Source organism: Mesorhizobium sp. WSM4935, from assembly GCF_029625735.1.
Lineage (GTDB): Bacteria > Pseudomonadota > Alphaproteobacteria > Rhizobiales > Rhizobiaceae > Mesorhizobium.
On record NZ_JARTVR010000005.1, the window covers coordinates 56,829 to 285,192 of the forward strand.

Genomic DNA, 228,364 nt, shown 5'->3' on the forward strand with positions numbered 1-228,364 from the left:
CCATCATCGAGGTGCTGAGCGAAGGCTTCACCATGGGCGCCGGCGGCTTCGTGGTGCTGTTGGCGCTCGCCATGCCGGCCTTCGACATCACCGCCGGCGACTGGCGCAACCAAGGCGACTTCGCCGTCACCTTCCTGGACCGGTACGGCAACGAGATCGGCCAGCGCGGCATCATCCAGCGCGATTCCGTGCCGGTCGACGAGATGCCGGACATCGTCATCAAGGCGGTGCTGGCGACCGAAGACCGGCGTTTCTTCGACCATTACGGCATCGACATCCTCGGCCTGTCGCGCGCGCTCTTCGAGAATATGCGCGCCAATTCGGTGGTCCAGGGCGGCTCCAGCATCACGCAGCAGCTCGCCAAGAACCTTTTCCTGTCCAACGAGCGCACATTGGAGCGCAAGATCAAGGAAGCTTTCCTGTCGCTGTGGCTGGAAGCGAACCTGTCCAAGAAGGAGATCCTGCAGCTCTATCTCGACCGCGCCTATATGGGCGGCGGCACGTTCGGCATCGAGGCGGCGGCGGATTTCTATTTCGGCAAGAGCGTCAAGGATCTGAGCCTTGCCGAAGCGGCGATGCTGGCCGGCCTGTTCAAGGCGCCCACCAAATACGCCCCGCATATCAACCTGCCGGCGGCCCGTGCCCGCGCCAACGTCGTGCTGTCAAACCTGGTCGATGCCGGCTTCATGACCGAGGGCCAGGTGCTGCAGGCGCGGCTGCATCCGGCCGACGTCGTCGACCGCGGCGAGCAGAAGAGCCCGGATTATTTCCTCGACTGGGCTTTCGACGAGGTGAAGAAGATCGCCAAGCCCGGCCAGCATTCGCTGGTCGCCCACACCACTTTCGACGCCAACATTCAGAAGGCCGCGGAAGAGTCCGTCGAGTTCCATCTCCGGCAGTTCGGCAAGGAATACAACGTCACCGAAGGCGCGGTGGTGGTGATCGAGACCAACGGCGCGGTTCGCGCCATCGTCGGCGGCCGCGACTATGGCACCAGCCAGTTCAACCGCGCCACCAAGGCGCTGCGCCAGACCGGTTCCTCCTTCAAGCCTTATGTGTATGCCACCGCCATGGAACACGGCTTCACGCCGGATTCGGTCGTTTCGGGCGGCGCGATCAGCTGGGGCGGCTGGTCGCCGCACAATTACAATGGCGGCTCGGCCGGCAATGTCACGCTGCTCACGGCGATCGCCAAGTCGATCAACACCGTGCCGGTGCGGCTTGCCAAGGATTATCTGGGCATCGGTCCGATCAAGGCGATGGCGGAATCGATGGGTGTCGAATCGCCGCTGGAATCGCACAAGACCATGGTGCTCGGCACATCCGGCATGACCGTGATGGACCAGGCGACCGGCTACAGCGTCTTTGCCCAGAACGGTTTCGTCGGCTCCCGCCATGGCATCACCCAGCTCGTCACCCGCACCGGCGAGGTGGTCTATGACTGGGCCAAGGATGCGCCGCCGCCGCACCGCGTCCTGTCGGAAAAGGCGCTGAAATACATGAACACGATGCTGGCGGCGGTGCCGGCGATCGGCACGGCGCGGCGCGCCCAACTTCCCAACATCGTCGTCGCCGGCAAGACAGGCACCACGCAATCCTATCGCGATGCCTGGTTCGTCGGCTTCACCGGCAACTACACGGCCGCGGTCTGGCTCGGCAATGACGACTTCACGCCGACCAACAAGATGACCGGCGGCACGCTCCCGGCGATGGTCTGGCAGCGGCTGATGGTCTATGCGCACCAGAACATCGACCTGAAGCCGATCCCCGGTCTCGACCACCCCTGGGTCGATCCGGAGGTCGCGGCCAAGGCCGAGGAAGCGGCGAAGAAGGAAGCCGACGCAGCGGCCGCGCAAGCCGAGGCCGAGCGCCCGCCGGTGCTTTCCGGCCGCACCAGCCAGACGCTGAGAGACATGACCAAGGCTTTCCAGGCCGCGCCCGTGCTCAGCGCCCCCGCTTTGCCGGAGACGCTTTCGGCGCTTTAGGGCGGCCGGCGCGTGAAGCCGGCTTGCCACGGCACCCCGCGCCGCGATATCCCGGGCGATCTCCTCTGTTTGCGGCCCTCATGCTCAAGAACGCCATCCTGACGCTGCTTTCGCTTGCCATAGCCATCGGACTTGGCGGCTACAGCGTCTGGTATGCGCTCAATGCGCAAGACGGCGTCGGCGCGATCCGCATCGGCCAATGGACCGCTTTCCCCGAAGTCGGGACGCTCAACGCCGACCCCTATTCCAAGGCGCGCGTGGCACGCGAGGGCGTGCTTGCGCTCGGCCAGGCCGAAGGGCTTGCCTTCGTCGCCGAGCGCGACGATGCGGGCGAGCCGCTGAAACGAGAATGCACCTACACGATCGAAGGCGGTTATCCCACCGCCCGCTTCTGGACGCTCTATGCCGCCGACCAGTCGCTTGGCGTGATCGACACTGGCAAGCCGAGGCAGTCGGCGCTGCAATCTTACGAAGTGCTGCGCCGGCCCGACAATTCCGTCGTCATTTCCGTCGGCAGCCAACCGTCGCCGGGCAACTGGCTGCTGACCGGCGGCTCCGGCAAGATGTATTTCGTGCTGACCTTCTACGACACGCCGATCGCCTCGAGCACCGGCCTGTCGGACGTCACGCTGCCGCGCATCCTGAAGGCGGGCTGCAATGCGTAGCCTGCTGCATGCCCTGATCCTCGGCCTGCTCGGCGCCGGCATCGTGCATATCGTTGTGCTGTTCCTGGTGCCGGAATTTTCCGAACGCGATGCCTGGTCGCGGCTGGCGATGGCGTCCGACCTCTACAAGATGACGCGGCTCGACGCCGAAGCCGGCGGCGCGCCGGTGGTGAAATCGGTCGATCCGCTGTTTTACGCGGCCGCCTGTCGCTTCGATCTCTCGGACGGGCTGGTCAGGATCAGAGCGCCGGGCGACGTGCCGTTCTGGTCGGCTTCGGTCTATGACCGCAGCGGCCACAACATCTATTCCTTCAACGACCACAATGCCAATGGCGAGAAGCTCGATGCGGTGGTGCTGACGCCGGCGCAGATGATTGATGTGCGGCGCGACCTTCCGGAGGATCTGCAGGGTGCGATCTTCGTCGAAGCGCCGATCGAGGAAGGCATCTTTGTCGTCCGCGCCTTTGTGCCGGACGAGAGCTGGAAGCCGATCGTGTCGCGCTTCCTCGAGCAGAGCGCCTGCGAATTGCAGGACTACTGAGAAGCGACCAGATCAGTGATGCGGCTTGGCAGGCGGCGGGGAGCCTGGCCTGTCGGAGCCGCTGTCGCCCGGCCGGGCCTCATCGGCCTGCGGACGCAACTCATAGCGGACGCCGGGGAAAATGATGACCGCCGCCGCCGTGGTGTCGTGACTTGCTCGATTTACAGGTGCCGTACGCGGCACAAAAGACAGGACCATGCCCATGGTTCGCGCATTCCTCTCGGTTTGACCGGAGCACAACGCAACGCCTCCAAAGTCGATTAAGGGCGTAGAGGGTTAACGGAGCGCTAACGGATCGCGGCTAATTTGATGTTTGTTTTCCGAAGATGCGGAACCGGCCCCGGCCGGATTGCGCGTTTCGGGCGTGTGTCGAGTGTCGGGCGTATCCTCCGTGTCATCTTCGGATTTCAGGCAAATCGCTATCCGGACCGAAGCGGGAAAGGCCGAAAGGCTGTTCCGCGCCGCCGTGTCGGCCTTTTGCTCGCTGACGCGCCCCTCGCGCCGCGAGATCGCCCAGCTCGAAGACCTGACGCTGCCGCTGTTCGACGAGGTCTCGGTCGAATCGCGCCGCTACGTCGCCGCGGCCCTTTCCGAGTGCGACTACGCGCCGACAGCCCTGGTGCGGCGGCTGTCCGAGGAGCCGGTCGAGATCGCAGCTCCCCTCCTCACCCGCTCCAACGCGCTGAGCGACATCGACCTCATCGCGCTGATCGGCCGACACGGGCTGCCGCACGCGCGCGCCATCGCGCGCCGCAAGGAGCTCAACCCGACGATCGCCGACCTGATCCGCGCGCTGGAAAGACCGACGCTGGTCAAAACGCGGCCACCCGAGACGGTTACCAGGCTCGCACCGAAACCGGAGGCCACGGTCGAGGCGGATGCCGACCGCCCGGCGCCCGGCCAGACAGCGGAGAACGCGCGGCGCCGCCTGCGGTCGATGATGCGCCCGACCGGCGACACTGCCGACGTCAACACCTACCTCGGCCAGCCGGCCTATGTGAAACTGCGCGAGACGGCGCTGACCGGCAACGCGGCCTTTTTCCAGACCGCCCTTGCCGATGCGCTGGGGATCGACTTCGCGACGGCCCGCTCGGTGACCGGGCAATCGAGCTACGCCGCATTGCTTGCGGCGCTGCGCGCCCTCGACCTTAGCGAAGACAGGGCTTTCCTGATCGCGGTCGCGGTCTATCCCGGCGAGTTCCCGCATCCGCAGGCGATCCGGCTCTTCCTCGACCGCTATCGGCTGCTGCACCGCGAGGCGGCGCTCGACAAGGTACGCGCCTGGAAGGCGGAGACCCTTTCGCGGGCGATCCGCGACGGTGCTCCCGATGCACCCGAGCGCCTCGACGTGTCGAACAGCGACGAGGCGATCGCCGGCCTCAAGGCTTCCTGATCCGGCCTATTCCGTCTTCACCGAAAGAAGCTCTTCGACCGGAACGGTACCTGCCTCGATCTCGACCACCCAGATGTCGGGATCGAATTTCTTCTCCCGCTCCAGCCGCGCATCGAAGGCCGAGCTGTCGTCGCTTGAATCGAGCAGGGTGAAGAAGCGCTCGTCGGGCTTGGCCGAATCGTAGCTCGTCTGCGGCGCCGGCCCATAGAGGGCCACCTCCCCCAGACGTCCCCGCGACAGCACGAAGACGGCCCCCGCCTCGGTCGCGCCGCGCTTGACCACGGCAGCAAAACCGCCGGCGCCGAAGACGCGGCGCAGAAGCGCCGAGACCCAGAGATCGGTGGTTATGCGCATGAAAAGCTTCCGGATGTCATGCGCGGTTTTCTTACAGCAAGGATGAAGGACCCGAAACGACCTTACCGTCGCTCAATTCGTCAGGCCGATCTCGCGCATCTTGACGTAGACCGCCTCGTCCGGCTCGCCGGTCTCGGGCAGGCCGAACAAGGCCTGGAATTCCTTGATCGCGGCCTTGGTGCGGGCGCCGACCTTGCCGTCGAGCTGCATGTCGTTATTACCGAAGGCCTTCAGGCCCGCCTGGATCTTGATAATGCGGGCGTCGGGCGATTGCGTGGCGCCATCGGCCGGGGCGGAGACCGGGATCACGGGCGGCTTGGCGGCCGGAACGGCCACGCCGTCGGCCGGCCGCGGCGCCGGGTGGGGAATGGCCGCCGTCGTCTGACGGGCGCCAAGCTGGTCGAGTAGCGCCCCGTCGATCTCGCCCGAGCCGGGTAGCCCGACTTTCAGCTCGTAGGCCTGGATGGCCTTGCGGGTCGCCGGGCCGGTGAGGCCATCGACCGCGCCGTCGTAGAAATTGAGGTCCTTCAGAATGCCCTGCACCTGCTGGACGACCGGGTCCGGCTTGGCCGCCGGCTGCGGCGGTGGCTGGCGCACGATATTGATGGTGGTTTCCGGCTCGTTGGAGACGGTGTGCGGGAAATTCTCGATGCTGCGGGTGGCGAAGAAGGCGCCGGTATGCGGAAAAGGCTGATACCAGAGCGCATTGGCCGAGACGTAGAACAACGTCACCAGGAAGGCGGTCGAACCGCCGACCAGGACCGGATTGCTTGCGATCAGCTGACCGACCGCGACCGCGCCCTCGGCAAGGACGCCGCGCTCGGGTTCGAGCACCTTAGGCCGTTTTGCGGAGCGAGCCATTTCTCTCCCCATCTCTATCCCCCTTCGGCTTCGCCGCCGGCATGGCCAGCACGCCTGAAGGCGCACCGGAATGCCGCTTCGGCCCGTTCACCGGCAGGCCGATCGTCACCGTGGTGCCCTCACCCGGCGCGCTCTCGATGGACATGGTGCCGTCGTGCAGAGCCACAAGACCTTTGACCAGCGACAGGCCGAGCCCGGTTCCCTCGAAGCGGCGCGTATAGTCGTTCTGGATCTGCATGAACGGCTTGCCGAGATTGGCCATATCCTCCTCGGCGATGCCGATGCCGGTGTCGCTCACCCAGAAATGCAGAAGCGAGCCGACGCGCTTGGCGCCGATCACCACGCTGCCGCCATCGGGCGTGAACTTGACGGCGTTCGAGGCGAGATTGATCAGGATCTGCTGCACGGCGCGGCGGTCGGCATAGATCTCGCCCGCATCCGGCGCGATCTGCGTGGCAACAACGACGCCCTTGGCGTCGGCCAGCGGCCGCATCATCGAGCGGCACATGTCGACCGCATCGACGAAGCGGAACGGCTCCAGCTCGGTCGCATAGGCGCCCGCCTCGATGCGCGAGACATCGAGGATCGAGGTGACGACGGACAGAAGATGCTGGCCGGACTCCCTGACCAGGCCGACATATTCCTTCTGGCGCGGATCCTTGAAGGCGCCGAACATCTCATGGAGCAGCATGTCGGAAAAGCCGATGATGGCGTTGAGCGGCGTGCGCAGCTCGTGGCTGACCACCGCAAGGAAGCGGCCCTTGGCCACTTCCGCGGTCGCGGCCGCTTCCCTCGCTTCCGCCAGTTCCTCGCGCAATGCCGCAACATCGTCGTTTTCACGCAGGACCAGGGTGAAGACGTCGCTGTCGGCCTCGCCGCGCAGCAGCTCGAGGCTGAACGGGCGGAAATTGTCGGCGGCGCTCGAGCCCTCGCGCGGCAGGCGGATGCGCAGGTCGAGCCGGCGCTTCGGCGCGCCGTCCCGCATGTCGGCCAAAGCGGTGAGATAGGCGACGCGGTCGGAAAGATGGACGCGGTCGAAAAGGCCGGTGCCGAGCAGGAGCTCCGGCGCCAATTTCAGAATCGAACGCGCCTTGGCGGAGGCGTCGAGCACGTCGCCCTGGCGCCCGAGGCGCAGGACGACGGCGTCGATGACATCCTCGAGACGATCGCCCGCAGGCTCCATCAGTCGCGAGCCTGCCGGGTTGGCGAAGGCGGCAGCTCGCGGCAACAGCGTCAGCGCCCAGGCGAATGGCAACAGCCAATGCCAGGCGGCGATTTCGCCCGGTGGCAGGACATGGCCGGCAAAGGACTGCAGCACGATGGCGGCAAGGGCGGCCAAGACCCCTGACAGCGCGGCGCGCCGTGACCCCGAGACCCACCAGGTCTCGACCGGCAGAGCGACGGCAAGCAGAGCCACCGGCGAAGCCAGTCCACCCGCCGCAGCAATGGCGCCGGCAAGGGCAAGGCCGCCCAGCACAACAGCCATGCGGCCGGCGAGCGCCATATGGCCGGTGGCCGCCACCAGAAGCGCCGCGAACCAGCACAGGCCGAATGCGGCAAAGATCGCGGCCATCGTGACGGCCGCGCCGAGGCTGGACGTGACGAGCGTGACCGCGGCGCCCGCGGCAAGAAACGGAGCGGCGAGCATGACGCCGATGAAGCGGCGCTGGCGCAAGCGTTCGGCCTCACCCGTCACGGTCGGGTGAACCATGCGTTCGCAGCCGGCTGAAACCGCGCCGGGCAATTGAACGTATCTGGCTGAAATCGAACTCAACGCACGCGTACCCGGTTCGTAAAAATGCCCTGCCTGGCAGGGTGACTCATCAATGGCTTGAAACTGGCATCCAGCGTTTAAGGAATGGATAAGGCTGGCGGGGACCGGCGACCGCCCCAAGGCAAATATTGTGATGCCAGCCCCGCAAAGCACGCCGAGTTGGCGCCATGGTAAACGGCGGGTTAGCCGCGAGGTCTGTGCCAAAACGGGCTGCAACGTGACCCGGCTAACCGCATTCGGGGACAAAATCCTTTGATAACAAAAGGATGTATGGTTATTGTAAAGTTAATGCAGTCCACGAGATTCGAGGCAAGTTCGTTTCAAAACCAATTCCTTTCGAATTTGCCTAAAATTTGAGGAAAATTCGCGGCGTCGATGCAAGCCGTCCTTTGCGTGACTGTGCCATGATCGTGCCCATAAAAGAGGTCATGCCAAGGGATGCATGATCCGTCACGGATGGATGCATCATCCATCCCGGATGAGAGGCAAGTAAGATGGGCTTTCTGATCAGGATGGCTTTCTGGTTTTCGCTGGTGCTCTTGGCGCTCCCGCTCGGCGTCGGCCCGGGCGAGGACGGCCAACAGAGCGTCGGGCCGATCCAGGCGCTGTTTGCGGCGCGCGAGGCGGTCGGCGACATTGCCGGGCTCTGCGAGCGCAAGCCCGATGTCTGTGAAACCGGCAAATCGGCCATGTACACCATTAGCGTTCGCGCCAAGGAAACGGCCAAGATTGCCGCGGCCATGATCGACGACAAGCAGTCCGGGCAGTCCGGGCAGGCAGGCACGCCCGAGACGAAGGTCGCGGACGGCTCCGTCACGACCACCGGCAGCGTCGCCGAGGACATCGTGCTGCCTGCCAAGGTCAACATTCCGGTGATGTTGACGGCGAAGAACTGAATTCTTTCCAGCCGTTCGCTCTTTCTCTTTGATTTTGGCACAATTCCGGACGGAAAGCCGCTACGCACTTTTCCTGGAATTGCTCTCCGCCGCGGGCCCGTCCGACCTCTCGACGCCCGCGGCGTTTTTCTTTTTCCGTGACGCGGCAATGCCGGGTCACTATATGCGGGCAATGACGACCCCGATCCAGACCATCCGCGACGACTTTTCCCTGCTCGACGAGTGGGAGGACCGCTATCGCTATGTGATCGAGCTTGGCGAAGGCCTGCCCCCTTTTCCCGAGGCGGAACGCACGGCCGCTAACAAGGTGCCTGGATGTGTGAGCCAGGTGTGGCTCACCACCGAGCAGGGCGCCGGCGCCGATCCGGTGATCCGCTTCCAGGGCGATTCCGACGCCCATATCGTGCGCGGCCTCGTAGCCATCATGCTGGCACTGTTTTCAGGCCGGCATGCGAGCGAAATCCAGAACACGGATGCTGAAGCGACGCTAAAGGAACTCGGCCTCGACGAGCATCTTTCGCCCCAGCGCGCCAACGGACTGCGCTCGATGGTCAAGCGCATCAAGCGTGACGCGGAAGCGGCGTTGAAGCAGACGGCCTGATCCGGCCCATATCGCTTCGCCGTAAAAGCAAAACGGCGCCGCGAGGGCGCCGTCCAACTGCTGAAGGACTGAAGCCTGTCAGCGGCCCTTGCGCTTGCGGCCAAGGCCCATCTTCTTGGCAAGCTGCGAGCGGGCGGCAGCATAATTGGGGGCGACCATCGGGTAATTGGCGTCCAGGCCCCATTTCTCACGGTACTCTTCCGGCGTGAGATTGTAGTGGGTCATCAAATGCCGCTTCAGCGACTTGAACTTCTTTCCGTCCTCGAGACAGACGATGTAGTCGTCATGGACGGAGCGCTTCGGGTTGACGGCCGGCTTCTGCTTCTCGGCCGACGGCTGCTCCGGCGACCCGCCGACGCGGCCCAACGCGGCATGGACGTCGGCAATAAGGTTCGGCAGTTCCCCGACCGGCACCGGGTTGTTGCTGACATAGGCGGCGACGACATCGGCGGTCAGCTCGATCAGCGCATCACCGTTTTTCGAAGGTGTTTCGACGATTTCCATAGTGCTAAGGCCCCAACGAGAGTTGTTTCTAAAACTGCGCCCTTTTTCTTGGATCGGGCATCGCGCGAATTTCGTCCAGGAAAGCCTGCGATTCGCGTCGCGTTATCTTAATGGCGCCGTATTGCAAGTAAGTCAATTCGCATATTGACTTATATTAGCCGATATTCATCAAATATTGCCGATTCAGCTTCAAAAATTCGTGCGGCGTGAAACTTCGCGAGATTTTTCTGGTCAGACCAGCATGCCATGACGTTGGGTCATCCATGTGTTAGACATCCGATCGTGCCTGGACAGGACGTTCAATGCTTGGTCAATGCTTGGGCACCTGTTGCGCCGGCATAACGAATCCTGCGGCGCAACGAAGCGCAATGACGCCGCCTTGGCGGCTGAGCCGACAAGGCGGCCCAATAGGATCCATCAGTAAGGCGCGATATATTTGCCGTAGACCCAGCCGGTGACGAAATGACCGTTCTGGGCCGGATCGTGCCAGACCTCACACCAGCGATAGCGGATCGCGTGGCGCTGCTTCCATTGCGGCTGCCGGGCGATATCGAGCAGGTTTACGCCACCGGTGCAGCGGCCGGTCATCTGCAGCACGGTGCCGTTCGGATAGGCGGCCTGTTTTTGCGATGCGTTGGCCGGATATTTCCGCGCATTGAGCGTGTCGCCGAACGGCACGCCCGCCACTTGCCAGGCGGCAAAGACGGTTGCATGAGACTGGCTGGAAAAAGCCAGACCCGATGCAGCGACGGCAACTGCCATGGCGATAGGAACACAGGATTTCATCTTTCCCCCTTCAACTAGCTTCTGAAGACCAACTTGGACCGCACCCCTTGAACCGCCGCTGAGCGGCGTGTTCATTCGGCATTCAAGCAAATCCCGCAGCGAGACGTAATGACCAGAGCTTCCGCCTTGACTTCCGCCTTCCCGGCCGCCAGCCCGCCGACCCCTGAGAAACATCCGGTTTCCGACACGCATCACGGCATCACCCGCAGCGACGACTATGCCTGGATGCGGGCCGAGAACTGGCAGGCCGTGTTCCGCGACCCTTCCCTGCTCGACGGCCGCATCCGCGCTCATCTCGAGGCTGAAAACGCCTATCAGGCGGCACTGATGGCCGATACGGCGGATCTGCGCGGCAAGCTCTTTGCCGAGATGAAGGGGCGCATCAAGGAAGACGATTCGACGGTGCCGATGAAAGACGGGCCCTATGCTTATGGCTCTTCCTTCCGGCAGGGCGGCGAGCAGCCCCGCTATTTCCGCACGCCGCGCGCCGGCGGCGCCGAGGAGATCCTGCTCGACGGCGACAAGGAAGCCGAGGGCAAGGCATATTTCCGGCTCGGCGGCACCGACCATTCGGGCGACCACAGGAAGCTGCTGTGGGCCTTCGACGACAAGGGCTCGGAATTCTTCACGCTGCGCGTGCGCGATCTCGCGAGCGACAACGACCTTGCCGACCAGATTCCGGATACCGGCGGCGGCGGGGTCTGGGACGCCGGCGACGACGGCTTCTTCTATACCCGTCTCGACGACAACCATCGCCCGTCGAAAGTGTTCTTCCACGCGCTCGGCGACAAGCCCGAGAACGACCGGCTGATCTATGAGGAAACCGACCCAGGCTTCTTCATGGATGTCAGCGGCACGCGTGCCAATGACTGGATCATGATCGGCATCAACGATCATGAGACGTCGGAATACCGCCTGCTGCCCGCCAATGATCCATCCGCCGAGCCGAAGCTGGTGGCGGTGCGCGAGACCGGCCTGCAATACGATCTGGAAGAAGGCGGCGACATCTTCTTCATCCTCACCAATGCCGACGGCGCCAAGGACTTCAAGATCATGACCGCGCCGTCCGACAATCCGGTGCGCGCCAACTGGCGGGAACTGGTGCCGCACGAGCCCGGCCGGCTGATCCTTTCGGTGCTCGGCTTCAAAAATCATATGGTCCGGCTCGAGCGCAAGGACGGCCTGCCGCGCATCGTGGTGCGCGAGCGCGCCAGCGGTGAGGAGCATTTCATCTCCTTCGACGAGGAAGCTTTCTCGCTCGGCCTCTCCGGCTCCTATGAATACGACACCGAAGTGATGCGCTTCACCTATTCGTCGATGACGACACCGGCGCAGGTGTTCGACTACAACATGCGCAGCCGCGAACGCGTGCTCCTGAAGACGCAGGAAGTGCCCTCCGGTCACGATCCGGAGCACTATGTCACGCGCAGGCTGATGGCGCCGGCAACCGATGGCGAGCTGGTGCCGATCTCGCTGCTATACCATCGCGACACGCCGCTCGACGGTTCCGCGCCCTGCCTGCTTTACGGCTATGGCTCCTACGGCATCGCGGTGCCTTCCGCCTTCAACACCAACTGCCTGTCGCTGGTCGACCGCGGCTTCGTCTATGCCATCGCGCATGTGCGCGGCGGCAAGGACAAGGGCTATGGCTGGTATGACGACGGCAAGCGGGCGAAGAAGATGAACACCTTCACCGATTTCATCGCCTGCGCCCGCCATCTCGTCGCCGAGCGCTACACGCAGCACGACCGTATCGTGGCGCAGGGCGGCTCCGCCGGCGGCATGCTGATGGGGGCGATCGCCAACATGGCGCCGGAAAGTTTCGGCGGCATCGTCGCCGAGGTGCCGTTCGTCGACGTGCTTAGCACCATGCTCGACGCCACCCTGCCGCTGACGCCGCCGGAGTGGCCTGAATGGGGCAACCCGATCGCCTCGATAGCCGACTACGAAACGATCGCAGCCTATTCGCCCTATGACAATGTGGCGGCGCTCGACTACCCGCCGATCCTGGCGCTGGCGGGCCTCACCGATCCGCGCGTCACGTATTGGGAGCCGGCAAAATGGGTGGCGAGACTCCGTGAACGCAAGGCCAGCAGCAATCCCGTCTTGTTCAAGATCAACATGGAGTCCGGGCATGCCGGCGCCTCCGGTCGGTTCTCCCGGCTGGAGGAGATCGCCTATATTTACGCCTATGCCTTGAAAGTGACAGGCAAAGCCTGATTTTCCGCTCGCAATCCGCAAGACCGCGCGTTACGCAATGCACGGTCGTCCCGGGCGCGGTCATTTGGATGCCGCGTTCGGGCCGGCCAGTCTCCGTTCAACAAGGTTCGTCATGCTTCTCGTCGACACCTATCTCGACAAATCGTCCATCCAGGGAATCGGCGTCTTCGCCAGGCATCGCATTCCGAAGGGAACGCTGATCTGGAAACTCGACCCGCGGTTCGACCGGCGCATTCCCGTCGACACCTATGAGAGCCAGACCGGACCGGTGAAATCCTATCTCGACCGCTATTCCTATCCGGACCGGCACGATCCGAGCTACATCGTGTTCGAAGCCGACGACGCGCGCTACATGAACCACGACGACGATCCGAACTGCGACGTCTCCTCACCCGAGGAGACTTACGCGCTGCGCGACATCGCGCCTGGCGAGGAACTGACCTGCAACTACAATCACTTCTTCGAAAACGGCTTCGACTTCCTGGGCGACCGCCACCCCTAGCGGCATGAGCATAGATCAGGTGCCTCAGACGGAGAGCAATTCCGGCTGACGTCCTATCGCCAATCTGCCACGCAGGTTTCGAATGCCTGCCAAGGCCTTGCCGGCGACGATACCTAAAGCGATACCGCCGGCAATCGCCAGCAGCTGGAAGATGGGAGCCGGCAGCACGCCTGCGACGGGAGCCATTAATATCTCCGGAACGAAACGGTGGAAAAGGTAGATCGGAAACGCCGCGACGGCGACCTGCGCAACCACCCGCCCTACCCCGGCCGGCAGGCGAACACGCGGCAGATAAAGAAGAACCAAAAGCGCCGCGAAGATCATTAGGTACTTGACCGTCGTCCCTAACCAGACCGACTCCCAGAAGGCCAAATAACCCAGCATGGCGGCTGCAAGCGCAGTCAGAGCCAGCTTTCTCGCCGGAGTGTCGGCAAGACCGGCGCACCAACCGAATACGGCCAGATGGAAGACCCAATAGATCGTGAAGATCTGGCGGTTGCCGAGATCGACGAACAAAGGCAGCGAAAAGCGCGCGGCAGCGGCAAACCCCAAAAGACCCAGCGAGAAAACGAAGGGACGGGCCCGGGCAAGCTTGCGGACTCCAGGAGTGGCAAAGATCAAAGCAAAGAGCAGGAGCGTCTGCGAATAGGCCTCGATGAACCAGTAAAGATACGGAATCATTTCGTGACGTTCCGGTTCGGCATAGCCGAAATTCCCAGTAAGCGTCATCGAGGCCCAGGGGACCGTCCGCCAAGCTACAGCGTAAGCGGCGACAATGAGAAAATACGGGATCAGGACATCGATCACGGGTCTCAGCGCGCGCCCAATTCGACCGGCAAGGAAATGGGCCGACTGGAAACGAGCAAGGCTGTAGCCGACCAGCAGCATCATGACGCCGGAGCCGCCGGGGATAGGCCATAACGTCTCGTGATGCACGACGACCAGAAGGATGGCGATGGTCCTTAGCACCAAATCGACAGGCAGCCCGCTTGCCTGCCCGCGCATGAGAGGCCGCTTCGCCGGACGAAGATCCGCTAGCTCCGCGACGCTTAGGCGTTCCCACCCGTCCGGTAGCTCCAAACCCAGTCGTTCGAGTTCAAGGGCCAGTTGCAGGAAACGAAGGGAATCTCCGCCGAGGGAGACAAAGCTGTCATTGCGGCCAACGGGGAGCGGATAGAACACGCGGGCATAGGCACCAGCCACGCCACCACTTTCGAAGCGGATTTCCGCCCGTCCTTGCAACATCTCGCGCTGGAGGCAGCTATAGTCGATCTTGCCCGAGGCAAGCCTGGGAAAGTCGCCGCGCGTGGCAACTCGAATCAGATTGGCTGGCAAGCGGCTGGCTTCGGCAAGAATACGCCGTGCCCTCCCCGCCGAGCCGGCGCCGATCACATAGGCCTGCAACCCTCGATCGTCGCCGACCACCGCCGCGGCAATGCCCGCCCGCTCCAGCGCCTGCTCCATAATGTCGAAGCCGATCCTGAGGCCGGCAATCTTGGCAAAGCGGCTCTTGCGCCCGACGATACGGAAGAAACCGTGCTCGTCCCGAACAGCAATATCGCCGGTGTTCAGGATCTCGACCTCAGCCCCGCGCGCCAGATCGGAACGCTGCGTGGCATAACCCATCATTACGTTGGGACCGCGATAGATGAGTTCTCCCGAAATGCCCGATCGCCTGATCGGCTCTCCTTCAGCATCAACGATGCCCAGACTGCCGCCGGGAATCGCCACGCCGATCCGCTCTTCCCTGTCGGAAAGGCTCTCAGGCGGCACGAAAGCGATGCGCGCCGTCGCCTCGGTCTGACCATACATGACGAAGAACCGGCCGCCACGGGCACGCATGTGATCCCTGTAGAGACGAATAAGGTCGGGACGGAGCTGTCCGCCGGCCACGGTCATCATGCGCAATGTGCTGAGTTCAGCGTCGCGAAAACGAGCCCTTTCCAAGAGTTCATAGGAATACGGGACGCCGGACAGATTCGTGCAGCCGTCGTCGGCGATCGTCCTGAGAAAATCGCTATCCATGACCGACGTGCCGGGGAAGAGGACGCTGGCGCCCGCAATCAGATGCGAGTTGAGGACCGACAGCCCGTAGGAATAGTGGAGCGGCAGCACGAGAGCGGCCCGATCGTTCGAAGAGAGTTCCAGATACGCTGCGATCGAGCGCGCATTGGCCTCGATATTGCCGTGGGAAAGCCTGACCGCTTTAGCGGTGCCCGAACTGCCGGATGTCATCAGCAGCAGCGCGAGATCAGGGTGCAGCGGCTCAGCGTCTCCTACGCGCCGGGCCTCCTTGACGAGACGCCAACGGCCATCGAGTGGCCGGTAGGTGAAATCCGGCTGGAAGGCCGCCAGGAAATCTTCCCAGAGCCGGCTGTCGCAAGGCGGCAGCATGGCCACCGCATGGCCCGCCCGCAGGGCTGCAAGATACGCGACGACCGCCTGCTCGGAAGCGTCCGCCGAGATGGCTACCAGCTGCTTTTCTCCTTGCCCCAGCCTCGCGGCGAACTGCTGCACAAGCCCATCGAGCTCCGTGCAGGAAAGCGTCCGACTGCCGGCGAAGAGGAGCGCCGCACGCTCTCCGTGATGGGCGGCTCCGGACAAAAGATCGATCGAGGGCATGGCAAGCTTCGTTAGCCAGAAAACTGGCCGAAGCGCCTATGATACATGAGTTTTAAAGTCAACTAATATGGCTTGAGACGCCACAAGCTCATCGCATCGGTGGTGTCACGCAAAGAAGACATGATGGTTCAGCTCGCCGGCTTGCGCGCCGGATAGCCATTCGGATGCGGCGGGAGGGCTTTGAGGTAGGCCGCGATCGCCGCACGGTCGTCGGCGGTCAGTTGCGCGATGTTGCGCTGCACGTCGACCATGGCGCCGCCCACGGAATCGAAATCCGGCGTGAAGCCGGTTTCGAGGTAATTGGCGATGTCGGCCTCCGACCAGTCCTTGGTGCCGCCCTGCGGGGTAATGTTGGGCACGACGCCGGAGCCTTCGGCCGCCACGGCGCCCGCCAGCCACTCGCCCTTTTTGACGCCGCCGGCGAAATCGCGCGGCGTGTGGCATTCGCCGCAATGGCCGGGTCCCTCGACAAGGTAGCGGCCGGCGAGGACCTTGTCCGGCGTGCCGTCGGGCAGTGCAATCACCGGCTCTGAGCTGAGATAAAGCCGCTTCCAGAGGCCGATGCCTCGGCGGATGGTGAAGGGGAAGGACAGCTTGTGGTCCGGCGCCTTGCCGGTAACCGCCGGCAGCGTCTTCATGAAAGCGTAGAGGTCGGCGATGTCGGCCGGCTTCATGCGCGCATAGGAGGCATAGGGAAAGGCCGGGTAGAAATGCTCGCCTGAAGGCGAAACGCCCTTGAGCATGGCGTTGGCGAAGTCCTCCTCGCTCCAGCCGCCGATGCCGTCCGTCCGGTCCTGCGAGATGTTGGGCGGAACGAACGTGCCGAACGGCGTCTTGAGTTCCAAACCGCCGACCAATTGCAGCCGGGCGTCGCCCTGCGCGCCCGGTTTCGCATGGCAGGAGGTGCAGCCCCCCGCATAGAAGATGCGCTTGCCTTTGGCGGCGTCACCGGGGCCGAGTTGCGCGACGGTGCCGGCGTCCAGCCTGGCGGGCGCCGACAGGACCCAGCCGGCAGCGGCCACGGCGCCGCCAAGCACGACGGCGGCGCCGACAAGCTTCCTCAGCCAGGCCATCGCCGGGCGATCAGCTCTTCTTGATCCGGTAGGTCTGGTGGCAGGTGCCGCAATCGCCGCCGATCGTGTTGAGCTGCGCCTTCAGCGCGTCGACGTCAGCCGGAGGCGAAGCCACCGCGGCCTTGACATCGGCCAGCAGCTTGTCTTCTGCCGCATTGAAGCCGGCCTTGTCTTCCCAGATCTTCGGCGCCGCCGTGGTGTCGCCCTTGTCGCTGCCGGCTGGGAACAGTTTCTCGGCATCCCATTTCTCAGCATTGGCCTGCAGGGCCTTCAGCGTCGTCAGCACAGCGGCGGCGTCGAAATCCTCCTCCCCCTTGACGACTTTAGACAATTGACCGGCAAGCTTGCCGCGCTCCTTCATCAAGGCCTGGCGATCCTTTATCGGATCGGCAAAGGCGACCGAACCGGCAAAAGCGAGCATAGAGATGGCGAGAACAAGCTTTCTCATTCAATTGGCTCCATGGTGAGGAAAGAGGGTACGCGACTGAACGTTAACGGACGTCACAACGGGATTATTCCCCTTTGCCGGACGATTTTGCCGGCTGGCATGCCGTTTCCACTGCCCGAAAAAGAAAAGCCCCGGCATGCCGGGGCTTTCGCTAGAAAATCGTTAGCCTTTAGCCTTTTCATACAGCTCCAGGACGTAGTCCCAGTTGATCAGGCTGTCGACGAAGGCCTCGAGATATTTCGGCCGCGCGTTGCGGTAGTCGATGTAATAGGAGTGCTCCCACACGTCGACGCCGAGGATCGGCGAGCCGCCATGGACCAGCGGGTTCTCGCCATTCGGGGTCTTGGAAATCTCCAGCTTGCCGTTCTTAACCGAGATCCAGGCCCAGCCGGAGCCGAACTGGGTGGTGCCGGCGGCGGTGAAATCCGCCTTGAACTTCTCATAGCCGCCAAGGTCGCTGTCGAAGGCCTTCTGCAGCGCGCCCGGCAGCTTGTTGCCGCCGCCGCCCTTCTTCATCCACTTCCAGAAGTGGATGTGGTTGTAGTGCTGGGCGGCGTTGTTGAAGAGCCCGGCATTCTTGCCGAAGGACTGCTTCACGACCTCTTCGACCGACAGGTCGCCCATTCCGGCCTCGGCGGCCAGCTTGTTGCCATTGTCGACATAGGCCTTGTGGTGCTTGTCGTGATGATACTCCAGCGTCTCCTTCGACATGTAAGGCTGCAAGGCCTCATAGTCGTAAGGCAAAGCGGGCAACTCAAAAGCCATGGATGGTACTCCCTCGAGGAAAAAGTCCGGTGATATTACCGAGCTAAGATAGGTCTGGAATGGGTCGCGGCAACTCCGGAATGGGGCGCCGAGCGACTTTTTAGAGCAATTCCGGGAAAAGTGTGAAACGGTTTCCGCCCGGAATTGCGCAAAAAAAGGAGATGGAGCGGTTCGCCGTTCGGCGAAACGGAGAAACGCTCCGGCGGGTCAGGCGGCGGGCGCCGAATGCGCCCATTCCCAATAGAGCTCGCGCGCTTTCTTGGCCACGGGTCCGGGCTGCAGGTCGCGGTTCTCGATGCGGGTGATCGGCACGACCTTGGAGTGGTTGCCGGTCGAGAAGATCTCGTCGGCTTCGAGGAAATCGCGAACCGACAGCGTCTTCTCGGTGGTCCTGAAGCCGTAGTCGCCGAGTAGGTTGATGGTGCGCGAGCGGGTGATGCCCGACAGGAACGTGCCGTTCGGCGCCGGCGTCATCACATGGCCGTCCTTGACCAGGAAGATGTTGGAGGTTCCGGTCTCGGCGACGTTGCCCAGCATGTCGAGCACGAGCGCGTTGTCGAAGCCGCGATTCTTGGCTTCCAGGATGGCGCGGCCATTGTTTGGGTAGAGGCAGCCGGCCTTGGCGTTGGTCGGCATGGTCTCGATGGTCGGGCGCCGAAACGGCGAGACGCCGACCGAAAAGCCGGACGGCGGGATCATCGGCGCTTCGTAGAGGCACAGGCAGAAGCGGGTCGAGTCCGGGTCGGCCGGCACGCCCATATAGCCGCCATGCTCGGCCCAATACATCGGCCTGATATAGACCGCCGTCTTGCCGTCGAATTTCTTCAAGCCGTCCCAGGTCAGGCCGACGATCTCTTCCGTCGCCATCGAAGGCTTCAAGCCAAGCGCGGTCGCGGAAGCGTTGACACGAGCGGAGTGAAGCTCGAGGTCGGGCGCGACGCCTTCGAACCAGCGGCCGCCGTCGAAGACGCTGGTGCCGAGCCACATGGCATGGCTGCGCGGCCCCAGTATCGCGACATTGCCCTCGTGCCAGTCGCCGTCCACATAGGTCCATGTCGCGGTTTTCGCCGCTGCCGCCAGTGTCATGTTTGCCGTCCAAATGAGCGATTTCGGGTCGGCATAGGACGATGCTTTGAGGGTCGGCGTCAACCGACATGGCCGAAAATCGTTGAGGCCAGCGGCACTTACAGAGCGTTGCCTGATCTATATCGGGCAACGCTCTGGAAGTCCTTTTTTGGTGCATGTCGGTTTCCAAAATCGCGACACGCTTTGGGCGACATGCGTTTTGTTTGATGCATGTCGGTTTTCCAAAACCGCGGCACGCTTTGGGCGACATGCATTTGAGCGCAATCGGCGCTTGCATGGGGCGCGTCCTCGTTTCAAAACTCTTGTCATGCATCATGCGGCCTATGTCTTCGACGCCTATGGCACGTTGTTCGACGTGCACGCGGCCGTGCGCCGCCATGCCGGCGAGATCGGCCCGGACGGCCAGCTGCTGTCGGAAATCTGGCGCGCCAAGCAGCTCGAATATTCCTGGGTCAGGACGCTGATGGGCTCATATGCCGACTTCTGGCAATTGACCGAGCAGGCGCTGGATTTCGCCTTGCGCAAGGTGCCCTCGGCCGATCCGGCGTTGCGGACGAAACTGCTCGAAGCTTATTGGCGGCTCGATTGCTACCCGGAAGTGCCCGCCGTGCTGAAGGCGCTCAAGGCGTCGGGCGCGAAGCTCGCGATCCTCTCCAACGGCTCGCCGGAAATGCTCCGCGCGGCTGTCAAATCCGCGGCGCTCGACCAGATCCTCGATGACGTGTTTTCGGTCGACCAGGTCAAACGCTTCAAGACCGACCCGTCGGTCTACGACATGGTGATCACCAACTGGCGGCTCTATCCGGGCGCGGTGTCTTTCCAGTCGTCGAACCGCTGGGACGTCGCCGGCGCGACGAAATTCGGTTTCCGCACGGTCTGGATCAACCGGACCAATCAGCCGGACGAATATCGCGACTTGCCGCCGGGGCTCATTCTACCCTCGCTCGATGGCCTTCTGGCGGGTGTCTGATGTCTCTGTTGCTGCAGCGCAACAGCGGCGGCACGGTCACAGCTTCGCCTTTTTCTGTCCACCCTCAAGCCAGAATTGGAACCGCCTATCGCCGCCGACTGTTATGAATGCCGCCTGCGACGTGCCCGCACATTCATGCTTTCTTGCGATTTAAGACCTAGAAAAGGCAATCATGTCAGACGCTTCCTTCCGCATCAGCCGCCGCGGCTTCCTCAATTTCACAGCCCTTGGCGCTGCTTCGGCGGCCGTTTCCGCCTGCACCACCACCGGGCCGGCCCCTGCTCCCATCCAGCCGCCACCGCCCACCTATGTCGAGCCGCCGCTCGGCGACTACGAGACGATGTATGGCCCGATGTCGGACAATGGCTTCGACCTGCCGGCCATTCCGGTCAACAAGATCGATCACAGATTCTTGCGCCAGATCGTTCCCGATCCGACCGGACAGCGCCCGGGCACCATCGTCGTCGATACCACCGGCCACTTCCTCTATCTGGTCCGCGAGGGCGGCCAGGCGATCCGCTACGGCGTCGGCCTCGGCCGCGCCGGCTTCGAATGGTCGGGTGACGCGGTCGTGCAGTGGAAGCAGAAATGGCCGAAATGGACGCCGCCGGACGAGATGGTCGCGCGCCAGCCGGAGCTGACGCAGTACAGCGCCAAGAATGGCGGCATGCCTGGTGGCCTGAAGAACCCGCTCGGGGCGCGTGCGCTCTATCTCTTCCAGGGCAACCAGGACACGCTCTACCGCCTGCACGGCTCGCCGGAATGGTGGTCGATCGGCAAGTCGGTATCGTCGGGCTGCGTGCGCCTGATCAACCAGGACATCATCGACCTCTACGACCGCGTGCCGACCAAGACCCCGGTCATCGTGACGGCCAATATCGGCGCGCCTGAAGAGGACATGCCGGAGCGCAAGGCGATCCCGATCGACAATGGCGTGCCGACGGGTTCGATCCTGCTCGGTCCGGTGAAGCAGCTCACCAACGAGATCTTCTAAAGCGTCGATAAGTCAGCGGTGTTCGGCCAAGATAGTGGCCAGCACCGCGACGCCGCGGCGCAATGCTTCCGCCTCGAGCCCGGCGTAACCCAGGATAAACCCGGCCGTTTCCGGCCTGGGGCCGCTCGGATCATAAAGCGGCGACACAGGATAGAGTCCGATCCCGGCGTCTCGCGCGGCCGCGATGATCGCCGGTTCGCGCTCGGCATCGATGCCGTTCATCCAGGCGATGACATGCAGGCCCGTCTCCGCCCCGGCGATGGTGACCCTTGACCCCAGTCGATCGATCAACGCCGTGAGCAGGATATCCCGCCGCTCGGCGTTTTTTCTCCGGATGCTGCGCACATGGCGCTCGTAAGCGCCACTCGCCAGCAACTCGGCCAGCACATCCTGCTCCAGCATCGGAGCATGCCGATCGGTCAGGCGCTTCGCCTCGCTGAACGCCTGGCGCAGGCTGACGGGGACGACGAGGTAGCCGAGCCTCAAGGTGGGCGAGAGCGTCTTGGACAGCGTGCCGACATAGACGACCGTGTCCGCGTCGAGCGCCTGCAGCGGCGGAATGGGGCTGATGTCGTGACGGTATTCACCGTCATAGTCGTCCTCCACGACATAGGCCCCCGCGCCGGCGGCCCAGGCCAGCAGCGAACGCCGCCGTGCCGCCGAAAGCACGCCGCCGAGCGGAAACTGATGCGACGGCGTCACATAAGCGAGACGGGCCGGCGGCAGCGTGTCCATCCTTAGCCCATCCGCGTCGACAGGAACGGGCATGGCTATGCCTCCCGCCGCCACGAAGGCGTGGCGAGCCAGCGTATATCCGGGGTTCTCGATCACGAATGGATCGCCGGGATCGAGCAGCAGCCGCGCGCAGAGGTCGAGCCCCTGCTGCGAGCCGTTGACGATGACGATCTGGTCCGGTGCGCAAGTGATGCCGCGAGCGCGCCAGAGATAGGCCTGGAGCGCGTTGCGCAGGACGGAAGATCCCTGGGGATCGCCGTAGCGCAGCCGCGCGGGGCGCCGCAGGATCGCCTTGTTCGACGCCCGCCGCCAGGCCAGCACCGGGAAGTCCGCGCCGGACAGGTCGCCATAGCGGAAATCCGCAATGTTGGCCGGCTCCGCCAATACCGGCGGAGGCAGAGCCAGCAACCGCCCCGCGAATGCCGACAGGTGCCGTGGCGAGGCGGTTGCGAGGGGCGCCTCTCCCGACGCCCTCTCCAGTCCCGCGGCCACGATCGCACGCGCCCCCTGCCGGATGATCAGATAGCCTTCGGCGTCGAGCTGATTGTAGGCAGCCGTCACCGTGGTTCGCGAAGCGCCCCATTCGGCGGCAAAAGCCCGCGTCGACGGCAGGCGATCGCCCGGCCGATAGGCGCCGCTGTGGATCTGCTCCTTGATCGCCGCGATGATCCGGCGCGCGACGCCGTCCTGCTCGAACTGGACCACACAAAACCTTCAAAACTGGATGTTCCAAGCAAGCCAGATATCCGGCATCCTTTCTTGGAACGCAAGGAGTTTGTCATGTACATGCCGCCCGCCTTTCGCGACGACGATCATGAAAGCCTCAAGGCCACGATCCGCGCGGCGCGGCTGGCAGTCCTGGTTACCGCCACGGCCGAGGGCCCGCTGGCGACGCCGTTGCCGCTTCTGCTGGATGAGAACGAGGGCGAGCATGGCGTGATCTACGGCCATGTCGCGAAGGCAAACCCGCAATGGCGCGTGCCGGCGGTGGGCGACGCCCTTGCGATGTTCATGGGACCGGACGCCTATGTGACACCGGCCTGGTATCAGACCAAGCAGGAGACCGGGAAGGTCGTGCCGACCTGGAACTATATCGCCGTCCATGCCCATGGGCCGATCGAATTCTTCGAGGACGCCGACAGGCTGCTCGAGGTGGTGACCCGCCTGACCAACCTGCATGAAGGCGAACGCTCAGCGCCGTGGGCCGTGTCGGACGCGCCGGCGGATTTCATCCAGTCGCAATTGAAGGGCATCGTCGGTTTGCGCATGCCCATCATGAAGCTCGAGGGCAAGCGCAAGATGAGCCAGAACCGAAACGCGGCCGACCGCGCCGGCGTGGCGTCCGGCCTGTCATCGAGCGACCGTCCGTCGGACCGCGAGGTCGCACCGCTCATCCCAGTGTGAAGACTGGCCGGTTTGACACCTAATCCCTAACGCGCCCCTCATGCCGGACCTGACCCAGTTCGCCCTGTATTTCGCCGCGGCCTTCCTGCTCGCCATCACGCCGGGGCCGGGCATCTTCTATGTCGCCGCGCGCACGCTGGCCGGCGGCCGCGCGGAAGGCATCGCCTCGAGTTTCGGGACGGGCCTGGGCGGCATGGTCCACGTGCTGGCCGGCAGTCTGGGCGTTTCGGCCATCGTGCTCGCCAGCGCGGAGCTGTTCACCGCGTTGAAGCTGATCGGCGCCGTCTACCTCGTCTGGCTGGGCTTCCGCACCTTCCAGTCCGCGCGCCGCGAGGCAAAGACGATGCTGGACGGCGGGACACCGACGCCTGCCGTCGGCGCCGGCCGGGCGTTTCGCGAAGGCGTGCTGGTCGAGGCCTTGAACCCGAAGACGGCGGCCTTCTTCCTGGCCTTCATTCCGCAATTCGTGAATCTGGGCGCCGGCCACGTCGCCCTGCAGTTCATGGCCCTCGGCTTCATATCCGTGACGCTCAACACCCTTGCCGATGTCGTGGTCGCCTTTGCGGCAAGCCGCATCCGGCAAGGCGCCGCTGGGCGCGCCGGTGTGATCCGCCGGCTGCGGGAGGCATCCGGCGGCGCCATGATCGCGCTCGGCATTGGTCTCGCCATAGCGAAGCGCCCTGCTCTCTGATTGCTGCGCCACGCTCGGCTCGCCGACATCCGGGCGCGACGAATATCCAGCGGCTGCTCCCGTCAGGTGCAAACCCACTCGCGAATCTTGCACTCCTTCCCCTCGCCTCCGCACTGGGCTGTCGCCTTGTCCTCGGCTTCACGGCGGGTCGTGGCCGACGCTGCGCCCCAGAACGGCGTCGCCGCGCCACGGCTCTTGCCGACCGAAAGGGCCGCGCAGTGCTCATAGGGAAAGCCGGTGCCGTCATCATCGTCCCAATGGCGATGGTTGCGGAACACTTCGACCACCCGGCAGCCCTTGCCGTCCGCATTCTCACAGTGCTTGAGCGCGATGTCTTCCGCTTCCTGGCGCTTGTCGGCGCCCCAGAAGAAGCCGTGACGGCCGTCCTCGGGCGAATAGGCGATCGCGCCCCAGATGCCCTTTTCCTCGCCCGTCTCAGCCGGCGGCGGAGACACCAGGTCGGCCGCATGGCTGGCGATCGTAAGCCCGGCCAGCGCCGCCAGCAGCGGGAATGAGAGGCGACGGTCGATCAGCATGTTCGTAGCTCCCGATGCAGCTGTTCAAGATCGGTGATTGTGCCCGGCCGTTATCCGCCCATGCGTGCGACCGAGACGACGATGCAGGTGTTTCCGGTTGGGACCAGCAGCGCCTGGCCGCCATTGTTGGCCAGGTTGAAAAGCATCGTGTTCGAAAGGTTGTCCGCCAAAAGGCTGCCCTTCGGCAGCGTGCCGGCGACCTCCTGACAAGAGCGCTGGAATGGCGCCACGCGCACGAAGCCGCCCTCGCAGGTCTGCCCGAGAGGCGAGGCATAGACGATACCGGCCGCCTCGGTTTTATAGTCGGGCAGATTGTAGCTCATCCCGGCGAGCGCCTGCACGGCGTGCGTGTCGGGCGAGGTCTTGTCCCATTGCGTCTGGACGGCATAGGTCGATCCCGCGGTCAGGGCCTGTCCGAGCGTGGCAAAGAGATTGGCGCAGGTGCGCACGCCCGCCTGAGCGACATGCGCCTGAAACGGATTCTTGTTCGCCGAGCTGTCTGCCGGCGCCGGCGCGGCTTGCGTCGACTCTGCCTGCACGGGCGCCTGTGCTTGCGCGGAAGCGGTGCCGGCTACGAATGTCCCAAGCGCGGGGAAGAAACGGAACGACACGATGACCGCCGCCGCGACCAGGATGGCGAACGCGCCGAGCAGCGCCGTGTTCCGCAACAGCCGCCAGGCCGACGAACGCGCCGGCGGCGAGCCGGCCGGCGGCTCCGGCAGCGCAACGGACTCGGAGCGCGTCAGAATTCTGTCCTCTATGGATTGGCGTGTCATCTCAAGCTCTTTCTAGTTGATGGCCGACAGCGCGGCCTTGAGCCCCTTGAAGGGGGCATCGAGGCTGACGGTCGCTCCTGACGGCAGGGAATAGGAAACCTGGACGTTGGTCTCTTTGCCGATCTGCTCGCGAAGCACGGGGCCAACCGGCAAATAGCCGACACAAACCGACGCGTCGCAGGCCTGCAGCTGAACATCTACCGGCTGCTTGCGGCCGGCAAATTTGAGCGAAAGCTTGCTTCCCGTGCCGGCCTGGCTGGGGGCCCGCAATATCATGAAAGGCTTGCCCTTCTCGTCGGCTGCCAGCGACCAGCTGAAGACCGGTGCCTGGCTCTGGTCGATGAAGGACTGGCTGATGTTGCAAACCCTCTTCCTGGCCTGCAGGTTCTCATCGCAGATCAGGATCCAGTTCTCGAAAGGACGCGTGGTTCGCTGATACTGCCCGAGCTTGACGTCCGGAGGCACCGCGACATCCGAAGGCTTTATCCGATAGGCGGACGGCGCCGCCTCCTGTCCGACCGCGCGCGGGCCGGAGAGGAGCAGACAAGCCATGGAGAATGCGACAGCAGCGACCGCGTGCCGGGGCATGGAGAGGCTCAGTTCAACGTGAAGCTGACGCCCGCGCCGACACCCCAGTGCCCGCCGGCCGTCGTGCCCGAGAGGTTCGCTCTCGCGCGCCCATCCTCGCTGGTGTAGCCGGCGCCGAACGCGACCGCTCCCTCGCCGCGCCAATAGCCGCCGCCGGCCGCCACGCTGACCTTGCCGGGACGATCGTCATAGCGCAGCGAGGCGGCCGCAAGGCCGATCGCGGCGGCCTGACGCGCCTCGCCGCGCGCTTCGCCCATATCCATGTTGAGTTGGCTGAGCTTGGAGTCGGTGTAGGCATTGGCCTGCTGCAGCGTGGTGGCCGCCACCTGATTGGTGTAGGTCTTGGAGTTGTCGAGCGTGGTCGCCAGCCCAAGATTGAGTTGCTGCACGTTGACTGCATCGGTGTCGGCGGTGCCGGCGCCGACATTGTGGATGACGACAGGCGCATTCGCGTCGCCGCCGGCGAGCGTCAGCGAGTTCGACTTGGTGCCATCCGGGTTCTTGTCGTACTGGACTGCGAACTCGTTCAGATTGCCGACGCTTCCCTGCACTGCTTCGACGGCCTGGTTGGTCGCGTAAAGCTGACTGCCGTTGATGGCGTCCGTGGAGGTGGAACTGATCCGGCCCGCCGCCACGTTGGTGACGGTGCGCTCGTTGCCGACGCTGCCGACGCTGACCGTGCTCGTCGGAGCGGTTCCGGCGAAGGTGTAGGCGACACCGTTGATCGTCGTGCCCGTCGTGGCTACCGCAGCCGCCGTCGTCGAGCCCGCGCCGAGCGCGACGCTGCCCGGCTCATTGGCCGTGGCGCCGGCGCCGAGCGCCATCGACTGCGCACCGTTGGCGGTCGAGTTCGTCCCTAGCGCGATGCTGTCCGCCGCATTGACGGTCGAGGTCTGGCCGATCGCGATGCCGCCCGGCGCCGTCGACTGCACGATGGCGCCGTTGCCCATGCCTATGCCGTTGTTGCCGTTCACGGTGGTGCGCGGACCGATCGCGACCGAATCGACGCCGACCGCAAGCGAGTCCGACGCCGTCGAATTGGCGTGGAAGTACATGGATCCCGTCACCGCAAAGGAGCTCAGCGCGCCCTTCAACTGGCGCAGCGTCACCGCGTCCTGGTCCTCCGTGGCGTCGGCAACGTTGATGATCTGACGATAGGATGTGGAGGTGCCGACCGAGACGGCGCCGAGCAGACTCATGTCCGCAGTGTTGTAGGGGATGAGGCCAGTGCCGGAGAGGATCGATCCCGATGTCGGTGCCACTGCACGATCTGAAACCGAGCCGGAGCCGAGCGCCACGCCGCCGGTGACAGTTGCCTGGGTGCCGCGGCCGAGGGCCAGCGAGTCGCCGGCGGACGCGGTGGCTTGGTAACCGAGCGCGGAAGAGCCTACCCCTTGCGCGAAGGCATCGGTGACCGGGAGCGTGCTGTCATTGGTGCGGACATAGCGAATGCCTACGCCATTGGCGTCGGTGTAAGCGGTCGATGTGTCGCCGGCAAAATTATTGATCGTGTTGCCGAGCGTGGTGATGTCGGCGGTGTTGGCGGCGATATCCGTCGTGTTCTGCGTCACCTGCTGGTTGGTGGCGAAGAGCTGCGAGCCGTTGACCGCATCGGTAGAGGAGCCGCTCAACTGCCCGGCCGCGACATTCTGGATCTGGCGCTCGGCACCCGCCGAGCCGACCGAGAAGGCGCCGGCCGGAGTGGCTCCGGCAAAAGTGTAATTCACACCGCCGATCGTCGCGCCGCCAACCGCGGTCGTGGTGCCGGACACGGAGTTGAGGCCGATCGCCACATCGCCGGCGTTGTTGGCCACGGCATTCGGGCCGATCGCGACGGAATCCGTTCCCAGCGCCTGGGAATCGGCGAGCGTCGAATTGGCGTGGAAGTACTTGATGCCGCCGCCAGCGTTGATGTTGTTGATCGTGTTGCCGAGGGTAGTGATGTCTGCGGTATTGGCGGCGATGTCGGTTGTGTTCTGCGTCACCTGCTGGTTCGTCGCGAAGAGCTGCGAACCGTTGACGGCATCGGTCGACGAGTTGCTCAGCCGGCCTGCCGCGACGTTCTGGATCTGGCGCTCCGCGCCAACCGAGCCAACCGAGAATGCGCCGGCCGGCGTGGTGCCGGCGAAGGTGTAGTTGACGCCGCCGATCGTTGTGCCGCCAACCGCCGTCGTGGTGCTGGATGCGGAATTGAGGCCGATTGCCACGTCGCCGGCATTGTTGGCCACGGCATTCGGGCCGACCGCGACGGAGTCCGCGCCCAACGCCTGGGAATCGGGCAGCGTCGAGTTGGCATGGAAATACTTGATGCCGGCGCCGCTGTTGATGTTCGTGACCGTATTGCCGAGACTAGCGATGTCGGTTGTGTTCTGCGTCACCTGCTGGTTGGTCGCGAAAAGCTGCGAGCCGTTGATCGCGTCGGTCGAGCTGCCGCTGATGCGTCCTGCGGCGAGATTTGTGAGGGTCCGCTCAGCGCCGGGCGCGCCGATGCTGACCGTCGAGGTCGGCGTCGTTCCGGCGAAGGTATAGGTCGTGCCGCCGATCGTGGCGCTACCGGTGCCGACTGCCGCCTGGGTGACCGAGCCCGAGCCGAGGGCCACATCACCGGAGCTTGCCGTGGCGGTCGCGCCATTGCCCAGCGCGACATTCCCGACGAAGCCGGTCGCACCCGCGGTGGACCCGTTACCCAGCGCCACGGAACCCTGCCCGATCGCCTTGTTGTTGTTGCCGATTGCAACCGCGCCGGCGGCCTGGTTGGCGGCGGTAGCGCTCGCGGTACCGTCAGCATTGGCGATGTTGTTGGCGCCGCCGGTGAAGGCGCCGGTGCCGCTTGCATAGCTTGGATCGCCGATGGAGACCGCGCCGTCGCCATAGGCGGTGTTGTTCGCGCCGATGGAAACCGCCTGGCCGCCGGTCGCCACCGCGTTGGTGCCCATGGCGACCGCATTGGCGGAATCGGCCTTGGCGTTGTTGCCCACGGCGATGGCGCTCGCCGCCGATGCATTGGCGCCGATGCCGAGCGCGGTACTGGCGATTCCGCCGGCGTTGGCGCTAACGCCGGCGGCAAGGGAATTGTCTCCGGTAGCATTTGCGCCAGATCCGAACGAGGAGGCGTTTTGGCCGCTGGCCACGGCGGTGTTGCCAATCGCCGTGGCTGCAGCGCCGCTTGCAATTGAGGCAGGGCCCATGGCGACGGCGAAAGCGCCGGAAGAGAGCGAGTTGGTGCCGATCGCGATGCTATTGGGCAGGGCCGTGTTGGCCTGAACGCCTGCCTGCGCGCCCAAACCCAAGGCGATGGACTGGTTGCCCCAAGCGCTCGCCGTGTTGCCCATCGCCGTGGCGCTCGTTCCAGTTGCTTTGGTCAGAATGCCGATGGCAACGGTGTTTTGCTGATTTGCTGTCACATCCGTGCCGAGGGCGATGGCGCCCTGTGCAAGGGCACCCGTTCCCGCGACGGTGCGCCCGCCGATATTGATGGAGTTGATCTGTGAAGCGACCGATTGGAACCCGATCGCGATGGCGTTCTGGTTGCTTGCGGTGGCGTTGTTGCCCTGGGCAAACGAATCCACTCCCGACGCTTTCGCCCCATACCCGAGCGCGGTGGCGCGCAGCCCGCTTGCCGCGGCAGCGAGGCCGAGGGCCGAAGCATTCAGCGCAGCGCTCGTCCCATTGCCGATAGCGGTGGCACCTGCGCCGTTTGCAACCGTATTGACGCCAAAAGCCGATGAGCCATCCCCATTGGCATGGGCATTTCCGCCGACCGCAAGGGCATTGGTGCCGGTGGCGTTCGCAAAGACACCCATGCCTATCGCATTGAGACCATTGGCAGAATTTGCATAGCCGATGATGATCGAGCCATCGCCGGTTGTGCTGTTTGCGTCGCCTATCGCCAAGGCGTTCTGGCCATTGGCAACGGTGCCAGAGCCGATTGCGGTTGAGCTGGCGCCGGCGCTACTGCCGCAGCCGATAGCGGTGCTGCCTGCAGTCGCAGCACTGGGATTGGTGCAGTTTGCGGGATTGCTGACAACCCCATTGCCCATGGCAACCTGCGCGAACGCCGCTTGCGGTATCATGATCCCGGCGACGGCGAGCAGGGCGCCGGTCGCCCCGCCGGTGCTGAGCATTCCATGCCCCAACCGGTCGCGCTTCAGGCCGAGCACGCGATGCGCGTTGCGCAGCGCGGCCATCAAGCGGCGGCGCAGCGAGCGGCTGTCGGCAGCGCCGAGTACCCAGTTCCCTGCGAAACGCGCCGATGCGCGCCGGGTGTTTCGTGCTTGCCCGAGGTTCATTGCGAGAGTGCCTCCTTTGGTCGGTCGCGCTCGATCACGACAGGTTCCGCCGACCCTGCCGCCGAAGCGTGTCTGCTCGAAAATGGGATGACAATATCGGCGCCGCGCGCCAGAAGCGCATGGCCCTGCTTTTCACCGATCGCCTCGACGCGATCGAGCGTGCTTTCAAGCCAGGAGTCCCCCTCCTCCGGCACGGCCTGCAAGGCTCGTGTGACCCGTTCGTCCGGAATGAGCCGGCCGAGATAGGACCGCATGGCCGCCAGATGGGCAGCAGGCGCATCGCCCGCGTGAACCACGGCGATGAGGCCGTAGAGATAATGGGCAAGCAGCATGTCCTGCTTGGCCAGGGGCACGCCATCTCCATAGCGTTTCTCAAGCGTCCTGGATGCCGACTCCAGCCAGTAGCCGATCTCCTCGGAAAGGCTGCGGCCGATGGCCGTATCGTCGCTCATGTCCCCTCAGCCTAGTCAGAATCCGGCGTAGCTGAACCTGCTCCAGAAGGACATGTTTTCAGAATCCCGTATTTCAACAAATTGCTGTTTATCGGAAAAAAGACAGCACATATTCTGGAGGTTAACACAGAATTACTTTAGAAATTTCTTTTATAAGCCGAGCCAAAAATAAATCTGCCGATAATTTGGGCAATTTGCTGTCGCCTTACTCACTGCCCCGCGATCGAACCTGCCTCGCCCGCACCTGCTGTGGGGTGGCGTTGCGATATTTTTTCATCATGGTGGTCAGGTGGCTCTGACTCGAGAACCCGCTCAGATCGGCGATGTCCGTGATCGACATGCGGCTGTCGGCAAGCAACTTTTCAGCAAGGTCCAGACGAAGCGTAAGGACGTATTGATGCGGCGACACTCCGAACGTCTTGGAAAAGCCGCGGGCGAAGTGGTAGGGAGACAGTTCGCATACCGCTGCCATCTCAGCGAGAGAAAGCTTGCGGGAAAAGTTGTCGTTCAGGAATTGCTGCACCAGCCCGGCGCAACTGGTCGACAGCCCGCCTTTTGCGTTAATCGGTAATCGTCTCTCAGCAGGGATTTCCGAAAGCCAGGTCGACAGATCGTCATCGCGCCGCAACTCGGACTCCTGATGCTCAGCCCTCCGCAGCCTTGGCCCAACCTTAGCGGGCGCTTTCGGTTTCCTAGCCAAAATAATCCGTGATCGCACGTGGTCGCCGTTATCGAATATGCCCCCCGGCAACAGCCCGCAAAGGCCATGATTTGAGGCATTCGGTATTTCACGAACTTGCGGTTCGGCAGGGAAAAACTTCTTTCACGAAAATTTTAGATGCCGCTGCTGCTATCCGCTTGTTCTCAAGTAAGATTTTTTCGTCGCAAGGTAACAAGGACGGCCTCTGACGCGTCAGGTGCCACGCAAGTTTCGCTTGGCGCGGCGAGCAACAGATCCAACACCCCAAAGGCGGAACCACTTGCTGCGACGGGACGGACGCCCGTTTGATCCGGCGGGTCAGGAAAGCGGAGGGCTTAGCCCGCGCGCTACCGCCCCCGGGCCAGGCTCCCAAGGATGCCGCGGACAATGGCACGGCCGACGGAGGAGCCGACCGAGCGTACCACCGACTTGATGGCGGCTTCGGCCACGGTCTGGCGGTTGGAAGACCGCCGATTGCCTGTTCCCAAAACATCGTCGAAACCGGGAATGGTCCAGCGCGAGCCGCCGCTGTTCTGCTGCTTTGCCTGCGCCTCGGCCTCCTGCGCCTCCTTGGTCTTCTTCCGCAGGATCTCGAAAGCCGATTCGCGATCGACGGCCTGGTCGTATTGGCCGGCGACAGGACTCTCGGCGATGATCTTGCGGCGCTCGTCCGGCGTGATCGGCCCAAGCCTGGATGACGGCGGCCGGATCAGCGTGCGCTGGACCATGGCCGGCACGCCCTTGTCCTCCAGCATCGAAACCAGCGCCTCGCCGGTGGCGAGCTGGGTGATGGCGGTGGCGCAATCGAAATCGGGATTGGGCCGGAAGGTCTCGGCCGCGGTGCGCACCGCCTGCTGTTCGCGCGGCGTATAGGCGCGCAGCGCGTGCTGGACGCGGTTGCCGAGTTGGGCCAGCACCTTTTCCGGGATGTCGAGCGGGTTCTGGGTGACGAAATAGACGCCGACGCCCTTGGAACGGATCAGCCGCACCACCTGCTCGACGCGGTCGATCAGCACCTTCGGCGCATCCTCGAACAAGAGATGCGCCTCGTCGAAGAAGAACACCAGCTTCGGCCGGTCGAGATCGCCGACCTCGGGCAGTTCCTCGAACAGTTCCGACATCAGCCAGAGCAGGAAGGTGGCGTAGAGCCTGGGATTCATCATCAATTTGTCGGCGGCCAGGACGCTGATCGCGCCGCGGCCGTCGCGCGTCGTGCGCATCAGATCGGCGACGCGCAACGCCGGCTCGCCGAAGAAATTCGCGGCACCCTGCTGCTCGAGCACCAGGAGCGTGCGCTGGATGGCGCCGACGGAGGGCTTGGTCACATTGCCATACCGTGCGCTGAGTTCGTCGGCTCGCTCTGCAATGTTGGCGAGCAGCGCCTGCAAGTCCTTCAAATCGAGCAGCAGCAGGCCTTCCTCATCGGCGATGCGGAAGGCGATATTCATGACGCCTTCCTGAGCTTCCGTGAGGTTCATCAGCCGCGACAAAAGCAGCGGTCCCATCTCGGAAATCGTGGCGCGGATCGGATGGCCCTGCTCGCCGAACAGGTCCCAGAAAATGACAGGGAATTCCTGGAACTGATAGGGATCGAGCTTCACCTCTCCGGCGCGCTTGACCAGGAAATCCTTGGCTTCGCCCATCATGGATATGCCGGAAAGGTCGCCTTTGATGTCGGCGCAGAAAACAGGCACGCCGGCGTTCGAAAAGCCCTCGGCCAGGATCTGCAGGCTGACCGTCTTGCCGGTGCCGGTGGCCCCGGTGACGAGGCCGTGGCGGTTGCCGTAGCGCAGCAAAAGCGCTTCGGCGCGCTGGTAGGAATCGTCGGGCTTGCGGCTGGCGCCGATGAAGATGCTGGTCTCGTCAACCATATCCGGTCTCCGCAATCTGTTCCGCTCAAAGGGCCTCACCCGAGGTATAGTAACGCTCATCGCATGCGGCAATGCCCAGTGTCGATTTAGGGCGCATCGAATTTGGCCTTTGGCGCTTGCGGATTCCGCGCATGTTTGGCAATCGATTGGCCGGCCGCGGAAAAACCCGGCCGGATGACGCATTGTGATATCTGGTTCCCGGCCCTAGATTGGCTGGACCGGCTGATGCGGCCGAGAAGCGAGGAGAGCGATGGGCGCCGGCGCCTTGACCAGGGATGTCGATCTTCCGAACCCGGACGCCAAGCGTTGGCAGGTCTTGGCGGAAAAGGCGCTTGCCGGCGATTCCTTCGAGGAAAAGCTCGTCTCCCATACCGATGACGGCATCCGCATCGAGCCGCTCAGTCAACGCTCGACGTCCGCCGAGCCATTGCTCCGCACAAATCCGACTGCGCCGTGGATCGTCAGCCAGCGCGTCGACGATCCGGACATCGTCCGGGCCAGCGCGCAAGCGCTGGAAGACATCGCCCAAGGCGCCACCGGCCTGTCGCTTGTCTTCGAGGGGGCGCCGAATGCCTTCGGCTACGGCCTGCCGCGCACCGCGGAAGCCTTGGAAAGAGTGCTCGACGGCGTGCCGCTCAACCGCGTGCAGGTGCGCATCGACGCGCATCCCTGGAGCCGCGCGGTCGCCGACTGGCTGCTCGCTTTCTTGAGCAAACGCCGCTCCGATCCGGCCAAGCTCAACCTCTCCTTCGGCATCGACCCGGCGGCGATCTTCGCCGGAACCGGGCGGTTGCGCACTTCGATCGAGGCGCTGCAGGAGTCGATGCCTCAGTCGCTGGCGCATTTCTTCTCGATGGGCGTGCCGGGCGTGCTGCTCGAGGCCGACGGCCGGGTCTTCCACAATGCCGGCGCCACCGAGGCGCAGGAGCTCGGCACGATGATGGCCTCCGTCGTGTCCTATCTCAGGATGTTCGAGAAGGCGCGCCAGCCGCTGATCTATGCGGCACCTTATATCGGCTTCGCGCTCAGCGTCGATCAGGACCAGTTCCTGTCGATGGCCAAGGTGCGGGCGTTGCGCAAGCTCTGGGCGCGCATCCAGGAAGCCTGCTCGATCCCGGCCTCGACCGCCAGCATCCATGCCGAGACCTCCTACCGCATGATGACGATGGCCGACCCGGAGACCAACATCCTGCGCACGGCGATCGCGGCCTTCGCGGCGGCAACCGGCGGCGCCGATTCGGTCTCGATCCTGCCGCATACGATCGCGCATGGCCTGCCGGCCAGCTTTGCCCGCCGCATCGCCCGCAACGCTCAGCTTATCATGGCCAAGGAGAGCCATCTCTACCGTGTCGCCGACCCCGCCAATGGCTCGGGCGCGGTCGAAGCGCTGACCGACGATCTCTGCGCCGCGGCCTGGGAAGAATTCCAGCGCATCGAGGCCGAGGGCGGCGTGCTCGCCAGCCTGCAGCAGGGCTACATCCAGAATCGCGTCCAGACTGCCGCCGCCAGGCGCAACGGCGCCTACCGGGCCGGCGAACGCGGCATTGTCGGAACGACGCTTTACCGCGTCGGCCGCGAGCGCCCGGTCGAGACCCTGCCGCAGGAGCGGCGTCCGGCCCTGACCGAAGGCGTTGCGACCTGCGAGCCGCTGTTTCCGGTGCGCATCGACCAGTCGATCGGAGCCGGATCATGATCCCGGATTTCAGCCAGATCGGCTGGTCGGCGCCGCGGCACGCGCCGGTCGAGCTCAAAGGCCAGCGGATGACGCCGGAAGGCATCGCGGTAAAGCACCTTTACACACAAGGCGACCTCAAAGGACTTGCCAATCTCGACACTTATCCGGGCATGCCGCCCTTCGTGCGCGGCCCCTACCCGACCATGTATGTCCAGCAGCCCTGGACGATCCGGCAATATGCCGGGTTCTCGACGGCGGAGGAATCCAACGCCTTCTACCGACGCAACCTCGCCGCCGGCCAGAAGGGCCTCTCGGTCGCCTTCGATCTCGCCACCCATCGCGGCTATGACAGTGACCATCCCCGCGTCGCCGGCGATGTCGGCATGGCGGGCGTGGCGATCGATTCCATCCTCGACATGCGGCAGCTCTTCGACGGCATTCCGCTGAACGAGATGACGGTGTCGATGACCATGAACGGCGCCGTGCTGCCGATCATGGCGCTGTATATCGTGGCGGCGGAGGAACAGGGCGTCGCCGAGAAGGATCTCGCCGGAACCATTCAGAACGACATTCTGAAGGAGTTCATGGTCCGCAACACCTACATCTATCCGCCGAAGCCTTCGATGCGGATCGTGTCGGACATTTTTGCCTACACCTCCAAGCATATGCCGAAGTTCAACTCGATCTCGATCTCCGGCTACCATATGCAGGAAGCGGGAGCGACGGCCGACCTCGAACTCGCCTACACCATTGCCGACGGCATCGAATATGCGCGCGCCGGCGTCGCCGCCGGCCTCGACATCGACCGCTTCGCGCCGCGCCTGTCCTTCTTCTGGGCAATCGGCATGAACTTCTTCATGGAGATCGCCAAGCTCAGGGCCGCGCGGCTGCTCTGGTCGAACCTGATGCAGAAGAATTTCGCGCCGAAGGACGAGCGCTCGCTGTCGCTGCGCACCCATTGCCAGACGTCGGGCTGGTCGCTGACGGCGCAGGATCCCTATAACAACATCACCCGCACGATGCTCGAGGCGATGGCGGCGACGCAGGGGCATACGCAGTCGCTGCACACCAATTCCTTCGACGAGGCGATGGCGCTGCCGACCGACCATTCGGCCCGCATCGCCCGCAACACGCAGCTCATCCTCCAAAAGGAATCCGGCACCACGCGCATGATCGACCCGTGGGGCGGCTCGGCCTATGTCGAGCGGCTGACGCATGATCTGGCGGCGCGCGCGCTCGCCCATATCGAGGAGGTCGAAAGCCTCGGCGGCATGGCGGCGGCGATCGAGAAAGGCATTCCGAAGCTGCGCATCGAGGAAGCGGCGGCGCGCACGCAGGCGCGCATCGACTCCGGCGAACAGGTGCTGGTCGGCGTCAACGCGCACCGGCCGCAAACGGACATCGAAGTCGATGTGCTGAAGATCGACAATGCCGAGGTGAAGGCCAGGCAATTGGCGAAGCTGCAGCGGCTCAAAGGCACCCGCGACGTCGCAGCACTGGAAAACGCGCTGGCGGCCCTTTCTCGGGCGGCCGAGGGCGACGAGAATCTGCTCGAATTCGCGATCCGCGCCGCGCGCGCCAACGCCACTGTGGGCGAGATCTCGCTGGCGCTGGAAAAAGTGTTCGGCCGCCACACGGCGGCGGTGCAGACGATCTCCGGCGTCTATCGCGAGTCGCTCGGCGACAATCCGGCGCTTGAGCGTTTGCAGGAGAAGATCGAGGCATTCGAGAAGAAATCCGGCGGCAAGCCGCGCATCCTGGTCGCCAAGATGGGCCAGGACGGACACGACCGCGGCCAGAAGGTGATCGCCAGCGCCTTTGCCGATCTGGGCTTCGACGTGACCGTCGGGCCGATGTTCCAGACGCCGGACGAGATCGCGAAGCTTGCGGTGCAGCACGACGTGGACATCATCGGCGCGTCATCGCTCGCAGCCGGTCATCTGACGCTGATCCCCGAGCTCAAGGACGCGCTGAGGAAGCTTGGCCATGGGGACATGCTCATCGTCGCCGGTGGCGTTATCCCGCCGCAGGACTATGACGCGGTGCTGGCGGCGGGCGCGGTGGAAATCTTCCCGCCTGGAACCGTGATCCCGGAGGCCGCGAACCGGCTGATGGATCGGCTGCTGGCCGATCAGTGAGGCTTGCTGAATTGGCTGAAAGGTTGTTCTATCGCATAGATACAATCACGGCGCGATGATGTTCAAGACAACCATCCACAGGCTCGGGGACGGATCGGAGCTTTGCTGCTGCCGCGCGAAATGCTTGACAGCCTGGACCTTCAAGTTGGTGATGAGCTCCAGATCATCGAAACCGACGGCGGCCTCATTCTAAGGCCGGCCCGCGACGACAACCCCGAACGGCAAATGACGCCGCTCGCGATGTCATGGACGGATACGAGGCTGCACTGCGGAAGCTTGCAAAGTGAGCCGGCGGCTAATTCTCGACCCTGTCGGAAAGCTTGACGATTTCCCATTCCCTGCCGTTGACGGTCACGACCTCGCCGACCTTCTTGCCGAACAGGGCCACGGCCATCGGTGACACGTGGGAAATGCTGCCCTTGGACGGGTCGGCCTCGTCCTCGCCGACGATACGCCAATGCACCTTCTTGCCGTCGTCGCCCTCCAGCGTCACGCCCATGCCGAAGCGCACGACTTCGCTGCCCGTCTCCGGCACGGAAAGCTCCGCGCTCTCGCGCCGGGCGGTCCAATAGCGCAGGTCGCGCGACACGACCGCGATGCGCTCCCGGTCGCCCTTCCTTTCGGCCTTGGCCAACATGTCGCGCAGGTCGGCGAGATTGTCCTCGATCATCGCCAGGCCGCGCTCCGTCACCAGATTGCGGTGCGTGCTGATCGGCCGCTCGCCGACGCCGGCAATGGCGTTTTCGCTGTCTTCTTCGCGGGTGAAAGCTCTGCTCATCAGATGAACTTAGGCTTGGCGAGGCGACTGCACAAGCGGTTTGCCGGTTAGCCCGCCCTGGCACGATTCCTGCGACGCACATGGCGAAACGCCAGGACCTGTGCCGATGTTGAACAGACGAACGCTGCTTGCCCGGACCGCGGGACTTACCGTCGCCGGCATCTTCGCCGGCAAGGCATCGGCGAAGTCGCTGCCGGGCATCGAGATGGCGGCAATGCGCGGCTCGATCAACGCCACGGAGATCGGCGTGCAGCCGGGCGCGGTCGACGACCAGAGCAAGGCTTTCGCCAGGATGCTGGCCGAAGCCAGCGACCGCGATGCGCCGGTGTTCCTGCCGCCCGGCACCTATCTCGTCTCGAACCTCAAGCTGCCCGCCCGCGTGCGCCTCTCGGGCGTACCCGGCGCGACGCGCATCGTCTATGGCGGCAACGGTCATCTGATGATGGCCGAACAGGCCGAGCATATCGAGCTCAGCGGGCTGGTGCTCGACGGCGCCAACCGCTGGCTGGCCGACTACACGCAGGGGCTGCTCGATGTGCGCCGCGTCGGCCATTTGACAATCGACAACTGCCAGGTGACCGGCAGCGGCAAGAACGGGTTGGCGCTCGAGCACGCCGTCGGCCGCATCGGCCGGTCCGATATTTCGGGTGCGGCGGATGCCGGCATCTATTCGGTCGAGGCCGGCGGGCTGGAGATTTCCGGCAACACCGTTTCCGATTGCGCCAATGGCGGCATCCTGGTGCATCGCTGGCAGGCGGCGGAGGACGGCACCATCGTCAGCGGCAACCGCGTCCAGAGGATCGGCGCACGCAGCGGCGGCACCGGCCAGAACGGCAACGGCATCAACGCCTTCCGCGCCGGCAACGTCATCATTTCGGGCAATGTCGTCTCCGACTGCGCCTTCACCGCGATCCGCGCCAACAGCGCGAGCAACCTGCAGATCACCGGCAACACCTGCTCGCGCTCGGGCGAGACCGGGATCTACTCGGAATTCTCCTTCGAAGGCGCGATCCTCAGCAACAACCTTGTCGACGGCGCCGCCAACGGCATCTCGATCGTCAATTTCAACGAAGGCGGCCGCATGGCGGTGTGCTCGAACAACATCGTGCGCAATCTCTCGACCACCGGCCCCTACACTGCCGATCCGCCCGGTTTCGGCGTCGGCATCAGCGCCGAGGCCGACACCACGGTCTCGGGCAATGTGGTCGAGAACGCGCCGCTCTACGGCATGCAGCTCGGCTGGGGCCCCTATCTGCGCAATGTCGTGGCGACGGGAAATATCATCCGCAAGGCCGGCACCGGCGTCGTCGTTTCGGTCGTCGAAGGCTCCGGCAGCGCCGTCATCTCCGACAATGTCATCGACGGCGCCCGGAACGGCGCCATCATCGGCCAGCGCTGGGCCGATCCGGTGACCGGGGACCTATCCCAATCGACCGATACCGGCTACGCGCATCTCACCGTCGAGCGCAACAAGGTGAGCTAGCTCAGAGCCGCCGTCGGCCGCAGCAAGCCGACCTTGGCGCCGACGCGGCTTTCGACCGGAGGATGGGCAAGCTCGGTGAGCTTTGCCGCCAGCGCTTCATCGCCGCGCAGCAGCTTCGTCAGCACCGCGGCGATCATTATCTCCGCTCCCCTGCCGGCGCCGTCATCGCATTTCAAGGCGATGCCGAGGCCGAGCTCTGGCAATGCCGCGCAATAGACGCCTTCGGCGCCGGTCTTGACGAAGATGCGGCCGGGCGCGGCCTGCATCAGCGCGACGTCGGCCTTGCCGGGGCCAGCGACGAGAAACGGTTCGGCCATGCAGGCCGAGAGCAGCCGCTTTGCAGCCTTGGCGCGCTCGGGCGAAAAGCCCCTGCCCGTCGCCATGCGGGCAAAGCCCCGCGCGAAGCTCTTCAACGGCACGGCATAGGTCGGGATCGAGCAGCCGTCGATGCCGCTGTTGTCCACACGGTGCACCGCGCCCGTCACGGCTTGCATGGCGTCGCGCACCATCTCCTGCTGCGCATGACCGGCCTTGACGTAACCGGCATGCGCGATGCCGGCATGCACGCAGGTGCAGAGGAAGCCGGAATGCTTGCCGGAACAGTTGTTGTGCAAGGCATTGGGTACGCCGCCGGCGCGGGCGAGCGCAATGCTGGCATCATGGCTCGAGGGCCAATGCGCGCCGCACTCCAGTGCCGTCTTGTCGAGGCCCGCCTTGGCGAGCATTGCGGCAGCCAGTTCGACATGGGCCGGCTCGCCCGAATGCGAGGCGCAGGCCAGCGCCAGTTCGCGGTTGCCGAAGCCATAGGCGTCGGCAGCGCCGGACTCGACCAACGGCAATGCCTGGATCGCCTTCACCGCGGAGCGTGGGAAAACCGGACGGTCCGTGTCGCCGATCTCCCAAACGGGCTTGCCGTCGGCGTCGAAGACCGAAACCGCGCCGCGGTGCCTGCTTTCGACCACCGCGCCGCGCGTGACTTCGACCAGAACCGGATTCGTCATGTCGCCTCCCGCACGCGCGCCCAGGGGCGCGCCGCTTCAATGCGGGCCGCTTCTAGCGAATCCTGTCGAGAATGGAAACGTAATTGGCCACCGCCGCGCCGCCCATGTTGAAGATGCCGCCGAGCTTGGCGCCCGGCACCTGGATACCGCCGGCCTCGCCGGTCAGTTGCATGGCGGTCAGCACATGCATCGACACACCAGTGGCGCCGATCGGGTGGCCCTTGGCCTTCAGACCGCCGGAGGGATTGACCGGCAGGCGACCGTCCTTCGCCGTCGTGCCATCCAGCGCCAGCTTGGCGCCCTCGCCGGGCTTCGCGAGACCCATTGCCTCATACTCGATGAGTTCGGCGATAGTGAAGCAGTCATGCGTCTCGACGAAGGAAAGGTCGTCCAGCGTCACGCCGGCCTTCTTCAGCGCCTGCTCCCAGGCGCGCTCGCAGCCTTCGAAAGAAAGGATGTCGCGCTTCGACATCGGCAGGAAATCCTGGACATGCTCATTGGCGCGGAAGGTCACGGCACGGCGCATCTTCAATGCTGTCGCGGTGTCGGTCAGCACAAGCGCCGCGGCGCCGTCCGAGACCAGCGAGCAGTCGGTGCGCTTCAGCGGGCCAGCCACGAACGGGTTCTTCTCGCTTTCCTGGCGGCAGAACTCATAGCCGAAATCCTTGCGCATCTGCGCATAAGGATTGTCGACGCCATTCCGGTGGTTCTTGGCCGCGATCATGGCCAGCGCATCGGACCGGTCGCCATAGCGCTGGAAATAGGCCTGCGCGATCTTGCCGAAGACGCCGGCAAAGCCTGCCGGCGTGTCGCCGTCTTCCGGCAAATAGGAAGCCTTGAGCAGGTTCTTACCGATCTCCGGCCCGGGCGTGGTCGTCATCTGCTCGGCCCCGACCACCAGCACGATGCGGGCCGCGTTGGCGTCGATGGCGCGGATGCCCTGACGGACAGCGGCCGAGCCGGTGGCGCAGGCATTCTCGACGCGCGTCGCCGGCTTGAAGCGCAGCCGGTCATCGGCCTGCAGCACCAGGCTCGCGGTGAAATCCTGCGGCGAAAAGCCGGCGTTGAAATGGCCAAGCACGATCTCGTCTACATCGTCCGGACCGATGGCGGCATGGTCGAGCGCCTCGGCCGCAACCTTGGTGATCAGGCCCTCCAGCGTCTCGCCTTCGAGCTTGCCGAAGCGCGAATGCGCCCAGCCGACGATGCATGCGGTCATAACAGCCTCCATTTGCCGCCGAGCCTAGCATATGTTGATCTTCAGGTGATGCCGGCCTGCAAATGGCGGTTTCCTGCGCTTCCGGTGCTCACGTACTTAAGTACGCTCCGCTCCGGTTCTCGAAAATCGCCACTCTCGGCGCGGCCTGACCTGAACCTCAACACACGCTAGCACGTCTTGGGCGCGGCACGTGATTCAATATTGTTCAACGATGAACCGTTTTCCAGACCCACGCCATGGGCCAGAACGACACGATCGGTTGATCCCGGTGTCGATTTTTTATTGATTGACGCGTCAATAAAAAATAGTCTTGGCTCGAACCGGACCCCCAGGATGCCGAAAGTCGGAATGGAACCCGTGCGCCGCAAGGCGCTGATCGACGCGACGATCTCGGCGATCGGCGAGCGCGGATCGCTGGATGTGACCATGTCGGAGATCGCCGGCCGCGCCGGCGTGTCGTCGGCGCTGGCGCATCATTATTTCGGCGCCAAGGACGAGTTGCTGTTCGCGACGATGCGGCACATCCTCGCCGAGCTTAACACGGACACAAGGCGTGCGTTCGCCCTTGCCGCCACACCGCGCCAGCGCGTCTCGGCCGTCGTCGCCGTCAGCTTTTCCGACGACCAGTTCCAGTCCCAGATCATCGCTGCCTGGCTCGCCTTCTATGTCGAGGCACAGAAATCGACGGAGCTGCGGCGGCTGCTGCGCGTCTATGCGCGGCGGCTGCATTCGAACCTGATGAGCGGGCTGACCGGCATTCTGCCTCGGACCGAGGCCGACCGCGTGGCCGAAGCGACCGCGGCGCTGATCGACGGGCTCTATATCCGCCGCGCGCTGAAGGACGGCACCCCCAACGCGCAGAGCGCCATCGCGCTCATCGAAGACTATCTCGAAACCAAGCTCAACAGACGGAGCCTGCCTTGACCACCCGGCGACCCAATTTCCTGATCGTCATGGTCGATCAGCTCAACGGCACGCTCTTCCCGGACGGGCCGGCCGAATTCCTGCATGCGCCGCATCTTAAGGCGCTTGCAGCGCGCTCGGCGCGCTTCGCCAACAACTACACCGCCTCGCCGCTCTGCGCGCCGGGCCGCGCCTCGTTCATGAGCGGACAACTGCCCTCGCGCACCCAAGTCTATGACAACGCCGCGGAGTTCGCCTCCTCGATCCCGACCTACGCCCATCATCTACGCAGCGCCGGCTATCACACGGTGCTTTCCGGCAAGATGCATTTCGTCGGTCCCGACCAGTTGCACGGCTTCGAGGAGCGGCTCACCACGGACATCTACCCTGCCGATTTCGGCTGGACGCCCGACTACCGCAAGCCGGGCGAGCGCATCGACTGGTGGTACCACAATCTGGGCTCGGTCACCGGCGCCGGCGTCGCCGAAATCACCAACCAGATGGAATATGACGACGAGGTCGCCTTCCACGCGGCGCAGAAGCTCTATGAGTTCGCACGCGTTTCGGACGATCCGGCGCGCCGTCCGTGGTGCCTCACCGTCTCCTTCACCCATCCGCACGACCCTTACGTCGCGCGGCGCAAATATTGGGATCTTTACGAGGACTGCCCGACGCTTGAGCCGGAGGTCGGCTTCATCTCCTATGACAGCCAGGATCCGCATTCGAAGCGGCTCTACAAGGCATCCGACTACGACAGTTTCGATATCACCCCGGAGCAGGTGCGCCGCTCACGGCGCGGCTACTTCGCCAACATCTCCTATCTCGACGACAAGGTCGGCGAATTGCTGTCGGTGCTGGAGCGCACGCGCATGGCTAACGACACGATCGTGCTGTTCTGCTCCGACCACGGCGACATGCTGGGCGAGCGTGGCCTGTGGTTCAAGATGTGCTTCTATGAAGGCGCGGCACGCGTGCCTTTGATGATGGCCGGCAAGGGCATCGAGGCCGGTCTGATCGGCGCGCCCGTCTCCAACCTCGACGTGGCGCCGACGCTCTGCGACCTCGCCGGCATCGATATGAGCGGGATTTCGCCATGGACGGACGGCCAATCGCTGCTGCCGCTCGCCGGCGGCATGGAGCGCTCGGCGCCGGTGCTGATGGAATATGCGGCCGAGGGCTCCTACGCGCCGATGGTGGCGATCCGCGAGGGCAAATACAAATTCGTCCATTGCGAGCTGGACCCGCCGCAGTTCTTCGACCTCGATGCCGATCCGCGCGAGCTCGACAATCTCGCCGCCGACCCGGCTAACGCCGATCTGGTCTCGGCCTTCATGGAAAAGGTCCGTGCGCGCTGGAATATGGCGAGCTTCGAAGCCGCCGTGCGCGAAAGCCAGGCGCGCCGCTGGGTCGTCTATCCGGCGTTGCGCAACGGCGCCTACTACCCATGGGAGTTCCAGCCGCTGCAGAAGGCGTCGGAACGCTACATGCGCAACCATATGAACCTCGACAATCTCGAAGAGAGCAAACGGTATCCGAGGGGCGAATGATGGCAGACATTCTCGTCCCCACGCTTGATCATCTGAAGCGAGCCTATGCCGTCACCTCGACCGCGACGCAGGTGACGCCGCTCCTGGAGTCGGCGGCTTTAGCCAAGGAGACCGGCGCCGCGCGCGTCTTCGTCAAGCCGGAGTCGCTGCAATGGGCCGGTTCCTTCAAGGTGCGCGGCGCCTATTGGCGGCTGAACCGGCTGTCGCCGGATGAAGCGAAAAAGGGCGTGGTGGCCTATTCTTCCGGCAATTTCGCGCAAGGACTGGCGGCCGCCGGCCAGGCGCTCGGCATTCCTGTCACCATCGTCATGCCGATCGATGCGCCCGCCGCCAAGCGTGACGCGACGGCCGGCTATGGCGCGCGGGTGGTGCTGACCGATCATGGCGACCGCGCCCGCGAGGAGGTCGCCGCCGCCAAGGCGCGCGAGATCGCCGAGACCGAGCACCTCACCCTTCTCCACCCCTTCGACGATCCGGAGATCGTCGCCGGCCAGGCCGGCGCAGGGCTTGAAGCGCTCGACCAGTTGTCAACGAAGAAGGCGCATGCCGACCTGGTGTTCTGCTCGGTCGGCGGCGGCGGACTGATCGGCGGCGTCTCGCTCGCCTTCCATTATCTGTCGCCCAAGACCGAGATCATCGCTGTCGAGCCGGAGGGTTTCAACGGCATGGGCTCGTCGCTGGCGCATGGTGCGATCGAGACCATGCCGATCGGGCCGAAATCGATTTGCGACGGGTTGATGGCGCGCAAGCCCGGCGACGCGCCTTTCGCGGCAGTAAGCGCGGCCGGCGTTCGCGGCGTCACCGTCGATGACGCCTCGGTGCGGCGGGCCATGAAAATAGCCTTCGAGCGGATGAAGCTGGTGCTGGAGCCTTCGGGCGCGGCGTCACTGGCGGCGCTGCTCGGGGGCAATGTGGATGTGGCGGGCAAGACCGTCCTTGTTGTGGCTACCGGCGGCAATGTCTCGCTCGCCGACTTTATGGCGCATATGAACAATGCTTGAAGCGGATTTCGTCATCATCGGCTCCGGCTCCGCCGGCTCGGCCATGGCCTACCGGTTGTCGGAAGACGGCAAGCACTCGGTGATCGTCATCGAGTTCGGCGGCACCGACATGGGACCGCTGATCCAGATGCCGTCGGCGCTGTCGATCCCGCTCAATATGAACCTTTACGACTGGGGTTTCGCGAGCGAGCCGGAGCCGAATCTCGGCGGCCGCGTGCTGGCCACCCCGCGCGGCAAGGTGATCGGCGGCTCGTCCTCGATCAACGGCATGGTCTATGTTCGCGGGCATGCGCACGACTTCGACCATTGGGCGGAACAGGGTGCAGCCGGCTGGGCCTTCGCCGATGTGCTTCCCTATTTCAAGCGCATGGAGGATTCCGACGGCGGCGAGGACGGCTGGCGAGGCAAAGGCGGGCCGTTGCATGTGCAGCGCGGGACACGCAAGAACCCGCTCTACGGTGCGTTCATAGAGGCGGGTCGCCAGGCCGGTTTCGAGCTCACGGACGACTATAATGGTTCCAAGCAGGAAGGCTTCGGCCCGATGGAGCAGACCATTCTAGGCGGTCGCCGCTGGTCGGCGGCGAATGCCTATCTCAAGCCTGCTCTGAAGCGCCGAAATGTTAGCCTGCTCAAGGGTTTCGCCCGACGCGTGGTGATCGAGAATCAACGCGCGATCGGCGTCGAGATCGAAGCTAACAAAAAGATTCAGGTCGTTAAGGCGCGGCGTGAGGTGATTGTCGCGGCGTCATCGATCAATTCGCCGAAGATCCTGATGCTGTCCGGCATCGGCCCGGGCGCGCATCTCCAGGAAAACGGCATAAAGGTTGTCGCCGACCGGCCGGGCGTCGGCGGCAATCTGCAGGACCATCTGGAGCTTTATATCCAGCAGGAATCGACAAGACCGATCACGCTGAACTCGGTGCTCAATCCTTTCTCCAAGGCGATGATCGGCGCGCAGTGGCTGTTCTTCAAGAGCGGGCTCGGTGCCACCAACCATTTCGAGGCGGCCGCCTTCGTGCGTTCGCAAGCCGGCATCGACTATCCCGATATCCAGTACCATTTCATCCCGGCGGCGGTGCGCTATGACGGCAAGTCGGCGGCGAAGTCACACGGCTTCCAGGCGCATGTCGGGCCGATGCGCTCGAAGTCACGCGGCTCGGTTACGCTGCGCTCGCCCGACCCGAAGGCGAAGCCGGTGATCCGCTTCAACTACATGTCGCATCCGGACGACTGGAGCGAGTTCCGCCACTGCATCCGGCTGACCCGCGAGATCTTCGGCCAGCAGGCCTTCGACGGCTTTCGCGGCAAGGAGATCTCGCCGGGCAGCCATGTGCAGACCGACGACGAGCTCGACGCCTTCATCCGCGACCATGCCGAAAGCGCCTATCACCCCTGCGGCACCTGCAGGATGGGCCGCGCCGACGACCTGACCGCCGTCGTCGATCCCGAATGCCGGGTGATCGGCGTCGAAGGCCTGCGCGTCGCCGACTCCTCGATCTTCCCGCGGGTGACCAACGGCAATCTCAACGCACCGTCGATCATGACCGGCGAGAAGGCATCCGACCACATTCTCGGCCGCACGCCGCTGGCGCCATCCAACCAGGAACCCTGGATCAATCCGCGCTGGCAGGTGGCGGACCGATAGGGCATTGTCGGGCAGACCGCCCGATCGGCCAATAGTTCTGGAGAAAGCCATGCGCGCCCAACCGACGGCCTCCCACTACGTCAACGGCCGCTACATCGAGGACGAAGGCGGCGCGCCACTGCCGGTGATCTACCCGGCGACCGGCGAGATCATCGCCACGCTGCATTCGGCGACGCCGAACGTGCTGGAACTGGCGATCGAGGCCGCGCGCGCGGCGCAGCCGGCCTGGGCGCGGCTGAAGCCGGTCGAGCGCGGCCGCATCCTGCGCCGCGCCGCCGACATTCTTCGCGCGCGCAATGCCGATCTTGCGCGGATCGAGACGCTCGACACTGGCAAGGCGATCCAGGAGACGCTGGTGGCGGATGCGCCTTCGGCCGCCGACTGCCTGGAATATTTCGCCGGCGCGGTCGCTGCCTTCAATGGCGAGATGATCGATCTCGGCGGGCCTTTCGCCTACACACGGCGCGAGCCGCTCGGCGTCTGTGTCGGCATTGGAGCCTGGAACTATCCGATCCAAATCGCCGGCTGGAAGTCGGCGCCGGCCTTGGCCATGGGCAATGCCATGGTGTTCAAGCCTTCGGAGAACACGCCGCTGTCGGCGCTGGCGTTGGCCGAAATATACAGCGAGGCGGGGTTGCCCGACGGGTTGTTCAACGTCGTGCAGGGCTATGGCGATGTCGGCGCCGGCCTTGTCGGGCATGACGTCGTTGCGAAAGTCTCGGTGACCGGATCGGTGCCGACCGGCCGCAAGGTGCTGTCGCTCGCCGGCTCGAAGATGAAACACGCGACGATGGAGCTCGGCGGCAAGTCGCCGCTCATCGTCTTCGACGACGCCGATCTCGAGAACGCCATCGGCGGCGCCATGCTCGGCAATTTCTACTCCACCGGCCAGATCTGCTCGAACGGCACACGCGTCTTCGTGCAGAAAGGCCTGCATGACCGCTTCGTCGAGCGGTTGGTCGAGCGGACGAAAAAAATCCGCATCGGCGATCCGCTCGATCCCGAAACGCAGATGGGACCGCTGGTCAACAAGGCGCAGCAGGACAAGGTTGTCTCCTACATCGCCGCCGGCCAGCAGGATGGCGCGACGCTCGCCTGCGGCGGCAACGTGCCGTCGCTGCAAGGTTTCGAGGGTGGCTTCTTCATCGAGCCGACGGTGTTCACCAATGTCACTGATACCATGCGCATCGCGCGCGAGGAGATTTTCGGGCCGGTGATGAGCGTCTTGAAATTCGACACCGAGGACGAGGTGATCGAGCGGGCCAACGACACCGAATTCGGCCTGGCGGCCGGCGTGTTCACGCGCGACCTGCCGCGCGCGCATCGGGTGATCGCCGAGTTGCAGGCCGGCACCTGCTGGATCAACGCCTACAATCTGACGCCGGTGGAAATGCCCTTCGGCGGCGTCAAGCAGTCCGGCATCGGCCGCGAGAATTCAGTTGCCGCGCTGGCGCATTACTCCCAGCTCAAGGCGGTCTATGTCGAGACCGGGGACGTGGCGGCGCCTTATTGAGACTTCTCCGCCGTACCATCCAGATACTGCGTCAGCGCGTAGACCAGATGGTAGAAGATGCTTGCCGGCACCTCGGTCGCCAGTGAGCGGCCACGCTCGTCGATGCGGTCGATCCACAGTCCGAGCGGCGCCGGGTCGATATGCCAGCGGAACAGGCGGCCGACGCGCGCCTCGATTTCAGGCTTGAGGTCCGGCCCGCCCGAGCCGTCCAGCGCGATCGCCGCCTTGATCGCCTCGGCCTGCGGCCAGCTGCGCGAGACCGTGTCGAGCGGCAGGCCCTGGCGAGAAACGGCGCCATAGGCGAGGCCGGTGGCGCGGTTAAGGCCGTTGGCGACGGCCGAGGCATAGAGCTTGCGGGCGAAGGCGGTAAGTTCGCCTTGGCCGCTGCGGGCGGCGAAGTCCACCAGCAGCGAGGCCCATTCGAAATGATGGCCAGGCTCGGTCCAGCCGCCCTTCCCGTTCGCGGCCGGCTTCCAGCCCTCGTCGAAATACTCGCCCAGCGTCCAGCTTTCGGCATCGAAGAAATGGCTGCGGAAAAGGTCGATGATGCGCGCGGCGCGGCGCAGATAGGCGCGCTCGCCCGTTGCCTTGTGCCAGGCGAGAAAGGCCTCGAGCAGATGCATGTGCGGATTGGAACGCCGTTCTTCCGCATCGTCGGACGTCTCCAGAAAGCCGGTCATGCGGGCATCTTCCAGATGCGCATCGAGGAAGACGAACGTCTCCTCGCCCAGCCGCAACGCGTCGGGATGGCCAGACATATGGGCGTGGGCGAGCGCCAGAAGCACGCAGGAATGATCGTAGGCGTCCTCGACCGGATCGGCGACCGAGCCGTCTATGTTGAGCGTGCGCACCCAGCCGCCACGCCCGGTGCGGCCCTGCCCCGCCATGAAGTCGATGCCATGCGCGATCAGCCGGTCGGCCGGCCCGTCCCAACCCCGCTCCTTGGCGACCGCGAAGGCATAGACCTGGCGCGCCTGGGTGCGCATGCGCTTCGGCTTCATCAGCGGCGAAGCATCGAAGCCCAGCGCCTCGTGGAAGCCACCATGGCGCTCGTCGACGCCGACCGTCGACCACAGCGGCAGCGTCTCCTCGAACAGCCAGTGGCGCACGCGCCGCCGCCAGGCACCGCTCTCGATGACGCGGTCATGCGCCGGCGTGAATCTCGTCTCGAGCCGGCCGGATTTCTCCAACTGCTCGACGATCTTCTTGACGTGCTGACTGTGGCTGACCGGAGCGACGAAGGTGGCGTCGGCCGTGGAGACGATGGCAACGTCCTTCATGCCGATGGCCGACAGCAGGCGACCTTCGCTGCGGATATAAGAGTTCTGGCAGTCAATGGCGACGACGTCCCCGACGATGACATTGCCCTCACCATCGGACGGGCCGACATCGAGGAGCGACTGCCAGGAGCCAAGATCGTTCCAGCGGAAGCCGGCCGGCACCATGGCGATGTCTTTCGCGCGTTCCATGATGGCGTAGTCGATCGAGGTCGACGGGATCGCGGAATAAAGCTCAAGCGGCATATAGAGGCCGGACAGGTCGCTGGTCGCGGCCTTGTAGGCGGCCTCCGTCGCCTGCCAGATTTTCGGCTCATGAGCCGCGAAGGCGTCACGCATGACGCCAGCGCGGAACAGGAAGATGCCGGTGTTCCAGAAAAAGCTGCCGGCGTCGAGATAGGCCTGCGCGGTGGCAAGATCGGGCTTTTCGACGAAACGCGACACGTCGAAGATGCCGTCCTTGCCGGTTCCGACCTCGATATAGCCATAGCCCGTCTCGGGCTGGGTCGGCTTGAGGCCGAACACTACGAGCCGCCCGGCATTTGCCGCGGCCGCGCCCGCCTCGATGCTTTGCCAGAACTGAACGGTCGTCGAAATCTCATGATCTGACGGCACCACCAGCACAAGCTCGTCGCCATATTCGGAGAGCGTGCGCAGGCTGGCCAGCGCGACGGCGGCGGCCGTGTTGCGGCCCGTCGGCTCGAACAACGGCCCGCCGCCGGCAAGATCGACGCCGGCAAGGTCGGCATGAACGCGCTCGGCATGACGTTCCGCGGCGATGAGGAAAATCGGCGTCTCGCCTTGCGGCCGCGCCGCCAGACGGCGCAAGGTTTTGGCCAGCATCGAGCCGTCGCCCGAGAAGTCGTGGAACTGCTTGGGGTTGTCCTCGCGCGACAGCGGCCACAGCCGCGACCCGACGCCGCCGCTCATGACGAAACTGACGATGCGCTGGCTCATGAACGACCTTGTCAGAAATCCGGCTCCGATGCCCTGGACTTACGACAAAAGCCTTTAAGCCCACCTTTACCCAAGAGCCAAATCCTATGCCATTCGGGTGAGCTTCGCGAAAGAAAGGAAATGCGACAGAAGTGCAGTCATTGGCGCTTGCAGGATTGGAAAGTGGCGGCTATAAGCCCGCGGTCTGGTCACGGAGTGTAGCGCAGTCTGGTAGCGCACATCGTTCGGGACGATGGGGTCGCAGGTTCAAATCCTGCCACTCCGACCAGAAAAAACAAGCACTTGGATGCTTGGATCCCGACCTCCCGCGCTAATCTTCCATGGTCGAACAGCGAGCCGGTTGGCTGCTGCCGCCCATTATGCTCGACAGCCGGCCCTTACTTTGACCTAATGGCGTCGTGTCCTTGGTTCGTGGAGCGCGGAGCCGCAGGAGCGGCTAATTGAGGCAATGACGTTCAAGTTTACAGCCATTTCGATCGCGACGCTGCTTCTGGCGGCAGGCTGCTCTTCGACGACCGCGTCGATCAGCCCGGCGAAATACGACAAAATGAACTGCCCCGAACTCAACAATGCGGTCGGCGACACCGCCACCGATATTTCGCGCACCGCAATCGCTCGCGGCAAGGTCGCCAACACCAGCGTGCCGAGCTGGCTGCTCGGCGGCGAGCGCGTGAAGACGGCGATCGCCAACCGCGAAACTGCCCGGATCGAACGGCTGCAGCAACAGCAGCAGGTGATCGTCGCGACACGGAACCAGAGGTGCCCATCCTCGCCGTGAGGCAAGCGAGGCCAAGCTTGCCCGCTTCAGGCACTCATCCTGAACCGCGCCGTATCGATCGCGGCGTTCATCAGCGTCTGCGTGTAGGCCTCGCGCGGCTTGTCGAAGATCTCCTGCGTCGGCCCTTCCTCGACGATCTTTCCCTGCTTCATGACGATGATGTAGTCGGCCATGGCGCGCACCACCGCGAGGTCGTGGCTGATGAAGAGGTAGGACAGTTCGTGGTCGGCCTGCAGCTTGCGCAACAATTCGACGATCTGCTTCTGCACCGACCGGTCGAGCGCCGAGGTCGGCTCGTCGAGCACCACCACTTTCGGCTTCAGGATCATGGCGCGGGCAATCGCGATGCGCTGGCGCTGGCCGCCGGAGAATTCGTGCGGGTAGCGGTTGCGCGCATTGGGGTCAAGGCCGACTTCGCGCAACGCCTCGACGGCACGCTGGTCGCGCTGCTTTCCCGTGAGCGAGGGCTCATGCACCAGTAGCCCTTCGGTGATCACCTGGCCGACGGTCATGCGCGGCGACAGCGAACCGAACGGGTCCTGGAAGACGAGCTGCAATTCGCGCCTGAGCGGCCGCATCGCCTGGCGGTCGGCCTCGGATATGTCGCGGTCGCCGAAACGGATGACGCCGTCGCTGGGAAGGAGCCGTAGCAGCGCGCGACCGAGGGTCGACTTGCCCGAACCGGACTCGCCGACGATGCCGATCGTCTGGTTGCGCTTCAGCCGGATCGAGATCCTGTCCACCGCGCGCAGCATCAGCGGTTCGCCGCCAAGGAAGCCGCCGCCGATCTTGAAGACGACCTCTACGTTGCGGCCTTCGAGCAGCACGGGTGAATTGGCGGGCGGCGGCGCCTTGGTGCCGGTCGGCTCGGCGGCAAGCAGCATCTTGGTGTAGGCATGCTGCGGGTTGGCGAAGAGCGCCTCCACCTCGCCTTCTTCCACCACCTCGCCCTGACGCATGACATAGACGCGGTCGGCGAAGCGGCGCACGATGCCGAGATCGTGGGTGATGAAGACGATCGCCATGCCGAGCTTGCGCTGCAATTCGGCGAGCAGCATCAGAATCTGCGCCTGGATGGTGACGTCGAGCGCCGTCGTCGGCTCGTCGGCGATCAGGATGTCGGGGTCATTGGCGAGAGCCATGGCGATCATGACGCGCTGGCGCTGGCCGCCCGACATTTCGTGCGGGTAGGATTTCATCCGCCGTTCGGGATCTGGAATGTGCACCAGCCGCAAAAGCTTCAGCGCCTCTTCCCGTGCAGCCGGCGCCGAAAGCCCGCGGTGCCGGCGGATCGGCTCCATCAGCTGGTTGCCGATGGTGTAGAGCGGATCGAGCGAGGTCATCGGTTCCTGGAAGATCATGCTGATCTTGCGGCCGCGCACCTTGTTGAGCTCACTCTTGGTCATCTCCAGAAGGTTGCGGCCGCGATAGTCGACCTGGCCGGTGGCCTCGCCGTTGGAGGACAGCAGGCTCATCGCCGCCATCATCGTCTGGCTCTTGCCGGAGCCGGATTCGCCGACGACGGCGACCGTCTCGCCGGCATTGACCTTGATGTTGATGCCTTTGACGGCCTCGACCGTGCCGTCGAGGGTCTGGAAGCGGACGCGCAGGTCCTTAACGCTGAGGATCGTTTCGGCGGCCATGTCAGCGGTCCCCATCTTTATCGATCCTTCGGGTCGAGCGCATCGCGCAGGCCGTCGCCGACGAAATTCAGCGCGAACAGCGTCGAGACGAGGAAGAAGGCCGGGAACAGGAGCAGCCAGTTGGCGTAACCGATGTTCTTGGCGCCGACCGAGATCAGCACGCCCCAGCTGGTCATCGGCTCCTGCACGCCGAGACCGAGGAAGGAGAGGAAGCTCTCCAGGATGATGACCTGCGGTACCAGGAGCGTCATGTAGATGACCACCGGGCCGAGCAGGTTGGGGATGACGTGGCGCAGCAGGATGCCGCGCTGGCCGACGCCCATGGCCTCCGCCGCCTGCACATATTCCTGCCTGCGGATCGACAGCGCCTGGCCGCGCACGATGCGCGCCATGTCCAGCCACAGCACCGCGCCGACCGCCAGGAACATCAGCACGAAGTTGCGGCCGAAGAACACCACCAGCATGATGACGAAGAAGATGAAGGGCAGCGAATAGAGCACGTCGACGATGCGCATCATCACCTCGTCGACCCGGCCGCCGGCGAAGCCCGCGATCGCGCCGTAGATGACGCCGATGACGCCGGCGACGACGCCGGCAAGCAGGCCGATGGCCAAGGAGATGCGTCCGGCCATCAGCGTGCGCGAGAGCAGATCGCGGCCGGTGTTGTCCGTTCCGAAGAAGAAATATTGCTGCTTCACGGCCGAGCTCATCGTCATTTCGAGGCCGTCGGGCGACTTGTTCTCGATCCTGGTGTCGTCGAAGGCGTCGGAGCGGTCGAGATAGCGGATGTTGCGATCATCGATGGGCTTGGTCGCGGTGATGGTGACGATGACGCGATTGCCGTCCTGGTGCCATTCCTTGATGTCGGCGCGCATGCGCTTGATAGCGTCGCCCAGCGCCCCCTGGATCATGTCCGGCTTCGGATAGGCCGAGAGGCTTGGCGGCGTGCGCACATAATCGCCATAGATGGTGGTGTATTCATGCGGCACGACCATAGGGCCGAACACGCTGATGACGGCAATGAATGCCAGATAATAGAGGCTGAACATGGCGGCGCGGTTGCGCTTGAGCCGCGCCCAGGCATTGCCCCAGAGCGAGCGGCCGACGATCGGCTCGGGCACGGCGACGGCAAGTTCAGTCATAGCGCACCCTCGGATCGACGACCGCGTAGAGCAGGTCGACGATCAGGTTGAAAACGATGGTGAAGAGCGCGATCACCACCACGGTTCCCATGACCAGCGTGTAGTCGCGGTTGAGCGCTGCATCGACGAAGTAGCGGCCGACGCCTGGAATGGAAAAGATCGTCTCGACGATGATCGAGCCGGTCAGGAGCGCGGCGGCCGCCGGCCCCGTGAAGGAGACGATCGGCAGCACGGCGCCGCGCAACGCGTGCTTGACCACGACCGACCAGTCGGAGAGGCCGAGCGCGCGGGCGGTGCGGATATGGTGCGAGCGCAGGCTCTCGATCATCGAGCCGCGCATCAGGCGGGCGACGATGGCGATCTGCGGCAGAGCGAGCGTCAGCACCGGCCCGACCTTGTTGATCAAGGCGCCGTCACCCCAGCCGCCGATCGGCAAAAGCTTCCAGGAAAGCCCGAAGACGAGCTGGATCACCGGGGCGGTGACGAAGGTCGGGATGGTGCTGCCGGCGGTGGCCAAGGCGATCACTGAATAGTCGGCTATTTTATTCTGGTTGAGCGCCGCGATCGTGCCGAGGATCGAGCCCAGCAGCAGCGCCAGCACCAGCGCCGAGGTGCCGATCTGCACCGAGATCGGCAGGCCCTTGGCGAAGAGTTCGGTGACGGTGAAATCCGGCAAGTTGTAGCTCGGGCCGAAACTGCCGCGCAAAAGATTGCCGAGATAGTGGACATATTGCAGCCAGAGCGGATCGTTGAGACCGAACTGGGCTTCAAGATTGGCCCTGATCTCGGGGCTTAGGCCCCGCTCCTGGTTGAACGGGCCGCCTGGAGCGACACGGATCAGGAAGAACGCTACCGTCACGATAACGAACAGTGTCGGGATGGCGGTCAACAGCCGCCGGAAGACATAACGCAGCATCGGCGCCCCGCTTCAGCCAGGGCGACAGCTCTCCAGACGAGACCGTGGCGCGCTGGCATCTCTGATCTTCGCACCGGGTCGCCTGAAAATCCAATCCGACTTTCGGTCCGACGCGACGACAGACCGCGACCGCCGCTCGCAAAAAGAGAGCGGCGGCACGGCCAAGGTTTCGTGTCAGTCCTTGGAGATGAAGCGGGACGGATGAATGTCCATCACATTGTCCTCGAAGCCATGCAGCTTGGAGGAAACGATGTCGTGGTAGCTGTAATAGAGAAGCGGGATCTCGCCGACATCGTCGACGAGGATGCGCTCGGCTGCAGCCAAGTCCTTCATGCGCTCCTCGGGCTTACCGCCGGCGGCGGCGGCCTTGTCCATGGCTGCCTCATAGGCCGGGCTGTTATAGTTCGAGTAGTTGTTGCCGCTCGCCTTGCGCGAGATGCCGAGGAAGGTCTCCGGATCCTTGTAGTCGGCAATCCAGGCGGCGCGGGCGACGTCGTAATTGCCCTTCTGCTCGAGGAAGCCATAATGGGTCTTGGTGTCGGTGTTGAGCAGCGTCACCTCGACGCCAAGCGGCTTCAGCTGTTCCTGGATGGCGACCGCCGTGTTCTTGTGGTTCTCCGAGGTGTTGTAGCGGATCTCCATCTTCAACGGATGCTCGGGCGTGTAGCCTAGCTTTTCCAGGATCTTCTTGGCCGCATCCTCGCGGTCGATCTGCGGCATGTCGGCGTATTTGGCCAGCGCCGGCGTGTAGCCTTCGATGCCCGGAGGCACCATCGAATATCCAGGCAGCATGGAGTTCTGCCAGACTTTCTCGGCGAGGAAGTCGCGATCGATCGCCATCGAGATGGCGTTGCGCAACTCGACATTGTCCCAAGGCGCCTTGTCGGTCTTGATCGCATAATAATAGGTGCCGAGATACGGCCCGACACGGACCTGGTCACCGAATTTGGTTTTGAGATCGGCGAGCTGTTCAGTCGGCAGGTCGCCATAGCTGTCGAGTTCGCCTGCCTCGAAGCGCTTCATCGCCGACGAGCGATCCTCGGTCGGGATGTAGTTGACCACGTCGAGCTTGACGCTCGCGGCGTCCCAGAACTTCGGGTTCTTGACCAATTTCATGTGATCGTTGGGGACCCACTCCACCAGCGTATAGGCGCCGTTGGAGACCAGCTTGCCCGGCTTGATCCAGTCGGCGCCGAGCTTGTCAATGGAAGCCTTGTTGACCGGATAGGTCGCCTGGTGGGTCAGCATCTCCAGGAAGTAGGGCGTCGGCGCCTTCAGCGTGATTTCAAGCGTATTGGCGTCGATCGCCTTCACGCCCATATCCTCGGCCTTGCCTTTTTTGGTGTTGAAGTCCTCGGCGCCCTTCACTGGATAGAGCATCGAGGCGTATTCCGCAGCGGTGGCCGGATCTTCCAGTCGATGGAACGAATAGACAAAGTCGTCCGCCGTCACCGGGGTGCCGTCCGACCAGAGGCCATCCTTGCGCAGCTTGAAGGTGTAGACAGTGCCGTCATCCGATACCGTCCAGCTTTCGGCGGCGCCCGGAATGAGATTCGTCTTCTGATCATGCATGACCAGGCCTTGGAACAGGTCGCGTATAATATCGGCTTCGTAGACTGTCGACGTCTTGTGCGGATCGACCGTCTCCGCCTCGGCGGCGGCGCCGCGGTTGTAGACGGTCTCGGCGAAAGCCGGCGCGTAGAAGGTGCCAGCGGCCAAGGCCATGGTGGTGGCGAACACCGTCGCCTTCAGCATGTTTTTCAGCATGAAGTCTCTCCCTGTCGGCGCAGCCCCTCAGCCGCGCCTTTCTTAAGTTTTGACACCTCGGAACCGTTGAAACGGCCCCGTTTCAGGCGTGCCGCCGGTCCCTTCCGGCGGCTGGTGGCAGGAGACTAGACAGAGCGAAATCTTATTTCAACCATTGCCTGCTTGACGCAGAGTGAGCGTCATCACGCTAAAACAGCGAAACCTAAAGCTTTGAGCTTCCCTTCAACTTGGCACACCTACCGGTTGTTCGACGCGTTTTCTGTTTTTGCAGTCGGGGTTTGGCATTCTCCACATCATGCTGAAAAACCGAAAACTCGCTGTTTCTTGGTCTCGTTTCCGGGCTGACGCCACGGGCACGTCGGCAATCGAATTCGCCATGCTTGCACCGATCTTCATCCTGCTTCTGCTCGGCATGGTTGCATACGGGATCTATTTCGGCGCCAGCCACTCCGTGCAGCAGATCGCGGCCGATGCGGCGCGTACGGCGATTGCCGGCCTGAATCAAACCGAGCGGCAGGCACTGGTCACCGATTTCATCACGCACGACGTCTCGGGCTATCCCTTCGTCGATCCCAACAAGCTGACCGTCAACGCACAGGACAGTATCGCCGACGGAAGCCAGTTCGTCGTGTCGGTCACCTATGATGCGCGCAACCTGCCGATCTGGAACCTGTTCAAAACGCTGCCGCTGCCGGGCACGACGATCCAGCGTCAGTCGACGATCCGCGTCGGAGGCATATGATGGCCATCAAGGGGGGATTGATGGCGGCGACGCGGAGGCTGCTCGCCGACCGTAGCGCGAATTTCGCCGTCATGACGGCCCTTTGCACGCCCGTGGCGCTGGCGCTGACCGCCTTCGCGATCGACGAAGGCTCGCTTTACAACGAGCGCCGGGCCGCGCAGTCGATCGTCGACCTTGCCGCCATCACCGCCGCCTCGAATATCACCAATGCCCAGCAGGCTGTGCTGACGACGCTTGCCGACAATGGCATCACCTCGGTCGCCGTGCAGCAACAAGGCACCACCGTGGCGCCGACCGCCACCAAGGCGGTCGTCCAGATCGTGCCGGGGCGCTACACGGGCGTCAGCGCCATTGCCGCCGGCAGCCGGTTCGAGGCGGGCAAGCTGCCTTACAATGCCGTCCAGGTATCGCTGAAGAAGCAAGGCACGCTCTATTTCGCCGGCTCGATCATGGCGCCGCCCACCCTCGGCACGACGGCAATCGCCAGCGCGCAGCCGCAAGCGGCTTTTTCGATCGGCTCGCGGCTTGCCAGCCTCAATGGCGGCATTCTCAATGCGCTTCTCGGCGGCCTTCTCGGCGGCAACATCTCGCTCAGCGTGATGGATTACAATTCACTGGTGTCGGCCGATGTCGACGTTCTTTCGTTCACCGATGCGCTGGCGACGCAATTGCATCTGACCGGTGTGAGCTATTCCGACGTGCTCGCCTCCAAGGCAACGATCGGCCAGATCGCCACCGCCATGGCCAACGTGCCGGGGCTGGACCGCACGGCCAAAATTGCGTTGGAGTCCATGGCTTCCAGCGCCACCAACAACGTCAAGGTTCCGCTCTGCAATCTCGTCAGTCTCGGCTCGGTGGGTAGCCTCGGCCTCGGACAGAAGCCGGCCGGGCTTTCTGTCGGCGCCAGTGCCATGAGCATGTTGACGGCGGCGGCGGCACTGGCGAACGGCAACAACGAGGTCCAGGTCAATCTCGGCGCCACCATTCCGGGGCTGACATCCGCCACCCTTGCCGTCGCCATAGGTGAGCCCTTGCAGTGTTCACCCTGGCTGGCTGTGGGAGAATCGGGCACGGTGGTACGCACCGCTCAGACGCGCATCAAGCTCAATGCCAGCGTCACCGTCGGCAATTCCAATCTCGGCGGCGGCACCAGCCTTCTCGCCGTCCATCTGCCGCTCAATGTCGAGGTGGCTTATGCCGAAGCCAAGCTGACCGACATCAGCTGCCCGACCGGACCCTCCAGCATCAAGGTTTCGATCGCCGCGCAGCCCGGCGTCGTCGCCGCGCATCTCGCAAACAGCAATGCCAGCGGCTTTGCCGACTTCACCCAACCGCAGTCCTTCTCCAAAGCCGACATCGCAGACCTAAGGCTATTGCTCGTCCCGCTGCTGCAGGTGACAGGCTCGTCTGCCTTCTCGGTCACCAACATGACGCCGACCACCCTGACCTACAACGCCACCGACATCGCCAACAAGGCGATCAAGACGGTGTCGACAAAGAACCTGACGCAGTCGCTCACGACATCGCTGGTCAAAAACCTGTCGCTTTCGGTCAATGCGCTGGGGCTCGGCCTCGACGTGACCGCCCTGCTCGGCACGGTTAAGCCGGCGGTGACGACGCTGCTCAACGGCGTGACCGCGCCGGTCGACGACCTCCTCTACAACGTGCTTGGAGCTCTGGGCGTCCATGTCGGCGAGGCCGATGTGCGCGTGACCGGCGCGACCTGCGGGCGCGCGGTGCTCGTCCAGTAGATCAGCCGTCAGCCAATCCTGCCGACGAAACTGCCCAGAGGCGGCAGCGCCACGGCGCTCTCCTCGACAACACCGGTAAGAACGCCGGCGGCGTCGACGTCGAATGCCGTTATTTCGGCCTCGCCGATCTCCGTGGGCAGCGCCCAGCCCGTTGCCTCGGTTGAGAAGTTGAAGACGCAAAGCAGCCTTTCGCCGTCGCGCTCGCGCAGGAAAGCGAGCACATCGCCTTCGGCCTCGAGAAAGCGGAGCGAGCCTTGGATCAATGCCGGATGGCTCTTGCGCAGGGCAAGGATCGACCGATAGGCGGCAAGCACCGAACGCTCCTCGCCATTCTGGACGTCGACCGCCCGGGCGCGATGCGCCGGCGGCACCGGCAGCCAGGGCTTGGCCGTCGAGAAACCGGCATTTTCGGCCTCCGCTTCCCAGACCATCGGTGTGCGGCAGCCGTCCCTACCCTTCACGCCCGGCCAGAAGCGGATGCCGACGGGATCGCGCAGATCCTCGAAGGCCAGCTCCGCTTCCTCCAGCCCCAGTTCCTCGCCCTGATAGAGGCAGATCGACCCGCGCAGACATGACAGCAGCGCGATCGAGAACTTCGCCATCGCATCCGGGCTATCGCCGGGCCGAGTCCAGCGGCTGACATGGCGCACGACATCGTGATTGGAGAAGGCCCAGCAGGCCCAGCCATCCGGGGCGGTCGTCTCGAACGCCTCCACGCAGCCGCGCACATGGGCAGCGGAAAATTGCGGGCTGAGCAGGTCGAACGTGTAGCACATCTGCAATTTGTCGCCGCCTGAGACATAGGCGGCGAGCGTCTGCAACGAACGCTCCTCGTCGCCCACCTCGCCGACCGCGGCGCGGTCCGGATATTCGTCGAGCAGCGCGCGGAAGCGTTTCAGGAAATCGAGATTCTCGGGACGCGTCTTGTCGAAGAGATGCTCCTGGAAACCATAAGTGCTGGGCGAATCGTTGGTGCCGGCGAGACTCGACGCCAAGGGCGGGTTGTCGCGCAGCCAGCGGTCGTGGACATAGTAGTTGACGGTGTCCAGCCGGAAGCCGTCGACGCCGCGCTCCAGCCAGAAGCGCACGGCGTCGAGCAACGCGTCCTGGACCTCAGGATTGTGGAAGTTCAAATCCGGCTGCGACGCCAGGAAGTTGTGCATGTAGTACTGCCGGCGGGTGGCGTCCCACTCCCAGGCGGGACCGCCGAACAGCGATTGCCAATTGTTTGGCGCGGTGCCGTCCGGTTTCGCATCGGCCCAGACATACCAGTCCGCCTTGGCATTGTCGCGGCTGGCGCGGCTTTCGACGAACCATTCGTGCTTGTCGGAAGAATGCGAGATCACCTGGTCGATGATGAGCTTCAGGCCGAGCCGATGCGCCTCGGCGATAAGCGCATCGAAATCCTCAAGCGTCCCGAACATCGGATCGACATCGCGATAATCCGACACGTCATAGCCCATGTCGGCCATCGGCGACTTGAAGAACGGCGACAGCCAGATCGCGTCGACACCGAGCGACGCGATATGGGCGAGCCGCGCGGTGATGCCCTTCAAATCGCCGCTGCCGTTGCCGGTCGTGTCCTGGAAGGAGCGTGGATAGACCTGGTAGATGACGCAGCCGCGCCACCATTCGTTCCCTTGCCCGGAATTGCCGTCAGCCATCAAGGACCTCTCTTGACGCGCACTTTAGCGGCACGTCTTTCAATCATGAAATTCACGCTGCGGCCGGGCAGCGGCCGCGTGAGGTCCGCCTGCGTCTCGATCGCCGAGAGCCACTCGAAGCCTTCCCGCGTGGGCAAGGTGAAGACGCATTGCCGGCGATCGCCGTTGATCATCACGGCGAGGCGGCCGCCCTCGTTGTCGCCAAGCAGCATGACGAGGCGATGTCGTGCGGGATCGTTCCAGTCCGACTCGGCGAGCGGCGCGCCGGTCTCGGCCAGCCAGGCCACGTCGGGGATTTTTTCCGATCCGCCGGCCGGCTCGCCGGTCAGGAAATGTGGATCCGCCAGCGCCGGGAAGGCGCGGCGCAACGTGGCCAGTGACGAGGCATATTGCTCGAGCGCCTCATCTCGGCCGGCCCAGTCCAGCCAGGTGATGGCGTTGTCCTGCGCATAGGCGTTGTTGTTGCCTTTTTGCGTGCGGCCGAATTCGTCGCCGGCGGTCAGCATGATGGTGCCGCGCGAGGCAAAGAGCGTCGCGAGCAGCGCGCGCCGGTCATTGAAGCGGGCGATGGCGATCGCCTCGTCGCCCGTCTCGCCCTCGGCGCCGTTGTTCCAGGACAGATTGTCGTTGTGGCCGTCGCGATTGTGCTCGCCATTGGCATCGTTGTGCTTGCGCTCATAGGCGACGATATCGGCCAAGGTCATGCCGTCATGCGCGGCGATGAAATTGAGCGTGCGGCTCGTTGGCCGGCCGTGCCTGCCGAAGACGTCGGAGGAGCCCGCAAGCCGGGTGGCCAACGCGCCGACCGCGCCGGCATCGCCGCGCCAGAAGCGCCTGATATCGTCGCGGTAGCGGTCGTTCCATTCCAGATATTGCGGGCGGAAATTGCCGAGCTGGTAGCCGTTCGGACCGATGTCCCAGGGCTCGGCGATCAGCACGCGGTCGGCGAGCAGGGGATCGCCGCCGATGGCCTGAAGCAACGGCGCTTCCGGATCGAAGGCGCCGTCGACGCGTCCAAGCACCGGCGCCAGATCGAAGCGGAAGCCGTCGACGCCGGCGAAGCGGACGAAGTGGCGGAGCGTGTCGAGCACCATTTCGCGGACCACCGGATGGTCGCAGGCGACGGTGTTGCCGGTGCCGGTGTCGTTGACCAGCCTGCCGTCGGGCTGATGGCGATAGTAAGCCAACGCATCGAGCCCGCGCAGCGACAGCGTCGGCCCGAGCCGGTCGCTCTCGCCGGTGTGGTTGAAGACGAGGTCGAGGATGGTGCCGATGCCGGCCTTGCGCAGCGCGGCGACGGTGTCACGCAATTCTTTGAGGCCGCCGGGCGCGAGGCGCGGATCGAGCGCCATGAAGGTGACGGGATTGTAGCCCCAGGCGTTGCTTAACCCCAGCGGCGGCAAATGCCGCTCGTCGATCGACGCGGTGACTGGCATCAACTCGACGGCGGAGACGCCGAGACGCTTCAGGTGCTCGACGATGGCCGGATGGGCGAGCGCCGCGATGGTGCCCCGCTGCGCTTCCGGAACGTCCGGATGCAGCCTGGTGAAGCAGCGGACGTTGAGCTCGTAGATCAGCCCGCCGGGCCGGAACAGCGGCGGCTGGGGCGGCACCGGCTTGGGCAGGGAACGCGCAATCGCCTTCGGCATCAGCGGGGACGTGTCGGCGCCTTCGTTGCGCTTGGCGGCAAGGCGCCAATGATATTGGTATGGGCGATCGACCTCGACGGCATAGGGGTCAGTGAGAAGCTTGTTCGGGTCGAACCAGAGGCCATGCTCCGGCGCATAGTCGCCGTCGGCACGAAAGCCGTAATGCGTGCCATCGCCAAGGCCGGGGACAAGGCGCGCATGCACACCCTCGCCTTCCGGGTTGAGTTCCAGCCGGTCGATCTCACGTGCCCCCTTGCCGTCGAAAAGAGAGACCCAGAGACGCCGGGCCGATGACGACCAGACGGCGAAGCGAATGCCTTCGGGGGCGGTGGCGGCGCCGAGGGTCATGTAGGCTCCCCCTTCTCCCCTTGTGGGAGAAGGTGTCGCCGAAGGCGACGGATGAGGGGTGCTCCAGCTTGGCGATGACGGCGATCCGGCCAACACCCCTCATCCGTCTCGGCGCTGCGCGCCGATCCACCTTCCCCCACAAGGGGGGAAGGGAAGGCGCTCCGCACCCCCCTCAAGTAATCACGCTCGGCTTGTTGCGGCCGGTGTGGCTCTTGATGCCGGCAATGTCATCGGCGGCGGCGATGAGGTCGGCGAGCGCTTCCTGGGTGTCGAGGTCGTGCCTTGCCTTGTCCGGCTCGTAGCGCTCGATATAGACGCGCAGCGTCGCGCCGGACGTGCCGGTGCCGGAGAGGCGCAGCACCACGCGCGAGCCCCCCTCGAACAGGATCCGGATGCCCTGATGCTCGCTTACCGAGCCGTCGACCGGATCGTGATAGGCAAAATCGTCAGCCTTGGCGATTTTCAGGCCGCGCACCGTCGTGCCGGGCAGCGAGGCGAGCTTGGCGCGCAGCTCATCCACCAGCGCATTGGCGCGATCGCTCTCGACCTCCTCATAATCGTGGCGCGAATAGTAGTTGCGGCCGTAGGTCTCCCAATGCTGGGTGACGATGTCCTTGCAGCTTTCGCCGCGCGCGGCGAGGATATTGAGCCAAAGAAGCACCGCCCATAGCCCATCCTTCTCGCGCACATGGTTGGAGCCGGTGCCGGCACTTTCTTCGCCGCAGATCGTCGCCATGCCAGCGTCGAGCAGGTTGCCGAAGAACTTCCAGCCGGTCGGCGTCTCGTAGATCCCGATGCCGAGCTTTTCCGCCACGCGGTCGGCGGCGCCGCTGGTCGGCATGGAGCGGGCGATGCCCTTCAGGCCGTCCTTGTAGCCCGGTGCGAGCTTGGCATTGGCGGCAAGCATCGCCACCGAGTCCGACGGCGTAACGAAGATGCCCCTGCCGATGATCAAATTGCGGTCGCCGTCGCCGTCCGAGGCCGCGCCGAAGTCCGGCGCGTCCGGCCCCATCATCTCGTCATAGAGATGCTTTGCGTGCACAAGGTTCGGATCCGGGTGATGGCCACCGAAATCCGGCAACGGCTTGAAGTTGCGGCAGGTGCCGTCCGGGGCGCCGAGCCGATGCTCCAATATCTCCTTGGCATAGGGGCCGGTGACCGCGTGCATGGCGTCGAAGCGCATGCGGAAGCCCGATTTGAAGAGCTTCCGCAGCGCCTCGAAGTCGAACAGGCTTTCCATCAGCTCGGCATAATCCTTGACCGGGTCGAAGATCTCGACCGTCATGTCGCCGGCCTTGACGGTGCCGATTTTATCGATGTCGATCTCGCCGATATCGGCGATCTTGAAGCTCTTGATTTCCTTCGACTTGGCGAAGATCGCATCGGTGATCTTTTCCGGCGCCGGGCCGCCATTGCCGGCATTGTACTTGATGCCGAAATCCTCATGCGGGCCGCCAGGGTTGTGGCTGGCCGACAGGATGATGCCGCCGAAGGTCTTGTATTTGCGGATGATGTTGGAGGCGGCGGGGGTCGAGAGAATCCCGCCCTGCCCGACCATCACCTTGCCGAAGCCATTGCCGGCGGCAATGGCTATGGCCTTCTGGATGACCTCGCGGTTGTAGAAGCGGCCGTCGCCGCCGATCACCAGCGTCTTGCCCTGAAAACCGTCCAGCGCATCGAAGATCGACTGGATGAAGTTCTCGGCATAATGCTCCTGCTGGAACACGGGCACCTTCTTGCGCAGGCCGGAGGTGCCCGGCTTCTGGTCGGTATAGGGTTTGGTGGGGACGGTTTTGATCATGCCTCAGGCAGCCCTTTTCGAAAGCAGCAAGCGATAAAGTTCGACATATTTTTCGGCGCTTTTGTCCCAGGAGACATCGGCCTTCATACCCTGGCGCTGGATCGAGGCCCAGACCGCCGGCCGCGCATGCGCCTCGACCAACCGCCGGATGGTATGCAGCAATGCGCCGCCATTGTTCGGCGCGAACTGGAAACCGGTGGCGACGCCCGCCGAAAGTGCGGCCTCGTTGGCGTCGATGATGGTGTCGGCGAGACCCCCGGTGCGGGCGACGACCGGAACGCAGCCATAGCGCAGGCCATAGAGCTGCGTCAGCCCGCAAGGCTCGAAACGCGACGGGATGACGATTGCGTCGCAGCCGGCCTGCATGATGTGGGAGAGGCTTTCGTCATAACCGATGACGACGCCGACGCGACCCCGGTGCCGCGCGGCCGCGGCAAGGAGCGAACCTTCGAGGCCGGCATCGCCCGACCCAAGAATCGCCAGCCGCGCCCCCCGCTGAACGATGCCGTCGACGACCGCCGCCAGAATGTCCATGCCCTTCTGCCAGGTCAGCCGGCTGACGACGCAGACGATCGGACTGCCGTCCACCTCCAGGCCGAACCGCTCTTCGACCGCTTTGCGGTTCTTGGCCCGCGCTGTAAGCGTTTCGGCCGAATAATTGGCGACCAGATGCTTGTCGGTCTGAGGGTTCCAGATATCGATATCGATGCCGTTGACGATGCCGTAGAGGTCGCTGGCGCGCATGTTGATCAGGCCGTCGAGGCCCATGCCGAATTCCGGCGAGCGTATCTCCTGCGCATAGGTCGGGCTCACCGTGGTGATAGCCCAGGCCGCCTGGAGACCGGCCTTGAGAAAGCCGACGCCGCCGTAATATTCGACACCGTCGAGCTGCATAGCCACGCCCGGGAGGCCGAGTTCGCCGAAGATACCGGCGCCGAACTGGCCCTGGAAGGCCAGGTTGTGCACCGTGATAAGCGACGGCACGCCGACGGCCTTGCCGTAGCGCATATAGGCGAGCGTCATCGCCGATTGCCAGTCATGGGCATGCACGATGTCGGGCTGGTAGCCGGAGATAGCGCCGCCCGCGATGTCGCCGCCGGCCTGGCTGAGCGCCGCGAAGCGCCGCCAATTGTCGGGCCAGTCGGCGCCGGAGGCGGTTCCGTAAGGGCCCCCCTGGCGATCGAAGAGATGCGGCGCGTCGAGCACGAAGAGCTCGAGGTCGCCGACCTTGACCGCATGGATCGAAGCCTTGCCGCCCTGCAGCAGCGGGTACTGGTAGACGGGTTTCTTCTTGGCGAAGGCGGCCATCACGACAGGATAGCCGGGGACCAGCGTGCGCATCGCCACGCCCTTCCCGGCCAGTGCGATCGGCAGGGCGCCGGTCACGTCGGCAAGCCCGCCGGTCTTGATCAGCGGGAAGATTTCGGGCGTGACCGACAGAACCTGCATGCGTCTAACGATCCACTGCTAAAGTGACAACTTGGTGATGGGACCGACAGCTAACCGAACCGACAGCCTATCGGTCAGGTTGACAGCTTGTTGACCATGTCCTGAGTGATCAGGCAGATGCCCTTTTCCGACACCCGAAAGCGCTTGGCGTCGAGCGCCGGATCCTCGCCGACCACCAGCCCCTCCGGGATGTGTACGCCATGGTCGATGACGACGCGCTTGAGGCGGGCGTTGCGACCGACCTGGACGTCGGGCAGCATCACCACTTCCTCGAGCTTGGAATAGGAATTGATGCGGGCGCCCGTGAAGATCAGGCTTCGGCGCAGCGAAGCGCCGGAGACGATACAGTCGCCGGACACCAGCGAGGAGATCGCCTCGCCGCGGCGGCCATCCTCGTCATGCACGAACTTTGCCGGCGGCTTCAATTCGGCATAGGTCCAGATCGGCCAGTCGCGGTCGTAGAGGTCAAGCTCGGGCGTGACGTCGGTCAGGTCGATATTGGCTTCCCAATAGGCGTCCACGGTCCCGACGTCGCGCCAGTAGGGCTCGGCCTCATGCGAGGAACGCACGCAGGACTTGGCGAAGCGGTGGGCGATCGCCTTACCGTGCTGCACGATGTAGGGGATGATGTCCTTGCCGAAGTCGCGGCTGGAGCCGGGCTCGGCCGCGTCGCGGCGCAATTGCTCCATCAGGAACTTGGTCTTGAAGACGTAGATGCCCATCGAGGCGAGCGCGAATTCCGGCTTATCCGGAATGCCCGGCGGATCGGCCGGTTTTTCGACGAAGGCGATGATGTTGTCCTTGGCATCGACATGCATGACGCCGAAGCCGGTCGCCTCCATGCGCGGCACCTCCAGGCAGCCGACGGTGACGTCGGCGCCGGCGTCGACATGCTGGCGCAGCATCAGCTCGTAATCCATCTTGTAGATGTGGTCGCCGGCGAGGATGACCATATATTCGGGCCCATAGGCCTCGATGATGTCGATGTTCTGGTAGACGGCGTCGGCCGTGCCTTCATACCATTGCGTTTCCGAGACGCGCTGCGATGCCGGCAGGATGTCGAAGCTTTCGTTTCGCTCGGGCCGCAGGAAGTTCCAGCCGCGCTGCAGGTGGCGGATCAGCGAATGCGCCTTGTATTGGGTGGCGACGCCGAGGCGGCGGATGCCTGAGTTCAGCGCATTGGAGAGGGCAAAGTCGATGATGCGCGTCTTGCCGCCGAAATAGACGGCGGGCTTGGCACGCCGGTCGGTCAGTTCCTTGAGGCGGCTGCCGCGGCCGCCGGCCAGCACATAGGCCATGGCATCGCGCGCCAGCGGCTGGGTTCTTTTGATCTCTGCCATTCTGTTACCCTCCCAAACAAGCTGCCCGGACCGTTGCAAGGGGCAGGATGAGACATCATCTGCTTCAGTCCGTGACGAATTCCAGCATGATCGTCGACAGCGGCGGCAGAAGCATCGTCGCCGATAGGCCGCCCCCTTCCCCGCTCGCTTCGACCATGCCGCCATTGCCCATGCCGGAGCCGCCATAATCGGCGGCATCCGTATTGATGATTTCGCGCCACTTTCCAGCCTTCGGCAACGGCACGCGATAGTTCTCGCGCGGCACCGGCGTGAAATTGGCGATGACGGCGATCGGGTTGCCGTCCGGGGCGCGGCGCAGCCAGGCGAAGACCGAATTGTCGCGGTCGTCGACGATCAGCCAGGAGAAGCCTTCCGGCTCGCAATCGCGCGCGTGCAGCGCCGGGCGCGAGCGGTAGAGGTAGTTCAGGTCGCGCACCGTCTGCCAGACGCCGCGATGCGGCGCGAATTCGAGCAGGTTCCAGTCGAGCGCGCGTTCCTCGCTCCACTCGCGGCGCTGGGCAAATTCTTGGCCCATGAACAAAAGCTTCTTGCCGGGATAGCCCCACATGAAGGCGTAATAGGCGCGCAGCGTCGCAAACTTCTGCCAATCGTCGCCGGCCATCTTGTGCAGCAGCGTGCCTTTGCCGTGCACGACCTCGTCATGCGAAAGCGGCAGCACGAAATTTTCCGAGAAGGCGTAGACCAGGCCGAAGGTGATGTCGTTGTGGTGGTGCTTTCGGTAGATCGGCTCCTTGGAGAGATACTCCAGCGTGTCGTGCATGAAGCCCATGTTCCACTTGAAGCCAAAGCCGAGGCCGCCTTCATGCACGGGATGCGACACTTTCGGCCATGAGGTCGATTCCTCGGCGATCGTCATCACGCCGGGGTGGTGGCCGTAAAGCTCCTTGTTCATTTTCTGCAGGAAGCTGACCGCCTGCAGGTTTTCGCGCCCGCCCTTCTCGTTGGGGATCCATTCGCCCGCCTTGCGCGAATAATCGAGATAGAGCATCGAGGCGACCGCATCGACGCGCAGGCCGTCGACATGGTATTTCTCGGCCCAGAACAGCGCGTTGTTGACGAGGAACGACACCACCTCGCGGCGGCCGAAATTGTAGATGGCGGTGTTCCAGTCGGGATGAAAGCCCTGGCGCGGATCGGCGTGCTCGTAGAGCGCGGTGCCGTCGAATTTCACCAGCCCGTGCTCGTCGACGGGGAAATGCGCCGGCACCCAGTCGAGGATGACGCCGATGCCGGCGCGATGCGCGCCATCGACGAAGCGGGCGAAGCCGTCGGGGTCGCCGAAACGGGCCGTCGGCGCATAGAGGCCGGTGGTCTGGTAGCCCCAGGACGGGTCGTAAGGGTGCTCCGAGATCGGCAGGAACTCGATATGGGTGAAGCCGGTGTCGACCACGTAGGGGATCAGGCGCGCGGCGAGCTCGTCCCAAGTGAGGAACGTGCCGTCATCGCGGCGCTGCCAGGAGCCGGCATGGACCTCGTAGATCGAGATCGCCTCGCGCCGGGGATCGGCTTTCTGCCAATAATTGCGATGCGGCTCGTCGCCCCATTGATGCGCCATCAGCGGCGCCGTCACCGAGGCGGTCGCCGGGCGCAGTTCCGACTCGAAGGCGAAGGGGTCGGCCTTGAGCGGCAGGCGCACGCCGTCGGGCGCGATGATCTCGAATTTGTAGGGCTGGCCGGCGACGAGATCGGGAATGAACAGCTCCCAGATGCCGGTGTCCTTGCGGTCGCGCATGGTGTGGCGGCGGCCGTCCCAGTCGTTGAAGGTGCCGACTACGGAGACGCGCCGGGCATTGGGCGCCCAGACGGCGAAATGCACGCCGGTGGCACCCTCATGGTCGATGATATGGGCGCCGAGCTTGTCGAAGAGCCTCAAGTGCGAGCCTTCGGCCATATAGTAATCGTCCATCGGGCCGAGCACCGGGCCGAAGGAATAGGGATCGGTCAGCCACCAGTCGCCGCCGGCATTCCTGGCGTGATAGCGCAGCGGCTGGCGCTTGCGGATCGAGACCTTGCCCTCGAAGAAGCCGGCATCGTCGCGGCGGGAGAGCTCGCCGGCCTCCTTACCGGTCAGCGTATAGGCGGTGACGAATTCGGCGTTGGGCACGAAGCAGCGGGCGACGAAGTCCTTGCCGGCTTCATGCACGCCCAGAACCGCGAAAGGATCGCCATGCGTTCCGGCGACAATCGCCGCGACATCGCCGGCTGGCGCCAGTCCGTCCGGCCCGCTTGTCGCAGCGGTCGCGCGCGGCTTCCTCATCAAGCGGTCGCCCTCCCCGGGCACCTTGCTCTGGCGCATACCTTGATGCGGCATGCGCTGTTCTTTGGCTTGGTGCATGTCGTGGCCCCAAAACCGCTACGCACTTTTGGGCGACATGCACCTGGACCACATTGGTTGTGGCTCATGCAATCATATCAGACGGGTACGTTCCAGATTTCTTTCGCATATTGGCGGATGGTGCGATCGGATGAGAACCAGCCGACGCGGGCGACGTTGCGGATGGCGCGCGCGTACCAGTCGGGGCTGTTGCGCCAGACGGCATCGACCTCGCGCTGGCAGGCGGCGTACGAATCGAAATCAGCCGCCACCATGAACCAGTCGCTCTGGTAGAGGCCATTCATCAGGTCGCGATAGCGGCCGGGATCGTCGGGCGAGAAGACGCCGGAGGAAATGGCCGACACCGCCTGCGACAGCTCGGACGAGGCCTCGATCACGCCGCGCGGATCGTAACCATTGTTGCGCCGGTCGGCGACTTCGGCCGTGGTGAGGCCGAAGATGAAGATGTTGTCGCCACCGACATGTTCCTTGATCTCGACATTGGCGCCGTCGAGCGTGCCGATCGTGAGCGCGCCGTTCAGCGCGAATTTCATGTTGCCGGTGCCCGACGCCTCCATGCCGGCGGTCGAGATCTGCTCGGAGAGGTCGGCGGCCGGCATCATCACCTCGGCCAGGCTGACATTGTAGTTCGGCACGAACACAACCTTCAGCAAGCCGCGCACCGACGGATCGCCGTTGATGACTTTCGCGACGTCATTGGCCAGTTTGATAATCAGCTTGGCGTTGTGGTAGCTGGGCGCAGCCTTGCCGCCGAAGAATTTCACGCGCGGCATCCAGTCCCGCTCGGGATGCGAGCGGATCTGGTCGTAAAGCGCGATCGCCTCCAGGATGTTGAGCAGCTGGCGCTTGTATTCGTGGATACGCTTGACCTGAATGTCGAACAGCGCCGACGGGTCGAGCCTGATGCCCAGCCGGTCGACGACGAGGTTGGCGAGCCGCGCCTTGTTCTGCCGCTTCACGCCGGCGAACCTCTCGCGGAAAGCCGCGTCGTCGGCGAGCGGATCGAGATCCTTGATCCTCTCGATGTCGTCCATGAAGCGGTCGCCGATCGCCTCGCGGGCAAGCGAGGTCAGGCCGGGATTGCACTGGATCAGCCAGCGTCTGGGCGTGATGCCGTTGGTCTTGTTGTTGATGCGGTCGGGATAGAGCTTGTGGAGGTCGGCGAACACCGTTTCCTTCATCAACTCGGTATGGAGCGCCGAGACGCCGTTGATCGAATGCGAGCCGACGAAAGCCAGATTGCCCATGCGCACGCGGCGGTCGCCATTTTCCTGGATCAGCGAAATGCGGGCGATCTGATCGCCCGAAAACTGGTTGGTGGCGCGGGCCTCGAGCAGCACCTGCGCATTGATGGCGTAGACGATCTGCATGTGGCGCGGCAAAAGCCGCTCGAAGAGCGGCACCGGCCAGCTTTCCAGAGCCTCGGGCAACAGCGTGTGGTTGGTGTAGGCGAAGGTGCGCTTGGTGATGTCCCAGGCAAGATCGAAATCCATGCCGTGGACGTCCATCAGAAGCCGCATCAGCTCCGGCACGGCGACCGCGGGATGGGTGTCGTTGAGGTGGATCGCCGCCTTGTCGGGCAGCGATTTCAAGTCGCCATACTGGCTCAAATGCCGCTGGACGATATCCTGCAGCGAGGCGGTCGAGAAGAAATATTCCTGCCGCAGCCTCAGCTCCTGGCCGGCCACGTGGGAATCGGCCGGGTAGAGCACGCGCGACAGCGCGTCGGCCTTGTTGCTTTCGGCCAACGCGCCGATGTGGTCGCCGGCGTTGAACTTGTCGAGCAGGATCGGGTCGATCGGCATGCCGGACCAGAGCCGCAGCGTGTTGACGCGCCTGGCGCGCCAGCCGGCCACCGGTGTGTCGTAGGCGACCGCAAGGACATGCTCGGTCGGCTTCCAGACATGGCGTTCCAGCCGGCCGTCCTTCGAGGTGATCGATTCCACCGAGCCGCCGAAGCCGACCTCGAAGGAGCGCTCGCGCCGTTCGAATTCCCAGGGATTGCCGTGGTCGAGCCAGGTTTCCGGCAGCTCGACCTGCCAGCCGCCCTGGATTTCCTGGCGGAACATGCCGTTGGCGTAGCGGATGCCGTAGCCATGGGCGGGAATGTCGACGGTCGCCATGCTTTCCATGAAGCAGGCGGCGAGACGGCCGAGGCCGCCATTGCCGAGTGCCGCGTCCGGTTCGAGGCCAGCGATCAGGTCGAGATCGACGCCGAGCGAGGACAGCGCCTCGCGCATGTTCTCCATCAGGCCGAGATTGGAGAAGGCATCGCGCATCAGGCGGCCGATCAGGAATTCGAGCGAAAGATAATAGACGCGCTTTTCCTGCTGGTCGTAGGCTTCCTTGGTGGCCTGCATCCAGTTGTCGACGATGCGGTCGCGCACAACCTTGATCGAGGCCGTCAGCCAATCATAGGGCGTCGCGACGGTGGTGTCCTTGCCGACCCGGTATTTGAGCGACATCAAGACCTCTTCGGCAAGGGTCTTGGGATCGGGATTGTCGAGGACCGGGGCTTCGATCGTCATGGCGGATTTCATTTCGCCTCTCATTCAACTGACCTGAACATAGCGGCTTTAACCGTTCCTCCCAGCTCATCTTACCGCGTTGCAGCATAGGTTCAATCGATTTAAGCAACCGCCCCTGCCCGGCCACCGCGACGATACGGCGCGATCAGACCTCCAAAACCTCCGGCGGAGCCTTGGCTCCGGTCATGAAGGCGACGGCGTCGGACATTGTGTATTGCTTCGGATCGATGACGGCGAGGCGACGGCCCAGGCGGTGGATGTGGATGCGGTCGGCCACCTCGAAGACATGCGGCATGTTGTGCGAGATGAGCACGATCGGCAGGCCGCGCTTCTTGACGTCGAGCATCAGCTCCAGCACGCGGCGGCTTTCCTTGACGCCGAGCGCCGCGGTCGGTTCGTCCATGATGACGACGCGGCTGCCGAAGGCGGCCGCGCGGGCAACAGCAACACCCTGGCGCTGGCCGCCCGACAGCGTCTCGACCGACTGGTTGATGTTCTGGATCGTCATCAGCCCGAGCTCGGACAGTTTCTCGCGGGCGATGCGCGCCATGGCCGAGCGGTCGAGCCGGCGCAGCCATTGCCCGGCAAAGCCGGGTTTGCGCAGTTCGCGGCCGAGAAACATGTTGTCGGCGATCGACAGCGCCGGCGACAGCGCCAGGTTCTGGTAGACGGTCTCGATACCGGCCATGCGCGCCTCGATCGGCGAGCGGAAATGCACCGGCTGGCCGTTGAGCTCGATCGCGCCGGAATCCGGGATGACTGCGCCGCACAGCGCCTTGACCAGCGTCGACTTGCCGGCGCCGTTATCACCGATGACGGCGAGGATCTCGCCGGGCATCAGGTCGAAATCGGCGTTATCGAGCGCGACCACCCTGCCGTAGCGCTTGTTGAGGCCTTTGGCCTGAAGAATTGGCTGCTGCGTGCTCATGCCGAAATCTTCCTGATCCACTGATCGATGGTGACGGCGAGGATGATGAGGATGCCGACGGTGAACTCCTGCCAGAGCGAATCGACACCGGCGAGCGCGAGACCATTGCGGAAGACACCGACGATCAGCGCGCCGAACAGCGTGCCGACCAGCGAGCCGCGGCCGCCGAACAGCGAGGTGCCGCCGATCACCACGGCGGTGATGGCATCGAGGTTGGCGGTCTGGTTGCCGAGCGGGCTTGCCGCACCGATGCGGCCGATGAGCGCCCAGGCAGCGACGGCGCAGATGAAGCCGGCGAGCGTATAGACGGCAATGAACACGCCGCGCGTGTTGATGCCGGCGAGACGGGCGGCTTCGTCGTCGTCACCGGTCGCGTAGACATGGCGGCCGAAGGCGGTGCGGTTCAATACATACCAGATGATCAACGCCGTCAGGATCATGGCGATGGCGCCGTAGGTCAGCACGGCGCCGCCCCCCAGTCTGATCGTGTGGCCCAGCCATTGCAGCAGCGGTCCTGCCGCCTCAATGTCCTGGGCGCGTACGGTCTCGGAATGCGAGACGTAGATGACCATCGCGCCGTAGACACTCCAGGTGCCGAGCGTGACGATGAAGGGCGGCAGCTTGATAACCGCCACCAGGACGCCATTGATCAGGCCGCAGACAAGGCCGGTCAGCAGGCCCAGCACGAAGCTCAATTCGACCGGCACGCCATAGGTGACGGTCAGCCGGCCCATGACGATGGACGACAGCACCATCATGGCTCCGACCGAAAGATCGATGCCGGCGGTGAGGATGACCAGCGTCTGGGCGATGCCCAGAAAGGCGATGATGGTGACCTGCTGCAGCACCAGCGAAAGATTGAACGGCGCAAAGAAGCGTCCGCCCGCCACGATCGAAAAGATCAGAATACCGATGACCAGGACGATGAACGGGATGGCCGTAGGATATTCATGCAGGAAGCGCTGGATGTTCTTCAGCGCCGAGCCGCGGTCTTCGTCGAAGCTCGCCACGGACTGGTCGTGGCCCTGAAGGCCGCGCTCGGCCGAGACCGAGCCGGTTGCGTCGTCACTCATTTATCCCCTCCCAGGATCCCGTGTTTCGGGAAAGGGCGGCCGGAGCCGCCCTTTCGGTGAGTTTAGTCCTTTATCGCGGGTCTTAGGAAGGCATCAGCCCCAGCAAAGTTCCGCGCCCTTCTTGCTGTCGATCGACTCGACGCCCTTGACGGGCTTGTCGGTGATCAGCGTGGCGCCGGTGTCGAAGAATTCCTTGCCGGGGGTCGGCTTCGGCTTCTCGCCGGTCTTGGCGAATTTCTCGATCGCTTCCATGGCCATGGCGGCCATCTTCAGCGGGTATTGCTGCGAGGTCGCGCCGATGACGCCGGCCGCGACGTTCTTGACGCCCGGGCAACCGCCGTCGATCGAAACCACCAGCACCGAGCCGTCATCCTTGCCAGCCGCCTTGAGCGCCTGGTAGCCGCCGGCCGCCGCCGGCTCGTTGATCGTGTACATGACGTTCACGTCCGGGCACTTCTGCAGCAGCGTCTCCATGGCGGTGCGGCCGCCATCCTCGGCGCCGCCGGTCATCTCGTGGCCGCAGATGCGCGCGTCATCCTCGTCGCCGTATTTCTTCGGATCCTTGATGTCGATGCCGAAGCCCTTCATGAAGCCCTGGTCGCGCAGATAGTCGACGGTCGGCTGGTTGGTGGCGAGATCGAGGAAGGCGATCTTGGCGCTCGAGGCCTTGTCGCCCAGCGTGCCCTTGGCCCACTCGCCGATCAGTTCACCGGCCTTGAAATTGTCGGTTGCGAAAGTGGCATCCGCGGCATCGATCGGGTCGAGCGGTGTGTCGAGCACGATGACCAGGAGACCGGCTTCGCGCGCCTTCTTGATCGTCGGCACGATGGCACTGGAGTCGCTCGGCACGATGGCGAAACCCTTGGCGCCGGCCGAAATCAGGTTCTCGATGGCCGCGACCTGGCTGTCATTGTCGCCGTCGAACTTGCCGGCAAAGGTCTGCAGAGTGAGGCCGAGCTCCTTGGCCTTGGCCTGCGCGCCCTCGCGCATCTTGACGAAGAACGGATTGCCTTCGGTCTTTGTGATCAGGCCGACGATGTCGGCGGCATACGAGGCCGTGGCCATCGCGCCGTAAAAGGCAAGGCCCGCAACGGCCGCCTTCAGGATAGTCCATTTACGCATGATTTCCTCCCAGTGAACCACCTTCGGCGCCGGCCAACCGGCGCCTGCGGAGCGCCCACCGAAGTTCTCCCAGCATGGGCGCAATGTCAAAAGACACCAGTCCGCAACCGCTGTCAATAATTAAATCACTCTTATTTATTATTGACACACTTGCGTTGTTCACTCATTCTGAACGAAAAGCGTCGCGGGGAAACAGACGGGAGGAACAGGGTGGAGACCGGCATTGCGAGGCACGGTTCGCCCGAGGCTATGGAAAGCCGGCTGCATCGCGGCACCAACCAGAGCGGCATGCGCGACCACAATGAGCGGCTCGTGCTGTCCTTGGTGCGCCAGCACGGCAGCCTGGCCAAATCCGATATTGCGCGCATGACGGGGCTGTCGGCCCAGACGGTGTCGGTCATCATGCGCGAGCTCGAGGAAGACAAGCTGCTCGTGCGCCAGGCGCCGCTGCGCGGCAAGATCGGCCAGCCTTCGATCCCGATGGCGCTCAACCCGGAAGGCGCCTTCTTCATCGGCCTCAAGATCGGCCGGCGCTCGGCCGAGCTCGTGCTGATCGACTTCCTCGGCAATGTGCGCGCCATGCTGCAGCATTCCTACCGCTATCCGGCGCCGCGCGAGACGGTCGAGTTCGTCACCGCCGGCATCAAGGCGATGCGAAGCGAGCTTACGCCGGCTCAGGACAAGCGCATTGCGGGACTCGGCATCGCCATGCCGTTCGAGCTGTGGAACTGGGCCGACACGGCGGGCGCGCCGCGCGAGATCATGGACGAATGGCGCCATCGCGACATCCGTGCCGACATCCAGGCGCAGTGCGAGTTCCCCGTCTACCTGCAGAACGACGCGACGTCGGCCTGCGGCGCGGAACTCGTCTTCGGGCGGGCGGGCGGAGCGCGCGACTTCGTCTATTTCTACATCGGCGCCTTTGCCGGCGGCGGCATAGTGCTCAACGGCCGCCTCTACAGTGGTCCCAAAGGCAACGCCGGCGCGCTGGGCTCGATGCCGGTGCCGGGCCCGGACGGCAAGCCGACGCAACTCATCGACGTCGCTTCGATCGCGATGCTGGAACGGGCAATCTCCGCAAAGGGCATCGACGGCTCGTATCTTTGGACCTCGCCGCAGGAATGGGGCGAGATCGGCGCCGATCTCGACGAGTGGATCGCCAGCGCCTCGCGGGCGCTTGCCTACGCCATTGTCGCGGCCTCGTCGGTCATCGATTTCGAAGCGGCGGTCATCGACGGCTGGATGCCGCTCGATGTGCGGCGCCGGCTGGTCGATGCCGTGACGGAAGCGATCGCCACCATCGACGCCGAAGGGCTGAAGCTGCCTGTCGTTCGCGAGGGGACGGTCGGCATCCACGCGCGCGCCATGGGCGGCGCCAGCCTGCCGCTTTCCGAGCGCTTCCTGATCGGACCGAACACGTCCGGGGGCGCCTGACATGCTGATCGGCATCCCGTCGCTGCTCGGGCCCCAGTTCCTGGCGACGCTCAGGGCAATGGGCCATGGCGACGAGATTGCGATCGTCGACGGCAATTATCCGGCCGAGGAACAGGCGCGACGGCTGATCCGCGCGGATGGCCATCATGTCATTCCCGTGCTCGACGCCGTGCTCAGTGTGCTCCCGGTGGACGAGGCGGTGCCGGAGGCACTGTTCCGCGCTTCGGTGAAGGGAGACCCGGCGCTGGCCGACCCCGTGCATCGCGAGATGGAAGCGGTCTGCGCCAGGCGTGCGCCGGGCCGGAAGGTGGTTGCGCTGGCGGGGCCCGACTTCTATGCACGCGTCAAGGCCGCGCACGCGATCGTGGCGACCAGCGAACCCAGGCTCTTTGCCAACATCATCATCCGCAAGGGCGTGATCCATCCGCCGGAGACCAAGACGACATGATCCTTTGCTGTGGTGAAGCCCTGATCGACATGCTTCCGCGCACCACGACGGAAGGCGAAGCGGCCTTCGCGCCCTATGTCGGCGGCGCGGTGTTCAACTCGGCGATCGCACTCGGCCGGCTCGGCGCTCCGGCCGGCTTCTTCTCCGGCCTCTCCTCCGACCTGTTCGGCGGGCAGTTCCGCGAGGCGCTCGGCGCCAGCAAGGTGAGCTCCACCTATGCGCACACCTCGCCGCGGCCAACCACGCTTGCCTTCGTGAGGCTCACCAACGGCCAGGCGACATACACCTTCTATGACGAGAACACCGCCGGGCGCATGCTCACCATCGAAGACCTGCCGAAGCTCGGCGCCGAGATCGAGGCGATGCTGTTCGGCGCGATCAGCCTGATCTCCGAGCCGGCCGGGTCCGCCTATGAGGAGTTCATGCGGCGCGAGCACGAAAGCCGGGTGATGATGCTCGATCCTAACATCCGGCCGAATTTCATCCCGGACAAGGCGAAGCATCTCAGGCGTATCCGCGAGATGATGGCGATGGCCGACATCGTCAAACTCTCGGACGAGGACCTCAACTGGTTCGACGAGGCCGGCTCACATGAGGACGTGGTGCGCAATTGGCTGGATCGCGGGCCGAAACTTATCGTCGTTACTCATGGCAGCGAAGGCGCCGTCGGCTACAGCAAGGCGCACAAGGTCACGGTCATGCCGCAGAAGGTGAAGGTCGTCGACACGGTCGGCGCCGGCGACACCTTCAATGCCGGCATTCTGGCCTCGCTGCATGAACAGGGCCTGCTCTCCAAGGCAGCGATCGGCAGCCTCTCCGAGGACGCAATCCGCAAGGCGCTGGAGCTCGGCGCCAAGGCGGCGGCGGTGACGGTGTCGCGGGCCGGCGCCAACCCGCCCTGGCGGGACGAGATCGCCTGAGCGGTTGTCCGGATTGGCCGAAGGGCTTCCCCAGACGATCACTTTATGTTTCCAAAAAAGGAGGACGGCGCGATAAAAGGCGTTGAAAATGCTCGTTTAGCCCGGTTTTCCGGCTTCTTCGGGCAATGCGCCGGCAAAAGGCGGTAACAGGCTGCGACACTAGCGCAATTGGCGTTGCCCCGGGCCGGCTTTCTCGTCCCGACCAAGTCTGATACCAGCGGGCCGGTTCATTGGCATTTTGAGGCGACATGCAGTTCATCGATCTTGGCGCGCAGCGCGAACGAATCCGCGACCGGCTGAAGGCCGCGATCGACAAGGTGGTCGAAGAAGGCCGCTACATCCTCGGCCCTCAGGTCACCGAATTCGAGAACAAGCTCGCGGCCTATGTCGGTGTCAAGCATGTGGTCGCCTGCGCCAACGGTACCGATGCGTTGCTCCTGCCGCTGTTTGCCGCCGGCATCGGTCCGGGGGACGCGGTGTTCGTGCCGAGCTTCACCTTCGCGGCCACCGCCGAAGTGGTGGCGCTGGCCAAGGCCGAGCCGGTCTTCGTCGATGTCGACCCTGACACCTATAACATCGACATCGCCAGCCTCGAAGCGGCGATCGACATGATCAAGAGGGAAGGAAGGCTGAAGCCGAAGGCGATCATTCCGGTCGACCTGTTCGGCCTTGCCGCGGACTATGAGGCGATCATGGCGATCGCCAAGCGCGAGAACCTCCTGGTAGTCGAGGACGCCGCGCAGTCGATGGGCGGTTCCGCCGATGCCAAAATGTGCGGCGCCTTCGGCCATGTCGGCTCGACCAGCTTTTATCCGGCGAAGCCCCTCGGCTGCTATGGCGATGGCGGCGCGATGTTCACCAATGACGGCGCGCTGGCCGACAAGCTCCGTTCCTTCGCCTTCCACGGCAAGGGCGAGACGCAATATGACAATGTCCGCGTCGGCATCAATTCGCGCCTCGACACGCTGCAGGCGGCGATCCTGATCGAGAAACTCGCTATCCTCGAAGAAGAGATGGTGGCGCGCCAAGCGGTCGCCGACCGCTATGCCAAGGGCCTCGGCGATATCGTCAAGGCATCGCGCAACCTCGGCCACGGCCGCTCGGCCTGGGCGCAGTATGCGATCGAGACGCCGAAGCGCGACGGGCTCAAGGCCCATCTCGGCGAAAAGGGCATCCCGTCGGTCATCTATTACGTGAAGCCGCTGCACGAGCAGGTGGCCTACAAGCATTATCCGCGCACGCCGACCGGCCTTGCCGTCTCGGAGGAACTGCCGAAGCAGATCCTCTGCCTGCCGATGCACGCCTATCTCAGCGAAGCCGACCAGGACCGCATCATCGAGACGATCCGAAATTATATCGGATCGAACTCGGCGCATGTCGCGGCTGCTTAAGCCGAGACGTTGGCGGGACAGAGGGGAGGATCTCGGCGGAGGTAGGTTTCAGGCCGGTCCTATCGTTTCCCCCTCGCAATGAAATGCGGGTTGGCGAAATCGCTGTCGCCGACCTGGTTGCACTTGCCGTAGACGAGCGGCTGGCCGTCCAGCGTGCGGGTCATGCCGCCCGCGGCGCGCAGCACGGCGTCGCCTGCCGCCGTGTCCCATTCCATGGTACGGCCGAAGCGCGGATAGACGTCGGCTTCCGCCGCTGCGAGCAGGCAGAATTTCAGCGACGAGCCGATCGAGACGATCTCGGCGGCGCCGAGATCACGGATGAATTCCTCGGTTTCCGGCGTGTTGTGCGAGCGGCTGGCCACGACCGCGAGCGGCGTGCCGCCTTCGCGCACATTGATCGGCCGGCGTTCGGTGATGCGAAAATCGGCGTCGACCTCCAGCGCCTCGGCCTTGCCCGGCCGTCCACTGAAGAAGCGTCCGGTGCACGGCGCGAACACGACGCCGACTTCCGGCACGCCGTGACGGATGAGCGCGATGTTGACGGTGAAATCGGTGCGGCGGTTGACGAATTCCTTGGTACCGTCGAGCGGATCGATCAGGAAAAACGCGCCGTCGAGGTCGGGCGTGGCGATACCTGCCGCCACCTCCTCCTCGGCCACACAGGGAATGTCGGGGTAGGCGGCGCGCAGGCCGGCCAGGATGATCTTCTCGCTTTCGCGGTCGGCTTCCGTGACCGGCGAGGAATCCGGCTTGCTGTCGACGGCGCCGCCTTCGTGGAAGACTCGCATCACCTCACGGCCGGCCTCGAGCGCCAGGCGTTCGAAGACCCTCAGCATCGCCTCGTCGTCAGATGCCGCCGCCATTGTCATACTGCTCCTCGGCGATGTCGCGCTCGGTCAGCCAGCGTTCCAGGGCTTCCGCCATTTCCTGCGGGCTCCTGCCGAGGGTCTTGAGATGGATTTCCGGGTTCTCTGGCGCCTCATAAGGAGAATCGACGCCCGTGAAATTCTTGATCTCGCCGCTCAAGGCGCGTGCGTAAAGGCCCTTCGGGTCGCGGCGTGCGCATTCCTCGAATGGCGTGTCGACGAAGACCTCGACGAACTCGCCCTCGGCCATCAATTCGCGCGCCATGCGCCGTTCGGCACTGAAAGGCGAGATGAAGGAGACGATGACGATCAGTCCGGCGTCGGCCATCAGCTTGGCCACCTCGGCGACGCGGCGGATGTTCTCCACGCGGTCGGCGTCGGTGAAGCCGAGATCGCGGTTAAGGCCGTGGCGGACATTATCGCCGTCGAGGATATAAGTATGACGCCCGGATGCGAACAGCTTCTTCTCGAAGAGGTTGGCGATGGTCGACTTGCCGGAGCCGGAGAGTCCGGTGAACCAAAACACGGCCGGGCGCTGATTCTTCAAATCTGAGCGGCCGCGCTTACCGACATCGAGCGACTGCCAATGGATGTTTTCGGCACGGCGCAGCGAATGCAGGATCATGCCGGCGCCGACGGTGGCGTTAGTGATGCGGTCGATCAGGATGAAGGCGCCGGTGTTGCGGTTCTCGGCGAACGGATCGAAGGCGATCGGAGCTCGCGTCGAGAGGTTGCAGACGCCGACCTCGTTGATGTCGAGCGACTTCGCCGCCTCATGCGCGAAGTCGTTGACGTTGACCCGGTATTTGAGCTCGGTGACGGTGGCGCTGACCTGATCGGTTTCGGTGCGCAGGATGTAGGAACGGCCAGGCAGCAGGGCCTGCTCGTCGAACCAGACGATGTTGGCGGCGAACTGGTCGGCGACCTGCGGTCGCGCGGATGGCGAAACCAGCAGGTTGCCGCGCGACACCTCCACCTCGTCCTCGAGGACCAGCGTGATCGCCTGGCCGGCCACCGCCTGCTCGAGGTCGCCGCCCTGCGCGACGATACGCTTGACCCGGGACGCCTTGCCGGATTTCGCGACGACGACCTCGTCGCCTTGCGAAACGGTGCCCGAGGCAATGGTGCCGGCAAAGCCGCGGAAATCGAGGTTCGGCCGGTTCACATATTGGACCGGGAAGCGGAACGGCAGCTCGACGGCGGCCTCGTCGACTGACACGATTTCCAGGTGCTCGATCAGCGACGGCCCGGAATACCAGGGCGTGCGCTCGGAGCGGCTGGTGACGTTGTCGCCGAAACGCGCCGACATCGGGATCGGCACGACGCTCAGGAAGCCCAGTTCCCGCGCGAACTGGTCATACTCCGCGACGATCCGGTCGAACACGGTCTTATCGAAGCCGACAAGGTCGATCTTGTTGACCGCAAGCACGATATGCCGGATGCCGAGCAGCGAGGCGATGATCGAATGACGCCGGGTCTGGCGCAGCACGCCCTGGCGCGCATCGATCAGCACGATGGCGAGATCGGCGGTCGAGGCGCCCGTCGCCATATTGCGCGTATACTGCTCATGGCCGGGCGTATCGGCGACGATGAACTTGCGCTTGGGCGTGGCGAAGAAACGATAGGCGACATCGATTGTGATGCCCTGCTCGCGCTCCGCCTCCAGCCCGTCGACCAGCAGCGCGAAGTCGATGTCGTCGCCGGTGGTGCCGTGCTTGCGCGAATCCTTCTCGAGCGCTGCAAGCTGATCCTCGAAGATCTGCTTGGTGTCGGAGAGCAGCCGGCCGATCAGCGTCGACTTGCCGTCGTCGACCGAGCCGCAGGTGAGGAAGCGCAGCAGCGACTTCTTTTCCTGCGCGGCCATGTAGTCGCGGATCTGATCGGTCGGGGCGAGGCTCTTGGCCATGATGTGGCGCATTATCAGAAATAACCCTCGCGCTTCTTCTTTTCCATCGAGCCGGCCTCGTCGCGGTCGATGAGGCGGCCCTGGCGCTCGGAGGTGCGGGCGGTCAGCATCTCGCCGACGATCGCTTCCAGCGTGTCGGCGTCGGACTCGATCGCGCCGGTCAGCGGGTAGCAGCCCAGCGTGCGGAAGCGCACGAGGCGATTCTCGACCGTCTCGCCCGGGCGCAACTGCATGCGCTCATCATCCTTCATGATGAGCATGCCGTCGCGCTCCACCACCGGCCGCTCCTTGGCGAAATACAGCGGTACGATCGGGATGTTCTCCTGCAGGATGTACTGCCAGATGTCGAGCTCAGTCCAGTTGGACAGCGGAAAGACGCGGATCGATTCGCCCGGCGCGATGCGGGTGTTGAAGATCTTCCACATTTCCGGCCGCTGGTTTTTCGGGTCCCAGGCATGCTGGGCGTTGCGGAAGGAAAAGATGCGCTCCTTGGCGCGCGACTTCTCCTCGTCGCGGCGGGCGCCGCCGAAAGCCGCGTCGAAGCCGTATTTGTCGAGCGCCTGGCGCAGCGCCACCGTCTTCATCACGTGGGTATGGGTGTTGGAGCCGTGGTCGAAGGGATTGATGCCCTCGCGCACGCCATCCTCGTTGACATGAACCAAAAGGTCGAAGCCGAGCCTCTGTGCCATCTGATCGCGAAAGGCGATCATCTCGCGGAATTTCCAGGTGGTGTCGACATGCAGGAACGGGAAAGGCGGCTTGGCCGGATAGAAGGCCTTCATCGCCAGATGCATCAGCACGGAAGAATCCTTGCCGACCGAATAGAGCATCACCGGCTTGGAGAAAGACGCCGCGACCTCGCGGAAGATGTGGATGGATTCGGCCTCGAGCCGCTGCAGATGCGTGAGCGCGATGTTCATGGAGCGTCGGGCGTTCTCTCGTGCCGTCGATCGGAAATTTTGCATCGCAGGCACAATTCCATGCCGCCCGGGCGCAAATTTCACTTCGGACAAACTGTTTCGTGCGGGCGTTCTAACAGATCGGCGCCGCCAATAACAATGCAAGACCGGCGCGACGCGAGGCCATTATAGAACGAATTTTCCAAGCATGGCCGGCAAATCGGAAAATCCTGCCGGGCTGTCAGAATGCCGAAGCGAGGAAAGGCCGTGCCGTTGGGGAATTCCGCGCTCCCGATCATCGCCGGATCGAGGGTTTTCTGTCGGAACATTGTCGACCGCACTATCGCGAGGCGGCGCCAGCCGCTATACGGGCTCGGGGAACGGGCAAAGCGCGGCAAACGGAGATCGGCGAGACGGCCTTGGCTGGCTCGATGGAGATCCGGGCGCAACCTGGAAATTGCGAAGCAAAGCATTTGAACCCGTTTACAAAGCTCCGGCGCCACCTCACGCCCGCACAGATCAATTTCTATTTCTCTATCGTCTGCTTTTTTTCGCCGCCGGTGCTTGGATCGCTGGTCAGCATCACCTTCAATGCCGGCGGCGTGTGGTCCGTGCTGCTGCTCGCCGTGAAACGGAGGCGCTTCAACATCGACGGGCCGATGCTCGCCTTGACCGCCGCGATCTACGCCTATTGCGCGGCCATGGTTCTCGCTTCGATCGTCAACGGCACGCTGGCCGCCGATTTGCGGTTTTTCCTGCCGCTGACCACCTTCCTGCTTTTCCCGATTTCCTATTCGACCTGGAGCATCACGGAGAAGGATGCGCTCGCACGCATCGCCATTCTGGCCAGCACCGCGGCCTGCTTCGGCGCGCTGGCGATCGCCGTGTTCCAGTATCACTGGCTCGGCGTGAGGGCCGAGGGCGGCGCCGGAAACCCGATCGTCTTCGCAACCGTTACCTGCCTTGCCATCATGACATGCCTCGCCGGCGCGCTGTCGGGCATCGAGAAACGCTGGAAGCTGCTCGTCCTGGCGGCGATCGCTGGAGCTATGGCGATCGTCTATTCGGGATCACGCATGATCTGGGTGGCCGTGCCGATTGCCGGCATCGTCGTGCTTCTCATCAACCGCCGCCGGTTCACCGGCGCCAGCATGGCGCGCTTCGTGGCGATCGGCGTCGTGGTCGCCCTTGTGATCGCCGTCATCGGCTCTCGCGTCGTGCTGGATCGAACCGACTTCCTGGTCAGCGACTGGGATGCGCTCAATGCCAATGGCGATCATTCGACGGCGCTCGGCCTGCGCGTGGCGATGTGGGAAATCGGCTTTGCCGCGGTTCGCGAGATGCCGATTTTCGGCCATGGCATCACGGCCAGCCGCGCGCTGATGAAGCAGGGCCTTCACGACCGGTTCGGTCTAAGCGCAGGCTTCAGCCATTTTCACAACGGCTTCCTGACCGCGATGGTCGAGGCCGGCCTGCTGGGGGCGCTGGCCCTTGCGTCGATCTTCATCGTCGCCGCGTGGAACGCGGCAAGGACGCTGCGCATCCGCGCCGATCCGGTGGAGCGGTTCGGCGCGACAATGGTTCTTGTCGCGGTCATCACCTATCTCATCGGCGGAATGGCCGGCATCCTTGTCGGCCACGATATCCTCGACGCGGTGCTGATGGTGTTCCTTATTTCCGGGACCTACCTTGCGTCCGGCCGGACGGTCGCGCCGACCGGCAAAGACGCGCCCGCGATGGCGCCGGACACCAGCCCGCAACCATGAAGGTCCTAGTCACCGGCGCGACAGGTTTCATCGGGCGCCGGGTCGTCAGCCGGTTGCACGAAGCCGGATTCGACATACGGATCGCTTCGCGCCTGCCGCAACGGCTGGCAGACACGAATGATGCCGTCGCGCTGCCCGGCGCCGATGCGCCGCGGGAAGCGTTTCTGGCGCTGATGCGCGACGTGACGCATGTCGTCCACTGCGCGGCGCTCAACAATGATCGCAGCGCCGGCGCGGCCGACTTTCGGACTGCCAATGCGACACTGACCGGACGGCTCGCCCAGGCAGCCGCCGCGCGCACCGACGGGCGCTTCATCCATCTCTCCTCGATCCGCGCCGTGGCGGGGCCCGGTTTCAGCGGCACCATCGACGAAGCCACGCCCCCTGCCCCGCAATGCGCCTATGGGCGCTCCAAGCACGAAGGCGAGATCGCAATGCTGGAGGCTTTTGCGACAGCCGGACGCGACGGCGCGACGGCGCTGCGGCTGCCGCCGGTCTATGGCGAAGGCATGAAGGGAAATCTGCGTGGGCTTATGCGGTTGGCGGCTACCGGGCTGCCGTTGCCGACAGCCGCTCTGACGGCGGTTCGTTCGCTCGTCTCCCGTGACGCCGTGGCCGGCGCCGTGACGCATCTTGTGACCCGTCCCGCGCCGCCGCGCCCGACCTATGTGCTCGGCGACGCTTCGCCGGTTGCGATGTCCGATATCATCGCCGCGTTCCGGCGCGGATGCGGCCTGCCCGCGCGGCTTCTGCCCATACCGGCCTGGCCGTTCCGGCTGCTGGCCACGCTCACCGGCAGACAGGCCGCGTGGCAGGCTCTGGTGGCGACGCAGGTCTGCGATTCGTCGTTGCTGGCCTCGGAAGGCTGGGAGCGCGAAACGGATACGCTCGGCCGGCTTGAAGAACTGGCACGACAGGGAAGCGGTTCGTCGCGTCCGTGAACGGTCGAACGCTCCAAGCAGATGTTCGTGAGATACCCCACGAACATCTGTTTGGATTCCTGATTTCTCTCGCAGGTTTTGATCGCAAAACCGCGAGACACTTTTGCGGAAGCTGCTTAGGCGCGGAAGAACGTGCCCAGCAATATCTTGAGGTCCAGGCAGGTCGAGGCGGTCCTGATATAGGCCGCATCGGTTTCCGCGCAATGTTTTGGATCGGACATGTCGATCCCCTTGATCTGCGCCAGCCCTGTGATGCCTGGAAGTGCTGCGAGCACGCCCAGTTCCTTGCGCCGTTCGATCAGTTCCGTCTGCGTCGGCAGGCATGGACGAGGGCCCACAAGGCTCATCTCGCCCTTGATCACGTTCCAGAGCTGCGGCAATTCGTCGATCTTGGTGGCACGCAGCACCTTGCCGACCGCGGTGACCGAACCGGCCGGCGCCTCGTGCGTGGGCAAGGACGGCGTTGCGCGATACATCGTGCGCAATTTGCGGCAGGCAAAGAGCGCTCCTCCCCGGCCGACGCGGATCTGCGAGAAGATGGCCGGGCCGGCCGACGTTGCCCGGATTGCCAGCATGGCGACAAGCAGGACGGGCGAGGCCAGCGCCAGCATCGGAACAGCAACGGCTAGATCGAGTGCACGCTTCGCCTTCATGGCTCAGATCCGGCGCCAGAGGAAAGCGACGTAGAGCCCGAGCGTCCCCATGAATGTCTGACGGTAGACGCCGCTTTTCCCGAGCAGGCTGAAGCGCCTGAATATGTTGCCTTTGCGCGCCCTGATGAACAAGCGAAGGCAAAGTGCGGCGTCCCGCACGATGAGGTCGCGGTTGACGGCGAGGCCGCGCAGATTGCTGTCCGTCCAGGTAGCGAACTGGCCCTTGAACAGGCGCCCCAGCCTTGAAAACCTCGCTTTCCACGAGACATTAGCGCCGACGAGGTTCGCCGCGTGCTGGCGGTATCTGACCAGCGGCCGCGGCTCGTAGCGGACTTTGCCGCCGGCGGCGGTGACGATGAGATAGGCCCACCAGTCATGGCTGACGAATTCGGTTCTGGCCGATGCTTTCGCCAGAAGGTCGCGCGCGGCGCGGTTGAAAAGCATGGTGTTGCCGCCGGCGATGCTCTGCACCAGCGCATTGCGGAAGGACGGCGGGCGACGGAAGAGCGGCGAGTAGCCGGCCGGAACGCCGGTTTGCGAAATGGTCGCCGTGCGCGAGCAGAACAGGAGCGGTATGTCCATGTCCTCTCCCTCCATCCAGCGGATGGCACTCTCCAGCCGATCCGGCTCCCAGACATCGTCCTGGTCGCAAAAGGCATAGCAGTCGGCATCGATGCGCGAATCGATGATCATCGAGCGGAAATTCGCGGCGAAGCCCCTTCGCGGGCCCTGCAAAAGCGTAAGAGATCCCTTGTTCCACCGGGACCGCCACGTCTCGACGATCGCGGTTGTGGCATCCGTCGAGCCGTCGTCGGAGATCCAGAGATCGACGCGCGGCCAGGACTGCGCGAGCAAGGATTCCAATTGCTCGCCGATATAGGCCGCGCCATCCTTCGTGCCCATGAGGACGGCCACGCGCTGATCTTTTCTGGTCACGGCTGTGGAATCACTTGCCGGCGGGATGTTCGAACAGGTTCCAATAGCCAATTGCGGGCGCGCGGCACAGGTGTAAAGCCCATAGCATTCTTTAAGCTTTTTATTTCATGCATGTCTTTGTCCCCGCAACCGGTTTCCACTTTCCGGGGACATGCTTAACCGATCTGTCCGGCCGCTTTCGGCGCCGCCTCTTCGCGCAGGCCGCCAATGTCTTCTTCCGCCCTGTAGAGCCCGGCCAGTATGGCGAGCGCGGCGGCCTTGTCGCGATCGTGCAGGGCGGCCACCAGCGCCGGCAGGGCCGCCTCGATCTTCGGCCATTCGAGGACTCCTGTCCTGAGGCCGAATATCTTGGCGATGTCGAGCTTGACCACCTCCTCGTTCTCGGCATGCAGCGTCTCGTGCAGCTTCTCGCCGGGCCTGATGCCGGTGAAGCGGATCGGAATATCGGTGTAGGGGCTTTTGCCGGCCATGCGGATCATGGTTTCGGCGACTTCGAGGATCGGCACGGGCTTGCCCATGTCGAGCATGTAGATGGCGTAGTCATCCGCGCCCTGGCGCTGCTCGGCATCGGCGGCCGACATGATGACGAGGTCGACGGCCTCGGCGACGGTCATGAAATAGCGGGTCATGCGCCGGTCGGTGATGGTGACCGGCCCGCCGGCCTCGATCTGCGCCTGGAAGATGGTCGCCACCGAGCCGTTGGAGCCGAAAACATTGCCGAAGCGCACGGCGATGAATTTCGTGCCCGAACGACGTAGATCGGGGGTGCCGGCATGGCCGTTCGCCGCGCCGGCACGCGGCGGCGACGCCGCCTGGGCCTCATGCAGCGAGGAGACGATCTGTTCGGCCGCCCGCTTGGTGACGCCCAGCACCGATGTCGGGTCGACGGCCTTGTCGCTGGAAATCAGGAGGAACTGCGGCACCCCGCATTCGGCGGCGATCTCGGCGCAGGCGAGCGTGCCGAAGACATTCGTCTCGATCGCCGCTTCCCAGTTCTCCTCCAGCAGCGGCACATGCTTCAGCGCCGCGGCGTGAAAGATGATCGCCGGTTTGAACTCCTTGACGAGGCGCGTCATGTGAGGCCGGTCGGTGACGTCGACGATGCGGCTGGTCAGCCGGTCGCGGTCGGCGTCGTCGGTCTGCTGGTCGAGCTGGAAGATGCCGAACTCGGAATTGTCGGCCACCAGCACCGCCTCGGCGCCCAGTTCCAGCGCGCGCTTGACGAGCACGCGGCCGATCGAGCCGGCGCCGCCGGTGACCATCACGCGCTTGCCGCCGACGAAGGCGCCGATGCGCATGGTGTCGGTGGCGACCGCCGAACGGCGCATGATCGTTTCCATCTCGACGGCATCGAGAACCAGCTTGCCGCCCTGCCCCAGTTCCGACAGGCCGGCAAACTGGACGACGGCAATGCCGCTATGGCGGGCGACGCGCACCAGCTCGGCATAGTCCTCGATCTCGCGCTCGACGCCCTGGCCGAAGATCAGGAGATCGAGGCTTTGCGTGCCCTTGACATAGTCTTCCAGCACCTCGACCAGGCGGGGCCTGACCGCCACGACTGGAACGCCCTGGATCTGCGTGCCGAGCGGCGCGTCGCTCTCGGTGGCCATGATGCCGGCGATGGCATATTCGGCAGGCCGGGCCGTGCGGGTGAAGCGCACGATCACGTCCGCCTCGCTCAGCCGGCCGATGAACAGGGCCTGCTTGGTTGAGGCATCGCCGGCGGCGCGGCGCAGGATGCGCCAGCTCGCGCCGTCGCGCAGGAAGCGATAATAGAGCCTGGGCGCCGAGATGATGGTGAAGGAGACCAGGAAGAAGACGATAAACTGGCGCTCGTTGAGGCCCGCGACCGGCTGGAAGAAGGAGCGGAAGGCGAGCGAGGCCAGATAGAGGATCACCGTCAGGCTGCCGCAGCCCTTCAGGATGTTGAAGAAGTCGGGCGTGGAGGCAAAACGCCAGACGGTGCTGTAAAGGCCGGAAGTGCGGAACAAAAGATGGGCGACGAGCACGATGAGCGCCCAGCAGGCCAGCCCGCCGGTGGAGAACGCGTCGAAGGAAAGCCGCGATTGCGACAGGATAAGGCTAAGCGCCACCGCGACCAGGACCATGACGAGATCCTGGACCATGATGATGGCGCGCCGCATCCTCGGTCGGAGTTCCGATACGGCTTCTACGTAGGCGGTCATTGGGCAGTACTGAACTCCAAGCGCGGAAATACTATCAGATCGGCTGCGGACAAAACATCGTCCACCGCCACTTCAGATTGCAAATCCACTACCCTGTCGCCCGGTTATCGCCTTAGCGCGGCGCGGGCGGGAGAGCCAGAGGTTTTTTGGGGATGTGAGATTGTACGAATGATTTGCTCGGGAGCAGCAACAACTCAGACTGAACTGTCTGCCGTTTCAGAGCGACTGTCGGGACTAATAGCGCCCGCTAATAAATGTCATGATATGACGATCCGGCTTCACTAAGCCGCAGCGCGCTGCCATAAGCTTGTCGCAATGGCTATGAAAGAGGTGGACGGCAGTCGTGTGGGGCGAGGGACGAATCACCAGAACAATTATGGCACCACATTGATGATCTCGGCACTGAACGGCGCCCTCGACGACATCTTCAGGGCGATGAAGTTGCGAAGGGTATGGATTGCCCTCGCTCACGAAGATATCGGCGACCAGCACCGGCGCACGACGCTTGGGCCGCTTTGGCTGCTGGTCAACTACCTCGCTTTCGCGGGAACATTTGTTTTCGTGTTCCAGCCGGCCGGGAAGGATGCGGCAGGTTACGCCGCTTACGTTGCCATCGGCCTTATGGTGTGGTTTTACCTCATGGAGGTCATCTCCCTGAGCGTGCCGCTTTTTAAGCGCGAAGAGAGCTTCATTGAAGGCACGACGCTGCCGCTGTTCGTGTATGTGATGCGGCTGACGATACAGTCGGCGATACGGGCCGGCTATGCAGTTGTCGGATGTATCATCATCCTGCTGGTCAGCGGGCCGTCGCTGACGCCTGCGTGGCTGTGGTCGCTTGCGGCACTGCTGTTGATCCTGTTGACCACACCAGCCCTCATCACGGTCTTTGCCTTTACCGGCGCATTCTTCCCGGACAGCGAATTCATCGTCGGCAATCTGATGCGTGTTGGGATGTTCTTTACGCCTGTCTTCTGGGTTTATAACGGGCAAGATGTCGTACAGACATATGCATATCTCTGGAACCCTTTCACTTACTTCCTGGACATTGCGCGTACTCCGATCCTCATCGGTGAATTTCCGAGCAACGCCTTTGCCGTCACCGGCACCACCGCCTTGGTCATGTGGGCGATCGCGTTGCTGCTGCTTGGCAGATATCGCCGCCAAGTCGTCTTTTTGATTTGAGTTTGTCATGGTTTCCATAAAGCTGGACAATGTCAGCCTGGTCTACAAGCTGCACGAAAAACTGACGCTTTCGGCGCCGGACCGGCGTTTGGGCGCTACGGGCGGTCGAATTGAAGGCTCCGGTCGAAAGCAGTTCGTCCAGGCGCTGGACGACGTCAGTTTCGAACTGAAGGCAGGCGATCGGCTCGGCCTTGTCGGGCCGAACGGAGCCGGGAAGACAACACTGCTGAAGGTCCTCTACGGCATCTACGAGCCTTCCGGAGGGAGCGTCACGATCGAAGGTAAGGTCGATGCTCTTTTCAACATCAACATCGGATTTCGCCGCGAAGCGACGGGCCGCCGGAACATCGTATTGCGAGGCTTGATCAACGGATGGTCGGAAGCGGAGATCGAAGAAAAGATGGAAGACATCATTGTCTTCAGCGAGCTCGGCGATTTCATCGACCTTCCATTCAAGGCTTACAGCCAAGGCATGGCGGCACGGCTCGCCTTTTCGGTTGCGACGGCGCTTGACCCCGAAATCCTGCTGATGGACGAATGGATCGGGGCAGGTGACGCTTCTTTTCAGGAAAAGGCCAAGAGACGCATGGACGAACTGGCCGAAAAGGCAGGCATCATCGTTCTAGCGAGCCACAGCGAAAGTCTTATTCAAAGCGTGTGTACGAAAAGGCTTACGCTCAAGGGGGGTCGAGTGGAGTCGCTGACCGCGGTGCCGATCAGGTCTGCAGAAGCGGCATTGGCCAGCTCCTAGGCTCACAACGTTCCCCAAAATGACGCGAGCCTGTTGCGACCGAGCCGGAATCTCAATAATTGTGCACCTGGGTTCTGGCGTTCTGCTGTTTCCGCGATGCAAGTATTCTCAGTTGGGTGATATTAGAATCATCTGAATTTCCGGACGCTTTGCACGCCAACAAGCCGGAATGAATAAGACAAGTCGTTGAGTTGGTGATGACGAAGCCGAATGCCGTTCCGATGAACGATCTCAAGCGTCTGCACCAGCGCTATGAGGTTAAAATCGCGCAAGAAGTAGCGAGCACGCTGCGGTCCGGATGGTGGCTCAACGGCGCGGCAGGGAAGCGATTCGCGGCGAATTTTGCGAAGTTTGTAGGAGCCTCGGACTGCATCCTTGTCGCAAACGGAACGGACGCCCTTGAACTCGCTTTACGCTCTATCGTCGGCCTTGACAATTTGCATGGACGCGAGGTGATCGTGGCGGCGAATGCTGGGGGATATGCCAGTTGTGCGTGCTGGCACAACGACCTCGTTCCACACTACGTCGACATCGAACCAGCTAGCCAACTTGCAAGCGTCCAATCGGTGCTGAAAGCGGTGAGCACCGACACGGCTGCGATTGTCGTTACCCACCTTTACGGCGGCGTGATCGATGTTCCCGCTATCCGGGCGGGGCTTACCAACGTCGGCATGTCGCATATACCGATCATTGAGGATTGCGCCCAAGCACACGGTGCTCGCATCAGGGGTGAAACGGCTGGATCGCTTGGAGACATCGCCACTTTCAGCTTCTATCCGACCAAAAATCTCGGCGCGATGGGTGATGGTGGCGCAGTCCTCACCTCCAACCCAAGACTGGCGGACCGCGTTCGTCAGCTTCATCAATATGGCTGGAATTCCAAGTACCATGTGGCCCTGCCAGGAGGGCGCAACTCTCGAATGGACGAGGTCCAGGCCGCGATTTTGGATGTACTTCTTCCGGACTTGAACAGTCGCAACGAACAACGCCGCACCATCCTTGGCCGATTTAAGGCTATTACCGGGCGCCGGCTCCAATTCCTCGACGGCGGCAACGGCGCCGTCGCACACCTTGCGGTCCTGCTGTGTGACGAGCGGGAGGCATTCCGCACCTTCATGAAGGAGCGCGGTGTCGATACCGATGTCCACTATCCCGTGCTCGATTGCGATCAGGTTGGGTGGGCTGCTCTGCCCATGAAAGGAACCGAAAATCTCCCAATTTCCCGGGCAAGTATCGGTCGTCTTTGCTCCGTACCGTGCTACCCGGACATGACGAATGATGAGGTCGAGCAAGTGTGCGGGGCCCTCATCGAATGGGAGGCAATGTGACTGCGCGCTCCATTGTTTTTCCCATTTACCGCAATGAGCCGAACATCCCTTCCCTGTTGCAGGCTGTCGCCAATTTCGACGCCATGTATGAGGGCGATATCGAGTTTGTCTTCGTCATCGATGGATCGCCCGACCAGTCGGGCGCCCTGCTGGTTAGGGCTTTGAAGGACGCCAGCTATACATACAAGATCATCTTCCACAGCCGGAATTTTGGCTCCTTCACGGCCATTCGGACGGGGCTTGAGCACGCGTCGGGTAAACATGTGGCCGCGATGGCGGCCGACCTCCAGGAGCCGCCCGAACTCATTGTCGAATTCTTTTCGATCCTGGAAAAGGACACGGCTGACGTTGTGTTTGGCCGCAGAACCGGCCGAGACGACCCCCTTCTGACACGTTTCCTGTCCCGGGCCTTCTGGAGTGTTTACCGCAGGCTGATCTTGCCCAGCATGCCGAGCGGCGGGGTCGACATATTTGCCTGCAACCGTCAGGCGCTCGAAGCGATCCTGTCAATTGAGGAGCCAAACAGTTCGCTTGTGATTCAGTTGTTCTGGGTTGGGTTCAGGCGGGAGTTCGTACCTTACCGCCGGCGCGAGCGGGAACACGGGAAGAGTGCTTGGGGCATTGGGCGTCGGCTCAGGTATATGATGGATTCGATCTTCTCGTTTTCCGACTTTCCGATCGTTCTTACGCTCTGGGTGGGGATCGCTGGTTGCATTCTCAGCCTTGTGTTTGCCGCAATCACCGTCGTGGCGCGCTTGCTTGGCAAAATCGACCCGGCCGGATACACCACATTGGTGCTGCTGATCGTGGGGTTTGGGTCAGCGATCCTCGCGGTGCAAGGTATCCTTGGCTGTTATCTTTGGCGAGCGGTTGAAAATACCAAATCGCGTCCGTTGCGGATAATAAGCCGCATTGTTGACGGAACGTCCGCATGAACGACAAACCATTTTTTGTTCATGACCGCGGTATTTGCGAAAGCACGCGCGTCGGCAACGGCACCCGCGTATGGGCGTTTGCCCATGTCCTCCCAGGGGCCGTGATCGGCGCGAATTGTAACATCTGCGATCACGTCTTCATCGAAAACGACGTGACCATCGGCGATGACGTCACGATAAAAAGCGGCGTTCAGCTGTGGGATGGCATTCGGCTGGGCAATCGCGTGTTCGTCGGCCCGAACGTCGCATTCACCAACGACCGCTTCCCGCGTTCGAAACACTATCCGGAGGCGTTTCTCCAGACGATCGTCGAGGACGGCGCCTCGATCGGCGCCAACGCAACGATCCTGCCCGGGATAGCGATTGGCCGCCAGGCGATGATCGGCGCCGGCGCCGTAGTGACCAAGAACGTGCCAGCCAATGCAGTCGTGGTCGGAAATCCCGCCGTCATTGTTGGCTATCAGACCGGTCCGCAGGTCGAGCCTGTGATGACGCAGGCGACCCCCGGCGCCGCCGGCGACCGGATGGCGCTTGGCGTCGGTGGATGCGAGCTGTGGCGGCTGCCGCATTTCAGTGATCTGCGCGGCGAACTGGCCCCGCTTGAGTTCGGACAGAACCTGCCCTTCAAGCCCTTGCGCTCGTTTCTTGTCTACGGTGTACCTTCGGACAAGGTCAGGGGTGAGCATGCGCACCGCCAATGCCACCAATTCCTGATTGCCACCCATGGCCGCCTGTCAGTGGTCGTCGATGACGGTCACGACAGAAAGGAGGTGTCGCTGGCAGACCCCTCGATCGGTCTTTACCTGCCTCCCGGGGTGTGGGGCATTCAGTACAAGTTCCAGCCGGACACTGCCCTGCTCGTCATGGCCTCGCATCCATATGACGCAAGCGACTACATCAGGGATTATTCGGATTTCCTCGCGACGGTCAGACCGGATGACCATTGACCGGATGGGCTCGGACGCAATCCGCTTTCTTATGGCCGGCGGATTAAACACAGCCTTGACGAGTGCCGTCTACTTTGCTGGCTTGACGATCCTGCCGTCGGGCATTTCCTACACCATTGCCTGGCTAGTAGGCCTCGCATTCGTGATGATGTTCTATCCGGACCGCGTCTTTCCTGGCGGGCGCACCGGCTTCGCGGATCGGCTGGCTGTCGGCGGCTCGGTCGCCCTGGTGTTTGTGGTAGGCTTGATAACCCTTCGTCTTCTCGAACGAGCGCTGCAAAGCCGAGCGGCGGCGTTCTTTGTAACGCTTGTCGTCACGACGGTGCTCAATTTCCTGGTTTCTCGATGGATACTCCGCAGACGATACTGATACGCCCCTCCTCGATCCGGGCGGCCATCAATCTCTTTGCGATCTTTGTCGCAATGTACTTTTCCGAGCTGGCCTCCTTTTCGCTGTCCATTGACGAAGAAGTAGCCGCCTTCAGAACCGACTCTTCGATCTGGATTGCCCAGGGGCGTTGGGGGGCCTACCTGATCGAGAGGTTCCTAATCCCAAATCCAGTAATGCCCTTTCTGGCGCCGGCGATCTTTGGCGTCGGTTGCGTTGCCGCTTACCTGCTCGTTATGGACGCCATCGACAAGCACCAGCTTTCCATCGCCGAATATGCTTGCTTCGCGATCTTCTGTGCCTTCCCGACCTGGTTCTTTATCGTAGAGTTCTACTCCAACATCGCTGCGGTCGGAATCGGCATGGCTGCCAGTGCTCTTGCGATTTGGCTGATCAACAAGATAGGTATTCCGGCAGCTGGTTCGCGCTTCCTCGTCGCGGTCGCTGCCGGCGGTTTTGCGATCTCAATCTATCAGAGTTTCGCACCGGCAATCCTGGTATTGGGCATTGCTGTCGGCGTTCTGCAGGCACGGGCCGGCATTGAAAGATCGCTGTCGAAAGACCTGATCCGCGTCGGTGCTTTGGTAGGGGGCTCCGCGATTTTCTACGCCGTCGGCAATGCAATTTTCAAATCGTTCACTTCCAAAAGGAGTGAGTATTTCGAGTCGCTTTTCCAGCCGGGTTTTTTTTTCCAACATCCAGTGGTGGTGACCGGCCGGGTGCTGGAAGCGATGGGAGGGGCGCTTGGCCTGGACAGTGGCACTTATGGTGTCATCTTGTGGGCAGTTCCGCTGCTGTTAATCCTCGGCGGCTGGACGCTTTTCAAGGAGTCGTCACGCACAACGTTACTGCTACTCGCAGCCGCGTTGGTCTGCCTATTCATTCCTTTCGGTGTCCACGTTCTGGCGGCTGGCATCATGCCCGTCAGAAGTCTCGTAGGTCTGCCGATAGCGGTCTGGCTCTTCGTCTACCTTGCGGTGACAAGCAGCAATGCGGGGATCAGCATCGTGTCGGCGATCCTGCTTGGAGTGGTCATCTTCCAGATTCAGGTGATCCAAAACTATCGCCAGGCGTCCAGCTATCTTGTCGACAAGCACGACACGCTCCTGGCTGCCGCTATCTACGACAGGCTGGCGGCGATGCGTGGCTTCGATACAAAGCGCACCTACGCTCTTACTGTGTTCGGCGGGCGGCCATTTGCGACCAACTATCCCAGACCGCCCAGTTCAACTGTTGGATATTCCTTCTTCGAGTGGGACGGCGGCAATGCCTGGCGCATCGCCTACTATATGAAATTGCTTGGCTATTCCAATCTCAATGGCCCGACGGAGCAGCAAGTCGATCAAACGATTGTCCGGCTTTCGACGATGCCTGTATGGCCCGCGCCAGGCAGCCTGGAAATAGAGGATGGTATCGCTTTGATCAGGCTGGGCGAGACCCCGAGCAGCGCAAACCGGCAAGCTCTTGCACGAGTGGCCAATCGCTAACAGACTTCAACCCAGTCCTCCAGTGAGGCTTGGCGCAAGTGCTCATTCCTTCATTCGGTTCCGCGTTCCCGTCGCAAACTATGGCGCCCGTTGAGCCTGCAGTTGCGAGGAATATTAGGCGCCTCTTCAAGCAGACTGTACACAATCAAGGACGGAATGAACGTCTGAGCGCGTCGCGTCGAACCGGATTTGAAGCGACGCGCTTTAAGATTGTTTTCATGCAGTCGTTCTCAAGGCGGCTGCACACCTTTGGGTTACATCCCATTAGATCGGTAAGGGGAACGCTTCAGAGCCGCCCATTCGCGCGTTGAACTGCCAGGTTCGGCCGCCTGCCCGCCGGACGGCCGAAAACGCGCTGACGTTTAGCCTCCTGGTGGCATCTGACGTGTGGAACGATATCCTCTTGCAGCATCAAGCTTTTTAGCTATTCCTTGGATAACTTTACGGCATAATGGATTCGATCTTGGGCAGTTCCAGAGGCGGTTTTGAAGAGATGTGTTCCTCCGATTTGATTAGCAACCAGCAAAGAAAAAAATTGCGGTCAACCAAGTTATGAATGTCATTCTCCATATCGGCGTCCACAAGACCGGCACAAGTGCGTTGCAATCGTTTCTGCAGCGGAATGCGGCGCTGCTTTCGAGCCGTGGGGTTGTTTACAAGCCGACGATTCCCGATTGGCCGAACCATAATCCATTGGCGATGGCATTCATGCCGGGGTCATTTGATCATGGTCCGACACGGTTGGCAACGACGCTCGATGAGGCAGAAAACAAGACGGTGCTTATCAGCTCGGAGATGCTTTGCGAGCCGGAAGTAGACCTTGATCTGTTTCTACAATGTCTCAGGGGTCATGACGTCCAAGTAATAGCCTATATCCGCCACCCTGGCGATATCGTCATTTCAGCCTTTAACGAGGTGGTCCGGCACCATGATAGACATTGGAAGCGACCGCTCAACGAGAGGCCATTCGCCTATGACCCATCACAGATGGACGTCCTAAGGAGATGGCTGAAGGTATCAAATCTCACATTGGCGCCCTACGATAGGAACCAGTGGGTAGGCGGTTCGATCTGTTCCGACTTTTTGAGGATGATCGGGGTCGCAGGTGATGGATTCGACTATGGCGAGGTCGGCGGAAACGAATCGCTGCCTTACCCGCTGGTCGAAGCACTTCGGCTTGTCAACACTGCCAATCCCACCGCCGAACAACACCACGCTATTGTCGAAATCTTGCGCACCATCACAAGCGAGCCATGGGAATATCCGCTGACGGCCAAGAACGTCAGGACGTGCATTAAGCACATGCGTCGGGCACTGCCATCCTATCGACCGCATTTCCGCGCCGGCTTCCAAGAAGCGTTCCTCCTTGAGCCTCGCCCTACCTCTAGCGAATGCCACCCCAGGGGTGTGAGGATCTCAGCTATTTGGCGGCCGGCCAAGACAAGCATCGCGGGAGCACTCAGATCGGTCGCAAGGCGTGCCGGTCGTACGTTCCAACGCTCGGTGGATGGTCCATAGGATCGCATCAACGCGCTGCAGATCACATAGCAGATGCGTACGCTCAGTCGCTCGGCACGAGGCCAAATTGGTCGTAGAGCCGTCGGACGTAGCCGGTTGCTGCAACTTGCTCTGCCGCTCCCAAGTCGAAACGCGCGATCGTCTCTGCTTGGACGCGCGCAATCTCCTGTAGGTGCCTGGCGTCGCCCCCGCTTACTGTCACGCTAGACTGATGCCGACGATGCGAGTTGAGCGACCGCGAATGGAATGCGACACTGCCCTTCTCGAGCAGCCGCAGGTATGCAACCCAGTCACCGGCATTCCTGTAGGAAGCGATTTCGTCTAGCCCCGCACCTAGAACATCAAGCAGTGGTTCTCGGCGAAACAGAACCGCACTGACATTCGGGATGGTGTTTTTAAGGTACAGCGCCTCGGTTATTTCCTGGCGCCCATCCACAAGGTAGGGTTTGGTCCAGCGAGACCGGTCTATGTCTGAGACATAGTCGAGATAATGTTCGCACAAGATCCGTCCGTCGCCGTCCATCTGCCGCGACTGGCAGTAGCTCATGACCACATCGTCGCGTCCAAAGGCGGGCAGGAGTTCCGCAAGAAAGTCGGGATCGGCGAGATCATCCGCTTCTGCAATCCAAACGTAGTCGCCGCGCGCCGTTTCAACACCACGCGTCCATTGGCGGAATACCGAGCCTGAGTTCCGATCGTTCCGGATCAGCCTATTTGGTATGTCGCAGTGGGCCAAGAATTCTTCGATAACCTCGACACTGTCGTCTGTCGAGGCATCATCAAGCACTATCAATTCGTAGGGCCGTACTGTCTGTCTCACAATCGAATTGAGACGTGCGTTCAGATACCGGCCGTAATTGTAGTTCGGCACCACTACGGATATCTTTGGCAAAGGCCTTTCGGCATAGGACAGCAAATCGTGCAGGTAGTGACTGAAGCCAAATTCCTGTCGAACGATCTCACGTCCAACCCCTGCCATACGTCCGGCTCGGTCCGGATGATCGAGGAGATTGAGAATGGCGCCGGCCATCGCATCAGTGTGAAGCTTGGGCACAAGGATGCCGCAATCGCGCTTCAATAGATCTTGGAAGCCGCCAGCGTCTCGGAAAGCGACGATCGGAATTGCCGCGTCCAATGCTTCAAGCACTACTGAGGGGAATGGATCTTCGCGCGAAGTCAAAGCATATATATCAGCCGCGAAATAGAACTCGCGCGGATCCTTGACTAATCCAACAAAGACGAACCTGTCCTCAAGCCGGGCGTCTTTTACCCGTTGCATTTGAGACGCGTGCAACGTGTGGTCGACATGGCCGATCCAAATGGCAGTTACGTCGGGCTTAACCTTCATTACCTTCATGCAAGTATCCACAAAGAGATCCAGCCCTTTGCGATGGTCTCCGTATCCGGCCGAAAGCACAATGCGGGCGTCCCGGCGCAGGCCGAGCGTCCTGCGCACTCGCTCCCGCACCAGAGCCCTGTCCTTCTCGTGAAACGGCATGCGAAAATAGGAACCCTGCGGGCGGATCATTGATCGTCCGGTTGATCTGCCAACGAAATTCTCAAAACCGGAGCGAACAATCTCAGCGGGAAACACAACAGCGTCGGCGTGTTCCGCGATAGCGGCGGCATGGCGGTCGAGTCCTTGCGATTCCAAGACGCCAGGCAGTTCATGAACAAGTGAGACGGTGCAAAAGCCTGCTCTCTTCAACAAGGGGACGAGAAGGCCAGAGACCGTGGTGTTGACTATCGCTATTTCTGCTCCAACAGATCGGATCGCCTCTAGGCGCCCCAACACTTTTGCTTCGTTCTCCGCCGCGAGGTCGATCATATGCACGTTGGCCACTTCGGCAAAGCGAGGGAGCAGACTTCCGTTGCCCAAGACGATCAACTCAGACCTGAAGCCCAACTCACCGAAACCCCGCGCCATACTCATCGCAAGCATTTGCGCACCGTGCGGATGTGCGTCATGTGAGACTACGACGATGCTTTTCTTTCCACGGCCTGTCGCCTCCAACGCATCGCGGGTTGCCTGAAGGTAAGCATAGCCGGTCTGCGCATCCGGTTCGAGATGCGCCCCTTCTGCCCACTCGTTCCAGGCATTGACAAAGACCAGCCTTTCGCTGGGCTCTTCAATGCATTTAACTGTGTCGTTAATAGCGTTTTCCAACCATTTCTTGTATAGATCGGGCCTGTTATTGATAAATGCGGTGCCGCTATTCTTGCGGCGGGCGGTATTGTCCCATCCCGGACAGACAGAGCGGAAGAGCTTGTATTGGCGCGGTGGGTATTTCTCGCTGCGCTGCGGGAAAACCGACCAGTCGTAGACCGTTGTGGCAAAATCCCCGTGCATCGGCGTGACCTGATTGGTCACATTCGGCGGGGCGGAGTTGTTCGGCGGAAATTCGACAGCCGCGTCGAAGCCATAGTTACTTGGATCGGTCTTCTCGAACGACTGCGTATAGGCGAGATAGATTTCCCCGATGCCGTTCTCGCGGCACCACTGACGCCAGCGCATGGCCGTCTCACCGGCATCGGGGAGCAAGCTCGGTCGGTAGATCAGAAGAACTGGCTTGCCGTCGATCCGGATATACCGAGGGTCGCGGAGATATGGCGCCACTTCCTTTATGAAGGCGAGATCGTCCTCCGGCGAATGGCTCTGGCCTATCAGGATTTCGCTGTCACGCCCGTCCCACCGACGGGACCAGTTCTCGTTCGCCCAGCACAAACAGAATGGAAGGTCCAGGTCCTTGTCGCCGAGCCAGTTCTCCAACGGCTTTTCGAGCAACCTTTTCCCCGCAAACCAATAGAAGTAGAAGCAGAAACCCTCTATTCCGTACAGCCTGGCCAATTCGATCTGGCGGCGCTGCACCGCCTTGTCTCGGAGATCATAATAGCCAAGCTCGCCCGGTACATGAGGTTGATAGTGTCCCAAAAATTGCGGCTGCGCAGGCTCCACATTGACCCATTCTGTAAAACCCTTGCCCCACCACTCGTCATTTTCTGGAATTGGATGGAACTGCGGAAGATAGAAAGCGACTACGCGGACCGGCTTGTTGGCCAATGGTTCCGCGTCCAGGAGTGGAACATACTCAAGCTTCGGCGAGTCCAAGGAGGCTGTGGGGGTGCCGGCAATCGGGGCCAACTCCTTGGCGAAAGAGTTGAAACTCCGCCAGGCACGATAGGCATTAGTCTTTTTGAAGAGGAACGGCAAGAAACGGAAAACAGCATTTTTGAGCTTCTGCTTCACGTCGTCGGGTATCGGAAGTCGATGCCACGAAGCGTAAGCGGCCCCGGCCAAATGGTTACGACCGGCGGCAGGAATACGTGCTATTGCGGCGATGCCGTATCTCACAGCACGGACCGGCTGCGTCATTCGCCAAGACCTGCTCCTGTAGACCGCATCAAGAACATCATGCAGACGCTTTTCCTCATCACGGGCGCGATCCCGTTCGATCTCCAGCCCGGCGGCATGGGCGCGGAGAGCGGCATTCTCATGCTGAAGTTCCTTGTATTTTCGAGCGCTCTCGTCGGCCAACCGACGCAGCTTGTCGTGCTCGGCATGATATTGGTCCCGGTCGGCTTGTCCGCGCCGCGCCTCAGCAGTCAATGTCTCAACTTCGACCGCACGTTGCTGGGCCAGTTCAGCGCTGTCGTCTGCGAGTTTTCGTAAGTCGGCCTGCGCTTGTGCCCAAATCTCCTGCCGAGCCTGAAGCTCAGGGTAGAATGCGTCACCGAAGATCGGCGAGACCGAGTCGAATTCGGTCTTCACCCTGTCGAGAGTAGCGAACGCCTCTGCGTCCTGCACCTCATTACTGAGCGCGGTGAAGGCTGCATGGGTGTCCTTAACCCAGCCGGCGATACGTTCGTCGGCTAATAGCTGCGCTTCTCCCGCGACATGATGCTGATGCTCGCGCGAAAGATAGGTATCCACCTGTGCCGCAACATCGCCCATGGCTCGTGGCCAGTCAATGGCCAGCGCGGCAGTGATCTTCTCGATTTCACGGCGCCAATTCTGCATGAGCGCCTCGTATGACACGAGGACTCGCGGCTTGCCGCGCGTGGCATGCTCGGCGTCAAGTTCGTGGCGCAGCCATAGAAGCGCGCCAAACCCAGGCGTAAAGCCGTCACGCTTGCCAAGCGAGGCGACAACCGAAAGAGGATTACGACCAGTCAGCACATAACGGACATCGATCTTCATTAACTTCAGGACGTCGGCATAGAACGGCGCAAATCGAGAGATCCGTGGCTCCTTAAGCACAAAGAGTGGAGCTTCGCCATATTCTTCTTCTAGGATGCGCGCGATCTCAGCCCGGTAGAATTGCACTCGCGGCTTGGCCAGATTGGCTATGTCGAAGGTACGCCAATCGTCCCAACGACTGTCGGCCTCTGCAAGTATACGATCATCGAGTGCGTTCAATACTTCTGGTTCCCAATACCCAGTCGCATTGTTGCTATCTCTCGAAATCATATTCTTTGGCAGCTCAGCCCCAAACAAGCTGATCACCCTGGTTAGCGCGCTCGTTCCCGAACGATGCATGCCTAGCACCATGATGCACGTGCGGTTTGCTGCGGCTGGTTTGGCTGTCCCCAGCTTCGCCGTGGCATGCGCCTTCGGCTCTGTTTTGCCGAAAGCATCGCGGCCAGTCGCGGCCTTCGATGATGGAGCCTTGTTCATACGCTCAATGCCTGTCTCGTGTCCAAGAGGAGACGGCGCACGACCTCCTGTATCGCCTCCCGCCACTGCGACGCGCTCCACCCAAACACACCCTGAAACTTCGCGCTCGACAGCCGCGAATTTTGCGGCCGCCTAGCCTTGGTCGGATAGTCGATCGTCGCGATATCGCGCACTGTCGCGTGCGGGCCACCAAACGCCTGGCTTGTGTCGAGGATGTGACGGGCAAAGCCGCTCCAGTTGGTCTCGCCCTGACCCGCCAGGTGATAGACGCCGAAGGCGGCGAAATTCCGGCCGTCGACCAGCTTCGGCGCCGCATGCAGGATCGCGTCGGCGATATCGAGCGCCGATGTCGGATTGCCCCACTGGTCGGCGACGACCGCAATCTCGTCGCGATCGGCGGCCAGCCGCAGCATCGTCTTGACGAAATTCTTGCCGAAAGGGCTGTAGACCCAAGCGGTGCGCAGGATGAGGTGGCGCGGGTTGGCCGCCGCCAAGGCTTTCTCGCCGGCGAGCTTGGAGGCGCCGTAGACGCCGAGCGGCGCGGTCGGGTCTGTCTCGACATACGGGCCGCCCTTGGTGCCGTCGAAGACATAGTCGGTCGATAGATGGATGACGGGAACGCCGAGCCTTGCCGCGGCGTCCGCCACCTTACCGGCGCCGGTTGCGTTCACCGCGAAGGCCAGATCCTTCTCGTCCTCGGCCAGGTCGACGGCGGTGTAGGCGGCGGCGGAAACGACGATGTCTGGCCTTGCCGCTTCAAGGGCCGCGAGCACCGTGTCGGGCCGCGCCAGGTCGAGCGCCGGGCGGCCGACGGCGACGACTTCGAGATCGTCGCGGCCCCGCGCCGCCTCGACCAGGCTTGCGGCAACCTGGCCTTCGCGTCCGGTGACGGCAAGCCTCACGTGGTCACCTTCCTGCTCTCGGCCGGGCTGCTTTCGATTTTTGCGTTTTCGATCGGGCGCTTCTCCGCCGCGGCCCGGCCCAGCCGCTCGCCGGCGTAGCGCTGCTCGCGGATCGGCCCCCACCACCATTTGTTCTCGAGGTACCAGTCGACGGTCCTTGCCAGGCCGCTGTCGAAATTCTCCTTGGGCGTCCAGCCGAGCTCGCGCGCGATCTTGGAGGCGTCGATCGCATAGCGGCGGTCATGGCCGGGGCGATCGGTGACGAAGGCGATCAGCTCGCGATAGCGCTTGCCGCCGGCGCGCGGCCGCCGCAGGTCGAGAAGATCACAGATCGCCTCGACGACGCCGAGATTGGTGCGCTCGGAATTACCGCCGACATTGTAGCTCTCGCCCGGCCGCCCCCTGGTGGCCACCAGTTCAAGGGCCCGCGCGTGGTCCTCGACGAACAGCCAGTCGCGCACATTGGCGCCGGCGCCGTAGACTGGCAGCGGCTTCTCGTCGAGTGCGTTGAGGATGACCAGCGGGATCAGCTTCTCCGGAAAATGATAGGGGCCGTAATTGTTCGAGCAGTTGGACAGCACCACCGGCAGACCATAGGTCTCGTGCCAGGCCCGCACCAGATGGTCGGAGGCGGCCTTCGAGGCCGAATAGGGCGAGGACGGCGCATAGGGCGTCTCCTCCACGAACATGCCGCCGTCGAAAGGCAGGTCGCCGAAGACTTCGTCGGTCGAGACATGATGGAAGCGGAAGCCCGCCTTGCGCTCTTCGGACAGTCCGCGCCAGTATTCCAGCGCCGCATTCAGGATGCGGTAGGTGCCGACGATGTTGGTCTCGATGAAGGCGCCGGGACCGTCGATCGAGCGGTCGACATGGCTTTCGGCGGCGAGGTTCATGACGATGTCGATGTCGTCGCGGCGCAAGATCTCCAGCACGGCGCGCTCATCGCAGATGTCGGCCTGCTCGAAGCGGTAGTTATGCGCGTTCTCGATCGGCCTCAGCGAAGCGAGGTTGCCGGCATAGGTGAGCTTGTCGAGATTGGTGACGTGGTAGGCCGGATTGGCGCACAGATGCCGGCACACGGCCGAGCCGATGAAGCCGGCGCCGCCGGTGACCAGGAAATTCATGCCGCCGTCCCTCCTCACGCGAACACCTCCGCCACGGCCAGCAGGGGCGCGTTGCGGTCCTTGTCCGAAAGCTGGAAGCCGCCGGCGAGCGACGGCCATTTGATACCGATAGCGGGATCATCGAAGCGGATCGAGCGGTCATGCCCGGGCGAGTAGGTGTCGGTCACCTTGTAGAGCACCTCGGTATCCGGCACGAGCGTGACAAAACCATGCGCGAAGCCCTTCGGCACCAGGACCTGATTGCCCTTCTCGGCCGATATCTCCAGCGCTTCCCATTTGCCGAAGGTCGGCGAAGAACGGCGGATGTCGACCGCGACGTCGAGCACGCTGCCCCGGATGACGCGCAGCAGCTTGGCTTGTGCGCGTGGCGGCAGCTGGTAATGCAGCCCGCGCAGCACGCCTGCCGCGGCGGAATAGGAATGGTTGTCCTGCACGAAGGCGAGGTCGATGCCGGCTTCGGCGAAGCGTTCGGCATTCCAAGTCTCGCTGAAAAAACCGCGCGCGTCGCCATGCCGCTTCGGCACGATTTCCAGCACGCCGTCGAGGCCGAGCGGCCTGACCTCAAGCACTGCGTTCCTCCATCAGATCGGCCACCCGCCGGCGCAGATAGGCGGCGTATTCGTTCTTGCCGAGCCGTGCGGCGCGATCCAGAACCTTGTCGGCGCCGATCCAGCGCTGCTCCAGCGCAATCTCTTCCGGGCACGCGATCTTGATGCCCTGGCGATGCTCGATGGTGCGCACGAAAGACGATGCCTCGAGCAGGCTGTCATGCGTGCCGGTGTCCAGCCAAGCGTAGCCGCGTCCGAGGCGGTGGACATGCAATTCGCCACGCTCGAGATAGACATTGTTGACCGCCGTGATCTCGAGCTCGCCGCGCGACGAAGGGCGAATGGTCGAGGCAATGTCGACGACATTGTTGTCGTAGAAATAAAGACCGGTCACGGCCCAGTTGGACTTCGGCTTTTGCGGCTTTTCCTCGATCGTCAGGGCCTTGCCGCTCACCTTGTCGAAGGAGACCACGCCATAGCGCTCGGGATCGTCGACATAATAAGCGAAGACCGAGGCGCCGGCATCGCGCGTCGCCGCCTCGCGGCAGAGCTGCGACAGGCCGCCGCCAAAATAGATATTGTCGCCGAGAATCATCGACACGTTCTCCTTGCCGATGAAGTCGCGGCCGATGATGAAAGCTTCGGCAAGGCCGTTGGGCTGCGGCTGCTCGGCATAAGACAATTCCAGCCCGAATTCGGAACCGTCGCCAAGCAATGCCTGGAAGACCGGCAAGTCGCGCGGCGTTGAAATGACCAGGATCTGGCGAATTCCCGCGAGCATCAGCACGCTCAGCGGGTAATAGATCATCGGCTTGTCGTAGATCGGCAGTATCTGCTTAGAAACCGCTAATGTAAGCGGATAAAGGCGTGTTCCGCTGCCACCCGCAAGGATAATTCCTTTCAACAAGCCTCTCCTTGAACTACCGCGGCCCCCGCCTCGACGCCAAGTTGCCCGTGCTTAGGTTTCGGGCGCTGGCTTGTCAATGTCGGCTTCGACTGCTTCCCGACGCTACTTCAGCGTTTCTATCATCCGGCATGCGATGGTTTCGAGCGAAATCCGATTGCGGCATGAAAAAGGCCGGCGGACGCTCGTCGCCCGCCGGCCCTTTTTCCGTCGGTCTGGCTCAGCCGCGCTTGAGCAATGTCCACACGGCCGGCACAAGGCTGGCGGCCAAAGCCACCTTGATCAGGTCACCGACGATGAAGGGCAGGACGCCGAACTGCCAGGACTTTTCCGGCCCGATAAGGATCGCCAGCCAGGCAAAGCCCATGGCCATCATGACGACTTCCGCCGTCAGCATGGCGCCGAACAGCTTGAGGAGGTTGCGGTCCCAGCCGCGATCGGCGGCCCAGCCGGCGATTGCCGCCATGACCACGAAGCCGGCGAGATAGCCGCCGGCCGAGCCCAGCATATAGGCGATGCCGATGCCCTTTTCCGGCGTGCCCTGGAAGACCGGCAGGCCAAAAACACCCTCGGCGAGGTAGAGAAGGAGCGTCGCGACGGCGAGCCGCAGGCCGAATGCCGAGGCGATCAACAGGACGGCCAGCGTCTGCAGCGAAATGTCGACTGGGCCGAGCACCACTTTGGTCTTGGCCGAAAGCGTCAGCAGCAGGGTTCCGGTAAGCGCCAGGAAGAGCTGGGTGGCGAGCCGGGCTGCGCCCCGATCCGGCAGGGTGAGAGAAACAAGCGGACGCATCGTGGTTGCAGTTGCCATGGTCTTCCCCGTTCTGGCTGATTTGCTGGCTTTTAAAGCCATCGCGCAGAAACGGATTCAGGCGACGCGCTTTAAAGTTTGTCTTGATGCATGTCGGTCTCCCAAAACCGCTGCGCACTTTTGGGCGACATGCATTGATTTTCCTATATTGGCTTCCGTATCGGGCGGCAATCATTTTGCCGCATTGCAATGGAGCACACCGGCATGGCCCTTGAATTCGACACCAGCTTCTATCCGGCCTATGGCCGGGCGGTTGCGGTTGCGCCGGATGTGCTGCGCATCACCGCCAGAAATCCGAGCCCGTTCACCTTCCACGGCACCAATAGCTATGTCGTCGGCCGCGACACGCTGGCGGTGATCGATCCGGGGCCGGAAGACAACGCCCATCTCGAAACGCTGCTCAGGGCGATCGCTGGTCGGCCGGTCAGCCATATCTTCATCAGCCACACGCATCGCGACCATTCGCCGCTCGCGGCGCGATTGAAAGAGTTGACCGGCGCGCCGACGCTTGCCGAAGGCCCGCATCGGCCGGCGCGGCCTTTGCGCATCGGCGAGGTCAATCCGCTCGACGCCAGCGCCGACGTCACCTTCGTTCCCGATATCGTGCTGGCCGACAATGCGCTGACTGAGGGCGACGGCTGGGCCATCCGCACCGTGCTGACGCCTGGCCACACCGCAAACCACGCCGTGTTTGCCCTCGAGGGAACCGGAACCCTGTTTTCAGCCGACCATGTCATGGCATGGTCGACCTCGATCGTGGCCCCGCCGGACGGCGCCATGGCCGACTATATGAGCTCCCTCGACAAGCTCCTCGCACGCGGGGATCGCTTGCTGTTGCCGGGGCATGGTGGAGCTGTGACCGCGCCCCAAAGGTTCATGCGCGGCCTGAAGACCCATCGTAAGACGCGCGAAAGGGCGATCCTGGAGCGCATCCGCGCCGGAGACCGGACGATAACGGAAATGGTCGCGGCGATCTATCGCGACACCGACCCGCGGCTGCACGGCGCCGCGGGGCTTTCGGTGCTTGCCCATCTTGAGGATCTGGTCGCGCGTCGCATGGTCGCAACCAAAGGCGATCCGGCGATCGATGGCGTTTTCAGCCCGGCCGGATGATCACTCGGCCGGTGCCGCGCCAACCTGCCCGGCGACCTCCTGATCGAGCTCGCCAAGGAATTCCGTGATGCGGGCGGCGTTGTCGCCGAGGTCGTAGCGGCCGTAGCGCGACGCCGAGCGCATGTCGACAATAACCTGCTCGCCGTCGTCGGTGACGCGGATGGCGACATCGGCCGGTAATCCGAGCACGAAGCCCCTTGCCAGCGCATTGATCGTCGCCTCGCTCTGCCCGTTGATGTCGGGATAAGGCGCGGTCAATTGCCAGTCGCGGCGGTCGAGCACGGTTTCGACAGCGTCGACCACGGTTTCGAAAGGCAGATTGTAGCTGTGCCCGTTGACCAGCGGATAGGCATCGGCCTGCAGGCTCTGTTCGCCCGGCGTCGGCGGCGACAGCTCGTTCATGTCGGCAGTGCGGTCGCTGGTGTCCAGTGCCGGCGGGTCGTCGAGATCGGTCGAGATGTCGCGCAGCGGCGGATAGATCGTCGCCCAGTAGACCGCGACGCCGTAGGGGGCCAGCACCAGCAGCGCCAGCAGCGCGCCGATGCTGAGATCGCGGCCGCCGCGAGTGCCGAAACCCCAGACCCGCGACAAGGCCAGGCCCGCCAGCAGCAGGGCAAGCGCGGCCAGCAGCGCCACGACCGCCAGCACCCACAGGAAAGGCGGCGTGTCGACGAAGCCCAGCCTGTAGGCGGCAACGACGGTGAGCAAGAGGACGAGAGAAAATGCCCCGATCCGCCGCGACCATTCGGCCGCCCTCGACGTCTGCCGTTCAGGAATTGTAGCCATCGTCTGCCGCATTACCCCAGTCCGAACCGAGACTTAGAGGTTTTTGGCGCGGGCTTGAAGCCGAAAGATCGAACATTTTTCGTCAATCCGTCGGCAGGCGGTAATCCTTGAACTGGGCGCGCAAACTGGTCTTCTGGATCTTGCCGGTGGCGGTGTGCGGAATTTCATCGACGAAGGCGACATCGTCGGGCATCCACCACTTCGCCACCTTGCCGCTCATGAAGGCGAGGATGTCGCCCTTGCTCGGCTCCCTGCCGGGCTTGCTGACGACGACGAGCAAGGGCCGCTCACCCCATTTCGAATGCGGGACGCCGATGGCCGCCGCCTCCGCCACGTCCGGATGGCCGACGGCGAGATTCTCGAGATCGATGGTCGATATCCATTCGCCGCCGGATTTGATGACGTCCTTGGCGCGGTCGGTGATCTGCATATAGCCGCTGGCGTCGATATGGGCGACATCGCCGGTGTCGAACCAGCCATCGGCATCGAACTGCTCGGCGCCGGCGCCGCCATAATAGGCGCGGGCCACCGCGGGGCCGCGCACCTTGAGATGCCCGAAGGTCTTGCCGTCCCAGGGCAACGCGTTGCCGTCGTCGTCCGTCACCTTCATCTCGACGCCGAAGGGCGAAAAACCCTGCTTGGCCTGGACATCGAGCCGCGCTTCGCCGGTTAGCGTCTCATATTGCGGCTTCAGGGTGCAGAGCGTGCCGAGCGGCGACATCTCGGTCATGCCCCAGGCATGCACCACCTGCACGTCGTAATCGTCCTGGAACTTGGCGGTAATGGCCCGCGGACAAGACGCCCCGCCGATCACGACCTTCTTCAGATACGGCAGCTTCTTGCCGGTCTCCTCCAGATATTGCAGCAGCATCATCCAGACGGTCGGCACGGCGGCGCTGAACGTCACCTTTTCGGTGTCGAGCAGTTCATAGATCGAGGCGCCGTCCATCTTGCAGCCCGGCATCACCAGCTTGGCACCGATCATCGGTCCGCTCTGGCCGAGCCCCCAGGCATTGGCGTGAAACATCGGCACGACCGGCAGGGCGACATCGCGCGTCGACAGGCCCATGGCGTCGGGCATAGCAGCCATCATGGCGTGAAGGACGTTCGAACGATGGCTGTAGAGAACACCCTTCGGGTCGCCCGTCGTGCCGGAGGTGTAGCACATGCCGGCCGCGGTGTTCTCGTCGAAGGTCTTCCAGGCGAAGGCGCCGCCGGCCTCGGCCAGCCATTCCTCGTAGGCGACGGCATTCGCCAGCGACGTTTGCGGCATATGCGCCCGGTCGGTCAGCACGATCACCCGTCGCAGCGATCGGACCGCGCCGGCGATCTTTTCCAGGAGCGGCACGAAAGTCAGGTCGACGAAGATCGCCTTGTCCTCGGCATTGTTCATGATCCAGGCGATCTGCTCGGGAAAAAGCCTCGGGTTAAGCGTGTGGTAGATCGCGCCGATGCCCATGATGCCGTACCAGGCCTCGATATGGCGGGCCGTGTTCCAGGCAAGGGTCGCGATGCGGTCGCCGAGTACGAAGCCGTCACGCTCCAGCCGCTGCGCCACCTTGAGCGCCCGGTGATGGATTTCGGCAAAGGTGGTGCGCACGATCGGACCTTCGATCGAGCGCGACACGATTTCCCGGCTGCCGTGCTGGCGCTCGGCATGATCGAGCAGCTTGTGGCAAAGCAGCGGCCATTCCTGCATCAATCCAAGCATCGGTTCCTCCCCGTTGCGCATTCGCGCCATTTGTTTCACGCATTGTGGAACGAACCGGCGGTTTGTCCAGCCGCCATAAGTCGAACTCCGTGGATGGATCGAAGAACCGGGAAAACCGCCATAATCCGGCCATCCTCGCCGTTAAGCTTCATTAACGGGCTGGGTGAGATTGGCGAATGGAGAGATTCGCATGGACGCGCAGCTCGACGAAAAGGCCCTCGAAAGCACGCTTGCCGAAAGTCTGGACGATCTGACGCCGGACACCAAAACCGTTTCCGAAGATGAATTCGCCGAAGTCGTCGGCGGCGCGCTGGAGGCCGTCGGCGGAACGTTGCTATTCAAGATGCGGGTCGAAAACGGCGCCGATGGAGAGCATGTCGCCGCCGCCTGTATCGGCGACGCCGGCAACCGTCAGTTCCTGCTGCTCACGCTGCCGACCAGCGGCGGCGCGCTCAAGGTCGAAACCGCGGCGCGAAGCACCAACCCGGTTGCGGGCATTGCCGCAGCCTATGCCGGCCTCATGGATGCATTCAAAGCGGCCGCCTGACGACTGGAACACGGACGTTTAATGAATGGTGATGACGCCAGCGGGATGCGCGCTTGCGCGACGCGCTTGGTCTACACATGTAAGTCTTCGCCGCGAGAACGCTTCACCGTTTCACGGAAATGACGAAACGCTCTCTTTCTTCGTTTTGACGCAATTCCGGACGGAAAACCCGCTTCGCACTTTTCCTGGAATTGCTCCAGGAGACCATTCATGGACAAGCCCGCCAACCCCGCCCCCGGCTTTCAGCGCAATCCGGGCAAGGTGATCACCGTCGAACCTTACCGCGGCAGCGTCACCGTGCGCGCGGGCGACACCATCATCGCCCGGTCGACCCGGGCCAAGGTGCTGTCGGAACCGCCCTACCCGGCTGCCTTCTACATCCCCTTCGAGGACATCGACTTCAGCAAGCTCTCCGGCACTGAGCACTCCACGCACTGCCCCTACAAGGGCGATGCCAGCTACTGGAGCGTCCAGCCGGCCGGCGAAGCCGGCACGAACGCGATGTGGGCCTACGAACAGCCGTTCGACGAAATGGCCGAACTCCGCAATCACGGCGCGTTCTATACGAGCAAGGTGACGGTCGAAGCCGAACCGGGCTGAGTCTGGCCTGCCAGAGGTGCCTTGAGATGGAGGTCAGGCCGAACCGAGAAAACTGAGTTCCGAGGACCGGAACGGAGCGGACATTCAGTCCGTGAGTACCGGAAGCGCAGGAACTCACTGTTCGCAGGCCGGCCTCACCTGAATATCGTGGCGCCTCAGTCCGTCGTGCCGTCGTTGCCTATACCCTCGGCATCGTCGAGGCGCACGAAGGTCATGCCCTCCCGCTTCAAGGCGAGCAGGCCCTGAACCACGCCTTCGCCGGCGGCATGGGTCGGCTGGTTGATGTGGGCGATAATGACGTCGCCGTCCTTGGCGGCGCCGATGCGGCGCGCCGTTTCCTTGGCGCCGAGCAGCGAGCCGCCGTCGCCATTGACCGAGAAGCCGGCGATCTTGAAGCCAAGCTTGCGGATCATGGCGATCGCCGAGGGGCTGTATTCGGCGGTGGCGCCGCGGAACCATTTGGGCGCCGGCCCTCCTGCCCCGGCAAGGGCGGCGGCGCCGGATTGAACCTCGGCCTGCACTGCGTCCGGACTGCCGGCGCTGCGGATGCCGTAGATCTTTTGCGGCGTATCGACCGCCGGAATGTGGCGGCCCCCGTGGTTTTCCAGCTCGAACAGGTCGGGATGCGCCCGCATGATCTCGACGGCTTCGGCATTGCGCCTCAGCCAGATGCCGGTCACGAAGATCGTCGCCGGTATCCTGTTGTCGACAAGCGCCGAAAGGATCCTTGTGTCGGTCTTGCCGCCGCAGGCATCGAGCGTCAGGGCGACGCGACCGCCGCCGCCTTCAGCCCCCTGCGGCTTCAGATGCAGCGTCGGCTCGAGCAGTGTCGCGGCATTACCCGCCGACGCCGCGAACAGCGACAGCGCGCAAAGGGAATTTCGAAGCAGGCCCATCATCCGTTCCAAATCGCCACGTCCGGGCATTCTCCGCACGCGCCAGTAACTCGTCTCTACAAAGCGGCATCTAGGCGAAAATCGGGACGGCAAACAGCGCAAAAACCGGCAGTCGCGAAAATTTGCTTCGCTCTACACCGCGGCTTATATGGGCCTCTCCGTCCGCGCCAGCAGTTCGCGCACCGCTTCGGCGACCGTGTGTACTTCCAGGCGCCAGACACAAAATGCCTTGCTTGGATTGGTCCGATGACACCTGGCAGCGGCCACACACTCGCAAGGCATTGGGGGCCGTAGCGAGATGCTGGGTGCGCCAACCGGACCCCATGCAATCGGGTTGGTCAGGCCGTACAGGCCGACGACCGGGGTGCCGGCTGCGGCGGCCATATGCATCGGGCCGCTTTCATTGCCGAGGAAGAGCCGCGCCTCCTTGAGCAGCGCCATCAACGTTTCTAGTGATAGCTTACCTACCAGATTGACGACCGGCGCCTTGCTCATAGCCACGATCTGGTCGTTTGCCTCGGCTTCGTCGGGAGAGCCGACCAGAGCGACGGCGAGATCGGTCTCACTCGATATCGTGTCGATGACCGCCGCGAAACGCTCAGGCTGCCACCGGCGCCCCGGAAAGCTTGCTCCGGCATGCACGACCAGGAAGGCTTTGCGTCGAAGACCGCAGCGTTCCAGCAATGTCAGGACCCGCGCGGTTTCCGACGGCAGCGGCTCGATCGAGGGAAACCGCACGCGCAAATCCACCCCGAGCGCCTCCAGCGGAGACAGATAGCGATAAAGGAAATGTCTTTCGCCATAGCCGAAGGGCTTGGCCCGGACGTTCGCGGATTGGCGCTCGAATCGACGCAATGGCCTCTCGGTCGGGAAATAGCCGACCCGGATCCTGGCGTTGACGACCATGGCGACGAAATGCGTCGTCTTTGAATCGGTCAAGTCGATGGTCATATCGAAGGCCAAACGACGAAGCTTTCGCAACACCTGGTAGAGTTCCACGCCGCGCTGCAATACCGTGCCGCGCGCGCTCGAGCGCTTGAACGCCACAGTCTCAGCCGCGATCCCGTGGGCGGTCAGGAAGCTTGCGCAGCGAGCCTCGCAAAGGAAGACAATCCTGGCGCCGGGATAGGCGATCTGCAGATTCTTCGCGAGCGCCGAGGCAAGAACCAGATCGCCGATATATTTCGTTTGCAGGATTAGTATGGAGCGCACGTCTGCGAAGGGACCTTGCAATATCGGTATCTCGGCAACAGACCTGGGCTGAGACGTCGACATCTGGAGCCGCCATGCGCATGTTTCACGTGGCTCTCATATACAAGACCACAAGGTCGTGGACCAGAGCGACTCGCACGTGCCGGCTCAGCGCTTCACCGTTTCATGGAAGTGGTGAAAACCTGTATTTGGTCGCTTTGCCATGCAGCCGACGGACGGCACGAAGTCTCCCGCGGATGACAGACCGCGGCCTCCTGGGGCATCTCCGTCCGTGCCAGGAGTTCCAGCGTGGCCTCGACGACCGGATCGACCTCCAGGCGCCAGACACAGCATGCCTTGCTCGGATCGGTCCGACGGCACAGGTCACCGCCGACGCAGTCGCAAGGCATGGAGGGCCTGAGCGAGATGCTCGGCACGCCGACCGGCGCCCAACGGACCGGGTTGGTCAGGCCGAACAGGCCGACCACCGGCGTACCTGCCGCGGCCGCTATATGCATGGGCCCGCTTTCATTTCCGAGAAACAGCCGCGCTTCCTTGAGCAGCGCCAGCAGGGTTTCCAGCCGCAGCATGCCCGCCAGGTTGACGACAGGCGTCTTCGCCGCCGCGATGATCCTGCCGGTCGCCTCGCTCTCGTCCGGACCGCCGACCAGAACCAACCGCAGGCCGGTTTCCCGCACGATCCTGTCGATTGCTTCGGCGAAGCGCTCCGGCTGCCAGCGCCGGCCGACGAAGCTTGCCCCGGCATGAACGGCAATAAAGGCGTTTGGCTGAATTTTGTGCCTGGCCAGCAAAGCCAAGGCGCGCGTCGTCTCGAAGGGCAACGGTCGAATGGCCGGAACCCTGACGCGCAGGGCGATGCCAAGTGCCTCCAACGGAGACAAATAGCGATAGAGATAATGCTTTTTGCCGAATCCGTAGGGTTTCATCCGAACGTTGGCGGGCTGGCGCTCATGCCAGCGCAAAGGCCGCTCCGTCGGAAAATAGCCGACCCGGACCGGAGCGTTGACCAGTTTGGAAATGATCCGCGAGGTCTTGGAGTCGGTGATGTCGATGGTCATGTCGAAGCGGTGCTGCCGCAAAGTCCGCACCATGCGGAAGAGCTCGCGCCCCCGCTCCAGCGGCGAACCGCGCATCTTGGCACGGCTGAAGGGCACGACCTCGGTGGCAATACCGTGCGCCGTCAGGAAACCGGCGAAATGCTCCTCGCAGAGAAACACGATCCTAACACCCGGATATTGAAGCTGCAGGTTCTTCGCCAGCGCCGAGGCAAGGACGATGTCGCCGATGAACTTGGTCTGCACGATCAGGATCGACCGGAAGGCGGTTGGAGCGATCTGCAACATGGGTTTCCGACACCAATGAATGCGGTTTGGGAAGCTAGCTTGGAATGGTGTCGAGATTCAGGGCCGTCACGCGCACGTTCGCGTGACATTGCATACAAAACGGTAAGGTACCGGGACGCTGCTCGCCGAAGGCCCCTCAGGCGCGTTTTGCCGCGCTCTTCGCCCCGGCCACCGCAGCCTGCGCGGCGGCCAGCCTGGCGATCGGCACACGGTAGGGCGAGCACGACACATAGTCGAGGCCGACCTCCTCGCAGAAACGGATCGAGGCCGGATCCCCGCCATGCTCGCCGCAAATGCCGAGCTTGATAGCGGGCCGCGTCCTCTTGCCCTTTTCCGCCGCAATCCGCACCAGCTCGCCGACGCCGTCGACATCGAGCGACACGAACGGATCCTGCTCGATGATGCCCTTCTGCCGGTATGTTTCGAGGAAGGAGGCGGCATCATCGCGAGAGATGCCAAAAGTCGTCTGCGTGAGATCGTTGGTGCCGAAGGAGAAGAATTCGGCCGCTTCGGCAATGACATGGGCGCGGATCGCCGCGCGCGGCAACTCGATCATCGTGCCGGTGAGGTAATCGATCTTGGTGCCGGTCTCCTGCATCACGCTTTGCGCCACCGCATCGATGCGCGCTTTGACGTATTCCAGCTCCTTCACCAGACCGACCAGCGGCACCATGATTTCCGGCACCACCAGCGCCCCGGCCTTGCGGCCGGCCTCGACCGCCGCCTCGAAGATGGCGCGCGCCTGCATCTCGGCGATCTCCGGATAGGAGACGGCGAGCCGGCAGCCGCGATGGCCGAGCATCGGATTGAATTCGTGCAGCGCCTCGGTGCGCTGCCTGAGCTTGTCGGCCGATACGTTCATGGCGGAAGCGACCTCGGCGAGCTCGGCCTCGGTCTTCGGCAGGAACTCGTGCAGCGGCGGGTCGAGCAGACGGATCGTCACCGGCAGGCCGGCCATGATCTCGAACAGCTCTAGGAAGTCCGAGCGCTGCATGGGCAGCAGCTTGTCCAGCGCCGCGCGCCTGTCCTTCTCGGTGTCGGCCAGGATCATCTCGCGCATGGCGACGATGCGGTCGCCGTCGAAGAACATGTGCTCCGTGCGGCAAAGCCCGATGCCCTCGGCGCCGAAAGAGCGCGCCATGCGCGCATCGAGCGGCGTTTCGGCATTGGTGCGCACCTTCATGCGACGAGCGGCGTCCGCCCATTCCATGATGGCGGCGAAATCGCCCGACAGTTCCGGCTGCAGCATGGCGACCGCTCCTTTGAGCACCTGGCCGTTGCCGCCATCGATGGTGATGATGTCGCCCTTGCGGAAGGTCTGGCCCATCGAGATGAGCGTGCCGGACTTGTAGTCGACGCGCAGCGAGCCGGCGCCGGACACGCAGGGCTTGCCCATGCCGCGCGCCACCACCGCGGCGTGGCTGGTCATGCCGCCGCGCGTGGTGAGGATGCCTTCTGCGGCATGCATGCCGTGGATGTCTTCCGGACTGGTCTCGATGCGCACCAGGATCGCCTTGCGCCCCTGCGCCTTGGCATCCTCGGCATCGGCGGAGGAAAAAACGATTTCGCCGGTGGCTGCACCCGGCGAGGCAGGCAGGCCCATGCCGATGACGTCGCGCGCCGCCTTCGGGTCGATGGTCGGATGGAGCAGTTGGTCGAGCGAGGCCGGATCGATGCGGGCGACCGCCTCCTCCTTGGTGATCAGCCCGTCCTTCGCCATCTCCACGGCGATCTTCAGCGCCGCCTTGGCGGTGCGCTTGCCGGAGCGGGTCTGCAGCATCCACAATTTGCCGCGCTCGATGGTGAATTCGAGATCCTGCATGTCGCGGTAATGCTTTTCCAGCCGGTCGGAGATGTCGACGAAAGCCTGGAAGGCGTCGGGCATGAGCTTCTGCAGCGACGGCTTGTCGGAGCCGGCGGCGATCCGCGCCGCCTCGGTGATGTTCTGCGGCGTGCGGATGCCGGCCACCACGTCCTCGCCCTGGGCGTTGACCAGGAACTCGCCATAGAGCTGCCTGTCGCCGGTCGAGGGATTGCGGGTGAAGGCGACGCCGGTCGCCGACGTGTCGCCCATATTGCCGAACACCATGGCCTGGACATTGACCGCCGTGCCCCAGCTTTCCGGGATGTCGTGCAGGCGCCGATAGGTGATGGCGCGGTTGTTCATCCAGCTCGAGAACACGGCGCCGATCGCGCCCCAGAGCTGTTCCTGCGGATCCTGCGGGAACGGCTTGCCGAGCTCTTCCTCGACCTTGGCTTTGTAGAGCGCAATCACGCCCTGCCATTCCTCGGCTGTCAGCTCGGTGTCGAGCTCGTGGCCGAGGCTCGCCTTCTGGTCCTCGAGGATCTCCTCAAACACTTCGTGGTCGAGGCCCATGACGACGTCGGAATACATCTGGATGAAACGCCGGTAGCTGTCATAGGCAAAACGTGCATCACCGGAATCAGCGGCCAAAGCCTCGACCGTCTCGTCATTGAGGCCGAGATTTAGCACCGTATCCATCATGCCGGGCATGGAAGCCCGGGCGCCGGAGCGCACCGAGACCAGAAGCAGCTTCGACGGATCGCCGAAGCGGCGGCCGGTGATCCGGCTGATATGGTCGAGAGCAGCGGCGACATCCGCCTCGAGCGCTTCGGGATAGGTGCGGCCGTTGGCGTAATAGGCGTTGCAGACCTCCGTGGTGATGGTGAAACCGGGCGGCACCGGCAGCCCGAGGCTGCACATCTCGGCCAGATTGGCACCTTTTCCGCCGAGAAGGTTGCGGTCGCCGGCACGGCCTTCGGCGGCGCCATCGCCGAAGGTGTAAACCCACTTGGTCATGCATGCCCTCCAGTTCGTGGAAGATAGAAACAGCCGGACCACGGCCCGGTTCCCCGCCTTTGCGATCCGAGCGATAGGATGCTGCAGTGCGAAAGGCAAGCTCCGGCCGGGCGCCTGCAGCAACTACAATCGATTAAGCAAAAGCTGCGGCAAAAATACTTGCGGGAGGGTATGGCGCGATATAGAACAGAACAGGAACACGAGTGGAGTAGCGTGATGAAACTCAACGGAAAACTCGACTATCTGGAACTGCCGGCGACGGGCGGCACGCTGGACAGCGTCAAATCCTTTTACAGCGCTGCCTTTTCATGGTCGTTCACCGATTACGGTCCGACCTATTCCGCCTTTGCCGAAGGCCTCGACGGCGGCTTCCAGGCGGATGCCGGCGAAGCACCCGCCAAACCGCTCCCCGTCATCTACTCCAAAAATCTCGAGGAAACGCTGGACGCGGTCGAGAGTGCCGGCGGCACCATCGTCAAGCCGATCTTTTCCTTCCCCGGCGGCAGGCGGTTCCACTTCACCGATCCGGCCGGCAACGAACTGGCCGTTTGGGGACATTAGGGAAGTCGCGGTTTCAAGTTGTTTTGCTGTTGACAGCCGGGGGGCGGCCGGGCTCATTCCAATGAACGGCGGCAACCTCCAACAGCAAAAGCAGACTGATGAAATTCGGCTCAAGCGGTGTTCGGGGTCTGGCTGCCGAATTGGTCGGACGGCCAAGCGGACTCTATAGCGAGGGCTTTGCACGGCGCTTGCGGTCGACCGGATTTCAGCAAGGCGAGGTCTTCGTCGGGCGCGACCTGCGCGACAGCAGTCAGACGATAGCTGAAGACTGCATGGCGGCGCTGGCCGCGGGCGGCTTCCAGCCGGTCGATTGCGGCCCCCTCCCCACGCCTGCGCTTGCCTTCTATGCCCGTCTGCGCGGCGCCGCGGCGCTCATGGTGACGGGCTCGCATATTCCCGCCGACCGCAACGGCATCAAGTTCTACGGGGCGAGGGGCGAGATCGACAAGGCGGACGAGGCCGCGATCACCGCTCATGTCGCGGAGCTTTCGGATCAATATCCCTGGCCGCCGGCCCGCGCGAGTTGGCAAGCCGGCCATGAACAGGCGCTCGCGGCCTTTCGGGACCGTATCGACCGCATCCTGCCTCTCGGCGCCTTTTCCGGAATGAAGCTCGGCGTCTACCAGCACAGCACAGTGGCGGCGGACCTGCTGGTTGAGGTCCTGCGAAGGTACGGCGCGGATGTCGTTGCTGTTGGAAAAACGGAGGTTTTCGTGCCGATCGACACGGAGGCGGTCGGCCAGGAAACAATGGCGAAGCTGAAAGACTGGGTGCGCGAATTCAAATTGGACGCCATGCTCTCGGCCGATGCCGATGCCGACCGCCCTCTCGTCATCGACGAAAATGGCGAGCTGTTCCGCGGCGACCTGATCGGCCTGTCCACGGCGCTGTTCCTGCGGGCCGATACCGTGGTGACGCCTGTGACCTCCAATTCGGGCATCTCCGGAGCTTTCGGCTTCAAGGTGGTGAGAACAAAGGTTGGATCACCCTTCGTCATAGCGGGCATGGAGGCAGTGCAACCGGCCAGCGGCATCGTCGTCGGCTTCGAGGCCAATGGCGGGGTTCTTCTGGGGTCGGATTGCCTGGTGAACGGCAGAACCTTGTCCGCGTTGCCGACGCGGGATTCGTTTTTGCCCATCCTGGCGGTGCTGGGCACGTCCGCATTGACGGGCAAATCGCTGTCCGGCCTGCGCGAAACCTGGAACCTTCCGATCTGCGCCAGCGCGCGGCTCGAGAACTTCGCCGTCGAGGCATCGCGCGGCTTGATGCGCAAGCTCGCCGACCGCGACGCGCTGCGGCAATTCCTTGCGCCCTTCGGCACCGCTGCGGATGTCGATGAGACCGACGGTCTCAGGGCACGGATGACCAGCGGTGAGATCATCCATTTGCGGCCTTCTGGCAACGCTCCCGAATTTCGTTGTTATGCCGAGGCCGCAAGTCATGACAGGGCGACCGAAATTGTGGCAATGGCGCTGCAACGGGCGCGGGACACCACATTGGCAGATGATTGAGAGACCATATAGCGAAAGTGGCGCCAGCGGGTGCCACAGGCCTGGGGCGCGGCCTGTTTTCTGTATCTCGTTCGATCCCCGAGAATACCGATGTCAAGGAGAGCTTTGATAACCGGCATCACGGGGCAGGACGGCGCCTATCTGGCCCAGTTCCTGCTTTCGAAGGGTTATAGCGTCCACGGGCTGGCGCGACGGTCGAGCACAGCCGAGGTCAACACGGCGCGCCTGAAATGGCTTGGGATCGAGAACGACGTGCGGATCGTGGATGGCGACCTCACGGACCTGTCGGGCCTGGTCCGGACCATGCGCGACATTAGGCCGGACGAGGTTTACAACCTCGCCGCACAGTCTTTCGTCAAATCTTCCTGGCAGCAGCCGATACTGACGGGCAACGTCACCGGCATCGGCGTCACGAATGTTCTCGAGGCGCTGCGTCTGGAAATGCCGGAGGCGCGTTTCTATCAAGCTTCGTCGTCCGAGATGTACGGCCTTATCCAGGAGCCGGTACAGTCGGAGACCACGCCTTTCCATCCCCGCTCTCCTTACGCGGTGGCGAAGGTCTACGGTCACTGGATCACCGTCAACTACCGGGAAAGCTTCGGCCTGCACGCTTCGAGCGGCATCCTGTTCAATCACGAATCGCCGCTGCGCGGCATCGAATTCGTGACACGCAAGGTCACGGACGCCGTCGCGCGCATCAAGCTAGGGCTGGCAAGGGAACTGCGCCTGGGCAATATCGACGCCAGGCGCGACTGGGGCCACGCCAAGGACTATGTGCGCGCCATGTGGCTGATGCTGCAGCAGGACCGGCCCGACGACTATGTGATCGCCACCGGAAGGACGACGACTGTGCGTGACATGTGCAGGGTCGCATTCGAACATGTAGGTCTGAAGATGGACTACCATCTTGTCATCGATCCCGACCTATTCAGGCCGGCGGAAGTCGAAGTCCTGCTCGGCAATCCGGCCAAAGCAAAGGCGAAGCTCGGATGGGAAGCGACGATCTCCCTGGAAGAGATGATCCGCGAGATGGTGGACGCCGATTTGGCGCGCCACGCGGCCGCGAAGCGTTGAAAGGAAGCTCTTGCTTTTACAGGTCGATGACTTGACGCACCGTCTTCCGCCACGCATGCGCATGCGGATCATGCCTCGTGGTTCGTGAGGCCGGCATGCGGGTTTTGCTGACCGGAGCCAACGGTTTCGTCGGCCCCTATGTGCTCGACGCGCTGCGCAGGGTTTGCGGGCACGACATTGCCGTTGCTGCGACCTCCAAGGATGGCGGTCCACATCCCGCTTTCGGCCAGGTCGAAGTGTTAGACGTGACCGACCCGGCCGCCGTCCAAGACGCCGTTGCCCGTCACCGGCCCACCCATGTCATTCATCTTGCGGCGCTCGCGGCCCTGGAGACCGCCCAGGCCGATCCTCGGAACACGTGGCGCATTCATGTCGGCGGCGCGCTCAACGTGGCAAATGCGGTCCTCGACAAGGCTCCGGACTGCTCGCTGATCCATGTCGGGTCGGGCCTTGTCTATGGCGAAAGCGCGAAAGCCGGGCAGCCGCTCGACGAAAGCACGCTGCTTGCTCCGATAGACGACTATGCGGTGACCAAGGCCGCGGCCGACCTCGCGCTTGGCGCACTTTCACGCCAGGGGTTGAGGTGTATCCGGATGCGTCCCTTCAACCACACGGGACCGGGTCAGACCGAAGCATTTGCCGTGCCTGCCTTCGCCATGCAGATCGCGCGGATCGAAGCGGGCCTGGCTCCGCCGGTCATCCGTGTCGGCAATCTTGATGCCAGGCGCGATTTCCTGGATGTCCGCGACGTCGCCAACGCCTATGCGCGCGCGGTCCTGAACAGCCGCAACCTTGCCCCGAACATCATTTTCAACGTTGCATCCGGCGTGCCCTGGCGGGTAGGAGACATCCTCGATCTGCTGCTCGCGCAAAGCAGCGCCAAGATCGTCATGGAACAGGATCCGCTGCGGCTGCGACCGAGCGACCTGCCATGCATCGTTGGCGATGCGAGCCGCGCCCGGAGTTTGCTTGGCTGGGCACCCGAGCATCCCTTCGAAGATACGCTTGCTGCCGTCCTGGAGGATTGCCGCGCGCGCGCGGCCCAGGCCTGAGTAGGGACGACGCCTCGCCTGCTTCCCGAAAGCCCGAACTGAACCGCTGCCGTGCCAGCACAGCCGCGAAGCTGCCGCGCGGCGCCAGCGACCGGCGCTCCACCGCCGGCGATCGGGCAACGAACCGGCCGTGGATGGCGGCCCGCATCGTCGCCGATTTTAGTTGGTCCCCGGCATTGAGCTTTGCTCCGCCTCGTCCTATAAGGCCGCGCGCAGCGGGCATGCCCCGCCTGCTGGGGCGTCGCCAAGTGGTAAGGCATCGGTTTTTGGTACCGACATTCCCAGGTTCGAATCCTGGCGCCCCAGCCAACCTTCAAACGAAGCCACCTGGACCAATGACCGGCCGCGCCTCCTTTGAAGTTTGGCGGCTTTATCGGAAACCTCGACCGGACATCAGGCGCCTTGGATAGCGATTGCCGTGGTCAGCAAGATCAGGCTGAGCATCGCCAAAGCAGCGCGGACGACGTGCGAGAGTTCCCACCGGTTGCGAAGTGCTGTCCATTCTTGGGTCGGCGGAAGCGAAGCTCCGTCGCTACCTTCGGCGGCGAAGAATCGCTGCGCCGGCGCGTTCAATTTCACGTCCTGCAGCCAGTGTTTGTTGATCGGCTGGGTCATGAGCCAGAAGACAAGCTGCATTGCGAGGAGCGCGGCCAAGGCGCCGGCGATCAGCCAGCTTTGGATCGGGCCACTCGACGCCGGCATCAGCGCAAACGTCGCAAGGATTCCCCCGACCTCCGCGATGCCCCCTCCAATCGTGAAACCCGGGTAGTAGATCCGTTGGACAACGAAATACTCTTGCCTAGCGAGCCTCAATTTGCCCGGCAGCTCCAGCGCGTGGGAGAGCGCCATGGCCATCGCACCCGCCACGAGGATGACGGTCAGGACTTCCAGAAAGACATACATCGGATCGGCCTCTCACTCCGGCCTGGTGCTTGTTGCAGAAGCAACGAACGTGATCCTGCTGACCGGGTTCCCATCAGCGTACGCTTCAATTCCGCCGGGTGGCGCGCTGGGTGCATCGCGAGTTGGGCGAACGCCGCGATCATTGCGAAGCGGAGCCTCAGCCTAAACCTTTTCCGGGGACAGGCGTTGTTCATTCCAGACGGATCGGCAAAACGGCCGACGGAGAGGTTCGACCAAATGTATTTCATGGCATTGGCCACCGATTATGACGGTACACTGGCGCATGATGGCCTGGTCGCGGCCAGCACGGTCTCGGCATTGGAGAAGCTGAAGAAATCCGGGCGCAAGCTCATCCTCGTCACCGGCCGCGAACTGCCCGACCTCAAGGAGGTGTTTCGCGAGCTCCCCTTGTTCGACAAGGTCGTGGCGGAGAACGGCGCGCTGATCTACACGCCGGCCAGCGAGGAAGAACGCACGATTTCGCCCTCGCCTTCCTCCGATCTCATCGACAAGCTCAAGAAGCGCGGCGTGAAGCCGCTCTCGGTCGGCCGTTCGATCGTCGCCACCTGGGAGCCGCACCAGGCGACCGTGCTGGACGTCATCAAGAAGCTAGGGCTGGAGCTGGAGATCATCTTCAACAAGGGCGCGGTGATGATCCTGCCTTCCGGCGTCAACAAGGCGACCGGGCTGGCGGCAGCGCTGGAAGACCTGAAGCTGTCGCCGCACAATGTCGTGGGCGTCGGCGACGCCGAAAACGACCACGCCTTCCTCAGGGCCTCCGGCTGCAGCGTCGCGGTGGCCAACGCATTGCCCGCCGTAAAGGAGACGGCAGACCTCGTCACCAAGGAGGCGCGCGGCAAGGGCGTCGAGGAGCTGATCCGCAAACTGATCAAGCGCGATCACCTCACTGCCAAAAAGCGCTTGGGCGGCGTGCTGCTCGGAACCTCGCGCGGCAAGGACATCTATTTGTCGCCGATGGAAACAGTGCTGATCGCCGGTAGCTCGGGCATCGGCAAATCGACGCTGGCCACGGCGCTCACCGAACGGCTGGTCGAAAAGGGGCTGCAGTTCTGCATTTTCGACCCCGAGGGCGACTATGACGGACTGAAGGGCGCAGTGCCGCTCGGCAACGGCTCAACCGCCCCGAACAAGGAGCAATTGCTGGAACTGATCGAGAAGCCCCAGACCAATGTCGTGGTCAATGGCCTGGCGCTGAAAGTCGATGAGCGGCCCGATTTTTTCGCCGAATTGCTGCCCGGCCTCGGCAATGTCCGCTATCGCACGGCGAGGCCGCACTGGCTGATCATCGACGAGGCGCATCATTTGATGCCCAAGCGGCGCGGAGACACGCGATCGGTGCTTTCGATCGAGCTGCCCGGCACGGTGCTGATCACCGTCCACCCCGAAGCGATTTCGACCGATGCGCTCGGCCTGGTAACGGCGGTGATCGCGCTTGGTCCCAAGGCGAAGGGCGTAATCAAGACCTTCTGCAAGGAAACCGGGCTCCAGGCGCCAAAGGACATTCCATCGCCCAAGGGCGACCGGGTGCTGTTCTGGCGCCCGCACGATGGCAAGAAGCCGTTCACAGTCAAGGCGATCGAGCCCGACCAGTCGCTGAAGCGGCACAGCCGCAAATATGCCGAAGGCGAGCTCGACGAGGCCGGCAGCTTCTATTTCACCGGGCCGAAGAAGGCGATGAACCTCAGAGCCCACAACCTCATCATCTTCGCGCAGATGGCGGAAGGCATCGATGACAAGACATGGGAATACCATTTGCGCGCCGGCGATTATTCCAAGTGGTTCCGCCAGCAGATCAGGGACAAGGACCTCGCCCGAGAAACGGCAGAGGCGGAGAAGAACAAGGCATTGTCGGCTGACGAGAGCCGCAAGCTGGTGATCGACGCCGTGCGCCGCCGCTATACGGCGCCGGCGACCGCTCCGGAGGAATAGAGCTGGTGGCTACGCCCCACGGAAGCGGTGCGCGCGCTCAGCTCGCCTCGCGCATCGCTTCGGCCGCCTGAAGATCGACCGAGACCAGTTGGCTGACGCCCTGCTCGGCCATGGTGACGCCGAACAGCCGGTCCATGCGCGCCATGGTGATCGGGTTGTGGGTGATGATGACGAAGCGCGTCTCGGTCGTCTTCGCCATCTCTTCCATCAAGTTGCAGAAGCGCTCGACATTGTGGTCGTCGAGCGGCGCGTCGACCTCGTCGAGCACGCAGATCGGCGCCGGATTGGTGAGGAAGACGGCGAAGATCAGCGACATCGCCGTCAGCGCCTGCTCGCCGCCGGACAGCAACGTCATGGTCTGTGGCTTCTTGCCGGGCGGCCGGGCGAGGATTTCCAGCCCCGCTTCGAGCGGGTCTTCCGACTCGATCAGTTGCAATTCGGCGGTGCCGCCGCCGAACAAATGCGAAAACAGCCGCTGGAAATGGCCGTTGACCACCTCGAAGGCCGACAGCAGCCGCTCGCGGCCCTCGCGGTTGAGGTTCTGGATTGCCTGACGCAGCTTGCGGATCGCCTCGATGATGTCCTCGCGCTCGGAGACGATGGTCTCCAGCCGGTCGGACAGATCCTTCTGCTCTTCCTCGGCGCGCAGATTGACGGCGCCGAGCCGCTCGCGCTCGATCTTCAGCCTGTCGAGCTGTCGCTCGATCTCGGCCATGTCAGGCATCGGATCGTCGGCTTCGAGGCCGGTATGCTTGATGACGAGATGGGGCGGCGTGTTCAGCGCTTCCTGGATGCGCGCCTCGACCTCGGCGCGGCGCTCGTCGGCGGCGGTGAGCCGTTCCTCGGCCCGCACGCGGGTCTCGCGCGCTTCGGCGAGCGACTGGACGGCGGCGGTGGCCGCCTTGTCGAGCTCGGCCTGCTTGTTCTCCGCCTCCTGCAGGCGGTCGCTCGCCGCCTGGCGCAGCGCCTCGGCCTCGGAAAGCTGGGTCAACAGCGCGCGGCGCTTGGCGTCGATCTCGTCGGGCGCGTCGGCGAGCCGCTCGCGCTCGGCCTCGGCTTCCGCCTTGCGCTCGCCGAGGGCGGCGATCTGCGTCGAGGCATTTTCGGCGCGCTCCAGCCAGTTCTTGCGCTCGGCGCCGATGGCGTCGAGCCGGCGCATGCGCGCCTCGGCCTCGCGCCGCAGGCCCTCATGCACGGCGCGCGCATCGGCAAGGGTGGCGCGATCGCGCGAGACATTGGCGGAAGCCTGTTCGAGCTGCAGCTGGAGATCGCCAAGATCGGGTGCGTCCTTCAGCATCTCCTCGGCTTCGAGGAAGGCGGCCTGCGTCTCCTCATGGCTGTCGACGATGCGCGCACGCGCTTCATCCAGAGCAGCGCGGCGGCTCACCAGCTCGCCGCCGGCCTTCTCGGCCTCGGCCAAGGCGTTGCGGGCGGCATCCAGCGCATGCTGGGCGTCGCGGCCGGCCTGACGCGCATTGCGCTCGGCCTCACTTGCCTGGCGCATCGCCTGCTCGGCGCGCGCCAGCGCTTCCTCCGCCTCGCGCACGACGCGCGTCGCCTGCACGGCCTCGGCATCGAGCTCGGCCAGACGGTTCTTCTGCGCCAGCCGCTGGGCGGCGGCGGTCGGGGCGTCGGCGCTCGCGGACAGGCCGTCCCAGCGCCACAACGCGCCGTCGCGGCTCACCAGCCGCTGGCCGGGGGCCAACAATGCTTGAAGCCGGCGACCGTGGGCGGCGTCGACGATGCCGATCTGAGCCAAGCGGCGGGCAAGCTGCGCCGGCGCGCGCACGACGCTGGCAAGGCTCTTCACACCCTCGGGGAGCGCCGCATCGCCGGGCTGAATTGCGCTTTCGCCCCAATGCACCGGTGCGCTGCGGTCGAGCGGAACGTCGAGGTCCTCGCCCAATGCCGCACCCAGCGCCGTCTCATAGCCGCGCTCGACGCTGATCTGCTCCAGCACCGACGGGAAGAGATCGCCGCTCGCGGCATTGAGGATCTTCGCCAGCGTGCGTGCCTCGGTCTCGATACGCGCCAGTTCCGCTCTTGCATCCTGCAGCGGAGGCCTTGCGGCGCTTTCGGCGGCGCGCGCCTCCGCGACCGCCTGCTCGGCGGCGATGGCGCCGGCCTCGCTCTCTTCCAGCCGGGCAAGCGCATCCTCGACCAGAAGCCGCTTTTCGGCTGGATCGGGCAGACCTGAAATGCGTGCGACGATGTCGGAAAGCTCGCGGTCGACCTCGGCAAGCTGACGGGCGAAGCGGTCGCGGCGCTCGGCGGTCTCGCGCAGGCTGCGCTCGATCTGATAGCGCGAGGCAGCCGCCTCGGCGCGTTCGGCGGTCAGCGCGGCAAGTCTTGCCTCGCTCTGCGACAGCGTCGCGCCGGCCCGTTCGAAGGCGGCGCGCGTGGTCGCCTCGCGCTCGGCGGCGCCGGCATTGTCCGAGTTGAGCTCGGCCTCCTCGGCGCGCAGGCGTTCCAGGATATCGGCATTGTCGCGCACCATCCGCTCCTCGCGGGCGATGTCGGCATCGAGCTGCTGCAGGCGGCGTTCGAGCTCGGCCTGCCGCGAGCGGATGCGGCCGGCCTCTTCCTCGATCTGGGTCTTGGCGATCGACAGGCGCTGGAAGGCCGCGGCCGCGGCGGCTTCCGCGTCGCGCAAATCCGGCAGCCGGTGCGCGGCGATGCCCTGCTCTCTTGCCGCGGCCATCTGGGCCGCGGCGCGGTCGCCGACCAGCGTGGTGGCGACGGCGAGCGCCGAGCGCGCCTCGCCTTCCTGGGTCTTGGCCAGCGTCCAGCGCAGGTGCAGAAGCGTCGCTTCCGCCTTGCGGATATCGGCCGACAGGTTCTTGAAGCGCGAAGCCTGGCGCGCCTGGCGCTTCAGGCTGTCGATCTGGCCTTCCAATTCGCCGACGACGTCGTCCAGGCGCTCGAGATTCTGCTCGGCCGCCTTGAGCCGAAGCTCCGCCTCGTGCCGGCGCGTGTGCAGGCCGGAGATGCCGGCTGCCTCTTCCAGCAACGCGCGGCGGGCTTGCGGCTTTGCCTGGATCAGCTCGCCGATGCGGCCCTGGCCGACCATGGAGGGCGAGCGCGCGCCGGTCGACTGGTCGGCGAACAGAAGCTGCACGTCCTTGGCGCGCGCTTCCTTGCCGTTGATGCGGTAGAGCGAGCCGGCCTCGCGCTCGATGCGACGCGACACCTGCAACTCATCGGCATCGTTGAAGGCGGCGGGCGCCGTGCGGTCGGTGTTGTCGAGAAAAAGCGTGACTTCGGCGGTGTTGCGGGCGGGCCTTGTGCCGGAGCCGGAGAAGATCACGTCGTCCATGCCGGACGCGCGCATGTTCTTATAGGAGCTTTCGCCCATCACCCAGCGCAAAGCTTCGACGAGATTCGACTTGCCGCAGCCGTTCGGCCCGACAATGCCGGTCAACCCGCGTTCGATGACGAACTCGCCGGGCTCGACGAAGGATTTGAAACCGAGGAGGCGAAGGCGCGAAAATTTCATTCGCGCCGACCCACACTACAGGCCATGGCGCCGAAGCCGGACCGCTTCGGCGCGGCCTGGATGTCAGAGCAGAGGGTCGATGATGGCCGACATTTCCTCAATCGACATCGCCCCCTTGTAGGTCTTTCCGTTGATGAAGAAGGTCGGCGTCGAGTCGACCTTGAACTCGTCCGCTCCACGTTTCTGGACTGCTCTCACATCGTCCAGAAGCTTCTGGTCCGTCAAGCAGGCCTCGAAGGACTCCTGTGTAAAACCGGCCAGCTTGGAGATCTGCAGCAGCGCTTCCTTGGTGTTGTTGACGCCAACCCAGCTCGGCTGCTGCTTGAACAGCACATCGACCATGGCGAAGTAGTTGTCCTTGGAGCAGCGCGCCAGCATGAAGCCGGCCTCGGCGCTCGGGTCGAAGGGGAATTCGCGCAGGATATAGCGGACCTTACCGGTGTCGATATATTTCTTCTTCAACTCAGGGAATGTTGTGTCGTTGAAATGCGCGCAATGCGGGCAGGTCATCGAGGCGTACTCGACGATGGTGACCTTGGCGTCGTCCTTGCCGAGCTGCTTGTCGGGCAATGCGCCGGGCTTGAGCAGTTCCGCCATGTCGACGGTGCCCTGCGCCTCGGGCACCTGAACCGCGGCCGGGGTGGCGGCCGGCTTGGCAGGCGTCGACGGGTCGGCAGGCTTCACGTCGGCCGCCTTCGCCTCCTCGCCGGAGTCGCTGCATGCGGCAAGCAGCGCCACCGCAGGAACAGCGGCCAGCGTGGTCAGAAGGTTTCTGCGGGACAGACTTTTGCCAAACGGGCTTTTGCCAAACGGGGCACGGTTCATGCGAATCACCTGATATCGGTTGGATTTTGCAATGCAAGGGCTAGAAAAGGCGAGAGTTGGCGCGAATTAAGGCATCGCGATCCCCTATCCATCGCGAAACTTGATCATAAGCATCACGAATGCGCGAGATTGGTGACGCATTCATGACGCTTCTTACGACCCTTTCGCCTTCCTTTCACCCATAATTGTGGCGCCGAGCCGCTCCAGCGAAGCGCGCAGGCCGTCATCCTCTATTTTGCCGACCAGATGCGAAAGCTTCGATTTCTCCGCCTCGCTCAAGGGTCGCGGCGCCGGCTTTGGCCGCGCCTTTTGCGAAAGCACCGGTTTCTGCAGGATCTTGATGCGGCCGATCGCGTTGAAGCCCAGGAAGGCGTTGACGCGGTTGATGACCTCGCCGGCCTCGTGCTGCAAATGCAGCGCCGCCATGCCCTCGCAGGCGATGATCAGCGTCGCCGGCTCGAACGGATCGTCCTCGTGCAGGCGACGTGGCCATTGGATCTTCTCCGGCCGCGAATGGCTTGCGAGCCGCGGTCCGGCGATCTCTTCCCAGGACTGCACCAGCCCGATCGAGATGCCGGCGCGCTTCTTCAGCACCGGATCGAGGATCTCGGTCGCGAGATCGCTCACCGGAACGGGATTGCCGAAGGGCCTTTTCCCTGCCATGTGCGTTCTCCAGTTCCCAATTCATCCGATCAATGGCACCGCGAAACCAGACCCGCAAGGCATCATATGAGACCGCATCCGGCGATACGGGCATCGCGTCCCGCCTGCTCGCCTGGTATGACGCTCACCATCGCGACCTGCCCTGGCGCGTCACGCCCGGGGCGTTCGCCCGTGGAATCAGGCCCGATCCCTATCGTGTCTGGATGTCCGAGGTCATGCTGCAGCAGACCACGGTCGAGGCGGTGAAAGCCTATTTCCGCAACTTCGTCGAGAAATGGCCGACCGTCGAGGCGCTGGCGGCGGCGCCCGCCGAGGATGTGATGAAGGCCTGGGCCGGGCTCGGCTATTATTCCAGGGCGCGCAACCTGAAAGCCTGCGCCGACCTGGTAGCGCTGCGGGGCGGCCGCTTTCCCGACACCGAGGCGGGCCTGCGCGAACTGCCGGGGATCGGCGCCTATACGGCGGCGGCGATTGCGGCGATCGCCTTCGATCGGCCGGCGGCGGTCGTCGACGGCAATGTCGAGCGGGTCGTCTCCCGGCTCTATTCCATTGAAACGCCGCTCAGCAATGCCAAGCCGGAAATCCGCGCGCTGGTCGAAAGGCTGGTGCCGCAGGCAAGGCCCGGCGATTTCGCCCAGGCGATGATGGACCTCGGCGCGACGATCTGCACGCCGAAGCGGCCGCGCTGCATGCTGTGTCCGGTCCGCGAGGATTGCAGCGCCATCCTCAGCGGCGACCCGGAACGTTTCCCGGTCCGCCTGCCGAAAGATGACAAGCCGCTGCGCAAGGGTGCGGCCTTCGTCGCCGAGCGCGACGACGGCGCCATCCTGCTGCGCAAGCGGCCGGAGAAGGGCTTGCTCGGCGGCATGACCGAGGTGCCGACCACCGGCTGGACAGCGCGGATCGACGGCGCCACCACGGCCGAGGCCGCACCTTTTGCCGCCAATTGGCGGCCTGCCGGGCAGATCGGACATGTCTTCACCCACTTCGCGCTCGAACTTGAAATCTTCCATGCCCACATCAAGGGCGACGCGCCGGACGGACATTTCTGGTCGCTCGCCCATGAAATTTCCGGGGAAGCGCTGCCCACCGTCATGAAAAAGGTAATCGAGGCGGCGATACCGGGCGCGACCAAGAAACCGAAAGGCATGCAATGACCGAAATCCGCCATATCGTGTTCGACATCGGCAAGGTGCTGGTCCATTACGACCCGGACATCCCGTTCAGCCGGCTGATCCCAGACGCCGGGGAACGGAAATGGTTCTTCGACAACGTCTGCACCAGCGCCTGGAACCTCGAGCAGGACCGCGGCCGGACCTGGGAGGAAGCCGAGTCATTGCTGATCGCCGAGCATCCCGGCCATGCCGAGAACATCCGCAATTTCCGCCGCTACTGGCACGACATGGTGCCGCATGCCTATGACGACAGCGTCGCGCTGCTCGAAGGCCTGATCGATGGCGGCCATGACGTGACGCTGCTCACCAACTGGGCCTCGGATACTTTCCGCGAGGCCCGGGCCCGTTTTCCGTTCCTGGAAAAGCCGCGCGGCATCACCGTCTCCGGCGATATCGGCCTGATCAAGCCAGACCGCGCCATCTACGACCATCACGTCGCGTCGTTCGGGCTCGATCCGGCGGCGTCTTTGTTCATCGACGACAGCCAGAAGAATGTCGACGGCGCCAAGGCCGCCGGCTGGCAGGCGGTGCTGTTCACCGACGCCGGGACGCTTAAAGCGGATCTCGAACGGCTCGGGATTGCGGCTTGAACTGAATCGCTGCAGCGATCCGCTGAAGTGCTGATTCAACCCCCTGCCCGCTCCATGCCGAGCCGGGCGATGCGGCGCAGCTCGTCGATCGGGGTCAAGCCGCCGCTGCGCTCATAGTGCCAGAAGGTCCAGCCGTTGCAGGCGTCCAGCCCCTGTACCTCGGCGCCGATCTTATGGATCGAGCCGGCGCTGTCGCCGATCGCCAGCGTGCCGTCGGCGCGCACTTTCGCTGCCCAGCGCTTCTTGGCGTCGTAGAGCGTGGCGCCCGGCGCCACAAGGCCGTTGTCGATCAGACTGATGAAGGCGACGCGCGGCTCGGCGCGCCTGCCCGAAAGCACGGTGAGGTCGGCGCTTTCCAGCGGGCGAACCGCGGCGATGCGCTCATTGGCGGCGTCGATATAAGCCTGCTCGCGCTCGATGCCGACAAAGTGGCGGCCGAGGCGCTTGGCGACGGCGCCTGTGGTGCCGGAGCCGAAGAAGGGATCGAGCACGATGTCGCCCGGCTTGGTCGACGCCATCATGACGCGGGCCAGCAGGGCCTCCGGCTTCTGCGTCGGATGCAGCTTGTTGCCGTTCTCGTCCTTGAGCCGCTCGCCGCCGGTGCAGATCGGGAACAGCCAGTCGGAGCGCATCTGCAGATCGTCGTTCGAGGCCTTCAGCGCCTCGTAATTGAAGGTGTAGCCCTTGGCTTTCTGGTCGCGCGATGCCCAGATCATCGTCTCATGCGCGTTCTGGAAGCGGCGGCCGCGGAAATTCGGCATCGGGTTGGTCTTGCGCCAGACGATGTCGTTGAGGATCCAGAAGCCCAGATCCTGCATACGGGCGCCGACGCGGAAGATGTTGTGATAGGAGCCGATGACCCAGATGGTGCCGCTGGGTTTCAGCACGCGGCGCGCCGCGAGCAGCCAAGCGCGGGTGAAGGCGTCATAGGCCTCGAAACTCTCGAACTGGTCCCAGTCGTCGTCGACGGCGTCGACCTTGGACTGGTCGGGCCGGTGCAGGTCGCCGTCGAGCTGCAGATTGTAGGGCGGGTCGGCGAAGATGACGTCGATCGACTTTTCCGGCAGCCTGTCCAGCGCGGCGACGCAATCGCCCTTGAGGATCGTGTCCAACCATTCGGACTGCTGGGGAGCGTGGGAAAGCTCGTCGAGAAGACGCACGGCAGACATCGAAACACCCAAAAGAACGCGTTACGGTTTTACTCTCCGTTATGGTTACCGATCAGCGTAAACATTCGGTGAAGGCGGCGCTTCCGGCTGCCGAGGTTTGCGAAGAACGGCCCGTTAGTGTATGCCGCGCCGCTTAAGCCAGTCAGGCCCCCTTCCCCAGCTTTTTTTCCGGATTGCCATGCCTCAGCCAGATCTTGTCATTTTCGATTGCGACGGCGTGCTCGTCGATTCTGAAATCGTCGCCGCGCGCGTCGAAGCCGAGCTTCTGATATCGGCCGGCTTCGAGATCTCGGCGGAGGAAATTTCCGAGACCTATGCCGGGCTGACCTTCAAGGACATCATGCTGCGGCTCGAGGAGAAGTCCGAGATCCCGTTCCAGGCGTCGCTGATCGACCGCGCCGAGGAGTTGGTCGACCGCAAGCTGCGCAGCGACGTGCGCATCATCGACGGCGCCCGTGAGGCGGTCGCGGCCGTCACCGCGCCGCGCGCCGTCTGCTCCAATTCGCGCACCGAGCGGGTCGAATTCATGCTGGAGAAGGTGCGGCTGCTGCCCTTCTTCACCGGCCGCATCTTTTCGGGGCTGGACATTCCCAGCAAGAAGACCAAGCCGGCGCCGGACGTCTTCCTCTACGCGGCAGAGAAGCTCGGCGCCAACCCGAAGAACACCTTCGTCATCGAGGATTCCGTGCATGGCGTCGCCGGCGCCAGGGCGGCCGGCATGCGCGTCATCGGCTTCACCGGCGCCGGGCACAGCTATCCGGGTCATGCCGATGCGCTGACCGAGGCCGGCGCCGAGACGGTCATCCGGCGCTGGGCTGAGTTCAACAGCACGATCGCCGCGCTGTCGGAGTGGTCGGAAGACGCCTAAGGCTCGTTCTAATCTTGCCGCCTCAGTTCGTCGCCGGAGCGCGCTTCTTCCGCTTGCCCTTCGACTTATCCCCGGTGGCGGCCGGCGCGTTCTCGTCATAGCCGGCATAGGCCTGGTAGTCGCGCGCGGTCGGCTCCGGCACCAAGACATTGTTGTCGACAAAGACGAACTGGGTGGCGGCCGAGGGGTCGGTCACCTGCACCTGGTACGGATGCAATTGCGAATAAAGCACTTCGTCGCCGTGCTGGACGGCGATGCGGATCGGCATGGTGACGGTGCCGGGCGCGAACATCGGCCCCGGCACCACCTTGCCGGCGACCGCGATCTTCATCGACATCTGGCCGTTGGCATGGGTGCAATCGCGCGTCACATCGGTGATGGCGGCCTGGTAGATGATCTTCGACGGATCGTGATCGGGATCGATCGGCTGGCCGTTGGGGCCGGTCTGGGCGGCCGCGGCGGTTGCCTGGGCCTCGGCTTCCGCCGCCGGATCAAGCTTCTTTTTCTTGGGCTTCGCGGTTGCGCCCTTGGCATAGGTGTTGAAATAGGCGGTACCGTCGCGCAGCGTCACTTTGGGGCAATAGGCGCGCAGCTGGCTGGCGAGGATCTTGGGATCCTGGGGCGGCGGCGGCGCGGTCGGATCCTTCTTGCTGAAACCGAAGTCAAGAATGCCATTGTCGCTCGATTGGCAGCCGGCGACGGCAAGCATAAAGCCGGTGAGCGCCAGACCCGCGACAAAACGACGGTTGACCGAATAAAACGCCATGAAACTGCACTTCCCTCTCACAAAGCCGGTGACGTATAGCAACGGCGCGGCAAAAATGCGACTGAGCCGGCTCGGAAAATTAACCAATTGCCGTGGATGACGCGACCGGCAGCAATGGGCCTTTGACGATGCAATATGTGAGTACCCGCGGGGATGCGCCCGCGCTTGGATTTTCCGACGCAGTGCTGGCCGGCCTGGCGCGCGACGGCGGGCTTTACGTGCCGCGCGAATGGCCGCAGTTTTCCGACGCCGACATCCGTGGCATGCGCGGGCTTGCCTATCCGGACCTTGCCATCCGGGTCTTGACACCCTTTCTGGGCGGCGAGATCGCGGCGGCCGTTTTCGAGCGGCTGGTGCGCGAGGCATATGCCACTTTCCGGCACGAGGCCGTCTGCCCGCTGGTGCAGACCGGGACAAACACCTTCATCCTGGAGCTGTTCCACGGCCCGACACTGGCGTTCAAGGACGTGGCGATGCAGTTGCTCGCCCGCCTGATGGACCATGTGCTTGCCGAACGCGGCCAACGCGCCACCATCGTCGGCGCGACCTCGGGCGACACCGGGGGTGCCGCGATCGACGCCTTCGCCAGCCGCGACCGCACCGACATCTTCATCCTTTTCCCGCACGGCAAGGTCTCGCCGGTACAGCAACGGCAGATGACGACGTCTTCAGCCGCCAATGTCCATGCGCTGTCGGTCGAAGGCAATTTCGACGATTGCCAGGGCCTGGTGAAGGATATGTTCAACGATCACGGCTTTCGCGACCGGGTGTCGCTGTCGGGGGTCAATTCGATCAACTGGGCACGCATCATGGCCCAGATCGTCTATTATTTCTCGTCGGCGCTATCGCTCGGCGCACCCGACCGGCCGGTCTCCTTTACCGTGCCGACCGGCAATTTCGGCGATATTTTCGCAGGCTACGCCGCCAAGCGCATGGGCCTGCCGATCGAGCGGCTGATCATCGCCACCAACGACAACGACATTCTGGCGCGCACGCTGGCGAGCGGCGAATATCGCACCAAGGGAGTGTTCGCCACGACCTCGCCATCGATGGACATACAGGTATCGTCGAATTTCGAGCGCCTGCTGTTCGAGGCGGCCGGACGCAACGCTGAGACGGTCAGGCGCTACATGAACGGGCTGAAGCAGTCCGGCGCCTTCACCATCGACGAAGGCGAGCTCAAGCGCATCCGCGCCGAGTTCGACGCCGGCCGCGCGACGGTCGATGAGGTCGCCGCCACCATCCGTGCGACGCTGGAGAAAAGCAACTATCTGCTCGATCCGCATACGGCGGCGGCCGTTCATGTCGCCGCTTCCCATGCGTCCGGTCCGGTGCCCATGGTGGTACTCGGCACCGCGCATCCGGCGAAATTCCCGGCGGCGGTAGAGGCTGCGAGCGGCATCAGCCCTGCCCTGCCCGCATGGCTGGGCGGCTTGATGACAGCCGACGAAAAATACACGATACTTCCATCCGACTTGAAAATGGTGGAAGATTACGTGAGCCGCCACTCGCGGGCGGCGCGTTAGGGAGTACTTGCCATATGGGTGTTGAGGTAAGCCGTCTGTCGAACGGCCTGACAGTCGCCACCGAAACCCTTCCAAGCATCGAATCGGTAGCCTTAGGAGCCTGGGTCAAGTCAGGCGCCCGCAATGAGCGTGACGAAGAGCATGGCATGGCCCATCTGCTCGAGCACATGGCGTTCAAGGGCACCAAGCGCCGAAGCGCCTTCGAAATCGCCTCGGAAATCGAGAATGTCGGCGGCGAGATCAACGCCGCCACCAGCGTCGAGACGACCTCCTACTACGCCAGGGTGCTTTCCGACGACGTGCCGCTGGCCGTCGATATTCTGGCCGACATCCTGCAGGAATCCGAATTCGATCCCGACGAATTGGAACGCGAGCAGCACGTGATCCTGCAGGAAATCGGCGCCGCGCATGACACGCCCGACGACATCGTCTTCGACCGCTTCACCGAAACCGCCTTTCGCCATCAGACCATCGGCCGCTCGATCCTGGGCACGCCGGAGACGGTCAAATCCTTCACCTCGAGCCAGCTGCACGACTTCATCGAGCGGCAATATGACGCCGAACGGATGGTGATCGTGGCGGCCGGCGACATCAAGCACGACAATTTCGTGCGCGAGGTGGAGAAACAGCTCGGCGGCTTCCGCGCCAAGGCGGCGGGCAACATCCCGCAATATGCGCAATATGTTGGCGGCGATTTCCGCGAGGACCGCGACCTGATGGATGCGCAGATCGTGCTGGGCTTCGAGGGCCGCGCTTACCATGTGCGCGATTTCTACGCCTCGCAGGTGCTTTCGATGATCCTGGGCGGCGGCATGTCGTCGCGACTATTCCAGGAGGTTCGCGAGAAGCGCGGTCTCTGTTATTCGGTCTATGCCTTCCATTGGGGTTTTTCCGACACCGGCATTTTCGGCGTGCATGCCGCGACCGGGCAGAGCGACATCGCCAAGCTGGTGCCGGTCATCATCGACGAGTTGCAGAAGGCCGGCGAGAGTATCCAGCAGGAAGAGCTCGACCGGGCGCGCGCGCAATATCGCGCCGGCCTCATCATGTCGGCCGAAAGCCCGGCCAGCCGCGCCTCGCAGATCGCCAGGCAGCTGCTTTTGTTCGGGCGGCCGATCGCCAAGGAGGAATTGATGGAGCGGCTTTCGGCGCTGACAGTCGACCGGCTGACCGACCTCTCCTCGCGGCTGTTCTCGACCAAGCCGACGCTCACCGCGGTCGGGCCCGTGGGCACGCTTGCGCCCTACGAGGCGATCCTCGAATCGCTTGCGGGCCCGCAGACGACGGCCCGCCGGCTCGCCGTCTGACCTTCGACCAAAACCGTGTTTGCGCTCCCTTTCTTTCGCCGCGACCTGCCGGCATTGAAGGGCGACAAGGTCACGCTGCGCGTGCCATTGACCAACGACTATCGCGAATGGTCGACGCTACGCGGCGAAAGCCGTGCTTTTCTGGAGCCCTGGGAGCCGCGCTGGCAGCCTGACGAGCTCGACCGCACCGCATGGCGGCTGCGCATCAGCCGCTATCGTGAGGATTACGCGCAGGGCACGGCCATCGCCTTCTTCATCTTCGAAAAATCGAGCGGCAAGCTTGCCGGCGGCATCACGCTCGGCAACATCCGCCACGGCGTCGCGCAGAGCGGCCATATCGGCTACTGGATCGGCGAACGCTTCGGCGGCCGCGGCCTGATGACCGAGGCGGTCAAGCTGGTGTCGCGCTTCGCCTTCGATACGCTCAGGTTGCACCGGATCGAGGCCGCCTGTATTCCCGAAAACGCCCGGTCGATCCGCGTGCTTGAAAAAGCCGGATTCCGGCGCGAAGGACTTCTGCGATCCTATCTCAGGATCAACGGCATCTGGCAGGATCACTATCTCTACGCCCGGATCGCGGACGATCCGCCGGGCGATGGAACGAAGGGCTGAATGTGACGAATTCTCCGCGATTAGCGTCGCTGTTCGCCCTCATCATGACGGTCGTCGTCACACTTTTTTCGGCCATCCCGGCTTTCGCCGTCGAGCCGATCAAGATCGCGCGCGACGACAAGGCGCTGGACCTCTCCGGCGCCGTGGAAATCTACCGGAACCAGGGCGAGAATTTCCAGGTCTCGACCGCGCCCGGGCCCGACGGCATCGTGCGGCGCATCGAGGTGGAAGCCAATGACGCGCGCTCGAGCGGCGACTGGGCCGTCTTTGCGCTTGCCAACACAACCGACCAGCAGCTCGACCGGCTGATCGTGGCGCCGCATTTCCGCCTGGTGAATTCGGGCATCTTCTGGCCGGATCTCGGTTCGACGCGCATCGCCGCGATCACGCCCAGCGAAGGTTTCGCGCTCGACCGCCAGACAAGCCCTGACGCCGACGTGTTCCGGGTGACGCTGAACCCGGGAACGGTGGTGACCTTCATCGCCGAGCTCGCCTCGCCGAAGCTGCCGCAGGTTTATCTCTGGGAGCCGGATTCCTACAAGGACTCGGTCAATTCCTACACGCTGTTCCGCGGCATCGTCATCGGCATCTCTGGCCTGCTGGCGCTGTTCCTGACGATCCTGTTCGTGGTCAAGGGAACCTCGATGTTCCCGGCGACCGCGGCGCTCGCCTGGGCGGTGCTCGCCTATATCTGCGTCGACTTCGGCTTCCTCAACAAGATCATCGCGATATCGCCCGGCAACGAGCAGATATGGCGGGCCGGCACGGAGGTGGCCTTAGCCGCAACCTTCGTGGTGTTCCTGTTCGCCTATCTCAACCTCAACCGGTGGCACGGCCATTTCAGCTATGGTGCCCTGGTCTGGATCCTCGGCCTGCTTCTGATCGCGGGCGTGGCCATCGTCGATCCGGCGGTCGCCGCCGGCATCGCCCGCATCTCGTTCGCCGCCACCGCGCTGACCGGCCTCGGCCTCATCATCTTCCTCGGGATACGCGGCTATGACCGTGCGATCATGCTGGTGCCGAGCTGGGTCATGGTGCTGTTATGGCTATGCGGCTCGTGGATGGCGATCACCGGCATGCTGGACAACGACATCGCCCAACCGGCGCTGGGCGGCGGCCTGATCCTGATCATTCTCTTGATCGGCTTCACCGTCATGCAGCATGCCTTTGCCGGCGGCGCGCTGCATCAGGGCCTGTTCTCCGATCTCGAGCGGCAGGCGCTCGCCGTCGCGGGCTCGGGCGACATCGTCTGGGACTGGGACGTGCTGCGCGACCGCGTGGTGACCAAGCCGGACATCAGCCTGCAGCTCGGCCTCGCGCCGAACAGCCTCGGGGGCGCCGCCCGCAACTGGCTGCCGGTGCTGCATGCCGACGACCGCGACACGTTCCGCACCACGCTCGACGTGGTGCTGGAGCATCGCCGCGGCAAGGTGGCGCAGAACTTCCGCCTGCGCGGCGCGGACGGCCACTATCACTGGTTCTCGCTGCGCGCCCGCCCGGTGATCGGCTCCGACGGCGAGGTGATCCGCTGTGTCGGCACCATGGTCGACGTGACCGAGCAGAAGAAATCCGAGGAAAGGCTGCTGCACGACGCCGTGCACGACAATCTGACCGGCTTGCCGAACCGCGAATTGTTCATGAACCGGCTGGAGGCGATCATCTCTATCGCCCGCACCGAGGACAAAGTGCGCCCCACGGTCTTCATCATCGACATCGACCGCTTCAAGCAGGTCAATGACGGTCTGGGCATCTCGGCCGGCGACACCATCCTTCTCACCGTCGCGCGCAGGCTGCACCGGCTCCTCAAGCCGAAGGATTCGCTGTCGCGCTTTGCCGGCGACCAGTTCGCGCTGATGCTGCTTTCGGAACAGGACCCGGCCCGCATCGCCGCCATGGCCGACGCCATCAAGCACGCAATCAACAATCCGATCACCTTCGCCAAGCGCGAGATCGTGCTGACCGCCTCGATCGGCCTGATCACCTGGACGACGGCGCAGACCTCGGCCGAGGACATGGTCAAGGACGCCGAGCTTGCCATGCACCAGGCCAAGCGCTTCGGCGGCGATCGCATCGAGCCGTTCCGGCCCGCCTTCCGCACCGTCGGCACCGACCGGCTGCAATTCGAATCCGACCTTCGCCGCGCCATCGAGCGGCGCGAGTTCACGCTTGCCTACCAGCCGATCGTACGGCTGGAGGACGGCAGCGTCGCCGGCTTCGAGGCGCTGCTTCGGTGGGACCATCCGCGTCGCGGCATGATCCCGCCGGGGGACTTCATTCCGGTGGCCGAGAATTGCGGGCTGATCGTGCAGCTCGGCCTGTTCGCCATGCAGCAGGCGGCCGAGGACCTGGCCGCCTGGCAAAAGCAGATCGGCGACGCGCCGCTGTCGGTCTCGGTCAATCTGTCGAGCCGTCAGCTCATCCGCCGCGACCTGGTCAGCGATGTCCGTTCGGTCATCGCGCGCGCCAATCTGAAGCCGCGCTGCTTCCGCCTGGAGCTCACCGAGTCGCTGGTAATGGACAATCCCGAGCAGACCGCGCATGTGCTGACCAAGCTGAAGCAGCTCGGCATCGGGCTCTCGCTTGACGATTTCGGCACCGGCTATTCGTCGCTCTCCTACCTGACGCGCTTCCCCTTCGACACGATCAAGATCGACAAGAGCTTCGTCGACGACGCGACGCCGAAGCGGGCGGTGCTGCTCAAATCCATGGTCAACATGGCGCATGAGCTCGGCCTGTCGGTCGTGGCGGAAGGCATTTCGGACGAAAGCGACGCGCTTGAGCTGCGCCAGATGGGCTGTGAATATGTGCAAAGCTTCATGTTCGGCGCGCCGATGCCCGGCGACCAGGTGCTGAAGACGTTGAGGGAGCAGTATCCGCTGACCCAGGCTTAGATGGTGTGGGCGCGACGCCCACCAACTTCATTCTAGGGCGGAGCAAGGAGCGTAGCGACGCGCGCAGACCCTAGAATGACGAAGTTGGGGATGCTCCCGCTAACCCAAAAGCCATGACGAATGTGCTATGCGTGCCCCGCGGCGGCGCTCAGATGGGCGAGGTCGATGCCGATCGAGGCGAGGATACGGTCGTATTTGCGCTCGATATCGGTATCGAAGAGAAGCTCGGGCGTGGCTGGACAGGTGAGCCAGCCGTTCTCGGCGATCTCGCTTTCGAGCTGGCCGGCGCCCCAGCCGGAATAGCCGAGCGCCATCAGCGCATGGCGCGGGCCACGCCCCGTGGAGATGGCGCGCAGGATATCGACGGTTGCCGTCAGGCAGATGTCGTCGGAGACGTTGAGCGAGGATTCCACGCGATAGTCGCCGGAATGCAGCACGAAGCCGCGGCTGCGGTCGACCGGCCCGCCATTGCGCACGACGAAATCGCGCGTATGCGCCGGCAGGCGGATGGCTTCCTGCTCGTTCATGATGCCGAGCTGCACCAGCAGGTCCGGAAACAGCATCTGCTGCGTCTGGTTGATGATGAGCCCCATCGCGCCCTCGTCGCTATGGGCGCAGATGTAGATGACGGAGCGCGCGAAGCGGTCGTCCTTCATGCCCGGCATGGCAATCAAGAACTGGTCGTCGAGGAAGCCGCGTCCGGCGGCCGCCTTCTTGTGGCGCAGCAAGTCCATGGCCTGAGCGTAACGCGTTTCGGCAGCGCCGAAAAGATGGTGCGGGTCCCCGATGTCACGCAAATATGATACCGGAAGGCTGACGAAGTCATTGCGCGGCCAAGAACGGACGGTCAAATCACGGCATGCGATACATGAAAATACTGGTTGTCGGGGTCGTTTTCGGGTGGGCTGCCAGCCTCCCGGCCGAGGCCTCTTCCTCTGTCTGGTACAATACGGAAGGCGGCAAGGTGCGGCTGGTGACCACCGGCAAGCCCGACGAGGCCGGCAAGATCCACGGCGTGCTCGATATCGCGTTGAAGCCCGGCTGGAAGACCTATTGGCGCGATCCGGGCGATGCCGGCGTGCCGCCGCAGCTCGACATATCCGGCAGTACCAACATCGTCGACGCCCAATTGTCGTTCCCGCCGCCGCAGCGGCATGACGACGGCTACGGCAAATGGGCCGGCTACGATCGTCCGGTGTCGCTGCCGGTGACCTTCACCGTGTCTTCGCCCGGCCAACCGGCGACCATCGATGCCCATGTCTTCCTCGGCATTTGCGAGACGATCTGCATTCCAGTACAGACCCGGCTCAGCGTCGACCCCGGCTCCGATCCGGACAACGCGACCGACGCCGCACTGGTGAAAACCGCGCTTGCGACGCTGCCCTCCCCGGCCCGGTCCGATTTCGGCATCAGCGTGCTGCCCGGCGACCACGAAACCCTTGTCGTCCAGGCGCAGTCGCCCGGCGATCCGGAATCCGTGGATTTCTTCATCGCCGGCGAGCGCGACTACATGTTCGGCGCGCCGGTGCGCAACCAGAAGGACGGCAAGCTCGTCTTCACCGTGCCGATCCTCGACCGGCCGTCAGCGACGCCGACTGATGGCGGGCTCTACTACACGCTGACCAGCGCCGAGGGTTCGGTCGACGGGTTGCTGCCTTTCCCCTGATCCGGCATCTCTTTCCAAGCCGCGATTGCGGACGGAAGCCGCCTCACACTTTTCCTGGAATTGCTCTGGGAGCCGCAATTCCGGACGGAAACCGCAGCACACTTTCCTGGAATTGCTCTGAGAGCCGCGATTGCGGACGAAAAGCCGCTGCGCACTTTCCTGGACTTGTTGTGAGAGGTTGCTGGCGACCGCGCAGTCCGATATCGAAGGCGTCGGTCTTTCCCATCTCCCCCAAACGAGGCTCCCATGACCATTTCGGTTGGCGAAAAACTGCCTGACGTGACCTTCAAGACGATGACCGCCGATGGCGCGAAGGATATAACGGGCAAAGAGATCTTCGCCGGCAAGAAGGTGGTGCTGTTCGGTGTTCCCGGCGCCTTCACGCCGACCTGCAGCAACAATCATTTGCCGGGCTATCTGGAAAACCATGACGCCATTCTCGCGCGCGGCGTCGACACGATCGCCGTCGTCTCGGTCAACGACGTGCATGTCATGGGCGCCTGGGCGCGCTTCTCGGGCGGCGAGGGCAAGATCCTCTATCTCGCCGATGGCAGCGGTGATTTCGCCAAGGCCGTGGGGCTCGACAACGATCTTTCCGCGGCCGGCATGGGCCTGCGCTCGAAACGCTTCTCGATGATCGTCGACGACCGCAAGGTCGTGGCACTCAATGTCGAGACCAAGCCTGGCGTCAACGAGAGCGGCGCCGCCAAGATCCTCGAGCAGCTCTGATGCTGGATATCGTCTGGCGCGCGGTGGCGATCGGTATCGGTGCCACGGTGTTCATGGATATCTGGGCGATCATCCTCAACAAGACGATCGGCCAGCCATTGCCCAACTGGGGCATGGTCGGACGCTGGGTACGGCATCTGCCGGAGAGGATCTTTCACGACGATATCGGCAAGGCGGCGCCCTATGCGCATGAAAAGGCGCTCGGCTGGGCCTTCCACTACCTCGTCGGCATCCTCTACGGCGTGATCCTTGTCGTGCTCGCCGGCGCGGACTGGCTGGCGGCGCCGACCTTCCTGCCGGCCTTCATCCTCGGCATCGTCACCGTCGGGGCCGGCTGGTTCCTGCTGGCGCCCGGCATGGGCGCAGGCTGGGCGGCATCCAAGCTGCCCAATCCGACGAAGGTGCGCGCGCTCAACCTCGCGGCGCACACGGTGTTCGCGCTCGGCATGTTCTCGACAGCGCTGCTGATCCGCTGAAGAGAGAAGCCGTCGGACTCTCAATAGCTCTGGGTCGAACGTCTGGGGGCAGGCCTCCTTGCCGGGGCGCCTTCCTGCGCTGGCGCAGCCGTAACCGGCGCAGGCCTCGCCAGCTTCGGCTTGAACGGCGCCATGCCTTGCCGGGCCAGTTCGTCGGCGCGTTCGTTCTCCGGGTGGCCGGCATGGCCCTTCACCCAATGCCAGGTGACCTTATGGCGCCGGTTGGCCTCGTCGAGCGCCTGCCAGAGCTCGCCATTCTTGACCGGCTTTCTGTCGCCTGTCTTCCAGCCGTTTTTCTTCCAGCCATGGATCCATTTGGAGATGCCGTCCATGACGTATTTGCTGTCGGTGTAGAGATCGACCGTGCAAGGTTCCTTCAGCGCATTGAGCGCGGTGATGGCGGCGAGCAGTTCCATGCGGTTGTTGGTGGTCTCCGCCTCGCCGCCGGACAGTTCCTTGGTCACGCCGTTATAGCGCAGCACCGCGCCCCAGCCGCCCGGCCCGGGATTGCCCGAGCAGGCGCCGTCGGTGAATATCTCGATCTTCTTGTTCATGTCAGCCCGTATTCGGATGGCGACTTGATGGCGCGGTGGAAGCGCATGCGGCGGATATATTCGGTCGGGTCGCGCTTCATCACCAGCCCGCCGTCCGGAATGGTCAGCCAGTCATAGAGCCTTGTCAGCATGAAGCGCAGCGCCGAGCCGCGCGCCAGCATCGGCAGCGCCGTCTCCTCCTCGCCCGAGAGCGGCCGCACCGACTGATAGCCGGAAAGCAGCGCCGCGCCTTTGGTCAGGTTGAAGGAAAAATCCTTCTCGAAGCACCAGGCGTTGAGGCAGGTGGCCACATCATAGGCATAGAGGTCGTCACAGGCGAAATAGAAGTCGATCAGCCCGGACAGTTTCTCGCCGAGGAAGAAGACATTGTCGGGGAACAGATCGGCATGGATGATGCCTTGCGGCAGGCCCTTCGGCCAGTTGCGCTCGAAATCTTTGAAATCGGCATCGACCTCGGCCGCCAGCCCCGGCTCGACCTCGTCGGCGCGGTCGCGCGAGGCCGCCCAGAGCTTGCGCCAGCCCTTGATCGCCAGCGCGTTCGGCCTTCTCATCTGAAAATCCTGGCCCGCAAGATGGAGGCCGGCGAGCGCCTTGCCCACTTCGCCGCAATGGGCGGCGGTCGGCCGCCTGAGCGACAGGCCTTCGAGGAAGGTGATGATGACGGCGGGCCGGCCGGCCAGCGTGCCGATGACGGTGCCATCATGCGCGGTGACCGGCAGCGGGCAGGAAATGCCCTTCCTGGCGAGATGGCCCATCAGGCCGAGAAAGAACGGCAGGTCGGCCTTGTCGACGCGCTTTTCGTAGAGCGTCAGAATATAGGAGCCGGTCGAGGCGTGGACCAGGAAGTTGGAATTCTCGGTGCCCTCGGCGATGCCCTTGTAGGAGAGCAGCTCACCCACCGGATAGGCTTTGAGAAACGCGGTCAGTTCGCCTTCGTTGACGTCGGTATAGACGGCCATGCGGTTTCACGCCGCTCCGTTGACGAAGGCCATGTCGGCCGCCGTCAGTTCGACATCGCGCAGCACCCGCATCACCGGAAAATCCTCCGTTTCCGTGGCCGTGACGGCCAGATCGATGGTGACGTCGAAGCGCTGCCGGAACGCGTCGATGATCTCGTCGACGATGATCTCCGGCGCCGAGGCGCCGGCCGACAGACCAAGCGTCCTGATCCCGGCGATCTCATCCCACGGAATTTCGGCGGCGCGCTGCACGAGAAGCGACATTGTCGCACCCGCGCGCTCCGCCACTTCGACAAGGCGGCGCGAGTTGGAGGAGTTGGGAGCGCCGACGACGAGGAAAAGATCGGCCCCGACCGCCGTCTCCTTCACCGCTTCCTGGCGGTTGGTGGTGGCGTAACAGATCGATTCGGCGGCCGGTGCATGCAGTTCGGGAAACCGCTGCTCGAGCGCCCGGATGATGCCGGCGGTATCCTCGACCGACAAGGTCGTCTGGGTGACGAAGCCCAGCGCCGAAGCGTCGGCGGGCACGAAACGCGCCGCGTCGGCCTCGGTCTCGATCAGCGTCACGGCGCCCTCTGGCAGCTGGCCCATCGTGCCTATCACTTCCGGGTGGCCGGCGTGACCGATCAGGAGCACATGCCGGCCGAGCCGCTGGTGGCGCATCGCCTGCTTGTGCACCTTGGAGACGAGCGGGCAGGTGGCATCGAGGTAGAAAAGATTGCGCGCCTCGGCATCCGCCGGCACCGATTTCGGCACGCCATGCGCGGAAAAGACCACAGGCGACTGACGATGCTCGGGCGGTATCTCGGAGAGTTCCTCGATGAACACGGCGCCGAGGCTCTGCAGCCCTTCGACGACGTAGCGGTTGTGCACGATCTCGTGGCGGACATAAACCGGCGCGCCGTATTTCTTCAGCGCCAGCACCACGATTTGGATGGCGCGATCGACGCCGGCGCAGAAGCCACGCGGCTGGCAGAGCCTGATGGTCAGCGGTGGCTTTTTCTCAATCATGAATACTGGCCGGTTCGGTCGTAGCGCTGGACGCGAAATGAGGTGCGCGCCCCTCCCCTGTCAAGAGCGGCGGCGCTCACTGCTCTTTCGCCGGGCGACGGAGTCTCAGGATCAGCACAGCAGCAAGAGCGGCGGCCAGCCCGTACCAGGTGACGGCATATTGCAGGTGATTGTTCGGCAGGTCGATGATGGTGACGCCACCGACCGGCAGGCCGCCTGGGTTCGGCGTCTTGTCGGCATCGATGAAGAACGGCACCAGCACGAAGCCGGCCGGCAAGCCGGCCGTCGCCGCCATGACGTCGCGGTCCTTCCAATAGAAGATGTTCTTGGCGACGTCATTGTCGGGAAGCATCATCGACGGCTTTGCAGGCAGCGGATTGCGCGCGAGCCCGGTCACCGTCACCTTGCCGGCAATTTCGCCCTGCTGGCGCTTGCCCGGATCCTTGAGGTCGTAAGGAACGAAGCCGCGGTTGACGAGGACGAAGCGGCCGTCCTCGAGTTGCAGGGGCGTGTAGACGTTGAAGCCGCTGTCCCCTTCCCAGGTGGAAAAGAAATGCCGCTCGCCCTGGTGCAGGAAAGTGCCGGTCACCGTCACCGGGGTGTAATCGACGTCATGGGAAGCGGCGAACTCCTTCTCGACCTCGGCCAGCGGCAATGGCGCTGAATGCGTGCGCTTGTCGATGGTGGCGAGCAAGCCCTCCTTCCAGTGCAGGCGTTGGACCTGCCAGGTGCCCAGCCCGATCAGGACGGCGAACAGCACAAGGCCGAGACCAACCAGCAACGCCGAGCGCGGCCGTGTACGGCCGGCCACTGAGCCTGTCATCCCGTTCATCCCTGGGATTCCAGCCTGCCCTCGGAGGCCTTTTTCGAATATTGCAAGGTGATCAGCACGCCCTTGATCAGGCGCAGCGCCGTCAGGCAGAGCACCAGCGCCAGCGGTATCCACAAGATGAAGTGCAGCCAGAGCGGCGGGCTGAGCGTCACCTCCATCCACAATGCGAGGCCGACGACGATGAAGCCGATGATCAGGATGACGAACACCGCCGGTCCGTCGCCGGCATCGGCGAAGGAATAGTCGAGCCCACAATTGTAGCAACGCTTGCCGACGGTGAGGAAACCGGAGAACAGCTTGCCTTCGCCGCAGCGCGGGCAACGACCATGCAGGCCGGCCGAGATCGGATCGATGGGTGGCCAGATCGCCTTATCTTCATCCATGTCGGCACCCTAGACCTTTCCGCCCCAAAAAATAAGGCGGCCACGTCGCCGCAGCCGCCCTTGGGATTTGGAGGACCGTCGGTTTAATGGCCTTCGATTAGCGCGCCGTTCGAGGCCCAGACATAGATGCAGCTGAACAGGAACAGCCAGACCACGTCGACGAAGTGCCAGTACCAGGCGGCCGCCTCGAAGCCGAAATGCTGCTTCGGCGTGAAGTCGCCGCGCATCGCGCGCACCAGGCAGACCAGCAGGAAGATGGTGCCGATGATGACGTGGAAGCCGTGAAAGCCGGTCGCCATGAAGAAGGTGGCGCCGTAGATCGAATCCCGGAAACCGAACGGAGCGTGCATGTACTCGTAGGCCTGCACCATAGTGAACAGCATGCCGAGGCCTACGGTCAGCACGAGGCCGTTGACCAGGCCCTTGCGGTCGCCATGCAGTAGCGCGTGGTGTGCCCAGGTCACTGTCGTGCCCGACAGAAGCAGGATGATGGTGTTGTAGAGCGGCAGGTGAAAAGGATCGAGGACCTCCAGGCCCTTCGGCGGCCAGACGCCACCGGTGAAGGCGGTGCGGGCATACTGGTTTGCCTCGCCGGGGAAGAGACTTGCGTCGAAGAAGGCCCAGAACCAGGCGACGAAGAACATCACCTCGGAGGCGATGAACATGATCATGCCGTAGCGCAGGTGCAGCGACACGACGCGCGTGTGGTGGCCTTCATGCGCTTCCTTGATGGTGTCCGACCACCAGGCGAACATCGTGTAGAGCACGATGATCATGCCGATGAAGAACAGCCACGGATTGGCGATGTTGTGGCCGAAGACCGGGAAGTTGCCGCCCTTCAGATACTGCATCAGACAGACGCCGCCGACAGCGGTGACCAGCGCGCCGACCGAACCCAGGAAAGGCCAGGGGCTCGGGTTGACGAGATGGTAGTCGTGGTGTGGTTTTGCGTGCGCGTCTGCCATATCAACCCCCGAGGCTTGCTTCGGAATCTGGAACTTTGTTGCTGCTGCCAGCGGCCGGCGCCGACGAGGCGACAGGCTGTTTTTTTTCGACCGGGAACATCGTGTAGGACAGGGTGATCGTCTTCAAGTCCTTGAGTTCCGGCACATTGACGATGTCCGGATCGACATAGAACACGACCGGCATATCCAGCGTCTCGCCGGGCTTCAGCGTCGTGTCGGTGAAGCAGAAGCACTCCACCTTGTTGAAATAGGCGCCGGCCATTTCAGGCTGCACGTTGAACGAGGCGCGGCCGGTGATGGGGCGATCGAACTTGTTGGTGGCGCTGTAATGCGCCTGGGTGGTCTGGCCGATCTTGATCGTCACCGAACGGGCGACCGGCTCGAACTGCCACGGAATGCCGTTGGTGTTGGCATCGAAGCGGATGGTTATGTCGCGGTCGAGGATGCGACCGGCATATTGCTTCTCGGCGCGCTGCGTGGTGCCGCCATAGCCGGTGACCTGGCAGAACATCTTGTAGAGCGGCACCGCCGCATAGGCCATGCCGATCATGCCGGTGAAGAAGGCAAGGCAGACGGCGGCGACGATACCGTTGTTGACCTTGCGCGGGTTGCTCAAGTCGCCGCTCATCAGCCGCCTCCGAACAGACCTGAGCCGGTCAAGCTCGCGCCATGGTGGCCGAAGCGCACGATGGTGGCGGCATAGAAGACGATGACCAATGCGGCCAGCGCGACTCCGATGGCGACGGAGCGGTTGCGGCGCGCCTTGCGCTGGCGCTCGGTCAGCGTGACCAGTTCGAGGTCCTTGTCGGCCACGGTCATGCTCCCCCCATCATGAACGCGCGCCCGACGACGCAATCGACGAGATAGGCGGCGAAGATGGCGAAGAGATAGAGCAGCGAATAGCCGAACAGGGCCTTGGCCGGCTTCATCGCGCGGTCGTCATCAGCCATGGCAAGCACTTTCCAGGCGTACCAGACGAAGCCCAGGCCGAGGATCGCCGAGACGACGCCATAGCCGGCCGTGGTGTATCCGAGCGCCCAGGGCAGCACGCCGACCGGCGCCAGGATCAGCGCATAGGCAAAGATCTGCCGGCGGGTCGAGGCCTGGCCGGCGACATTCGGCATCATCGGGATGCCGGCGCGGGCGTAGTCGTCGGACTTGAACAGCGCCAGCGCCCAGAAATGCGGCGGCGTCCACAGGAAGATGATCAGGAACAGGATCACGCTTTCGAGGCTGACAGAGCCGGTCACCGCGGCCCAGCCGATCACCGGCGGGATGGCGCCGGCGGCGCCGCCGATGACGATGTTCTGCGGCGTCCAGCGCTTCAGCCACATGGTGTAGATGACGGCGTAGAAGAAGATGGTGAAGGCGAGAAGCCCTGCCGAGAGCCAGTTGACCAGCACGCCGAGCGTCATCACCGACAGCACCGAGAGCACGAGGCCGAAGCTCAGCGCCTCGCCTGGCGTGACGCGGCCGGCCGGCACCGGGCGGCCGGCGGTCCTGGTCATCACCGCGTCGATGTCGGCGTCGTACCACATGTTGAGCGCGCCGGAAGCACCAGCACCGATCGCGATCGCCAGGATGGCGATCACCGCCAGCAACGGATTGATGGCGACAGGCGCGGCAACCATGCCGACAAAGGCCGTGAACACGACCAGCGACATGACGCGTGGCTTCAGGAGGGCGAAGAAATCGCCGGCGGTCGCTTCCGACATGCGAAAGCCAACTTCCTCCATCAATCTGTCGTCGGCAAGGGCCATGCGTACTTAAAGTCCATGATTCCGTTGGCCAAGACCGCCGGCGAACCGGCGGCCTCGTGTTCTCGGAGGCCGCCTACTTGATCTTCGGCAGCTGTTCCCACTGGTGGAACGGCGGCGGCGAAGGCAGCTGCCATTCGAGCGTGGTGGCGCCCTCGCCCCACGGATTGGCGCCGGCGACGCGCTTCTTCTGGAAGGCCTCGAACACGCCGTAGAGGAAGATCGCAACGCCGACGGCAGCGATGTAGGAGCCGTAGGACGAGATCATGTTCCAGCCGGCGAAGGCGTCCGGATAGTCGACGGTGCGGCGCGGCATGCCGGCGAGGCCGAGGAAGTGCTGCGGGAAGAAGATCAGGTTAACGCCGACAAAGGTGACCCAGAAATGGGTGTTGGCGATAACCGGCGAGTACATATAGCCGGTCATCTTAGGGAACCAGTAGTACCAGCCGGCGAAGATCGCGAACACGGCGCCCAGCGACAGCACGTAGTGGAAGTGCGCGATCACGAAATAGGTGTCGTGCAGCGAGCGGTCGAGGCCGGCATTGGCCAGTTGGACGCCGGTGACGCCACCGATGGTGAACAGGAAGATGAAGCCCAGCGCCCACAGCATCGGCGGCTTGAAGGAGATCGAGCCGCCCCACATGGTGGCGATCCAGGAGAAGATCTTCACGCCGGTCGGCACCGCGATGACCATGGTGGCGAACACGAAGTAACGCTGCGTGTCGAGCGACAGGCCGGTCGTGTACATGTGGTGCGCCCAGACGATGAAGCCGACGGCGCCGATCGCGACCATGGCGTAGGCCATGCCGAGATAGCCGAACACCGGCTTCTTCGAGAAGGTCGAGACGATGTGGCTGATGATGCCGAAGCCCGGCAGGATCAGGATGTACACTTCGGGGTGGCCGAAGAACCAGAACAGGTGCTGGAAGAGGATCGGATCACCGCCCTGGTCCGGCACGAAGAAAGCAGTGCCGAAATTGCGGTCGGTGAGCAGCATGGTGATGGCGCCCGCCAGAACCGGCAGCGACAAGAGCAGCAGGAAGGCGGTGATCAGCACGGCCCAGGCAAACAGCGGCATCTTGTGCAGCGTCATGCCGGGCGCGCGCATGTTGAAGATGGTGGTGATGAAGTTGATGGCGCCAAGGATCGACGACGCGCCGGCGATATGGATCGACAGGATCGCGAGGTCCATCGCCGGACCAGGCTGGCCGGAGGTCGAGAGCGGCGGGTAGATCGTCCAGCCGCCGCCGACGCCGAAAGCGCCCGGCGCGCTCGGCACGAACATCGAGGAGAGCAGCAGGATGAAGGCCGGAGGCAGCAGCCAGAAGGAGATGTTATTCATGCGCGGGAAGGCCATGTCCGGCGCGCCGATCATGATTGGCACCATCCAGTTGGCGAAGCCGCCGATGAGCGCGGGCATGACCATGAAGAAGATCATGATCAGGCCGTGCGCGGCGCCGAAGGCGTTATACATGCTCTTGCCACCGTCGATGGCGGCGTCGCCCTGCATGCCGTAGACCATCTGCGCCAGGCCGCTGAATATCTGGATGCCCGGCTCCTGCAGCTCCATGCGGATGGCGACCGAGAGCGCGGCGCCGATGACGCCGGCAATGATCGCGAAGATCAGGTAGAGCGTGCCGATGTCCTTATGGTTGGTCGAGTAGACCCAGCGGACCCAGCCATGCGGCCTGTGGTCGCCATGATCGTGAGCTGCAGCCTCTGCCATGTTCCGCTCCGTTCCCTAAATCTTGCTAACCCGCGGCATCAGTTGCCGGCGGCCGCTACCTTGTTGGTACCATCGATCTCGGCCATCAGCGCCTTGTTGGCGGCAGGCACATCGGTCTTGGCCGTCTCCAGCCAGGTCTTGAACTGCGCATCGGACACGACGCGGACCGCGATCGGCATGAAGGCATGGTCCTTGCCGCAGAGCTGCGAGCACTGGCCGTAATAGAGGCCTTCCTTCTCCGCCTTGAACCAGGTCTCGTTGGTGCGGCCGGGCACGGCATCCATCTTGATGCCGAAGGACGGCACGGCGAAGGAGTGGATGACGTCGGTCGCGGTGATCAGCACGCGGGTCATGGTGTTGACCGGCACGACCAGCTCGTTGTCGACCGCGAGCAGGCGAGGATAGAGGGCGCGATCTTCCTTGCCGGCCTTGGCGCGGTCGGCATCCTGGAGAACCGCCGAGTTGAAGGAGAAGCTCTTGTCGACCTGGTATTCGTAATCCCAGTTCCACTGGTTGCCGGTCGCCTTGACGGTGAGCTTGGCTTCTTCCGGCGGGGTGTATTGCGCGGTGAGCAGCTGGAAGGAGGGAATGGCGATGAGCAGAAGCACGATCACCGGTCCGACGGTCCAGATCACCTCGATCAGAGTGTTGTGGCTGGTCCTGGACGGCACCGGGTTGGCGCTGGCGCGGAAGCGCAGGATGCAGACGAGCAGCAGCACCAGCACGAGGATGGTGATCGGGACGATGAACCACATGGTATAGTTCCCGAACCGCTCGATCTGCCGCATCATATCGGTCGCCGGCGCCTGGAAGGTCATTTCCCACGGCCGCGGCTGGTCGGCATGGGCCGCCCCACTGGAGAAGAGCACGGCTGAAGCTGCCGCACCTGCCAAGAATTCAGCGCTCGCCAGGAATTTCCTCATCGCCCTCTCGTCTCCCACTTCCCGCGATCTGGTCGCACCAATAACGGACGGTGCCGGGATCGGGAATCCCGGTTTGTCCCTAGGGTGGTTCAAACCATACTCTATTTGCCTCCGCAAGAAAGGAGCGGAGGAAACCGTGCGGCATTTTTGCGCGCAGGCCGAAGGCCGTCTTCAGGCCTCGGCGCACTATATGCGCAACGGTCGCAATTCGGGCGAATTTGCTTTGGAAAAGCATGGAATTGCCGGTATCGGGGCGGGCCGGCGACGGTCTCGTCCTTTACTTGGCCCCGGCGCGGCTTAAAGTGCCGTGATTCGCAATGGAGCCGTCATGACTTCCTGGCTTTCGAGAACCTTGGCGAAGGTCGTTCTTGCCCTTGCCTTGCTCGGCGTCGGCATAGCCGTTGGCGCCGCCGCCGCGCCGAACAACGCCACGCCCCCGAGCGGTACGGTAAAGTCGACGCATGGCGCGTGGTCGATCATCTGCGACACGCCGGCGGGCGCGACCTCCGAACAATGCGTGATGATGCAGAACGTCGTCGCCGAGGACCGTCCTGAAATGGGGCTTTCGGTCGTGGTGCTGCGCACCGCCGACAACAAGGCCGAGATCCTGCGCGTGCTGGCGCCGCTCGGCGTGCTGCTGCCCAACGGCCTCGGCCTCAATGTCGACGGCAAGGATATCGGCCGCGCCTATTTCGTGCGCTGCTTCCAGGACGGCTGCTACGCCGAGGTCATCCTCGAAAAGCCGCTGCTCGACACTTTGAAGAGCGGCACCTCGGCCACCTTCATCGTCTTCCAGACGCCGGAGGAAGGCATCGGCATTCCCGTCGACCTCAAGGGCTTTGCGGAAGGCTTCGCCGCCCTACCTTGATCTCTTGCCCATGCGCCGCTCCTGACGCCGAGGTCCGGGGACGAATGCGCGATTGGCGGCCAGGAGGGTCAATGCGCGCGAATTTATTCGCTTTCATCGCCGGTCTGGCACTGGTCGCCGCGGTTCCGGCCGCACGGGCCGAGGATGCCGAAATCCTCCGGAAGCCCGAGCCGGCAGCGATCCTCGATATCGCCAAGGGTTTCGGCTCGGCCAAGATGGACAGGGACGACAATGGCGATCCGATGATTTCCGGGCGGATCGAGGGCGTCAAATACGTGATCTATTTCTATGGCTGCGAAAACCACGAGAACTGCAAATCGCTGCAGTTCTCGACCGGTTACACCGACCCGCTGACCGCAGAACAAGCCAACGCCTGGAATGCAAAATACCGCTAGGTGAAGGCCTATTCGGGCGACGGCTCGAATTTCAAGATGGATGTCTCCTTTACGGGCGGCATCACCAAGGCCAATCTGGAGGAGCAGTTCTCCAACTGGGAGGCGATGGCCGGCAACATCAAGGGCTTCCTCAGCGGCGGGTGAAGGCGCCGCAATAGCCGGCCTCATCCCTGTTGGCGATTGTGCGACGGCAGCTTGGCGCCTACATCCGGTGCAACGATTTTGTTTCCACGAATGGATTTGCCATGAACAGCCTGATCGGCCAATTCGACATTTCCGACGATCGCGTCAAAGAGATCGTCGCCGAGACCATCAAGGGCGCCGACGACGGCGAGCTGTTCCTCGAATACAGCGAGAGCGAAGCGCTGATGTTCGACAACGGCCGGCTGAAGACGGCCAATTTCAACACCGACCAGGGATTCGGCCTGCGCGCCGTGGCCGGCGAGGCCAGCGGCTATGCGCATTCCAGCGATCTCTCCGAAGCCTCGCTGCTGCGCGCGGCCGACGCCGTCTCGGCGGTCAAGGGCGGCTACTCCGGCACATTGGCCGGAGCGCCCGCCCGCACCAACCGCCACCTCTATGGCGACGAGAATCCCATCCCCTCGCCGTCCTTCGAGGCCAAGGCCAAACTGCTGCAGGAGATCGACGGCTGGCTGCGGGCCAAGGATCCGCGCGTGCGCCAGGTGACGGCCTCGCTCGCAGCCTCCTGGCAACATGTCGAGATCGTGCGCGGCGACGGCCAGATCGTGCGTGACATCCGCCCGCTGGTCCGCATCAATGTCTCGGTCGTGGTTGGCAGCGGCGACCGGCAGGAGAGCGGCTCCTACGGCATGGGCGGCCGCAAGAGTTTTGGCGAGTTCGTCAGCGAGGAAAGCTGGAAACATGCGGCAGGCGAAGCGCTGCGGCAGGCGCTGGTCAATCTCGAAGCCGTCCCGGCGCCCGCCGGCACCTTCGACATCGTGCTGTCCAGCGGCTGGCCTGGCGTGATGCTGCACGAGGCGGTCGGCCACGGTCTCGAAGGCGACTTCAACCGCAAGAAGACATCGGCCTTCGCCGGCCTGATGGGCCAACAGGTGGCAGCGAAGGGCGTCACCGTGGTCGACGACGGCACCATTCCCGAGCGGCGCGGCTCACTCACCGTCGACGACGAAGGGACGCCGTCGGCGCGCAACGTGCTGATCGAGGACGGCAAACTGGTCGGCTATATGCAGGACCGCCAGAACGCCCGGCTGATGGGCATGAAGGCGACCGGCAATGGCCGCCGCGAAGGCTACGCGCACCAGCCGATGCCGCGCATGACCAACACCTATATGACCTCGGGCGACATGACCCCAGACGAGATCATCGCCTCGGTCAAGAACGGCATCTACGCCGTCTCCTTCGGCGGCGGCCAGGTCGACATCACCTCGGGTAAATTCGTGTTCGGCTGCACCGAGGCCTACATGATCGAGAACGGCAAGGTGACGCAGCCGATCAAGGGCGCAATGCTGATCGGCAACGGACCGGACGCCATGCACCGCGTCAGCATGATCGGCAACGACATGCAGCTCGACAACGGCATCGGCATGTGCGGCAAGGCCGGACAGGGCGTGCCCGTCGGCGTCGGCCAGCCGCATCTCAGGATGAACCAGATGACGGTGGGCGGCACCAGGGTTTGAGGCGCCTGAATGCAGGCGCTTGAAATCGGCTCGGCCGTAGTCGACGTTACCCTTATCCTACAAAGGTAAGGTCGCGATGTCTGTTTTTGAAAAGCTCATGACCACCCTCTCGGCCAAGGGACAGGTAATTCTGCCAAGCGCCATCCGGAAACGGAGAGGCTGGGGCGCGGGAACGAGGCTTGAGATTGAGGAGACGCCGGAAGGGGTGCTTTTGAAGCTGGCGCCTGTCTTTGCGGCGGCGCAGCCAAACGATGTTTTCAGCTCCTTGCCGTCCCGCGGCGCGTCGAAGACGTTGGAAGAAATGGATACGGGCGTGCTCGCCGAAGCACGGCGGCGCCATGCGCGCGATCAGGAGGCATAAGGCCTGGGCCATCGGGACTTTGGGCACGCTGGCGCGTTCAGCCAGGCTGATGCTCGCATTCCGGCCTGAATGCATCCTCCACCTTGAAGTGAACACAATCGTGTTAGGACATTATTAATTGTTCACTTGGCGGAGCGGGTGTTTGCGCCTTAGCCTGCCGCCAGTCTTCTCGTTGCGGTGGTGTTGGCAATGCAGCGTTCCCCTGGCGTCCTGACCTCTTCCTTCCTCCTTGGCCTCGTTTCGTTTCTTGGCGCTTCATCGCTGCAAGTCGGCCCTGCAGCGGCCCAGTCGTCGCTGTTCAAGCTAACCTCGACACGACCTGTTGCCAGTTCCGCCACGGTCGGCGGCAGCACCAGCGTGCCGTATGGCTGGCTCGATTTCTGTCATCGCCGGCCGAAGGAGTGCAAGGTGCCCGCCCTGCCCGCTACAAGCGTCAAGCTGACCGCGCGGAACATGAGCATCCTCAAGGGGATAAACCTGAAGGCGAACCGCTCCATCAAGCCAGTCAGCAACTACGACCACTGGGGCACGATGATGGACCACTGGGACTATCCGACGGACGGTAAGGGCGATTGCAAGATTTACGCGCTCTACAAGCGCAAGCTTCTCCAGGAAGCGGGATTTCCTCGGCAGGCTCTGCTGATGACGGTGGTGCGCGACCTGCACAATGAGGGCCACACGATCCTGACGGTGAAGACCGACAAGGGCGACCTCGTGCTGGACAATCTGGTCGACGAAATCCGGCCCTGGAACGCCACCGGCTATTATTTCCTGAAGCGCCAGTCGCAGCAGAACCCGAATGTTTGGGTGTCGATCGACCAGCGCGGCGGCACGGCGAAACGGCTGTCTCCGAACTCGTAGAGACCAGAGCATTCACCGTTCACGGAAACGGCAAGCTACTCTATCTCCTGGGACGCAATTCCGGACCGGAGGCTACGGCGAAGTGGCCGGGCCCCACCCCTCCAGCTTTTGCTGGAGTCGCTCTCGGCCTGGCCCGAGCGGCTTGGTCTGCTTTGACAGCCTGACCCGTCACAAGCCCGATATCCTCTGCCTCGCAAAATACACGGCCGGAAAGTCCGGCCCATGTACGGGGCGTTGTCGCCTCGCGGCCATGTAAGCCTTGCGGCCTACTGCTTACAGGGCGGTTCGCCAGGATGCCCGCAGGCCGGCTTCCTGTTTCCCTGCGGAGGCTGCTCCTTGGGCCGCTGCGGCAGACGCCGCTCCTGCGGCTGAGGCCTCGGCTGCTGCTCCAGGCGTCTCTCTTGCATCTGAGGCTGAGGCCTCGGCTGCTGCAGGTGTCTCTCTTGCACCTGAGGCCTTGGCTGCGCCTGGAACTCCGGCCTTTGCGGCCTGAGCACCTGCACGTTCGGCCTTTCCCGCTGGAAGTTGCGCTGGGCGTTGGTGCCCGCGCCGGTGGCTCCCTCTTCGCCGTTCTGCGGCCTGCGGAACTTCCTGTTTCCGTTGGCCGAACCCTGATTCTGGTCGGAGAACACACTCGGATTGTTCTTCCTGAGCCGCTCCTGCACGCTCGGCCGGTTCTCGGCCGGCGCGCCGTTGACGGTCGGCAGCTTGCGGAACTTCCTGCCTCTGTCGCCTCCGTTGACCGAACCTTGATCGCTCGGGCCGACAGCTGTCTGGCCCGCCGAGAGATCCTTGCGTGTTAGTTTCCTCGGCTTGCCTTCGTTCTGGCCGGACAACGCATTCGGATTGTTCTTCCCGAACCTCTGCTGGGCATTTTGCCCATTCTCGCCCGGCGCGCCATTGATGGTTGGCAGCTTGCGAAACTTCTTACCTCTATCGCCTGCGTTGACCGAACCTTGATCGCTCGGTCCGGCAGTGGTCTGTCCTCCCGACAAATCCGTGCGTGTCAGCTTCCTCGGTCTGCCTCCGTTCTGGCCCGACAAAACATTCGGATTGTTCTTCCCGAACCTCTGCTGGGCGTTCTGCCCGTTCTCGCCCGGCGCGCCATTGCCGGTTGGCAGCTGGCGCAACTTGCCGTTCCTGCTCTGACCGTTGACAGCTCCGTTCTGCTGGCCGTTGTCCATAACGGGGGCGCCAGCATTCCCGGTAGCCTGCTGGTCGCCACCCACCGTGCTTTGCTTGCCCGGCACCTTCCTGTTGGGCGCGTTCTGACCGTTGAGCACCGGCCTGCCGTTGACGAGCGGCAGCGCGTTGCCGTCAGCTCCCGGCAAGGCGTGATCGGTCGAGAGCTTGCCCATCGTCCTCGCCTGCGGGGTCGCAGCCGGCTGCTGGCCCTGCGTGACAGCCTGGCCCGGCTTCAGCGATTGCGGCGTCGCACCAGGCTGCTGGCCCTGCGTGACAGCCTGGCCCGGCTTCAGCGGCTGGCCGCCCCCACTTTGCTTGAACAGCACCGCCCTTTTCTGCAGCAACGGCGGCAGCGCCACCTTGGCCGCCAGTGCGGCCGCTCCCGCGCCGACCGCCATTTTCTGGCCGGTGGTGAGGCCGCTCGGTGCATTGGCGTTTGGCTGTTCCGCCTGATTGGCCGCCTCGCTGTTGATCGTCGTGTTGTTGATGTTGTTGATGACGGTCGTGTTGTGAATGTTGTTGAAGATGACGTCGTTCGGCGGCGGCACGATGTCACGCGGCGGCCTGACCCAGACCGGCACGGGGACGAAGACCGGCGTCGGCAGGACGTAAACATCGACCGGCGGCGGGGGCGGCGGCAGCACGACGAAATCCGGCGGAGGCGGCGGCAGGAAGACCACCGCGACCGGCGGAGGCGGCTCGAAATCGAAATCGGGATCGTCGAAATAGAGCACCGGACGATCGACGTAGACGATTTCCTCCGGCGGTGGCGGCGGTACGTCATAGACGATGACCGAGAAGCTCGGCGGCGGCTCGAGCGCGGCGTCGAAATGTTCCAGCCGGCGGCGCGCGTCCCAGGCATGCGGGCCGTGCGGATAGCGTTCGAGATAGGACCAGTAGGCCTCCGGCGTGTCGCGCATCCAGGTCTGGCGCCAGGTGATCGCCTCGCGCCGCGCCGCGATGATGGCGCGCACGCGCTTGGCCATCGGATCGAATCCTCATAGCCGCGCATCGTGTCGCGATCGAGGGCCGCGACATAGGCGTCATGGGCGTCGAAGTCCCGTATCTCTCTCGTACGGTCGGCCCGGGATTCGGCCTCGGAAACCTTCGGCGCCGGCGCGTCCGGGGCGCGGTCGAAGAAGACGAAGGGTGCATCGATCTTCGAGGCGTCCCACGGCACCTCTGCCCCTTGCGTCACCTCGTTGACACGCAGGCGCGTGCGGTCGAACACATCCTCGAGCGACAGGCCGCCGTCGCGCATCATCTCGGCCAGCGCCTGCGCATAGGCGCCATAGGGTCCCTTGCCTTCCGGCGCCACCGTGCCCGGCGCGGCGTTGAAGGCGACCAGCATGTTCGGATCGGGCTCGACCAGCGCCAGGCCACCGGCCAGCGGCTGGTTCCACTGGGGAAAGTCATTTGGCCGCGCCGCGTCGAGCACCACGATGTTGACCTTGTTCGGCAGGGCGGCGAGCGGCCTGGTAAGGTCGGAGACCCGCACCGCCTGGATCGGCACATCGGCCGGATTGGCGATCTTGGCGTCGACCGGCAGGAAATAATTCTCGCCCTCGAACTGCGCGCCGTGGCCGGCAAGGTAGACGAAGACGACGGCGTCGGGACCGGCGGCCGAAACCTTGGCGAGAAAATCGCGATAGGCGCCCCGTAGCGATTCCTGATCGACATCACGCGCGCCGACCACGTCGAAGCCGGCCGCCTGCAAGGTCTGCGCGATCAAGCCGGCATCGTTGGCCGGCGTTGCCAGCGCCCCGGACGGATAGGCAGCATTGCCGATGACGAAGGCGAGGCGCCTTTGCTCTTGCGCGAGGGCGCCGGTCGCCGAGACGGCGACGACAAGGAAGAGAAGGAAGAAACCGAGGAATTTCTGGAGCATCCGCATTTTCAGGCCACCGTTGTACGAGCAACCGACGCTGTCGAGGCCCTTCCCCTCCTCCAGCGAATCCAGCCTAGAGCGTGCAAAGAGGCGGCTTTACGGCGCGATTCCGGCGGCTTGCGAGCAAGCGCGCCGGAACCGGCGGCTTCAACAAAATGTGATCGTGGCTGGGCTGGCTACCGCCGCCTTCTTGGCTTTTCCAGCAGCGCCACGGCCTCGACATGCGGCGACCACAGGAACTGGTCGATCGGCGTGACGCACTTCAGCGTGTAACCGCCATCGATCAGGATCCGCAGATCCCGCGCGAGCGTCGCCGGATTGCAGGACACGGCCGCGACTAGCGGCACGTCGGAGCGGGCGATCTGCTTCGACTGGTCCTCGGCGCCGGCGCGCGGCGGATCGAAGACCAGCCCGTCGAAGGCGTTCAACTCCTTGAAGGTCAGCGGTCGTCGGAACAGGTCGCGGCGTTCGCCGGTCACCCGCTTCAGGCCGCTGGCGAAGCGAAAGGCGCGGTCGAGCGCGGCAAGTGCCGCTGCATCGCCTTCGACGGCATGAACCTCCGACTTCACTGCCAGCCGCAGCGCGAAGCTGCCGCAGCCGGCAAACAGGTCCGCGACCTTCCTGGCGCGCGACAGATGCTGGCCGACAAGCCCTGCCATCGTCTGCTCGGCGGCTTCCGTCGCCTGCAGGAAGGCGCCGGGCGGCACGGCGACGGCGACCGGTCCGAATTGCACCACCGGCTTCTTCGGCTCGACGACGATCTCACCGTCGACGGAAAGCCGCGCCAGACCTTCGGCCATGACGAAATTCGATGCGATGCGGCGCTGGTGGTCGCCGAGCTTGCCGGATTCCTGGACGGCAACATCGAGGCCGGAAGCGGTGACGGTCACCGTCATGTGGAAAGCCTTCGGCGTGGCGCAGACCAATCCGGCGAGCGCGCGCAATTTATCGAGCGACGAGACGATCGCCGGAAGCGAGATCGGGCATTCCTCGATCGGGATGATCTCCGAGGACAGCGCGCGCACGAAGCCGAGCAGCATGCCTGCCTCGGTCCGCCTTGCGCTGAAGGTGACGCGGCGGCGGGTGTGCGGCGCGCAAGGCACCAGCGCAGCAATCCCGCAAGCGATGCCCTTGGCCTTGAGCGCCTGCACCACCCTCTCGTGCTTCCATTGCCCATAGGCTGCGGCCTCGTAATGCTGCAATGCGCAGCCGCCGCATTCGGTGAAATGCCGGCAGGCCGGATCGATCCTGAGCGGCGAGGCTTCGAGCACCGACATCAGTGTGGCGCGATCCCTCTGGCTTGCGGCCGTGACCGTCTCGCCCGGCAGCGTGAACGGGATGAAGACCTCCCCGCCCTCGGCATTGGCGATGCCGTCGCCTTGCGAGCCGAGCCTCGCGATAGTGAAGCGTGTGCTCATCGCGATCCCGCGTCCTTTACGGCGGCGAGCAGGAACTCGCGGTTGCCGTCGCCGCCTTCAATCGGCGACGGGTGCAGCCCGAGCACCCGCCAACCGGGAATGCCGGCCAGCCAATCGTGCAAATTCCCGGCAATGCGCTCGGCAGCGCCCGGATCCTTGAGCAGGCCGCCCTTGCCGATCGCCTCGCGCCCGGCCTCGAATTGCGGCTTGACCAGAAAGATTGCCCTGGCGCCCTCGCCCGCCAGTTCCAGCGCCGGCGGCAGCGCCAGCTTCAGCGAGATGAAGGACACGTCGCAGACCAGGAAACCGGGAATGCGGCCGCCGAGATCGGCTGCCGTCAGATCGCGGGCGTTCAGCCCTTCGATCACCGTCACACGCAGGTCGCCGGCAATATCGGGATGGATCTGGCCGTGGCCGACATCGATGGCCGTGACGTGTGCGGCGCCACGCTCGAGCAGCACTTGGGAGAAGCCGCCGGTCGAGGCACCGACATCGAGCGCCTCGCATCCGGAAGGATCGAGGCCGAAATGGTCGAGGCCGGCAATCAGCTTCAGCGCCGCGCGCGAGACATAGGCCTGGGCCGGATCGGCGATGGCGACCAGGCAGTCCGGCGCGACGGGCTGGCCGGGCTTGCGGGCAAGGATGCCGTCGACCGTCACCGTGCCGCGCTCGACCGCGTCGCGGGCGCGCGAGCGGCTCGCAAACAGGCCACGCCCGACGAGCAATTCGTCGAGCCGCTGGCGCCGGCTGACTGGCACAGGGGAACTCATCGGCTTTCATTGGCGAAAGCCGGGCGCGAACGCAATGGAGTTTGAATATCGGGCGATAGGCCGCAGAATGCCGGCAGGAACAGGCCGTTCGTCGGTCGGCGGAGGTGACAATGCTGAAGGGTACCTGTCATTGCGGCGCGGCGCACTGGACGCTGGAAGGCGATCCCGGCGGAATCACCGCCTGCAATTGCACGCTTTGCCGCCGCTACGGCACGCTCTGGGCTTACGACTATGTCGACGAACGCATTCGCGTGGCCGGGCCGCTGAAGTCTTACACACGCGCCGAGGTGGCGGAGCCCGCGCTGGAAATCCTGTTCTGTCCGACTTGCGCCTGCGTGATCGCCTGGCGCGGCCTGCGTTCAAGCAAGAGCGGCCGCACGCGCATCGCCGTCAATGTCAGGCTGGCGCCGCCGGAGGACGTCGCCGACCTGCCGATCGACCATTTCGATGGCCTCGACACATTCGACGACCTACCGCGCGATGGGCGTTGCGTTCGCGATATGTGGTTTTAAAAGACGGTTCGCGAGACCTGGCGCTCGACCGCCGGCACCAGGCCGTCATTGCCGGAGGCTTCTTTGCGCGGCGGCTCAACCGGAGTGGGCGCGGCGGGCACCGCTTCCGGCAGCACGACGAACTGCGGCCTCTGCTGGTAGGAGAAGCCGCCGCGGATGTTGCCCATCTTTGCGGCGATAATATCCCGCACGGCCTTTTCGAGGTTGCGGTCGTAACGGGTCTCGGCTGCCGCCGGCATCGCCATCGCCGCCAAAAGCGCCACGCCACACAGAAGCATCTTCATTTTTATAATCTCCCTGCCTGGCGCGAAGCTCTAGCAGGACGCCGTTGAAAATCGGCCAAGAGACAGGGTAAGCGAAGCACCAAATGGAAGCATTAACAGATGCCTACAATCGACAGCCGGCAAACCGATTCAGCGTCTTGAAGTTCTGATTCAGGCGCGCTGCGCCTGCACGCCGCGGCCGAGCGCGGCGAAGACGGTGCGCACGATGCCTGCCGAATCCAGCCCGGCATCGGCATACATCTTTTCGGGCTTGGCGTGGTCGGTGAATACGTCCGGCAGCACCAGCGGGCGCACCTTGAGGCCGCTTTCCAGCAGGCCTTCATGGGCAAGGAAATGCAGCACCTGGCTGGCGAAGCCGCCGATGGCGCCCTCCTCCACGGTCACCAGCACCTCGTGCGAACGGGCGAGCCGCCGGATGAGATCCTCGTCCAGCGGCTTGGCGAAGCGCGCGTCGGCGACGGTGGTGGAGAGGCCTGCCGCGCCGAGTTCCTCGGCGGCCAGAAGGCAATCCTGCAAACGCGTGCCGAAGGAAAGCAGCGCGACCTTGGTCCCCTCTTTGAGGATGCGGCCCTTGCCGATTTCCAGCAGCGAGCCGCGCTCCGGCATGTCGACGCCGACGCCGTTGCCGCGCGGGTAGCGGAAAGCGATCGGGCCGTCATCATAGGACGCGGCGGTGCGCACCATATGGCGAAGCTCCGCCTCGTCGGCCGCGGCCATGACGACGAAGCCCGGCAGCGAGGCGAGGAAAGTGGTGTCGAAGGCGCCGCAATGGGTGGCGCCGTCGGCGCCGACGAAGCCGGCGCGGTCGATCGGAAAACGCACCGGCAGTTTCTGGATCGCCACGTCGTGGACGACCTGGTCGTAGGCGCGCTGCAGGAAGGTGGAGTAGATGGCGGCGAAGGGCTTGTAGCCTTCAGTGGCAAGCCCCGCAGCGAAGGTCACCGCATGCTGCTCGGCAATGCCGACATCGAAGGTCCGCTTCGGAAACACCTCGCCGAACAGGTCGAGCCCGGTGCCGCTGGGCATGGCGGCGGTGATGGCGACGATGCGCTCGTCCTCGCGCGCCTCCTGGATCAGGCTCTCGGCGAAGACCTTGGTGTAGGCGGGCGCATTGGCTGGTGCCTTGGCCTGCGCGCCGGTGATGACGTCGAATTTGTTGACGCCGTGATATTTGTCGGCGGCTGCCTCCGCCGGCGCGTAGCCCTTGCCCTTCTGGGTCACGACATGGATCAGCACCGGGCCTTTGCCGTTGTCGCGCACATTCTTCAACACCGGGATCAGATGCTCGAGATTGTGCCCGTCGATGGGGCCGATGTGATAGAAGCCGAGCTCCTCGAACAGGGTGCCGCCGGTGACATAGCCGCGCGCATGCTCGACGGCGCGGGTGATGGCGCGGTCGGCGCGCTTGCCGAGATAGGATGTCAGCTTCTTGCCGAAATCGCGCAGGCCGAGATAGGCCTTGCCGGAAGCGAGCCTCGCCAGATAGGCGCTCATGGCGCCGGTCGGCGGCGCGATCGACATGTCGTTGTCGTTGAGGATGACGATGAGGCGGGCATCGAGCGCGCCGGCGTTGTTCAGCGCCTCGAAGGCCATGCCGGCCGACATCGAGCCGTCGCCGATGACGGAAATGACATTGTTGCGGCCACCCGACAGGTCGCGGCCCATGGCCATGCCGAGGCCGGCCGAAATCGAGGTCGAGGAGTGTGCCGCGCCAAACGGGTCGTACTCGCTCTCGGCGCGCCGGGTGAAGCCGGAGAGGCCGCCTTCCTGGCGAAGCGTGCGGATGCGGTCGCGGCGGCCGGTCAGGATCTTGTGCGGATAGGCCTGGTGGCCGACGTCCCAGATCAGCCGGTCGTCCGGGGTGTTGAAGACATAGTGCAGCGCAACGGTCAGTTCGACGACGCCGAGGCCGGCGCCGAGATGACCGCCGGTCTGCGACACGGCGTCTATCAGCTCGGCGCGCAACTCGGCAGCAAGCTGCGGGAGCGCGCTCTCATCGAGCCTCCGCAGGTCCGCCGGAATGCGGACCTTGTCGAGCAGCGGCGTGTCTGGCTTCACTCGGGCGCGTCCTGCCTCAATTGATCGAACACGGCGCTACCAGCAGATTGCGCCATAATCATGCGCGGAATAGGCCGCCGGCGGGCGAATGTAAATGCGCGCCGGTGACGCGCGGCTTGAGTATCCTAGCTCTCAGGCAGCGGAATGAACTCCTCCTCATCGCCGGGAACGATATCGAAGCGGCCTGTCTTCCATTCCTGCTTGGCCTGCTCGATGCGTTCCTTGGACGACGAGACGAAATTCCACCAGATATAGCGCTGAGAGCCCAGCGAAGCGCCGCCGAACAGCATGAAATGCGCGCCGCGTTCGGAGGAAACGACGATCTCCTCGCCCGGCTTGAACACCAGAAGCCGCTCGGCCCGGAAGACATCGCCGGCGATCGAGACGTCGCCTTCCAGCGTGTAGATGGCGCGTTCCTCGGCATCGGCCGGGATTCGCACGCTGGCGCCGGCGGCCAGCCTGAGATCGGCGTAAAGCGTGTCCGAAGCGGTCGCCACGGGCGAGCGCAGGCCTGAGAATTCGCCGATGACGACGCGGCCGCTGACGCCTTCGGCATCGATCTCAGGCAGGCGGGCCACCGATGTGTTCGCGAAGTCCGGGGCGATTTCCTCCTTGCCGTCCGGCAGCGCCAGCCAGGTCTGCAGGCCGGAGACCGACATCGGCGCGCCCCGCAACTCCTCCGGCGTGCGCTCGGAATGAACGATGCCGCGCCCCGCGGTCATCAGGTTCACGTCGCCGGGCGCGATCACCATTTCGGTGCCGAGCGAATCCCGGTGCCTGATCTTGCCGTCGAACAGGTAAGTGACGGTGGAAAGTCCGATATGCGGATGCGGGCGCACGTCGATCGCCTGCCCGGCGCGCAGGATCGCCGGGCCCATGCGGTCGAAGAAGATGAACGGCCCCACCAGCCGGCGTTTTGCCGTCGGCAGAGCGCGGCGCACCGCAAAACCGCCGATATCCTTGGCGTTCGGTACGACCATCAGCTCGATCTGATCGCAGGCGAAAGCGTCACCGGGCTCGGGGTCGTTTCCGGGAAAGAAGCTCATATAGGTTCCTCAGGCGAAACGCAGCGCCGATCTGGCCTTCGCCTTGGCCGCCTCTACCTCGCGATTGCGCGGTTCCTGGTTGGTTTCGAGCGAGTCGATCAATTCGCGCGCAGCGGCCGCGATCGCTTCCACTGCATGATAAAAAGCGTGCTCGTTGCGCTTGGACGGCTTCGTCGAGCCGCTCAGCTTGCGCACGAACTGCAGCGCTGCGTCATGCACTTCGTCATTGGTCGCCGGCGGTTCGAAATTGGCCAGGGTCTTGATGTTGCGGCACATGGCTTGAACTCCTTACCTGCTTGCTCTGCCCACCCAAATTATTCCGCGTCCAACGGCTCCGTGCCGACCGGCCTGCCGTCGCGCGACAGCCTGATCTTCTCGACCTTGTCCTCGGCCGCTTTCAGCAGCCGGTCGCAATGCGCCTTCAGCGCCTCGCCGCGCTCGTAGATCCGGATCGACTGGTCGAGCGGGACATCGCCGCGTTCCAGATCATCGACGATCTTCTCCAGCGCGTCGAGCGCCTGCTCGAAGCTCATCGCCTTGACGTCCTCATTGCCTTCCACTGCCATACTCTATCCCTTCATCAGCCGCCCGACATGGGCGGCGACTGAAAATGCCAGTCCCTGCAGATCGTAGCCGCCTTCCAGCAGGCTGACGAGCCTGTTGGCGCTGTGGCGGGCGGCGCGCTCCATCAATTGCCCGGTCGCCCAGTCGAAATCGTCCTCGGTCAGGTTGATCTCGGCCAGCGGATCGCGGTGGTGCGCGTCGAAGCCGGCGGAAATGATGATCAGGTCCGGCCTGAAGGCATCGATAGACCGCAGCACGCGCGACAGGAAGGCGTCGCGGAACAGGTCGCTGCCGGTCTGCGGCGCGAGCGGCGCGTTGACGATGTTACCGGCGCCGGTCTCGCTCTTCGCGCCGGTGCCCGGGTAAAGCGGCATCTGGTGCGTCGAGCAGTAGAGCACCGACGGATCGTCCCAGAAGATGTCCTGCGTGCCGTTGCCGTGATGGACGTCCCAGTCGACGATGGCGACGCGCTCGGCCTGGTGCTTCTTCTGCGCGTAACGGGCGGCGATGGCCGCCGTGTTGAACAGACAGAAGCCCATCGCCGTGGTCTTTTCGGCATGATGGCCCGGCGGACGGGCGGCGACGAAGACATTGGCGGCACGGCCCTCGAAGACATCGTCGACGGCAGCGTTGGCCGCGCCGATCGCCGTCACCACGGCCTGCCAGCTTTTGGGGCTGGCGTTGGTGTCGGCATCGATCGAGACGATGCCGCTCTCAGGGATAGCCGCGCGCACGCGCTCGACGAAATTCTCGGGGTGCGCGTAAAGGATCGTCGCCTCGTCGCCCTCGGGCGCCTCGACGCGGTCGAGCGCCGAAAACGCCTCGTCGTCGAGCACGCGCTCGATGGCGCGCAGGCGGTCGGGCCGCTCGGGGTGGCCGGGCGGCGTGAGGTGTTCGAGGAAGATCGGGTGCGTGTAGAGACGGGTGGCCATGGCGCATAATCTAGGCACCCGCGGCGTGGATGACCATGTTTGAAAAGCCGAATGGCTGGGGAAAATTGCGTCAGCCCGTGTCGCTGGCGCCATTGGCGCAGCTCGGGCTTCGCGGTAAGGTCATCCCGCTGCCTGGTGCCCGCGACGCGGGAGAATCGGGAACACGGTTGAACTCCGTGGCGTGCCCAACGCTGTGAGGGGGACCGCGCCGGCAAACGCCACTGTCTCAGACGGGAAGGCGCCGGAGCGGGACGATCCCGAGCCAGAAGACCGGCCCGGCAGACATGGTCGTCCGCTTGGTCAGGCGGGTGACCGCTTGTCGCAAGGGGAAAAGCGATGACGGCAGCAGCGATCGCCGCGAGCGGCGACGACTTTGACCAATTGGCGCGCGACGCGGTCTACCGGGCTATGTTCACCAGGCGTGACGTGCGCAGCCATTTTGTCCCTGACGATCTCGACGACCATGTGCTGGCGCGCCTGCTCACCGCCGCGCATCACGCGCCGTCGGTGGGCTATATGCAGCCGTGGAATTTCATCGTCATCCGCGACATGGCAAGGCGGCGGCAGGTGCGCGACCTGTTCCTCGCCGCGCGCCACCAGGAACTACCGGCCATCGAGGCGGAGCGGCAGGCGCTGTACCGCAAGCTGAAGCTTGAAGGCATCTGCGAAAGCGCGCTTAACCTCTGCATCACCTGCGACCGGCAGCGCTCGAAGGACTCGCCGCTCGGGCGCTGGCACAATCCGGAGATGGATCTCTACAGCACCGTCTGCGCGGTGCAGAATTTCTGGCTAGCGGCACGCGCCGAGGGTGTCGGCGTCGGCTGGGTGAGCATCATCGAGACGGAGGCGCTGAAGCGGCTGTTGTCGATCCCCGAGCATGTCACGCCGATCGCCTATCTGTGCGTCGGCCGCGTCTCGCAATTCGCGCCGAAGCCGGACCTCGAGGCGCATGGTTGGGGCAAGCGTCTGCCGCTGCCCGAACTGGTGATGAGCGAGACTTTCAGCGGCGCAGGCGAGGCGCCGCTGAAATCGGCGATCGCAAGGCTTGGCGGCGCGCCGAAGCTCTGACCAGGCCCCGATCAAGCAGCCCGGGGCGTATCCCAGCGCGAGCCGCCGAAGGAGCCCAGCGCCTTGTCGCGCAGTTCCCTGAATTTGGACGAGGCCTCGGCGAGCCGGCGGTCCCATTCTGGATTGGGCGCCTGCCCCTCGATCGCCTCAAAATAGACCTGCATCAAGGACGCGATTGCAAAAGGCTCGATGAAGGCGGCCTTGAAGGCCCAGGCAAAGACGATGGCAAGCACGAAGGCCCAGCCGGCCAATTGTCCGGGCATGACCCAGAGGATCGCGGCGGCGGGCGCCAGCATCAACAGGAAGATGACGAAGGACACGCCCCACATGATCACCGCCAGCCAGACGGCATTCTTGACCATGTGCTTGCCATTCTGCGCATAGAGCACGACGCCTTGCCGCGCCGTCTCGAAAGGCGAGTTCGAATTGATGCGGATGTTGTAGCCGAGAATGATCTCGTCGACATAGGTCAGCGAGATGCGGATGACGGTGTTGATGAAGCTGACCAGCCCGCTCAAACCCGGAATGGGCAGGAAGGCGGCGATGCCGCCGATCAGGCCGGTGATGGCGCGGACGGCTCCCTTGACGAGCTGGTCGACGGCGAAAAGAATATTGGCCTCGGCGAAGCGCTGGGTGACCACTTCCTTCGCATAGGCTATCTGGCCCTGGCCGTCGGGAACGTCATGGCCGTCGATCAGATGCACCATGACGGCGATATGGCCCGCTTTCAGCACATAGAGGATGTATTCGCGGATCCAGTAGACGGCGATCGAGACGATGCCGAAGCCGACCACGCCGCCCCAAAGTGCGAAGGACATCGGGCCATCGGGATCGGTCGAGATGTGGCCGACGCCGTAGCCGACGCTGGCGCCCGTGCCGGTCGCCATGATGTAGGCAATCGTGATGCCGAAATAGACGATCATGCGAAAGACGATGAACGGCCATGTCCGCATCATGATGGACACCGACCGGCCGATGCTGAAATCCCACATGGCCCCGACTCTCCCACCCTTAGAGGATGGCCGGGGAGGATGCGCCCGTCCCGGCGATTGTCAATCACGGCAGGGTCGCGTAGGCCGGAAACCGGTGCACAACGTGGTGACTTGGTTACCCGAGCGTGGCCTCAAGGCTTTTTTCGCAAGCCCTCGAGCAGCTGCTTGAAGGCGGCGATCGCCTTCTTCGACGTCGCTTCGGGATCCTTGGAATTGGCGATGCGCTGCGCGGCCTGGCTGCTAGCGCCATTGATCAGCCGCGAGGCCGTCTCGGGATCGACGTCGGCGACGACCACACCCTCTTCCTGCAGCCTGGTCAGATGCTCGGTCATCGAGGCGGTGCATGCATTGGCGTTCGGCCACTGCGCCGGGTCTCCGAGCACCGCCGGGCCGTCACGGAACATGATGCGCTGGATTTCCGGCTCGAGCGCCATCTCGATATAGGTGGTGCATTCGTCGACGAAACGCTGCCAGCGGGTCGGCGCTTTCGACGCAACCTCGTTCACCCGCAACGCCATCTCGCCGTCGATCTCGGCGATCACCGCCTGCAGCAGCCCCTTCTTGTCGCCGAAATGATGGTAGAGCGCGCCGCGTGTCAGGCCGGCCGAGGCGGTGAAATCGTCCATCGAGGCCTCGGCATAGCCGATCGTGCCGAAGGCGTGGCGGGCAGCCGCGATCAGCTTGGCACGCGTCTCGGCAATCATCTCCTTACGCGGTTTGTGCATGGCTCTGGACCTATTCACATACGTCTCGTATGCCAATTGACATACGCGACGTATGAATTATCTGACATTCATACGCCTCGTATGTAATTGTGGTATACACCCTTGTCGAGGAGCAGGATCATGCGAAACCCCTATGCAGAAATCTTCCGGGCTCCCGGCACAAAAGGCTTCGCCGTGGCCGCCTTCATCGCGCGCTTGCCGATCGCCATGGCGCCGATCGGCATCGTGGCGATGCTGTCGCAGACGCATGGCGAATATTGGCTCGCCGGCGCGGTCTCCGCGACCTATGCGCTGGTCAATGCTTTCCTGTCGCCGCAGGTGTCGCGGCTGGTCGACCGGCGCGGCCAGACGGCGATTGCCGCGCCGACGACGCTGGTTTCGGTGCTTGCCTTCGCGGCATTGATCGTCGCGGCCAACCAGCACTGGCCGGCATGGACCTTGTTCCTGTCCGCCCTGCTTGCCGCCGCCATGCCCAGCATTCCGGCGCTGGTCAGAGCGCGCTGGACGGAGATCTTCCGCGACCGGCCGGAGCTCAACACGGCCTTCGCCTTCGAATCGGCCGCGGACGAACTGGTCTATGTCGCCGGCGCCTCGCTGTCGGTGGGCCTGAGTGCGGCGCTGTTCCCGGAAGCCGGCATGGTGGTCAGCACATTGCTGCTCGCGCTCGGCTCCGCGGCATTCCTTTTGCAGCGCTCGTCCGAACCGCCAGTCCGCCCCACCGAGCATGGCGTGGCCGGTTCGGCGATCCGACTGCGACCGGTGCAGATCATCACCTTCGCGCTGATCTTCGTCGGCGCGACCTTCGCCACCACGGAAGTCACCACGGTTGCCATCACCAAGGCGCTCGGCCAGCCGGAGGCGGCAAGCCTGGTCATCGGCGTCTATGCGCTTGGCTCCTTCGTGCTCGGCATCATCGTCGGCGCGCTCAGCCTTAAGGCGCCGCTGCAGCGGCAACTGGCGGCTGCGGTCACCGTTATCGCGCTCACCACCTTGCCGCTGCTCTTTGCCGACACGGTGCCGACGCTGGCGCTCGCGGTCTTCGTCAGCGGCGTCGCGATCTCGCCGACCTTCATCACCGCTTTCGGCCTGATCGAACGCCACGTGCCGCCGGCCATGCTCACCGAAGGTGTCACCTGGGTGACGACCGGCATCGGGATCGGCATGGCGCTGGGCTCCTTCGCCGCCGGCTGGATGGTCGACACTTTCGGTCCGCAGAACGGGTTCTGGGTATCGGTGGCGTCCGGCGCGATCGCATTGGCGACCGTACTTGCGGGCCAATGCCGGCTGGCAACAAACGATTGCGCCGTGGATCGCGACGAAGCGGTCGCCCCGGCGGAATGATCGAATATGCCCGGCGAAGCGCCGGGCGTCAGGCCTGTTGTCGCCCCGGATAGCTCGCCGCCGTGACGACGAAGAGCGCCGTCGGCGCGCCATGCAGCACCACGTCACTTTCGAAGGTGAAGCCACATTTCTCCAGCACACGGCGCGAGGCCGGATTTGCGGGCCGCGCCAAAGCGATCACGCGTTTCGTCTCCAAGGTCACGAATGCCGCGCGCAACGCTTCCATGACCAGTTCGGTGGCATAGCCGCGCCCCCAACTGTTGGGATGGAGGTGATACGAAAGGTTCAGGCCTTGGAAGTCGTTCGAGACGGTGACGCCACCGAAGCCGATCAGTCCGCCATCCGCCTCGACCGCCCAGCGGCCGAAACCGTGCCCGTCCCAGTGATCGATGTCGCGGGAAAGCCGAGCGGCGCTCTGCTGCGGCGAGTCGGGTGTCGGATCGGGGCGATGCGCGACCAGCTCGGGCCGCGAAAACAGATCGGCCAGAAAATCGAGATCAGTCTGCCGCGGCTTTCGCAACAGCAATCGTTCGGTCCGCTGACGGGGAGGTAGCGGCCCACTCACCCTCTGTTCTCCGGCGAGTTTCGATCAGCCCGTCAGAGAATTTCCGTTTTGGCGATATGGATGCCGAACCCTTCGAGGCCGACATAGTGGCGCTCGCGGGAGGCGATCAGGTTGATCGAGGAAATGCCGAGATCCCTGAGGATCTGGGCCCCAAGGCCGATCTCGCGCCATTCGTTCTCGCGGCGGCGCGCTTCCTCATGATCCTCGTGGTCACCGCTCTGCGGCCGCTTGCGTTCCTGATGGGCGACGCCGACCGAACCCTCGCGGAGATAGACGATGACGCCGCGCTTGCGCTCACCCATCGCCTTCATGATGCCGTCGAGCCGGTGGCTGGTGCCGAAGACGTCGGTGACGACATCTTCCGAATGCAGGCGCACCGGCACTTCCTCGCCGTCGCGGATGTCGCCGAAGACGACGGCGAGGTGGTGCATGGAATCCCAGGGCAGCGTGTAGGTGAAGGCCTGCGCCTTGCCGCCGGGCGTGTCGATGTCGGAGCAGGCGACGCGCTCGACCAGCGTTTCCTTGCGCTGGCGGTAGGCGATGAGGTCGGCGACCGAGACCTGCTTCAGCCCATGTTCCTCGGCGAAAGCCTGCACTTCCGGCCCGCGCTTGACCGTGCCGTCGTCGTTGACCAGTTCGGAGATGACGCCGACCGGCGGCAGGCCCGCAAGCTTGCAGAGATCGACCGCGGCCTCGGTGTGGCCGGAGCGCATCAAGACGCCGCCTTCGCGCGCGATCAGCGGGAAGATGTGGCCGGGCCGCACGAAATCCGACGGGCCGACATTGCCGTTGGCGAGGTTGCGCACGGTGAGCGTGCGGTCGTCGGCGGAAATGCCGGTCGTGGTGCCATGCTTGAAATCGACGCTGACGGTGAAGGCGGTGGTGTGGGCGGAATCATTGTCCGCCACCATCGGCGCGAGGTTCAGGCGCCTGGCATCCTCGCGCAGCATCGGCGTGCAGACGATGCCGGAGGTGTTGCGCACGATGAAGGCCATCTTCTCCGGCGTGCAATGCACGGCGGCGACGATCAGGTCGCCCTCGTTCTCGCGCCCGTCATCGTCCATGACGACGACGATCTCGCCGCGCTCGAAGGCGCGGATCGCTTCGACGATCTTCTTCTGGTCGTAAGGCATGGGCGCTCGCTTTGCTCGCAAGGGAGTAGGGGAATAGGGCAGTAAGGGAGTAGGGGAAAGGAAAAAGTTTGGTGGCCTGCGGGCGGCAGCATTAACCTACTGCCCTACTGCCCTACTGCCCTACTGCCCTACTCCCTTACTCCCCTACTCCCTTCCCCGTCTGTCCTCTGTGCCGCAGATAATGATCGGCGATCGCACAGGCAACCATGGCCTCGCCGATCGGCACGGCGCGGATGCCGACGCACGGGTCGTGGCGGCCCTTGGTCATCACCTCGACATCCTTGCCGTCCTTGTCGATCGACTGGCGCGGGGTCAGGATCGAGGAGGTCGGCTTGACGGCGAAGCGGGCGACGATCGGCTGTCCGGTCGAGATGCCGCCGAGGATGCCGCCGGCATTGTTGGACAGGAATACTGGCTTGCCGTCATTGCCCATGCGCATCTCGTCGGCGTTCTGTTCGCCGGTGATGTGGGCGGCCTCGAAGCCGTTGCCGATCTCGACGCCCTTGACGGCGTTGATCGACATCAGGCCCGAGGCGATATCCTGGTCGAGCTTGGCGTAGATCGGCGCGCCGAGACCCGCCGGCACGCCGTCGGCGACGATCTCGATCACCGCGCCGACCGAGGAACCGGCCTTGCGGATGCCGTCGAGATAGGCGGTGAAGACCGGAACGGAAGCCGGATCGGGGGTGAAGAACGGGTTTTCGGCGTCGCCGACGAAATTCCAGTTCCAGTTGGTGCGGTCGATCGATTTCTCGCCCATCGAGACCAGCGCGCCACGCACCGTCAGGCCGGGCACAACCTTACGCGCCAACGCGCCGGCCGCCACACGTGCCGCCGTCTCGCGCGCCGAGGAGCGGCCGCCGCCGCGATGGTCGCGCAGGCCATATTTGACGTCATAGGTGTAGTCGGCATGGCCCGGCCGGTACTGGCGGGCGATCTCGCCGTAATCCTTGGAACGCTGGTCGACATTCTCGATCAGCATCGACACCGGCGTGCCGGTGGTGATCATCGTCTCGCCGTCCTCGTCGAGGATGAAGCCGGACAGGATCTTGACCTCGTCGGGCTCGCGGCGCTGGGTGACGAAGCGCGACTGTCCGGGGCGGCGGCGGTCGAGCTCGGCCTGGATGTCCTCGCGCCTGAAGCGGATGCCGGGCGGGCAGCCGTCGATGACGCAGCCGAGCGCCGCGCCGTGGCTTTCACCCCAGGTGGTGACGCGGAAGAGATGGCCGAAGGTGTTGTGCGACATGCGATTACGCCCTGCCCCGGTGAGGGAACCCGGTTTAAGGCTGCCTTCTATTGGCGTTTTCCACAGTGGTCAAACGGTGATCGGATGCATCAAACTGTGATCTGGCGGATTTAGTTTTGACACATTCGGTTGGTTTCTGCTCTCTTCCCAACCGCCGTTGAGGACCCGCCGCTGACGAACCGGCGCAATGACCAAAGAGGACGACGATGCGTACCCTGATTGGCGCCGCCTGCGCCATGCTGCTGATTTCCACCGCCGCCGCGTTCGCCGGCCAGACCGAAGGCCTGATCAAGAAGGTCGACAAGGACACGCTGACGCTGACGCTGGACGACGGCAAGGCCTACAAGCTCAACGCCGAGACCGATATCGACTCGCTGAAGCCCGGCATGGACATCGTCATCGCCTATGACGTGACAAATGGCGAGAATGTCGTGACGGACATGCAATTGCCCGACAGCGACCAAAATTAATTTTCCAGCCACGGGCTGGAACGCTTAAGCTTCGTCATTCCAGGGCGACGCAAGGAGCGCAGCGACGCGCGCAGACCCTGGAATGACGAAGCTAACCTTCAAAGCCACTCCAAACTCCGGCCCTCCAGCCGCAGCAGGCGGTCCTGCGGGACGTCTAGGCTGGCAGCCTCCTGCTTGGAAATGCCGGTGACGAGGCGGAAGAAGCAGCGGATGACGCCGCCATGGGTGACGCAGACGGTCGGCTGGCGCAGCGCGTCGAACCACGGCTTTATCCGCTCGAGCAGCATTTCGTAGCTTTCGGCGCCCTCGCCGGGCGGCTGGAAATCCCACTTGGCGTGGCGGCGGCCGTCGGTTGAACCGGGGGCGCGTTCCTCGAGCTCGGCGAAGGTAAAACCCTGCCAGTCGCCGAAACTTATCTCCACCAGGCGCGCATCGGTTCGGTAGGCAGCGGGATCGAGCCCCATCGCTTCACGCATCAGCTCCATCGTCTCGCGCGTGCGCCGCATCGGGCTGGCGACAAAATCGAAACCGTCGGCCTTTCCGATGAGTTCGGCCAGCCGTCGGCCGTTGCGCCTCGCCTGCTCGCGGCCAAACGCATTCATGTCGGTGTCGGCCTGGCCCTGCAGGCGATGCTCGGCATTCCACTCGGTCTGGCCGTGGCGCGCGATGTAGACGAGCGGGTACATCAGATCTTCCGGAGGTCGGGCGAGGGCCTGGACGGAGGATAAGGGGAGGAGAGGACTATTCCTTGACGGTCGAGATATCCGGCGCGTCGACGGCTTTCATGCCGACGACATGATAGCCGGAATCGACGTGATGGACCTCGCCGGTCACGCCGCGCGACAGGTCCGACAGGAAGTAGACGCCGGAATCGCCGACCTCTTCCTGGGTGACCGTCTGCTTCAGCGGCGCGTTGTACTCGTTCCATTTCAGGATGTAGCGGAAGTCGCCGATGCCGGAGGCGGCGAGCGTCTTGATCGGGCCGGCGGAGATCGCGTTGACACGGATCTTCCTGGCGCCGAGGTCGACGGCGAGATAGCGCACGCTGGCCTCGAGCGCCGCCTTGGCGACGCCCATGACGTTGTAATGCGGCATCACCTTCTCGGCGCCGTAATAGGTCAGCGTCAACAGCGAGCCGCCTTCGCTCATCAGCGGCTCGGCGCGCTTGGCGATGGTGGTGAAGGAAAACACCGAGATGTCCATGGTGCGCAGGAAATTGTCGCGCGTCGTCTCGACATAACGGCCGGTGAGTTCGTCCTTGTCGGAGAAGGCGATGGCATGGACGAGGAAGTCGAGCTTGCCCCAGTGCTTGGCGATGTCGGCGAAAACGGCGTCGAGGCTTTCCGGATCGGTCACGTCGCAATGGCCCGCGACATGCGCGTTGAGCTCCGCCGCGAGAGGCTCGACGCGCTTCTTGAAGGCCTCGCCCTGATAGGTCAGGGCGATTTCGGCGCCGTGATCGACGCAAGCCTTGGCGATGCCGAAAGCGATCGACCGATTGTTGGCGACACCCAGGATCAGGCCCCGCTTACCGGCCATCAGGCCCTGTCCACCTGCCATGTGCAAGCTCTCCGCAAGAGTATCTGCTTTGTGGAGAGCCCTATCGCACAGGCACAAAGCCCCTTCAAGCGCCCAAAAGACACTGTAACAGGAACAAAATTCCCGCAATCAGCCTTTTCGGCGGCGCATCAGAGCCTCAAGCTCGGCATCGCCGCCTTCCGGCAGCATCAACCGCACATGGGCATAGAGATCGCCATGGCCGCCGGTCTTTTCCGGCAGGCCCCTGCCCTTGATGCGCAGCACCTTGTCAGAGCTCGACCATGCCGGAACGTTGACCGCGAGCTTGCCGGTCGGCGTCTCGACCGCCACCTTGGCGCCGAGCACGGCATCGGCCAGATCGACGGGCAGATCGACATGCAGGTCGCGCCCTTCGATGCGATAGCGCGGATGGCGGCGGATATGGATCTTGACCAGCGCGTCGCCCGGCTGGCCCGGACCCTGCTCGCCCTGGCCCTTCAGGCGGATGGTCTGGCCGTCTTCGACATAGGCCGGCAGCTTGACCGCCACCTTGCGGCCGTCGGGGAACATCGCCGTCACCTTATCAGCGGTGGCCGCCTCCTCGATGCTGATATCCATGGTGACGTTGAGATCGGCCGCCTGGATCGGCTGGCGGCGGTCGCCCCGGCCGCCGCGGGCGCCGGAAAAGGCTTCGCCGAAGATCTGGCTGAAGATGTCGCTGTTGCCGTCGAACGGATCGCCGCCCGGGCGCCCGGTGCGGAATTCGAAATGCGCGCCGCCCGGGCCCTGCTGACGGCGGAAACCCGCGAACGGGTCGCCACCGGCCGCGCCCTCGAAACCCTGAAATTTCGGCTTGCCGTCGGCGTCGATCTCGCCGCGATCATAGGCGGCGCGCGTCTTCTCGTCGCCGACGATCTCGTAAGCCTGGTTGGCGGCGGCAAAACGGTCCTTCGCCTTGGGATCATTCGGATTCTGGTCCGGATGATATTTCTTGGCGAGCTTGCGGTAAGCCGATTTTATGTCCTTGGCCGATGCGTTCTTGGCAACGCCCAGCACCTCATAGGGGTCGCGCATGCTTCCTGCCTGCAAGAGAGAATGGATTGTGGTCGCCCCCTATATGCGCTCGCATAGGAAGAAATTCCAGTAGCGCAAGGGCAATTAGCGCCCGAAATTCAAAGCGTCTTGAATTCAGAGCGCCTTGAATTCCTGCATGCGCCAGCCGCCGGCGCCGGCGAGGCAGAGCTCGCCCTTGTAGAGGGCAACGCCGTCGAAGCTCTCGCGCGTGGCGCTGAAACGGCGGCAGGTCAGGCCGCCATCCTTCAGTTCCACCAGTTCGGTGATCGCGCCGCGCGAGCCGGTGCCGGCATTGGCCCATGGCACCGGCTGGCCGCCGAGTTCCTTGATGTCGGCGGAGGAAACGGCGTTGCCGATGGTGGTCTGGTCGGAGTCCTTGTCGGCGGTCGCCGGAGCGGCAGACGAGGACGGCGTGCTGGAGGTGACGATCGAGCGGTCGACATCGATCTTTTCCAGGCTGAAGCCCCCGGCGCCGCAGCCGGCAAGGGAAAGGGCCGCCGTCACGACCATAGCCTTGACGCTGGCCGAAGCGATAACGCTCCATTGCCTGCTGTCAAAAGCTTGCGCGATACGCAACAATCGGCGAACTCCTCCCGCAACGGTAAAAATTCGGAAAACTATGAACGAAACTGAGTTAACAAGCGGTGACTTCACCGATGCCGGGGAGCCGTTCCGGCTCTTTGCCGCATGGCTGGAGGATGCCGGCAAAAGCGAGCCCAACGATCCCAACGGCGTGGCGCTGGCGACCGTCGACGCCGACGGCATGCCGGATGTACGGATGGTGCTGCTCAAGGGGTTCGACGAAAAGGGGTTTGTCTTCTACACGAATTTCGAGAGCGCCAAGGGCCGAGAGATTCTTGGCAGCATGAAGGCGGCGATGTGCTTCCACTGGAAATCGCTGCGCCGCCAGGTGCGGGTGCGCGGGCCGGTGGAGATCGTCAGCGACGCCGAGGCCGACGCCTATTATGCGACAAGGCCGCGCGGCAGCCGCATCGGCGCCTGGGCCTCGAAGCAATCGCGGCCGCTGGAGAGCCGCTTCGCGCTGGAGAAGGCGGTGGCGGAGTACACGGCGCGCTACGCTATTGGCGACATCCCGCGGCCGAAATACTGGTCGGGCTTCCGCATCCTGCCGCAGACGATCGAGTTTTGGCACGACAGGCCTTTCCGGCTGCATGACCGCGTTGTCTTTTCACGCAACGCCGAGGGCGGATGGGACAAGACGCGGCTCTATCCCTGAGGTAACGCGGGCGCTGCCCTACAGCCCTGCCGCCGTCTGCGGCAGGTTGAAAGGAGTGATGACCTGGATGTTGGCCATGCCGGAGACAGGCGATTTCGGCAGCAATCCGTGGGCGCGCATGATGTGCAGGCATGCGTTTCGCATGTCCTGGCCAAGATCGTGATGCAGCACGGCGCTGATGCGGCCGGCGCGCAGGAGCTCGAGATTGTCGGCGTCGAGGTCGTGACCGACGAAAGCGCGGCAGGGGCGGCCGAGCGAGGCGAAAGCATCGACGACCGCCCGGTTGCCGCCTCCGATCGAATAGACGCCGGCAACGTCGGCATGCTCCTGCAAGGCCGCCCGCGCGAGCATACCGGTGTTGCGGTCGAGGCCGTGGCCTTCGCTGACCTCGACGATGCCAAGCGCAGGATAGCGTTCGCGAAGCGCTTGCCTGAAACCCATCTCGCGCTCTTCCTCGCCGCGGAAACGGTTGCTGCTGATGGTCACGAGAATGCGTGCCGGACCGTCGCCGAGCCATTCGCCGAGAAGATAGGCCGCAGTCTCGCCCGCCGCCCGGTTGTCCACTCCGACATAGGCCTGCCGTCCGGTGTCGGGAAGGTCCGTCACCAACGTGACGACGGGAACCCCGGCGCCGACGAGCCGTGCGGTCGCGCCCCTCACCTCCGCGACATCGGGAGCCTTGAGGAACACGCCGTTGCTGCCGCGGCGCTGCAGCGCTTCGATGATCGCTACCGTATCGCCTACTCCGCGCGTCTCCGCGAAATGATACCGGGCACGAAATATCACCGGCTGCAGCGCCGGCATCGCCTGTTCCAAGCCCTGACGAACCGCCTCGCTAAAGCGCGACGGAGCCTCCATGACGACATCAAGGACGAATTTGCGGCCGGAAAGGCCGATCTGCTCGCGCTGCTTTTCGAGTTCGCCGATGGCCTGCCTGACGCGGCGGATGGTGTGCTCGCGAACACCCGGCCTTTCGTTGAGGACGCGATCGACGGTCGCGAGACTGAGCCCAGCCTGGAGGGCGATATCCTTGAGGAGAAACGAGCGGGACATCTTCTGAGGTGTTTTTGAGGTCTTTCAGAGGCAACGAGCACCCCAGATTGCGGTATACGGCAGCGAGAACCACGACGGCAACAGGAGGATGCGTCATGAAGGCCGACAACCTAGTCAAAATCAGGTCCGAGCGGGTCTGGCTGACGAAAGCTCAGTGCGACATCGAAGGTTTCCGGGCGATCGTCGGGCAAACGACCAACCCTGCCGATTACCCCTTCGCCGCGAGCGTCGAAAAGAACGTGCTGATCTATGACGGCGACGCAGTCCGCAAGGCGGCGACCGATCCCGAGACGCGAAAGGCACTGCTGGCGGAATGGGTCGAGGCGCTGACCGGCGGGCCGGGCGTCGTGGCTTTCAAGAAGGCGTTTGCCGATACGGCGCCGGTCGACATCGCAACAAGGCTGTTCAATGAGATGATCGCCGAGCAGCATGCGGCCGGCACGGGTGGCGGCGACCATTTCGCCAAGCCGGGCGCCAATGACCGCATCTGGAATGCGCTCGAAAAATTCTGCCTGCGTGACCCCGAAGCCTTCGCCGCCTACTACGGCAACGACATCATCGCGCTCATCTCGGAAGCCTGGCTCGGTCCAGCCTATCAGATGACGTCGCAGATCAACTCCGTGAACCCCGGCGGCGCGGCGCAATCGGCGCATCGCGACTATCATCTGGGCTTTCAAACGCCCGAAATCATCGAGCGCTACCCCGTGCATGTACACAGCATTTCGCCGGTGCTGACGCTGCAGGGAGCCGTCGCCCATTGCGACATGCCGCTGGAGAGCGGCCCGACGCTCTATCTCCCCTATTCGCAAGCCTATCTGCCGGGCTACCTCGCCACAGGCCTGCCGGAGTTCAGGGCATATTTCGCCAAACATCATGTGCAGCTTGCGCTGGAGAAGGGCGACGCGGCCTTCTTCAACCCGGCCCTGTTCCATGCCGCCGGCAACAACCGATCCGCCGACATCCGCCGCATGGCCAATCTGCTGCAGGTCTCGTCAGCCTATGGCCGCGCGATGGAAAGTGTCGACCGCACGAGGATGTGCCGCACACTCTACCCGGCGATTCAGAGGATGCTGGCCGCGGGCGCGATCTCGAAAGCTGAGGCCGCGAACGCGATCGCCTCGACCGCCGAAGGCTATTCCTTCCCGACCAATCTCGATCGCGATCCACCGATTGGCGGGCTGGCGCCGGAAACGCAGCAGGCGCTGTTTCATCGCGCGCTCGATGCCGGCTGGACATCGGAGGCTTTCGGCAAGGCGCTGGACGAACAGGCCGTCAAGAAGCTGACGTGATTCGGCCGGCGCCTGCTGCGGCGGGGCACCCTCGCCCCGCAGGCTTCTAGTCTATCCCTTCTTACGCGTCATGAAGGCCGTGAGCGCGCCGCGAGCCTCATCAGACTTCAGCCGCTCGCGGAAATGCTCGCTTTCGAGTTTGATGCGGGCGACCAATTCCTCGCGGGGCTCGCGCATCAGGTCGCGCGCGATCTTCAGCGCCTGCGGCGGCTTGGCGGCGATGCCGTTGGCGGCAGCTAGCACGGCGGCTTCCAGCGCGTCTTCCGCGACGACGTCATAGATCAGGCCGGCGACCTTGGCGCGCTCGGCCGAAAAGCCCTCGCCGAGGCCGAGCAGGGCGAAAGCGCCTTGGTGGCCGAGGAGCCGCGGCGCGATCAGGCTGGAGCCGGCCTCCGGCACCAGGCCGAGATCGACAAAGGGCGTGCGGAAGAGCGTGCGCGGCGTGGCGAAGGTCAAGTCGCAATGCAAATTGAGCGTGGTGCCGATGCCGACGGCGATGCCGTCGACGCCCGACACCATCGCCTTTTCAGCCTTGGCCAGCGCCATCAGGAAATCCCAGACCTCGTTGCCGCCTTCGCCGCCGGTGGCGATGACCAGGAAATCGGCTAGGTCATTGCCGGAAGAAAAGGCGCCCGGAACGCCGAGGAAGACGTGCACGCGGACCGCCGGATCGGCATCGCCTTCGGCGAGCGCCGCCGACATTTTCGCGTACATGGCGCGGGTCAGTGCGTTCTTCTTGTCAGGGCGGTTGATGCGGATGATCTGCACGGCGCCCTGGCGCTCGACGAGGATGTGGTCTGTCACGGTTGGTCCTTTGAACGTCAGGATGCTTAAGCAGAAACCAGCACCTTGCCTGCAGCGGTGAGGCTCTCGGCGCCGTCGATGACGCGCTCCTTCAAGGCGCGCGTCTCGCCGAGCAGGTTTTCGGCGAAGAAGCGGCAGAGCGGGATGCGACCGCGATCGGCGAGCCCCGCTTGCGCCAGATAGGCGCCGCCGGCGGCAAACGAGATCAGGCGCAGATAGGGCGTGGCGCCGGCCATCGCAGTGTCGGCCTTGCCCTCGGCCATCAGCTTCTGCAGGAAGCGTGTCGCCTCGTCGAGATCGGCCAGCGCGCGGTCGAGATTGTCGGCGGTGCGGCCGAAGCCGTCGATGTTGGAGGTGCGAACCGCATCGGCCGCCGCTTTCAACTCGCCGATATAGGAATGCACATGTTCGCCGCCGCCCAGCGCCAGCTTTCGCGCCACGAGGTCGATCGCTTGGATGCCGTTCGTGCCTTCATAGATCGGCGCGATGCGCGCGTCGCGGTAAAGGGCCGCGGCACCTGTCTCCTCGATGAAGCCCATGCCGCCATGAACCTGGACACCCAGCGAGGCGACCTCGACGCCGACATCGGTGGAGAAGGCTTTGGCGAGCGGCGTCAGCAGGCTGGCGCGGTCATGCCATTTGGCCCCTGCCTCGCCCTCGCCGACGCGCGCACGGTCGATCGCATGCGCGCAGGAATAACTGATCGAGCGCGCGATCTGGGTCAGCGCCTTCATGGTGAGCAGATTGCGCTGCACGTCCGGGTGATGGACGATCGGCGCCATGCCGGAGCCCGAATAATCCGAGGCCTTGCCCTGGCGGCGCTCATTGGCATAGGCGATCGCCTTTTGCGTGGCGGTCTCGGCGACGGCCACACCCTGCATGCCGACAGCGAGGCGGGCGTTGTTCATCATGGTGAACATGCAGGCCAGCCCCTTGTTTTCCTCGCCGATCAGCCAGCCGATGGCGCCGGGCGTCGCGCCCTGAAAACCGTCGCCATAGATCATGGTGCAGGTCGGCGAGGCGTGGATGCCGAGCTTGTGCTCCAGGCTCGAACAGAAGACGTCGTTACGGGCGCCGAGCGAGCCGTCGTCATTGACGAAGAACTTCGGCACCAGAAACAGCGAGATGCCGCGCGTGCCGGCGGGCGCGTCGGGCAACCTCGCCAGCACCAGATGCACGATGTTGTCGGTGAAATCGTGCTCGCCATAGGTGATGAAGATCTTCTGGCCGAAGATGCGATAGGTGCGGTCGCCGACCGGCTCGGCACGTGTACGCAAGGCCGCGAGGTCCGAGCCTGCCTGCGGCTCGGTCAGATTCATCGTGCCCATCCACTCGCCCGAGACGAGTTTTGCGAGGTATTTGGCCTTGAGTTCCTCGGAGGCGTGTTTGTCGAGCGCCTCGACCGCGCCCATGGTCAGCGTCGGGCCGATGCCGAAGGCCATGGCGGCGGAATTCCACATTTCGAGCGCGGCGACGCCGAGCATGCTCGGCAGGCCCTGGCCGCCGAATTCCTCAGGACCGGACAGCGCGTTCCAGCCGCCCTCGATCCAGCGCCGGTAAAGCTCCTTCCAGCCGGGCGGCGTGGTGACGGCCGCATCCTTCAGCACCGCGCCACGCTCGTCGCCGATCTTGTAGAGCGGAGCGATCTCCTCGCTGGCGAAGCGCCCGGCCTCGGCCAAGATCGCATTGACAATATCCTCGCCGAGATCGCCGAAAATGCCAGCGTCCAGTGCAGGCTTCAGCCCCGCTACGTGCTTGAGCGTAAAGGCGATGTCCTCGACCGGCGCGCGATACATGTCTGCTCCTCCTCCCTTCCGGCCAAACCTAGCGTCTGACCGAAGCGAAACCATGCGTCGATTTCGCGCCTTCTTTTTACGTAAACGTCAAACTTTGTCACGCGGATTTTGCATAGACTTCGTCATGGACGGGCGAGAGCGCAGCGGACGCGTAGACCCGAGGGGTAAGTGTCTCAGTTTGAAATTTGCACGTCCGCATGAGCGGTATCGCCTATGCCGCCGAACTCCCATATGCTCGCCATATGAGTGAACAAACCAACGCTTCTGGTGACGTTATCACTGCGCTCCTCCGCCAAGCGGCAGAGGCACGAATTGAAGCTGCCTCGGCTATGGTTGAGGCGCTGTCGACGGGCGACCCGGAAATCTGGGAACCAACTCCCGAGAAAATAGCGAAGTGGGAAGCCGAGTTGGATGAAGCGAAGGCCGAATTAGCGGATTTGACCAAAGCCAACCCGACCTAAACGCCAAAAGCGACGCACCGACGTGATCGGCAACGCCGTCCGCGTCATGCGCATTGCCACTCAAGAGGAAGCCGCCGACATTCCGTCAATCAGATAATCGCCACAAAAAAGCGGGGAGCGTAAGGCGAAGGGATGCGAGAGGAAGAACGGCGTTGTATCATCCGCTCACTGGTTGAATTCGATCGGTCGGTTGCCGAACTTGAAACGCTCCTAGCGCCGTTGCATTGGGACCATCCAAAACCGCTGGTCAGGCTAACCTACGACCACATTCGAAGCGTTCTCTTGCGCTTTCTGGCTGGGAAGCTTGGCGCCAAGGACGTCGAGGAATGGGCGGATCTTGTTGAATTGCGGGATGACATCGATTTCGCGGATGCGCGGACGCAAGAGGTGATCCACATGCTATCCACACCGCAAATCCACCTTCCTATCGACGGTCACCTTGCGCGGCTTCTCCTCTCGCCAAGTTCAAACTGACCCACTACGCAGGGCCGAAGGCACGTTGCCGCAGGCGCCGGCGCCCGATCCGTTCGAGGTTCCCTCGCTCTTCCGGCGCTGACACTCTACTCAACGTATGGTGCGACCCACCGCCTGGAGCGCCAGGAAGGCTTCGTAACGCTTATCGTGCCACGCCCGCATGGCGGCGCTCGCAGGTGTGAAAACGTCACCCAGCCGGGACATGGCAGGCATGGCGCTCGACAGGTCGGGATAGCTGCCGGCAGCGACAGCTCCGAGCATCGCAGCACCCAGCAGCACCGGTTCGGGGGACTGCGAAGCGGCGACCGCCAGGCCGGCGGCGTCGGCAAGCAGTTGGCGCACCAGCGACGATTGCCCGGCGCCGCCGCTGATGACGATGGTGTCGACGGCAAGACCGGACGACGCCATCGCCGCCACGATCTGACGCACGCCATAGCCGAGGCCGCAAAGCCCGGCCACGTAAAGGCCGACGAGACTTTCGACGGAACGGTCGGTGCCGAGCCCGGCGATCAGGCCGCGCGCATCGGGGTCGGCCAAAGGCGAACGATTGCCGAGGAATTCGGGCACGACATGAATGCTTCCCGCGAGCGTGGCGGCGGCCGACAGCTCGGGCGAACCCGCCGTGGCGGCAGCGGCGAGCCAATCGACCAGCGATTTGCCTTCGGCCGCGGCGCGCGTGGCAGCCTCGGCCGCGGCCGGATGAAAATGCACCAGCAGATCGATGGCCGCGCCGGCGGCCGACTGACCGCCCTCGCTCAGCCAGAGCCCCGGCACCATGGCGGAATAATAGGGCCCCCACACCCCCGGCACGAAGGCCGGGCCTTCGCTGCTTGCCATGGTGCAGGCCGAGGTGCCGAGCACATAGGCCATGCGCGAGGAGACGGTGCCGGCGTCGCCCGCGGCGCCCACGGTGCCGACGCCGCCGGCATGGGCGTCGATCAACCCGGCAGCGACAACCGTACCCGCGACCAGTCCCAATTCGGCGGCAGCCGCTTCCGTCAGACCGGCGCTCAGCGCCGTGCCGGGATCGACCACGTCGGTGCCGATGCGGGCAAAGCCTTCATCGGCGAGCTCGCCAAGGCCCACGGCATGGAAATAGCTTTCGTCCCAGCGCCGCTCGTGACCGAGATAGGTCCATTTGCAGGCGAGCGTGCAGACCGAACGGGCAAGGCTGCCCGTGGCGCGCCAGGTCAGATAGTCGGCGAGATCGAAGAAATGCCTCGCTCCGGCGAAGGTCCGGGGGAGATTTTCCTTCAGCCACAATAGCTTCGGCGTCTCCATTTCCGGCGAGATGACGCCGCCGACATAGTCGAGGACGGGATGCCTAAGGGCGTTGATGCGCCTGGTCTGGTCGAGGGCGCGGTGATCCATCCAGACGATGATGTTCCTGTCGCTGTCTCCCGAACGGCCGACCGGCAAGGGCTCGCCGTCGTTGCCGACCACCACAAGCGAACAGGTCGCATCGAAGCCGATGCCGCCGATCTCCCGGGGGTCGGCACCCGATTTCGCGACCGCCTCGCGCACACTGGCGCAGACCGCCTGCCAGATATCGCGGCTCGACTGCTCGGCGATCTCGCCGGGCTCGATGAAGAGCGCAATGTCGCGCTTGGCGGAAGCGAGCAGCTCGCCGCGCTCGTCAAAGACGCCGGCGCGCGCGCTGCCGGTGCCGACATCGATGCCGAGGAAGTGGGAAGGCATGGGAACCTCGAAGGTAGGGCAGTAGGCAGTAGGCAGTAGGCAGTAGGCAGTAGGAGATGGTCCGTGATGGCCGGAGGCAACAGCCTCTTCCCTATTCCCTACTGCCTGATTCCTACTGCCTAGAGATCATTGCTCTGCGGCAGGATCACCAGATCGCGAATGGTGATGTTTCTCGGCCGCGTCAGCATGAACAGGACGGCGTCGGCGACCTCGGTGGGCTGCATCAGCCCGCCGGCCGCCAGTTCGTCCTCGAGCTTCTGCTTCGGCCAATCGCTGATCAGCGCGGTCACCACCGGTCCGGGCGCGACGGCGCCGACACGCAGGCCGTGTTTGGCCACCTGCCGGCGCAGCGTATGGACGAAGGCCTGTATGGCATGTTTCGAGGCCGTGTAGACCGGCTCCCAGACGACAGGGACGAGGCCGGCGATCGAACTGGTCACGATGATGTCGCCGGTCTTGCGTCCGACCATATGCGGCAGCACCGCGTGCACCGAGCGGAACACCGCGTTGATGTTGAGGTTCAGCATGCGATCCCAGGCGTCGGGATCGCCGTTGAGGATCTCGCCGCCGACATAGGAGCCGGCATTGGCGTGGAAGATGTCGAGCTGGCCGGTCTTGTCGAGGATCGCAGGCATCATGGTCGCCACGCTGGGGGGGCTGGTGAGATCGACCACCAGCGGGATCGCGCCGTCGCCGAGCTCGGCGACGACCTCCTTCAGCCTGTCCTCCGCGCGGTCGACCAGCACGACGCGGGCGCCGGCGGCTAGCATCGCCCTGGCGCATTCGAGGCCGATGCCCGATGCCGCGCCGGTGACCGCGGCGACTTTTCCCGAAAGATTGTGAGCCATGTGTACCCTTCTCGTTTGAACTGTTCAGGCGCGGCCGTGCGAGGCACGGGAGCGGCGCGCGAGGGAGTCGACGATCACGGCGATGGCGAGAACGGCACCGGTGATCATGTAACGAAGCGACGAGGACAGATCGAGCAGCGTGAGCCCGCTGGCGATCGACTGGATGACGATGATGCCGAGCAGCGCGGAATAGGCGCTGCCGCGGCCGCCGAACAGGCTGGTGCCGCCGATGACCGCGGCCGCGATCGCATTCAGGTTCACGTCGCCGGTGCCGGCCTGCTGGCTTGCGGAAGCGAGCCGCGCGGCTGCAAGCACGCCGCCCAGCGCGGCAAAGAACGAGCACAGCGCGAAGGCGCTGAGATAGATGGCGCGCACCTTGATGCCGGCGCGCCGCGCCGCCTCGCGGTTGCCGCCGACAGCGGTCATCGAACGCCCCCATTTGGTCCGGGTCAGCGCATAGTTCATCGCCACGACGAGGCCGACGAACAGACCGAACATCCACGGGATGCCACGCGACTGATTGAGGTAGGCGACGATCAGCTCGAGGCCGATGGTGATGGCGGCGACGCGCAGGATGAGCCCGGCCACGGACGGCGTCGACAGGTTGGCTGCGCGGCGGCGCGCGAAGGTGCGGAGCCCGCTGACCAGCATCGCCAGGCCCGGGATCGCCGCCAGTGTGTGCGAGACCCATTTCGGCATCACCATCAACTGGCCGAAATCCACCAGCGCTGAGCCGTATGGCAGGTTGATCGAGCCGGTCGAGCCGAGGATGTAGAGCTGCATGCCCAGCACCGCGAGCAGGCCGGCCAGCGTCGAAACGAAGCTCGGCATGCCGAGCCGGTTGAAGAGCAGCGCATAGAGCGAGCCGATCAGGGCGCCGAAGGCCAACGCTGCGAGGATTGCGAGCGCGACCGGCCAGCCCTGATTGACCCAGAGCGTGCCGACCATCGCCGAAGCGAAGCCGCTGATCGAGCCGACGGAGAGATCGATCTCGCCGACCATCAGCACGCAGACGATGCCGAGCGCGATGACGCCAACGGTCGAGCAGTCGAACAGGAGATTGACCAGATTGCTGCTGGACACGAACACCGGGTTGAGGCTGGTGAAGACGGTCCAGATCACCACGAGGCCGACGATGACCGGCAGCGAGCCCAGATCGCCGCTGCGCACGCGATCGAGGAAGGCGCGGACCGCTCCGCCGATGCCGGCTTCATGCCTCACGCGCGCATCGGCACGGTCGAGCGCCAGCGGGGCGGAGGCGCTTTGCTTGAGGTTCGTCATGGGCGTTGCTCCCCGGCCTGTGCGCTGCCGCTATGATCGCGCTCCGCCCGCAGGCGCTCGGCTCGACGCGACACCGCGTTGTTGGACGCGCCGGTGATGGCGCTCACCAGATCCTGGTTCGACGCGTCGGGCTCGAAGACGCCGTTGTTGCGCCCCAGCCTGAGCACCACGATGCGGTCGGCGACGGCGCGGACATCTTCCATGTTGTGGCTGATCATCACGACGCCCAGGCCGCGGGCGCGGACGCGGTCGATCAGGTTGAGCACCTCAGCCGTCTGGGCGACGCCGAGGGCCGCGGTCGGCTCGTCGAGCAGGATGAGTTTCGGCTCGAGCAGCAGCGAGCGCGCGATGGCGACCGTCTGGCGCTGGCCGCCGGACAACGAGGCGACCGCCTCGCGCACGCTCGGGATGCGCGCCGACAATTCGTTGAGCAGCGTCCAGGCGCGCATCTCCATCGCCACTTCGTCCAGCCGCAGCGGACTGAGCTCGTTGCCAAGAAAAATGTTGGCGACGACGTCGAGGTTCTCGCAGAGCGCGAGGTCCTGGAAGACCGTGGCGATGCCGAGCGTCAGCGCTGCGCGCGGGTCGGGCAGCGTGACCGGCCTGCCGCGGAAATTGATCGTTCCCGAGCTCGGCTGGTGCACGCCGGCCAGGATCTTGACCAGCGTCGACTTGCCCGCGCCATTGTCGCCGACCAGGGCTACGACCTCGCCGGCATGGACGTCGAAATCGATATCGGTCAGCGCCGAGACGGCGCCGAAATTCTTCGATATGCCGCGCAGGCTGAGCACCAGCTCGCCGACGGAGGCCGACCTTTCAGGACTCTCGCTCATGCACCGCCTTTCTTGACAGTCGTTCCATGGACATCCGGCCGCCCGACGGGCGGCCGGATGTCCTATGATCAGTTGATGATGCCGAGCTTTTTGCAGCCCTCGACATAACGGTCGACGCAGAGTTCCGCGGCCGTGTTGATTTTCTTGTCGATGATCTCGGCCTTGAGGTTCTCCTGCGTCACCACCGCAGGCGTGAAGAGTTGCGAGGGCGTGTCGTAGAGCGTCATCTCGGCCTTCGGCTTCTCGCCCGACAACAGTTTGATGGCGACGTTGGCCGCGGCGGCCGCAACGATCTCGCTCGGCTTGGAGATGGTGTTGTACTGGTCGCCGGCAATGATCAGCTGCAGGGCAGCGATGGTCGCGTCGTTACCGGTCACCGGCGGAACCGGATCGACGCCGGCCGCCTTGAAGGCCGCGATCGCGCCGCCGCCGGTGCCGTCATTGGCGGCGACGACGCCGAGGATCTTGGTGCCGAAGCGGGTGATCTGGCCGCTCGCCCATTGCTGGGCCTTCGGTGGCGCCCATTCCGGTGTGTCGAACTCGGCCAGGATCGGGTAGCCGCTGTTGTCGAGGCCCTCATGGATACCCTTCTTGATCAGGCCGGCGGCGGCATCGGTCGGCGAGCCGTTGATCTGCAGCAGGCCGCCGTTGGCCGGATCGACCTTGAGTGCCTTCAGATGCTCGACCAGCGAGTCGGCGATCGCCTTGCCGATGCCTTCATTGTTGAAGGACACATAGAAATCGGCGGGCGCCGTCGGGATTGGCCGGTCATAGGCGATGACCTTGACGCCCTGGCTTTGCGCGAGCTTCACCAGCGAGGCGGCGGCGGTGGAATCGACCGGGTCGAGCACGATGGCCTTGGCGCCCTGCGAGATTGCCGAATTGAACTGCTGCTGCTGGCGCGCGGCATCGGCATCGGCGTTCTGGTAGATCACCTTGCAGCCCGGGCAGAGCTTCTTCATCTCGGCGACGAAGCCGGGATAATCGTGCTGCTCGTAGCGGGTGGATGCCTGGTCGGGCATCAGGAAGGCAACCGTGGCGTCGGTGACCGTGTCGGCGAACGCCGCGGTGCTGCCGAGCAGCGAGACCGCGAAAACGGCCGCGATTGTCGACTTCAAGGCAAACGGCGATTTCCAAGCATGTCTGGTCATTCGAATGTCTCCGTTTCGAGAAATGGTTTCACGAGGACCCGCGCGGTGGACAACGCGCCAGGCCTTGACTGCATGTCGAACCTGTTGAAAGGAGTATGATGGCAGCTGAGGATCATTAGATCCCGATAACCACGCAGACATCCTCCCGAACGTGCTGGATTTCGGCAAACGAACCCCAGCACAGGGTGCCCTGCACCCCGCGTCTTTCCTTCCCTGAGTGTTTCTTTGTTTGATGCATTTCCGGACGAAAATTCTTCAGACCGGAATGCTTTAGGCTCCTCCCGCTTCCTCCCTGTTAGGCGGCAATCTCCGCGTTGATGTTCTCAGCCAGCAAGGCCCTGAAGCGCGAAGGCGACATGCCTTTCTGCGCCAGGAACTGGCGATTGAAATTCGAGATGTTGTTGTAGCCGGCGGCGTAGCAGATCTCGGTGATGGACATCTGTGCCTCGCTCATCAAGAGCTGGCAGGCGAGGTTGATACGCAGCCGGTTGACATACTGCACCAGCGCCATGCCGGTGTGGCGGCGGAAGCTGCGCGAGAAGGCGCTCGGGCTGCGCCCGGCGATCTCGGCGAGTGTGCCTTCGCTGAAGGGCTCGGTCAGGTGGCAATTGATATAGGCGAGCGCCTGGTTGATGCCGGCCGACATGAAACCCGAAGGGTCGGGCAGATAGCCGGCGCTGGCCAGGGTGCGGACGTCGCTGGCGCGGTTCAAAATATCAAGCACGGCCATGAACAGCGCCAGGCGGCGCACGCCTTGCGCCTCGGTCAGTTCCGCCAGCAGGGGCGCGGCGAGCTCGGCGGTCGCCGGCGAGAACAGCGCGCCGCGGCGGCTGGTTTCGAGGATGCCCGCGCAGGCGGCAAGCTCGGGCAAGGCGGCGGAAGCGCCGGCGATGAATTCTTCCGAGAACTGGACGACGCGACCGCGCAGCGGCACGGTCTCGCCCGGCGGCACGTCGCTGACCCAGTTGTGCGGCAGATTAGGCCCCGTGAGCACCAGATTGCCCGGCTCGAACTCGCCGATGAAGTCGCCGACGAAATAACGGCCGGTGGTGGCGACGACCAGATGCAGCTCGTATTCGGGATGGAAGTGCCAGCGGACAGTGCGGAAAGGATAGCCGTGGGCCCAGGCCTTGAACGACTCTCCCTGTCTGATCTGGACGACTTCCAGGTCCGGATTCATGTTCGTTTTCCTCCCGCGCGGGTCCGGTCTTGTGATCGGTTGCTGCGCTTCGTTCGGCGGACCCGTGTATTCCCACTGGCCGCCGCGATTGAAAGCTTAGGCGGCAATTGAAGCGCCTGCCACCACGGCTTGTCCACCCGACCGATACTTTTTTGACGTTTTGGAGCAGACCGGAGCAAGCCGATGTTGTGAAGCACTTCCTTAACCATAGCGGTTCAGGATCGCCCTCTGGTCAGTGGGGACACCCTGATTGAAAAAGCCGGCGCGCCCTCTTCGCCGCCTGGCGCTTCTCGCTGCGGCGGTTGCGCTGGGCACGGCGGCAAAGGCCTCGGATTTCTCCGAGCCGTGGAAGAATGCTGACCGCCCGCTGGTGATCGACGCGTACGAATACAATTCCATCGACTGGCAGCAGCTCGTCACCGACAAGCGCGTCGTCGGCTTCATCAACAAGGCGTCCGATGGGCTGCCGCCGCCCTATTTCTGCTTCGGCAGCGAGACCGACGTCAAACTGTGCAAAACGCTGTGGAAGCGCCATGCGGTGACGCGCGAATTGTTCCAGACGCGCAAGGTAGTGGCCAAGGCGCTTGGCCTGAAATGGGGCGCCTATCACCTCGCCAGGCCCGGCAATCCGGTCGAGCAGGCCAATAATTTCATCGATTTCGCGGAACCGGCGCCGGATGAGCTGATGGCTCTCGACATCGAAGGCATCGATCCAACGCAATGGATGTCGCTGGAGGACGCCGAGGAATTCGTGCGCCAGGTGCATCGCCGCCTCGGCCGCTTCCCGGTCCTCTATGTCAACGGCAAGACAGCCCAATATATCGCCGACAATCGCTACCAGTATCGTCTCCTGTCGCGGCTGCCGCTCTGGTATGCGCGCTACAAGCCCGACATCGACGTGCATTTCCCGATGGGCAACTGGCAGGGCTATACGCTCTGGCAATTCTCGGCGCAGGCCAATTGCGGCCGCTTCTCCTGCCCCTACCGGGTGCCCGGCACGCCCAACGACATCGACGTCAGCGTCGCGCCGATGGGCGCCGACGAGCTGCGCCGGCAATGGGCCTTTGGCGGGCTGCTCGACGTGCCGTCCGACTATCTCGCCTCGATCCCGGTGCCGGTCTCGCGCGAGGCAGCGCTCGCCGGGAAGGTCACCATCACCTATGCCGATGTGGCGACGCCCCCGACCTTCGAGGAGATGGTGGCCGTGCTCGGCGCGCGTTGGGAAAGATTCCGCGACGAGTTCCGCATGCCGGTGGTGAAGACGGTGCCGCGGCGTGCCATCTTCGGCATCGTGCAATATGTCGCCTGGAAACGCTCCGGACAGCGCACGCCCGAGCAGATCGACGCGGCCTTTGCCGCGGCCGATCCGGTCAGTACCGCTTCGACCGCGCTCGATAGCGCCAAGCGCTGACTTCCGCCAAAAGCTTTGAAGCCATCAGCGATGATTGCCGAGGCTGGCATACATGCCGGTGGTGCGGAACTGCGTCGGGTTGATGCCGTAGCAGCGGCGGAAGACCTTGGAGAAGTAGTTCGCATCCTCGAAGCCGCACAACACCGCGACCTCCTTCACCGGCAGGAAATCCGCCTTGGTGAGCAGCTTCGCCGCGCGCTGCAGGCGCTGCTGCAGCACGAATTCGGCCGGCGGCAGTCCTTCGCTCTCGGCAAAGCAGCGCGAGAAATGGGCGCGGCTGAGGCCGCTGATCTCGACAAGCTCCGCCACAGGCAGCGGCCTGTCGAGATTGGCGTTGATGTGGTCGATGACAGGCTGCATGGCGCTCTGCTTCTCGGCGAAGGCATGGGAGCCGAAGACATCGTCATAGAGCGCCATCGCCGCCTCATAGGCGATCGCCGAGGCAGCGCCCGGCGAAGCGGCGCCCTTGATCAGCCGCAGGCTGCAATTGGCAAGGTGATCGATGGTCGCCGGCTGCAGCCGGAACACCGGGCCCGAGACGCTCAGGATCGACTTGTGGATGCGCAGCGCCTCCTCGCCATTCATCGAGATCCAGAAATATTCCCAGCGATCGCCCTTGGCCAACCAGTAGCGGTGGTTGTGCGGCACCAGAACCAGTAGCGTGTCGTTCGCCTGCAGGCGATAGTTGCGGCTCTCGTAGCGCAGCTGACCGGTGCCGCTGATCGTGTGCTGGAGGACGGTGAACGGCGTCTGGCCGCGCTTTCGCCCGTCCCAGTCGTAGGTTTCGTCCTCGCGCAGCTCGTAGCCCGTGCTGGTCGGCATGGCATGCAGGCGCTGGCGGCCGCGCGGCAGCGAGATCGTCCGCATCAGCTTTCCATTGGCGATTAGGTCCCGCAGCACAAAATTACCCTCGAAAGCATAATCCTTCTCTGGCCGCGCCGGCGAATAAGCGCATAATCGGGCCCTCAAGAACGCGAAAGACCCGCGGTCGAGGAGCGGGCGGAGGAGAAAAAGCCGGATTTCCGGCTTTGAATGGCATGCGCGCTGTTGCGTGCGGCCATATCCTCCTCCGTTGCTCCTTGCCTAGCATTCGAACGGATCGAGGTGAAGGTGATGAGTTTCAAAATCGCTATTATCGGCGCCGGCAGCGTCGGCTTCACCAAGAAGCTGTTCACCGACATCCTCTGCGTGCCGGAGTTCAAGGACATCGAATTCGCGCTGACCGATGTCAGCGAGCACAATCTCGGGATGATCAAGGCGATCCTCGACCGGATCGTCGAGGCGAACAAATTGCCGACGAAAGTGACGGCGACCACGAACCGCCGCGAGGCGTTGGAAGGAGCGCGCTACATCATCAGCTGCGTGCGCGTCGGAGGGCTCGAAGCCTATGCCGATGACATCCGCATCCCGCTGAAATATGGCATCGACCAATGCGTCGGCGACACGATCTGCGCCGGCGGCATCCTCTACGGCCAGCGCAACATCCCGGTGATCCTCGACTTCTGCAAGGATATTCGCGAGGTTGCCGCGACCGGCGCCAAGTTCCTCAACTACGCCAACCCGATGGCGATGAACACCTGGGCCGCTATCGAGTACGGCAAGGTAGACACGGTCGGGCTCTGTCACGGCGTGCAGCACGGCGCCGAGCAGATCGCCGAGGTGCTCGGCGCGAAGTCGCCAAGCGAGCTCGACTATGTATGCTCAGGCATCAACCACCAGACCTGGTTCATCGAGCTCAGGCTGAACGGCCGGACGATCGGCAAGGACGAGCTGGTCGCCGCCTTCGAGGCGCACCCGGTCTATTCGAAGCAGGAGAAGCTGCGCATCGACGTGCTGAAGCGCTTCGGCGTCTATTCGACCGAAAGCAACGGACATCTTTCCGAATATCTGCCCTGGTACCGCAAGCGCCCCGAGGAGATCACACGCTGGATCGACATGTCCGACTGGATCCATGGCGAGACCGGCGGCTATCTGCGCTATTCGACCGAGACCCGCAACTGGTTCGAGACGGAATATCCGCAATTCCTCGAAGCGGCCTCGAAGCCGATCGACCCGGCAAAGCGCTCCAACGAGCATGCCAGCCACATCCTCGAAGCGCTGGAGACCAACCGCGTCTATCGCGGCCACTTCAACGTCAAGAACAACGGCGTGATCACCAACCTGCCGCAGGACGCCATCATCGAATCGCCCGGCTTCGTCGACCGTTTCGGCATCAACATGGCGGCCGGCATCACGCTGCCGGAGGCGTGCGCGGCCACCTGCATGGCCTCGATCAATGTCCAGCGCATGTCGGTGCACGCCGCGATCGCCGGCGACATCGATCTCTTGAAGCTCGCCGTGCTCCACGACCCGCTGGTGGGTGCCGTGTCGACGCCGGAGGAAGTCTGGCAGATGGTGGACGAGATGGTCGTCGCCCAGGCGCAGTGGCTGCCGCAATATGCGCATGCCGTTCCGGCCGCGAAGGAGCGGCTTTCGAATTCCAAGGTCAAGACCCGCGACTGGGCGGGTGCCGCGCGGCGCAGCGTGCGCTCGATAGAGGAATTGCGCGCCGAAAAGGCGGCACTCAAACAAGCCGGCTGATGTCGCCGGCAGGCAGGCGGACATGCAGGGGGCGCGCCCGCCGGATCAGCCGTCCAGAAACAAGACGCGGGCAGCAGCAGGCGTCCAAAACAACTGGGAGGAGACGATGAGGACCTTACGCAGACTTGGCTTTGCCGCCGGACTGGTGATGAGCGTTGCCATTCCGGCATACGCCTTCGCATCCGAGCCGACGATCCCACCCGAGCCGGCGACGTTTCCGGCCGAAGGCAAGATCCATTATGTGGCGCGCGACTCCATCCTGGAGTTCAAGGCGCTGCCCGAATATCACGAGCCGGACTGGGTGACCGAGAAATACGTCAAGACCGGCAAGCTGCCGCCGGTCAAGGACAGGCTGCCCAAGGAGCCGCTGGTCTTCAAGACCGCCAACATGCCCGACGGCATCGGCGTCTATGGCGATACGATGCGCCATGTCATCGGCGGCCGGCCTGAGGGCTGGAACTACGGCGCCGGCCAGACGCAAGGCTGGGGGGGCATCGACATCGGGCTCTCCGAATGCCTGACGCGCACCGCGCCGCTGTTCCAGGTCGAGGCGAAGGATACCGAGCCGCTGCCGAACCTCGCCAAGAGCTGGGAGTGGTCGAAGGACGGCCACAAGCTGACCATGCATCTAATCGAAGGCGCCAAATGGTCCGACGGCGTCCCGTTCAATGCCGACGACGTCATGTTCTACTGGGACGACGAGGTCGTCGATCCGAACGTCTCGCCGCTGAACGGCGCGACCCCGGAAACCTTCGGTGTCGGCACGACGCTGAAGAAGATCGACGATTACACCGTCGAGTGGACCTTCAAGGAGGCGTTCCCGCGGCAATATCTCTACGCCATGGCCTACGGCACGTTCTGCCCCGGTCCCTCGCATATACTGAAGCCGCAGCATCCGAAATATTCGAAGAACACCTACGACCAGTTCAAGAACGCCTTCCCGCCGGAATATATGAACATGCCGGTGATGGGCGCCTGGGTGCCGGTCGAATATAGGCCGGACGACATCATCGTGATGCGCCGCAATCCCTATTATTGGAAGGTCGACGAGAAGGGCAACCAGCTGCCCTACCTCAACGAGCTGCAATACAAGCTCTCGACCTGGGCCGACCGCGACGTCCAGGCTGTTGCCGGCTCGGGCGACTTCTCCAACCTCGAGCAGCCCGAGAACTTCGTCGCCTCGCTGAAGCGCGCTGCCGACCCGAACGCGCCGGCGCGCCTTGCCTTCGGCCCGCGCCTCATCGGCTACAATCTGCGCATGAATTTTTCCGCCAATGGCTGGGGCAACCCGGACGAGCGCGGCCAGGCGATCCGCGAGTTGAACCGCAACGAGGACTTCCGCAAGGCCGTCACCATGGCCCTCGACCGCAAGGCGCTGGGCGATTCGCTGGTCAAGGGACCGTTCACCGCCATCTATCCCGGCGGCTTCTCCTCGGGCACCAGCTTCTACGACCGCAAATCGACCGTCTACTATCCCTTCGACCTCGAGGGGGCCAAGGCCTTGCTCGCCAAGGCCGGCCTCAAGGACACTGACGGCGACGGCATCGTGAACTTCCCGGCCGGCACCGCCGGCGGCAAGGATGTCGAGATCGTGATGCTGGTCAACAACGACTACACGACCGACAAGAGCCTTGCCGAAGGCGTTGTCGCGCAGATGGAAAAGCTGGGGATCAGGGTCGTGCTCAACGGGCTCAACGGCACCCAGCGTGACGCCACGCAATATTCCGGCCGCTTCGACTGGCTGATCCGGCGCAACGATCAGGAGCTGACCTCGGTCGTGCAGAACACCGAGCAGCTCGCGCCGGTCGGTCCGAAGACCAGCTGGAACCACCGGGCGCCGGAAAGCGGCGAGGTCGACATGATGCCCTTCGAGAAGGACCTCGTCGACATCGTCAACAAGTTCGTGTCGACGCAGGACAACGACCAACGCGCCGAGCTGATGAAGAAGTTCCAGAAGATCTCGACCGAGCATGTCTATAATGTCGGCCTGACGGAATATCCCGGCGCGCTGATCGTCAACAAGCGCTTCTCGAACATCCCGCAGGGAACGCCGATCTTCATGTTCAACTGGGCCGAGGACTCGATCATCCGCGAGCGCGTCTTCGTCAAGGCGGACAAACAGGCCAAGTACGAACTCTTCCCCGAGGAGCTTCCCGGCAAGCCCGGAGACAAGGGCCCGATGTAAGGTTTACCTCCCCTGACCGAGGAACCCGGCCGCGCCGCGGCGCGGCCGGGTCAAGACCAAACCTGCGAATGCTCCGCAACGGAGCGACCGGCAAGAAGGAAGCGGACCGCCTATGCTGCGATTCCTGGTCATGCGCATAACGTCGGCGATCCCCGTGCTGGCCATCTTGAGTCTTGCCACCTTCGCCATCATCCAGGCGCCGCCCGGCGACTACGCCGACTACATAAGATCGCAGCTGATCAACCAGGGCGGCGCCTCCTACGCCGAGGCCGAAGCACAGGCACAGGCCTATCGGAAGGAACACGGCCTCGATAAGCCGCTGCCCATCCAGTACCTCAACTGGATCGGTGGCATCGTCACCCGCGGCGATTTCGGCTACAGCCTCTACTACAACAAGCCGGTGGCCGATGTGGTGGGCGAACGCCTGCCGCGCACGCTGCTGCTTGCGCTGGTCTGCCACCTGCTCGCCTCGGTGCTCGGCATCACCTTCGGAATCTGGGCGGCGACGAGGCAGTATAGCTGGATCGACTCGACACTTTCGGCGATCTCGTTCCTCGGCATGACGGTGCCGCGCTTCCTGATGGCGCTGATCATCGTCTATCTGCTGGTTTTCCAGTTCAACGTGTCGGAGATCGGCTCGTTCTTCTCGCCGCAATATGGCGGCGCGCCGTGGTCGTGGGCGAAATTCGTCGACCTGGTCAAGCATGTCTGGCCGGTGGTGGCGATCGCGACCTTCGGCGGCCTCGCCTATAATATGCGCGTCATGCGCGGCAATCTGCTCGACACGCTGAACATGCAATATGTCGAGACGGCCAAGGCCAAAGGCCTGACCGGCGGCGCGGTGGTGATGCGGCACGCCGTGCCCAACGCGCTGCACCCGCTGGTGATGTATCAGGGCGTGGTGCTGCCCTATATGCTCACCGGCGAGATCGAAACGGCAATCATCTTCGCGCTGCCGACCGTCGGGCCGGCGATCGTCGGCTCGATGGCGGTGGGCGACGTCTATGTCACCGCAACCTTCATGATGGTGTTGTCGGCGACACTGATCGTCGGCAACATCATCGCCGACATGCTGCTCGTGCTGCTCGATCCCCGCATTCGCCAGTTCGGGGAGCGCTAGATGCTGGCGCGCGACCCCTCCCCGACGCCCCTTACTCCCTTGCCCGCGGAAGGCGTGATCATAGCCGAGCCGGCGCATGGCAACGAAAGCTATATCGCGCTGGTCTGGCGTCGTCTGAAGCGCTCCTGGACCGGCATGGCAGGGCTGTTCCTGGTGGTGCTTCTGCTCGTCATGGCGGTGTTCGCGGATTTCATCGCGCCCTCGGATCCGAAGGCGACCGATGTCGCCTTCGCGCCGCCGGAGGTGCCGAGCTTTCACGACAAGGACGGCAATTTCACCTTCCGGCCGAGGATCTATGCGCTGGCGGAATCGACCGACCTCGATCCCGTCACCTTCCAGCCGATCGTCGGCCCCGACTACGACCATCCGCGGCTGCTCGGCTTCTTCGTCGAGGGCGCGCCCTACCGGCTCTTCGGGCTGATCCCGGCGGACCGGCACTTCTTCGGCTCGATGGACGGCCAGCCGGTGCATTTCCTCGGCACCGACAAGTTCGGCCGCGACGTGCTGTCGCGCGCCATCCACGGCTCGCGGGTCTCGCTGATGATCGCGCTGACGGTCGTCTTCATCATCACCGTAATCGGCACGACCGTCGGCATGGTCTCCGGCTATTTCGGCGGCAAGTTCGATGTCTGGGTGCAGCGCTTCGTCGAGCTGGTGCTCGCCTTCCCGCAACTGCCGCTCTATCTCGCGCTGACCACGCTGATCCCGGTCACCGCGCCGACCAATGTCTTCCTCGCCTTCGTCATCATCGTCATGTCGGCGCTGGGCTGGGCGCAGATGTCGCGCGAGGTGCGCGGCAAGACGCTGGCGCTGGCGCGCATCGACTATGTGCGCGCCGCCATGGCGGTGGGAGCGACCGACCGGCGCATCATCATGCAGCACATTTTCCCCAATGTGATGAGCCATGTGATCGTCGCGGTGACAATCGCGATCCCGACCGTGGTGCTGCTCGAAGCCTTTCTCGGCTTCCTCGGCTTCGCGGTGAAGCCGCCGCTGATCTCATGGGGGCTGATGCTGCAGGACACGGCGACCTATTCGGTCATCGGCACCTATCCGTGGATCCTTTCGCCGGTCGGCTTCGTGCTGATCACCGTCTTTGCCTTCAACGCGCTGGGCGACGGCCTGCGCGATGCCGTCGATCCCTATTGAGGTGGCCGGATGACGACGATCGCGCTTTCAGACAATTTCGCACCGGCCGCCCGGCATGATCATGGCGCGCGCCATGACCAGCCGATCATCGACGCCCGTAACATCGAGGTCGCCTTCAAGGTCGAGCACGGCACCGTCGAGGCGGTCAAGGACGTCTCGTTCCAGCTCTATCGCGGCGAGACCATCGCGATCGTCGGCGAATCCGGCTCCGGCAAGTCGGTGACGGCCCGCACCGTCATGGGGCTCTTGTCGCGGCGGGCGACGGTGTCGCCCAAGTCGAGCGTCGAATATCTCGGCCAGAACATCCTGAAATTCCCCGAGAGCGCCCGGCGCAAGCTGCGCGGCAACCGCATCTCGATGATCTTCCAGGAGCCGATGAGCTCGCTCAACCCGATCTATACGGTCGGCAGTCAGATCGTCGAGGCGATCCGGGTGCATCGCAAGGTGAGCCGCAGGGAGGCCTGGGCGCGGGCGCTCGAGCTTCTCAAGCATGTCCAGATCCCCGAGCCGGAGGCGCGGCTCAAGCAATATCCGCATCAGCTCTCCGGCGGCCAGCGCCAGCGCGTCATGATCGCGATGGCCCTGGCCAACGAACCCGACGTGCTGATCGCCGACGAGCCGACCACCGCGCTCGACGTCACGGTGCAGGCGCAGATCCTCAACCTCATCCGCAATCTTCAGAAAGAGCTGAAGATGGCGGTGATCCTGATCACCCACGACCTCACCGTGGTGCGCAAGTTCTCCGACTATGTCTATGTCATGCAGCATGGTGAGATGCGCGAGCACAACGTCACCGAGCGGCTATTCGCCAACCCGCAGCATTCCTACACACAGCGGCTGCTCGCTTCCGAACCGCACGGCCGGCCGAAGCCGCTGCCGGACGGCAGCGGCACCATCCTCAAGGCGAACGGCGTGCGCGTCTGCTTCATGCTGCGCCACGGCTCTTTCCTGAAGCCGGACTGGCGCGAACTGGTCGCGGTCGACGATCTCGACCTGAAGCTTTGCCGCCACGAGACGCTCGGGCTGGTCGGTGAATCCGGCTCCGGCAAGACCACCTTCGGCCAGGCGCTGCTCAGATTGCAGGACGCTAAGCGTGGCGAAATCCGCTTCGACGGCCAGCCGATCGAGAAGCTGTCGCGCGCCGAGATGCGGCCGCTGCGCTCGCGCATGCAGATCGTCTTCCAGGATCCGTTCTCCTCGCTCAATCCGCGCATGACGATCGGCCAGATCATCGAGGAAGGGCTGGTGGTCAACAGACTGGGCGCGACGCGGCGCGAGCGGGTCGAGCGGGTGCGCGAGGCGTTGGTCAGCGCCGGCATGCCACGCAACATCCTGTCGCGCTTCCCGCATGAATTCTCCGGCGGCCAGCGGCAGCGCATCGCGATCGCGCGGGCGATTGCGCTGGAGCCCGAATTCATCCTGCTCGACGAGCCGACTTCGGCGCTCGACCTTTCCGTACAGGCGCAGATCATCGACCTGTTGCGCAAGCTGCAGGACGAGCGGGGCTTGAGCTACCTGTTCATCTCGCACGACCTCAAGGTGGTGCGGGCGCTCTGCCACCGGGTCATCGTCATGCAGCACGGCAAGATCGTCGAACAGGGACCCGTCGACGAGGTCCTTTCCAATCCCAAGACCGCCTACACCGAACGGCTCGTCAGGGCCGCATTCGACGTGGCGTGACCATATTCCGGAGGCTTACAGTGGCTAGAAATCCCAGGATCACTTTCATCGGCGCCGGCTCGACGGTGTTCATGAAGAACATCATCGGCGACGTGCTGCAGCGACCGGCGCTGTCGGGCGCGACGATCGCGCTGATGGACATCAACCCGCAGCGGCTGGAAGAGAGCGCCCTCGTGGTCAACAAGCTGATCGCGACCCTCGGGGTCGAGGCCAAGGCCGAGACCTATTCCGACCAGCGCAAGGCCTTGGCGGGCGCCGACTTCGTCGTCGTTGCCTTCCAGATCGGTGGCTACGAGCCCTGCACCGTCACCGATTTCGAGGTGCCGAAGAAATACGGGCTGCGCCAGACCATCGCCGACACGCTCGGCGTCGGCGGCATCATGCGCGGCTTAAGGACCGTGCCGCATCTGTGGAAGATCTGCGAGGACATGCTCGCCGTCTGCCCGGAAGCGATCATGCTGCAATATGTGAACCCGATGGCGATAAACACCTGGGCGATCGCCGAGAAATATCCCGCGATCAGGCAGGTGGGACTCTGCCATTCGGTGCAGGGCACGGCGATGGAGCTGGCGCATGATCTCGACCTTCCCTATGACGAGATCCGCTACCGCTCGGCCGGCATCAACCACATGGCCTTTTATCTCAAATTCGAGCATCGCCAGCGGGACGGTTCCTACCGCGACCTCTATCCCGACCTCGTGCGCGCCTATCGCGAAGGCCGCGCGCCGAAGCCCGGCTGGAACCCGCGTTGCCCGAACAAGGTGCGCTACGAGATGCTGACGCGGCTCGGCTATTTCGTCACCGAAAGCTCCGAGCATTTCGCCGAATACACGCCCTATTTCATCAAGGAGGGCCGTCCCGACCTGATCGAGAAATACGGCATTCCGCTCGACGAATATCCAAAACGCTGCATCGAGCAGATCGAGCGCTGGAAGGGACAGGCGGAGGCCTATCGCTCGGCCGAACGGATCGAGGTCGAGCAGTCGAAGGAATACGCCTCCTCGATCATGAACTCGGTGTGGACCGGCGAGCCGTCGGTTATCTACGGCAATGTCCGCAACAATGGCTGCATCACCTCGCTGCCTGCCGACTGCGCGGCGGAAGTGCCCTGCCTGGTCGACGCCTCCGGCATCCAGCCTACTTATATCGGCGACCTGCCGCCGCAGCTGACGGCCCTGATCCGCACCAACATCAATGTGCAGGAGCTGACGGTGCGGGCGCTCACGACCGAGAACCGCGAGCACATCTACCACGCGGCGATGATGGACCCGCACACCGCGGCCGAGCTCGATCTCGATCAGATCTGGTCATTGGTCGACGACCTGCTTGCCGCGCATGGCGACTGGCTGCCGGCCTGGACGCGGACTGATAGAAGCAAGGCTGCCTGACCATCATCTGCGCAGATTTTTGAGAGTTTAATCTCAAACTAACTGGCAGAACGATAGAACACCCGGATGAATTGGTGGATCGGATCCTTCTGGGTGCTTGTCAGCCTAGGTGTTGCGGCGCTCGACTATCGTGTCCAAAGGCTGGGCGGAAAGCGATGGCTTGTGGACTGGCCTTGGCGCTTGGCGATGTACTTTGCGCTCGGTGGCCTCGTCACGTCCGTACCGATCTTCCTCTACCAGTTCGGCGAGGCGATCATTGGCCTGTACAATCATCCACCAACAGCGAAGATGCTCGTGGCGCTTCTTCCTTCGGCGGTCGCGGCGATTGTTGCCGTGGAAGTTCTCAAGCTGGCCGGCCGAACCATCCGCAGATCAGGCGGGTCGCTTCAGGGGCGCCGTTTAGTAGTAGCCATCTTTTTGTTCATGGTAGCCGCAGGCATTATCGGTGCAGGCTACCTTGGCAACTTGTACCTTTTGAGGGATCATTAGCAAAAATGCCCGCGCCAAACCGCTGAGGACCTGCAGCGACAAGTTCCTCTTTCTTCCCTAGGGGTCAGCCGCCGGCCTTCTCGCGCTCGACGGCGCGCCAGCCGATATCGTGGCGGTAAAAGCCCTGCGGCCAGTCGATCAGGTCGATCGCGGCATAGGCCTTGGCCTGCGCCTCGCCGACGGTCTTGCCGAGCGCGGTGACGTTGAGCACCCGGCCGCCATTGGCGACCAGCGCGCCGCCATTGATGGCGGTGCCGGCATGGAAGACCTGGACGCCCTCGCCTTCCGCCTCGTCGAGGCCGCGGATGACCGAGCCCTTTTCCGGCGTGCCGGGATAGCCCCGCGCCGCCATCACCACGGTCAGCGCCGTGTCGTCGCTCCAGCGCACCGACATATGCGCGAGCTGGCCGTCGACGGCGGCGTTGAGCAGGACGAGCAGATCGTCCTTCAACCGCATCATCAGCACCTGGCATTCGGGATCGCCGAAGCGGGTGTTGTATTCGATCAGCTTGGGGCCCTGGTCGGTGATCATCAGCCCGGCGAAGAGGATGCCGGCGAAAGGGGTGCCAAGATTCGCCATGCCGCGCATGGTCGGCTCGATGATCTCGCGCATGGTGCGTTCGCTCATTTCCGGCGTCATCACCGGCGCCGGCGAATAGGCGCCCATGCCGCCGGTGTTCGGCCCGGTATCGCCGTCGCCGACGCGCTTGTGGTCCTGCGCCGTGCCGAAGGGCAACGCCGTGGCGCCGTCGCAGAGGCAGAAGAAGCTCGCCTCCTCGCCGGTCAGATATTCCTCGACCACGACCTCTGCGCCGGCGGCGCCGAAGGCGCCGTCGAAACAGGCCTCCAGCGCGGCGTTCGCCTCATCGAGCGTCATGGCGATGGTGACGCCCTTGCCGGCGGCGAGCCCGTCGGCCTTGATGACGATCGGCGCGCCGGTCTTTTCGACATAGGCCTTTGCCGAGGCGAGGTCGCTGAAACGGCCATAAGCGGCGGTCGGGATGTTGAACCTGGCGCAAAGGTCTTTGGTGAAGCCTTTAGAGCCTTCGAGTCGCGCCGCAGCCTTGGACGGACCGAAGACGCGGATGCCCCAGGCGCGCAGGTCATCGGCGATGCCGGCGACCAGCGGCCCCTCCGGGCCGACCACGACGAGATCGATCTTCTTTTCCTGGCAGAAGGCGGCCACTGTGGAATGGTCGGCAACGTCGAGCTTGACCAGTTCGGCGACACGGCCGATGCCGGGATTGCCGGGCGAGGCGTAGAGCTTCGTCAGCAGCGGCGAGGCGGACATCTTCCAGGCGAGCGCATGTTCGCGGCCACCCGAACCGAGAAGAAGAACGTTCATGGCCACCTCTTGCTGATCGTCTCCCCGAACCCGCTATTGGTCCGCGGGCGACGGGTCAAGGCGTCTTGGCATTTTGGCGGCAATTGCGCACGGGAAGATGGGCCTCATCAAAGCCGATGCGACGTGCCCCGGACCTCCAGCGGTCGGGCGAAACGGCGCAAGCTCCTGAGGATGGCTCAGCTCTGGTAGATGACGGGGAACCAGTCCTCGCGCAGTTTCTGGCCAGGCTTCATATCGTGGCCGGGATAGGGCGGCGAGGTGCGGCCGGGACGCTCGACATAATGCGCGTCGTCGCCGACCCAGCGCAGCGACAGCGCCCGGCGCCGCGCCGAGGTCAGGTTGCCGCGCGCGCCGTGAGCGGTGCGGAAGTCGAACAGGATGGCGTCGCCAGGCTCCATCTCCCATTCCAGAACCTTCATCGAAGGATCGTTGTCGGGGTCGGGCACCGGGAGGTAATCGCCCTCGCCGGCGTAAAAGTTGGCGTCGTTCAGCCAGCGCACCGGCAGCACCATCTTTTCCCATTTGTGCGAGCCGGCGATCAGCCGCAGCGTCGCGTCCTTCACCGGATCGATCGGAATCCAGAAGCTCACCGTCTGGCTGCCGTCGACGAAATAATAGGGAATGTCCTGATGCCAGGGCGTCGGCTTCTGCGTGCCGGGCTCCTTGACCAGGACGTGGTCGTGGAAGAACTGGGCGCTGCGCGACTGCATGACCGCGGCGGCAAGCTCGGCGGCCGGCGATTCGCGCACGATCCTGACGAATTCCGGGATGCGCTCCCAGTTGCAGTAATCGTCGAAGAAGCTGCCCTTGCCGCCGGCGATGTCGGAGGCCCTGGCGCTGCGGTTCTGCATATTGCGTTCGATGCCTGCGGCGATGACATCGACCCAATCCTTGAAGGCGCCGCGGATGCAGACGGCGCCGTCGCGCTGGTAATCGGCAATCGTCGAGGCATCGATCTTCGGGCTGGCCATGGCGCGCTCTCCTTGTGTGCGACGCCCAACTGTCGCAGCCGGCTCATATCGAGTAAAATAATAACTTCACATCCTGCTTATAGTTTCGACCTATGAAGTTTACGCTCACCCAATTGCGCTATGTCGTTGCCGTTGCTCGCTATGGCAGCGTGACCGCGGCAGCCCAGGCACTGAACGTGTCGCAGCCGTCGATTTCGGTGGCGATCGACAATGTCGAGAACGCGCTTAGCCAGAAACTGTTCGTGCGCCAGCGGGGAAGCGGTGTTTCGCTGACATCCTTCGGCCGCAGGGCCGTCGCCAAGGCAAGGCAGGTGCTGGGCGAGGCGGACGAGTTGGCGGCGCTCGGATCGCGCGACGCCGATGTCGGCGGCGAGCTGGTGCTCGGCTGCTTCGAGGACCTGGCGCCCTATTTCGCGCCGGCGCTGATGCGCGCCTTCGCCGAGCGCTGCCCGGCCGTCACCGTCGTCATCGGCGACGAGACCTTCGACACGCTGGGGCGGCGCCTGGCCGACAGCGCCGTCGATCTCGGCCTCACCTACGACCTCGGCCTGCCCGGGCACTTCAAGCGCATTCTGCTGCATGAGTTGCGGCCGCACGCGCTTCTGCCGGCCGGCCATGCGCTGGCGGACAAGCACGCCGTCAGCCTGGCGGAACTCGCCCGGCATCCGCTGATCACCACCGACCAGCCGCACAGCTGGCAGCATATGCTGGACCTCTTCCTCAGCCGCGGCCTGTCGCCGATCGCCCGGGCAACGACAAGCTCGTTCGAGCTACAGCGCTCCATGGTGGCGAACGGATTCGGCGTCGCGGTCAGCTATACGAGGCCCTATGGCGACCGCAGCTATGACGGCCTGCCGCTGGTCTGCAAGCCGATCTCCGATCCGCTGCCGATGCAGCGCATCATCCTGACGCATGACACGCGCCAGCGCCTGTCGAAGGCGGCCATGGCCTTCATCGACGTCGCCAGGGCATGGTTTGCCGGTCACGATGTTTTCACTGCCTAAGCGACACTGCGGCAGCTTGACGGCGCCTCTTGCTGCTGCCACTCCAGCGTGATGGAAACCGTCCAGTCCAAAGCGATCCAGGGCCGTGTCGCCGATGCGCCGAGCGGCCATTGGGTTTACCGGGTGCTGCCGCGTTGGCTCTGGCCCTATGCGCAGCTTGCGCGCTGGGACCGGCCGATCGGCTGGCAGCTGTTGTTGTGGCCCTGCTGGTGGTCGGCCGCACTTGCCGCGGGCGCCTATCCGCGCCCGACCGACCCGCTGCTGACGCTGCTTCCGGCGCCCTGGTACCTGCTGCTGTTCTTCATCGGCGCCGTTGCCATGCGCGGGGCCGGCTGCACCTATAACGACCTCGCCGACGAGGACATCGACAACAAGGTCGAGCGTACCCGGTCGCGGCCGCTGCCGGCGGGTAAGGTGACGCGCCCCCAGGCCTGGGCATTCGTCATCATCCAGGCGCTGGTGGGCCTGGCCGTACTGTTGCAGTTCAACAGCTTTGCCATCCCGCTCGGCATCGCTTCGCTCGCGATCGTCGCGGTCTATCCCTTCATGAAGCGCATCACCAACTGGCCGCAATTCGTGCTTGGGCTCGCCTTCTCCTGGGGCGCGCTGATGGGCTGGGCAGTCGAGTTCGGCGACATCGATGACCCGGCGATCATGCTCTATATCGGCTCGATCCTGTGGGTGATCGGTTACGACACGATCTACGCGCATCAGGACAAGGAAGACGACGCCATCGTCGGCGTGCGCTCGACGGCGCGGCTGTTCGGCGACAACACCAAGACCTGGCTCACCGGGCTCTATGGCGGCGCGCTGATCTGCTTCGCCATCGCCTTTGCCTCGGCGCAGGTGCCGATCGTGGCGCTGGCCGGGCTGATCGCCGCCGGCGCGCATATGGCGCGCCAGATCATCCGGCTCGACATCAACAATCCGGACCAGTGCCTGAAACTGTTCAAGTCGAACAACCAGGTCGGCTGGCTGATCTTCCTCGGCCTGATCGGCGGCTCGGTGTGGATTTGGCTGAAGCCGCTGGTGTAGTCTCCCTTCTCCCCATTGCACGGGGAGAAGGTGGCGGCAGCCGGATGAGGGGCGGCGCCAACCTTGAAAGCAAGGCGAATTTGTAGCAGCCGTATGGCTCGTGCGTCGAATTAGATTTTGAGGTGGTTAAACGCCAAGATCAGCGCTGCCCCTCATCGCCTTGCCGGGCACTTCTCCCCGTATAGTGACGGGGAGAAGAAACCTACTCTCTCGCAATAATCTCCTGGCCGTCGATGACGAGCCTCAAGCCCAGATTGCCGGCCTTGCGGCGGGCGAGGAAGCGCGGGCGGCGCATGGTCGAGACGCGGCCCTTGCGGCGTTCCTGCGGCGGCAGCGCCTTGATGGCTGCGCCGAGCGATTCTTCCAGCGTGCGGGCGATGCCGTCGGCTTCGATCAGCAGCATCGGCAGGCCATAGGCGTCGGCCCAGGCGCGCCAGTCGGCGGCGACGTCCTCGAGGTCGTCGGCGACCAGCAGCGGCACCGACAGCATCGGATCATTGTGCAGGAGCTCGAGTGTCACCGTGACGTTGCCGTCCGGATCCTCCATGGCGCGGGCGGCGACACCGCGGAACGCCTTGGCGGGCAGCGCGATGATCGCCGGCACGCCGCTCATCTCCAGCACACGGCGGATGACGGCGCCGCGCTGGTCGATGGTGAAGGTCACGTCGCCATAGTCGTCGCGGGTGGCATAGCTCACCATCTGCGGCAGGCGAAACGGGTCGAGACGCATGTTGCGCCCGGCCCAGACTGGCTTCAGTCCAGTGTTCATCGATGTCTTCCCTGTTAGTCCTGAGGGCCGTTTTTCCGGTTCTCTCAGGGCCGGTTTTTCCGGCCTCGTTATGGGAAGAAAAATTAGCGCTCGCTTCTTACCGGCGCGCTTAAGAAAGTCGGTTAAATTTTGCTGATCTTGGCGATGGTTATCGGAATGCGACCGGCGATCGCATTCAGGAAGAATCAGATAACCTTACCGGGATTCATGATGCCGGCCGGATCGAACGCCGCCTTCACGCGGCGCATCAGGTCGATCGCCATCGGCGGGGCCGTGGCGATCAGCTCATCGCGCTTCAGCTGGCCGATGCCGTGCTCGGCCGAGATCGAACCATGGAAGGAGCGCACGACATCGTGCACGGCCTTGTTCATGGGATGGTAGAGTTCGAGGAAGGCCTCGTCCTGCCAATCGAGGGGGCGCGAGATGTTGTAGTGCAGATTGCCGTCGCCCATGTGGCCGAAGCAGACGACGCGCGCGCCGGGACAGACCCCTTCCACCACGCCGGCCGCCTTTTCGATGAAGTCGGGGATCGAGGCGATCGGCACCGAAATGTCATGCTTGATCGAAGCGCCCTCCGGCTTCTGGCATTCGGGCAGCGTCTCGCGGAAATTCCAGAAGGCGTCGCCCTGGGCAAGGCTTGCCGACACCACCGCGTCGCCGACGATGCCTTGATCGAGAGCCTCGGCCAGGATCTCCTCGATCAGCGCCCTGCCGTCTTCCTCGGAACGGCCGGAAGAAACCTGCATCAGCACATACCACGGCCAGTCCTCGGTCAGCGGCCGGGTGATGCCTTGCCCGTGCTTGAGCCTGAAATCGTAGGGCCTTCTGGCGATCAGCTCGAAGGCGGTCAGCGATGCGCCCGCCCGGTCCATCGCCAAGGTGAACAGCGACAGCGCGTCTTTCGGGGACGACGGCAGGCCGGCAAAGGCGACCTCCCTACCCTTCGGCTTCGGAAACAGCTTCAGCACCGCGGCGGTGATGACGCCCAGCGTGCCTTCGGCGCCGACGAAGAGGTTCTTCAGATCGTAGCCGGTGTTGTCCTTCTTCAGCTTGCGCAGATCGTCAAACACTTCGCCGGTCGGCAGCACGACCTCGACGCCAAGGCAGAGCTCGCGCGCATTGCCATAGGCGAGCACGCCGGTGCCGCCGGCATTTGAAGAGAGATTGCCGCCGATCTGGCAGGAGCCTTGGGCGGCGAGCGAAAGCGGAAACAGCCGGTTGGCGGCGTCGGCCGCTTCCTGCAGCGTCTGCAGGATGACGCCGGCCTCGGCGGTCACCGTATTCGATAGCACATCGATCTCGCGGATGCGGTTCAGCCGCGACAGCGAGAGCACGATGTCGCGGCCGGATTTGTCCGGCACCTGGGCGCCGACCAGCCCGGTGTTGCCGCTCTGCGGCACGATCGGGGTTCCGGTCTCGGTCGCAAGCCGCATGATGCGGCTCACTTCCTCGACGCTGCCCGGCCTCAGCACCAGCGATGTGCGTCCATGCCAGAGGCCGCGCCGCTCGGTGATGTAAGGCGCGATGTCGGCCTGGTCGCGCAACGCATATTTGTCGCCGACGATCGCAACGAAGCGGTCGATGACGGCGGGGTCGAGGTCGAAGGGCTGGTCGTTCATGGGTCAGAACCTAGAGCAATTCCAGAAAAAGTGCGAAGCGGTTCCGTCCGAAATTGCATCAAAACAAAGAGATAGGCTCAAGCGGTCTTGTCACGCGGCGCGGCGGCGCGCGCGAGCCGGTCATTGATCGCCTCTCCCAAGCCTTCGAACGGGATCGGCTCGACGGCGATGGTCGCGGCACCGCTGCGGTCGAGCGCCTGCATGAAAGCGAACAGATTGCTTGCCGCCTCGCGCAGGTCGCCCGCTTCGGAAAGGTTGCGCAGCGCAACGGCCCGTTTCCAACCCTCGGCGCGGTTGCGGCCGAAGGCCAGCAACGCCTCGCCTTCAGCAATCTTTCCGACATTCAGCCGCATCGCGGCGCCCGGCGCATAATGCGAGGCGAGCATGCCCGGCGCCTCGATGCCGCCGGCGCCGCGCGACAGTTTCGCGCCGGCCACCGCCTCGATTTCCGCGGCGCCGATGCCGCCGGGCCGCAGCAGCCGCAGCTTGCCGTTCTCGACCTTGAGAATAGTCGATTCCAGGCCGACCGGCGTCGCGCCGCCATCGACGACCAGCTTGATCCTGTCGCCGAGATCGGCGGCGACGGCCTGCGCCGTGGTGCCGCTGATCTTGCCTGAAGAATTGGCGCTGGGGGCTGCGAGCGGCCGGCCGAGCCGCGCGATCAGTTCGCCGCCGAACCCGCGCGGCATGCGCAGCGCGATCGTGTCCAGCCCCGCGGTGACCAGCGGATGGATGCCACTGTCGGCGCGCTGCGGCAGTACCAGCGTCAGCGGGCCGGGCCAGAAGGCTTCGGCCAGTTTTGCCGAGAGCGGATCGAAGCCGGCAATACGATCCGCCATCGCGCGATTTGCGACATGGGCGATCAGCGGGTTGAAGCGCGGCCGGCCCTTGGCCTCGAAGATGCGCGCCACGGCGACGCCGTTGGTGGCATCGCCCGCCAGGCCGTAAACCGTCTCGGTCGGAATGGCGACGACGTCGCCGCCTTCGAGCAGCGCCAATGCCCGCTCCATAGCCTCGCCGGCCGCCAGTATCTCAGCCAAATTCGCCACCAGTCCTGAACATGCCGGTCCCGTAATACGGTCGCTTCCGCCGGGCAAGGGCGGGCATTGGCGATTTATCAATTCCTAAAATGTTAAGTTTCCGCGCAAGCCGGCTTCAATCTGCCGGCCCTAAACAGATATTCGTGGGGTACCCCACGAATATCTGTTTAGGTTCCCTGGGTTTTCGCAGGTTCTGATCGCAAAACCGTGGGACACTTTTGCGGACCTGCTTAGGGTGCGGGTTCGATGCGGTTGCGGGCTTGGGAGTTGTCGTGATGCGTTTGCTTGGAGCGTTCGGTATCAGCCTTCTGGCGATGAACGGCGCGGCACATGCCTCGTCGATCGTCGTGGTCGGCCCCCCGACCTCGACGCCTTCGGTCATCAGGCTGAATGCGATCGAACCGGCCAAGCTGTCCTCGGCCTCGACGCCGTCGATGGTAGCGCTGGGCGATCCTGTGCCCGCCGTCACCGACGAAAAGGTCGCTGCGATTCCCGAGAAGTCCGGCCACCATCAGGCCCCGATGATCATTCGCGGCGGCGTTGTCGGCGGCGCTTTCGCAACGCCCGCGGCGGCCGCAGCGGCCAAGCCCGCGACGCCGGCAACCACTCCCGCGGCCGCGCCGGCAAACGGCACGTCGCCGGCAACGCCTGCCAACGGCATCGCCTCCGCTTCGAACGGCAAAACCGGCAGCCAGCCGGCCGCGACGGCCAGTGCGCAGGCCGGCGCGCAACAACCGGCGCAGCCGCCAAATGCCCAGCCGCTGCCGCGCGTCGGCAAGGCGATGTAGATCACACTGGATACGCCTTCGATGTGCTAGGCGCTGTTTGTTGGGACGCAATTCCGGACGGAAAACCGTTTCACACTTTTCCTGGGATTGCTCTCGCCGACCCGTACCTCAGACGACGGGAAACGGCTCAGGGCGCTTCTTCCTTGTCATCGTCTTCATCCGCGTCGCCATCTTCATCCTCGTCGTCGGACTCATCGTCGCCCGAGGCCTGGGCTTCCTCGTCGGCTTCATCGTGTTCATCGTCGTCATCTTCGTCCTCGTCTTCCGACTCATCGTCGGCCGAGGCAGCGGCGTCTTCGTCGTCTTCGGACGGATCGGCGGATTCGACCGCCGCGGCGGCAGCGTGGTCGAGGATGTTCTCGGAAACGGATTCGATGGCCTCGGCGGCGGCCGGGGTCTCTTCAATCAGATCGATATCGTCAACGGAATTCATGGCATGCCTCCGTGGTTTGGGAACGTCTTTTGTCTGATACATGTCGTTGTCCCGGAACCGCTGCACACTTCCGGGCGACAGGCATTGGTTCTCCCACGTGGAGGTCATCGCCGTATGACTGTAAGCCGGCTCCAGTGCATTAATTTGGGGCGGCCAATTGCTCTGATCTACCCGCGTCCTAGCGGATGCGGGTAGATCTCGAAGACGCCTTTCCTTCGCCGTCAGCCGACGATCTTTGAAAAATCCGCAACCTGATCGGTGGCGGCGCGGATGCGGGCGAGCAGCGCCAGGCGGTTGGCGCGCACTGCCTGGTCCTCATCATTCACGAGAACACCCTCAAAGAATGAATCAACCGGTTCACGCAATACGCTAAGCGCCAGCATGGCGGCGGAAAAATCTTCGTTTTGAATTGCTTGGCCGGCTTCCTTCTCAGCCTGATTCACCGCAGCAAAGAGCTTCTTTTCCCCTTCCTCGCGGAACCGCGCCGGCTCAACGGCCTCGGCGACCAGCGTTTTCTTCTTCTCCTCGGCGGCCAGGATGTTGGCGGCGCGCTTGGTTCCGGCAAGCAGGTTCTTGCCCTCGTCGGTGTCGAGCAAAGAGCCCAGCGCCTCGACGCGGCGCACGATCTGCAGGAGGTCGTCGTTCGGCGATTGGCCAATCTCCCCCCTTGTGGGGGAGATGCCCGGCAGGGCAGAGGGGGGCGCGACAGAATGAGAGGCCGGCGGGACAGCGCCCCCCTCTGTCGGCTTCGCCGACATCTCCCCCACAAGGAGGGAGATTGGGCGCGAGCCCGCTGACAGCACGGCATCGATCAAGTCGTGGCGTGCACCACTTTCACGCAGGTAGACTTTGAGGCGGTCGTGGAAGAAGGCGAGGAGATCCGACGACTGATCCGCGCCGCTCTTCAAATTCGCAAAGGCCTTGGCGAAAACTGACGTCAGCGCCAGACGGATACGGTTCTCGATGAGGATCCTGACCACGCCAAGCGCAGCGCGGCGCAGGGCGAACGGGTCCTTGCTGCCCGTGGGCTTTTCATCGATCGCCCAGAAGCCTGTCAGCGTGTCGAGCTTGTCGGCAAGCGCCACCGCGACCGAGACCGGATCGGTCGGCACGCGATCGGATGGGCCTTGCGGCTTGTAGTGCTCCTCGGCGGTTGCGGCCACGGATGCATGCTCGCCCTGCAGCAGCGCATATTTGCGGCCCATGGCGCCCTGCAATTCAGGGAACTCGCCGACCACCTCCGTCTGCAGGTCGGCCTTGGCGAGCACCGCCGCGCGGGTGACGAGCGCGTTGTCGGCGCCGACGACCGGGGCCAGCGCTTCCGCCAGCCGCTTGATGCGCTCCACGCGCTGCCCTTGCGTGCCGAGCTTGGCATGGAAGGTCACGTTCAGATGGTCGAGCCGCGCCATGCGCTGGTCGAGCGGCTTCTTCAGATCCAGGCCGAACTTCGCCGCCGATTCCGTGAGTTGGTCGAGGTCGGGCAAATCGCCCTGGTCGGTCTTCCAGAAATAGAGCGCGTCGGACAGGCGGGCGCGCACCACCTTGCCGTTGCCATAGGCGATTTCCTTGCCGCCGTCGGCCGCCTCGATGTTGGCGACCAGGATGAAGCGGTTCGACAGGTCCTCGCCCGCGCCCTGCGGCCGGGTGACGAAGCACTTCTGGTTGGCCCGGATGGTGAGGCGGATGACCTCGCCCGGAATGGTGAGGAAGTCCTGCTCGAACTCACCCATCAGCACGACCGGCCATTCGACCAGGCCGGAGACTTCCTCCAGCAGGCCCTCGTCCTCGACGAGATCCAGGCCGTTGGCGAAGGCGATGTTGCGGGCGTCGGCCAGGATGATCTCCTTGCGCCGGTCGGCGTCGAGCACGACCTTGGCCGCCTCGAGCTTCGCCACATAGTCGTCGAAGCGGCGCACGGTGATCGGGCCTGGCGCATGGAAGCGATGACCATAGGTAATGTTGCCGGCTCGGATGCCGTCGATCTCGAAATCGACCACCACCGGCTCCTCGGTTTCCGGGCCGAAGGTGCAGACGATCGACTGCAGCGGCCGCACCCAGCGCAGCGAGCCGGGTTTCGCCGAGGCCGGCCCCCAGCGCATCGATTTCGGCCAGGGGAAATTTCTGATGATGCCCGGCACCAGCTCGGCGATGATTTCCTCCGCCATCCGGCCCGGCTTGGAAATGTGGGCGACGTAGAAGTCGCCCTTCTTTGGGTCGGAATGGACATGGGCGTCGGCGATCGATGAAAGCCCGGCCTTGCGCAGGAAACCCTGCACGGCCTGCTCGGGCGCGGTGGTCGACGGCCCCTTGATCTCCTCGCGGATGTCCTTCGAGCGCGCCGTCAAGCCACGGATATCGAGAGCCAGGCGGCGCGGCGTCCAATATTCGCGCGCCGCCTCATAGGTGAGGCCCGCCTCGACCAGACCGTCGGTCAGCATCTTCCTGAGATCGCCGGCAGCCTTGCGCTGCATGCGTGCGGGGATTTCTTCCGAGCGGAGTTCTAAAAGCAGGTCAGGCATAGGGTCAGCTCATGCTGGCGAAGGGTCCGGCGCGGCATAGCAACTCGGCTCGCGCCTGTCACCCTGCCCGCCGATCGCAAATCAGACCCATATCGGGAAATTTTCAGGTCTTTGTCGGGACGAAGCGAGCCCAACCGTCTTAAAAGCAGACATCCCATGAACCAAAAGCGGCACTGAAGCGACCAACGCTCAGGCGGAGAACTATTGGCTGAACGACCATGAAGACGGTTTCGAGAATGCTGCAGATCCTGGCACTGAGCGCCTGCTTCACCGCCCAGATGCACGGCACATTCTCGATGCCGGGCGTGAGACAGGCACTGCGCACGATCGATGCCGCGACTGCCCAGGTAACGTTGCCGATTGCAGCCGCCGAGATCGCCAGCGTGACTTTGGGCTAAGCCGCCAGGCCGCCCGCCCGCGTCTTCAGGAACGCCTCCCCGCAAGCCTTGGCGAGGTTGCGTACGCGCAGAATGTAACTCTGCCGCTCGGTGACGGAAATCACGCCGCGGGCGTCGAGCAAATTGAACACATGGCTTGCCTTGATGCACTGGTCATAGGCCGGAAAGACCATGCGGTGCATCGCCAAATTGTCGCTGGGCTTCGGCGTGCCGGCATCGAGCAGCGCCTTGCACTCGGCCTCGGCGTCCTCGAAGTGTCTCAGCAGCATCGCGGTGTTGGCGAATTCGAAGTTGTGGCGCGAATATTCCTGCTCGGCCTGCAGGAAGACGTCGCCATAGGTGACCTTCTCGGCGCCTTCGCGGCCGTTGAAGTTCAGGTCGTAGACATTGTCAACGCCCTGCACATACATGGCGAGTCGTTCGAGACCGTAGGTCAACTCGCCCGCCACCGGCGCGCATTCGATGCCGCAGACCTGCTGGAAATAGGTGAACTGCGAGACTTCCATGCCGTCGCACCAGCATTCCCAGCCAAGCCCCCAGGCGCCGAGCGTCGGGCTTTCCCAGTCGTCCTCGACGAAGCGGATGTCGTGCAGCAGCGGGTCGACGCCGATCGCTTCCAGCGAGCCGAGATAGAGCTCCTGCAGGTTCGGCGGATTGGGCTTCAGGATTACCTGGTACTGATAATAATGCTGCAGGCGGTTGGGGTTCTCGCCGTAGCGGCCGTCCTTCGGCCGGCGCGAAGGCTGCACGTAAGCCGCATTCCAGCGCAGCGGACCGAGCGCCCGCAAGGTGGTGGCCGGATGGAAAGTGCCGGCGCCGACCTCCATGTCGTAGGGCTGCAGGATGAGGCAACCATAGTCTGCCCAGTAATTGTGCAAGGTCAGGATCAGCCCCTGGAAGGAGCGGCTGGGATGCATATGGGCGGGGATCTCGATGGTCACGGCGGCCTCGGAAAGCGCAGGATGACGCTTCCCTAGTTGCCGGGCCGGCAAGCGTCAAGGCGGTGGCTCGCGTCCGGCAAGGCGGAAAGCTTTGCAAATGTTCCGAAAACTGCCGCGGGGCCCCGAAGGGCCCCGCCAGAAACTCGATACTGCAACGCTCAGCCCTTCGGCGCGGGCGCCGGCACCGGCTTCACCTTCGGGGTTTCCTGCGCGGTGTTGGATTCGATCGGCGGCAGACCCTTGAGCAGCTTCTGCTGCAGGGCGGCCAGCACATCCGGGTCCGGCTTCAGGTCGCGCGCCTGGGTCCACTGATAGGTGGCTTCGAGCTTGCGGCCAACGCGCCAGTAGGCATCGCCGAGATGGTCGTTGAGGACCGGATCCTCCGGCTTCAGCGAGACGGCGCGCTCCATCTCGCGCACGGCGTCGTCGAAGCGGCCCATGCGGTAATAGGCCCAGCCCAGCGAATCGACGATGTAGCCGTCGTTCGGCCTGAGATCCACGGCCTTCTGGATCATCGCCAGGCCTTCCTTGAGGTTCATGTTCATGTCGACCCAGGAATAGCCGAGATAGTTCATGACCTGCGGCTGGTCCGGCTGCAGCTCCAGCGCCTTGCGGAAATTGGGTTCGGCCTTCGGCCATTCCTTCAGCCGCTCATAGGCGATGCCGCGCTGGTAGAAGATGTTCCAGTTGGCGGCGGTCGGCGTCTTCAGCTGCTCGACGGCCTTGTCGTAGAGATTGGCGGCCGAGCGGAAATCTTCCTTCGAGCCATAGACGCCGCCGAGCGCCAGATAGGCGCGCATGTCGTCCGGGTGCTTGTCGAGATAGGACTTGAGGTGGGAAATCGCCTCGTCGTGCTTGTCGAGATCGGCGAGGTTCAGGCCGAGCTGCAGGTCGGAAAGCTCCTTCAGCGGCGAGGATGCCGGAATGCGGCGGTAAAGCGCGATGGCGCCCTCGCCATCCTTGAGCTGCTCGGCGACCGCGGCAAGCTGCACCAGGGCCGCATCGCTGTCCGGCTTCAGCGCCAGCGCGTATTGCAGGTAAAGCCGCACGAAAGGCTCGCCGCCGCCGCGGTTGAGCGCGGTGGCAAGGTCGAGAAGGATTTCGGACGCGCCGTCGGCCGGGCCGGCCACCAGCGGCTCGATCTTTTCGCCCTTGGCGATGCGGTCGCGCAGCGTGGTGATCTCGAGCTTGCCCGGGGCGAAGGCCTCGGCCTGATTCAACACCGCCAGCGCCTTCGACTTGTCGCCCTTGCGGGCGAGGAACGAGGCATAGGCCTGGGCATTGCGCATCCAGGTTTCGGGCGCGGAGCCGCCGGCCGTGGTGTCGGCGAGCGTGGCGGCGTAGATCGCATCGGCCTTATCCTTCAGGCCGGCGGCGTCGGCGATCAGCGCGCGGTGGAACGATTTGAACAGGCCGAACCAGTCCGGCCCCTTGAGCTTGTCGATGGACTCCATGGCCTCGGAGGCGTTGCCGGCGCCCTCCTTTGCCCAGCCATCCATGACGCCGGAAAGCAGCCGGTCGAGATCGGATTCGAGCGAGAGCTTCAGCCAATACTGCGCCTTGGCATAATCCTTCTTGTGGAAGGAATCGATGGCGAGCGCCAGACGCGAGAAGCGCTCGACATCCGGCACTTCCTTCAGCTTGTCGGCATAGACCAGCGATTCCTCGAAGCGGCCTTGCGCGACGAGAGCCAGCATCAGGCTCTGCTGCAGGTCTTTGTCGTTCGGCGCAAAGGCCAGCGCCTGCTTGTAATAGGCGATCGCGTCGTCGAGATCGTTGTCGCTTTCGGCGATATGGGCTGCAAGATAGGCGCCCGAGAACGACGTGATCTGCAGCGGTTGGGCATCTTCCTTGGCCTGGACCGGCAGCACCCAAAGCGCCACACCGGTCAAAAATGCCAGCCTCGTCAGCCAGCGCGCACGTCCTTGCCGCATCGTATCCCTTTCAGCCAGACGCGATCCCCCTTGGCGGACCGCCCACAGACTCGATCTTTTCCGGTCAAAGCATGGCCTTTTTGGGGTCGAGCTTCAATCGCCGAGCGAATCACAATGCAATCATCCGGCTTAAAAAACGATGCGGGGCCGCCGAAAACATCCCGCGCGGAGGTCCGGGACGCCGACATGTGGTACCTGGTTGCCTGGATCAGGATGCGTTCCGTTGAACGTCACCCTGATCTCGCTCCTTGTTGGAGCATACTCTTTTCCGAAAACCGGGTCCCGCTATTCGGGATCATGCTCTAAAGACGCGTATCGCCGAACCCGCCGGCGGCAACCGCGTCGCAGAGGCCGGACCACTCACAGCCGGAGCATGCCTGGCGCGTCAGGCCGGCGGAAAAAGCCTCCCGCATCCCAGCCAAGCTGGAGGCATCCAGCACGAACCGGTCTCCAGCCCGGATCGGCCGGTTGAGGAAAGCGCCCACGTCACGCGCAGCGAGCCGGTCCCGCTCGGCGGCGCTTTCGCGCAGGCAATGCGGCTCGGGTTCGTCGAGCAGCGGGGCGCAGATGTCGTCCGGACCGGAAACGATCAAAACCCCCTCGCCCTCGCCCAGCCGCTTCACCACCTGGTCGTAGTTGGCGGTGAAGGCCGGCGAATAGCCCTTGCCGACATAGGTCAGCAGGCAAAGCAGATGATGGGCGCGCAGCCTGACGGTCATCGCGTCCCGGACGAGCGCTCGCGCGGTTCCGCCCGATCGGTGGAAAAGAGCTTCAGCGTCGCCGCCCCCAGCGCCGACTTGAGCAAGCCGCCGACGATAAAGGGCAGGAAGCCGAAGGTGATCGCCTTCTCCGTGCCGATCATGACGGCAAGCCAGGCGGTGCCGAGAACCAGGCAAAGCAGGTTGCCGATGAGCATGGCGGCAAAGGCAAGCATGACGTGGTTGCCGTTCCAGCCGCGCTCGGCCAGCCAGCCGACGACGGCGCCGACGACCGGGAAAGCGAAGAGATAGCCGCCGGTCGGACCGACGAAATGTTGTATCCCGGCCGCTCCGCCCGCCAGCACCGGAAACCCTGCCGCGCCTTCGACCAGCCAGGCGGCGATGGTGAGCGCGCCGAAGCGCCAGCCATAGAGCGCGCCGACCAACGTAACGGCGAAGGTCTGCATCGTCACCGGAACCGGCACCATCGGCACCTCGATATAGGACGACAGCGCGAGGAATAGCGAACCGAGGATCACGGCGCCGATCTGCCAAGCGAGCGAACGGTTTTGCAGCCGCAACGGGCTGAAGGAGGATTTGCGGGTCGAAATGGCTGCGTTGGTCACGGTGTCTTCCCTGGTTGGACTGAAATTATAGATAATTTCTTTATTCGATCTATTATCGAATCCACATTTTGAAACGGTTGGCAAGCCCGCAGGTTCGTCATCCTAGGGCGAAGCGGCCGCGAAGCGGCCTCGCATAGACCCTAGGATCCATGCCGTGACCTTGGCCGAATGGCAAGCGGGGCAGAACAGAGGTCGTTCTGCACCGCTGCAAGGCTTCGACGTAACGGCATGGATTCCAGAGTCTGCGCGCGTCGCTTCGCTCCTTGCTCCGCCCTGGAATGACGAGGTTGAGATGCCTCGGCCAGTTGCCAATCGCCGATCATCACCCCACGATGGCGAACGCCTCGCGCGTCTTGCCAGAAGCGGTCTTGACCGGTTTCTGGCCGATCCATTGCACGTGGCGGCCGAGCGTGGCGGCAGCCGATTCGGTGTTGCCTTGCCGAAGCGCGCTCAGGATCGCGCGGTGATCCTGGTCCGTGCGGGTTTCCCATTCGGAACGCCAGGCCGCGAACAGGAAACGCGCGCTCGCGGCATGCAGGTCGTCGATGGTGGAAAGCAGGCGCGGCATGTTGCAAGGCGCCAGGATCAGCCGGTGGAAGGTGCGATTGGCCTCTTCCCAGGAACGAACGTCGCGGGATTTGTCGCCGGCCTTGGTCGCCTCCTCGGCCCGGTCGAGGATCGACGCCGTCAGATGCGGGGCGGCATGGCGCAGCGCCAGCACTTCGAGCGCCGCCCGCATCTCGGCCACCTCCCTGACCTCGCCGAGATCGAAAGAGGCGACGCGCACGCCACGGCGCGGTTCGCTGATCGCCAGGCCTTGCGCCTCCAGGCGCCGGAAGGCTTCGCGCACCGGGACATGGCTGGTGTTGAATTCCTCGGCGACATGATCCTGGCGCAGCCGCGAGCCGGGCTCGATCGCGCCCGAAATGATGCGGTCCGCCAGTTCCTTGCTGATGCGGACAGCGATCGTGTCTTCTGTGCTGGCCATATTTTATAGATAATTTGCCGGGCCGCCTCTTGTCGAGACGGCCGGCGCGGGATTCACAGACGCCCTGCCCGGCGGATGCCAGGCAGGCGCCTGCAAGGCAGTCAGCTCAGTTGACGCGGCTGATGCAGAAATCGATGACGTCGATCAGCGCCGACTTCTGCGGCGTCGCCTCCAGCGGCGCCAGCGCATCGCGGGCGATCTCGCCGAAATGGCGGGCGCGGCTGATCGTGTCGGCGATGGCGCCGTGGCGGGCCATCAGGCCGATCGCCTTTTCGAGCCCGGCGTCGTCGGTGACGTTTTCCTCGATGGCGCGCTTCCAGAAGCTGCGCTCGGCCTTGGTGCCGCGCCGGTAGGCGAGGATCACCGGCAGCGTCACCTTGCCCTCGCGGAAATCGTCGCCGACATTCTTGCCGAGATCCTTGCTGGAGCCGCCGTAATCCAACGCATCGTCGATGAGTTGGAAGGCGAGGCCAAGATTCATGCCGTAGGAGCGAAGTGCGGCGCGATCGGTGCGCGAGGCCTGGGCGATCACCGGCCCCACTTCGGCCGCGGCCGAGAACAGCGCCGCGGTCTTGGCCTTGATGACGGCGAAATGCTCGTCCTCCGTGGTGTCGAGGTTCTTGGCAGCCGCAAGCTGCATAACCTCGCCCTCGGCGATGATGGAGGCGGCGCTCGACAGGATGTCGAGGGCTTCCAGCGAGCCGACCTCGACCATCATACGGAAAGCCTGGCCGAGCAGGAAATCGCCGACCAGCACGCTCGCCTGGTTGCCCCAGATCATGCGCGCCGTCTTCTTGCCGCGGCGGAGCGCGCTCTCGTCGACCACGTCGTCGTGGAGAAGCGTCGCGGTATGCATGAACTCGACGGCGGTCGCGAGCTTGACATGGCCTTCGCCGGAATAGCCGAACATCTGCGCGGCGGCGAGGGTCAGCATGGGCCTGAGCCGCTTGCCGCCGGAGGAGATCAGGTGGTTGGCGATCTCCGGGATCATCTCGACGTCGGAGCCGGCCTTGGACAGGATCAGCTCGTTGACGCGCCCCATGTCGGCGGCGGTCAGATCGATCAGATCCTTGATGGAAGCGGGTTCCCGCTTGCCTTCGATGTTGAGAACGACACCCACCACGACAACTCCCGTCAATTTGACGCGTACGACGGCACCTTAAAACGCCTCGCACTGAAACGAATTCAGGCGACACGCTTCCAGTCATTGTTTTGATGCACGTCGTTGTCCCAGAACCGCTGCGCAGTTCTGGGCGACATGCACTAGTCCCGCGTCGACTCTAGGTCGGCACAACCGGGCACGGCAAGAGGCGAATTGGCGCGGCTCTACCTTCGCGTGTTTGGCCCCCGACGTTTACAGGAACGCCGCAACCTGCGATTTTCGTTCCATGATCGAGCTTGTCCGCACCAATGACGCTGTCGTCATCTCCTTTGTCGAATCGCTGATGCGCGACGCCGGCATCGCCTGTTTCGTCGCCGACCAGAATATGAGCGTGCTCGACGGTTCGCTCGGCATCCTGCCCCGGCGCGTGATGGTCGATGCCGAGAAGATCGACGCCGCGCGCCGCATCCTCAAGGATGCCGGCATCGAGAACGAGATCCGCAAAAAGTAATGGCAACCAGCACCGTTCCCGTCCCGGATACGCCGGCGCACACGGTCGACGCCTTCCATCGCGGACGCTTCTGGCTGGTGCAGCCGAGCCGCGGCGGTCACCGCGCCGGCATGGATGCCATGATGCTGGCGGCCGCCGTGCCGTCCGGCTTTTCCGGCCGGCTCGCCGATTTCGGCGCCGGCGCCGGCGCGGCCGCCCTCGCCGTGCTGTCGCGCTGTCCGGCGGCGCGGGCCGTGCTGGTCGAGCGCTCGGCCGAAATGGCGGGGTTCGCCGCCGCCACGCTTTCGCATCCGGGCAACGCGCATCTCGGCGACCGCGCCTCGGTGCTGACGGCCGACGTGACGCAGACCGGCCGGGCGCGAGCGGAAGCCGGGCTTGCCGACAATTCCTTCGACTTCGTCATCATGAACCCGCCTTTCAACGCGGCCGAGGACCGCTCGACGCCCGACGCGCTGCGCCGGCAGGCACATGTGACCGAGGACGAGCTGTTCGAGCGCTGGATCAGGAGCGGCGCCGCCGTCGTCAGGCCGCGTGGGGGTCTGGCCGTCATCGCGCGGCCCGAGCAACTGGTCGCCATCCTCGATGCGATCGAAGGGCGCTTCGGCGATGCCGAGGTGCTGTGCGTGCATCCGCGTCCGGACGCGGCGGCGATCCGCATCGTCGTCAGGGCCGCGCTCGGGGCGCGCGGGAAATTGTCCATCCGCCCGCCGCTCACCTTGCACGGACCGTCCGGCAACGCGCCGACGGCGCGGACGGAAATGATCAACAACGGCCTGGCGTCGCTGTTCGGCGATTGATCCGGGGCGCGCGATGCGGCATTGCCGTTGGACGGCGAATTCCTACATGCCAAAGCAAGATGAGGTCGCGCCTACCGACTTAACTGATCTCATCTTGCTCCTTTGTATTCCACCGGAGACACCCGTTCGTGAAACGCCTCTTCAACCGCCTGCTGCCGAAATCCTGGCGCTCGACAGTCGTCACCATTCCGGTCATCCGGCTGCAAGGCGCCATCATGGCCGGCGGCGGCCAGTTCCGGCCGAGCCTGTCGCTCGCCTCGACGGCCGGCGTCATCGAAAAGGCGTTCGGCTTCGATGCGCCGGCAGTTGCCATCTCGATCAACTCGCCGGGCGGCTCGCCGGTGCAGTCGCGCCTGATCTTCAAACGCATCCGCGACCTTGCCACGGAAAAGAACAAGAAGGTGCTGGTCTTCATCGAGGACGTGGCGGCCTCGGGCGGCTACATGATCGCGGTCGCCGGCGACGAGATCTTCGCCGACCCCTCATCGATCGTCGGCTCGATCGGCGTGGTCTCCGCCTCCTTCGGTTTTCCTGAGCTGATGAAGAAGATCGGCATCGAGCGGCGCGTCCACACCGCCGGCCAGAACAAGGCCGTGCTCGATCCGTTCAAGCCCGAGAAGAAGGAGGACGTGGAGCGGCTGAAGGCGCTGCAGCTCGAAGTGCACGAGACCTTCATCGAGCTCGTCAAGGAACGGCGCGGCAGCAAGCTCAAGGACGACCCGGACCTGTTCACCGGCCTGTTCTGGACCGCCAAGCGGGGCCTCGAGCTCGGCCTTGTCGATGCGCTGGGCGATATGCGCAGCGTGCTCAAGACCCGCTTCGGCGACAAGACGCAGCTCAAGCTGATCACCGCGCCGCGCGGTTTGTTTGGCCGTTTCGGCCTGTTCGGCTCGCGCTTCTCGGCGCCCGATATCGCCGCTGCCGCCGCAAACGGCGTGCTCGATGCGGCGGAAGAGCGCGCGTTGTGGGCACGCTTCGGGCTTTGAAAAAGCCATGATTGCGTCTAGCATGGCCGCTTGACCGACCCATCCGGCCGGCCTTGCCGCGAGACCGCGGGAGGAGTTTGAGATGCCGCAGATCATTTTCTTCATTGTTATCGGCGCCGCCGCTTACTTCGGCTACCGCGCTTTCGTGCGCGAGGCCGAACGCGTGACAGCCAAGATCCGGCGCACCGAGAAGCAGGCGGCGAACGGCACGATGGGAACGCTGGTCAAGGATCCGAAGACCGGCGAATATCGTCTGGCCAAGGACTGAAGCCATCTCGCCAGCAGCCGACATTCTGGAGCCCGGCACAGAAGTCCGGACATGGCTTGCGCCGGCCAAGATCAATCTGGCGCTGCATGTCACCGGACGGCGCGCCGACGGCTACCATCTCATCGACAGCCTTGCCGTTTTCGCCCGCTTCGGCGACCGGCTCGAGATCGGGCCGGCCGAGCATGACGAATTCTCCGTATCCGGCCGTTATGCCGCCGGTTTGCCGCTCGACGACGGCAATCTGGTGGTCAGAGCCCGCGATGCCTTGCGGCGGGAGGCTGGCGCGCGTCATGCGCCGCCCGTCGCCATCAGGCTGGAGAAGAACCTGCCGATCGCGTCTGGCGTCGGCGGCGGCTCCAGCGACGCGGCGGCCGCGCTCAACGGCTTGGCGCGGCTCTGGAAGCTCGATATCGACGACAATTCCTTGGCGCGGATCGGGCTTTCGCTCGGCGCCGATCTGCCGATGTGCCTGAAGTCAAAGCCGCTGATCGCACGCGGCATCGGCGATGACGTGTCGCCGCTCTCCGCATTTCCGGCACTCGGCCTCGTCCTGGTCAATCCGGGCGTCGCCGTCGCGACGCCGGACGTGTTCAAGGCGCTGTCTAGCCGCGACAACGAGATACTGCCGCCGCTGCCGAAACGCCTCCACTTTCACGCCGTCCGCAACTGGCTGGAGACGACGCGCAACGATCTGGAAGCTGCCGCCCGTTCGATCGAACCTGCGATCGGCGAGGCGCTCAAGGCGCTCAAACGCGCCGACGCCGCGTTCGCGCGCATGTCGGGCTCCGGCGCCACCTGCTTCGGCCTGTTCGAGACCGGCAATGTCGCCAAGCGCGCGGCGATCGCGATCCGTGCCCGCCATCCCGACTGGTTCGTCGCCGCGACGCGCAGCATGGAGGTGGGCGATGGCGAAGCTTGACGAGAGCCGACCCTTCATCCCGGTGCGCATCGCGGTGCTGACCGTCTCCGACACGCGCAGCCTTGCCGACGACAAGTCCGGCCAGATGTTGGCTGACCGCATCACGGACGCCGGCCATGTGCTTGCCGCGCGCGATATCGTGACCGACGACCGCGACAAGATACGCGACAAGGTGCTCGGCTGGTCGAAGGACGAAGGTATCGACGTCGTCATCACCACCGGAGGCACCGGCTTCACCGGCCGCGACGTGACGCCGGAGGCGCTGGAGCCGATCTTCGAAAAACGGATGGACGGCTTTTCGGAAGTCTTCCATCGCATCTCCTACGACAAGATCGGCACCTCGACGATCCAGAGCCGGGCGACCGGCGGCGTCGTCAACGCCACCTTCGTCTTCGTGCTGCCGGGCTCTCCTGGCGCCTGCAAGGACGCCTGGGACGGCATCATCAAGGCGCAGCTCGACTACCGGCACATGCCCTGCAACTTCGTCGAGATCATGCCGCGGCTGGACGAGCATCTTCGGCGCGGCGGCAAGCCGGCCTCGTAACCGCAGGCATAGCCCCCAACCGGCTTCCGGTTCGCAGGCGGGAATGGCACTGGCGCCTGCGAGCAGCCATTTCGAGGGCGGCAAAGTACCTTGTGCTGCGAACAAGGGAGGATCCGCCATGACCGTTCACAGCGGCGGCTGCCATTGCGGCAATATCCGCCTGAGCTTCTCCACCGCGCTCGATCCGGCCGCGCTGGAAATCCGCGCCTGCCAATGCTCGTTCTGCACCCGGCATGGCTCGCGCGCGGCCGCCGATCCGAACGGCAGGCTGGTGGTTTCGGTCGCGGACAGGGGGCGCCTGCAGGTCTACCGCTTCGGCCTGCGCACCGCCGACTATCTCGTCTGCCATGACTGCGGCGTCTATGTCGCCGCCGTTGCCGGACAGGGTGACGACGCCACGGCGGTGGTCGTCGTCAACGCGCTCGACGATCGCGAGTTGTTCTCGCGCGAGCCCGTCGCGGTCTGGTTCGACACCGAGACGCGCGAGCAGCGTCTGGCCAGGCGCCGCAGCGCCTGGATGCCGGTCGAGATCAGGGATCTCTGACCGGCACAAGTCTAGCGAATGACCGGCTCGCCATGAAACCGGCGCCGCGACGGCTTGGAGACGCCGAAGCCGACTTCCATCATCAGGCGGGGCGTGTGCGCGGGTACGGTGCCCATGTGGAACCCGAACGGATCCTCGACGAAACCGAGACCCGCCTCGCCCGTCAGCATGACGGGGCTTTGCTGGCCATAGACATCCAGCACCTCTTCGGCCGGGTGGCCGACCAGAAGCGTCAGCTGATGTTTGAGCACACGGCGCTTGTGGCTGCCACGGACATAGACATGGGGGCCGGTGCCTTCGTCGACCGGCACCAAATAGAAGAAGAACTTCAGCATCCGCCAGTCGTCGAGATCGAAATGGTACTTGCCCAACGAGGCGAGGTTCTTGTCGGCATCGGACACCTTGCCAGTCGGAAAACTCCACCACACGCGCGTGGTGATCAGCTTGGCCTGGCCGCCGAGATAGTGCCGGGCGATGTCGAGCAGCAGCGGGTCCTTCTGGATAGCAAGAGCTGCCGGGCAATCCAGGATGCGCTCGAAATAATGGCCGCTGAGCAGCGAGCGGCCGAAGCGCTTCTCGGCCTCGGCATGGTCGCCCGGCATGAATTCAAGGCGGCGGTCGAAATTGCCGAAGCAAGGTGTACGCTGCGCGAAGGCGGCGATTTCCTGATGGATCGCGGAGGGCAGCATCAAGCCCGAAAACAGGCCTTCGGCGCGCAAAGCCTCGACCGCCGCCGCACGGTCGGTGCCGACGAACATCGTCTCTGCCGCATTGTCGAGAGGGCGGGCTCGTTTGGCGCCCAGCCAGTGCATGCGGCGCCCTGGCATGGTTCGCGCCAAAACGAACATCGGCAGCCAGGCCGGGTTTTCGCGAAGATCCTTCATGTAGGTCGGGATGCGCACCGCAATGCGCCTGAACAAACTGCCGCTGCGGGCAATGGCTTCCAGACTGGTTGCGACTTCCAGACTGGTTGCGCCAGACTTGTCGGGGGTGGAAGAGTCCATCGGATCCTCGCATCCGCGGCGTCCGCCATCGGCCGCCTACCGCTTCGAACTTGCCCAATCCCCAATGCCCCATATTAAGGAATGCTAATCCGGTGTTGAATTTTGTGCAACGCACAAAAGATCGATGTGGTGAATTTTACCGGATCTGCCCTTCGCACCTGGGAAGAAAGCCGTTGCCGGCCTCACTTCGGCGGCGCCACCCAGATTTCGGCGTTTAACCGCCTGGTCGCCAGGCCGCGCGCCAGGGCTTCGGCGCTGCGCGCGCTCTTTGCCAGAGCCAAAGCCTGCCGCTTGCTGATGACGAGACCTTCGGCCAGCGCACGATTGCCTGAAAAGATGCGAGCCAGGAAAGGCGCGCGATCGGCGCGGGCGCGCGAAAATCGCGCCGGCATGGTCTGTCTCGCCGTATGGGCGACGACCTCGTCGATCCAGCCCTCGGCGAGCCGAGCGCCGGGTTCCAGCAACAGCAGCCAATCGCCCTTGGCCTGGCCGATGCCCACGGCGATCCCGCCGGTCACATGATGGCAGCCG

At 63.9% G+C, this 228,364-nt stretch carries 203 protein-coding genes, 2 tRNA genes, 1 pseudogene and 1 riboswitch (2 of these 207 only partly in view); of the genes and pseudogenes, 91 read left to right on the forward strand and 115 right to left on the reverse strand.

Annotation, left to right across the window (positions count from 1 at the left end; genetic code table 11):
* From P9273_RS14950 to P9273_RS14965, 4 genes are all read left to right on the forward strand, one after another.
* Positions 1-1,985 carry the 3' portion of a transglycosylase domain-containing protein gene (locus P9273_RS14950; protein WP_278049587.1) on the forward strand. It extends 172 nt beyond the left edge of the window, so only the last 1,985 of its 2,157 coding nucleotides appear in the window; its start codon lies off the left edge, out of view; it ends in the stop codon at positions 1,983-1,985.
* A gap of 80 nt (positions 1,986-2,065) precedes the next feature.
* Positions 2,066-2,650, forward strand: a complete 585-nt coding sequence (locus tag P9273_RS14955; protein WP_278049588.1) for a DUF1214 domain-containing protein — start codon at positions 2,066-2,068, stop codon at positions 2,648-2,650.
* Positions 2,643-3,191, forward strand: a complete 549-nt coding sequence (locus tag P9273_RS14960; RefSeq protein WP_041002205.1) for a DUF1254 domain-containing protein — start codon at positions 2,643-2,645, stop codon at positions 3,189-3,191. The genes P9273_RS14955 and P9273_RS14960 overlap by 8 nt, the downstream gene beginning before the upstream one ends.
* 391 nt (positions 3,192-3,582) lie before the next feature.
* Complete coding sequence (locus P9273_RS14965) at positions 3,583-4,584, forward strand: DUF2336 domain-containing protein (RefSeq protein WP_278049589.1); 1,002 nt, start codon at positions 3,583-3,585, stop codon at positions 4,582-4,584.
* 6 nt (positions 4,585-4,590) lie between these two features.
* Here P9273_RS14965 and P9273_RS14970 read toward each other — a convergent pair whose 3' ends face one another.
* The 3 genes from P9273_RS14970 to P9273_RS14980 form a co-directional block, all read right to left on the reverse strand.
* Positions 4,591-4,938, reverse strand: a complete 348-nt coding sequence (locus P9273_RS14970) for a DUF1491 family protein (protein ID WP_278049590.1) — start codon at positions 4,936-4,938, stop codon at positions 4,591-4,593.
* Between the two features lie 72 nt (positions 4,939-5,010).
* A complete protein-coding gene (locus P9273_RS14975; protein ID WP_278049591.1) occupies positions 5,011-5,799 on the reverse strand; it encodes a peptidoglycan-binding domain-containing protein in 789 nt (262 codons plus the stop codon).
* Positions 5,774-7,510 carry a sensor histidine kinase gene (locus P9273_RS14980; protein ID WP_278049592.1) on the reverse strand — a complete coding sequence of 579 codons (1,737 nt, stop codon included), beginning with the start codon at positions 7,508-7,510 and terminating at the stop codon, positions 5,774-5,776. The genes P9273_RS14975 and P9273_RS14980 overlap by 26 nt, the downstream gene beginning before the upstream one ends.
* Positions 7,511-8,067: 557 nt before the next feature.
* Between P9273_RS14980 and P9273_RS14985 the strand changes: the two genes are divergently transcribed.
* On the forward strand, positions 8,068-8,469 hold the full coding sequence (locus tag P9273_RS14985; RefSeq protein WP_278049593.1) for a DUF5330 domain-containing protein: 402 nt from the start codon (positions 8,068-8,070) through the stop codon (positions 8,467-8,469).
* A 172-nt stretch (positions 8,470-8,641) separates the two neighbouring features.
* A complete protein-coding gene (locus P9273_RS14990; RefSeq protein WP_041002215.1) occupies positions 8,642-9,070 on the forward strand; it encodes a SufE family protein in 429 nt (142 codons plus the stop codon).
* 78 nt (positions 9,071-9,148) lie between these two features.
* On the opposite strand, the gene P9273_RS14995 is transcribed toward P9273_RS14990, so the two are convergent.
* Both P9273_RS14995 and P9273_RS15000 read right to left on the reverse strand, forming a co-directional pair.
* Positions 9,149-9,574: a MucR family transcriptional regulator gene (locus P9273_RS14995; RefSeq protein ID WP_027164827.1), complete on the reverse strand. Its 426-nt coding sequence runs from the start codon at positions 9,572-9,574 to the stop codon at positions 9,149-9,151.
* A 417-nt stretch (positions 9,575-9,991) separates the two neighbouring features.
* Complete coding sequence (locus tag P9273_RS15000) at positions 9,992-10,336, reverse strand: SH3 domain-containing protein (protein WP_442920227.1); 345 nt, start codon at positions 10,334-10,336, stop codon at positions 9,992-9,994.
* A gap of 132 nt (positions 10,337-10,468) precedes the next feature.
* On the opposite strand from P9273_RS15000, the gene P9273_RS15005 reads away from it, so the two are divergent.
* Both P9273_RS15005 and P9273_RS15010 read left to right on the forward strand, forming a co-directional pair.
* Positions 10,469-12,580: a S9 family peptidase gene (locus P9273_RS15005; RefSeq protein ID WP_278049598.1), complete on the forward strand. Its 2,112-nt coding sequence runs from the start codon at positions 10,469-10,471 to the stop codon at positions 12,578-12,580.
* A gap of 112 nt (positions 12,581-12,692) precedes the next feature.
* Positions 12,693-13,082 (forward strand): SET domain-containing protein, encoded by a 390-nt coding sequence (locus P9273_RS15010; RefSeq protein ID WP_041002221.1) that lies wholly within the window; start codon positions 12,693-12,695, stop codon positions 13,080-13,082.
* 24 nt (positions 13,083-13,106) lie between these two features.
* Here the strand turns inward: P9273_RS15010 and P9273_RS15015 are convergent, their stop codons facing one another.
* From P9273_RS15015 to P9273_RS15035, 5 genes are all read right to left on the reverse strand, one after another.
* Positions 13,107-15,704 carry an AMP-binding protein gene (locus P9273_RS15015; protein ID WP_278049600.1) on the reverse strand — a complete coding sequence of 866 codons (2,598 nt, stop codon included), beginning with the start codon at positions 15,702-15,704 and terminating at the stop codon, positions 13,107-13,109.
* A gap of 128 nt (positions 15,705-15,832) precedes the next feature.
* Positions 15,833-16,777, reverse strand: coding sequence for a c-type cytochrome (locus P9273_RS15020; RefSeq protein WP_278049601.1), 945 nt, complete (start codon positions 16,775-16,777; stop codon positions 15,833-15,835).
* A 10-nt stretch (positions 16,778-16,787) separates the two neighbouring features.
* Complete coding sequence (locus tag P9273_RS15025; RefSeq protein WP_041002227.1) at positions 16,788-17,225, reverse strand: c-type cytochrome; 438 nt, start codon at positions 17,223-17,225, stop codon at positions 16,788-16,790.
* Positions 17,226-17,387: 162 nt separating this feature from the next.
* Positions 17,388-17,990 carry a superoxide dismutase gene (locus P9273_RS15030; protein WP_278049602.1) on the reverse strand — a complete coding sequence of 201 codons (603 nt, stop codon included), beginning with the start codon at positions 17,988-17,990 and terminating at the stop codon, positions 17,388-17,390.
* Between the two features lie 207 nt (positions 17,991-18,197).
* Positions 18,198-19,076 (reverse strand): branched-chain amino acid aminotransferase, encoded by an 879-nt coding sequence (locus tag P9273_RS15035; RefSeq protein ID WP_278049603.1) that lies wholly within the window; start codon positions 19,074-19,076, stop codon positions 18,198-18,200.
* A gap of 307 nt (positions 19,077-19,383) precedes the next feature.
* Here P9273_RS15035 and P9273_RS15040 point away from each other — a divergent pair, with 307 nt between their 5' ends.
* Together P9273_RS15040 and P9273_RS15045 are read left to right on the forward strand one after the other, a co-directional pair.
* Positions 19,384-20,046, forward strand: coding sequence for a haloacid dehalogenase type II (locus P9273_RS15040; protein ID WP_278049604.1), 663 nt, complete (start codon positions 19,384-19,386; stop codon positions 20,044-20,046).
* A gap of 172 nt (positions 20,047-20,218) precedes the next feature.
* Positions 20,219-21,040 carry a L,D-transpeptidase gene (locus P9273_RS15045; protein ID WP_278049605.1) on the forward strand — a complete coding sequence of 274 codons (822 nt, stop codon included), beginning with the start codon at positions 20,219-20,221 and terminating at the stop codon, positions 21,038-21,040.
* 12 nt (positions 21,041-21,052) lie between these two features.
* Here P9273_RS15045 and pdxR read toward each other — a convergent pair whose 3' ends face one another.
* Positions 21,053-22,480: a MocR-like pyridoxine biosynthesis transcription factor PdxR gene (gene pdxR, locus P9273_RS15050; protein ID WP_278049606.1), complete on the reverse strand. Its 1,428-nt coding sequence runs from the start codon at positions 22,478-22,480 to the stop codon at positions 21,053-21,055.
* A 75-nt stretch (positions 22,481-22,555) separates the two neighbouring features.
* On the opposite strand from pdxR, the gene P9273_RS15055 reads away from it, so the two are divergent.
* Both P9273_RS15055 and P9273_RS15060 read left to right on the forward strand, forming a co-directional pair.
* A complete protein-coding gene (locus tag P9273_RS15055; RefSeq protein ID WP_278049607.1) occupies positions 22,556-23,179 on the forward strand; it encodes an FMN-binding negative transcriptional regulator in 624 nt (207 codons plus the stop codon).
* A gap of 40 nt (positions 23,180-23,219) precedes the next feature.
* Positions 23,220-23,870, forward strand: coding sequence for a LysE family translocator (locus P9273_RS15060; protein WP_278049608.1), 651 nt, complete (start codon positions 23,220-23,222; stop codon positions 23,868-23,870).
* A 62-nt stretch (positions 23,871-23,932) separates the two neighbouring features.
* Here P9273_RS15060 and P9273_RS15065 read toward each other — a convergent pair whose 3' ends face one another.
* The 7 genes from P9273_RS15065 to P9273_RS15095 all read right to left on the reverse strand — a co-directional run bounded on the left by P9273_RS15065 (position 23,933) and on the right by P9273_RS15095 (position 33,082).
* A complete protein-coding gene (locus P9273_RS15065) occupies positions 23,933-24,406 on the reverse strand; it encodes a DUF4189 domain-containing protein (protein ID WP_278049609.1) in 474 nt (157 codons plus the stop codon).
* A gap of 50 nt (positions 24,407-24,456) precedes the next feature.
* A complete protein-coding gene (locus tag P9273_RS15070; protein WP_278049610.1) occupies positions 24,457-25,182 on the reverse strand; it encodes a hypothetical protein in 726 nt (241 codons plus the stop codon).
* 12 nt (positions 25,183-25,194) lie between these two features.
* Complete coding sequence (locus P9273_RS15075; RefSeq protein ID WP_278049611.1) at positions 25,195-25,734, reverse strand: invasion associated locus B family protein; 540 nt, start codon at positions 25,732-25,734, stop codon at positions 25,195-25,197.
* 44 nt (positions 25,735-25,778) lie between these two features.
* Positions 25,779-30,059, reverse strand: a complete 4,281-nt coding sequence (locus P9273_RS15080) for a YadA-like family protein (RefSeq protein ID WP_278049612.1) — start codon at positions 30,057-30,059, stop codon at positions 25,779-25,781.
* Positions 30,056-30,511, reverse strand: a complete 456-nt coding sequence (locus P9273_RS15085; protein WP_278049613.1) for a hypothetical protein — start codon at positions 30,509-30,511, stop codon at positions 30,056-30,058. The genes P9273_RS15080 and P9273_RS15085 overlap by 4 nt, the downstream gene beginning before the upstream one ends.
* Positions 30,512-30,716: 205 nt before the next feature.
* Positions 30,717-31,139, reverse strand: coding sequence for a helix-turn-helix domain-containing protein (locus tag P9273_RS15090; RefSeq protein WP_278049614.1), 423 nt, complete (start codon positions 31,137-31,139; stop codon positions 30,717-30,719).
* Between the two features lie 419 nt (positions 31,140-31,558).
* Entirely contained in the window at positions 31,559-33,082 is a 1,524-nt protein-coding gene (locus P9273_RS15095; RefSeq protein WP_278049615.1) for a helicase HerA-like C-terminal domain-containing protein, read from the reverse strand.
* Positions 33,083-33,332: 250 nt separating this feature from the next.
* Here P9273_RS15095 and P9273_RS15100 point away from each other — a divergent pair, with 250 nt between their 5' ends.
* The 3 genes from P9273_RS15100 (at position 33,333) to P9273_RS15110 (ending at position 37,219) form a co-directional block, all read left to right on the forward strand.
* Complete coding sequence (locus P9273_RS15100) at positions 33,333-34,775, forward strand: methylmalonyl-CoA mutase family protein (RefSeq protein WP_278049616.1); 1,443 nt, start codon at positions 33,333-33,335, stop codon at positions 34,773-34,775.
* On the forward strand, positions 34,772-36,895 hold the full coding sequence (gene scpA, locus P9273_RS15105; protein WP_278049617.1) for a methylmalonyl-CoA mutase: 2,124 nt from the start codon (positions 34,772-34,774) through the stop codon (positions 36,893-36,895). Before P9273_RS15100 ends, scpA begins: the two co-directional genes overlap by 4 nt.
* A 120-nt stretch (positions 36,896-37,015) precedes the next feature.
* Positions 37,016-37,219 carry an AbrB/MazE/SpoVT family DNA-binding domain-containing protein gene (locus P9273_RS15110; RefSeq protein ID WP_278049774.1) on the forward strand — a complete coding sequence of 68 codons (204 nt, stop codon included), beginning with the start codon at positions 37,016-37,018 and terminating at the stop codon, positions 37,217-37,219.
* Here the strand turns inward: P9273_RS15110 and greA are convergent.
* A complete protein-coding gene (gene greA / locus P9273_RS15115) occupies positions 37,191-37,673 on the reverse strand; it encodes a transcription elongation factor GreA (RefSeq protein ID WP_278049618.1) in 483 nt (160 codons plus the stop codon). The two genes, P9273_RS15110 and greA, sit on opposite strands and share 29 nt — an antisense overlap.
* Positions 37,674-37,779: 106 nt before the next feature.
* On the opposite strand from greA, the gene P9273_RS15120 reads away from it, so the two are divergent.
* A complete protein-coding gene (locus P9273_RS15120) occupies positions 37,780-39,156 on the forward strand; it encodes a TIGR03808 family TAT-translocated repetitive protein (RefSeq protein WP_278049619.1) in 1,377 nt (458 codons plus the stop codon).
* On the opposite strand, the gene P9273_RS15125 is transcribed toward P9273_RS15120, so the two are convergent.
* Both P9273_RS15125 and P9273_RS15130 read right to left on the reverse strand, forming a co-directional pair.
* Positions 39,153-40,157: an asparaginase gene (locus tag P9273_RS15125; protein ID WP_278049620.1), complete on the reverse strand. Its 1,005-nt coding sequence runs from the start codon at positions 40,155-40,157 to the stop codon at positions 39,153-39,155. The genes P9273_RS15120 and P9273_RS15125 overlap by 4 nt on opposite strands.
* Before the next feature lie 52 nt (positions 40,158-40,209).
* The gene (locus P9273_RS15130; RefSeq protein ID WP_278049622.1) at positions 40,210-41,376 is read right to left on the reverse strand and encodes an acetyl-CoA acetyltransferase; all 1,167 of its coding nucleotides are present in this window, start codon (positions 41,374-41,376) and stop codon (positions 40,210-40,212) included.
* Positions 41,377-41,709: 333 nt separating this feature from the next.
* Between P9273_RS15130 and betI the strand changes: the two genes are divergently transcribed.
* From betI to betB, 5 genes are read left to right on the forward strand one after another with little or no spacing between them, the layout of a single operon-like run.
* Positions 41,710-42,300: a transcriptional regulator BetI gene (gene betI / locus P9273_RS15135; RefSeq protein ID WP_278049624.1), complete on the forward strand. Its 591-nt coding sequence runs from the start codon at positions 41,710-41,712 to the stop codon at positions 42,298-42,300.
* Positions 42,297-43,826: a choline-sulfatase gene (betC, locus tag P9273_RS15140; RefSeq protein WP_278049625.1), complete on the forward strand. Its 1,530-nt coding sequence runs from the start codon at positions 42,297-42,299 to the stop codon at positions 43,824-43,826. The genes betI and betC overlap by 4 nt, the downstream gene beginning before the upstream one ends.
* On the forward strand, positions 43,823-44,827 hold the full coding sequence (locus P9273_RS15145) for a threonine/serine dehydratase (RefSeq protein ID WP_278049626.1): 1,005 nt from the start codon (positions 43,823-43,825) through the stop codon (positions 44,825-44,827). Before betC ends, P9273_RS15145 begins: the two co-directional genes overlap by 4 nt.
* Entirely contained in the window at positions 44,820-46,472 is a 1,653-nt protein-coding gene (gene betA / locus P9273_RS15150; RefSeq protein WP_278049627.1) for a choline dehydrogenase, read from the forward strand. The genes P9273_RS15145 and betA overlap by 8 nt, the downstream gene beginning before the upstream one ends.
* 49 nt (positions 46,473-46,521) lie before the next feature.
* Positions 46,522-47,985: a betaine-aldehyde dehydrogenase gene (gene betB / locus P9273_RS15155; RefSeq protein ID WP_278049628.1), complete on the forward strand. Its 1,464-nt coding sequence runs from the start codon at positions 46,522-46,524 to the stop codon at positions 47,983-47,985.
* Here the strand turns inward: betB and P9273_RS15160 are convergent.
* Complete coding sequence (locus P9273_RS15160) at positions 47,979-50,219, reverse strand: AGE family epimerase/isomerase (RefSeq protein WP_278049629.1); 2,241 nt, start codon at positions 50,217-50,219, stop codon at positions 47,979-47,981. The two genes, betB and P9273_RS15160, sit on opposite strands and share 7 nt — an antisense overlap.
* Positions 50,220-50,410: 191 nt before the next feature.
* Here P9273_RS15160 and P9273_RS15165 point away from each other — a divergent pair.
* Together P9273_RS15165 and P9273_RS15170 are read left to right on the forward strand one after the other, a co-directional pair.
* A tRNA-Pro gene (locus P9273_RS15165) sits at positions 50,411-50,487 on the forward strand.
* Positions 50,488-50,667: 180 nt separating this feature from the next.
* Positions 50,668-50,997, forward strand: a complete 330-nt coding sequence (locus P9273_RS15170) for a hypothetical protein (RefSeq protein WP_278049630.1) — start codon at positions 50,668-50,670, stop codon at positions 50,995-50,997.
* Positions 50,998-51,023: 26 nt separating this feature from the next.
* Here the strand turns inward: P9273_RS15170 and P9273_RS15175 are convergent, their stop codons facing one another.
* The 4 genes from P9273_RS15175 to P9273_RS15190 form a co-directional block, all read right to left on the reverse strand.
* A complete protein-coding gene (locus P9273_RS15175) occupies positions 51,024-52,640 on the reverse strand; it encodes an ABC transporter ATP-binding protein (protein ID WP_278049775.1) in 1,617 nt (538 codons plus the stop codon).
* A 17-nt stretch (positions 52,641-52,657) separates the two neighbouring features.
* Positions 52,658-53,782 carry an ABC transporter permease gene (locus P9273_RS15180; protein ID WP_278049631.1) on the reverse strand — a complete coding sequence of 375 codons (1,125 nt, stop codon included), beginning with the start codon at positions 53,780-53,782 and terminating at the stop codon, positions 52,658-52,660.
* Positions 53,775-54,698, reverse strand: a complete 924-nt coding sequence (locus P9273_RS15185; RefSeq protein WP_041002282.1) for an ABC transporter permease subunit — start codon at positions 54,696-54,698, stop codon at positions 53,775-53,777. Before P9273_RS15185 ends, P9273_RS15180 begins: the two co-directional genes overlap by 8 nt.
* Before the next feature lie 174 nt (positions 54,699-54,872).
* The gene (locus tag P9273_RS15190) at positions 54,873-56,465 is read right to left on the reverse strand and encodes a peptide ABC transporter substrate-binding protein (RefSeq protein ID WP_278049632.1); all 1,593 of its coding nucleotides are present in this window, start codon (positions 56,463-56,465) and stop codon (positions 54,873-54,875) included.
* A gap of 376 nt (positions 56,466-56,841) precedes the next feature.
* On the opposite strand from P9273_RS15190, the gene P9273_RS15195 reads away from it, so the two are divergent.
* Together P9273_RS15195 and P9273_RS15200 are read left to right on the forward strand one after the other, a co-directional pair.
* On the forward strand, positions 56,842-57,207 hold the full coding sequence (locus P9273_RS15195; RefSeq protein WP_278049633.1) for a TadE family protein: 366 nt from the start codon (positions 56,842-56,844) through the stop codon (positions 57,205-57,207).
* Positions 57,204-58,958: a TadG family pilus assembly protein gene (locus P9273_RS15200; protein WP_278049634.1), complete on the forward strand. Its 1,755-nt coding sequence runs from the start codon at positions 57,204-57,206 to the stop codon at positions 58,956-58,958. The genes P9273_RS15195 and P9273_RS15200 overlap by 4 nt, the downstream gene beginning before the upstream one ends.
* An 8-nt stretch (positions 58,959-58,966) precedes the next feature.
* Here P9273_RS15200 and bglA read toward each other — a convergent pair whose 3' ends face one another.
* From bglA to P9273_RS15250, 10 genes are all read right to left on the reverse strand, one after another.
* Entirely contained in the window at positions 58,967-60,622 is a 1,656-nt protein-coding gene (gene bglA / locus P9273_RS15205) for a beta-galactosidase BglA (protein WP_278049635.1), read from the reverse strand.
* Positions 60,622-62,619 (reverse strand): glycogen debranching protein GlgX, encoded by a 1,998-nt coding sequence (gene glgX / locus P9273_RS15210; RefSeq protein ID WP_278049636.1) that lies wholly within the window; start codon positions 62,617-62,619, stop codon positions 60,622-60,624. Before glgX ends, bglA begins: the two co-directional genes overlap by 1 nt.
* A gap of 172 nt (positions 62,620-62,791) precedes the next feature.
* Positions 62,792-64,420, reverse strand: a complete 1,629-nt coding sequence (locus tag P9273_RS15215; RefSeq protein ID WP_278049637.1) for an alpha-D-glucose phosphate-specific phosphoglucomutase — start codon at positions 64,418-64,420, stop codon at positions 62,792-62,794.
* Between the two features lie 3 nt (positions 64,421-64,423).
* Entirely contained in the window at positions 64,424-65,869 is a 1,446-nt protein-coding gene (gene glgA, locus P9273_RS15220) for a glycogen synthase GlgA (RefSeq protein WP_278049638.1), read from the reverse strand.
* A gap of 74 nt (positions 65,870-65,943) precedes the next feature.
* Positions 65,944-67,209 carry a glucose-1-phosphate adenylyltransferase gene (gene glgC / locus P9273_RS15225; RefSeq protein WP_278049639.1) on the reverse strand — a complete coding sequence of 422 codons (1,266 nt, stop codon included), beginning with the start codon at positions 67,207-67,209 and terminating at the stop codon, positions 65,944-65,946.
* A 64-nt stretch (positions 67,210-67,273) separates the two neighbouring features.
* Positions 67,274-69,487 carry a 1,4-alpha-glucan branching protein GlgB gene (gene glgB, locus P9273_RS15230; RefSeq protein WP_278049640.1) on the reverse strand — a complete coding sequence of 738 codons (2,214 nt, stop codon included), beginning with the start codon at positions 69,485-69,487 and terminating at the stop codon, positions 67,274-67,276.
* Between the two features lie 155 nt (positions 69,488-69,642).
* Entirely contained in the window at positions 69,643-72,105 is a 2,463-nt protein-coding gene (locus P9273_RS15235; RefSeq protein ID WP_278049641.1) for a glycogen/starch/alpha-glucan phosphorylase, read from the reverse strand.
* Between the two features lie 133 nt (positions 72,106-72,238).
* Positions 72,239-73,021: an ATP-binding cassette domain-containing protein gene (locus tag P9273_RS15240; protein WP_041002301.1), complete on the reverse strand. Its 783-nt coding sequence runs from the start codon at positions 73,019-73,021 to the stop codon at positions 72,239-72,241.
* Positions 73,018-74,094, reverse strand: coding sequence for an ABC transporter permease (locus P9273_RS15245; RefSeq protein WP_041002303.1), 1,077 nt, complete (start codon positions 74,092-74,094; stop codon positions 73,018-73,020). The genes P9273_RS15240 and P9273_RS15245 overlap by 4 nt, the downstream gene beginning before the upstream one ends.
* 93 nt (positions 74,095-74,187) lie before the next feature.
* The gene (locus P9273_RS15250; RefSeq protein WP_278049642.1) at positions 74,188-75,216 is read right to left on the reverse strand and encodes a sugar ABC transporter substrate-binding protein; all 1,029 of its coding nucleotides are present in this window, start codon (positions 75,214-75,216) and stop codon (positions 74,188-74,190) included.
* Positions 75,217-75,426: 210 nt separating this feature from the next.
* Here P9273_RS15250 and P9273_RS15255 point away from each other — a divergent pair, with 210 nt between their 5' ends.
* From P9273_RS15255 to P9273_RS15270, 4 genes are all read left to right on the forward strand, one after another.
* Positions 75,427-76,650, forward strand: coding sequence for an ROK family transcriptional regulator (locus P9273_RS15255; RefSeq protein ID WP_041002308.1), 1,224 nt, complete (start codon positions 75,427-75,429; stop codon positions 76,648-76,650).
* A 1-nt stretch (position 76,651) separates the two neighbouring features.
* Positions 76,652-77,098, forward strand: coding sequence for an RbsD/FucU family protein (locus tag P9273_RS15260; RefSeq protein ID WP_041002310.1), 447 nt, complete (start codon positions 76,652-76,654; stop codon positions 77,096-77,098).
* The gene (locus P9273_RS15265; RefSeq protein ID WP_278049643.1) at positions 77,095-78,018 is read left to right on the forward strand and encodes a carbohydrate kinase family protein; all 924 of its coding nucleotides are present in this window, start codon (positions 77,095-77,097) and stop codon (positions 78,016-78,018) included. Before P9273_RS15260 ends, P9273_RS15265 begins: the two co-directional genes overlap by 4 nt.
* A gap of 248 nt (positions 78,019-78,266) precedes the next feature.
* A complete protein-coding gene (locus P9273_RS15270; protein WP_278049644.1) occupies positions 78,267-79,409 on the forward strand; it encodes a DegT/DnrJ/EryC1/StrS family aminotransferase in 1,143 nt (380 codons plus the stop codon).
* Positions 79,410-79,468: 59 nt separating this feature from the next.
* Here P9273_RS15270 and cysQ read toward each other — a convergent pair whose 3' ends face one another.
* The 3 genes from cysQ to cysD are packed head-to-tail and all read right to left on the reverse strand — an operon-like array spanning position 79,469 to position 83,101.
* Positions 79,469-80,245 carry a 3'(2'),5'-bisphosphate nucleotidase CysQ gene (gene cysQ / locus P9273_RS15275; protein ID WP_278049777.1) on the reverse strand — a complete coding sequence of 259 codons (777 nt, stop codon included), beginning with the start codon at positions 80,243-80,245 and terminating at the stop codon, positions 79,469-79,471.
* A 10-nt stretch (positions 80,246-80,255) separates the two neighbouring features.
* Positions 80,256-82,193: a sulfate adenylyltransferase subunit CysN gene (cysN, locus tag P9273_RS15280; protein ID WP_278049645.1), complete on the reverse strand. Its 1,938-nt coding sequence runs from the start codon at positions 82,191-82,193 to the stop codon at positions 80,256-80,258.
* Positions 82,194-82,195: 2 nt separating this feature from the next.
* Positions 82,196-83,101, reverse strand: a complete 906-nt coding sequence (gene cysD, locus P9273_RS15285) for a sulfate adenylyltransferase subunit CysD (RefSeq protein WP_278049646.1) — start codon at positions 83,099-83,101, stop codon at positions 82,196-82,198.
* A gap of 452 nt (positions 83,102-83,553) precedes the next feature.
* Here cysD and P9273_RS15290 point away from each other — a divergent pair, with 452 nt between their 5' ends.
* Positions 83,554-84,846 (forward strand): O-antigen ligase family protein, encoded by a 1,293-nt coding sequence (locus P9273_RS15290; protein WP_278049647.1) that lies wholly within the window; start codon positions 83,554-83,556, stop codon positions 84,844-84,846.
* Entirely contained in the window at positions 84,843-85,787 is a 945-nt protein-coding gene (locus P9273_RS15295; protein WP_278049648.1) for an NAD-dependent epimerase/dehydratase family protein, read from the forward strand. Before P9273_RS15290 ends, P9273_RS15295 begins: the two co-directional genes overlap by 4 nt.
* Positions 85,788-85,903: 116 nt before the next feature.
* On the opposite strand, the gene P9273_RS15300 is transcribed toward P9273_RS15295, so the two are convergent.
* From P9273_RS15300 to P9273_RS15310, 3 genes are all read right to left on the reverse strand, one after another.
* Positions 85,904-86,440, reverse strand: coding sequence for a sugar transferase (locus tag P9273_RS15300; RefSeq protein WP_278049649.1), 537 nt, complete (start codon positions 86,438-86,440; stop codon positions 85,904-85,906).
* Positions 86,441-86,443: 3 nt separating this feature from the next.
* A complete protein-coding gene (locus tag P9273_RS15305; protein WP_278049650.1) occupies positions 86,444-87,355 on the reverse strand; it encodes a glycosyltransferase family 2 protein in 912 nt (303 codons plus the stop codon).
* A gap of 176 nt (positions 87,356-87,531) precedes the next feature.
* Positions 87,532-89,562 (reverse strand): UDP-N-acetylglucosamine 4,6-dehydratase, encoded by a 2,031-nt coding sequence (locus P9273_RS15310; protein WP_278049651.1) that lies wholly within the window; start codon positions 89,560-89,562, stop codon positions 87,532-87,534.
* A 321-nt stretch (positions 89,563-89,883) separates the two neighbouring features.
* Here P9273_RS15310 and P9273_RS15315 point away from each other — a divergent pair, with 321 nt between their 5' ends.
* The 8 genes from P9273_RS15315 to P9273_RS15350 all read left to right on the forward strand — a co-directional run bounded on the left by P9273_RS15315 (position 89,884) and on the right by P9273_RS15350 (position 98,098).
* Complete coding sequence (locus tag P9273_RS15315) at positions 89,884-90,744, forward strand: ABC transporter permease (RefSeq protein ID WP_278049653.1); 861 nt, start codon at positions 89,884-89,886, stop codon at positions 90,742-90,744.
* A 7-nt stretch (positions 90,745-90,751) separates the two neighbouring features.
* Complete coding sequence (locus P9273_RS15320) at positions 90,752-91,495, forward strand: ABC transporter ATP-binding protein (RefSeq protein WP_278049654.1); 744 nt, start codon at positions 90,752-90,754, stop codon at positions 91,493-91,495.
* A 197-nt stretch (positions 91,496-91,692) separates the two neighbouring features.
* Positions 91,693-92,823 carry a DegT/DnrJ/EryC1/StrS family aminotransferase gene (locus P9273_RS15325; protein ID WP_278049658.1) on the forward strand — a complete coding sequence of 377 codons (1,131 nt, stop codon included), beginning with the start codon at positions 91,693-91,695 and terminating at the stop codon, positions 92,821-92,823.
* On the forward strand, positions 92,820-93,758 hold the full coding sequence (locus P9273_RS15330; protein WP_278049660.1) for a glycosyltransferase family 2 protein: 939 nt from the start codon (positions 92,820-92,822) through the stop codon (positions 93,756-93,758). The genes P9273_RS15325 and P9273_RS15330 overlap by 4 nt, the downstream gene beginning before the upstream one ends.
* Positions 93,755-94,705 carry a WxcM-like domain-containing protein gene (locus P9273_RS15335; protein ID WP_278049661.1) on the forward strand — a complete coding sequence of 317 codons (951 nt, stop codon included), beginning with the start codon at positions 93,755-93,757 and terminating at the stop codon, positions 94,703-94,705. The genes P9273_RS15330 and P9273_RS15335 overlap by 4 nt, the downstream gene beginning before the upstream one ends.
* Positions 94,695-95,075 carry a GtrA family protein gene (locus P9273_RS15340; protein WP_278049662.1) on the forward strand — a complete coding sequence of 127 codons (381 nt, stop codon included), beginning with the start codon at positions 94,695-94,697 and terminating at the stop codon, positions 95,073-95,075. Before P9273_RS15335 ends, P9273_RS15340 begins: the two co-directional genes overlap by 11 nt.
* Positions 95,051-96,580 carry a glucosyltransferase domain-containing protein gene (locus P9273_RS15345; RefSeq protein WP_278049664.1) on the forward strand — a complete coding sequence of 510 codons (1,530 nt, stop codon included), beginning with the start codon at positions 95,051-95,053 and terminating at the stop codon, positions 96,578-96,580. The genes P9273_RS15340 and P9273_RS15345 overlap by 25 nt, the downstream gene beginning before the upstream one ends.
* A gap of 552 nt (positions 96,581-97,132) precedes the next feature.
* Complete coding sequence (locus tag P9273_RS15350) at positions 97,133-98,098, forward strand: hypothetical protein (RefSeq protein WP_278049666.1); 966 nt, start codon at positions 97,133-97,135, stop codon at positions 98,096-98,098.
* A 43-nt stretch (positions 98,099-98,141) separates the two neighbouring features.
* Here the strand turns inward: P9273_RS15350 and P9273_RS15355 are convergent, their stop codons facing one another.
* From P9273_RS15355 to P9273_RS15380, 6 genes are all read right to left on the reverse strand, one after another.
* Positions 98,142-102,773 carry a glycoside hydrolase family 99-like domain-containing protein gene (locus P9273_RS15355; protein WP_278049668.1) on the reverse strand — a complete coding sequence of 1,544 codons (4,632 nt, stop codon included), beginning with the start codon at positions 102,771-102,773 and terminating at the stop codon, positions 98,142-98,144.
* Positions 102,770-103,675 carry a dTDP-4-dehydrorhamnose reductase gene (gene rfbD / locus P9273_RS15360; RefSeq protein WP_278049669.1) on the reverse strand — a complete coding sequence of 302 codons (906 nt, stop codon included), beginning with the start codon at positions 103,673-103,675 and terminating at the stop codon, positions 102,770-102,772. Before rfbD ends, P9273_RS15355 begins: the two co-directional genes overlap by 4 nt.
* The gene (gene rfbB / locus P9273_RS15365) at positions 103,672-104,799 is read right to left on the reverse strand and encodes a dTDP-glucose 4,6-dehydratase (RefSeq protein WP_278049778.1); all 1,128 of its coding nucleotides are present in this window, start codon (positions 104,797-104,799) and stop codon (positions 103,672-103,674) included. The genes rfbD and rfbB overlap by 4 nt, the downstream gene beginning before the upstream one ends.
* A 14-nt stretch (positions 104,800-104,813) precedes the next feature.
* Positions 104,814-105,368 (reverse strand): dTDP-4-dehydrorhamnose 3,5-epimerase, encoded by a 555-nt coding sequence (rfbC, locus tag P9273_RS15370; protein WP_278049670.1) that lies wholly within the window; start codon positions 105,366-105,368, stop codon positions 104,814-104,816.
* Complete coding sequence (rfbA, locus tag P9273_RS15375) at positions 105,361-106,251, reverse strand: glucose-1-phosphate thymidylyltransferase RfbA (RefSeq protein WP_278049671.1); 891 nt, start codon at positions 106,249-106,251, stop codon at positions 105,361-105,363. The genes rfbC and rfbA overlap by 8 nt, the downstream gene beginning before the upstream one ends.
* Positions 106,252-106,471: 220 nt before the next feature.
* Complete coding sequence (locus P9273_RS15380; protein ID WP_278049672.1) at positions 106,472-107,062, reverse strand: biotin transporter BioY; 591 nt, start codon at positions 107,060-107,062, stop codon at positions 106,472-106,474.
* Between the two features lie 204 nt (positions 107,063-107,266).
* Between P9273_RS15380 and P9273_RS15385 the strand changes: the two genes are divergently transcribed.
* A complete protein-coding gene (locus P9273_RS15385) occupies positions 107,267-108,175 on the forward strand; it encodes an MBL fold metallo-hydrolase (RefSeq protein WP_278049673.1) in 909 nt (302 codons plus the stop codon).
* Here the strand turns inward: P9273_RS15385 and P9273_RS15390 are convergent, their stop codons facing one another.
* Together P9273_RS15390 and P9273_RS15395 are read right to left on the reverse strand one after the other, a co-directional pair.
* A complete protein-coding gene (locus P9273_RS15390; protein WP_278049674.1) occupies positions 108,176-108,961 on the reverse strand; it encodes a DUF1499 domain-containing protein in 786 nt (261 codons plus the stop codon). It lies immediately after the preceding gene.
* Between the two features lie 82 nt (positions 108,962-109,043).
* Entirely contained in the window at positions 109,044-110,672 is a 1,629-nt protein-coding gene (locus P9273_RS15395; RefSeq protein ID WP_278049675.1) for a fatty-acid--CoA ligase, read from the reverse strand.
* A gap of 190 nt (positions 110,673-110,862) precedes the next feature.
* Here P9273_RS15395 and P9273_RS15400 point away from each other — a divergent pair, with 190 nt between their 5' ends.
* Both P9273_RS15400 and P9273_RS15405 read left to right on the forward strand, forming a co-directional pair.
* A complete protein-coding gene (locus P9273_RS15400) occupies positions 110,863-111,219 on the forward strand; it encodes a hypothetical protein (protein WP_278049676.1) in 357 nt (118 codons plus the stop codon).
* Between the two features lie 210 nt (positions 111,220-111,429).
* Positions 111,430-111,819, forward strand: a complete 390-nt coding sequence (locus tag P9273_RS15405) for a DUF427 domain-containing protein (RefSeq protein ID WP_278049677.1) — start codon at positions 111,430-111,432, stop codon at positions 111,817-111,819.
* Between the two features lie 155 nt (positions 111,820-111,974).
* On the opposite strand, the gene P9273_RS15410 is transcribed toward P9273_RS15405, so the two are convergent.
* From P9273_RS15410 to ppdK, 4 genes are all read right to left on the reverse strand, one after another.
* Positions 111,975-112,715 carry a polysaccharide deacetylase family protein gene (locus P9273_RS15410; protein WP_278049678.1) on the reverse strand — a complete coding sequence of 247 codons (741 nt, stop codon included), beginning with the start codon at positions 112,713-112,715 and terminating at the stop codon, positions 111,975-111,977.
* Positions 112,716-112,859: 144 nt separating this feature from the next.
* The gene (locus P9273_RS15415; RefSeq protein ID WP_278049679.1) at positions 112,860-113,762 is read right to left on the reverse strand and encodes a glycosyltransferase family 9 protein; all 903 of its coding nucleotides are present in this window, start codon (positions 113,760-113,762) and stop codon (positions 112,860-112,862) included.
* Positions 113,763-114,082: 320 nt separating this feature from the next.
* Positions 114,083-115,270, reverse strand: coding sequence for a glycosyltransferase family 9 protein (locus tag P9273_RS15420; RefSeq protein ID WP_278049680.1), 1,188 nt, complete (start codon positions 115,268-115,270; stop codon positions 114,083-114,085).
* A 136-nt stretch (positions 115,271-115,406) separates the two neighbouring features.
* Positions 115,407-118,091, reverse strand: a complete 2,685-nt coding sequence (gene ppdK / locus P9273_RS15425) for a pyruvate, phosphate dikinase (protein ID WP_278049681.1) — start codon at positions 118,089-118,091, stop codon at positions 115,407-115,409.
* Between the two features lie 216 nt (positions 118,092-118,307).
* Between ppdK and P9273_RS15430 the strand changes: the two genes are divergently transcribed.
* From P9273_RS15430 to P9273_RS15450, 5 genes are all read left to right on the forward strand, one after another.
* Entirely contained in the window at positions 118,308-118,652 is a 345-nt protein-coding gene (locus tag P9273_RS15430; RefSeq protein ID WP_201414229.1) for a VOC family protein, read from the forward strand.
* A gap of 98 nt (positions 118,653-118,750) precedes the next feature.
* Positions 118,751-120,163 (forward strand): phosphomannomutase, encoded by a 1,413-nt coding sequence (locus P9273_RS15435; protein WP_278049682.1) that lies wholly within the window; start codon positions 118,751-118,753, stop codon positions 120,161-120,163.
* A gap of 90 nt (positions 120,164-120,253) precedes the next feature.
* Positions 120,254-121,237 (forward strand): GDP-mannose 4,6-dehydratase, encoded by a 984-nt coding sequence (gene gmd, locus P9273_RS15440; protein WP_278049683.1) that lies wholly within the window; start codon positions 120,254-120,256, stop codon positions 121,235-121,237.
* Between the two features lie 95 nt (positions 121,238-121,332).
* Positions 121,333-122,289, forward strand: coding sequence for an NAD-dependent epimerase/dehydratase family protein (locus P9273_RS15445; protein WP_278049684.1), 957 nt, complete (start codon positions 121,333-121,335; stop codon positions 122,287-122,289).
* 234 nt (positions 122,290-122,523) lie between these two features.
* Positions 122,524-122,598, forward strand: a tRNA-Gln gene (locus tag P9273_RS15450).
* 84 nt (positions 122,599-122,682) lie between these two features.
* Here P9273_RS15450 and P9273_RS15455 read toward each other — a convergent pair.
* Positions 122,683-123,192 (reverse strand): anthrone oxygenase family protein, encoded by a 510-nt coding sequence (locus P9273_RS15455; RefSeq protein ID WP_041002339.1) that lies wholly within the window; start codon positions 123,190-123,192, stop codon positions 122,683-122,685.
* A 237-nt stretch (positions 123,193-123,429) separates the two neighbouring features.
* On the opposite strand from P9273_RS15455, the gene P9273_RS15460 reads away from it, so the two are divergent.
* Positions 123,430-125,142, forward strand: coding sequence for an HAD family hydrolase (locus tag P9273_RS15460; RefSeq protein ID WP_278049685.1), 1,713 nt, complete (start codon positions 123,430-123,432; stop codon positions 125,140-125,142).
* 37 nt (positions 125,143-125,179) lie between these two features.
* Here the strand turns inward: P9273_RS15460 and smc are convergent, their stop codons facing one another.
* From smc to P9273_RS15475, 3 genes are all read right to left on the reverse strand, one after another.
* Positions 125,180-128,638, reverse strand: coding sequence for a chromosome segregation protein SMC (smc, locus tag P9273_RS15465; protein WP_278049686.1), 3,459 nt, complete (start codon positions 128,636-128,638; stop codon positions 125,180-125,182).
* A 63-nt stretch (positions 128,639-128,701) separates the two neighbouring features.
* Positions 128,702-129,463 (reverse strand): DsbA family protein, encoded by a 762-nt coding sequence (locus tag P9273_RS15470; protein ID WP_278049687.1) that lies wholly within the window; start codon positions 129,461-129,463, stop codon positions 128,702-128,704.
* Positions 129,464-129,616: 153 nt separating this feature from the next.
* On the reverse strand, positions 129,617-130,126 hold the full coding sequence (locus P9273_RS15475; protein ID WP_278049688.1) for a DUF721 domain-containing protein: 510 nt from the start codon (positions 130,124-130,126) through the stop codon (positions 129,617-129,619).
* A gap of 32 nt (positions 130,127-130,158) precedes the next feature.
* Here P9273_RS15475 and mutY point away from each other — a divergent pair, with 32 nt between their 5' ends.
* Together mutY and P9273_RS15485 are read left to right on the forward strand one after the other, a co-directional pair.
* The gene (gene mutY, locus P9273_RS15480) at positions 130,159-131,283 is read left to right on the forward strand and encodes an A/G-specific adenine glycosylase (RefSeq protein WP_278049689.1); all 1,125 of its coding nucleotides are present in this window, start codon (positions 130,159-130,161) and stop codon (positions 131,281-131,283) included.
* Positions 131,280-131,891 (forward strand): HAD family hydrolase, encoded by a 612-nt coding sequence (locus tag P9273_RS15485; RefSeq protein WP_278049690.1) that lies wholly within the window; start codon positions 131,280-131,282, stop codon positions 131,889-131,891. Before mutY ends, P9273_RS15485 begins: the two co-directional genes overlap by 4 nt.
* Positions 131,892-131,926: 35 nt before the next feature.
* Here the strand turns inward: P9273_RS15485 and P9273_RS15490 are convergent, their stop codons facing one another.
* Positions 131,927-133,060, reverse strand: coding sequence for a site-specific DNA-methyltransferase (locus P9273_RS15490; RefSeq protein WP_278049691.1), 1,134 nt, complete (start codon positions 133,058-133,060; stop codon positions 131,927-131,929).
* Positions 133,061-133,238: 178 nt separating this feature from the next.
* Between P9273_RS15490 and P9273_RS15495 the strand changes: the two genes are divergently transcribed.
* A complete protein-coding gene (locus P9273_RS15495; RefSeq protein ID WP_278049692.1) occupies positions 133,239-133,928 on the forward strand; it encodes an HAD family hydrolase in 690 nt (229 codons plus the stop codon).
* 22 nt (positions 133,929-133,950) lie between these two features.
* On the opposite strand, the gene P9273_RS15500 is transcribed toward P9273_RS15495, so the two are convergent.
* On the reverse strand, positions 133,951-134,694 hold the full coding sequence (locus P9273_RS15500) for a hypothetical protein (RefSeq protein ID WP_278049693.1): 744 nt from the start codon (positions 134,692-134,694) through the stop codon (positions 133,951-133,953).
* 128 nt (positions 134,695-134,822) lie between these two features.
* On the opposite strand from P9273_RS15500, the gene thrC reads away from it, so the two are divergent.
* The 4 genes from thrC to P9273_RS15520 are packed head-to-tail and all read left to right on the forward strand — an operon-like array spanning position 134,823 to position 141,030.
* Positions 134,823-136,220: a threonine synthase gene (gene thrC, locus P9273_RS15505; protein WP_278049694.1), complete on the forward strand. Its 1,398-nt coding sequence runs from the start codon at positions 134,823-134,825 to the stop codon at positions 136,218-136,220.
* A 14-nt stretch (positions 136,221-136,234) separates the two neighbouring features.
* Positions 136,235-137,527 (forward strand): M16 family metallopeptidase, encoded by a 1,293-nt coding sequence (locus P9273_RS15510; RefSeq protein ID WP_041002362.1) that lies wholly within the window; start codon positions 136,235-136,237, stop codon positions 137,525-137,527.
* A gap of 15 nt (positions 137,528-137,542) precedes the next feature.
* Positions 137,543-138,139 (forward strand): GNAT family N-acetyltransferase, encoded by a 597-nt coding sequence (locus P9273_RS15515; protein ID WP_278049695.1) that lies wholly within the window; start codon positions 137,543-137,545, stop codon positions 138,137-138,139.
* A 44-nt stretch (positions 138,140-138,183) separates the two neighbouring features.
* Entirely contained in the window at positions 138,184-141,030 is a 2,847-nt protein-coding gene (locus P9273_RS15520; protein WP_442920228.1) for an EAL domain-containing protein, read from the forward strand.
* Between the two features lie 125 nt (positions 141,031-141,155).
* Here P9273_RS15520 and P9273_RS15525 read toward each other — a convergent pair whose 3' ends face one another.
* Positions 141,156-141,764, reverse strand: coding sequence for a YqgE/AlgH family protein (locus P9273_RS15525; RefSeq protein WP_041002873.1), 609 nt, complete (start codon positions 141,762-141,764; stop codon positions 141,156-141,158).
* Positions 141,765-141,889: 125 nt separating this feature from the next.
* Here P9273_RS15525 and P9273_RS15530 point away from each other — a divergent pair, with 125 nt between their 5' ends.
* The 3 genes from P9273_RS15530 to P9273_RS15540 all read left to right on the forward strand — a co-directional run bounded on the left by P9273_RS15530 (position 141,890) and on the right by P9273_RS15540 (position 143,901).
* Entirely contained in the window at positions 141,890-142,696 is an 807-nt protein-coding gene (locus P9273_RS15530) for a protein-disulfide reductase DsbD domain-containing protein (RefSeq protein WP_336619392.1), read from the forward strand.
* Between the two features lie 246 nt (positions 142,697-142,942).
* Entirely contained in the window at positions 142,943-143,425 is a 483-nt protein-coding gene (locus P9273_RS15535; protein WP_278049699.1) for a peroxiredoxin, read from the forward strand.
* On the forward strand, positions 143,425-143,901 hold the full coding sequence (locus P9273_RS15540) for a DUF2938 domain-containing protein (protein ID WP_278049700.1): 477 nt from the start codon (positions 143,425-143,427) through the stop codon (positions 143,899-143,901). Before P9273_RS15535 ends, P9273_RS15540 begins: the two co-directional genes overlap by 1 nt.
* A gap of 20 nt (positions 143,902-143,921) precedes the next feature.
* Here P9273_RS15540 and rnhA read toward each other — a convergent pair whose 3' ends face one another.
* From rnhA to coxB, 11 genes are all read right to left on the reverse strand, one after another.
* Positions 143,922-144,455 (reverse strand): ribonuclease HI, encoded by a 534-nt coding sequence (rnhA, locus tag P9273_RS15545; protein ID WP_278049701.1) that lies wholly within the window; start codon positions 144,453-144,455, stop codon positions 143,922-143,924.
* The gene (locus tag P9273_RS15550) at positions 144,452-145,414 is read right to left on the reverse strand and encodes a homoserine kinase (protein WP_278049702.1); all 963 of its coding nucleotides are present in this window, start codon (positions 145,412-145,414) and stop codon (positions 144,452-144,454) included. Before P9273_RS15550 ends, rnhA begins: the two co-directional genes overlap by 4 nt.
* Positions 145,415-145,420: 6 nt before the next feature.
* Positions 145,421-146,425 carry a 4-hydroxy-3-methylbut-2-enyl diphosphate reductase gene (ispH, locus tag P9273_RS15555; protein ID WP_041002378.1) on the reverse strand — a complete coding sequence of 335 codons (1,005 nt, stop codon included), beginning with the start codon at positions 146,423-146,425 and terminating at the stop codon, positions 145,421-145,423.
* A 76-nt stretch (positions 146,426-146,501) separates the two neighbouring features.
* Positions 146,502-147,248: an SURF1 family protein gene (locus tag P9273_RS15560; protein WP_442920224.1), complete on the reverse strand. Its 747-nt coding sequence runs from the start codon at positions 147,246-147,248 to the stop codon at positions 146,502-146,504.
* Positions 147,249-147,253: 5 nt separating this feature from the next.
* Positions 147,254-147,640: a DUF983 domain-containing protein gene (locus P9273_RS15565; protein ID WP_041002382.1), complete on the reverse strand. Its 387-nt coding sequence runs from the start codon at positions 147,638-147,640 to the stop codon at positions 147,254-147,256.
* An 83-nt stretch (positions 147,641-147,723) separates the two neighbouring features.
* A complete protein-coding gene (locus P9273_RS15570) occupies positions 147,724-148,605 on the reverse strand; it encodes a cytochrome c oxidase subunit 3 (RefSeq protein WP_041002384.1) in 882 nt (293 codons plus the stop codon).
* A 1-nt stretch (position 148,606) separates the two neighbouring features.
* Complete coding sequence (locus P9273_RS15575; protein ID WP_278049704.1) at positions 148,607-149,233, reverse strand: cytochrome c oxidase assembly protein; 627 nt, start codon at positions 149,231-149,233, stop codon at positions 148,607-148,609.
* Positions 149,233-149,424: a hypothetical protein gene (locus P9273_RS15580; protein ID WP_041002388.1), complete on the reverse strand. Its 192-nt coding sequence runs from the start codon at positions 149,422-149,424 to the stop codon at positions 149,233-149,235. The genes P9273_RS15575 and P9273_RS15580 overlap by 1 nt, the downstream gene beginning before the upstream one ends.
* Positions 149,421-150,365 carry a heme o synthase gene (locus tag P9273_RS15585; RefSeq protein WP_278049705.1) on the reverse strand — a complete coding sequence of 315 codons (945 nt, stop codon included), beginning with the start codon at positions 150,363-150,365 and terminating at the stop codon, positions 149,421-149,423. Before P9273_RS15585 ends, P9273_RS15580 begins: the two co-directional genes overlap by 4 nt.
* 73 nt (positions 150,366-150,438) lie before the next feature.
* On the reverse strand, positions 150,439-152,088 hold the full coding sequence (gene ctaD, locus P9273_RS15590) for a cytochrome c oxidase subunit I (RefSeq protein WP_041002392.1): 1,650 nt from the start codon (positions 152,086-152,088) through the stop codon (positions 150,439-150,441).
* A gap of 38 nt (positions 152,089-152,126) precedes the next feature.
* The gene (coxB, locus tag P9273_RS15595) at positions 152,127-153,011 is read right to left on the reverse strand and encodes a cytochrome c oxidase subunit II (RefSeq protein WP_278049706.1); all 885 of its coding nucleotides are present in this window, start codon (positions 153,009-153,011) and stop codon (positions 152,127-152,129) included.
* A gap of 328 nt (positions 153,012-153,339) precedes the next feature.
* Here coxB and P9273_RS15600 point away from each other — a divergent pair, with 328 nt between their 5' ends.
* The 6 genes from P9273_RS15600 (at position 153,340) to P9273_RS15625 (ending at position 157,154) form a co-directional block, all read left to right on the forward strand.
* The gene (locus tag P9273_RS15600; protein ID WP_041002395.1) at positions 153,340-153,879 is read left to right on the forward strand and encodes an invasion associated locus B family protein; all 540 of its coding nucleotides are present in this window, start codon (positions 153,340-153,342) and stop codon (positions 153,877-153,879) included.
* Between the two features lie 71 nt (positions 153,880-153,950).
* A complete protein-coding gene (locus P9273_RS15605; protein WP_278049707.1) occupies positions 153,951-154,274 on the forward strand; it encodes a YbjN domain-containing protein in 324 nt (107 codons plus the stop codon).
* Positions 154,275-154,418: a hypothetical protein gene (locus tag P9273_RS15610; RefSeq protein ID WP_278049708.1), complete on the forward strand. Its 144-nt coding sequence runs from the start codon at positions 154,275-154,277 to the stop codon at positions 154,416-154,418.
* A 101-nt stretch (positions 154,419-154,519) separates the two neighbouring features.
* On the forward strand, positions 154,520-155,932 hold the full coding sequence (tldD, locus tag P9273_RS15615; RefSeq protein ID WP_041002397.1) for a metalloprotease TldD: 1,413 nt from the start codon (positions 154,520-154,522) through the stop codon (positions 155,930-155,932).
* Positions 155,933-156,008: 76 nt separating this feature from the next.
* Complete coding sequence (locus P9273_RS15620) at positions 156,009-156,293, forward strand: AbrB/MazE/SpoVT family DNA-binding domain-containing protein (RefSeq protein ID WP_278049709.1); 285 nt, start codon at positions 156,009-156,011, stop codon at positions 156,291-156,293.
* Positions 156,294-156,482: 189 nt separating this feature from the next.
* A complete protein-coding gene (locus P9273_RS15625) occupies positions 156,483-157,154 on the forward strand; it encodes a transglutaminase-like cysteine peptidase (RefSeq protein WP_278049710.1) in 672 nt (223 codons plus the stop codon).
* A 266-nt stretch (positions 157,155-157,420) separates the two neighbouring features.
* Here P9273_RS15625 and P9273_RS32380 read toward each other — a convergent pair.
* The 3 genes and pseudogenes from P9273_RS32380 to P9273_RS15640 all read right to left on the reverse strand — a co-directional run bounded on the left by P9273_RS32380 (position 157,421) and on the right by P9273_RS15640 (position 162,415).
* A pseudogene (locus P9273_RS32380) lies at positions 157,421-160,233 on the reverse strand (caspase family protein).
* A gap of 170 nt (positions 160,234-160,403) precedes the next feature.
* Positions 160,404-161,645, reverse strand: a complete 1,242-nt coding sequence (locus P9273_RS15635) for a class I SAM-dependent RNA methyltransferase (protein WP_278049711.1) — start codon at positions 161,643-161,645, stop codon at positions 160,404-160,406.
* Positions 161,642-162,415 (reverse strand): TlyA family RNA methyltransferase, encoded by a 774-nt coding sequence (locus tag P9273_RS15640; RefSeq protein WP_278049712.1) that lies wholly within the window; start codon positions 162,413-162,415, stop codon positions 161,642-161,644. Before P9273_RS15640 ends, P9273_RS15635 begins: the two co-directional genes overlap by 4 nt.
* A gap of 110 nt (positions 162,416-162,525) precedes the next feature.
* Here P9273_RS15640 and P9273_RS15645 point away from each other — a divergent pair, with 110 nt between their 5' ends.
* Positions 162,526-162,927, forward strand: a complete 402-nt coding sequence (locus P9273_RS15645) for a GFA family protein (RefSeq protein WP_278049713.1) — start codon at positions 162,526-162,528, stop codon at positions 162,925-162,927.
* Here the strand turns inward: P9273_RS15645 and P9273_RS15650 are convergent.
* The 6 genes from P9273_RS15650 to P9273_RS15675 form a co-directional block, all read right to left on the reverse strand.
* The gene (locus tag P9273_RS15650) at positions 162,924-163,211 is read right to left on the reverse strand and encodes a hypothetical protein (protein ID WP_278049714.1); all 288 of its coding nucleotides are present in this window, start codon (positions 163,209-163,211) and stop codon (positions 162,924-162,926) included. The genes P9273_RS15645 and P9273_RS15650 overlap by 4 nt on opposite strands.
* Positions 163,212-163,361: 150 nt before the next feature.
* Entirely contained in the window at positions 163,362-165,269 is a 1,908-nt protein-coding gene (gene dxs, locus P9273_RS15655; protein WP_278049715.1) for a 1-deoxy-D-xylulose-5-phosphate synthase, read from the reverse strand.
* A 125-nt stretch (positions 165,270-165,394) separates the two neighbouring features.
* Positions 165,395-166,315, reverse strand: coding sequence for a pirin family protein (locus P9273_RS15660; protein WP_278049716.1), 921 nt, complete (start codon positions 166,313-166,315; stop codon positions 165,395-165,397).
* Between the two features lie 9 nt (positions 166,316-166,324).
* Positions 166,325-166,591 carry a DUF2277 domain-containing protein gene (locus P9273_RS15665; RefSeq protein WP_041002418.1) on the reverse strand — a complete coding sequence of 89 codons (267 nt, stop codon included), beginning with the start codon at positions 166,589-166,591 and terminating at the stop codon, positions 166,325-166,327.
* A gap of 38 nt (positions 166,592-166,629) precedes the next feature.
* Positions 166,630-166,881: an exodeoxyribonuclease VII small subunit gene (locus P9273_RS15670; protein WP_041002420.1), complete on the reverse strand. Its 252-nt coding sequence runs from the start codon at positions 166,879-166,881 to the stop codon at positions 166,630-166,632.
* Positions 166,882-166,884: 3 nt separating this feature from the next.
* On the reverse strand, positions 166,885-167,811 hold the full coding sequence (locus tag P9273_RS15675) for a histone deacetylase family protein (RefSeq protein WP_278049717.1): 927 nt from the start codon (positions 167,809-167,811) through the stop codon (positions 166,885-166,887).
* Between the two features lie 116 nt (positions 167,812-167,927).
* Positions 167,928-168,104, forward strand: a riboswitch (cobalamin riboswitch).
* Between the two features lie 43 nt (positions 168,105-168,147).
* Between P9273_RS15675 and bluB the strand changes: the two genes are divergently transcribed.
* Positions 168,148-168,879 (forward strand): 5,6-dimethylbenzimidazole synthase, encoded by a 732-nt coding sequence (gene bluB, locus P9273_RS15680; RefSeq protein WP_278049718.1) that lies wholly within the window; start codon positions 168,148-168,150, stop codon positions 168,877-168,879.
* A gap of 11 nt (positions 168,880-168,890) precedes the next feature.
* On the opposite strand, the gene P9273_RS15685 is transcribed toward bluB, so the two are convergent.
* Both P9273_RS15685 and P9273_RS15690 read right to left on the reverse strand, forming a co-directional pair.
* The gene (locus P9273_RS15685; protein WP_278049719.1) at positions 168,891-169,871 is read right to left on the reverse strand and encodes a hypothetical protein; all 981 of its coding nucleotides are present in this window, start codon (positions 169,869-169,871) and stop codon (positions 168,891-168,893) included.
* A gap of 131 nt (positions 169,872-170,002) precedes the next feature.
* Entirely contained in the window at positions 170,003-170,596 is a 594-nt protein-coding gene (locus P9273_RS15690) for a TetR/AcrR family transcriptional regulator (RefSeq protein WP_278049720.1), read from the reverse strand.
* A 120-nt stretch (positions 170,597-170,716) separates the two neighbouring features.
* Here P9273_RS15690 and P9273_RS15695 point away from each other — a divergent pair, with 120 nt between their 5' ends.
* Complete coding sequence (locus P9273_RS15695) at positions 170,717-171,937, forward strand: MFS transporter (RefSeq protein WP_278049721.1); 1,221 nt, start codon at positions 170,717-170,719, stop codon at positions 171,935-171,937.
* Positions 171,938-171,965: 28 nt separating this feature from the next.
* Here P9273_RS15695 and P9273_RS15700 read toward each other — a convergent pair whose 3' ends face one another.
* From P9273_RS15700 to aroC, 3 genes are all read right to left on the reverse strand, one after another.
* On the reverse strand, positions 171,966-172,463 hold the full coding sequence (locus P9273_RS15700) for a GNAT family N-acetyltransferase (RefSeq protein WP_442920225.1): 498 nt from the start codon (positions 172,461-172,463) through the stop codon (positions 171,966-171,968).
* A gap of 71 nt (positions 172,464-172,534) precedes the next feature.
* Complete coding sequence (ribB, locus tag P9273_RS15705) at positions 172,535-173,635, reverse strand: 3,4-dihydroxy-2-butanone-4-phosphate synthase (RefSeq protein WP_041002434.1); 1,101 nt, start codon at positions 173,633-173,635, stop codon at positions 172,535-172,537.
* 136 nt (positions 173,636-173,771) lie between these two features.
* A complete protein-coding gene (gene aroC, locus P9273_RS15710; RefSeq protein ID WP_278049723.1) occupies positions 173,772-174,881 on the reverse strand; it encodes a chorismate synthase in 1,110 nt (369 codons plus the stop codon).
* Positions 174,882-175,087: 206 nt separating this feature from the next.
* On the opposite strand from aroC, the gene P9273_RS15715 reads away from it, so the two are divergent.
* Positions 175,088-175,351: a DUF1344 domain-containing protein gene (locus P9273_RS15715; protein ID WP_041002438.1), complete on the forward strand. Its 264-nt coding sequence runs from the start codon at positions 175,088-175,090 to the stop codon at positions 175,349-175,351.
* Positions 175,352-175,449: 98 nt separating this feature from the next.
* On the opposite strand, the gene P9273_RS15720 is transcribed toward P9273_RS15715, so the two are convergent.
* From P9273_RS15720 to P9273_RS15735, 4 genes are all read right to left on the reverse strand, one after another.
* Positions 175,450-176,037, reverse strand: a complete 588-nt coding sequence (locus P9273_RS15720) for a histidine phosphatase family protein (protein ID WP_278049725.1) — start codon at positions 176,035-176,037, stop codon at positions 175,450-175,452.
* Between the two features lie 55 nt (positions 176,038-176,092).
* Entirely contained in the window at positions 176,093-176,911 is an 819-nt protein-coding gene (gene fabI, locus P9273_RS15725; protein WP_041002442.1) for an enoyl-ACP reductase FabI, read from the reverse strand.
* A 108-nt stretch (positions 176,912-177,019) separates the two neighbouring features.
* Positions 177,020-177,943 (reverse strand): J domain-containing protein, encoded by a 924-nt coding sequence (locus P9273_RS15730; protein ID WP_278049726.1) that lies wholly within the window; start codon positions 177,941-177,943, stop codon positions 177,020-177,022.
* A 114-nt stretch (positions 177,944-178,057) separates the two neighbouring features.
* Positions 178,058-178,522, reverse strand: coding sequence for an RT0821/Lpp0805 family surface protein (locus P9273_RS15735; protein ID WP_278049727.1), 465 nt, complete (start codon positions 178,520-178,522; stop codon positions 178,058-178,060).
* Here P9273_RS15735 and pdxH point away from each other — a divergent pair.
* On the forward strand, positions 178,458-179,180 hold the full coding sequence (pdxH, locus tag P9273_RS15740; RefSeq protein WP_442920226.1) for a pyridoxamine 5'-phosphate oxidase: 723 nt from the start codon (positions 178,458-178,460) through the stop codon (positions 179,178-179,180). The two genes, P9273_RS15735 and pdxH, sit on opposite strands and share 65 nt — an antisense overlap.
* Positions 179,181-179,198: 18 nt before the next feature.
* Here pdxH and P9273_RS15745 read toward each other — a convergent pair whose 3' ends face one another.
* A complete protein-coding gene (locus P9273_RS15745; protein ID WP_278049728.1) occupies positions 179,199-180,233 on the reverse strand; it encodes a LacI family DNA-binding transcriptional regulator in 1,035 nt (344 codons plus the stop codon).
* Positions 180,234-180,328: 95 nt separating this feature from the next.
* On the opposite strand from P9273_RS15745, the gene P9273_RS15750 reads away from it, so the two are divergent.
* The gene (locus P9273_RS15750) at positions 180,329-181,522 is read left to right on the forward strand and encodes a phytanoyl-CoA dioxygenase family protein (protein ID WP_278049729.1); all 1,194 of its coding nucleotides are present in this window, start codon (positions 180,329-180,331) and stop codon (positions 181,520-181,522) included.
* A 51-nt stretch (positions 181,523-181,573) separates the two neighbouring features.
* Here the strand turns inward: P9273_RS15750 and P9273_RS15755 are convergent, their stop codons facing one another.
* Together P9273_RS15755 and P9273_RS15760 are read right to left on the reverse strand one after the other, a co-directional pair.
* Positions 181,574-182,326 (reverse strand): crotonase/enoyl-CoA hydratase family protein, encoded by a 753-nt coding sequence (locus tag P9273_RS15755; RefSeq protein WP_278049730.1) that lies wholly within the window; start codon positions 182,324-182,326, stop codon positions 181,574-181,576.
* A gap of 26 nt (positions 182,327-182,352) precedes the next feature.
* Positions 182,353-184,122: an acyl-CoA dehydrogenase family protein gene (locus P9273_RS15760; RefSeq protein WP_278049731.1), complete on the reverse strand. Its 1,770-nt coding sequence runs from the start codon at positions 184,120-184,122 to the stop codon at positions 182,353-182,355.
* Between the two features lie 197 nt (positions 184,123-184,319).
* Between P9273_RS15760 and P9273_RS15765 the strand changes: the two genes are divergently transcribed.
* A complete protein-coding gene (locus P9273_RS15765) occupies positions 184,320-184,583 on the forward strand; it encodes a hypothetical protein (RefSeq protein ID WP_278049732.1) in 264 nt (87 codons plus the stop codon).
* 132 nt (positions 184,584-184,715) lie between these two features.
* Positions 184,716-185,057 (forward strand): hypothetical protein, encoded by a 342-nt coding sequence (locus tag P9273_RS15770; protein WP_278049733.1) that lies wholly within the window; start codon positions 184,716-184,718, stop codon positions 185,055-185,057.
* A 90-nt stretch (positions 185,058-185,147) separates the two neighbouring features.
* Here the strand turns inward: P9273_RS15770 and P9273_RS15775 are convergent, their stop codons facing one another.
* From P9273_RS15775 to P9273_RS15800, 6 genes are all read right to left on the reverse strand, one after another.
* Positions 185,148-186,755 (reverse strand): FGGY-family carbohydrate kinase, encoded by a 1,608-nt coding sequence (locus P9273_RS15775; protein ID WP_278049734.1) that lies wholly within the window; start codon positions 186,753-186,755, stop codon positions 185,148-185,150.
* Between the two features lie 119 nt (positions 186,756-186,874).
* A complete protein-coding gene (locus P9273_RS15780; RefSeq protein ID WP_278049735.1) occupies positions 186,875-187,603 on the reverse strand; it encodes an SDR family oxidoreductase in 729 nt (242 codons plus the stop codon).
* A 24-nt stretch (positions 187,604-187,627) separates the two neighbouring features.
* A complete protein-coding gene (locus tag P9273_RS15785; protein ID WP_041002457.1) occupies positions 187,628-188,884 on the reverse strand; it encodes a sugar ABC transporter permease in 1,257 nt (418 codons plus the stop codon).
* Positions 188,881-189,717 carry an ATP-binding cassette domain-containing protein gene (locus tag P9273_RS15790; protein WP_278049736.1) on the reverse strand — a complete coding sequence of 279 codons (837 nt, stop codon included), beginning with the start codon at positions 189,715-189,717 and terminating at the stop codon, positions 188,881-188,883. Before P9273_RS15790 ends, P9273_RS15785 begins: the two co-directional genes overlap by 4 nt.
* 68 nt (positions 189,718-189,785) lie before the next feature.
* Positions 189,786-190,868: an ABC transporter substrate-binding protein gene (locus tag P9273_RS15795; RefSeq protein ID WP_278049737.1), complete on the reverse strand. Its 1,083-nt coding sequence runs from the start codon at positions 190,866-190,868 to the stop codon at positions 189,786-189,788.
* 295 nt (positions 190,869-191,163) lie between these two features.
* Positions 191,164-192,048: an AraC family transcriptional regulator gene (locus P9273_RS15800; protein WP_278049739.1), complete on the reverse strand. Its 885-nt coding sequence runs from the start codon at positions 192,046-192,048 to the stop codon at positions 191,164-191,166.
* A gap of 250 nt (positions 192,049-192,298) precedes the next feature.
* Here P9273_RS15800 and P9273_RS15805 point away from each other — a divergent pair, with 250 nt between their 5' ends.
* Positions 192,299-193,459 (forward strand): glycoside hydrolase family 25 protein, encoded by a 1,161-nt coding sequence (locus P9273_RS15805; protein WP_278049740.1) that lies wholly within the window; start codon positions 192,299-192,301, stop codon positions 193,457-193,459.
* Positions 193,460-193,483: 24 nt separating this feature from the next.
* Here the strand turns inward: P9273_RS15805 and P9273_RS15810 are convergent, their stop codons facing one another.
* Positions 193,484-194,326, reverse strand: a complete 843-nt coding sequence (locus tag P9273_RS15810; protein WP_278049741.1) for an AraC family transcriptional regulator — start codon at positions 194,324-194,326, stop codon at positions 193,484-193,486.
* Positions 194,327-194,572: 246 nt separating this feature from the next.
* On the opposite strand from P9273_RS15810, the gene P9273_RS15815 reads away from it, so the two are divergent.
* The 7 genes from P9273_RS15815 (at position 194,573) to P9273_RS15845 (ending at position 204,050) form a co-directional block, all read left to right on the forward strand.
* On the forward strand, positions 194,573-196,039 hold the full coding sequence (locus P9273_RS15815; RefSeq protein WP_278049742.1) for an alpha-glucosidase/alpha-galactosidase: 1,467 nt from the start codon (positions 194,573-194,575) through the stop codon (positions 196,037-196,039).
* A gap of 106 nt (positions 196,040-196,145) precedes the next feature.
* Positions 196,146-198,224 (forward strand): ABC transporter substrate-binding protein, encoded by a 2,079-nt coding sequence (locus P9273_RS15820; protein WP_278049744.1) that lies wholly within the window; start codon positions 196,146-196,148, stop codon positions 198,222-198,224.
* A 112-nt stretch (positions 198,225-198,336) separates the two neighbouring features.
* Entirely contained in the window at positions 198,337-199,344 is a 1,008-nt protein-coding gene (locus P9273_RS15825; protein ID WP_278049745.1) for an ABC transporter permease, read from the forward strand.
* Positions 199,345-200,493, forward strand: a complete 1,149-nt coding sequence (locus tag P9273_RS15830; RefSeq protein ID WP_278049746.1) for an ABC transporter permease — start codon at positions 199,345-199,347, stop codon at positions 200,491-200,493.
* Positions 200,494-200,502: 9 nt separating this feature from the next.
* Positions 200,503-202,173: an ABC transporter ATP-binding protein gene (locus P9273_RS15835; RefSeq protein ID WP_278049748.1), complete on the forward strand. Its 1,671-nt coding sequence runs from the start codon at positions 200,503-200,505 to the stop codon at positions 202,171-202,173.
* A gap of 20 nt (positions 202,174-202,193) precedes the next feature.
* Positions 202,194-203,561 carry an alpha-glucosidase/alpha-galactosidase gene (locus P9273_RS15840; protein ID WP_278049749.1) on the forward strand — a complete coding sequence of 456 codons (1,368 nt, stop codon included), beginning with the start codon at positions 202,194-202,196 and terminating at the stop codon, positions 203,559-203,561.
* A gap of 66 nt (positions 203,562-203,627) precedes the next feature.
* Complete coding sequence (locus P9273_RS15845; protein ID WP_278049750.1) at positions 203,628-204,050, forward strand: hypothetical protein; 423 nt, start codon at positions 203,628-203,630, stop codon at positions 204,048-204,050.
* Between the two features lie 64 nt (positions 204,051-204,114).
* Here the strand turns inward: P9273_RS15845 and purD are convergent, their stop codons facing one another.
* Both purD and P9273_RS15855 read right to left on the reverse strand, forming a co-directional pair.
* Positions 204,115-205,395, reverse strand: a complete 1,281-nt coding sequence (purD, locus tag P9273_RS15850; protein WP_278049751.1) for a phosphoribosylamine--glycine ligase — start codon at positions 205,393-205,395, stop codon at positions 204,115-204,117.
* Positions 205,396-205,571: 176 nt separating this feature from the next.
* Entirely contained in the window at positions 205,572-206,366 is a 795-nt protein-coding gene (locus P9273_RS15855) for a phytanoyl-CoA dioxygenase family protein (protein ID WP_278049752.1), read from the reverse strand.
* 92 nt (positions 206,367-206,458) lie between these two features.
* On the opposite strand from P9273_RS15855, the gene P9273_RS15860 reads away from it, so the two are divergent.
* Both P9273_RS15860 and ubiA read left to right on the forward strand, forming a co-directional pair.
* Positions 206,459-207,370: a LysR family transcriptional regulator gene (locus P9273_RS15860; protein WP_278049753.1), complete on the forward strand. Its 912-nt coding sequence runs from the start codon at positions 206,459-206,461 to the stop codon at positions 207,368-207,370.
* Between the two features lie 51 nt (positions 207,371-207,421).
* Complete coding sequence (gene ubiA / locus P9273_RS15865) at positions 207,422-208,405, forward strand: 4-hydroxybenzoate octaprenyltransferase (RefSeq protein WP_278049781.1); 984 nt, start codon at positions 207,422-207,424, stop codon at positions 208,403-208,405.
* A 202-nt stretch (positions 208,406-208,607) separates the two neighbouring features.
* Here ubiA and P9273_RS15870 read toward each other — a convergent pair whose 3' ends face one another.
* The 3 genes from P9273_RS15870 to P9273_RS15880 form a co-directional block, all read right to left on the reverse strand.
* Positions 208,608-209,174 carry a DUF6101 family protein gene (locus P9273_RS15870; protein WP_041002489.1) on the reverse strand — a complete coding sequence of 189 codons (567 nt, stop codon included), beginning with the start codon at positions 209,172-209,174 and terminating at the stop codon, positions 208,608-208,610.
* A gap of 185 nt (positions 209,175-209,359) precedes the next feature.
* Complete coding sequence (locus P9273_RS15875) at positions 209,360-210,793, reverse strand: FAD-binding oxidoreductase (protein ID WP_278049754.1); 1,434 nt, start codon at positions 210,791-210,793, stop codon at positions 209,360-209,362.
* Between the two features lie 77 nt (positions 210,794-210,870).
* The gene (locus P9273_RS15880; protein ID WP_278049755.1) at positions 210,871-211,833 is read right to left on the reverse strand and encodes an L-threonylcarbamoyladenylate synthase; all 963 of its coding nucleotides are present in this window, start codon (positions 211,831-211,833) and stop codon (positions 210,871-210,873) included.
* A 275-nt stretch (positions 211,834-212,108) separates the two neighbouring features.
* Between P9273_RS15880 and P9273_RS15885 the strand changes: the two genes are divergently transcribed.
* Positions 212,109-212,621, forward strand: a complete 513-nt coding sequence (locus tag P9273_RS15885) for a hypothetical protein (protein WP_278049756.1) — start codon at positions 212,109-212,111, stop codon at positions 212,619-212,621.
* A gap of 127 nt (positions 212,622-212,748) precedes the next feature.
* Here P9273_RS15885 and P9273_RS15890 read toward each other — a convergent pair whose 3' ends face one another.
* Complete coding sequence (locus P9273_RS15890) at positions 212,749-213,054, reverse strand: ATPase (protein WP_278049757.1); 306 nt, start codon at positions 213,052-213,054, stop codon at positions 212,749-212,751.
* A gap of 221 nt (positions 213,055-213,275) precedes the next feature.
* The gene (gene glyS / locus P9273_RS15895) at positions 213,276-215,573 is read right to left on the reverse strand and encodes a glycine--tRNA ligase subunit beta (RefSeq protein WP_278049758.1); all 2,298 of its coding nucleotides are present in this window, start codon (positions 215,571-215,573) and stop codon (positions 213,276-213,278) included.
* Between the two features lie 218 nt (positions 215,574-215,791).
* Here glyS and P9273_RS15900 point away from each other — a divergent pair, with 218 nt between their 5' ends.
* Positions 215,792-215,971: a hypothetical protein gene (locus P9273_RS15900; RefSeq protein ID WP_278049759.1), complete on the forward strand. Its 180-nt coding sequence runs from the start codon at positions 215,792-215,794 to the stop codon at positions 215,969-215,971.
* Here P9273_RS15900 and P9273_RS15905 read toward each other — a convergent pair.
* The 6 genes from P9273_RS15905 to P9273_RS15930 form a co-directional block, all read right to left on the reverse strand.
* On the reverse strand, positions 215,968-216,888 hold the full coding sequence (locus P9273_RS15905) for a glycine--tRNA ligase subunit alpha (protein ID WP_278049782.1): 921 nt from the start codon (positions 216,886-216,888) through the stop codon (positions 215,968-215,970). The genes P9273_RS15900 and P9273_RS15905 overlap by 4 nt on opposite strands.
* Positions 216,889-217,070: 182 nt before the next feature.
* Entirely contained in the window at positions 217,071-218,846 is a 1,776-nt protein-coding gene (locus P9273_RS15910; RefSeq protein ID WP_278049761.1) for a tetratricopeptide repeat protein, read from the reverse strand.
* Positions 218,847-219,148: 302 nt separating this feature from the next.
* The gene (locus tag P9273_RS15915) at positions 219,149-219,565 is read right to left on the reverse strand and encodes a DUF1284 domain-containing protein (RefSeq protein WP_278049762.1); all 417 of its coding nucleotides are present in this window, start codon (positions 219,563-219,565) and stop codon (positions 219,149-219,151) included.
* Complete coding sequence (locus P9273_RS15920) at positions 219,562-220,170, reverse strand: biotin transporter BioY (protein WP_278049763.1); 609 nt, start codon at positions 220,168-220,170, stop codon at positions 219,562-219,564. The genes P9273_RS15915 and P9273_RS15920 overlap by 4 nt, the downstream gene beginning before the upstream one ends.
* 322 nt (positions 220,171-220,492) lie before the next feature.
* Positions 220,493-221,158: a GntR family transcriptional regulator gene (locus P9273_RS15925; protein ID WP_278049764.1), complete on the reverse strand. Its 666-nt coding sequence runs from the start codon at positions 221,156-221,158 to the stop codon at positions 220,493-220,495.
* Positions 221,159-221,264: 106 nt separating this feature from the next.
* Entirely contained in the window at positions 221,265-222,278 is a 1,014-nt protein-coding gene (locus P9273_RS15930) for a polyprenyl synthetase family protein (RefSeq protein WP_041002510.1), read from the reverse strand.
* Positions 222,279-222,546: 268 nt separating this feature from the next.
* On the opposite strand from P9273_RS15930, the gene P9273_RS15935 reads away from it, so the two are divergent.
* The 7 genes from P9273_RS15935 to P9273_RS15965 all read left to right on the forward strand — a co-directional run bounded on the left by P9273_RS15935 (position 222,547) and on the right by P9273_RS15965 (position 226,829).
* Positions 222,547-222,771: a putative signal transducing protein gene (locus tag P9273_RS15935; RefSeq protein ID WP_041002512.1), complete on the forward strand. Its 225-nt coding sequence runs from the start codon at positions 222,547-222,549 to the stop codon at positions 222,769-222,771.
* Positions 222,771-223,568, forward strand: a complete 798-nt coding sequence (locus tag P9273_RS15940) for a tRNA1(Val) (adenine(37)-N6)-methyltransferase (protein ID WP_278049765.1) — start codon at positions 222,771-222,773, stop codon at positions 223,566-223,568. The genes P9273_RS15935 and P9273_RS15940 overlap by 1 nt, the downstream gene beginning before the upstream one ends.
* A 128-nt stretch (positions 223,569-223,696) precedes the next feature.
* The gene (locus tag P9273_RS15945) at positions 223,697-224,554 is read left to right on the forward strand and encodes a S49 family peptidase (protein WP_278049766.1); all 858 of its coding nucleotides are present in this window, start codon (positions 223,697-223,699) and stop codon (positions 224,552-224,554) included.
* A gap of 82 nt (positions 224,555-224,636) precedes the next feature.
* Positions 224,637-224,822: a membrane protein gene (locus P9273_RS15950; protein ID WP_041002518.1), complete on the forward strand. Its 186-nt coding sequence runs from the start codon at positions 224,637-224,639 to the stop codon at positions 224,820-224,822.
* Between the two features lie 25 nt (positions 224,823-224,847).
* Positions 224,848-225,741, forward strand: a complete 894-nt coding sequence (locus P9273_RS15955) for a 4-(cytidine 5'-diphospho)-2-C-methyl-D-erythritol kinase (RefSeq protein WP_278049783.1) — start codon at positions 224,848-224,850, stop codon at positions 225,739-225,741.
* A complete protein-coding gene (gene moaB / locus P9273_RS15960; protein WP_278049767.1) occupies positions 225,728-226,285 on the forward strand; it encodes a molybdenum cofactor biosynthesis protein B in 558 nt (185 codons plus the stop codon). The genes P9273_RS15955 and moaB overlap by 14 nt, the downstream gene beginning before the upstream one ends.
* A 118-nt stretch (positions 226,286-226,403) precedes the next feature.
* The gene (locus P9273_RS15965; RefSeq protein ID WP_278049768.1) at positions 226,404-226,829 is read left to right on the forward strand and encodes a GFA family protein; all 426 of its coding nucleotides are present in this window, start codon (positions 226,404-226,406) and stop codon (positions 226,827-226,829) included.
* Between the two features lie 11 nt (positions 226,830-226,840).
* Here P9273_RS15965 and P9273_RS15970 read toward each other — a convergent pair whose 3' ends face one another.
* Positions 226,841-227,833, reverse strand: coding sequence for a hypothetical protein (locus P9273_RS15970; protein WP_278049769.1), 993 nt, complete (start codon positions 227,831-227,833; stop codon positions 226,841-226,843).
* A 182-nt stretch (positions 227,834-228,015) separates the two neighbouring features.
* Positions 228,016-228,364, reverse strand: the 3' portion of a protein-coding gene (locus P9273_RS15975) for a glycosyltransferase (RefSeq protein WP_278049770.1). The gene runs 155 nt beyond the window's last position; the window shows 349 of its 504 coding nt (coding positions 156-504); its start codon lies off the right edge, out of view; its stop codon occupies positions 228,016-228,018.

What these genes read in the sequence shown, in the direction of transcription:
- P9273_RS14955 (WP_278049588.1), top strand. Translation starts at nt 2,066, where the DNA reads ATGCTCAAGAACGCCATCCTGACGCTGCTTTCGCTTGCCATAGCCATC.
- P9273_RS14960 (WP_041002205.1), top strand. Translation starts at nt 2,643, where the DNA reads ATGCGTAGCCTGCTGCATGCCCTGATCCTCGGCCTGCTCGGCGCCGGC.
- P9273_RS14970 (WP_278049590.1), bottom strand. Translation starts at nt 4,938, where the DNA reads ATGCGCATAACCACCGATCTCTGGGTCTCGGCGCTTCTGCGCCGCGTC.
- P9273_RS14975 (WP_278049591.1), bottom strand. Translation starts at nt 5,799, where the DNA reads ATGGCTCGCTCCGCAAAACGGCCTAAGGTGCTCGAACCCGAGCGCGGC.
- P9273_RS14980 (WP_278049592.1), bottom strand. Translation starts at nt 7,510, where the DNA reads ATGGTTCACCCGACCGTGACGGGTGAGGCCGAACGCTTGCGCCAGCGC.
- P9273_RS14985 (WP_278049593.1), top strand. Translation starts at nt 8,068, where the DNA reads ATGGGCTTTCTGATCAGGATGGCTTTCTGGTTTTCGCTGGTGCTCTTG.
- P9273_RS14990 (WP_041002215.1), top strand. Translation starts at nt 8,642, where the DNA reads ATGACGACCCCGATCCAGACCATCCGCGACGACTTTTCCCTGCTCGAC.
- P9273_RS14995 (WP_027164827.1), bottom strand. Translation starts at nt 9,574, where the DNA reads ATGGAAATCGTCGAAACACCTTCGAAAAACGGTGATGCGCTGATCGAG.
- P9273_RS15000 (WP_442920227.1), bottom strand. Translation starts at nt 10,336, where the DNA reads ATGGCAGTTGCCGTCGCTGCATCGGGTCTGGCTTTTTCCAGCCAGTCT.
- P9273_RS15005 (WP_278049598.1), top strand. Translation starts at nt 10,469, where the DNA reads ATGACCAGAGCTTCCGCCTTGACTTCCGCCTTCCCGGCCGCCAGCCCG.
- P9273_RS15010 (WP_041002221.1), top strand. Translation starts at nt 12,693, where the DNA reads ATGCTTCTCGTCGACACCTATCTCGACAAATCGTCCATCCAGGGAATC.
- P9273_RS15015 (WP_278049600.1), bottom strand. Translation starts at nt 15,704, where the DNA reads ATGCCCTCGATCGATCTTTTGTCCGGAGCCGCCCATCACGGAGAGCGT.
- P9273_RS15020 (WP_278049601.1), bottom strand. Translation starts at nt 16,777, where the DNA reads ATGGCCTGGCTGAGGAAGCTTGTCGGCGCCGCCGTCGTGCTTGGCGGC.
- P9273_RS15025 (WP_041002227.1), bottom strand. Translation starts at nt 17,225, where the DNA reads ATGAGAAAGCTTGTTCTCGCCATCTCTATGCTCGCTTTTGCCGGTTCG.
- P9273_RS15030 (WP_278049602.1), bottom strand. Translation starts at nt 17,990, where the DNA reads ATGGCTTTTGAGTTGCCCGCTTTGCCTTACGACTATGAGGCCTTGCAG.
- P9273_RS15035 (WP_278049603.1), bottom strand. Translation starts at nt 19,076, where the DNA reads ATGACACTGGCGGCAGCGGCGAAAACCGCGACATGGACCTATGTGGAC.
- P9273_RS15040 (WP_278049604.1), top strand. Translation starts at nt 19,384, where the DNA reads ATGCATCATGCGGCCTATGTCTTCGACGCCTATGGCACGTTGTTCGAC.
- P9273_RS15045 (WP_278049605.1), top strand. Translation starts at nt 20,219, where the DNA reads ATGTCAGACGCTTCCTTCCGCATCAGCCGCCGCGGCTTCCTCAATTTC.
- P9273_RS15055 (WP_278049607.1), top strand. Translation starts at nt 22,556, where the DNA reads ATGTACATGCCGCCCGCCTTTCGCGACGACGATCATGAAAGCCTCAAG.
- P9273_RS15060 (WP_278049608.1), top strand. Translation starts at nt 23,220, where the DNA reads ATGCCGGACCTGACCCAGTTCGCCCTGTATTTCGCCGCGGCCTTCCTG.
- P9273_RS15065 (WP_278049609.1), bottom strand. Translation starts at nt 24,406, where the DNA reads ATGCTGATCGACCGTCGCCTCTCATTCCCGCTGCTGGCGGCGCTGGCC.
- P9273_RS15070 (WP_278049610.1), bottom strand. Translation starts at nt 25,182, where the DNA reads ATGACACGCCAATCCATAGAGGACAGAATTCTGACGCGCTCCGAGTCC.
- P9273_RS15075 (WP_278049611.1), bottom strand. Translation starts at nt 25,734, where the DNA reads ATGGCTTGTCTGCTCCTCTCCGGCCCGCGCGCGGTCGGACAGGAGGCG.
- P9273_RS15080 (WP_278049612.1), bottom strand. Translation starts at nt 30,059, where the DNA reads ATGAACCTCGGGCAAGCACGAAACACCCGGCGCGCATCGGCGCGTTTC.
- P9273_RS15085 (WP_278049613.1), bottom strand. Translation starts at nt 30,511, where the DNA reads ATGAGCGACGATACGGCCATCGGCCGCAGCCTTTCCGAGGAGATCGGC.
- P9273_RS15095 (WP_278049615.1), bottom strand. Translation starts at nt 33,082, where the DNA reads ATGGTTGACGAGACCAGCATCTTCATCGGCGCCAGCCGCAAGCCCGAC.
- P9273_RS15100 (WP_278049616.1), top strand. Translation starts at nt 33,333, where the DNA reads ATGGGCGCCGGCGCCTTGACCAGGGATGTCGATCTTCCGAACCCGGAC.
- scpA (WP_278049617.1), top strand. Translation starts at nt 34,772, where the DNA reads ATGATCCCGGATTTCAGCCAGATCGGCTGGTCGGCGCCGCGGCACGCG.
- P9273_RS15110 (WP_278049774.1), top strand. Translation starts at nt 37,016, where the DNA reads ATGCTTGACAGCCTGGACCTTCAAGTTGGTGATGAGCTCCAGATCATC.
- greA (WP_278049618.1), bottom strand. Translation starts at nt 37,673, where the DNA reads ATGAGCAGAGCTTTCACCCGCGAAGAAGACAGCGAAAACGCCATTGCC.
- P9273_RS15120 (WP_278049619.1), top strand. Translation starts at nt 37,780, where the DNA reads ATGTTGAACAGACGAACGCTGCTTGCCCGGACCGCGGGACTTACCGTC.
- P9273_RS15125 (WP_278049620.1), bottom strand. Translation starts at nt 40,157, where the DNA reads ATGACGAATCCGGTTCTGGTCGAAGTCACGCGCGGCGCGGTGGTCGAA.
- P9273_RS15130 (WP_278049622.1), bottom strand. Translation starts at nt 41,376, where the DNA reads ATGACCGCATGCATCGTCGGCTGGGCGCATTCGCGCTTCGGCAAGCTC.
- betI (WP_278049624.1), top strand. Translation starts at nt 41,710, where the DNA reads ATGCCGAAAGTCGGAATGGAACCCGTGCGCCGCAAGGCGCTGATCGAC.
- P9273_RS15145 (WP_278049626.1), top strand. Translation starts at nt 43,823, where the DNA reads ATGATGGCAGACATTCTCGTCCCCACGCTTGATCATCTGAAGCGAGCC.
- betA (WP_278049627.1), top strand. Translation starts at nt 44,820, where the DNA reads ATGCTTGAAGCGGATTTCGTCATCATCGGCTCCGGCTCCGCCGGCTCG.
- betB (WP_278049628.1), top strand. Translation starts at nt 46,522, where the DNA reads ATGCGCGCCCAACCGACGGCCTCCCACTACGTCAACGGCCGCTACATC.
- P9273_RS15160 (WP_278049629.1), bottom strand. Translation starts at nt 50,219, where the DNA reads ATGAGCCAGCGCATCGTCAGTTTCGTCATGAGCGGCGGCGTCGGGTCG.
- P9273_RS15170 (WP_278049630.1), top strand. Translation starts at nt 50,668, where the DNA reads ATGACGTTCAAGTTTACAGCCATTTCGATCGCGACGCTGCTTCTGGCG.
- P9273_RS15175 (WP_278049775.1), bottom strand. Translation starts at nt 52,640, where the DNA reads ATGGCCGCCGAAACGATCCTCAGCGTTAAGGACCTGCGCGTCCGCTTC.
- P9273_RS15180 (WP_278049631.1), bottom strand. Translation starts at nt 53,782, where the DNA reads ATGACTGAACTTGCCGTCGCCGTGCCCGAGCCGATCGTCGGCCGCTCG.
- P9273_RS15185 (WP_041002282.1), bottom strand. Translation starts at nt 54,698, where the DNA reads ATGCTGCGTTATGTCTTCCGGCGGCTGTTGACCGCCATCCCGACACTG.
- P9273_RS15190 (WP_278049632.1), bottom strand. Translation starts at nt 56,465, where the DNA reads ATGCTGAAAAACATGCTGAAGGCGACGGTGTTCGCCACCACCATGGCC.
- P9273_RS15195 (WP_278049633.1), top strand. Translation starts at nt 56,842, where the DNA reads ATGCTTGCACCGATCTTCATCCTGCTTCTGCTCGGCATGGTTGCATAC.
- P9273_RS15200 (WP_278049634.1), top strand. Translation starts at nt 57,204, where the DNA reads ATGATGGCCATCAAGGGGGGATTGATGGCGGCGACGCGGAGGCTGCTC.
- bglA (WP_278049635.1), bottom strand. Translation starts at nt 60,622, where the DNA reads ATGGCTGACGGCAATTCCGGGCAAGGGAACGAATGGTGGCGCGGCTGC.
- glgX (WP_278049636.1), bottom strand. Translation starts at nt 62,619, where the DNA reads ATGACCCTCGGCGCCGCCACCGCCCCCGAAGGCATTCGCTTCGCCGTC.
- P9273_RS15215 (WP_278049637.1), bottom strand. Translation starts at nt 64,420, where the DNA reads ATGATCAAAACCGTCCCCACCAAACCCTATACCGACCAGAAGCCGGGC.
- glgA (WP_278049638.1), bottom strand. Translation starts at nt 65,869, where the DNA reads ATGCAGGTTCTGTCGGTCACGCCCGAAATCTTCCCGCTGATCAAGACC.
- glgC (WP_278049639.1), bottom strand. Translation starts at nt 67,209, where the DNA reads ATGGCAGAGATCAAAAGAACCCAGCCGCTGGCGCGCGATGCCATGGCC.
- glgB (WP_278049640.1), bottom strand. Translation starts at nt 69,487, where the DNA reads ATGAGGAAGCCGCGCGCGACCGCTGCGACAAGCGGGCCGGACGGACTG.
- P9273_RS15235 (WP_278049641.1), bottom strand. Translation starts at nt 72,105, where the DNA reads ATGAAATCCGCCATGACGATCGAAGCCCCGGTCCTCGACAATCCCGAT.
- P9273_RS15240 (WP_041002301.1), bottom strand. Translation starts at nt 73,021, where the DNA reads ATGAGCACGCAGCAGCCAATTCTTCAGGCCAAAGGCCTCAACAAGCGC.
- P9273_RS15245 (WP_041002303.1), bottom strand. Translation starts at nt 74,094, where the DNA reads ATGAGTGACGACGCAACCGGCTCGGTCTCGGCCGAGCGCGGCCTTCAG.
- P9273_RS15250 (WP_278049642.1), bottom strand. Translation starts at nt 75,216, where the DNA reads ATGCGTAAATGGACTATCCTGAAGGCGGCCGTTGCGGGCCTTGCCTTT.
- P9273_RS15260 (WP_041002310.1), top strand. Translation starts at nt 76,652, where the DNA reads ATGCTGATCGGCATCCCGTCGCTGCTCGGGCCCCAGTTCCTGGCGACG.
- P9273_RS15265 (WP_278049643.1), top strand. Translation starts at nt 77,095, where the DNA reads ATGATCCTTTGCTGTGGTGAAGCCCTGATCGACATGCTTCCGCGCACC.
- P9273_RS15270 (WP_278049644.1), top strand. Translation starts at nt 78,267, where the DNA reads ATGCAGTTCATCGATCTTGGCGCGCAGCGCGAACGAATCCGCGACCGG.
- cysQ (WP_278049777.1), bottom strand. Translation starts at nt 80,245, where the DNA reads ATGCTGAGGGTCTTCGAACGCCTGGCGCTCGAGGCCGGCCGTGAGGTG.
- cysN (WP_278049645.1), bottom strand. Translation starts at nt 82,193, where the DNA reads ATGCGCCACATCATGGCCAAGAGCCTCGCCCCGACCGATCAGATCCGC.
- cysD (WP_278049646.1), bottom strand. Translation starts at nt 83,101, where the DNA reads ATGAACATCGCGCTCACGCATCTGCAGCGGCTCGAGGCCGAATCCATC.
- P9273_RS15295 (WP_278049648.1), top strand. Translation starts at nt 84,843, where the DNA reads ATGAAGGTCCTAGTCACCGGCGCGACAGGTTTCATCGGGCGCCGGGTC.
- P9273_RS15300 (WP_278049649.1), bottom strand. Translation starts at nt 86,440, where the DNA reads ATGAAGGCGAAGCGTGCACTCGATCTAGCCGTTGCTGTTCCGATGCTG.
- P9273_RS15310 (WP_278049651.1), bottom strand. Translation starts at nt 89,562, where the DNA reads ATGACCGCCTACGTAGAAGCCGTATCGGAACTCCGACCGAGGATGCGG.
- P9273_RS15315 (WP_278049653.1), top strand. Translation starts at nt 89,884, where the DNA reads ATGAAAGAGGTGGACGGCAGTCGTGTGGGGCGAGGGACGAATCACCAG.
- P9273_RS15320 (WP_278049654.1), top strand. Translation starts at nt 90,752, where the DNA reads ATGGTTTCCATAAAGCTGGACAATGTCAGCCTGGTCTACAAGCTGCAC.
- P9273_RS15325 (WP_278049658.1), top strand. Translation starts at nt 91,693, where the DNA reads ATGACGAAGCCGAATGCCGTTCCGATGAACGATCTCAAGCGTCTGCAC.
- P9273_RS15335 (WP_278049661.1), top strand. Translation starts at nt 93,755, where the DNA reads ATGAACGACAAACCATTTTTTGTTCATGACCGCGGTATTTGCGAAAGC.
- P9273_RS15340 (WP_278049662.1), top strand. Translation starts at nt 94,695, where the DNA reads ATGACCATTGACCGGATGGGCTCGGACGCAATCCGCTTTCTTATGGCC.
- P9273_RS15345 (WP_278049664.1), top strand. Translation starts at nt 95,051, where the DNA reads ATGGATACTCCGCAGACGATACTGATACGCCCCTCCTCGATCCGGGCG.
- P9273_RS15350 (WP_278049666.1), top strand. Translation starts at nt 97,133, where the DNA reads ATGAATGTCATTCTCCATATCGGCGTCCACAAGACCGGCACAAGTGCG.
- P9273_RS15355 (WP_278049668.1), bottom strand. Translation starts at nt 102,773, where the DNA reads ATGAACAAGGCTCCATCATCGAAGGCCGCGACTGGCCGCGATGCTTTC.
- rfbB (WP_278049778.1), bottom strand. Translation starts at nt 104,799, where the DNA reads ATGAATTTCCTGGTCACCGGCGGCGCCGGCTTCATCGGCTCGGCCGTG.
- P9273_RS15380 (WP_278049672.1), bottom strand. Translation starts at nt 107,062, where the DNA reads ATGGCAACTGCAACCACGATGCGTCCGCTTGTTTCTCTCACCCTGCCG.
- P9273_RS15385 (WP_278049673.1), top strand. Translation starts at nt 107,267, where the DNA reads ATGGCCCTTGAATTCGACACCAGCTTCTATCCGGCCTATGGCCGGGCG.
- P9273_RS15390 (WP_278049674.1), bottom strand. Translation starts at nt 108,961, where the DNA reads ATGGCTACAATTCCTGAACGGCAGACGTCGAGGGCGGCCGAATGGTCG.
- P9273_RS15395 (WP_278049675.1), bottom strand. Translation starts at nt 110,672, where the DNA reads ATGCTTGGATTGATGCAGGAATGGCCGCTGCTTTGCCACAAGCTGCTC.
- P9273_RS15400 (WP_278049676.1), top strand. Translation starts at nt 110,863, where the DNA reads ATGGACGCGCAGCTCGACGAAAAGGCCCTCGAAAGCACGCTTGCCGAA.
- P9273_RS15405 (WP_278049677.1), top strand. Translation starts at nt 111,430, where the DNA reads ATGGACAAGCCCGCCAACCCCGCCCCCGGCTTTCAGCGCAATCCGGGC.
- P9273_RS15410 (WP_278049678.1), bottom strand. Translation starts at nt 112,715, where the DNA reads ATGGGCCTGCTTCGAAATTCCCTTTGCGCGCTGTCGCTGTTCGCGGCG.
- P9273_RS15420 (WP_278049680.1), bottom strand. Translation starts at nt 115,270, where the DNA reads ATGTTGCAGATCGCTCCAACCGCCTTCCGGTCGATCCTGATCGTGCAG.
- ppdK (WP_278049681.1), bottom strand. Translation starts at nt 118,091, where the DNA reads ATGACCAAGTGGGTTTACACCTTCGGCGATGGCGCCGCCGAAGGCCGT.
- P9273_RS15430 (WP_201414229.1), top strand. Translation starts at nt 118,308, where the DNA reads ATGAAACTCAACGGAAAACTCGACTATCTGGAACTGCCGGCGACGGGC.
- P9273_RS15435 (WP_278049682.1), top strand. Translation starts at nt 118,751, where the DNA reads ATGAAATTCGGCTCAAGCGGTGTTCGGGGTCTGGCTGCCGAATTGGTC.
- gmd (WP_278049683.1), top strand. Translation starts at nt 120,254, where the DNA reads ATGTCAAGGAGAGCTTTGATAACCGGCATCACGGGGCAGGACGGCGCC.
- P9273_RS15445 (WP_278049684.1), top strand. Translation starts at nt 121,333, where the DNA reads ATGCGGGTTTTGCTGACCGGAGCCAACGGTTTCGTCGGCCCCTATGTG.
- P9273_RS15455 (WP_041002339.1), bottom strand. Translation starts at nt 123,192, where the DNA reads ATGTATGTCTTTCTGGAAGTCCTGACCGTCATCCTCGTGGCGGGTGCG.
- P9273_RS15460 (WP_278049685.1), top strand. Translation starts at nt 123,430, where the DNA reads ATGTATTTCATGGCATTGGCCACCGATTATGACGGTACACTGGCGCAT.
- smc (WP_278049686.1), bottom strand. Translation starts at nt 128,638, where the DNA reads ATGAAATTTTCGCGCCTTCGCCTCCTCGGTTTCAAATCCTTCGTCGAG.
- P9273_RS15470 (WP_278049687.1), bottom strand. Translation starts at nt 129,463, where the DNA reads ATGAACCGTGCCCCGTTTGGCAAAAGCCCGTTTGGCAAAAGTCTGTCC.
- P9273_RS15475 (WP_278049688.1), bottom strand. Translation starts at nt 130,126, where the DNA reads ATGGCAGGGAAAAGGCCCTTCGGCAATCCCGTTCCGGTGAGCGATCTC.
- mutY (WP_278049689.1), top strand. Translation starts at nt 130,159, where the DNA reads ATGGCACCGCGAAACCAGACCCGCAAGGCATCATATGAGACCGCATCC.
- P9273_RS15485 (WP_278049690.1), top strand. Translation starts at nt 131,280, where the DNA reads ATGACCGAAATCCGCCATATCGTGTTCGACATCGGCAAGGTGCTGGTC.
- P9273_RS15490 (WP_278049691.1), bottom strand. Translation starts at nt 133,060, where the DNA reads ATGTCTGCCGTGCGTCTTCTCGACGAGCTTTCCCACGCTCCCCAGCAG.
- P9273_RS15495 (WP_278049692.1), top strand. Translation starts at nt 133,239, where the DNA reads ATGCCTCAGCCAGATCTTGTCATTTTCGATTGCGACGGCGTGCTCGTC.
- P9273_RS15500 (WP_278049693.1), bottom strand. Translation starts at nt 134,694, where the DNA reads ATGGCGTTTTATTCGGTCAACCGTCGTTTTGTCGCGGGTCTGGCGCTC.
- thrC (WP_278049694.1), top strand. Translation starts at nt 134,823, where the DNA reads ATGCAATATGTGAGTACCCGCGGGGATGCGCCCGCGCTTGGATTTTCC.
- P9273_RS15510 (WP_041002362.1), top strand. Translation starts at nt 136,235, where the DNA reads ATGGGTGTTGAGGTAAGCCGTCTGTCGAACGGCCTGACAGTCGCCACC.
- P9273_RS15520 (WP_442920228.1), top strand. Translation starts at nt 138,184, where the DNA reads ATGACGGTCGTCGTCACACTTTTTTCGGCCATCCCGGCTTTCGCCGTC.
- P9273_RS15525 (WP_041002873.1), bottom strand. Translation starts at nt 141,764, where the DNA reads ATGGACTTGCTGCGCCACAAGAAGGCGGCCGCCGGACGCGGCTTCCTC.
- P9273_RS15530 (WP_336619392.1), top strand. Translation starts at nt 141,890, where the DNA reads ATGCGATACATGAAAATACTGGTTGTCGGGGTCGTTTTCGGGTGGGCT.
- P9273_RS15535 (WP_278049699.1), top strand. Translation starts at nt 142,943, where the DNA reads ATGACCATTTCGGTTGGCGAAAAACTGCCTGACGTGACCTTCAAGACG.
- P9273_RS15540 (WP_278049700.1), top strand. Translation starts at nt 143,425, where the DNA reads ATGCTGGATATCGTCTGGCGCGCGGTGGCGATCGGTATCGGTGCCACG.
- rnhA (WP_278049701.1), bottom strand. Translation starts at nt 144,455, where the DNA reads ATGAACAAGAAGATCGAGATATTCACCGACGGCGCCTGCTCGGGCAAT.
- P9273_RS15550 (WP_278049702.1), bottom strand. Translation starts at nt 145,414, where the DNA reads ATGGCCGTCTATACCGACGTCAACGAAGGCGAACTGACCGCGTTTCTC.
- ispH (WP_041002378.1), bottom strand. Translation starts at nt 146,425, where the DNA reads ATGATTGAGAAAAAGCCACCGCTGACCATCAGGCTCTGCCAGCCGCGT.
- P9273_RS15560 (WP_442920224.1), bottom strand. Translation starts at nt 147,248, where the DNA reads ATGACAGGCTCAGTGGCCGGCCGTACACGGCCGCGCTCGGCGTTGCTG.
- P9273_RS15565 (WP_041002382.1), bottom strand. Translation starts at nt 147,640, where the DNA reads ATGGATGAAGATAAGGCGATCTGGCCACCCATCGATCCGATCTCGGCC.
- P9273_RS15570 (WP_041002384.1), bottom strand. Translation starts at nt 148,605, where the DNA reads ATGGCAGACGCGCACGCAAAACCACACCACGACTACCATCTCGTCAAC.
- P9273_RS15575 (WP_278049704.1), bottom strand. Translation starts at nt 149,233, where the DNA reads ATGAGCGGCGACTTGAGCAACCCGCGCAAGGTCAACAACGGTATCGTC.
- P9273_RS15580 (WP_041002388.1), bottom strand. Translation starts at nt 149,424, where the DNA reads ATGACCGTGGCCGACAAGGACCTCGAACTGGTCACGCTGACCGAGCGC.
- P9273_RS15585 (WP_278049705.1), bottom strand. Translation starts at nt 150,365, where the DNA reads ATGGCCCTTGCCGACGACAGATTGATGGAGGAAGTTGGCTTTCGCATG.
- ctaD (WP_041002392.1), bottom strand. Translation starts at nt 152,088, where the DNA reads ATGGCAGAGGCTGCAGCTCACGATCATGGCGACCACAGGCCGCATGGC.
- coxB (WP_278049706.1), bottom strand. Translation starts at nt 153,011, where the DNA reads ATGAGGAAATTCCTGGCGAGCGCTGAATTCTTGGCAGGTGCGGCAGCT.
- P9273_RS15600 (WP_041002395.1), top strand. Translation starts at nt 153,340, where the DNA reads ATGACTTCCTGGCTTTCGAGAACCTTGGCGAAGGTCGTTCTTGCCCTT.
- P9273_RS15605 (WP_278049707.1), top strand. Translation starts at nt 153,951, where the DNA reads ATGCGCGCGAATTTATTCGCTTTCATCGCCGGTCTGGCACTGGTCGCC.
- tldD (WP_041002397.1), top strand. Translation starts at nt 154,520, where the DNA reads ATGAACAGCCTGATCGGCCAATTCGACATTTCCGACGATCGCGTCAAA.
- P9273_RS15620 (WP_278049709.1), top strand. Translation starts at nt 156,009, where the DNA reads ATGTCTGTTTTTGAAAAGCTCATGACCACCCTCTCGGCCAAGGGACAG.
- P9273_RS15625 (WP_278049710.1), top strand. Translation starts at nt 156,483, where the DNA reads ATGCAGCGTTCCCCTGGCGTCCTGACCTCTTCCTTCCTCCTTGGCCTC.
- P9273_RS15635 (WP_278049711.1), bottom strand. Translation starts at nt 161,645, where the DNA reads ATGAGCACACGCTTCACTATCGCGAGGCTCGGCTCGCAAGGCGACGGC.
- P9273_RS15640 (WP_278049712.1), bottom strand. Translation starts at nt 162,415, where the DNA reads ATGAGTTCCCCTGTGCCAGTCAGCCGGCGCCAGCGGCTCGACGAATTG.
- P9273_RS15645 (WP_278049713.1), top strand. Translation starts at nt 162,526, where the DNA reads ATGCTGAAGGGTACCTGTCATTGCGGCGCGGCGCACTGGACGCTGGAA.
- P9273_RS15650 (WP_278049714.1), bottom strand. Translation starts at nt 163,211, where the DNA reads ATGAAGATGCTTCTGTGTGGCGTGGCGCTTTTGGCGGCGATGGCGATG.
- P9273_RS15660 (WP_278049716.1), bottom strand. Translation starts at nt 166,315, where the DNA reads ATGAGCTTCTTTCCCGGAAACGACCCCGAGCCCGGTGACGCTTTCGCC.
- P9273_RS15665 (WP_041002418.1), bottom strand. Translation starts at nt 166,591, where the DNA reads ATGTGCCGCAACATCAAGACCCTGGCCAATTTCGAACCGCCGGCGACC.
- P9273_RS15670 (WP_041002420.1), bottom strand. Translation starts at nt 166,881, where the DNA reads ATGGCAGTGGAAGGCAATGAGGACGTCAAGGCGATGAGCTTCGAGCAG.
- P9273_RS15675 (WP_278049717.1), bottom strand. Translation starts at nt 167,811, where the DNA reads ATGGCCACCCGTCTCTACACGCACCCGATCTTCCTCGAACACCTCACG.
- bluB (WP_278049718.1), top strand. Translation starts at nt 168,148, where the DNA reads ATGACGGCAGCAGCGATCGCCGCGAGCGGCGACGACTTTGACCAATTG.
- P9273_RS15685 (WP_278049719.1), bottom strand. Translation starts at nt 169,871, where the DNA reads ATGTGGGATTTCAGCATCGGCCGGTCGGTGTCCATCATGATGCGGACA.
- P9273_RS15690 (WP_278049720.1), bottom strand. Translation starts at nt 170,596, where the DNA reads ATGCACAAACCGCGTAAGGAGATGATTGCCGAGACGCGTGCCAAGCTG.
- P9273_RS15695 (WP_278049721.1), top strand. Translation starts at nt 170,717, where the DNA reads ATGCGAAACCCCTATGCAGAAATCTTCCGGGCTCCCGGCACAAAAGGC.
- ribB (WP_041002434.1), bottom strand. Translation starts at nt 173,635, where the DNA reads ATGCCTTACGACCAGAAGAAGATCGTCGAAGCGATCCGCGCCTTCGAG.
- aroC (WP_278049723.1), bottom strand. Translation starts at nt 174,881, where the DNA reads ATGTCGCACAACACCTTCGGCCATCTCTTCCGCGTCACCACCTGGGGT.
- P9273_RS15715 (WP_041002438.1), top strand. Translation starts at nt 175,088, where the DNA reads ATGCGTACCCTGATTGGCGCCGCCTGCGCCATGCTGCTGATTTCCACC.
- P9273_RS15720 (WP_278049725.1), bottom strand. Translation starts at nt 176,037, where the DNA reads ATGTACCCGCTCGTCTACATCGCGCGCCACGGCCAGACCGAGTGGAAT.
- fabI (WP_041002442.1), bottom strand. Translation starts at nt 176,911, where the DNA reads ATGGCAGGTGGACAGGGCCTGATGGCCGGTAAGCGGGGCCTGATCCTG.
- P9273_RS15730 (WP_278049726.1), bottom strand. Translation starts at nt 177,943, where the DNA reads ATGCGCGACCCCTATGAGGTGCTGGGCGTTGCCAAGAACGCATCGGCC.
- P9273_RS15745 (WP_278049728.1), bottom strand. Translation starts at nt 180,233, where the DNA reads ATGTCCCGCTCGTTTCTCCTCAAGGATATCGCCCTCCAGGCTGGGCTC.
- P9273_RS15750 (WP_278049729.1), top strand. Translation starts at nt 180,329, where the DNA reads ATGAAGGCCGACAACCTAGTCAAAATCAGGTCCGAGCGGGTCTGGCTG.
- P9273_RS15760 (WP_278049731.1), bottom strand. Translation starts at nt 184,122, where the DNA reads ATGTATCGCGCGCCGGTCGAGGACATCGCCTTTACGCTCAAGCACGTA.
- P9273_RS15765 (WP_278049732.1), top strand. Translation starts at nt 184,320, where the DNA reads ATGAGCGGTATCGCCTATGCCGCCGAACTCCCATATGCTCGCCATATG.
- P9273_RS15770 (WP_278049733.1), top strand. Translation starts at nt 184,716, where the DNA reads ATGCGAGAGGAAGAACGGCGTTGTATCATCCGCTCACTGGTTGAATTC.
- P9273_RS15775 (WP_278049734.1), bottom strand. Translation starts at nt 186,755, where the DNA reads ATGCCTTCCCACTTCCTCGGCATCGATGTCGGCACCGGCAGCGCGCGC.
- P9273_RS15780 (WP_278049735.1), bottom strand. Translation starts at nt 187,603, where the DNA reads ATGGCTCACAATCTTTCGGGAAAAGTCGCCGCGGTCACCGGCGCGGCA.
- P9273_RS15785 (WP_041002457.1), bottom strand. Translation starts at nt 188,884, where the DNA reads ATGACGAACCTCAAGCAAAGCGCCTCCGCCCCGCTGGCGCTCGACCGT.
- P9273_RS15790 (WP_278049736.1), bottom strand. Translation starts at nt 189,717, where the DNA reads ATGAGCGAGAGTCCTGAAAGGTCGGCCTCCGTCGGCGAGCTGGTGCTC.
- P9273_RS15795 (WP_278049737.1), bottom strand. Translation starts at nt 190,868, where the DNA reads ATGACCAGACATGCTTGGAAATCGCCGTTTGCCTTGAAGTCGACAATC.
- P9273_RS15800 (WP_278049739.1), bottom strand. Translation starts at nt 192,048, where the DNA reads ATGAATCCGGACCTGGAAGTCGTCCAGATCAGACAGGGAGAGTCGTTC.
- P9273_RS15810 (WP_278049741.1), bottom strand. Translation starts at nt 194,326, where the DNA reads ATGCGGACGATCTCGCTGCCGCGCGGCCGCCAGCGCCTGCATGCCATG.
- P9273_RS15815 (WP_278049742.1), top strand. Translation starts at nt 194,573, where the DNA reads ATGAGTTTCAAAATCGCTATTATCGGCGCCGGCAGCGTCGGCTTCACC.
- P9273_RS15820 (WP_278049744.1), top strand. Translation starts at nt 196,146, where the DNA reads ATGAGGACCTTACGCAGACTTGGCTTTGCCGCCGGACTGGTGATGAGC.
- P9273_RS15825 (WP_278049745.1), top strand. Translation starts at nt 198,337, where the DNA reads ATGCTGCGATTCCTGGTCATGCGCATAACGTCGGCGATCCCCGTGCTG.
- P9273_RS15830 (WP_278049746.1), top strand. Translation starts at nt 199,345, where the DNA reads ATGCTGGCGCGCGACCCCTCCCCGACGCCCCTTACTCCCTTGCCCGCG.
- P9273_RS15835 (WP_278049748.1), top strand. Translation starts at nt 200,503, where the DNA reads ATGACGACGATCGCGCTTTCAGACAATTTCGCACCGGCCGCCCGGCAT.
- P9273_RS15845 (WP_278049750.1), top strand. Translation starts at nt 203,628, where the DNA reads ATGAATTGGTGGATCGGATCCTTCTGGGTGCTTGTCAGCCTAGGTGTT.
- purD (WP_278049751.1), bottom strand. Translation starts at nt 205,395, where the DNA reads ATGAACGTTCTTCTTCTCGGTTCGGGTGGCCGCGAACATGCGCTCGCC.
- P9273_RS15855 (WP_278049752.1), bottom strand. Translation starts at nt 206,366, where the DNA reads ATGGCCAGCCCGAAGATCGATGCCTCGACGATTGCCGATTACCAGCGC.
- P9273_RS15860 (WP_278049753.1), top strand. Translation starts at nt 206,459, where the DNA reads ATGAAGTTTACGCTCACCCAATTGCGCTATGTCGTTGCCGTTGCTCGC.
- ubiA (WP_278049781.1), top strand. Translation starts at nt 207,422, where the DNA reads ATGGAAACCGTCCAGTCCAAAGCGATCCAGGGCCGTGTCGCCGATGCG.
- P9273_RS15870 (WP_041002489.1), bottom strand. Translation starts at nt 209,174, where the DNA reads ATGAACACTGGACTGAAGCCAGTCTGGGCCGGGCGCAACATGCGTCTC.
- P9273_RS15875 (WP_278049754.1), bottom strand. Translation starts at nt 210,793, where the DNA reads ATGAACGACCAGCCCTTCGACCTCGACCCCGCCGTCATCGACCGCTTC.
- P9273_RS15885 (WP_278049756.1), top strand. Translation starts at nt 212,109, where the DNA reads ATGCGTTTGCTTGGAGCGTTCGGTATCAGCCTTCTGGCGATGAACGGC.
- P9273_RS15890 (WP_278049757.1), bottom strand. Translation starts at nt 213,054, where the DNA reads ATGAATTCCGTTGACGATATCGATCTGATTGAAGAGACCCCGGCCGCC.
- glyS (WP_278049758.1), bottom strand. Translation starts at nt 215,573, where the DNA reads ATGCCTGACCTGCTTTTAGAACTCCGCTCGGAAGAAATCCCCGCACGC.
- P9273_RS15900 (WP_278049759.1), top strand. Translation starts at nt 215,792, where the DNA reads ATGAAGACGGTTTCGAGAATGCTGCAGATCCTGGCACTGAGCGCCTGC.
- P9273_RS15905 (WP_278049782.1), bottom strand. Translation starts at nt 216,888, where the DNA reads ATGCATCCCAGCCGCTCCTTCCAGGGGCTGATCCTGACCTTGCACAAT.
- P9273_RS15910 (WP_278049761.1), bottom strand. Translation starts at nt 218,846, where the DNA reads ATGCGGCAAGGACGTGCGCGCTGGCTGACGAGGCTGGCATTTTTGACC.
- P9273_RS15915 (WP_278049762.1), bottom strand. Translation starts at nt 219,565, where the DNA reads ATGACCGTCAGGCTGCGCGCCCATCATCTGCTTTGCCTGCTGACCTAT.
- P9273_RS15925 (WP_278049764.1), bottom strand. Translation starts at nt 221,158, where the DNA reads ATGGCCAGCACAGAAGACACGATCGCTGTCCGCATCAGCAAGGAACTG.
- P9273_RS15935 (WP_041002512.1), top strand. Translation starts at nt 222,547, where the DNA reads ATGATCGAGCTTGTCCGCACCAATGACGCTGTCGTCATCTCCTTTGTC.
- P9273_RS15940 (WP_278049765.1), top strand. Translation starts at nt 222,771, where the DNA reads ATGGCAACCAGCACCGTTCCCGTCCCGGATACGCCGGCGCACACGGTC.
- P9273_RS15950 (WP_041002518.1), top strand. Translation starts at nt 224,637, where the DNA reads ATGCCGCAGATCATTTTCTTCATTGTTATCGGCGCCGCCGCTTACTTC.
- moaB (WP_278049767.1), top strand. Translation starts at nt 225,728, where the DNA reads ATGGCGAAGCTTGACGAGAGCCGACCCTTCATCCCGGTGCGCATCGCG.
- P9273_RS15965 (WP_278049768.1), top strand. Translation starts at nt 226,404, where the DNA reads ATGACCGTTCACAGCGGCGGCTGCCATTGCGGCAATATCCGCCTGAGC.
- P9273_RS15970 (WP_278049769.1), bottom strand. Translation starts at nt 227,833, where the DNA reads ATGGACTCTTCCACCCCCGACAAGTCTGGCGCAACCAGTCTGGAAGTC.